This window comes from Flavobacterium sp. PLA-1-15 (assembly GCF_049060005.1).
In the GTDB taxonomy this organism is placed as follows: domain Bacteria; phylum Bacteroidota; class Bacteroidia; order Flavobacteriales; family Flavobacteriaceae; genus Flavobacterium.
Genome location: NZ_JBMGQS010000003.1, coordinates 1 through 209568, shown reverse-complemented (window position 1 = coordinate 209568; position 209568 = coordinate 1). Strand labels below are relative to the sequence as shown.

229 protein-coding genes and 2 tRNA genes are annotated in these 209568 nt (G+C 37.7%); 107 read left to right on the top strand and 124 right to left on the bottom strand.

Annotated elements, in window-relative coordinates:
• Positions 1-451: uracil phosphoribosyltransferase (gene upp, locus ACI6PS_RS04365; RefSeq protein WP_421011329.1), on the bottom strand; the 451-nt coding region annotated here is incomplete at its 3' end.
• A 63-nt stretch (positions 452-514) separates the two neighbouring features.
• Here upp and ACI6PS_RS04360 point away from each other — a divergent pair.
• The gene (locus ACI6PS_RS04360; RefSeq protein ID WP_421011328.1) at positions 515-1120 is read left to right on the top strand and encodes a DUF4254 domain-containing protein; all 606 of its coding nucleotides are present in this window, start codon (positions 515-517) and stop codon (positions 1118-1120) included.
• Positions 1121-1182: 62 nt separating this feature from the next.
• The gene (locus ACI6PS_RS04355) at positions 1183-2190 is read left to right on the top strand and encodes a glycosyltransferase family 9 protein (protein ID WP_421011336.1); all 1008 of its coding nucleotides are present in this window, start codon (positions 1183-1185) and stop codon (positions 2188-2190) included.
• Positions 2191-2229: 39 nt separating this feature from the next.
• Here ACI6PS_RS04355 and ACI6PS_RS04350 read toward each other — a convergent pair whose 3' ends face one another.
• Positions 2230-3282: a 2Fe-2S iron-sulfur cluster-binding protein gene (locus ACI6PS_RS04350; protein WP_421011327.1), complete on the bottom strand. Its 1053-nt coding sequence runs from the start codon at positions 3280-3282 to the stop codon at positions 2230-2232.
• A 125-nt stretch (positions 3283-3407) separates the two neighbouring features.
• Here ACI6PS_RS04350 and ACI6PS_RS04345 point away from each other — a divergent pair, with 125 nt between their 5' ends.
• The 20 genes from ACI6PS_RS04345 to ACI6PS_RS04250 all read left to right on the top strand — a co-directional run bounded on the left by ACI6PS_RS04345 (position 3408) and on the right by ACI6PS_RS04250 (position 22613).
• Positions 3408-3743 carry a PadR family transcriptional regulator gene (locus ACI6PS_RS04345; RefSeq protein WP_421011326.1) on the top strand — a complete coding sequence of 112 codons (336 nt, stop codon included), beginning with the start codon at positions 3408-3410 and terminating at the stop codon, positions 3741-3743.
• 1 nt (position 3744) lies between these two features.
• On the top strand, positions 3745-4437 hold the full coding sequence (locus tag ACI6PS_RS04340) for a hypothetical protein (protein WP_421011325.1): 693 nt from the start codon (positions 3745-3747) through the stop codon (positions 4435-4437).
• Between the two features lie 56 nt (positions 4438-4493).
• On the top strand, positions 4494-5966 hold the full coding sequence (locus ACI6PS_RS04335; RefSeq protein WP_421011324.1) for a DUF5687 family protein: 1473 nt from the start codon (positions 4494-4496) through the stop codon (positions 5964-5966).
• Between the two features lie 24 nt (positions 5967-5990).
• A complete protein-coding gene (locus ACI6PS_RS04330) occupies positions 5991-6686 on the top strand; it encodes an ABC transporter ATP-binding protein (protein ID WP_421011323.1) in 696 nt (231 codons plus the stop codon).
• Between the two features lie 312 nt (positions 6687-6998).
• Positions 6999-9851, top strand: coding sequence for a tetratricopeptide repeat protein (locus ACI6PS_RS04325; RefSeq protein WP_421011322.1), 2853 nt, complete (start codon positions 6999-7001; stop codon positions 9849-9851).
• 3 nt (positions 9852-9854) lie between these two features.
• On the top strand, positions 9855-10253 hold the full coding sequence (locus ACI6PS_RS04320; RefSeq protein ID WP_421011321.1) for a bactofilin family protein: 399 nt from the start codon (positions 9855-9857) through the stop codon (positions 10251-10253).
• The gene (locus tag ACI6PS_RS04315) at positions 10231-10449 is read left to right on the top strand and encodes an AtpZ/AtpI family protein (protein ID WP_421011320.1); all 219 of its coding nucleotides are present in this window, start codon (positions 10231-10233) and stop codon (positions 10447-10449) included. The genes ACI6PS_RS04320 and ACI6PS_RS04315 overlap by 23 nt, the downstream gene beginning before the upstream one ends.
• Positions 10449-10832 (top strand): hypothetical protein, encoded by a 384-nt coding sequence (locus tag ACI6PS_RS04310; protein WP_421011319.1) that lies wholly within the window; start codon positions 10449-10451, stop codon positions 10830-10832. The genes ACI6PS_RS04315 and ACI6PS_RS04310 overlap by 1 nt, the downstream gene beginning before the upstream one ends.
• Positions 10833-10966: 134 nt before the next feature.
• A complete protein-coding gene (gene atpB, locus ACI6PS_RS04305) occupies positions 10967-12109 on the top strand; it encodes a F0F1 ATP synthase subunit A (RefSeq protein WP_421011318.1) in 1143 nt (380 codons plus the stop codon).
• A 40-nt stretch (positions 12110-12149) separates the two neighbouring features.
• A complete protein-coding gene (gene atpE, locus ACI6PS_RS04300; protein WP_026703752.1) occupies positions 12150-12347 on the top strand; it encodes an ATP synthase F0 subunit C in 198 nt (65 codons plus the stop codon).
• 86 nt (positions 12348-12433) lie between these two features.
• A complete protein-coding gene (locus tag ACI6PS_RS04295; protein ID WP_421011317.1) occupies positions 12434-12925 on the top strand; it encodes a F0F1 ATP synthase subunit B in 492 nt (163 codons plus the stop codon).
• Positions 12926-12929: 4 nt separating this feature from the next.
• A complete protein-coding gene (gene atpH / locus ACI6PS_RS04290) occupies positions 12930-13463 on the top strand; it encodes an ATP synthase F1 subunit delta (protein WP_421011316.1) in 534 nt (177 codons plus the stop codon).
• Positions 13464-13477: 14 nt separating this feature from the next.
• Positions 13478-15055, top strand: a complete 1578-nt coding sequence (gene atpA, locus ACI6PS_RS04285) for a F0F1 ATP synthase subunit alpha (protein ID WP_421011315.1) — start codon at positions 13478-13480, stop codon at positions 15053-15055.
• A gap of 75 nt (positions 15056-15130) precedes the next feature.
• The gene (atpG, locus tag ACI6PS_RS04280) at positions 15131-15991 is read left to right on the top strand and encodes an ATP synthase F1 subunit gamma (RefSeq protein WP_421011314.1); all 861 of its coding nucleotides are present in this window, start codon (positions 15131-15133) and stop codon (positions 15989-15991) included.
• 189 nt (positions 15992-16180) lie between these two features.
• On the top strand, positions 16181-17644 hold the full coding sequence (locus tag ACI6PS_RS04275) for a lipopolysaccharide biosynthesis protein (protein ID WP_421011313.1): 1464 nt from the start codon (positions 16181-16183) through the stop codon (positions 17642-17644).
• A 6-nt stretch (positions 17645-17650) separates the two neighbouring features.
• Positions 17651-18085, top strand: a complete 435-nt coding sequence (dut, locus tag ACI6PS_RS04270) for a dUTP diphosphatase (RefSeq protein WP_421011312.1) — start codon at positions 17651-17653, stop codon at positions 18083-18085.
• A 102-nt stretch (positions 18086-18187) separates the two neighbouring features.
• On the top strand, positions 18188-19198 hold the full coding sequence (locus ACI6PS_RS04265; RefSeq protein WP_421011311.1) for a sugar nucleotidyltransferase: 1011 nt from the start codon (positions 18188-18190) through the stop codon (positions 19196-19198).
• 7 nt (positions 19199-19205) lie between these two features.
• The gene (locus tag ACI6PS_RS04260; RefSeq protein ID WP_421011310.1) at positions 19206-20546 is read left to right on the top strand and encodes a tetratricopeptide repeat protein; all 1341 of its coding nucleotides are present in this window, start codon (positions 19206-19208) and stop codon (positions 20544-20546) included.
• Between the two features lie 4 nt (positions 20547-20550).
• Entirely contained in the window at positions 20551-21333 is a 783-nt protein-coding gene (locus ACI6PS_RS04255; RefSeq protein ID WP_421011309.1) for a DUF4292 domain-containing protein, read from the top strand.
• A gap of 23 nt (positions 21334-21356) precedes the next feature.
• Complete coding sequence (locus ACI6PS_RS04250) at positions 21357-22613, top strand: murein hydrolase activator EnvC family protein (RefSeq protein ID WP_421011308.1); 1257 nt, start codon at positions 21357-21359, stop codon at positions 22611-22613.
• A gap of 70 nt (positions 22614-22683) precedes the next feature.
• Here ACI6PS_RS04250 and ACI6PS_RS04245 read toward each other — a convergent pair whose 3' ends face one another.
• Both ACI6PS_RS04245 and ACI6PS_RS04240 read right to left on the bottom strand, forming a co-directional pair.
• The gene (locus ACI6PS_RS04245) at positions 22684-23646 is read right to left on the bottom strand and encodes an OmpA family protein (RefSeq protein ID WP_421011307.1); all 963 of its coding nucleotides are present in this window, start codon (positions 23644-23646) and stop codon (positions 22684-22686) included.
• A gap of 28 nt (positions 23647-23674) precedes the next feature.
• On the bottom strand, positions 23675-24436 hold the full coding sequence (locus ACI6PS_RS04240; protein WP_421011306.1) for an exodeoxyribonuclease III: 762 nt from the start codon (positions 24434-24436) through the stop codon (positions 23675-23677).
• A gap of 163 nt (positions 24437-24599) precedes the next feature.
• On the opposite strand from ACI6PS_RS04240, the gene ACI6PS_RS04235 reads away from it, so the two are divergent.
• On the top strand, positions 24600-26402 hold the full coding sequence (locus ACI6PS_RS04235) for a GNAT family N-acyltransferase (protein ID WP_421011305.1): 1803 nt from the start codon (positions 24600-24602) through the stop codon (positions 26400-26402).
• Positions 26403-26419: 17 nt separating this feature from the next.
• On the opposite strand, the gene ACI6PS_RS04230 is transcribed toward ACI6PS_RS04235, so the two are convergent.
• Positions 26420-27166, bottom strand: coding sequence for a THC0290_0291 family protein (locus ACI6PS_RS04230; RefSeq protein WP_421011304.1), 747 nt, complete (start codon positions 27164-27166; stop codon positions 26420-26422).
• Positions 27167-27433: 267 nt separating this feature from the next.
• Between ACI6PS_RS04230 and gdhA the strand changes: the two genes are divergently transcribed.
• The 6 genes from gdhA to ACI6PS_RS04200 all read left to right on the top strand — a co-directional run bounded on the left by gdhA (position 27434) and on the right by ACI6PS_RS04200 (position 36791).
• A complete protein-coding gene (gene gdhA / locus ACI6PS_RS04225) occupies positions 27434-28777 on the top strand; it encodes an NADP-specific glutamate dehydrogenase (RefSeq protein ID WP_421011303.1) in 1344 nt (447 codons plus the stop codon).
• Positions 28778-28896: 119 nt separating this feature from the next.
• The gene (locus ACI6PS_RS04220; RefSeq protein ID WP_421011302.1) at positions 28897-31194 is read left to right on the top strand and encodes a two-component regulator propeller domain-containing protein; all 2298 of its coding nucleotides are present in this window, start codon (positions 28897-28899) and stop codon (positions 31192-31194) included.
• 69 nt (positions 31195-31263) lie between these two features.
• Positions 31264-31977 carry a DNA repair protein RecO gene (gene recO / locus ACI6PS_RS04215; RefSeq protein ID WP_421011301.1) on the top strand — a complete coding sequence of 238 codons (714 nt, stop codon included), beginning with the start codon at positions 31264-31266 and terminating at the stop codon, positions 31975-31977.
• A 243-nt stretch (positions 31978-32220) separates the two neighbouring features.
• Positions 32221-35622: an isoleucine--tRNA ligase gene (gene ileS / locus ACI6PS_RS04210; RefSeq protein ID WP_421011300.1), complete on the top strand. Its 3402-nt coding sequence runs from the start codon at positions 32221-32223 to the stop codon at positions 35620-35622.
• Positions 35623-35629: 7 nt separating this feature from the next.
• Entirely contained in the window at positions 35630-36010 is a 381-nt protein-coding gene (locus ACI6PS_RS04205) for a TraR/DksA family transcriptional regulator (RefSeq protein WP_421011299.1), read from the top strand.
• Between the two features lie 136 nt (positions 36011-36146).
• On the top strand, positions 36147-36791 hold the full coding sequence (locus ACI6PS_RS04200) for a lipoprotein signal peptidase (protein WP_421011298.1): 645 nt from the start codon (positions 36147-36149) through the stop codon (positions 36789-36791).
• A 26-nt stretch (positions 36792-36817) separates the two neighbouring features.
• On the opposite strand, the gene ACI6PS_RS04195 is transcribed toward ACI6PS_RS04200, so the two are convergent.
• Entirely contained in the window at positions 36818-37381 is a 564-nt protein-coding gene (locus tag ACI6PS_RS04195) for a 5-formyltetrahydrofolate cyclo-ligase (protein WP_421011297.1), read from the bottom strand.
• The gene (locus ACI6PS_RS04190) at positions 37374-38357 is read right to left on the bottom strand and encodes a succinylglutamate desuccinylase/aspartoacylase family protein (RefSeq protein ID WP_421011296.1); all 984 of its coding nucleotides are present in this window, start codon (positions 38355-38357) and stop codon (positions 37374-37376) included. The genes ACI6PS_RS04195 and ACI6PS_RS04190 overlap by 8 nt, the downstream gene beginning before the upstream one ends.
• Positions 38358-38448: 91 nt before the next feature.
• On the opposite strand from ACI6PS_RS04190, the gene uvrC reads away from it, so the two are divergent.
• From uvrC to ACI6PS_RS04175, 3 genes are all read left to right on the top strand, one after another.
• Positions 38449-40248 carry an excinuclease ABC subunit UvrC gene (gene uvrC, locus ACI6PS_RS04185; protein WP_421011295.1) on the top strand — a complete coding sequence of 600 codons (1800 nt, stop codon included), beginning with the start codon at positions 38449-38451 and terminating at the stop codon, positions 40246-40248.
• A 9-nt stretch (positions 40249-40257) separates the two neighbouring features.
• Positions 40258-42465, top strand: a complete 2208-nt coding sequence (locus tag ACI6PS_RS04180) for a patatin-like phospholipase family protein (protein ID WP_421011294.1) — start codon at positions 40258-40260, stop codon at positions 42463-42465.
• An 89-nt stretch (positions 42466-42554) separates the two neighbouring features.
• Positions 42555-44000, top strand: a complete 1446-nt coding sequence (locus ACI6PS_RS04175) for an amino acid permease (protein ID WP_421011293.1) — start codon at positions 42555-42557, stop codon at positions 43998-44000.
• Between the two features lie 184 nt (positions 44001-44184).
• On the opposite strand, the gene ACI6PS_RS04170 is transcribed toward ACI6PS_RS04175, so the two are convergent.
• The 5 genes from ACI6PS_RS04170 to ACI6PS_RS04150 all read right to left on the bottom strand — a co-directional run bounded on the left by ACI6PS_RS04170 (position 44185) and on the right by ACI6PS_RS04150 (position 48677).
• Positions 44185-45882, bottom strand: a complete 1698-nt coding sequence (locus ACI6PS_RS04170) for a hypothetical protein (RefSeq protein ID WP_421011292.1) — start codon at positions 45880-45882, stop codon at positions 44185-44187.
• Complete coding sequence (locus tag ACI6PS_RS04165) at positions 45879-46427, bottom strand: RNA polymerase sigma factor (protein WP_421011291.1); 549 nt, start codon at positions 46425-46427, stop codon at positions 45879-45881. The genes ACI6PS_RS04170 and ACI6PS_RS04165 overlap by 4 nt, the downstream gene beginning before the upstream one ends.
• A gap of 12 nt (positions 46428-46439) precedes the next feature.
• A complete protein-coding gene (locus ACI6PS_RS04160) occupies positions 46440-46874 on the bottom strand; it encodes a hypothetical protein (RefSeq protein ID WP_421011290.1) in 435 nt (144 codons plus the stop codon).
• Positions 46875-46985: 111 nt separating this feature from the next.
• Complete coding sequence (recA, locus tag ACI6PS_RS04155) at positions 46986-47990, bottom strand: recombinase RecA (RefSeq protein WP_421011335.1); 1005 nt, start codon at positions 47988-47990, stop codon at positions 46986-46988.
• A gap of 96 nt (positions 47991-48086) precedes the next feature.
• Complete coding sequence (locus tag ACI6PS_RS04150; protein WP_421011289.1) at positions 48087-48677, bottom strand: riboflavin synthase; 591 nt, start codon at positions 48675-48677, stop codon at positions 48087-48089.
• Positions 48678-48735: 58 nt separating this feature from the next.
• Between ACI6PS_RS04150 and pdxA the strand changes: the two genes are divergently transcribed.
• From pdxA to ACI6PS_RS04110, 8 genes are all read left to right on the top strand, one after another.
• A complete protein-coding gene (gene pdxA / locus ACI6PS_RS04145; RefSeq protein WP_421011288.1) occupies positions 48736-49782 on the top strand; it encodes a 4-hydroxythreonine-4-phosphate dehydrogenase PdxA in 1047 nt (348 codons plus the stop codon).
• 83 nt (positions 49783-49865) lie between these two features.
• Positions 49866-50408, top strand: coding sequence for a YceD family protein (locus ACI6PS_RS04140; protein WP_421011287.1), 543 nt, complete (start codon positions 49866-49868; stop codon positions 50406-50408).
• Between the two features lie 9 nt (positions 50409-50417).
• Complete coding sequence (rpmF, locus tag ACI6PS_RS04135; protein WP_121312109.1) at positions 50418-50612, top strand: 50S ribosomal protein L32; 195 nt, start codon at positions 50418-50420, stop codon at positions 50610-50612.
• 163 nt (positions 50613-50775) lie between these two features.
• Positions 50776-51765 carry a beta-ketoacyl-ACP synthase III gene (locus tag ACI6PS_RS04130; RefSeq protein ID WP_421011286.1) on the top strand — a complete coding sequence of 330 codons (990 nt, stop codon included), beginning with the start codon at positions 50776-50778 and terminating at the stop codon, positions 51763-51765.
• Positions 51766-51800: 35 nt separating this feature from the next.
• Positions 51801-52286: an acetyl-CoA carboxylase biotin carboxyl carrier protein gene (gene accB / locus ACI6PS_RS04125; RefSeq protein ID WP_421011285.1), complete on the top strand. Its 486-nt coding sequence runs from the start codon at positions 51801-51803 to the stop codon at positions 52284-52286.
• Positions 52287-52394: 108 nt separating this feature from the next.
• Complete coding sequence (accC, locus tag ACI6PS_RS04120) at positions 52395-53741, top strand: acetyl-CoA carboxylase biotin carboxylase subunit (RefSeq protein WP_421011284.1); 1347 nt, start codon at positions 52395-52397, stop codon at positions 53739-53741.
• Positions 53742-54003: 262 nt separating this feature from the next.
• Entirely contained in the window at positions 54004-54294 is a 291-nt protein-coding gene (locus ACI6PS_RS04115) for a hypothetical protein (protein ID WP_421011283.1), read from the top strand.
• 127 nt (positions 54295-54421) lie between these two features.
• On the top strand, positions 54422-55756 hold the full coding sequence (locus ACI6PS_RS04110) for a sigma-54-dependent transcriptional regulator (RefSeq protein WP_421011282.1): 1335 nt from the start codon (positions 54422-54424) through the stop codon (positions 55754-55756).
• On the opposite strand, the gene ACI6PS_RS04105 is transcribed toward ACI6PS_RS04110, so the two are convergent.
• From ACI6PS_RS04105 to ACI6PS_RS04095, 3 genes are all read right to left on the bottom strand, one after another.
• Entirely contained in the window at positions 55748-58171 is a 2424-nt protein-coding gene (locus ACI6PS_RS04105) for a hybrid sensor histidine kinase/response regulator (protein WP_421011281.1), read from the bottom strand. The two genes, ACI6PS_RS04110 and ACI6PS_RS04105, sit on opposite strands and share 9 nt — an antisense overlap.
• Positions 58172-58278: 107 nt before the next feature.
• Complete coding sequence (locus tag ACI6PS_RS04100) at positions 58279-59475, bottom strand: aminopeptidase C (protein ID WP_421011280.1); 1197 nt, start codon at positions 59473-59475, stop codon at positions 58279-58281.
• A gap of 110 nt (positions 59476-59585) precedes the next feature.
• The gene (locus ACI6PS_RS04095; protein WP_421011279.1) at positions 59586-61490 is read right to left on the bottom strand and encodes a S9 family peptidase; all 1905 of its coding nucleotides are present in this window, start codon (positions 61488-61490) and stop codon (positions 59586-59588) included.
• Positions 61491-61784: 294 nt separating this feature from the next.
• Between ACI6PS_RS04095 and ACI6PS_RS04090 the strand changes: the two genes are divergently transcribed.
• The 3 genes from ACI6PS_RS04090 to ACI6PS_RS04080 are packed head-to-tail and all read left to right on the top strand — an operon-like array spanning position 61785 to position 64535.
• Positions 61785-62900, top strand: coding sequence for an NAD(P)/FAD-dependent oxidoreductase (locus ACI6PS_RS04090; protein ID WP_421011278.1), 1116 nt, complete (start codon positions 61785-61787; stop codon positions 62898-62900).
• A gap of 14 nt (positions 62901-62914) precedes the next feature.
• On the top strand, positions 62915-63592 hold the full coding sequence (mtgA, locus tag ACI6PS_RS04085) for a monofunctional biosynthetic peptidoglycan transglycosylase (protein WP_421011277.1): 678 nt from the start codon (positions 62915-62917) through the stop codon (positions 63590-63592).
• A gap of 4 nt (positions 63593-63596) precedes the next feature.
• The gene (locus ACI6PS_RS04080) at positions 63597-64535 is read left to right on the top strand and encodes a lipid A deacylase LpxR family protein (RefSeq protein ID WP_421011276.1); all 939 of its coding nucleotides are present in this window, start codon (positions 63597-63599) and stop codon (positions 64533-64535) included.
• A gap of 70 nt (positions 64536-64605) precedes the next feature.
• Here the strand turns inward: ACI6PS_RS04080 and ACI6PS_RS04075 are convergent, their stop codons facing one another.
• The 3 genes from ACI6PS_RS04075 to ACI6PS_RS04065 all read right to left on the bottom strand — a co-directional run bounded on the left by ACI6PS_RS04075 (position 64606) and on the right by ACI6PS_RS04065 (position 69122).
• Positions 64606-66480, bottom strand: a complete 1875-nt coding sequence (locus tag ACI6PS_RS04075) for a M1 family metallopeptidase (RefSeq protein ID WP_421011275.1) — start codon at positions 66478-66480, stop codon at positions 64606-64608.
• Between the two features lie 59 nt (positions 66481-66539).
• Positions 66540-68144, bottom strand: a complete 1605-nt coding sequence (locus ACI6PS_RS04070) for a S8 family peptidase (protein WP_421011274.1) — start codon at positions 68142-68144, stop codon at positions 66540-66542.
• Between the two features lie 120 nt (positions 68145-68264).
• Positions 68265-69122, bottom strand: coding sequence for an MBL fold metallo-hydrolase (locus tag ACI6PS_RS04065; RefSeq protein WP_421011273.1), 858 nt, complete (start codon positions 69120-69122; stop codon positions 68265-68267).
• 170 nt (positions 69123-69292) lie between these two features.
• Here ACI6PS_RS04065 and ACI6PS_RS04060 point away from each other — a divergent pair, with 170 nt between their 5' ends.
• The 10 genes from ACI6PS_RS04060 (at position 69293) to ACI6PS_RS04015 (ending at position 77332) form a co-directional block, all read left to right on the top strand.
• Positions 69293-70084 (top strand): glucose 1-dehydrogenase, encoded by a 792-nt coding sequence (locus tag ACI6PS_RS04060; protein WP_421011272.1) that lies wholly within the window; start codon positions 69293-69295, stop codon positions 70082-70084.
• A gap of 174 nt (positions 70085-70258) precedes the next feature.
• Complete coding sequence (locus ACI6PS_RS04055; protein ID WP_421011271.1) at positions 70259-70588, top strand: HesB/IscA family protein; 330 nt, start codon at positions 70259-70261, stop codon at positions 70586-70588.
• A 72-nt stretch (positions 70589-70660) separates the two neighbouring features.
• Positions 70661-72109, top strand: coding sequence for a Fe-S cluster assembly protein SufB (gene sufB, locus ACI6PS_RS04050; protein WP_421011270.1), 1449 nt, complete (start codon positions 70661-70663; stop codon positions 72107-72109).
• A gap of 19 nt (positions 72110-72128) precedes the next feature.
• The gene (locus ACI6PS_RS04045) at positions 72129-72293 is read left to right on the top strand and encodes a hypothetical protein (RefSeq protein WP_421011269.1); all 165 of its coding nucleotides are present in this window, start codon (positions 72129-72131) and stop codon (positions 72291-72293) included.
• Positions 72280-72654 carry a type II toxin-antitoxin system VapC family toxin gene (locus ACI6PS_RS04040; RefSeq protein WP_421011268.1) on the top strand — a complete coding sequence of 125 codons (375 nt, stop codon included), beginning with the start codon at positions 72280-72282 and terminating at the stop codon, positions 72652-72654. Before ACI6PS_RS04045 ends, ACI6PS_RS04040 begins: the two co-directional genes overlap by 14 nt.
• Before the next feature lie 6 nt (positions 72655-72660).
• Entirely contained in the window at positions 72661-72855 is a 195-nt protein-coding gene (locus ACI6PS_RS04035) for a DUF2683 family protein (protein WP_421011267.1), read from the top strand.
• A gap of 72 nt (positions 72856-72927) precedes the next feature.
• On the top strand, positions 72928-73674 hold the full coding sequence (gene sufC / locus ACI6PS_RS04030) for a Fe-S cluster assembly ATPase SufC (protein WP_421011266.1): 747 nt from the start codon (positions 72928-72930) through the stop codon (positions 73672-73674).
• Positions 73675-73792: 118 nt separating this feature from the next.
• A complete protein-coding gene (sufD, locus tag ACI6PS_RS04025; protein ID WP_421011334.1) occupies positions 73793-75109 on the top strand; it encodes a Fe-S cluster assembly protein SufD in 1317 nt (438 codons plus the stop codon).
• 95 nt (positions 75110-75204) lie between these two features.
• On the top strand, positions 75205-76197 hold the full coding sequence (locus ACI6PS_RS04020) for a DUF2157 domain-containing protein (protein ID WP_421011265.1): 993 nt from the start codon (positions 75205-75207) through the stop codon (positions 76195-76197).
• Complete coding sequence (locus ACI6PS_RS04015; RefSeq protein WP_421011264.1) at positions 76181-77332, top strand: hypothetical protein; 1152 nt, start codon at positions 76181-76183, stop codon at positions 77330-77332. Before ACI6PS_RS04020 ends, ACI6PS_RS04015 begins: the two co-directional genes overlap by 17 nt.
• A gap of 108 nt (positions 77333-77440) precedes the next feature.
• On the opposite strand, the gene ACI6PS_RS04010 is transcribed toward ACI6PS_RS04015, so the two are convergent.
• On the bottom strand, positions 77441-78805 hold the full coding sequence (locus tag ACI6PS_RS04010) for a serine hydrolase domain-containing protein (protein ID WP_421011263.1): 1365 nt from the start codon (positions 78803-78805) through the stop codon (positions 77441-77443).
• A 119-nt stretch (positions 78806-78924) separates the two neighbouring features.
• On the opposite strand from ACI6PS_RS04010, the gene ACI6PS_RS04005 reads away from it, so the two are divergent.
• The 6 genes from ACI6PS_RS04005 (at position 78925) to ACI6PS_RS03980 (ending at position 82956) form a co-directional block, all read left to right on the top strand.
• Entirely contained in the window at positions 78925-80136 is a 1212-nt protein-coding gene (locus ACI6PS_RS04005; protein WP_421011262.1) for an aminotransferase class V-fold PLP-dependent enzyme, read from the top strand.
• 100 nt (positions 80137-80236) lie between these two features.
• On the top strand, positions 80237-80662 hold the full coding sequence (locus tag ACI6PS_RS04000; protein WP_421011261.1) for a hypothetical protein: 426 nt from the start codon (positions 80237-80239) through the stop codon (positions 80660-80662).
• Between the two features lies 1 nt (position 80663).
• Entirely contained in the window at positions 80664-81083 is a 420-nt protein-coding gene (locus ACI6PS_RS03995) for a SufE family protein (protein ID WP_421011260.1), read from the top strand.
• 60 nt (positions 81084-81143) lie between these two features.
• Positions 81144-81467: an SUF system Fe-S cluster assembly protein gene (locus ACI6PS_RS03990; RefSeq protein WP_421011259.1), complete on the top strand. Its 324-nt coding sequence runs from the start codon at positions 81144-81146 to the stop codon at positions 81465-81467.
• A 13-nt stretch (positions 81468-81480) separates the two neighbouring features.
• Positions 81481-81993, top strand: a complete 513-nt coding sequence (locus ACI6PS_RS03985) for a DUF2480 family protein (protein WP_421011258.1) — start codon at positions 81481-81483, stop codon at positions 81991-81993.
• A gap of 75 nt (positions 81994-82068) precedes the next feature.
• Entirely contained in the window at positions 82069-82956 is an 888-nt protein-coding gene (locus ACI6PS_RS03980) for a DUF3078 domain-containing protein (RefSeq protein WP_421011257.1), read from the top strand.
• Positions 82957-83031: 75 nt separating this feature from the next.
• On the opposite strand, the gene ACI6PS_RS03975 is transcribed toward ACI6PS_RS03980, so the two are convergent.
• From ACI6PS_RS03975 to ACI6PS_RS03925, 11 genes are all read right to left on the bottom strand, one after another.
• Positions 83032-83688, bottom strand: coding sequence for a CoA transferase subunit B (locus ACI6PS_RS03975; protein ID WP_421011256.1), 657 nt, complete (start codon positions 83686-83688; stop codon positions 83032-83034).
• Positions 83689-83723: 35 nt separating this feature from the next.
• On the bottom strand, positions 83724-84077 hold the full coding sequence (locus tag ACI6PS_RS03970; protein ID WP_421011255.1) for a four helix bundle protein: 354 nt from the start codon (positions 84075-84077) through the stop codon (positions 83724-83726).
• Positions 84078-84109: 32 nt separating this feature from the next.
• Entirely contained in the window at positions 84110-84808 is a 699-nt protein-coding gene (locus ACI6PS_RS03965; RefSeq protein WP_421011254.1) for a CoA transferase subunit A, read from the bottom strand.
• Positions 84809-84944: 136 nt separating this feature from the next.
• Positions 84945-87263 carry a penicillin-binding protein 1A gene (locus ACI6PS_RS03960; RefSeq protein WP_421011253.1) on the bottom strand — a complete coding sequence of 773 codons (2319 nt, stop codon included), beginning with the start codon at positions 87261-87263 and terminating at the stop codon, positions 84945-84947.
• A 5-nt stretch (positions 87264-87268) separates the two neighbouring features.
• Positions 87269-87754, bottom strand: a complete 486-nt coding sequence (locus tag ACI6PS_RS03955; protein ID WP_421011252.1) for a gliding motility lipoprotein GldH — start codon at positions 87752-87754, stop codon at positions 87269-87271.
• Entirely contained in the window at positions 87738-89150 is a 1413-nt protein-coding gene (gene ricT / locus ACI6PS_RS03950) for a regulatory iron-sulfur-containing complex subunit RicT (protein WP_421011251.1), read from the bottom strand. Before ricT ends, ACI6PS_RS03955 begins: the two co-directional genes overlap by 17 nt.
• Positions 89151-89325: 175 nt before the next feature.
• Positions 89326-90672 carry a rhodanese-related sulfurtransferase gene (locus tag ACI6PS_RS03945; protein WP_421011250.1) on the bottom strand — a complete coding sequence of 449 codons (1347 nt, stop codon included), beginning with the start codon at positions 90670-90672 and terminating at the stop codon, positions 89326-89328.
• Positions 90673-90978: 306 nt separating this feature from the next.
• Positions 90979-91389, bottom strand: a complete 411-nt coding sequence (locus ACI6PS_RS03940; RefSeq protein ID WP_421011249.1) for a BrxA/BrxB family bacilliredoxin — start codon at positions 91387-91389, stop codon at positions 90979-90981.
• A 61-nt stretch (positions 91390-91450) separates the two neighbouring features.
• Entirely contained in the window at positions 91451-92623 is a 1173-nt protein-coding gene (locus tag ACI6PS_RS03935; RefSeq protein ID WP_421011248.1) for a lycopene cyclase family protein, read from the bottom strand.
• A gap of 54 nt (positions 92624-92677) precedes the next feature.
• Complete coding sequence (locus ACI6PS_RS03930; RefSeq protein ID WP_421011247.1) at positions 92678-93118, bottom strand: thioredoxin family protein; 441 nt, start codon at positions 93116-93118, stop codon at positions 92678-92680.
• Positions 93119-93147: 29 nt separating this feature from the next.
• Positions 93148-95409, bottom strand: coding sequence for a TonB-dependent receptor (locus ACI6PS_RS03925; protein ID WP_421011246.1), 2262 nt, complete (start codon positions 95407-95409; stop codon positions 93148-93150).
• An 88-nt stretch (positions 95410-95497) separates the two neighbouring features.
• Between ACI6PS_RS03925 and ACI6PS_RS03920 the strand changes: the two genes are divergently transcribed.
• Positions 95498-96151 (top strand): metal-dependent transcriptional regulator, encoded by a 654-nt coding sequence (locus tag ACI6PS_RS03920; protein ID WP_421011245.1) that lies wholly within the window; start codon positions 95498-95500, stop codon positions 96149-96151.
• Positions 96152-96153: 2 nt separating this feature from the next.
• Positions 96154-96972, top strand: a complete 819-nt coding sequence (locus ACI6PS_RS03915) for a ZIP family metal transporter (RefSeq protein WP_421011244.1) — start codon at positions 96154-96156, stop codon at positions 96970-96972.
• On the opposite strand, the gene ACI6PS_RS03910 is transcribed toward ACI6PS_RS03915, so the two are convergent.
• Genes ACI6PS_RS03910 through ACI6PS_RS03895 form a run of 4 tightly spaced genes read right to left on the bottom strand, consistent with a single transcriptional unit; the run spans position 96969 to position 100087 of the window.
• Positions 96969-97091: a FeoB-associated Cys-rich membrane protein gene (locus tag ACI6PS_RS03910; protein ID WP_421011243.1), complete on the bottom strand. Its 123-nt coding sequence runs from the start codon at positions 97089-97091 to the stop codon at positions 96969-96971. The two genes, ACI6PS_RS03915 and ACI6PS_RS03910, sit on opposite strands and share 4 nt — an antisense overlap.
• A 7-nt stretch (positions 97092-97098) precedes the next feature.
• Complete coding sequence (gene feoB, locus ACI6PS_RS03905; RefSeq protein ID WP_421011242.1) at positions 97099-99126, bottom strand: ferrous iron transport protein B; 2028 nt, start codon at positions 99124-99126, stop codon at positions 97099-97101.
• A 1-nt stretch (position 99127) separates the two neighbouring features.
• Positions 99128-99358 (bottom strand): FeoA family protein, encoded by a 231-nt coding sequence (locus ACI6PS_RS03900; RefSeq protein ID WP_421011241.1) that lies wholly within the window; start codon positions 99356-99358, stop codon positions 99128-99130.
• 57 nt (positions 99359-99415) lie between these two features.
• A complete protein-coding gene (locus ACI6PS_RS03895) occupies positions 99416-100087 on the bottom strand; it encodes an SCO family protein (protein WP_421011240.1) in 672 nt (223 codons plus the stop codon).
• A gap of 130 nt (positions 100088-100217) precedes the next feature.
• Between ACI6PS_RS03895 and ACI6PS_RS03890 the strand changes: the two genes are divergently transcribed.
• On the top strand, positions 100218-102269 hold the full coding sequence (locus ACI6PS_RS03890; protein ID WP_421011239.1) for a M13 family metallopeptidase: 2052 nt from the start codon (positions 100218-100220) through the stop codon (positions 102267-102269).
• Between the two features lie 51 nt (positions 102270-102320).
• Here ACI6PS_RS03890 and ACI6PS_RS03885 read toward each other — a convergent pair whose 3' ends face one another.
• From ACI6PS_RS03885 to hemA, 13 genes are all read right to left on the bottom strand, one after another.
• Entirely contained in the window at positions 102321-103196 is an 876-nt protein-coding gene (locus tag ACI6PS_RS03885; protein ID WP_421011238.1) for a cation diffusion facilitator family transporter, read from the bottom strand.
• 102 nt (positions 103197-103298) lie between these two features.
• Entirely contained in the window at positions 103299-104738 is a 1440-nt protein-coding gene (locus tag ACI6PS_RS03880) for a nucleoside recognition domain-containing protein (protein WP_421011237.1), read from the bottom strand.
• A 37-nt stretch (positions 104739-104775) separates the two neighbouring features.
• The gene (locus ACI6PS_RS03875) at positions 104776-105489 is read right to left on the bottom strand and encodes a 3'-5' exonuclease (RefSeq protein WP_421011236.1); all 714 of its coding nucleotides are present in this window, start codon (positions 105487-105489) and stop codon (positions 104776-104778) included.
• Positions 105490-105554: 65 nt separating this feature from the next.
• Positions 105555-106709 carry a serine hydrolase domain-containing protein gene (locus ACI6PS_RS03870; protein ID WP_421011235.1) on the bottom strand — a complete coding sequence of 385 codons (1155 nt, stop codon included), beginning with the start codon at positions 106707-106709 and terminating at the stop codon, positions 105555-105557.
• 227 nt (positions 106710-106936) lie between these two features.
• On the bottom strand, positions 106937-107410 hold the full coding sequence (locus ACI6PS_RS03865) for a methylated-DNA--[protein]-cysteine S-methyltransferase (RefSeq protein ID WP_421011234.1): 474 nt from the start codon (positions 107408-107410) through the stop codon (positions 106937-106939).
• A gap of 52 nt (positions 107411-107462) precedes the next feature.
• Positions 107463-107849 carry a c-type cytochrome gene (locus tag ACI6PS_RS03860; RefSeq protein ID WP_421011233.1) on the bottom strand — a complete coding sequence of 129 codons (387 nt, stop codon included), beginning with the start codon at positions 107847-107849 and terminating at the stop codon, positions 107463-107465.
• A gap of 159 nt (positions 107850-108008) precedes the next feature.
• A complete protein-coding gene (gene hemB, locus ACI6PS_RS03855) occupies positions 108009-109010 on the bottom strand; it encodes a porphobilinogen synthase (RefSeq protein WP_421011232.1) in 1002 nt (333 codons plus the stop codon).
• 84 nt (positions 109011-109094) lie between these two features.
• Positions 109095-110003, bottom strand: a complete 909-nt coding sequence (hemF, locus tag ACI6PS_RS03850; protein ID WP_421011231.1) for an oxygen-dependent coproporphyrinogen oxidase — start codon at positions 110001-110003, stop codon at positions 109095-109097.
• Between the two features lie 43 nt (positions 110004-110046).
• Positions 110047-110418, bottom strand: a complete 372-nt coding sequence (locus tag ACI6PS_RS03845; RefSeq protein WP_421011230.1) for a hypothetical protein — start codon at positions 110416-110418, stop codon at positions 110047-110049.
• A gap of 11 nt (positions 110419-110429) precedes the next feature.
• Positions 110430-111455 (bottom strand): uroporphyrinogen decarboxylase, encoded by a 1026-nt coding sequence (gene hemE, locus ACI6PS_RS03840; protein WP_421011229.1) that lies wholly within the window; start codon positions 111453-111455, stop codon positions 110430-110432.
• A 45-nt stretch (positions 111456-111500) separates the two neighbouring features.
• A complete protein-coding gene (locus ACI6PS_RS03835; RefSeq protein WP_421011228.1) occupies positions 111501-112172 on the bottom strand; it encodes a uroporphyrinogen-III synthase in 672 nt (223 codons plus the stop codon).
• Positions 112173-112309: 137 nt separating this feature from the next.
• Positions 112310-113236, bottom strand: a complete 927-nt coding sequence (hemC, locus tag ACI6PS_RS03830; RefSeq protein WP_421011227.1) for a hydroxymethylbilane synthase — start codon at positions 113234-113236, stop codon at positions 112310-112312.
• Positions 113237-113279: 43 nt separating this feature from the next.
• Positions 113280-114530, bottom strand: a complete 1251-nt coding sequence (gene hemA, locus ACI6PS_RS03825) for a glutamyl-tRNA reductase (RefSeq protein ID WP_421011226.1) — start codon at positions 114528-114530, stop codon at positions 113280-113282.
• A 226-nt stretch (positions 114531-114756) separates the two neighbouring features.
• Between hemA and ACI6PS_RS03820 the strand changes: the two genes are divergently transcribed.
• The 9 genes from ACI6PS_RS03820 to ACI6PS_RS03780 all read left to right on the top strand — a co-directional run bounded on the left by ACI6PS_RS03820 (position 114757) and on the right by ACI6PS_RS03780 (position 124076).
• Positions 114757-115626, top strand: a complete 870-nt coding sequence (locus tag ACI6PS_RS03820; protein ID WP_421011225.1) for a helix-turn-helix transcriptional regulator — start codon at positions 114757-114759, stop codon at positions 115624-115626.
• 172 nt (positions 115627-115798) lie between these two features.
• Complete coding sequence (gene hemH / locus ACI6PS_RS03815; protein ID WP_421011224.1) at positions 115799-116830, top strand: ferrochelatase; 1032 nt, start codon at positions 115799-115801, stop codon at positions 116828-116830.
• A complete protein-coding gene (locus ACI6PS_RS03810; protein ID WP_421011223.1) occupies positions 116830-117381 on the top strand; it encodes a CopD family protein in 552 nt (183 codons plus the stop codon). The genes hemH and ACI6PS_RS03810 overlap by 1 nt, the downstream gene beginning before the upstream one ends.
• A 57-nt stretch (positions 117382-117438) precedes the next feature.
• Positions 117439-118854, top strand: a complete 1416-nt coding sequence (locus ACI6PS_RS03805) for a sensor histidine kinase (RefSeq protein ID WP_421011333.1) — start codon at positions 117439-117441, stop codon at positions 118852-118854.
• A 179-nt stretch (positions 118855-119033) separates the two neighbouring features.
• On the top strand, positions 119034-119816 hold the full coding sequence (locus ACI6PS_RS03800; RefSeq protein ID WP_421011222.1) for an enoyl-CoA hydratase/isomerase family protein: 783 nt from the start codon (positions 119034-119036) through the stop codon (positions 119814-119816).
• Positions 119817-119895: 79 nt separating this feature from the next.
• Positions 119896-121449, top strand: coding sequence for a hypothetical protein (locus ACI6PS_RS03795; RefSeq protein ID WP_421011221.1), 1554 nt, complete (start codon positions 119896-119898; stop codon positions 121447-121449).
• Positions 121450-121570: 121 nt separating this feature from the next.
• A complete protein-coding gene (locus ACI6PS_RS03790; RefSeq protein WP_421011220.1) occupies positions 121571-122305 on the top strand; it encodes a lysophospholipid acyltransferase family protein in 735 nt (244 codons plus the stop codon).
• 52 nt (positions 122306-122357) lie between these two features.
• Positions 122358-123344, top strand: a complete 987-nt coding sequence (locus ACI6PS_RS03785; protein ID WP_421011219.1) for an acyl-ACP desaturase — start codon at positions 122358-122360, stop codon at positions 123342-123344.
• Between the two features lie 78 nt (positions 123345-123422).
• Positions 123423-124076, top strand: a complete 654-nt coding sequence (locus ACI6PS_RS03780; protein ID WP_421011218.1) for an HD domain-containing protein — start codon at positions 123423-123425, stop codon at positions 124074-124076.
• A 48-nt stretch (positions 124077-124124) separates the two neighbouring features.
• On the opposite strand, the gene pyk is transcribed toward ACI6PS_RS03780, so the two are convergent.
• The 5 genes from pyk to ACI6PS_RS03755 all read right to left on the bottom strand — a co-directional run bounded on the left by pyk (position 124125) and on the right by ACI6PS_RS03755 (position 128575).
• Positions 124125-125555 carry a pyruvate kinase gene (pyk, locus tag ACI6PS_RS03775; protein ID WP_421011217.1) on the bottom strand — a complete coding sequence of 477 codons (1431 nt, stop codon included), beginning with the start codon at positions 125553-125555 and terminating at the stop codon, positions 124125-124127.
• Positions 125556-125560: 5 nt separating this feature from the next.
• Complete coding sequence (locus ACI6PS_RS03770; RefSeq protein ID WP_421011216.1) at positions 125561-126043, bottom strand: IPExxxVDY family protein; 483 nt, start codon at positions 126041-126043, stop codon at positions 125561-125563.
• Between the two features lie 113 nt (positions 126044-126156).
• Positions 126157-126897 carry a ribonuclease III gene (rnc, locus tag ACI6PS_RS03765; protein WP_421011215.1) on the bottom strand — a complete coding sequence of 247 codons (741 nt, stop codon included), beginning with the start codon at positions 126895-126897 and terminating at the stop codon, positions 126157-126159.
• 5 nt (positions 126898-126902) lie between these two features.
• The gene (fabF, locus tag ACI6PS_RS03760; RefSeq protein ID WP_421011214.1) at positions 126903-128156 is read right to left on the bottom strand and encodes a beta-ketoacyl-ACP synthase II; all 1254 of its coding nucleotides are present in this window, start codon (positions 128154-128156) and stop codon (positions 126903-126905) included.
• A 182-nt stretch (positions 128157-128338) separates the two neighbouring features.
• On the bottom strand, positions 128339-128575 hold the full coding sequence (locus ACI6PS_RS03755) for an acyl carrier protein (RefSeq protein WP_014082856.1): 237 nt from the start codon (positions 128573-128575) through the stop codon (positions 128339-128341).
• A gap of 174 nt (positions 128576-128749) precedes the next feature.
• Between ACI6PS_RS03755 and ACI6PS_RS03750 the strand changes: the two genes are divergently transcribed.
• The 4 genes from ACI6PS_RS03750 (at position 128750) to ACI6PS_RS03735 (ending at position 132868) form a co-directional block, all read left to right on the top strand.
• Positions 128750-129319, top strand: coding sequence for a phosphoribosylglycinamide formyltransferase (locus tag ACI6PS_RS03750; RefSeq protein WP_421011213.1), 570 nt, complete (start codon positions 128750-128752; stop codon positions 129317-129319).
• A gap of 2 nt (positions 129320-129321) precedes the next feature.
• Positions 129322-129804, top strand: a complete 483-nt coding sequence (gene rnhA / locus ACI6PS_RS03745; RefSeq protein ID WP_421011212.1) for a ribonuclease HI — start codon at positions 129322-129324, stop codon at positions 129802-129804.
• Between the two features lie 105 nt (positions 129805-129909).
• Positions 129910-130836, top strand: coding sequence for a PfkB family carbohydrate kinase (locus ACI6PS_RS03740; RefSeq protein ID WP_421011211.1), 927 nt, complete (start codon positions 129910-129912; stop codon positions 130834-130836).
• Between the two features lie 133 nt (positions 130837-130969).
• Positions 130970-132868, top strand: a complete 1899-nt coding sequence (locus ACI6PS_RS03735) for an amidophosphoribosyltransferase (protein WP_421011210.1) — start codon at positions 130970-130972, stop codon at positions 132866-132868.
• Between the two features lie 163 nt (positions 132869-133031).
• Here the strand turns inward: ACI6PS_RS03735 and dusB are convergent, their stop codons facing one another.
• The 5 genes from dusB to ACI6PS_RS03710 all read right to left on the bottom strand — a co-directional run bounded on the left by dusB (position 133032) and on the right by ACI6PS_RS03710 (position 137672).
• A complete protein-coding gene (gene dusB / locus ACI6PS_RS03730) occupies positions 133032-134024 on the bottom strand; it encodes a tRNA dihydrouridine synthase DusB (protein WP_421011209.1) in 993 nt (330 codons plus the stop codon).
• A 42-nt stretch (positions 134025-134066) separates the two neighbouring features.
• Complete coding sequence (locus ACI6PS_RS03725) at positions 134067-134576, bottom strand: hypothetical protein (RefSeq protein ID WP_421011208.1); 510 nt, start codon at positions 134574-134576, stop codon at positions 134067-134069.
• Between the two features lie 58 nt (positions 134577-134634).
• The gene (locus ACI6PS_RS03720) at positions 134635-135609 is read right to left on the bottom strand and encodes a 2-hydroxyacid dehydrogenase (RefSeq protein WP_421011207.1); all 975 of its coding nucleotides are present in this window, start codon (positions 135607-135609) and stop codon (positions 134635-134637) included.
• Between the two features lie 61 nt (positions 135610-135670).
• Positions 135671-136621 (bottom strand): aldo/keto reductase, encoded by a 951-nt coding sequence (locus ACI6PS_RS03715; protein ID WP_421011206.1) that lies wholly within the window; start codon positions 136619-136621, stop codon positions 135671-135673.
• Positions 136622-136631: 10 nt separating this feature from the next.
• Entirely contained in the window at positions 136632-137672 is a 1041-nt protein-coding gene (locus tag ACI6PS_RS03710) for a Gfo/Idh/MocA family oxidoreductase (protein WP_421011205.1), read from the bottom strand.
• 161 nt (positions 137673-137833) lie between these two features.
• Between ACI6PS_RS03710 and rseP the strand changes: the two genes are divergently transcribed.
• The 8 genes from rseP to ACI6PS_RS03670 all read left to right on the top strand — a co-directional run bounded on the left by rseP (position 137834) and on the right by ACI6PS_RS03670 (position 145150).
• On the top strand, positions 137834-139162 hold the full coding sequence (rseP, locus tag ACI6PS_RS03705; RefSeq protein WP_421011204.1) for an RIP metalloprotease RseP: 1329 nt from the start codon (positions 137834-137836) through the stop codon (positions 139160-139162).
• Between the two features lie 83 nt (positions 139163-139245).
• A tRNA-Asn gene (locus ACI6PS_RS03700) sits at positions 139246-139319 on the top strand.
• 113 nt (positions 139320-139432) lie between these two features.
• On the top strand, positions 139433-140704 hold the full coding sequence (locus ACI6PS_RS03695) for a hypothetical protein (RefSeq protein ID WP_421011203.1): 1272 nt from the start codon (positions 139433-139435) through the stop codon (positions 140702-140704).
• Between the two features lie 85 nt (positions 140705-140789).
• Entirely contained in the window at positions 140790-141533 is a 744-nt protein-coding gene (locus tag ACI6PS_RS03690; protein WP_421011202.1) for a DUF3825 domain-containing protein, read from the top strand.
• A 269-nt stretch (positions 141534-141802) separates the two neighbouring features.
• Positions 141803-142255: a LexA family protein gene (locus ACI6PS_RS03685; protein ID WP_421011201.1), complete on the top strand. Its 453-nt coding sequence runs from the start codon at positions 141803-141805 to the stop codon at positions 142253-142255.
• Positions 142255-143514 carry a Y-family DNA polymerase gene (locus ACI6PS_RS03680; RefSeq protein WP_421011200.1) on the top strand — a complete coding sequence of 420 codons (1260 nt, stop codon included), beginning with the start codon at positions 142255-142257 and terminating at the stop codon, positions 143512-143514. The genes ACI6PS_RS03685 and ACI6PS_RS03680 overlap by 1 nt, the downstream gene beginning before the upstream one ends.
• Positions 143515-143588: 74 nt before the next feature.
• Positions 143589-144506, top strand: coding sequence for a hypothetical protein (locus ACI6PS_RS03675; RefSeq protein WP_421011199.1), 918 nt, complete (start codon positions 143589-143591; stop codon positions 144504-144506).
• A gap of 17 nt (positions 144507-144523) precedes the next feature.
• On the top strand, positions 144524-145150 hold the full coding sequence (locus tag ACI6PS_RS03670; protein WP_421011198.1) for an SOS response-associated peptidase: 627 nt from the start codon (positions 144524-144526) through the stop codon (positions 145148-145150).
• Here ACI6PS_RS03670 and ACI6PS_RS03665 read toward each other — a convergent pair.
• The 25 genes from ACI6PS_RS03665 to ACI6PS_RS03545 form a co-directional block, all read right to left on the bottom strand.
• A complete protein-coding gene (locus ACI6PS_RS03665; RefSeq protein WP_421011197.1) occupies positions 145142-145639 on the bottom strand; it encodes a hypothetical protein in 498 nt (165 codons plus the stop codon). The two genes, ACI6PS_RS03670 and ACI6PS_RS03665, sit on opposite strands and share 9 nt — an antisense overlap.
• 4 nt (positions 145640-145643) lie before the next feature.
• Positions 145644-145976: a hypothetical protein gene (locus ACI6PS_RS03660; protein WP_421011196.1), complete on the bottom strand. Its 333-nt coding sequence runs from the start codon at positions 145974-145976 to the stop codon at positions 145644-145646.
• 71 nt (positions 145977-146047) lie between these two features.
• Positions 146048-146260 carry a hypothetical protein gene (locus tag ACI6PS_RS03655; protein WP_421011195.1) on the bottom strand — a complete coding sequence of 71 codons (213 nt, stop codon included), beginning with the start codon at positions 146258-146260 and terminating at the stop codon, positions 146048-146050.
• Between the two features lie 21 nt (positions 146261-146281).
• The gene (locus tag ACI6PS_RS03650) at positions 146282-148762 is read right to left on the bottom strand and encodes a zincin-like metallopeptidase domain-containing protein (RefSeq protein WP_421011194.1); all 2481 of its coding nucleotides are present in this window, start codon (positions 148760-148762) and stop codon (positions 146282-146284) included.
• Complete coding sequence (locus tag ACI6PS_RS03645; protein ID WP_421011193.1) at positions 148762-149235, bottom strand: hypothetical protein; 474 nt, start codon at positions 149233-149235, stop codon at positions 148762-148764. Before ACI6PS_RS03645 ends, ACI6PS_RS03650 begins: the two co-directional genes overlap by 1 nt.
• Before the next feature lies 1 nt (position 149236).
• Positions 149237-149713, bottom strand: a complete 477-nt coding sequence (locus ACI6PS_RS03640) for a M23 family metallopeptidase (protein ID WP_421011192.1) — start codon at positions 149711-149713, stop codon at positions 149237-149239.
• On the bottom strand, positions 149714-149992 hold the full coding sequence (locus ACI6PS_RS03635; RefSeq protein WP_421011191.1) for a hypothetical protein: 279 nt from the start codon (positions 149990-149992) through the stop codon (positions 149714-149716).
• A gap of 4 nt (positions 149993-149996) precedes the next feature.
• On the bottom strand, positions 149997-150554 hold the full coding sequence (locus ACI6PS_RS03630; RefSeq protein WP_421011190.1) for a hypothetical protein: 558 nt from the start codon (positions 150552-150554) through the stop codon (positions 149997-149999).
• Entirely contained in the window at positions 150551-150736 is a 186-nt protein-coding gene (locus ACI6PS_RS03625) for a hypothetical protein (protein ID WP_421011189.1), read from the bottom strand. The genes ACI6PS_RS03630 and ACI6PS_RS03625 overlap by 4 nt, the downstream gene beginning before the upstream one ends.
• Positions 150733-150963 (bottom strand): hypothetical protein, encoded by a 231-nt coding sequence (locus ACI6PS_RS03620; protein WP_421011188.1) that lies wholly within the window; start codon positions 150961-150963, stop codon positions 150733-150735. Before ACI6PS_RS03620 ends, ACI6PS_RS03625 begins: the two co-directional genes overlap by 4 nt.
• 1 nt (position 150964) lies before the next feature.
• On the bottom strand, positions 150965-152716 hold the full coding sequence (locus ACI6PS_RS03615) for a hypothetical protein (protein ID WP_421011187.1): 1752 nt from the start codon (positions 152714-152716) through the stop codon (positions 150965-150967).
• Positions 152717-152728: 12 nt separating this feature from the next.
• A complete protein-coding gene (locus ACI6PS_RS03610; protein ID WP_421011186.1) occupies positions 152729-153646 on the bottom strand; it encodes a hypothetical protein in 918 nt (305 codons plus the stop codon).
• Positions 153647-153658: 12 nt separating this feature from the next.
• On the bottom strand, positions 153659-153904 hold the full coding sequence (locus ACI6PS_RS03605; RefSeq protein ID WP_421011185.1) for a hypothetical protein: 246 nt from the start codon (positions 153902-153904) through the stop codon (positions 153659-153661).
• 52 nt (positions 153905-153956) lie between these two features.
• Positions 153957-154454 carry a hypothetical protein gene (locus ACI6PS_RS03600; RefSeq protein ID WP_421011184.1) on the bottom strand — a complete coding sequence of 166 codons (498 nt, stop codon included), beginning with the start codon at positions 154452-154454 and terminating at the stop codon, positions 153957-153959.
• Complete coding sequence (locus ACI6PS_RS03595; RefSeq protein WP_421011183.1) at positions 154454-154831, bottom strand: hypothetical protein; 378 nt, start codon at positions 154829-154831, stop codon at positions 154454-154456. Before ACI6PS_RS03595 ends, ACI6PS_RS03600 begins: the two co-directional genes overlap by 1 nt.
• Position 154832: 1 nt before the next feature.
• On the bottom strand, positions 154833-155267 hold the full coding sequence (locus ACI6PS_RS03590) for a hypothetical protein (RefSeq protein ID WP_421011182.1): 435 nt from the start codon (positions 155265-155267) through the stop codon (positions 154833-154835).
• 8 nt (positions 155268-155275) lie between these two features.
• On the bottom strand, positions 155276-155740 hold the full coding sequence (locus ACI6PS_RS03585) for a hypothetical protein (RefSeq protein ID WP_421011181.1): 465 nt from the start codon (positions 155738-155740) through the stop codon (positions 155276-155278).
• 1 nt (position 155741) lies between these two features.
• Positions 155742-155936 carry a hypothetical protein gene (locus ACI6PS_RS03580; RefSeq protein WP_421011180.1) on the bottom strand — a complete coding sequence of 65 codons (195 nt, stop codon included), beginning with the start codon at positions 155934-155936 and terminating at the stop codon, positions 155742-155744.
• A complete protein-coding gene (locus tag ACI6PS_RS03575; protein WP_421011179.1) occupies positions 155929-156735 on the bottom strand; it encodes a hypothetical protein in 807 nt (268 codons plus the stop codon). Before ACI6PS_RS03575 ends, ACI6PS_RS03580 begins: the two co-directional genes overlap by 8 nt.
• 3 nt (positions 156736-156738) lie before the next feature.
• A complete protein-coding gene (locus ACI6PS_RS03570) occupies positions 156739-157026 on the bottom strand; it encodes a hypothetical protein (RefSeq protein ID WP_421011178.1) in 288 nt (95 codons plus the stop codon).
• 1 nt (position 157027) lies between these two features.
• Positions 157028-157381: a hypothetical protein gene (locus ACI6PS_RS03565; RefSeq protein ID WP_421011177.1), complete on the bottom strand. Its 354-nt coding sequence runs from the start codon at positions 157379-157381 to the stop codon at positions 157028-157030.
• A 79-nt stretch (positions 157382-157460) separates the two neighbouring features.
• Entirely contained in the window at positions 157461-158033 is a 573-nt protein-coding gene (locus ACI6PS_RS03560; protein WP_421011176.1) for a hypothetical protein, read from the bottom strand.
• A gap of 68 nt (positions 158034-158101) precedes the next feature.
• Positions 158102-158629, bottom strand: a complete 528-nt coding sequence (locus ACI6PS_RS03555) for a hypothetical protein (protein ID WP_421011175.1) — start codon at positions 158627-158629, stop codon at positions 158102-158104.
• A gap of 27 nt (positions 158630-158656) precedes the next feature.
• A complete protein-coding gene (locus ACI6PS_RS03550; protein ID WP_421011174.1) occupies positions 158657-159505 on the bottom strand; it encodes a hypothetical protein in 849 nt (282 codons plus the stop codon).
• A 1-nt stretch (position 159506) separates the two neighbouring features.
• Positions 159507-161009 carry a hypothetical protein gene (locus ACI6PS_RS03545; protein ID WP_421011173.1) on the bottom strand — a complete coding sequence of 501 codons (1503 nt, stop codon included), beginning with the start codon at positions 161007-161009 and terminating at the stop codon, positions 159507-159509.
• Positions 161010-161190: 181 nt separating this feature from the next.
• Here ACI6PS_RS03545 and ACI6PS_RS03540 point away from each other — a divergent pair, with 181 nt between their 5' ends.
• The gene (locus ACI6PS_RS03540) at positions 161191-162015 is read left to right on the top strand and encodes a hypothetical protein (RefSeq protein WP_421011172.1); all 825 of its coding nucleotides are present in this window, start codon (positions 161191-161193) and stop codon (positions 162013-162015) included.
• A 17-nt stretch (positions 162016-162032) separates the two neighbouring features.
• Here the strand turns inward: ACI6PS_RS03540 and ACI6PS_RS03535 are convergent, their stop codons facing one another.
• The 14 genes from ACI6PS_RS03535 to ACI6PS_RS03470 all read right to left on the bottom strand — a co-directional run bounded on the left by ACI6PS_RS03535 (position 162033) and on the right by ACI6PS_RS03470 (position 169050).
• A complete protein-coding gene (locus tag ACI6PS_RS03535; RefSeq protein WP_421011171.1) occupies positions 162033-162752 on the bottom strand; it encodes a DNA methyltransferase in 720 nt (239 codons plus the stop codon).
• Positions 162749-163900: a DNA cytosine methyltransferase gene (locus ACI6PS_RS03530; protein WP_421011170.1), complete on the bottom strand. Its 1152-nt coding sequence runs from the start codon at positions 163898-163900 to the stop codon at positions 162749-162751. Before ACI6PS_RS03530 ends, ACI6PS_RS03535 begins: the two co-directional genes overlap by 4 nt.
• A 2-nt stretch (positions 163901-163902) precedes the next feature.
• Positions 163903-164031: a hypothetical protein gene (locus tag ACI6PS_RS03525; protein ID WP_421011169.1), complete on the bottom strand. Its 129-nt coding sequence runs from the start codon at positions 164029-164031 to the stop codon at positions 163903-163905.
• Between the two features lie 11 nt (positions 164032-164042).
• Positions 164043-164291: a hypothetical protein gene (locus ACI6PS_RS03520; RefSeq protein WP_421011168.1), complete on the bottom strand. Its 249-nt coding sequence runs from the start codon at positions 164289-164291 to the stop codon at positions 164043-164045.
• Positions 164292-164586: 295 nt separating this feature from the next.
• The gene (locus ACI6PS_RS03515; RefSeq protein WP_421011167.1) at positions 164587-164748 is read right to left on the bottom strand and encodes a hypothetical protein; all 162 of its coding nucleotides are present in this window, start codon (positions 164746-164748) and stop codon (positions 164587-164589) included.
• Between the two features lie 20 nt (positions 164749-164768).
• Positions 164769-165197: a hypothetical protein gene (locus ACI6PS_RS03510; RefSeq protein ID WP_421011166.1), complete on the bottom strand. Its 429-nt coding sequence runs from the start codon at positions 165195-165197 to the stop codon at positions 164769-164771.
• An 11-nt stretch (positions 165198-165208) separates the two neighbouring features.
• Positions 165209-165559, bottom strand: a complete 351-nt coding sequence (locus tag ACI6PS_RS03505; protein WP_421011165.1) for a hypothetical protein — start codon at positions 165557-165559, stop codon at positions 165209-165211.
• A 6-nt stretch (positions 165560-165565) separates the two neighbouring features.
• Complete coding sequence (locus tag ACI6PS_RS03500; protein ID WP_421011164.1) at positions 165566-165808, bottom strand: hypothetical protein; 243 nt, start codon at positions 165806-165808, stop codon at positions 165566-165568.
• The gene (locus tag ACI6PS_RS03495; RefSeq protein ID WP_421011163.1) at positions 165795-166019 is read right to left on the bottom strand and encodes a hypothetical protein; all 225 of its coding nucleotides are present in this window, start codon (positions 166017-166019) and stop codon (positions 165795-165797) included. The genes ACI6PS_RS03500 and ACI6PS_RS03495 overlap by 14 nt, the downstream gene beginning before the upstream one ends.
• Positions 166020-166090: 71 nt before the next feature.
• Positions 166091-167851, bottom strand: a complete 1761-nt coding sequence (locus tag ACI6PS_RS03490; RefSeq protein WP_421011162.1) for a hypothetical protein — start codon at positions 167849-167851, stop codon at positions 166091-166093.
• 92 nt (positions 167852-167943) lie between these two features.
• Positions 167944-168168 (bottom strand): hypothetical protein, encoded by a 225-nt coding sequence (locus tag ACI6PS_RS03485; RefSeq protein WP_421011161.1) that lies wholly within the window; start codon positions 168166-168168, stop codon positions 167944-167946.
• On the bottom strand, positions 168165-168416 hold the full coding sequence (locus ACI6PS_RS03480; protein ID WP_421011160.1) for a hypothetical protein: 252 nt from the start codon (positions 168414-168416) through the stop codon (positions 168165-168167). Before ACI6PS_RS03480 ends, ACI6PS_RS03485 begins: the two co-directional genes overlap by 4 nt.
• Positions 168413-168859: a hypothetical protein gene (locus ACI6PS_RS03475; RefSeq protein WP_421011159.1), complete on the bottom strand. Its 447-nt coding sequence runs from the start codon at positions 168857-168859 to the stop codon at positions 168413-168415. The genes ACI6PS_RS03480 and ACI6PS_RS03475 overlap by 4 nt, the downstream gene beginning before the upstream one ends.
• Positions 168856-169050, bottom strand: a complete 195-nt coding sequence (locus ACI6PS_RS03470) for a hypothetical protein (RefSeq protein ID WP_421011158.1) — start codon at positions 169048-169050, stop codon at positions 168856-168858. Before ACI6PS_RS03470 ends, ACI6PS_RS03475 begins: the two co-directional genes overlap by 4 nt.
• An 85-nt stretch (positions 169051-169135) precedes the next feature.
• Between ACI6PS_RS03470 and ACI6PS_RS03465 the strand changes: the two genes are divergently transcribed.
• The 4 genes from ACI6PS_RS03465 to ACI6PS_RS03450 all read left to right on the top strand — a co-directional run bounded on the left by ACI6PS_RS03465 (position 169136) and on the right by ACI6PS_RS03450 (position 171777).
• On the top strand, positions 169136-169261 hold the full coding sequence (locus tag ACI6PS_RS03465) for a hypothetical protein (protein ID WP_421011157.1): 126 nt from the start codon (positions 169136-169138) through the stop codon (positions 169259-169261).
• Between the two features lie 314 nt (positions 169262-169575).
• Positions 169576-170007: a hypothetical protein gene (locus tag ACI6PS_RS03460; RefSeq protein WP_421011156.1), complete on the top strand. Its 432-nt coding sequence runs from the start codon at positions 169576-169578 to the stop codon at positions 170005-170007.
• A gap of 64 nt (positions 170008-170071) precedes the next feature.
• Positions 170072-170485, top strand: coding sequence for a lipocalin family protein (locus ACI6PS_RS03455; protein WP_421011155.1), 414 nt, complete (start codon positions 170072-170074; stop codon positions 170483-170485).
• A gap of 293 nt (positions 170486-170778) precedes the next feature.
• Positions 170779-171777 (top strand): DNA cytosine methyltransferase, encoded by a 999-nt coding sequence (locus ACI6PS_RS03450; protein ID WP_421011154.1) that lies wholly within the window; start codon positions 170779-170781, stop codon positions 171775-171777.
• On the opposite strand, the gene ACI6PS_RS03445 is transcribed toward ACI6PS_RS03450, so the two are convergent.
• Positions 171774-172508, bottom strand: coding sequence for a hypothetical protein (locus ACI6PS_RS03445; RefSeq protein WP_421011153.1), 735 nt, complete (start codon positions 172506-172508; stop codon positions 171774-171776). The two genes, ACI6PS_RS03450 and ACI6PS_RS03445, sit on opposite strands and share 4 nt — an antisense overlap.
• A gap of 153 nt (positions 172509-172661) precedes the next feature.
• Here ACI6PS_RS03445 and ACI6PS_RS03440 point away from each other — a divergent pair.
• Positions 172662-172733, top strand: a tRNA-Arg gene (locus tag ACI6PS_RS03440).
• A gap of 4 nt (positions 172734-172737) precedes the next feature.
• Here the strand turns inward: ACI6PS_RS03440 and ACI6PS_RS03435 are convergent.
• From ACI6PS_RS03435 to ACI6PS_RS03420, 4 genes are all read right to left on the bottom strand, one after another.
• Positions 172738-173118 carry a group III truncated hemoglobin gene (locus ACI6PS_RS03435; protein ID WP_421011152.1) on the bottom strand — a complete coding sequence of 127 codons (381 nt, stop codon included), beginning with the start codon at positions 173116-173118 and terminating at the stop codon, positions 172738-172740.
• A complete protein-coding gene (locus tag ACI6PS_RS03430; RefSeq protein WP_421011151.1) occupies positions 173119-173400 on the bottom strand; it encodes a hypothetical protein in 282 nt (93 codons plus the stop codon).
• A 78-nt stretch (positions 173401-173478) separates the two neighbouring features.
• Entirely contained in the window at positions 173479-174096 is a 618-nt protein-coding gene (locus tag ACI6PS_RS03425; RefSeq protein WP_421011150.1) for a Crp/Fnr family transcriptional regulator, read from the bottom strand.
• A gap of 12 nt (positions 174097-174108) precedes the next feature.
• On the bottom strand, positions 174109-175353 hold the full coding sequence (locus ACI6PS_RS03420) for a sensor histidine kinase (RefSeq protein WP_421011149.1): 1245 nt from the start codon (positions 175351-175353) through the stop codon (positions 174109-174111).
• A gap of 225 nt (positions 175354-175578) precedes the next feature.
• Here ACI6PS_RS03420 and ACI6PS_RS03415 point away from each other — a divergent pair, with 225 nt between their 5' ends.
• Positions 175579-175878, top strand: coding sequence for a hypothetical protein (locus ACI6PS_RS03415; protein ID WP_421011148.1), 300 nt, complete (start codon positions 175579-175581; stop codon positions 175876-175878).
• 88 nt (positions 175879-175966) lie between these two features.
• Here ACI6PS_RS03415 and ACI6PS_RS03410 read toward each other — a convergent pair whose 3' ends face one another.
• Positions 175967-176986, bottom strand: a complete 1020-nt coding sequence (locus ACI6PS_RS03410) for a hypothetical protein (protein ID WP_421011147.1) — start codon at positions 176984-176986, stop codon at positions 175967-175969.
• A gap of 218 nt (positions 176987-177204) precedes the next feature.
• On the opposite strand from ACI6PS_RS03410, the gene ACI6PS_RS03405 reads away from it, so the two are divergent.
• A complete protein-coding gene (locus ACI6PS_RS03405) occupies positions 177205-177639 on the top strand; it encodes a very short patch repair endonuclease (RefSeq protein WP_421011146.1) in 435 nt (144 codons plus the stop codon).
• A gap of 115 nt (positions 177640-177754) precedes the next feature.
• Here the strand turns inward: ACI6PS_RS03405 and ACI6PS_RS03400 are convergent, their stop codons facing one another.
• On the bottom strand, positions 177755-178093 hold the full coding sequence (locus ACI6PS_RS03400; RefSeq protein ID WP_421011145.1) for a TM2 domain-containing protein: 339 nt from the start codon (positions 178091-178093) through the stop codon (positions 177755-177757).
• Positions 178094-178357: 264 nt separating this feature from the next.
• Between ACI6PS_RS03400 and ACI6PS_RS03395 the strand changes: the two genes are divergently transcribed.
• Complete coding sequence (locus ACI6PS_RS03395; RefSeq protein ID WP_421011144.1) at positions 178358-179077, top strand: hypothetical protein; 720 nt, start codon at positions 178358-178360, stop codon at positions 179075-179077.
• 229 nt (positions 179078-179306) lie between these two features.
• Here ACI6PS_RS03395 and ACI6PS_RS03390 read toward each other — a convergent pair whose 3' ends face one another.
• The 6 genes from ACI6PS_RS03390 to ACI6PS_RS03365 all read right to left on the bottom strand — a co-directional run bounded on the left by ACI6PS_RS03390 (position 179307) and on the right by ACI6PS_RS03365 (position 184357).
• Positions 179307-179450, bottom strand: a complete 144-nt coding sequence (locus ACI6PS_RS03390; RefSeq protein WP_421011143.1) for a hypothetical protein — start codon at positions 179448-179450, stop codon at positions 179307-179309.
• A gap of 173 nt (positions 179451-179623) precedes the next feature.
• Complete coding sequence (locus ACI6PS_RS03385) at positions 179624-179941, bottom strand: hypothetical protein (RefSeq protein ID WP_421011142.1); 318 nt, start codon at positions 179939-179941, stop codon at positions 179624-179626.
• A 44-nt stretch (positions 179942-179985) separates the two neighbouring features.
• Complete coding sequence (locus ACI6PS_RS03380) at positions 179986-181698, bottom strand: DUF262 domain-containing protein (protein WP_421011141.1); 1713 nt, start codon at positions 181696-181698, stop codon at positions 179986-179988.
• A 728-nt stretch (positions 181699-182426) separates the two neighbouring features.
• A complete protein-coding gene (locus ACI6PS_RS03375) occupies positions 182427-182753 on the bottom strand; it encodes a DMT family transporter (protein ID WP_421011140.1) in 327 nt (108 codons plus the stop codon).
• Positions 182754-182821: 68 nt separating this feature from the next.
• Positions 182822-183385 (bottom strand): Crp/Fnr family transcriptional regulator, encoded by a 564-nt coding sequence (locus tag ACI6PS_RS03370; protein ID WP_421011139.1) that lies wholly within the window; start codon positions 183383-183385, stop codon positions 182822-182824.
• A gap of 33 nt (positions 183386-183418) precedes the next feature.
• On the bottom strand, positions 183419-184357 hold the full coding sequence (locus ACI6PS_RS03365) for a 2-hydroxyacid dehydrogenase (protein WP_421011332.1): 939 nt from the start codon (positions 184355-184357) through the stop codon (positions 183419-183421).
• A 161-nt stretch (positions 184358-184518) separates the two neighbouring features.
• On the opposite strand from ACI6PS_RS03365, the gene ACI6PS_RS03360 reads away from it, so the two are divergent.
• Positions 184519-184986, top strand: a complete 468-nt coding sequence (locus ACI6PS_RS03360) for a hypothetical protein (protein ID WP_421011138.1) — start codon at positions 184519-184521, stop codon at positions 184984-184986.
• A gap of 3 nt (positions 184987-184989) precedes the next feature.
• On the opposite strand, the gene ACI6PS_RS03355 is transcribed toward ACI6PS_RS03360, so the two are convergent.
• Both ACI6PS_RS03355 and ACI6PS_RS03350 read right to left on the bottom strand, forming a co-directional pair.
• Entirely contained in the window at positions 184990-185397 is a 408-nt protein-coding gene (locus ACI6PS_RS03355; protein ID WP_421011137.1) for a hypothetical protein, read from the bottom strand.
• A gap of 109 nt (positions 185398-185506) precedes the next feature.
• On the bottom strand, positions 185507-186652 hold the full coding sequence (locus ACI6PS_RS03350; RefSeq protein WP_421011136.1) for a cystathionine gamma-synthase: 1146 nt from the start codon (positions 186650-186652) through the stop codon (positions 185507-185509).
• 149 nt (positions 186653-186801) lie between these two features.
• Between ACI6PS_RS03350 and ACI6PS_RS03345 the strand changes: the two genes are divergently transcribed.
• Positions 186802-187545 carry a PdaC/SigV domain-containing protein gene (locus ACI6PS_RS03345; protein ID WP_421011135.1) on the top strand — a complete coding sequence of 248 codons (744 nt, stop codon included), beginning with the start codon at positions 186802-186804 and terminating at the stop codon, positions 187543-187545.
• On the opposite strand, the gene ACI6PS_RS03340 is transcribed toward ACI6PS_RS03345, so the two are convergent.
• Positions 187538-187993: a DinB family protein gene (locus ACI6PS_RS03340; protein ID WP_421011134.1), complete on the bottom strand. Its 456-nt coding sequence runs from the start codon at positions 187991-187993 to the stop codon at positions 187538-187540. The two genes, ACI6PS_RS03345 and ACI6PS_RS03340, sit on opposite strands and share 8 nt — an antisense overlap.
• Positions 187994-188069: 76 nt before the next feature.
• Between ACI6PS_RS03340 and ACI6PS_RS03335 the strand changes: the two genes are divergently transcribed.
• The 12 genes from ACI6PS_RS03335 (at position 188070) to ACI6PS_RS03280 (ending at position 196754) form a co-directional block, all read left to right on the top strand.
• A complete protein-coding gene (locus ACI6PS_RS03335; RefSeq protein WP_421011133.1) occupies positions 188070-188420 on the top strand; it encodes an arsenate reductase family protein in 351 nt (116 codons plus the stop codon).
• Positions 188420-189304: a DMT family transporter gene (locus ACI6PS_RS03330; protein ID WP_421011132.1), complete on the top strand. Its 885-nt coding sequence runs from the start codon at positions 188420-188422 to the stop codon at positions 189302-189304. The genes ACI6PS_RS03335 and ACI6PS_RS03330 overlap by 1 nt, the downstream gene beginning before the upstream one ends.
• Positions 189305-189405: 101 nt before the next feature.
• Positions 189406-189822 (top strand): hypothetical protein, encoded by a 417-nt coding sequence (locus ACI6PS_RS03325; RefSeq protein ID WP_421011131.1) that lies wholly within the window; start codon positions 189406-189408, stop codon positions 189820-189822.
• Positions 189823-190029, top strand: a complete 207-nt coding sequence (locus ACI6PS_RS03320) for a helix-turn-helix transcriptional regulator (RefSeq protein ID WP_421011130.1) — start codon at positions 189823-189825, stop codon at positions 190027-190029.
• Positions 190030-190131: 102 nt separating this feature from the next.
• Positions 190132-190992 (top strand): YicC/YloC family endoribonuclease, encoded by an 861-nt coding sequence (locus tag ACI6PS_RS03315; protein ID WP_421011129.1) that lies wholly within the window; start codon positions 190132-190134, stop codon positions 190990-190992.
• A 71-nt stretch (positions 190993-191063) separates the two neighbouring features.
• The gene (gene gmk / locus ACI6PS_RS03310; RefSeq protein WP_421011128.1) at positions 191064-191639 is read left to right on the top strand and encodes a guanylate kinase; all 576 of its coding nucleotides are present in this window, start codon (positions 191064-191066) and stop codon (positions 191637-191639) included.
• Positions 191640-191716: 77 nt separating this feature from the next.
• Positions 191717-192298 carry a nicotinate (nicotinamide) nucleotide adenylyltransferase gene (gene nadD, locus ACI6PS_RS03305; RefSeq protein WP_421011127.1) on the top strand — a complete coding sequence of 194 codons (582 nt, stop codon included), beginning with the start codon at positions 191717-191719 and terminating at the stop codon, positions 192296-192298.
• Positions 192299-192394: 96 nt separating this feature from the next.
• On the top strand, positions 192395-192958 hold the full coding sequence (locus ACI6PS_RS03300) for a Crp/Fnr family transcriptional regulator (RefSeq protein ID WP_421011126.1): 564 nt from the start codon (positions 192395-192397) through the stop codon (positions 192956-192958).
• Positions 192959-193102: 144 nt separating this feature from the next.
• Positions 193103-193882: a type 1 glutamine amidotransferase domain-containing protein gene (locus ACI6PS_RS03295; protein ID WP_421011125.1), complete on the top strand. Its 780-nt coding sequence runs from the start codon at positions 193103-193105 to the stop codon at positions 193880-193882.
• 67 nt (positions 193883-193949) lie between these two features.
• Positions 193950-195107 (top strand): iron-containing alcohol dehydrogenase, encoded by a 1158-nt coding sequence (locus ACI6PS_RS03290; protein WP_421011124.1) that lies wholly within the window; start codon positions 193950-193952, stop codon positions 195105-195107.
• 410 nt (positions 195108-195517) lie between these two features.
• Complete coding sequence (locus ACI6PS_RS03285) at positions 195518-196513, top strand: NAD(P)H-dependent glycerol-3-phosphate dehydrogenase (RefSeq protein WP_421011123.1); 996 nt, start codon at positions 195518-195520, stop codon at positions 196511-196513.
• A 22-nt stretch (positions 196514-196535) separates the two neighbouring features.
• A complete protein-coding gene (locus ACI6PS_RS03280) occupies positions 196536-196754 on the top strand; it encodes a hypothetical protein (protein WP_421011122.1) in 219 nt (72 codons plus the stop codon).
• Positions 196755-196756: 2 nt separating this feature from the next.
• Here ACI6PS_RS03280 and ACI6PS_RS03275 read toward each other — a convergent pair whose 3' ends face one another.
• The 3 genes from ACI6PS_RS03275 to ACI6PS_RS03265 form a co-directional block, all read right to left on the bottom strand.
• Positions 196757-197164, bottom strand: a complete 408-nt coding sequence (locus ACI6PS_RS03275) for a hypothetical protein (RefSeq protein WP_310027669.1) — start codon at positions 197162-197164, stop codon at positions 196757-196759.
• An 88-nt stretch (positions 197165-197252) separates the two neighbouring features.
• On the bottom strand, positions 197253-198272 hold the full coding sequence (gene pheS, locus ACI6PS_RS03270) for a phenylalanine--tRNA ligase subunit alpha (protein WP_421011121.1): 1020 nt from the start codon (positions 198270-198272) through the stop codon (positions 197253-197255).
• Between the two features lie 83 nt (positions 198273-198355).
• Positions 198356-198712: a hypothetical protein gene (locus tag ACI6PS_RS03265; RefSeq protein ID WP_421011120.1), complete on the bottom strand. Its 357-nt coding sequence runs from the start codon at positions 198710-198712 to the stop codon at positions 198356-198358.
• A gap of 156 nt (positions 198713-198868) precedes the next feature.
• Between ACI6PS_RS03265 and ACI6PS_RS03260 the strand changes: the two genes are divergently transcribed.
• Complete coding sequence (locus ACI6PS_RS03260) at positions 198869-199387, top strand: CvpA family protein (RefSeq protein WP_421011119.1); 519 nt, start codon at positions 198869-198871, stop codon at positions 199385-199387.
• Positions 199388-199428: 41 nt separating this feature from the next.
• Here the strand turns inward: ACI6PS_RS03260 and ACI6PS_RS03255 are convergent, their stop codons facing one another.
• The 9 genes from ACI6PS_RS03255 to ACI6PS_RS03215 all read right to left on the bottom strand — a co-directional run bounded on the left by ACI6PS_RS03255 (position 199429) and on the right by ACI6PS_RS03215 (position 209300).
• On the bottom strand, positions 199429-200172 hold the full coding sequence (locus tag ACI6PS_RS03255) for a tetratricopeptide repeat protein (protein WP_421011118.1): 744 nt from the start codon (positions 200170-200172) through the stop codon (positions 199429-199431).
• Between the two features lie 90 nt (positions 200173-200262).
• The gene (locus ACI6PS_RS03250; protein ID WP_421011117.1) at positions 200263-202029 is read right to left on the bottom strand and encodes a BatD family protein; all 1767 of its coding nucleotides are present in this window, start codon (positions 202027-202029) and stop codon (positions 200263-200265) included.
• A 32-nt stretch (positions 202030-202061) separates the two neighbouring features.
• Entirely contained in the window at positions 202062-202832 is a 771-nt protein-coding gene (locus ACI6PS_RS03245; protein WP_421011331.1) for a BatC protein, read from the bottom strand.
• A gap of 9 nt (positions 202833-202841) precedes the next feature.
• Positions 202842-203891, bottom strand: a complete 1050-nt coding sequence (locus tag ACI6PS_RS03240) for a vWA domain-containing protein (protein WP_421011116.1) — start codon at positions 203889-203891, stop codon at positions 202842-202844.
• 62 nt (positions 203892-203953) lie between these two features.
• Positions 203954-204955 (bottom strand): vWA domain-containing protein, encoded by a 1002-nt coding sequence (locus tag ACI6PS_RS03235; protein ID WP_421011330.1) that lies wholly within the window; start codon positions 204953-204955, stop codon positions 203954-203956.
• Positions 204955-206580 (bottom strand): hypothetical protein, encoded by a 1626-nt coding sequence (locus tag ACI6PS_RS03230; protein WP_421011115.1) that lies wholly within the window; start codon positions 206578-206580, stop codon positions 204955-204957. Before ACI6PS_RS03230 ends, ACI6PS_RS03235 begins: the two co-directional genes overlap by 1 nt.
• Before the next feature lie 46 nt (positions 206581-206626).
• Complete coding sequence (locus tag ACI6PS_RS03225; RefSeq protein WP_421011114.1) at positions 206627-207490, bottom strand: DUF58 domain-containing protein; 864 nt, start codon at positions 207488-207490, stop codon at positions 206627-206629.
• Between the two features lie 80 nt (positions 207491-207570).
• Positions 207571-208575: an AAA family ATPase gene (locus ACI6PS_RS03220; RefSeq protein WP_421011113.1), complete on the bottom strand. Its 1005-nt coding sequence runs from the start codon at positions 208573-208575 to the stop codon at positions 207571-207573.
• Positions 208576-208838: 263 nt separating this feature from the next.
• Positions 208839-209300, bottom strand: coding sequence for an SMI1/KNR4 family protein (locus ACI6PS_RS03215; RefSeq protein WP_421011112.1), 462 nt, complete (start codon positions 209298-209300; stop codon positions 208839-208841).
• Between the last annotated feature and the right edge of the window lie 268 nt (positions 209301-209568).

Sequence of the window (209568 nt, the reverse complement as noted above, 5' to 3'; positions counted from 1 at the left end):
TATTGAAAACCGCCACCATCGATTGTCCTGTGGCAAGCATCGGATCAATCAGAAGCAGGTTTTTGTTTTCAATGCTCGGAACCGCCTGATATTCAACACGGATTTCAAAAGCATCGTCGTTGTTATGATGATAACGATAAGCCGAAACAAAACCATTTTCGGCACTATCAAAATAATTCAGAAAACCCAGATGAAGTGGCAATCCAGCTCTCAGAATCGAACATAAAACCAAATCGTCTTCAATTTCGGTCGTCTTCTTGATGCCAAGTGGCGTCTGGATTTCGATGTTTTTATAATGCAAATCCTTGCTCAATTCATAGGCCATGATTTCGCCAATGCGTTCGATGTTTCGGCGAAAACGCATACTGTCTTTTTGGACATTCACGTTCCTGATTTGACCTAAGAAATGATTCAGCACGCTGTTGGCTTCTGATAAATAATGAATTTGCATAGTTTTATGGGATAATTTAGAGTTTAAAAGTATAAAAACTATATTTGTAAAAAAAATTAAATCATGTTCGCAGAATTTGCCTATCCTATTTTCGAAAAATGCATCAACGATTATCATATCATCAACGATGTGTATCAGCCAACCATAAATCCTTACGAAAAAGGAACGATTGAATATTTATTATATGCAAAAAACTGGGTAGATACTGTGCAATGGCATTATGAGGACATCATCCGTGATCCGAATATTGATCCGGTTGGAGCGCTTGATTTGAAACGTAAAATTGATGCTTCAAACCAAGTCCGTACCGATATGGTTGAATACATCGACAGCTATTTTCTTCAGAAATACAAAGACGTAACCGTTAAGGCGGATGCAAAGATCAATACCGAAAGTCCTGCTTGGGCAATCGACAGATTATCAATTTTGGCTTTGAAGATTTACCATATGAATGAAGAAGCTAACCGTGCTGAAGCTACTCCAGAACACAGGGCAAAATGCCAGGAAAAATTGAACGTTTTGTTGGATCAAAAAAGCGATATGTTTACGTCTATCAGTGATTTATTGACTGATATTTCAAACGGTGACAAGTATATGAAAGTATACAAGCAGATGAAGATGTACAACGACGAGGAGTTGAATCCGGTGTTGTATCAGAATAAAAAATAATACCTTCGACAAGAAAATTGTCCAAAAAAATCAAACATATAGCCGTCATCCGACTTTCCGCAATGGGAGATGTCGCGATGACGGTTCCTGTTATCAGGGCTTTTGTGAGGCAACATCCTGATGTGAAAATCACCTTTATTTCACGACCGTTTTTCAAACCTTTTTTTGATGGAATTCCCAACCTTGAATTTTTTGCATTTGATGCGAAAGAACGACACATAGGTTTTTTGGGATTAATCCGATTGTTCAATGATTTGCGAAAGTTTGATATTGATGCCTTTGCCGACTTGCACAACGTTTTACGTTCTAAAGTTGTCCGGACGCTTTTTGCCTTGAGCGGAAAAAAAGTAGCTTCGGTTGACAAAGGCAGAGCCGAAAAGAAAGCTTTGACCAGAGCGGTAAATAAGGTTTTCAAACCCGTGACTTCAATGTTTGAACGACACGTAAAGGTTTTTCAAGAACTGGGTTTTCAAATTGATTTATCATCCCGAAATCTCGGGACAATTTTCCCATCCAAACAAAAAATGGACAAGGAAATCATCGATTTAATCGGAGAAAAAAACCAAAATTGGATTGGAATTGCTCCTTTTGCACAATACGATTCCAAGGTTTATCCACAAGACTTGATGCAAAAAGTAATTGATTTATTGGATGAAAATCCAAATAATAAAATCTTGCTTTTTGGTGGTGGAAACAAGGAAATCCAAATCCTAAATCAATTTGCAGAAGGCAAAAGAAATGTAATCGTTATTGCCGGAAAAATCACCTTCAAGCAGGAATTGCAACTCATTTCCAATCTTGATGTGATGCTTTCAATGGATTCCGGAAATGCCCATATTGCTGCAATGCTAGGCGTTAAAGTAATTACACTTTGGGGCGCGACCCATCCTTATGCGGGTTTTTTGCCGTTCAATCAGCTGATCGAAAATGCTTTGGTTTCGGATAGGAATCGGTTTCCAAAACTACCAACCTCGGTTTATGGAAATAAGAAAGTGGAAGGTTACGAAGATGTGATGCGTACTATTTTACCACAGATGATAGTAGAAAAAATAAATTCCAATCTTGGCTAACCAAAATTGGAATTTTAAATTTTATAGAAAGGCTAACGATTAAACATCATCAAAATCCACATAAATCTCTGCAGATGTAGGATGCGCCTGACATGTTAGAATCAAGCCTGATGCAATTTCTTTGTCAGTAAGGATAGAATTTTTCTTCATTTCGGCAGTACCATTTGTGATTCTGGCCAAACAACTGCTACAAATTCCGCCTTGGCAAGAATAGGGAGCGTCGAGCCCTTGTTTTAAGGATGCATCGAGCAAGGTTTGCTTTTGCGACATTTCAAAAGTCGTTTCCTCATCATCCACCATAACGGTGATTTTGGTGTGACCTTCTAATGATTCAGAGATTTTATTTTCTTTGGCTGAAGAAGTAAACAATTCAAATTTAATGTTTTTTTCAGGAATATTATGTTCTTTTAAAACATCGTTCACCGTATTTATCATTTCCTCTGGACCACACAGGTAAAACTTGTCGAATTCTAGCGTTTTGTATTTATTGTTCAACACAAAATTCACGGTAGAACGTTCGATTCTTCCAAACAATTCGTTTTCGATTTTGGCCTGACTGTACACAAAATGCACGAACAGACGGCCTACAAATTCCAATTGCAAATCGTGCAGTTCCTGGTGAAACAGTGTGCTTTCAGGAGTTTTATTTCCGTACACTAAAACAAAAGTACTCTTTGGCTCGCCTTTCAAAACTGTTTTAATGATGGACATAACCGGAGTAATACCGCTTCCTGCAGCGAATGCCGCATAGTTTTTTTGTCTTTCTGGATTTGCTTCGAAGATAAAATTTCCTTCCGGATGTCCTACTTCCAATAAATCGCCGGCTTTTAGAATCTTATTGGCAAATTGAGAAAAAGCGCCTTGATTAACCGATTTTATGGCAATTCGCAACTCACCACTTTCTGGCGAAGAACATATTGAATAGGCACGACGAAGCTCTTGTCCGTCAAGCGTAAGTTTTAAGGTTACATATTGTCCGGCTTTAAAAGCGTAGTTGGGTTTTAATTCGGCAGGAACATTAAAAAGAACCGAAACCGCTTCTGGCGTTTCGCGGTTTACCTCTTTGATGTTTAATTTATAGAATGACGACATCGATTTAATTTTTGACAAAGATACTAAACCTCGAAGGTTTGTTAAAAAACATTAATCAAATTTTATATACCTAAATTTGTTATGTATAAAGAACTTATGTATGTTTGTGATTCAAAATTCAAGAAATGAAAAATTCGCAATTGTATAAGGGGAGCCTCAATACCATCATTATGAAGCTTTTGGAAGAAAAAGGAAGAATGTATGGTTATGAAATTACGCAGAAAGTAAAGGAAATTACCAAAGGAGAATTGAATATCACGGAAGGTGCGTTGTATCCAGCCTTACATAAATTGGAAGCGGAAGGCTTGCTCGACGTTGAGGTGGAAAAAGTGGATAACCGTATGCGAAAATACTATAAGCTTACTGAAAAAGGCACAACAGAAACCGTTAACCGACTGGTAGAATTGGAAGAGTTTATCCGAAATATGCAAAGTATTGTAAATCCTAAATTGAGCTTTTAAGATGCGATTAAACGAACAACAAATCGAGCAACTTTACACTTTCACGCGTCAGCATTTTGTGGAATGGTATGATCTGCAAACCGAATTGGTAGATCATTTGGCCAATGCAATCGAAGAACAATGGCAACAAAATCCGAAGCTAACATTTGACGAGGCCTTGAATATTGAATTCAAGAAGTTTGGCATTTTTGGTTTTATGGATGTGGTCGAGAAAAGGCAAAGTGCGCTGAATAAGAAGTACAACAAATTGGTTTTTAGCGAACTGAAAACTTTTTTCTCCATTCCAAAAATCATCGGAACCTTGTCAGCTACAGGATTGATTTTCTATTTGTTAAGGTCTTTTCAGGAAAGCTTACTGATTATGAAAATTGTATTTATCATTTCGATGCTGGTTTGTATGGTAGGGCTTTGGATGCTTTCGAGAAGAATCAAAAAGAAAAATGAACAAACGGGAAAGAAATGGCTCTTCAAGGAAATTATTTTCGGCTACGGATCGTTTACTGGATTGATAAACTTGCCGATTCAAATTGCGATTAATTTGGATGGAAAAAACTATCCTGATTGGTCCTTACTTTTATTAAGTTTCATGCTTATTGTCTTGATTTTATTGGAATACATCATACTAATTTTAATTCCTTCAAAAGCCGAAGATTATCTTAAAGCAACCTATCCGGAATATGAAATTTCGAAATAATTTGTAACAAATGACAAAAACTTCCTACTTACCATAAAACCAAATTACCAAAACCTATGTTCAAAAAATTTATAATGCTCGAATGGAAAGCCTTTTTAAGATCGGCTTCGTTCGCGAAAAATTTAGCCCTTAAGATATTGATGGTTTTCGGAGCAATTTATTTTGCTGTGATGTTTGTCGGATTGGCTTTTCTGGCTTATTATGGATTAGAAGATAATTTTCCAGATCCTTTAGTTATAATCAACAAATACCTGATTTACTATTTTGTTTTTGATTTGGTATTTCGATTATTGTTGCAGAAAATTCCGGTAATGAACATCAGGCCGTTGCTGACTTTGCCAATAAAAGCTTCTACAATTGTCAATTTCTCTTTAGGAAAAACCTATCTTTCTTTTTTTAATCTTATCCACGGGTTTTTATTCGTTCCGTTTTCAATCATTTTATTGGCTGAAGGATATGATGTTTTAAGTGTTTTGCTTTGGCATTTGTCGATAACATCATTGCTTTATGTAAATAATTTCTTGAATATTTTATTGAACAACAAAGACAAGTTGTTCATTCTTTTCTTTGCAGTCCTCATTGCTTTTGGAACGGCACAATACTATGATTTGTTTGACATAACGCTGTACACAGGACCTTTCTACCACGCATTGTTTACAACAAAATGGATGTTCATCATTCCGATAATCGTTTTAATTGGATTGTATTATATCACTTTCAACTATTTCAAAAGCAACTTATTCCTTGATGCAGGATTGGCTTCGAAACATGACATTGCTAAAACCGAAAATCTTACTTGGCTGAACCAATTCGGAGTTATGGGAACATTCTTGAAAAACGACATCAAGCTTATCAAAAGAAACAAGCGTTCCAAAACCACAATTGTTATGAGCGTATTGTTCCTTTTTTATGGATTGTTGTTTTTTACGGGTGGAATTGAAAGCTATAGCAGTCCCGCAATGCACATGTTTGCTGGAGTTTTTGTATCAGGCGGATTCCTGATTACGTTCGGACAGTTTGTGCCAAGTTGGGACAGTGCCTATTATCCGTTACTAATGACACAAAGCATTTCCTATCGGGATTATCTGAATTCAAAATGGTGGCTGATGGTGGTTGCAACAGTAGCAACGGCCATAATTGCTTCGCCTTACTTATACTTCGGATTGCATATTTATTTGATGATATTGGTTGGAGCTGTTTACAACATCGGTGTCAACGCACTTTTGGTTCTTTTAGGAGGTGCCTACACCAAAACGCCTATTGATTTGGCTTCGAGCAAAGGTGCTTTTGGCGACAAAAAAGCTTATAATGTAAAAACCTTGTTGTTTTCGTTACCACAATTATTAGGACCAATGGCATTCTATGCACTCGGACATTATCTTATCAACCCAAATGCAGGACTTTTATTTGTAGCGCTTGCCGGACTATTGGGATTGGCTTTCAAAAACAAGGCGTTCGATTGGATTGTAAAAATCTATAAATCCGAAAAATACGCCGCATTAGATTCCTACAAACAAAAAGCAGCATAAACCACAACCAAAATACTTTTCAAAATGATACAAGTAAATAACCTTTCAAAAACATATAACGGGACAACCGTACTAAAGTTAGACCATCTGGAAATTAAAAAAGGCGAAAGCTTCGGACTTGTTGGAAACAACGGAGCCGGAAAAACCACTTTCTTCAGCCTTTTATTGGATTTGATCCAGCCGACTTCAGGAAAGATCAATAACAATAATGTGATTGTAAGCGAAAGCGAAAACTGGAAATCCTTCACGGCTTCTTTCTTGGATGAAAGTTTCCTTATCGGATATCTTACACCGGAAGAGTATTTCTATTTCATCGGCGATTTGCGCGGTCAGAACAAAGCCGATGTGGATGCCTTGCTGAAAAAGCACGAGGAATTCTTCAATGGAGAAATTTTAAACAGTAAAAAATACATCCGCGATTTCTCGAAAGGAAACCAGAAAAAAGTGGGCATCATCGCCACATTGATTGGAAATCCGGAAGTGATTATTTTGGACGAACCTTTTGCAAATCTAGATCCAACAACGCAATTCCGTTTGAAGAAAATCATCAAGGATTTGGCCGATAATCCAGACGTTACCGTTTTGGTTTCGAGCCATGATTTGCTACACACTGTTGAGGTTTCGGATAGAATTGTCGCGCTTCACAAAGGCGAAATCGTAAAAGACATTCAAACTTCTGCAGAAACATTAAAAGAACTCGAAGCGTTTTTTGCAGTTTAAAATAAAATTGTAATTTCTTGAACCATTAAGGAATTAAGTTTCATTAAGATGTGTTAGGTCTTAATTTTCTTAATTCCTTAATGGTTTTATTTTTTCGAAAAATGAAGCAAGGAGTTTGACCAAACAAAAAAAGAGCCTTTTTTTTCCACATATCAAAAAGAAACGTATTTTTACCAGTCATTATACTAAAATTGCCTTTTAAAAGTTATCAATAAAAACGTTTTGAAATTGAAAACCAGCATACTTAAATATTTTTCCCTCACCTTATTTATCGTCCTAATAATTGCTTGTTCTACCAAAAAGGACAAGTGGGTGAATAGAGAATTCCAAGCTTTAAACACCAAGTTTAATGTACTTTACCACGGAAATGTTGCCCTAGAAAAAGGTGTTGAAGATTTGAAACTACAATACAAGGATAATTTCTGGGAGCGTCTCCCGGTAGAAAGGATGACCATTTCCAAGGAAAATCTTATGCCCGGACAGGCTCAAAAGAATGCCAATTTCGAAAGAGCCGAAGAAAAAGCCACCAAGGCCATCCAGAAACGTTCGATGAATATTGATGGAAAAGAACGAAATCCGCAGATGGATGAAGCGCATTTATTGCTTGGAAAATCAAGATATTATGACCAAAGATTCGTGCCGGCATTGGAAGCCTTCAACTATGTTTTGTACAAATATCCGGAGAGCGACAAGATTTATGAGGTGAAAATTTGGCGTGAAAAAACCAATATGCGAATGGAAAACGATGCATTGGCGGTTACAAATCTTAGAAAATTATTAAAAGAAATAAAATTCAAGGATCAGATTTTTGCTGATGCAAATGCTACGCTGGCTCAGGCTTTTTTGAATCTTCAGGAAAAAGACAGCGCTATTGCAAAATTGCGTTTGGCGACAAAATTCACAAAGTCGGATGAAGAAAAAGCGAGATACCGATTTATCCTGGCACAAGTTTTTGATGAATTGGGTCAGAAAGATAGTGCTTATGTTGCCTATCAGTCAGTTATAGATATGAAAAGAAAATCGCCAAGACGTTATGTAATTCAGGCGCATATCATGCAGGCCAAACAGTTCAATTATAAAACGGGCGATACTTTGGCATTTGTAGAAAAATTCAAAGACTTGTTGGAAGACCGCGAAAACCGACCTTTTTTAGATTTCATCAACCATCAAGTAGCTTTGTTCTATGACGGACAAAACAATGACAATCAGGCTAAAAAATATTACAATGCTTCGCTTCGCATAAAATCGGAAGACCAATATTTGGGTGCTTCCAATTATAGAAATCTTGCCGATATTTATTTCGATAATGCAAAATATGCCACAGCTGGAAAATACTACGACAGTACTTTGGTGAAATTGGATGCAAGGACTCGCGAGCATAAATTCATCAAAAAGAAAAGGGAAAATCTTGAAGATGTAATTAAATATGAAGCGATTGCTCAGAAAAATGACAGTATTTTGAATCTTGTTGCTTTATCTGAAGGAGGAAGAAAACAATATTTTGAGGATTATATTGCAAAACTCAAAATCGCCGATGAAAAGGCTGCTACTGAGGAAAAGAAACGTCAAGAACTTGCCGAAAGATTAGGAAATTCTGGAGCTAATGATGTAGCTTCAAGAGATTCAAAGAGCAGTAATAATCCCGGAAACAAGGAGCAATCAAGATCTCCAATGGCACCGCCGGATCAAAATTTCGGACCAAGACCTTCCAGCTCATCGGCAACATTTTACTTCTACAACCCAACAACCGTTTCCTACGGAAAAAATGAGTTTAGAAAAAAATGGGGGAATAGGGCTTTGCAGGACAATTGGAGATTGTCGGCTGGACAATCCAAGACAGTTGAGGAAGTAGCCGATGAAGAAGCGGTGGCCGATAAAAAAGATCCAAATTTGAAAGAGATGGAAAAACCTGTAGAGCCAAAATATACTACGGATTTTTACATCAGTCAGCTTCCGAAATCACAAACCGAAATAGATGAATTAGCGAAAGAACGAAATTTTGCCTATTATCAATTAGGGCTTATCTATAAAGAAAAATTCAAGGAATATAAGTTGGCGGCCAATAAGCTGGAGCAACTTCTAAAAAATAATCCAGAGGAAAGATTGGTGCTTCCTTCGATGTATCATTTGTATAAAATCTATGAAATCATTGATAAGGACAAGGCTTTGGCGATGAAAAACCAAATTATTTCGAAGTATCCGGAGTCGCGATATGCACAAATATTGAACAGTAGCAATCCATCTGAAACGGCTTTGAGTCAATCTCCAGAAACGCGATATGCGAACTTATATACCAAATACGAACAAGGCGATTTGTTTACCGTTTTGGAAGAAACAGAATCGGCAATCGACCAATATACGGGAGAAGAAATTGTTTCGAAGTTTGAGTTGTTGAAAGCCCATACGGTTGGAAAATTGAAAGGTTTGGCAGAGTACAAAAAGGCTTTGAATTTCGTGGCATTGAATTATCCTAACAGCTCTGAAGGAAAAGATGCTGAGCAATTGTTGGCAAAAAACATTCCGTCAATGGAAAAATTAAGATTTGACGCCGAACCTGCAAAAAGTTGGAAAATCGTTTACAAGGTTACAAACGAAACAGATCCGAAAACGAAAATCCTTATCGATAAATTCAAAAAATTTACTTCGGAGAGAACGTCGCAAAAACTGACTTATTCGGTAGATATTTATACGATGACAGAAAAATTTGTTGTGATGCACGGAATGAATTCTGAGGTCAATGCAAACGATATCATCACAATTTTAAAAGACTATAAAGATTATAAAATCGCCGAACCATTGACGGTAATCTCCAATGAGAATTATAAGATTGTTCAAATAAAGAAAAATTTCGAGGAGTTTTTACAGCCAAGAGCAAAGGTAGAACCAGCTCCAGCAATTCCAGAACCTGTTGCGCCAGTTGAAGAAGAAAAACCTAACGCTAGAGACAAGGCAAAGGAAAGAGCAAAAGCGAGGGAGAAACAGAAAGAAGAACAGCCTAATATGAGGCCTCCATCTTCTGATGACGAAGAAGAAGAAAAAAACGAATCAAAAGAAAAAGAGTCGAATAAAAGGCCATCGAGATTAAGAAATCAATCCGACCCTAACGCTATTCCTTCTTTGCAACCGGAAACGAAAAAGAAACAAGAGGAAAACAAAAAGTCATAAGAAATGTTTGAGAAAAGCCCAAAATCTTACACAGACCTTTTAGGTAAAACAAATAGGATTGTTGAAGGAACGCTCATCAAAGGCGACATTGTTTCGCAGGCCGATTTCCGTTTGGATGGAGAGCTTGTCGGGAATTTTTCTTCAAAAGGTAAAATTGTGATTGGTCCTGCCGCCAGTGTAATTGGCGATATCATCTGTAAAAGTGCCGATATCGAAGGAAAATTTGACGGGAAAATAGAGGTTAAGGAAATGCTGAATGTAAAATCCAAGGCGAGTATCCACGGCGAAGTAATCTGCGGAAAATTATCGGTAGAACCAGGAGCCGATTTCAGCGCATCCTGTTTTATGAGACCCGTTATTAAAAACACAAAAACAAACGATGGAGAACAAGGAGGACAATAAATCAAAAAAATGGTTGGCTTTTATCAATATTCCCATACAAATGGGGGTTATCATATTTGCATTTTCCTATCTCGGAATCTGGCTGGATGAAAAGTATACCGATTCATCCGTTTTTACCATCGTATTATCGTTATTGTCTGTTTTCATTGCACTTTATAATGTAATTAGGCAGGTCAAGAATTTAAACAAAGAATAATGGCTCCATTTTTGAATTTTTTAAAATACCTCATTCCTTTTTCAATCGTGCTTTTTGTGGCACAACATTTCATAGTTTCAACTCTTTTTGCAGACATTCCTTTTTTCTATTCGACTTGGAGTATTTATACATTCCATATCATCATCACGATACTTTCCTATCTTTTTTTGCTATTTGTAAACAAAAATTTTTCAGTTTATACGGGCTATTCCTTTATGGGAATTAGCGTCATAAAGATGATGGCTTCGGTAGTTTTTTTAATTCCGCTTATCAAATCCGATACAATTGACCGTATTCCGGACATTGCAATCTTCTTTATACCGTATTTTCTGTATTTGTTTTTTGAAACGATTTTTGCAATTCGTTTAATAAACAAGTCGTAAAAAGAGGCTTTATTATGGAATTGTTCAGTTTGAGGCTTATTTTCTAAAAATTAATTGATATATTTTCAATTGTGAATTAAATATGTACCTTTGCAAAAATTTTTGAAACGTAAAATTAGATACACAATTTAATAATGGTAATTTCAAATAAACCACTTCAGTTCTTATTCACGGCATTTGTAGCTTGCATTCCTTTCATAGGATTTGCGAATCCAACTGCTGACAGTACTCATGTTACTACAGAAGCTGTGGCTGAACACCACGGCGAAGCGGCACATGGAGAGAAAGAATTCAATGCTACGGAGTTAATCAATTCGCACATTGGTGATGCTCATGAATTTCACATTGCTGATTGGGGCGGTCATCCAATTTCTTTTTACCTTCCGGTTATCTTGTGGACTAACAATGGTTTAGAGATTTTTTCTTCAGAGAAATTCCACCACGATAATACAGGTCACCACGTTGTAGACGCAAACGGTCAGGAACTTGTTCGTTACAAAGAAATTATTTTTTACAAAGATAAATTTGACACCTTAACAGAAGACGAAAAAAACAACGGAGCTTTTGCATTTGATGCAAGACCTTTGGACTTTTCCATAACAAAGAATGTTTTTTCAATGTTGATGTCTGCAATTGTATTGTTCTTCTTGTTCCTTGCTGTAGCGAGATCGTACAAGAAAAACCCAAAAGCGCCAAAAGGAATCGCTGGTTTCTTGGAGCCGTTGGTAACTTTCGTTAGAGACGACATTGCTCGTCCAAACATCGGAGAGAAAAAATACGCGAAATACATGCCGTATCTTTTGACTATCTTCTTCTTTATCTGGATCAACAACCTTATCGGATTGATTCCATTCTTCCCATTCAGTTCTAACTTGACAGGAAATATCTACTTTACATTTGTAATGGCATTTATTACGTTCGTAGTTACAACTTTCAGCGGAAATAAAGACTATTGGGGTCACATCTTCAATACACCAGGAGTTCCAGTTTGGTTGGCGCCAATCATGATTCCTGTTGAGGTTATCGGTATGTTGACAAAGCCTTTCGCCTTGATGATTCGTTTGTTCGCAAACATCACTGCAGGTCACATCATCATCTTGAGTTTGATTTCCCTAATCTTTATATTTGATACAGTAGCGGTTTCTCCAATTTCTGGAGCGTTCGTATTGTTCATGAGTGTATTGGAAATGTTGGTTGCTGCTTTGCAAGCGTATGTATTTACATTGCTTTCAGCATTATTTATTGGTCAGGCTGTAGCAGAGCACGATCATCATTAATTTGTGTTTTATTAATTATTAACTATATAAATTTTTTATTATGGTATTAGCTGGAATCGGAGCTGGATTAGCTGTAATCGGAGCAGGATTAGGTATTGGAAAAATTGGTGGTTCTGCAATGGACGCTATTGCTCGTCAGCCAGAAGCTGCTGGAAAAATCCAGACTGCTATGATTATTGCTGCTGCACTTATTGAAGGTGTAGCACTTTTCGCAGTAGTTGTTGCGTTAATCGCATAAGCTTAATTAAAATTAAAACTTCCTGCAGCGGTTGGCTTCAGGAAGTTTTTTTAAAACAAGACAAACAATTTTAAATATATAATCGTATGCAATTAACTTCACCAGAGAGTTTAATTTTTTGGACAACAATTATCTTTGTTATCTTCTTCTTTCTTTTGGCAAAATTTGCTTGGAAACCAATCTTGGGAGCTGTAAAAAGCCGTGAGGAATCTATCAACAATGCTTTGGCATCTGCAGAGGCAGCACGTAGAGAAATGCAAAATTTAACTGCAGACAACGAGCGTATCTTGCAAGAAGCTAGAATGGAACGTGATACTTTATTGAAAGAAGCACGTGAAATGAAAGATAAAATGATTGCTGATTCAAAACACGAAGCACAGCTTCAAGGCGAAAGAATGATCGAGCAAGCGAAAGCGGCTATCGAATCTGAGAAAAATGCAGCTATGGCTGAATTGAAATCTCAAGTTTCTTCATTGTCTCTTGAAATCGCTGAAAAATTATTGAAAGAAGAATTATCTAACAAGGAAGCTCAAACGAAATTGGTTGAGAAAATGTTAGGTGACGTAAAATTAAACTAAGATCATGTCAGGAACCAGAGCAGCAATTCGTTATGCAAAAGCAATTTTAGACTTGGCCATCTCTCAAGGTGTTGCCAATGAAGTCTATAATGATATGGTTTTGATTTCTTCAACAGTTAAAGAAAATGAGGAATTGAATGCATTTATTCAAAATCCAACCATTTCTGTAAATGTAAAGGAAAGTGCCTTGACAGAAGTTTTTGCTTCAACAAATGGATTGACGAAAGGTCTTTTCCACTTGTTGTTCGAAAACAAAAGATTCGAGATTTTAGAAAGTGTTGCTTCTCAATATGTTTTGCAATCAGATGAAATGAATGGTTTTGAAGTTGCGAAAGTAACTACAGCTATTCCGATGGATGCAACATTAGAGGCAAAAGTTTCTGAAAAAATCAGAGAGTTTTCAAACAAAAAGATTACAATCGAAAATATTGTAGATGAGTCAATCATCGGAGGTTTTATCCTAAGAATTGGCGACAAGCAATACAATGCTTCGATTGCTAACAGATTAAAAGTGTTAAAAAGAGAATTAAGTAACTAGTTATTTATATAATTATGGCGGAAATTAAACCTGCTGAAATTTCAGCAATATTAAAAAAGCAATTATCAGGTTTTGAATCTGGTGCAACGCTGGAAGAAGTTGGAACAGTATTGAATGTTGGTGATGGTATTGCTCGTATCTACGGGTTATCAAACGTACAATACGGTGAATTAGTAGAATTCGATAACGGTCTTGAAGCTATCGTTTTGAACCTTGAAGAAGATAACGTTGGTGTGGTACTTTTAGGACCATCAACTGGTATCAAAGAAGGATCAACTGCTAAAAGAACACAACGTATCGCTTCGCTTAAAGTAGGTGAAGAAATGGTAGGTCGTATTGTAAACACGCTTGGTTTTCCAATCGACGGAAAAGGACCAATCGGTGGAACCTTATACGAAATGCCATTGGAAAGAAAAGCTCCTGGAGTTATCTTCCGTCAGCCAGTTACTGAACCATTGCAAACAGGAGTAAAAGCAGTTGATGCGATGATTCCAGTTGGTCGTGGACAAAGAGAGCTTGTGATTGGTGACCGTCAAACTGGTAAATCAACAGTTTGTTTGGATACTATCCTTAATCAAAAAGAATTCTACGATGCAGGTCAGCCTGTATTCTGTATATATGTTGCAATTGGGCAAAAAGCTTCAACTGTGGCAAGTATTGCAAAAATGTTAGAAGAAAAAGGTGCGATGGCTTATACGGTTATCGTTGCTGCAAACGCTTCTGATCCTGCTCCAATGCAGGTTTACGCTCCAATGGCAGGTGCTGCAATTGGTGAGTACTTCAGAGATTCAGGTCGTCCAGCGTTAATCGTTTATGATGATTTGTCTAAACAAGCGGTTGCTTACCGTGAGGTTTCTCTTCTTTTGAGAAGACCACCGGGTCGTGAGGCTTATCCTGGAGACGTTTTTTACCTACACTCTCGTTTGTTAGAGAGAGCTTGTAAAGTGATCGCTAACGATGACATCGCTAAAAACATGAATGACTTGCCAGATTCTATCAAAGGAATCGTTAAAGGTGGTGGTTCGTTGACAGCTTTGCCAATTATCGAAACACAAGCGGGTGACGTTTCTGCATATATCCCAACAAACGTAATCTCGATTACTGACGGACAGATTTTCCTTGATGGAGATTTGTTTAACTCTGGAGTTCGTCCAGCGATCAACGTAGGTATTTCTGTTTCCCGTGTTGGAGGTAATGCTCAAATCAAATCGATGAAAAAAGTATCAGGTACTTTGAAATTGGATCAGGCACAATTCCGTGAATTGGAAGCGTTTGCTAAATTCGGTTCTGACCTTGATGCGGTTACCTTGAACGTAATTGAAAAAGGAAAAAGAAACGTTGAAATCTTGAAACAAGGTTTGAACGATCCTTATACAGTTGAAGATCAGGTTGCAATTATCTACGCAGGTTCTAAAAACTTGTTGAGAAATGTTCCTGTAAGCAAAGTGAAAGAATTCGAGAAAGATTTCTTGGAATTCATGAACGCAAAACACAGAGATACTCTTGATGCTTTGAAAGCAGGTAAACTTGATGACAAAATTACTGATGTTATCGAGAACGTAGCGAAAGAAGTTTCAGCGAAATATAACTAATTAAAGTATTAAGTATTGAGTACAAAGTATCAAGATGGTCTTTGTACTTAATACTAAAGTCTTAATACAAAATAGATGGCAAATTTAAAGGAAATCCGTAATAGAATTACTTCCGTTTCATCAACGATGCAGATTACATCTGCGATGAAAATGGTTTCTGCAGCAAAGTTGAAAAAAGCACAGGATGCGATTACAGCAATGCGACCTTATGCCGAAAAATTGACGGAATTGTTACAGAATCTATCTGCTTCCCTTGATGGTGATGTGGGTGGAGAATTTACTACACAGCGTGCGGTAAGAAAAGTATTGATCGTTGCGATAACTTCAAACAGAGGTTTGTGTGGTGCTTTCAATACCAATGTAATCAAGGAAGTTAAAAACCGTACCGATTTTTATGCTGGAAAGCAGGTTGATGTTTTTGCCATTGGTAAAAAAGGAAACGATGTTCTAGGTAAAACGTGCAAGGTTACCGATAATCAAAGTGCTGTTTTTGATAGCTTGACTTTTGAAAACGTTGCTGAAATTGCGCAAGTATTAACTGAGAAATTTATCTCTGGTCAATACGACAAGATTGAATTGGTATACAATCAATTTAAAAATGCCGCAACACAAATCGTTCAAACAGAACAATTCTTGCCATTGGCTCCAATTGTTTCTGAGAAAGCAGCTTCAACAGTTGATTATATCTACGAACCAGAAAAGGAAGAAATCATCCTTACTTTGATTCCAAAATCATTAAAAACACAATTGTACAAAGCCATCAGAGATTCATTCGCTTCAGAGCACGGAGCTCGTATGACGGCAATGCACAAAGCAACTGACAACGCAACAGAGTTGAGAAATCAATTGAAATTGACCTACAACAAAGCACGTCAGGCGGCAATTACTAACGAGATCCTTGAGATTGTTGGTGGAGCTGAAGCTTTAAAGGGATAATAGTTTATCTAAGAATATATTTAAAAGCCGACTATCGAGTCGGCTTTTCTTTTTTCATCCAATTTGAAAATATAAATGCTTTTGAAAAATATTTTAGGTGTTTTATAAATAAAGATGCAATAAATACAAATTCAAGAAATCTATACCCAAAGAAATAGTTATTTTTGTTAGAAATTACGAAAACAGACTTTGAGTTTATATAAAAATCTTTTCAAGCAAACAGCCATTTACGGACTCGCAACGGTTTTGCCGAGAATGCTGAGTTTCTTGCTGGTTATGGTCCATACAGACAAGCTCGTGAAAGCCGATTATGGAGAAACGACCATACTTTTGGCCTACATGGTTTTCTTCAATGTCATTCTTTCCTACGGAATGGAAACCGCTTTTTTTCGTTTTTATAATTCAGAAGACAATAAAAAAAATGTGGTTGAAACGTCCACGATTTCCATTTTTTGGACTTCCATTGGGTTTTTATTTCTTTCGCTTTTTTTTAGAAATACACTCTCAAGTTGGATAAATGTTGAAGTTGAATTTGTTACCTACGCCATTTGGATTTTAGTTCTAGATGCATTGGTCATCATTCCATTTTCCAAATTAAGAGCCGAGCAAAGGCCAATTGTTTATGCTGTTATCAAGATTGGAAACGTAGTGGTCAATATGGCGCTAAACTTGTTTTTCCTATTGTATCTTCCAGAAATCGCACAAAATAATCCCGACACTTTTCTTGCTACAATTTACTTTGAAGAATTTCAAGTAGGTTATATTTTCATGGCTAATCTAATTGCAAGCTTCGTCACATTTTTAGTGCTTTCTCCAAACTATTTGCATGTAAAATGGCATTTTGATTTCAAGCTTTGGAAAAAAATGATGCAATACGGTTTCCCGATTTTGATCGCCGGAATTGCATTTGCCGTCAACGAACATTTGGATAAAATTATATTAGAACATCTCCTTCCAAAAGATATCGGTAAAGCAGAAGTTGGAGCCTACGCTGCATGCTACAAATTGGGATTATTTATGGTTTTGTTTGCAACGGCTTTCCGTTTGGGAATCGAACCTTTTTTCTTCAGTCATGCGAAAAACGAAAACGCAAAACAGACCTATGCCGTTATCACCAAATTTTTTGTCATTTTCGGTTCACTTATATTGTTGACCGTAATCGTATTTGCCGATTTGTTGAAGATGATCATGATTAAAGATGAATCCTATTGGGAAGCAATGAAAGTTGTTCCTTTGATTATCTTGGCAAATTTCTTTTTAGGCATTTACAACAATCTTTCGGTTTGGTATAAGTTAACCGACAAGACTAAAATAGGAGCCTATATTTCGATTATCGGCGCGCTATTGACTTTGGCATTAAATTATCTTCTTATTCCAAAATACAGCTATATGGGTTCGGCAATTGGTACTATAATTGCCTACGGAAGTATGATGGTTATTTCGTATATCCTCGGGAATAAATACTATCCAGTTCCCTATGATATGAAAAAAATCGGAGGCTATTTGGGAGTTTCCATTCTATTCTCAATTCTCTCGTTCTATTTTTTCAGGGAGAATTATTTTATCGGAATTCCACTGATTCTGGTATTCACATATTTCATCTATTACAACGAAAAAGAAACATTAAATAAAATTATAAAAAGAAAAGCATAAGCATCGATGGAGATAAAAATCATAAACAAATCGAAACATCCTTTACCAAATTACGAAACCATAGCTTCGGCTGGAATGGATTTAAGAGCCAATCTTTCTGAATCAATAATATTAAATCCATTAGAGAGAGCAATCGTAAAAACCGGACTTTTCATCGAATTACCGATTGGCTTCGAAGCACAAGTTCGACCAAGAAGTGGCCTTTCGGCAAAAAAAGGAATCACGGTCCTGAACTCTCCTGGAACAGTTGATGCCGATTATCGTGGCGAAATTGGAGTGATTTTAGTAAATTTATCCAATGAACCTTTCGTAGTAGAAAACGGCGAAAGAATTGCCCAATTGATCATCGCAAAACACGAACGAGCCGAATGGATTGAAGTTCAGGAATTATCTGAAACTTCAAGGGGAGAAGGCGGTTTTGGTTCGACCGGAGTGAAGTAGTGTTCAGTCACAGTTAACAGTATTTAGTCATAAACAGTAGAAAAACTTTGTGAATTTTGCGAAAAAAACTTTGCGAACTTTGCGGTTAAAAAAATAAAAAACATGAAAATAATAGTACCAATGGCAGGCCGTGGATCTCGTTTAAGACCACACACATTAACAGTTCCAAAACCATTAATTCCAGTAGCAGGAAAGCCAATCGTTCACCGTTTGGTAGAAGATATTGCTGGGGTTTTGAACCAAGATATTGAAGAAGTAGCGTTTGTAATCCACGAAAGTTTCGGGAAAAAAGTAGAAGAAGATTTGATTGCCATTGCAGAAAAATTAGGAGCTAAAGGAACCATTTACTATCAGAATGAAGCTTTGGGAACAGGTCACGCGATTATGTGTGCAAAGGATTCCTTAAGCGGTCCGGCGGTTATCGCTTATGCCGATACGTTAATCCGTGCCGATTTTGATTTGGATAAAACTGCCGATAGCGTAATTTGGGTGAAGCAAGTAGACGAACCGGAAGCTTTTGGCGTTATTAACTTGAATGACAACAACGAAATCATCGAATTGGTTGAAAAGCCTAAAGAATTCGTTTCGGATTTGGCAGTAATCGGAATTTATTATTTCAAGGATATTTCGGTGTTGAAAGACGAACTTCAATTGGTGATTGACAACAACATCATTCACGGTGGCGAATACCAAATCAACGACGGAATCAAGCAGATGATGGCAAAGGGTATGAAATTTGTACCAGGAAAAGTAGACGAATGGATGGATTGCGGAAACAAGAACGTTACCGTTGAAACCAATTCGAGAATGCTTGGATTTTTGCATAACGACGGTGAAAATTTGGTAGACAAAGACATCAAGTCTGAAAACTCAACGATAATTCCACCTTGTTTCATAGATAAAGATGTTATTCTAATTAATGCAACAGTTGGTCCGAACGTTTCGCTTGGAAAAGGTTGTCACGTAACCAATGCCACGATTAAAAACAGTTTGGTTCAAAATCATTCACATATAAAAAATGCTAATTTGGATAACGCCATGATTGGAAGTCATGCGAGTTTTGATGGGAATTTCACATCCATCAGCATTGGTGATTATTCGGTTTTAGAATAAAAATAAAATGAAGAAATTAGTCTTACTCATAATTTTTGGAATCCTTCTTTCCAATCCGATTTCGGTTTTTGCCCAAGCAGAACCGGAAGCTATTGGTTTGGAAACCGATGAATTCCAAGAACTTTTCTTTGAAGCATTAAAACAAAAAGGAATCGAAAATTATGATAGGGCAATTGTAGCATTGGAAAAATGTTTGAAGCTTCAACCTGAAAACGCCAACGTTTATAACGAATTGGGTAAAAATTATTTGAAGATTAAGGATTATAAAAATGCTTACGACTCATTCGAAAAAGCAACCAAAATCGATCCAAAAAACAAATGGTTCTGGAACGGAATGTACGATGTTTGCTATCAAACACAGGATTACAACCAATCAATCATCATCGTTACAAAACTGATTGAATTCGATAAAGGCTACAAGGAAGATTTGGTTTCGTTGTATATGTACACCCAGCAATTCGACAAGGCTTTGGCGTTGATCAATGAGTTGAACGAAAATGTTGGAAAATCTGAAAAGCGAAATAATTATAAATTGCAGATTCTCCAGCAGGCCAAATACCAAGGAAGTGAAAAGGAAAATCTGGTGGAATTGATTAAGAATCATCCGAAAGAAGAGGCCAATTATATTTCGCTGATTTATTTGTATTCTACCAGCAATGAAGAAGAAAAAGCGCTTGAAGTGGCGAAGCAACTCGAAAAGGAAATTCCACAATCGGCTTGGGCCCAAGTGAGTCTTTTTAAATTTCATTTGAACAATAACGACGGCGACAAGGCAGTTATTTCCATGAATAAAGTATTGGACAGCGATGAAGTTGACAGCAAAATCAAGCACAGAATTCTAAATGAATTTCTGATTTTTGCTACAAAAAATCCAAAATACGAACCTGCTTTAGAAAAGGCTATCGCTTATTTTGAAAATGAAAAGGAAGTGGATGTTGCCAAGGAAATCGGAAAATTCTATCAGAATAAAAAAGACTGGAACAAGGCGATAAAATATTATGAAATGGAAGAAAGTGTGAATCCTACGAATCTGGAAAACACGATGCTTTTGTTTCAGGCTTATGCCGAAAACCAACAGTTCAAGGAGCTTTCGAAAAAGGCAGAAAATATGATGGAGTTGTTCCCGTCGAAACCAGAATTTTATTATTATGCTGGTTTGGCAAACAATCAGCTAAAGAATTTCAAGAAGGCAAAAGACATTCTCGAAACCGGAATTGATTATTTGGTAGAAAATAAGGCGATGGAAATCAATTTCAATATCCAATTGGGAGAAGCCTACAATGGTTTGGGCGATATGAAGAAAAAAGAAACCTATTTCCTAAAAGCCGACACATTATTGAAAAAATAAAACGATGAAAAAGATAAAATGTACATATTTGGTGATGCTGATAGGATTCGCAACGATGGTTTCGTGCAAATCGAAAGCCGTTATTTCCGAAGCATCGGCAACTAAAACGATGAGTGCCGAAAAGGTGATTGACAATCATTACGACACCAAGAAAGATTTCAAAACAGCTTACATCAAAGCGGATGTGGGTTATAAAGACGACAAACAGAGCCTAAATGTTTCGGCAGATATTCGCATCAAAAAAAACGAGCAAATATTGTTGAGCATCCGTTTTTTTGGAATCACAATGGCGAAAGCGTTAATTACGCCAAAAGAAGTGAAATATTATGAAAAATCAGGCAACAAATATTTTGAAGGCGATTATACCACATTAAGCAAATGGTTGGGAACAGATTTGGATTTTCAAAAGGTGCAGAACATGTTGATTGGTCAAGCTTTTGATGATTTGAACAAAGGAAAATACGATTCTTCAATTGAAGATGGATTGTATAAATTGAATGATAAATCCAATAAAAATACCGAGAAAGCGTTCTTTTTTGAAGCCTCTCAATTTCTTATCAAAAAGCAGGAAATCAGCCAGAAGGCAAAAAAAAGAATGCTCAAAGTGAGCTATCCGAATCACAAGGATTATCCAGAAGTTATCTTGCCAACCCAACTAGTCATTGAAGCATTGCAAGACAATAAAGCCACGAAAATTGATATCGAATACAAATCGGCTACGTTCAATGAGGAATTATCTTTCCCTTATAGTGTTCCGAGTGGCTATGATAGAATTTTTATTGATTAGATTTGCATAAATATTTCAGAAAAATGTCAAAATACATTCTTACCCTTCTTCTACTTTTAGTCACTTCGTTTTCGTGGAGCCAGACGCAACAGGAGAAATTGGAGCAACGAAAAGCCCAACTTATCGAAGAAATAAAGGAACAAGAACGTTTGTTGAAAAGCCAAGACCAGAAACAAAAATCGGTCTTGACAACCATTATTCAGCAAAAAGAAAAGATCAGACTTCGTGAAAACTTGATTCACACAACAGAAAAACAAGCCAGAATCTTAAAGGACGGAATGTATCTGAACCAGCTTGCTATCAATAAACTAAATCGTGAACTTAAGGATTTGAAAGAAGATTATGCTCAGATGATTGTAAAATCATACAAAAGCCGTTCAGAGCAAAGCCGTGCGATGTTTTTATTGTCTTCTGAAAATTTTCTTCAAGCGTATAAAAGAGCCCAGTATATGAAACAATATGCGAGCTACAGAAAAACGCAAGGCGATGAAATCAAGGTGAAAAGCGACAAGCTAGCCGATTTGAATGTAAAGCTTGATGTTCAAAAAACAGAAAAACAAAAACTGATAAAAGAGCAGGAACAAGAACGAATTGTACTTCAAAAAGAAAAAGAAGAACAAGAAAAGCTTGCCAATTCGATCAAAAAAGACAAAAAGAAGATTGCTGCCGAAATCAAGAAAAAGCAACAGGAAACCCGTGCTATTGATAAAAAAATAGATAAGTTAATCAAAGAAGCGATTGCTGAAGCCAATAGAAAAGCGGCGGCGGCGGCCAAAAAAGCAAATCCAAAAACCACTGCGGCAGCAACAAAAGCAACTGAAACTTCATCCAAAATAGTCTTGACTCCTGAAGCAAAAATTGTTTCGGATAATTTTAAAGCCAATAAAGGAAAATTACCTTGGCCGGTTGAAAAGGGACAAATCACCTTGAAGTTCGGTAATCAGCCACACCCGGAAATTAGTTCTTTGAAAATACACAGCAGTGGAATAGAAATTTCTACAACCGATGGTTCAAATGCAAGAGCGGTTTTTGATGGAGAAGTATATAGTGTGATCTATGTTTCACCGGTTCAGAAATCGGTTATGATACAGCATGGAGATTTCTTTACGGTATATCATAATTTGAGCAGTGTTTCGGTAAGCAAAGGTGACAAGGTAAGCCGTAAACAAACCATTGGAAAAATCAGGACCAGTGGCGATACAGGAAAAACAGTATTGAAGTTTATGATTTCCCAAAACACAACGTACACAAATCCTCAAAGTTGGCTGACACCAATGTAAGTTTAAAAAACATCATAAAAAAAGGCGGTTGAAAATTTTCAACCGCCTTTTTGCTTTTTAATGTAGACTATTAAAGATCGTTCAACATCTTCGAAATCTCATCCAGTTTTGGAGTAAGGATGATTTCGATTCTACGGTTTTTTGCTTTTCCTTCGGCTGTGTCATTCGATGCTAAAGGCGAATATTCTCCTCTTCCCGCAGCAGTAAGGCTTTGCTTGTTTATCGCTTTGTTTTCAGCAAGGATAGCAACAATTGCTGTGGCTCTTTTTGTAGATAAATCCCAGTTGTTTTCTATTTGGCCAACAGCACCAGCAAATTTATCGTTATCGGTATGTCCTTCAATCAAAATGGTAATATCTGGATTTACAGCCAAAACTTTTCCTAATTCTGTAACCGCTTTTTTACCTTCGGTTCCAACGGCCCAGCTTCCGGTTTGGAACAACAATTTGTTTTCCATGGAAACATAGACTTTTCCGTTTTTTTGTTCAACCGTCAAACCTTTTCCCTCAAATGCATTCAATGCTTTTGATAAAGTTTCCTTTAATTTTTTCATCGCAGCTTCTTTTGAAGAAATCATACCTTCAAGTTCGGCTACACGATTGGAGCGCTCTTGGAAATCGGCCATCAATTTATTCAAACGTTCTTGTTCAGCGGCTAAGGCTTTTTCTTTTGCTTCCAATTTTGCTAATAATTCACGGTTTTTATCAAGATTGGTTTTCAAGACATCGTCGCTGTTTTTTTCCAAAGCACTGTAGGAGGATTGTAAATTCTTCAAATTGTTGCTTGAAGCGGTATAATCTGCAAGAAGTTTGTCGCGTTCGGCTTTCAGTTTATCGTATTCTTTTTGCAAAGAAGCTTGATCAAGTTCCAGCTTGTTTTTTGCTTTCAGTAATTCTTCATTTTCATCGGCAATTTTGCGGTTTTCTTTCTTTTGGTTGGCCAATTTGTTTTCCAGGTCATTGTATACTTTTTTAGAAACACATGAAGTAGACAAAGCCAGCACAAGGAGTGCCATCGAAACTCTTTTTATCATCTTAATTATTTTAGGTACTTATTTATTTTTATTCAATTTCAATCATAACCGGGCAATGGTCAGAATGTTTTGCATCGGGCAGAATCAAGGCTCGTTGCAATTTATTTTCAATTCCATTGCTCACCAAAATATAATCAATTCGCCAGCCTTTATTATTTCCTCTTGCTCCAGCTCTGTAACTCCACCACGTGTAATGGTGAGGATCTTTGTTGAAATGTCTGAAGCTGTCCGTAAAACCGTTTTTCATAAATATATCCAGCCATGCTCTTTCTTCGGGGAGGAAACCCGAAACGGTTTTGTTTCGAACAGGGTCATGAATGTCAATTGCCTCGTGACAGATATTGTAATCGCCACCAATGATAAGGTTTGGAATTTCCTTTCGCAATTCCGTTACATAATCCTGAAATTCTTTCATATACAAGAATTTATGATCAAGTCTCGCAATGTTTGTTCCTGAGGGCAAATACAAGCTCATCACCGAATAATCGTCAAAATCCAAACGAAGGTTTCTTCCTTCAAAATCCATATAATCTATTCCGGTTCCAAAAACTACATTGTTGGGTTTGATTTTCGAAAGAACAGCCACACCGCTGTAGCCTTTCTTTTGTGCGGAAAACCAATAATGATAAGGATAGCCTGCTTTTTCAAATTCTTCAACAGGAATCTGGTCTTTCGTTGCTTTAATTTCCTGAAGACAAATAACATCAGGATTGGCTTGTTGCAACCAATCAATAAAACCTTTAGAGATTGCGGCTCTAATACCGTTTACATTATATGAAATAATCTTCATTGCGAATAAAATTTTGTCTTTTTCAAAAGTAGGCAAAAAGGTTTAATTTTTATAAAAAACTACTATTTTCAGTGAATAAAGAAATGGAAACTTGACGCGTCGGGAGTTGCTTTTATAACAAGTTTTGCTATCTTTGTTTTTACCAAATAAATTAAAAGCATAGATGGGTTTAGTAACCGCAAAGGAAGTTGCAAAAGCAATAAACACTGAAAAATACGGGATTTTTGGAACTTTTTCAGGGTGGTTACTGATGAAGATTCTAAAGATTTCCACCTTAAACGATATCTACGACAGGAATAAGCATTTAAAAGATGTTGAATTCCTAAATGCCATATTGGATGAATTCCAAATAAAATTTGAAATACCAGAAGAAGATCTGAAGCGTCTGCCAAAAGACGGTGCTTATATTACCATTTCAAATCATCCGCTTGGAGGAATTGATGGTATTTTATTGTTGAAATTAATGCTTGAAAGAGAGCCAAATTTCAAGATTATCGCCAACTTTCTTTTACATCGAATTGATCCGATGAAACCTTATATCATGCCGGTTAATCCTTTTGAAAATCATAAGGATGCAAAATCGAGCGTGATTGGAATCAAGGAAACGTTGCGTCATTTGAGTGATGGAAAACCTTTGGGAATGTTTCCTGCGGGAGAAGTTTCTACTTACAGAGACGGGAAATTAGTGGTAGATAAAGCCTGGGAAGAAGGAGCAATCAAAGTAATCCGAAAAGCACAAGTTCCTGTAGTTCCGATTTATTTTCATGCAAAGAACAGCCGATTGTTTTATCTATTGTCCAAATTAGGCGGAACTTTAAGAACAGCTAAACTTCCTTCTGAATTGTTGACTCAAAAAGATAGGATTATAAAGGTCCGTATCGGTAAAGCAATTTCTGTTGCGGAACAGAATGAATACCAGTCGATTGAGGATTATTCAGAATTCTTAAGAAAGAAAACCTACATGCTTGCGAATCCTTTCGAAAAAGAAAGCAAGCTCTTGACGACACCTACTTTAAAAATACCAAAAAGCCCAAAAGAAATTGCCACAGCGGCCAATCATGATAAGATTGTTGACGAAGTAATAAACGTTCGAAACTTAGGATGCAGATTATTGCAGAGCAAGAATTATGAAGTGTTTTTTGTTGAAGCCGATAAGATACCGAATATCCTACATGAGCTTGGACGTCTTCGCGAAATTACTTTCCGAGAGGTGGGAGAAGGAACAAACGAATCAATTGATATCGATAAGTTTGATAAATATTACCATCACATGTTCCTTTGGGATGAAGATACGCAAAAAATTGCAGGAGCATACAGAATGGGATTGGGATCAGAGATTTTTCCAAAATATGGAATCGACGGATTTTATCTTCAGGAATTATTCCGTTTTGAGCCGGAACTTTTTGATATGATGAACAAGTCTATCGAAATGGGAAGGGCTTTTATTGTAAAAGAATACCAGCAAAAACCGATGCCATTGTTTTTACTTTGGAAGGGAATCGTTCATACTACGTTGCGTTATCCAGAGCATAAATACCTTATTGGAGGCGTAAGTATCAGTAATCAGTTTTCAGATTTCTCAAAATCATTGATGATTGAGTTTATGAAATCTAATTACTACGATCCTTATATTGCACAATATATTCATCCGAAAAAAGAATACAAGGTAAAACTTAAAGATGCCGATAAAGATTTTATTTTCGATGAAGCCGAATCCGACTTGAATAAGTTCGATAAAATTATCGACGAGCTTGAACCTGGAAGTTTGCGTTTGCCTGTATTGATTAAGAAATACATCAAGCAAAATGCAAGAGTGGTAGCTTTTAACGTAGACCCTTTATTTAATAACGCAGTTGATGGGCTTATGTACATCAGAATCGCTGACATACCAGAAAGTACCATGAAACCGGTTATGGAAGAGTTTCAAGCAGAACTTGAGAGGAAATTAGCGGAAAAAGGGGAATAAAAAAGGGAAAGTATTTATTAATTGAAGTAATAAACGTATCCTACATTCAAAGTAGCAGAATAATCATTTGTTTTATTCTCTGGATATTTATCTTTATCAGGATTCATCCCGTCCATCCAGTCTGTAAAATAATACTGCAATCTCGCATCAAGAATTAAGGCATGGTAATCTGCCAATTTATAACGGAAACCAATACTTGTAGTCAAAGAAGCAGCTATCCCAGAATCGCTTTTGAAACCATCAACATACTTAACAGGAACAGTTGTAGAGGATCCAATAGGTCCTAATGCAGATTTTGCTTTTACATTGTAACTGGTAATTTGAGTACCAGCACTGATGTATGGGCTAAATGTTGCACCGCTATAATCGTCAGTTTTAAAAGGATAGTATTCTAATTGCACACCAACGTTTCCAGTTTTAAGCTCACTAGTCATAGCTCGTAATTGTTGTGCAAATAGCTTGTCACCTTCTATATATTTTCCATAATGCTGCATTTCAACTTTTGTTAACGATGCCTCTAAACGAATCTTGAAATTATCTGCAAAACGGGAACGATCGTTGTCTAGTGAAATGTAGTAGAAGATACCAGCGGAGATACCTACATTTTTAATGGCGTTATCAAAATCACCTTTCTCTCCAAAATCAGACTGAAAAAACACAGGACCTGCCATTATACCAATTTCTTGGTAAGTATTTCCGTATTGAGCTTTTACAGATGCACAGCTAATTAAAACCACGAATGATGTTATTATTTTTTTCAGCATAATAAATAAAGATTTCAGATGTAAAGATTGGCAAATATATAAAAACAAATATCACTTATAAAATATATATAAGAAATAGTTGATTTTGACTTAAAATGCTAACGAAAACTTTTAATAGGCTGTACAAAAAGCTGATTTCATTAAGATTTCTTAACAAAAGCGTAATTTTACTGAGAATATAAAAAAACTACAAAAGCTATTTACTTAAAATTGTATATTTGTCCAATCAACGAAAACGTTTTCAAGAGCGTTAATAACTTAAAAATCATGTCACAAAGTATTCAATCATTTGTTGAAGCAGTTGCTAAAAGAAACCAAAACGAGCCTGAATTTATGCAGGCTGTACACGAAGTTGCTGAAACAGTAATTCCGTTTATTGAAGAAAATAAAAAATACCAGAACAAGATGCTTCTGGAAAGAATGGTTGAAGCCGAGCGTATCATCACATTCCGTATTGTATGGATTGATGATGCTGGAAATACTCAGGTTAACCGTGGTTACAGAATCCAGATGAACTCTGCAATCGGGCCATACAAAGGAGGAATTCGTTTTCATCCATCAGTAAATTTAAGTATTTTGAAATTCCTTGCTTTCGAGCAAACGTTCAAAAACAGTTTAACTACTTTGCCAATGGGTGGAGGAAAAGGTGGAGCTGACTTTGATCCAAAAGGGAAATCAGACAATGAAGTAATGCGTTTCTGTCAAGCTTTTATGACTGAATTGGCAAAACACATCGGTGGAAACACTGACGTTCCAGCTGGAGATATCGGTGTTGGAGGAAGAGAAGTGGGTTACATGTTTGGTCAATATAAAAGATTAAGAAACGAATTTACTGGAGTTTTAACTGGTAAAGGAATTTCTTTCGGAGGATCGTTAATCCGTCCTGAAGCTACTGGATATGGAGATGTTTACTTCGCACAAAGTATGTTGGGAACAAGAGGCGACAGTTTTACAGGAAAAACAGTAGTTATTTCTGGTTCTGGAAACGTGGCGCAATATGCTGCTCAAAAAGCAACCCAATTAGGAGGAAAAGTAGTTACTATGTCTGATTCATCAGGATACATCCATGATGCTGATGGAATTGATGCTGAGAAATTGGCACATGTAATGGAAATCAAAAACGAATTGAGAGGTAGAATTAGTGATTATTTGAAAAAATATCCATCTGCAAAATTCGTAGAAGGAAAACGTCCATGGGAAGTAAAATGTGATATTGCATTGCCATGTGCTACTCAAAACGAATTAAACGAAGAAGAAGCTAAGGCTTTGGTAGCAAATGGATGTATCTGTGTTGCAGAAGGAGCTAATATGCCATCAACTCCTGAGGCAGTTGTGGTTTTCCAAAACGCAAAAATCTTATTTGCACCAGGAAAAGCATCTAATGCAGGTGGTGTTGCAACTTCAGGTCTTGAAATGTCACAAAACTCTTTGAGATTAAGCTGGACTTCAGAAGAAGTTGACGAAAGATTAAAAAGAATCATGCTGGATATCCACGCTTCATGTGTAAAATACGGTTCTGATGCTTCAGGATATGTAGATTATGTGAAAGGGGCTAACATTGCAGGATTTGTAAAAGTTGCGGATGCAATGCTTGCTCAAGGTGTTGTTTAATCAGTAAACTCATAAACATTTAAAAATGCTCTCTATATTGAGGGCATTTTTTTTGCTTCGTATATTAAAAATCAAATAAATTCGTTTTGTACTATATTTGTCTTAGCAATAAATCCATAATGAAATATTTTTTCCAAGTTTTTTTCTTCTTTATTTCAATACAAGTTGGTTTCTCCCAGAACAGTAAGAGCTGGAATAGTTATTTCAGTTATAATGAAGTGAAAGATGTTTCAGAATCGACAAATAAGGTTTTTGCGGCTTCAGAAAATGCGCTCTTTTCTAAAAGTGACATTACAAATGAAATAAAAACAACTAATACAATTGATGGTTTGCCAGGTCAGACCATTTCGGCAATTTACCACAGCCAAACTTTTAATCGAACGCTTATAGGTTATGAAAATGGACTGTTAATGATCATCAATGAAGGCGATGGAACGATGAAAACCGTTGTAGACATCATCAATAAGCAAATAAATCCCACAATAAAAAAAATCAACCACATTACGGAACATGAAGGAATTGCTTATATTTCTTGTGATTTCGGGATGGTGCAATATAATTTGGCAACGCTTCAATTTGGGGACACTTATTTTATCGGGGATAATGGCGCCGAAATTAAGGTTTTTCAAAGTGTAGTATTCAACGGATTTATTTATGCCGCAACCGAAAGTTCTGGGATCCGTAGAGCAAATGTTTCAAGTCCAAATTTGATAAATTATAACGAATGGGCAAATATTGCTCCGGGTTATTGGTTAGGTGTAGAAGCAATAGGAAATCAATTGGTTGCAGTCAATACAAGTTCAAATGTCCATCGATATAATGGAGCTACTTTTCAGCCTTTCATTCAATTGTTTCAACAACCATTAGACTTAAGAGAAAATGAAGGCTCACTGGTAGCAACTACTCAAAGCAGTGTTTATGTTTACAACGAACAATTAGCACAAATTCTGCAAATAAACGCAAATCAAATTACAGAAGTACAGGCAGTTTTTACTTGCGCAACTGTTGTAAATGGGAAAGTTTATATTGGTACAAAAGAACACGGACTGATAACAACATCACTCAACAACCCTTTCACATTTGATTTTTTAAGTCCAGATGGACCCGAACGAAATGAAATTTTTGCCGTTAATGCTTCAACGGATAATATTTGGGCAGTATTCGGAGGATATGATTATGGATATGATCCCCATCTTTATTCTGGATCTGGTCCTTCTTTATTCGGTATCGGAAAATTCATAGCAAACAAGTGGTTAAGTATTCCAAAAGAAGATGTACTAGGAGCGAGGTCTCTTTCTAAAATAACGATAAATCCAACCAATCCTTCCCAAGTTTATATAAGTTCCTATCATTCGGGCTTGCTAAAATTAGAAAATGATATACCTACTAATCTGTTTGACCAAACGAATAGTGCTCCAAACGGACCGGAAACGTTGACCTTTGTGCCTAATTATACAAGTATTAGGATAAATGGAACTGCTTTTGACAAAGAGGGTAATCTATGGGTGACAAATTCTCGTGTTGTAAAAGCTCTAAAAGTATTAAAACCAAATGGTCAATGGCAAACTTTTTCAACAGAAAATGTAGTAGATGACCAAACACAATTGAATATAGATCAATTAAAAATTGATAAAAATGGAACAAAATGGATGGCATCTTCTTTTGGAGTACTTGCATTCAATGAAAATATAAATTCCTTCAAGAAAATAGATATGGCGGACGGAAATTTACCAACCAACGTAGTTCGTACGATAGCAATCGATAATAGAAATCAACTCTGGATTGGAACTATAAAAGGATTGCGAATCTTGTCAAGTGTCGACAGATTCAATGCTGATGAGCAAATGGCCACCAACCCAATTATAATAATGGAGGAAGGCGTTGCTCAAGAATTATTATATGAGCAATTCATAACAGATATTGTAGTTGACGGCGCCAACAACAAATGGATTGGAACTGCCGAATCAGGTGTTTTCCAAGTCTCTTCAAACGGACAGCAAATTCTTCAAAGGTTTACGATTTCAAATTCTCCATTGCCAAGTAATTCTATTCATGACATCGATATTAATCCAATAACAGGAGAAGTATTCTTTGCCACAACCAAAGGAATGGTCTCTTTCAAGGGATTCTCTACGACTGGGAATGATAATCTGCAAAACGTAAAAGTCTATCCAAATCCCGTTCGTCCGGAATATTATGGAACCGTAAAAATCACCGGATTGCTCGATAAGGCCAGAATAAAAATTACCGATATCGAAGGAAATCTTGTTCACGAAGTAGTTTCAGAAGGAGGAACTGTTGAATGGGACACGACGGCTTTTGGCAAATACAAAGTCGCTTCCGGAGTCTACATGATTTTTATTTCCGCCCAAGACGGAATAGAAACCAAAGTCAAAAAAGTAATGATTGTTCGATAGGTTTAAGGCAAAGGGTAAAAGGTCCGAGGATAGGACGGCCCTAAACCTTGCATCCATCAACCTGAACCCATGAACATAAAAACCAAAGCAATCGTCATTTCGTCCCTAAAATACCAGGAAAAAAGCCTGATTGTAAAATGTTTCACGCAATCGGACGGACTTAAAAGTTATTTTGTTCGCGATGCATTTTCGAGTAGAAAATCCAACCAAAAAATCGCCTATTTTCAACCACTTTCAATCCTGGAAATCGAAGCCGTTCATAAAAACAAAGGCACGCTCGAAAATTTCAAGGAAATCAAAATGGCCTCGCCTTTCCATTCCATCCACACCGATATTGTCAAAAGCACCATCGTAATTTTCCTGTCGGAAATCCTGCACCACAGCATCCACGAAGAAGAAAAAAACGAACATTTTTTCGCCTTTCTCGAAACTTCTCTACTTTGGCTCGACAACCACGATGAAGTAGCGAATTTTCATCTTATTTTATTATTAGAAACCACAAAATATTTAGGTTTTTACCCCGATAATTCAGAATCGGATGCCAAATTTTTCGAAATGATTGAAGGCATTTTTACACCATTTCACGCCGTCACTAGTCTCTCCGAACACGAAACCCATCTGCTCAAGAGATTGATGAATCTTAAATTTGACAGTGATCAAAAAGTTTTCGCTTCCATCGAAAGACAAATTCTACTCAAAATCCTGATTGATTATTATTCTTTACATCTAGATGGTTTCAGGAAGCCAAAATCGTTAGATGTCCTAAAGGAAGTTTTTGCATAATTTTGGCATGCCACTTTCAAAAAGGCAAATTCAGTTTGGCCATAGCCTTTTCGAAAATGCTGTCGGGCTTTCCGTTACAATCTTTTCTTTTTTAAAGAAAAAAAGAAAAGGATTTCCACTGCAATCCCTCACGCGAGCGTTAACCGTTAACATATCCCCAAAAGCAACAACTTACAACCCACAACCTATAACTATTTATCCAAAATTCATTACTTTCGCAAATTGATTTTAGAAAACGACAAAATGAGCACAAAATTTACTGAATATAAAGGACTTGACCTGCCAACTGTAGCATCTGAAGTACTTGATTTCTGGAAAAAGGAAAACATCTTTGAAAAAAGCGTAACTACACGCGAAGGAAACCAACCTTACGTATTTTTTGAAGGTCCGCCTTCAGCAAACGGATTGCCTGGAATTCACCACGTAATGGCGCGTGCGATTAAGGATATTTTTTGTCGTTATAAAACCCAAAAAGGCTTTCAGGTAAAAAGAAAAGCAGGTTGGGACACTCACGGTTTGCCAGTAGAATTGGGAACTGAGAAAGAACTCGGCATCACAAAAGAAGACATCGGAAAAACCATTTCCATAGAAGAATATAACGAAGCTTGTAAAAAAACAGTAATGCGTTACACCGATGTGTGGAACGACCTTACTGAAAAAATGGGCTATTGGGTAGATATGGAAGATCCGTATGTGACCTACAAGCCAAAATATATGGAGTCGGTTTGGTGGCTTTTGAAACAAATCTACGATAAAGGTTTGCTGTACAAAGGTTACACGATCCAACCGTATTCTCCAAAAGCGGGAACAGGATTGTCTTCTCACGAAGTAAACCAGCCGGGAGCTTACAGAGATGTTACTGATACTACGATTGTAGCACAATTTAAGACATTGCCAGAAACTTTGCCATCGTTTTTGCAAGGTTTTGGAGAGGTGCATTTCTTGGCTTGGACCACAACACCTTGGACTTTGCCATCCAACACCGCTTTGACAGTAGGGCCAAAAATCGATTATGTTTTAGTAAAAACGTTTAATCAATATACTTTTGAACCGATAAATGTGGTTTTGGCTAAGAATTTAGTTGGAAAACAATTCGGGAAAGGATTTTTTGCAAGCGAAGAAGAGGCTGATTTTGACAAAGTGAAAAACGGCGACAAACAGCTTCCATATAAAATTTTAACCGAAGCAAAAGGTTCTGATTTGGTCGGTATCAAATACGAGCAATTATTGCCTTACGCTTTGCCTTACCAAAATCCAGAAAATGCTTTCAGAGTAATTTCAGGAGATTTCGTTACTACGGAAGACGGAACAGGAATTGTACACACGGCTCCAACTTTTGGTGCTGATGATGCGAAAGTAGCCAAAGAAGCTACACCAGAAGTTCCACCAATGTTGGTTTTAGACGAAAACGGAACTCCAGTTCCACTGGTGGATTTACAAGGAAAATTTACTTCACACATGGGCGATTTCGCTGGAAAATATGTGAAGAACGAATATTACGATGCTGGAACGGCTCCTGAAAAATCGGTTGATGTTGAAATCGCCATCCGATTAAAGGAAGAAAATAAAGCTTTTAAAGTTGAAAAATACGTTCACAGTTACCCACACAGTTGGAGAACGGACGAACCGCTTTTATATTATCCATTGGATTCTTGGTTCATCAAGGTGACGGACGTAAAAGACAGAATGTTCGACTTGAATGAAACCATCAACTGGAAACCAAAATCTACTGGTGAAGGACGTTTCGGAAATTGGTTGAAAAACGCCAACGACTGGAACCTTTCGCGTTCAAGATATTGGGGAATTCCGTTGCCAATCTGGAGAACCGAAGACAAAAAAGAAGAAGTATTGATTGGTTCTGTCGAAGAATTATACAATGCTATCGAAAAATCAATTGAAGCAGGTTTCCAAAAAGAAAATCCGTTTAAAGGTTTCGAAATCGGAAATATGTCGGAAACCAATTATGATTTGATTGATTTGCATAAAAATGTAGTCGATGGAATTACTTTAGTTTCGGCTTCAGGCCAACCCATGAAGCGTGAAAGTGATCTGATTGACGTTTGGTTCGATTCTGGCGCGATGCCTTACGCCCAATGGCATTATCCTTTTGAAAACAAAGATAAAATAGATGGCAACAAAGATTTTCCAGCCGATTTTATTGCAGAAGGTGTGGACCAAACCCGTGGTTGGTTTTATACGCTTCACGCCATCGGAACCTTGGTCTTCGATAAAGTAGCTTATAAAAATGTAGTGTCAAACGGTTTGGTTTTAGACAAAAACGGAATCAAAATGTCTAAAAGCAAAGGAAATGCGGTAGATCCGTTTACAACCATTGCAGAATATGGCCCTGATGCGACACGTTGGTACATGATTTCGAATGCAAATCCGTGGGACAACTTGAAATTTGACATTGAAGGCGTTGCTGAGGTGCGTCGAAAATTCTTTGGAACGTTATACAATACCTATTCGTTCTTTAGCTTATATGCAAATATTGATGGTTTCAAATACGATGAAGCGGAAGTTCCATTAAACGAACGACCAGAAATTGACCGTTGGATTTTATCCGAATTGCATACGTTGATAAAAGTACTGGATGAAGCTTACGCAGAATACGAACCAACTAAAGCCGCACGTGCCATCTCTGATTTCGTTCAGGAAAACTTGAGCAACTGGTACGTTCGTTTGTGCAGAAGACGTTTCTGGAAAGGCGAATATGCCCAAGATAAAATCGCAGCGTATCAAACCCTATATACTTGTCTTTTGACGGTTGCAAAACTAAGCGCTCCAATCGCTCCGTTCTTTATGGACAAGCTTTACAGAGATTTAACACAGGCAACACGGTCGGAAAATTATGACAGCGTACATTTGGCCGAATTTCCAAAACAAGTTGAAAACTTTGTTGATAAGTCGTTGGAGAGCAAAATGCAGAAAGCACAAACCATTTCATCATTGGTTTTATCACTCCGAAAAAAGGAAATGATAAAGGTGCGCCAACCGTTGCAAAAGGTAATGATTCCAGTACTTGACGCAAATTTCAAGGCAGAAATAGAAGCTATTTCCGACCTGATAAAAGCGGAAGTAAACGTGAAGGAAATCCAACTTTTGGACGATGCTTCGGGTATTTTGATTAAGCAGATTAAGCCTAATTTCAAGACACTTGGACCGCGTTTTGGAAAAGATATGGGATTGATTTCCAAACAGATACAAGATTTGTCACAGGAAAAAATCAATCAATTGGATGCCAGCGGTTTTACAATTGTGGAGTTATCAGGAAATAGTATAACTTTAACAAAAGAAGATGTAGAAATTACATCGCAAGATATTGAAGGCTGGTTGGTTGCAAATGCTGGAAATATCACGGTTGCTTTGGACATTACAATCTCCGAAGAACTAAGAATGGAAGGGATTGCGAGAGAATTAGTCAACAGGATTCAGAACATCAGAAAAGATTCTGGTTTTGAAGTTACTGACAAGATTGTGGTTCGATTAGAGAAAGACGGGATTTTAGAAGAAGCCATCCGAAATAACGAAGAATACATCAAATCGGAAACATTGACGGAACAGTTGATTTTTGAAGAAAATATTACAAATGGAACGGAAATTGAGTTCGACAACATAAAAACAAAATTATTAATTACAAAATAACCCGAATATGGTAGATGAAATAGCACGATACTCAGATGCTGACCTAGCAGAGTTCAAAGAGATTATTTTAGGAAAAATACAAAAAGCACAATCTGATTTAGATTTGATCAAGAGCGCCTATATGAATGATTTGAATAACGGAACGGACGATACGTCTCCAACATTCAAAGCATTTGAAGAAGGCAGTGAAACAATGTCTAAGGAAGCAAACTCGCAGTTGGCCATCCGTCAGGAGAAATTCATCCGCGATTTGAAAAATGCGCTTTTCCGTGTGGAAAACAAAACGTACGGAGTTTGTAAGGTGACTGGAAAATTAATCGGAAAAGAAAGATTGAAAATTGTTCCTCACGCTACAATGAGCATCGAAGCGAAGAATCTTCAAAGATAATTTTTAAAAAATACAATTCTTAAATTCCAAATAGCAATGTCAATCTTGGCGTTGTGATTTGGAATTTGTGTTTTTTAGAGAATTGTATTTTTTAGGATTTGGAATTTAGTTACTTTTGCAATTCAAAAATTTAAAAATGTCATTAAAGAAAGCTTATTTGTTGGTTATTATATTGTTGATAATCGACCAAATATCAAAAATATACATCAAGACTAATTTTATGCTCGAGGAGAAAATCAAGGTTTTCGGGCAGAACTGGTTCCAGATTTATTTTATTGAAAACGAAGGAATGGCGTGGGGTGTTGAGATCCCGGGCGATTACGGAAAGCTTTTCCTAACGCTTTTTAGATTGGTTGCTGTTTGTGGTATTGGATATTGGTTGCACGAATCGGTGAAAAACCGCAGTTCTAATTATCTGATTGTGGCGATAGCTTTGATTCTAACAGGAGCTTTCGGAAACATTGTGGATTCTGTTTTTTACGGTATTATTTTCGATCACAGCCACGGTCAGACCGCTACTTTGTTTTCAAATGATCCTTACGGAACACTTTTTCACGGAAAAGTGGTAGATATGCTTTATTTTCCAATCATAGAAGATTATGTGCTTCCGGAATGGTTGCCAATCTGGGGCGGAAAAGAATTCACGTTCTTCAATGCAATTTTCAACATTGCCGATATGGCGATTTCTACAGGAGTTGGAATCTTGATTGTATTCAACAAGAGGGCTTTCGGATCAAATCACAACGAGCAGGATACTGTTTTCAAGAATAATTTACAGTAATTTATCTTTTTTAGAATAAGAAAGTTTTAAAAGGAATAGATTTTATTTGGGGTTATACAGAGGTCAAGTTTGACATCATTTTCGAAAACATCTAAAATTTCGTCTTCGGCTTCAAAAAAAGACAACCCAATTTTTAAAACATCAGCCTTGCATTCTGAAAGAAACCGGTCGTAAAAACCTTTGCCATAACCCACGCGATTTCCTTTTGTATCAAAAGCCAAAAGCGGAACAAAAACCACTTCAATTTTATTCGATGGCACTTCTATTCCATCAACAGGTTCGGGAATATTGTATTCGTTTTTCTTGATTCGGGTGTTATCCGTTAAAAGGAAATGCGTCATTTTTCGGGTTTCAAAATCACTTTTGGAAACAATCACTTCTTTGTCTTTTCCGGCTAAAAGATGCAGTATGAATTCAGTGTCAACTTCTTTATGTTCAACAATTGGCAGGAAAATATGAAAGTAATTCTTCTCCCAGATTGGAAGCGAGATGATCGTATTGGCAATAGCCAGACTTTTCTCTTCAATATCATTTTCGGATAAAGACTGTCGGAGGTTTTTATATTTTATTCGTAAATCTTTCTTATTCATCTGATTTTATTAACTCATTGGAAATATGATACAAAGCATCACCTTGATACACAATCGGAGAATGATTTGCATTGATGATGTAACCATCGTTGGGAGCTTTCACTTTTTGCTCAAATTTCCCGAAAGGGTCGGTAATGGCTCCTAAAACGAATCCTTTTTTGACGTAACAGCCAATTTTATTGTAATCCAAAAACAAACCCGAACGATTCGCCCTAATCCAGCTCGATTTTTCAATGTAGATGCTCGCTATTTCTTTTTGTATAGCGTGAAGTTTCGGATTAAGCATTCCCAAATAATCCAAGATTCGTTTGGCACCGTTCACACCTTCCTGGGCAATATCGTTGTTGATGTCGAGTGATTTTCCGCCTTCAAAAAGCAACATTTTTACGTTGAGTTTTTCACTCGAATTTCGAAAAGAGCCGGCGATATTTTTTGAATACAACGTAAACGGTGCATCAAAAATATCGGCGAGTTTTTTCAATTCTTCGTTGTTGGGAACAATCCTGATCTGTGGTGCATTGAATCGGCTGGCTCCACCTGCGTGAAAATCCACACAGTAATCTACAATCGGCATAATTTCCTTTAAAATATGATAGGCAAATCGAGAAGCGAGCGAACCGTTTTTGCTTCCTGGAAAAACCCGATTCAAATCCCTTCCATCTGGAAAATCCCTAGACTTGTTTACAAAGCCAAACATATTGACAATTGGAATACAAATAATGGTTCCCGTTTTTGGCTTGTTTATTTTTTGGATGATGATTTGCCTCACAATCTCGACACCATTGATTTCATCGCCGTGAATTCCTGCAGAAAAAAGGACAATTGGTCCGTCAATTTTCGACCGTTCGATGATGATGGGAATCTTCAATTTTGTGGTGGTATGGAGTTTCGCAATTTCCATATTGATGGTTTTACTTTCTCCCGGAAGAATGTTTTCTCCTAAAATAGTGATTGGCGTCGGTTTGGATTTCTTCATATCAATTTCAAAAATATAAAAGTAGTTAAATTCTGAATGTGGTAACAATTTCCGTGGGTTTTCGTCATCACATTTCCGTAACTTTGCATTTATGACTTCACCTCCAATAAATTTACAGATTCAAACCCTGCCCGACAGTCCGGGTGTTTATCAATATTATGATAAGGAAGGTAAGATTTTATATGTTGGAAAAGCCAAAAACTTACGCAAAAGGGTTTCTTCTTATTTCAATAAAATTCACGATACGGCCAAGACGAATGTGTTGGTGAAAAAGATTGTAACCATCAAACACATTGTGGTTCCAACCGAAACCGATGCGCTGTTGTTGGAAAACAATCTGATCAAGAAACTGCAACCGCGATACAATGTGATGCTTCGTGATGACAAGAGTTATCCGTGGATTTGCATCAAAAGAGAACCGTTTTCGAGAATATTTTCTACTCGGAGAATGATAAAGGATGGTTCAGAATATTTCGGACCCTATACCAGTTTTAAGACTGTTCACACGATTTTGGATCTGATAAAGGAATTGTATCCGCTCCGAACGTGCAATTATGATTTGAATCAGAAAAACATCGAAAGCGGAAAATTCAAGGTGTGTTTGGAATTCCACATCGGAAATTGCAAAGGTCCTTGTGAAGGTCACGAATCTCTAGAAAATTACCAACAAGAAGTTGATGCCATCCGGGAAATATTAAAAGGAAATTTTAAGGAAAGCCTCAAGGATTTCAAAAAGAAGATGATTCTCCTGGCTCAAAATATGGAGTTTGAAGAAGCACAGAAATTAAAAGAAAAGATTGAAGTTTTGGAGAATTACCAATCGCGATCGATGGTTGCCAATCCAAAAATTACGAACGTGGATGTCTTTTCGATTGTATCAGATGAAGGTGCCGCTTACGTGAATTTCCTACAGATATCACACGGTTCGATTATCCGTTCGCATACGATGGAACTCAAAAAGAAACTCGATGAAACCGATGAAGAGCTTTTGGAATTGGCGATTATTGAAATGAGGGAACGTTTTCATTTGTTATCCAAAGAAGTGATTGTTCCGTTTGAAGTGGATTTGGGCGAAAATATAAAAGTGACCGTTCCGCAATTAGGAGATAAAAAACAGATTCTGGAATTGTCCATCCGAAATGCGAAATTCTTCCGAATGGATCAAATGAAGCAAATGCAGATTGTAGATCCAGATCGTCATACCAACCGAATAATGGCGCAGATGAAGAAAGATTTGCGACTTCACGAAGAGCCTCGTCATATTGAATGTTTTGATAATTCGAACATCCAAGGTACAAATCCGGTTTCGGCTTGTGTGGTTTTCAAAGATGGAAAACCGAGTAAGAAAGATTATCGTCATTTTAATATCAAAACCGTCGAAGGACCGAATGATTTTGCTTCGATGGAAGAGGTGGTTTATAGAAGATACAAGCGACTTTTGGATGAAAATCAACCGCTGCCTCAATTGATTATTATTGACGGAGGAAAAGGCCAATTGTCATCTGCCTTAAAAAGTATCGATGATTTGGGTTTGAGAGGGAAAATTGCCATTATCGGGATTGCTAAACGCTTGGAAGAATTGTTCTATCCAGGTGATTCTGTTCCCTTGTATCTTGATAAGAAATCGGAAACGTTGAAAGTCATCCAGCAATTGAGAAACGAAGCACATCGTTTCGGGATCACGTTTCACCGAGATAAACGAAGCAAGGCCGCTCTAAATTCATCTATCGAAAGCATTCCAGGAATTGGCGAGAAAACGATGCAAACATTAATAAAACATTTCAAATCGGTTAAGCGATTAAAATTAGCAACTGAAAAGGAAATATCCGAAGTCGTGGGACTTTCAAAAGCCAAAAAAATTACCGACTTTTACCAAGCCCCTAATAATTAATCTAGTAAGATGAAAAAATACATTCTTGTGATTGTCCTGTTTTGCTGTCTAGCTGTATTTTCACAGGAAAAAGGGAGCGAAAAGAAGCCAAAAATTGGATTGGTTTTGAGCGGTGGAGGTGCGAAAGGTCTCGCTCATATCGGCGTCTTGAAAGTTTTGGAAGAAGCTGGGGTCGAAGTGAGTTACATCGGCGGAACCAGTATGGGTGCTATCATCGGCGGATTGTATGCTTCGGGATATAATGCCCATCAGATAGATTCTATTTTTAAAGTTACTGATTTTGATGAAGTTGTAAGGGATTTTATTCCAAGATCTTCCAAAAATTTCTACGAAAAAAAGAATGACGAAACCTATGCCATTTCGCTTCCGTTTGAAAATTTCAAAATAGGTGTTCCAACTGCTTATTCAAAAGGGCTGAACATTTATAATATGTTGAATAAACTCACGCATAATGTTCGGCATGTTAGAGATTTCAACAAGCTTCCCATACCCTTTTTATGTATTGCTACTAATATTGAAAACGGACAACAAGTCTTGTTAGATAAGGGATATCTTTCCCAGGCAATGCTTGCAAGTGCTACATTTCCTTCCTTGTTTTCTCCTGTTTTGATTGACGATCAAATGCTCATTGATGGTGGTGTTGCCAATAATTATCCTATTGACGAAGTACGAAAATTAGGCGCAGATATTATAGTAGGAGTAGATGTTCAGGACGATTTGAAAGATCGAAATTCGTTGAATAATGCAACAAGGATTCTTATTCAGATTTCCAATCTTCACATGATTGAAAAGATGAATAAAAAGAAAAGACAGACGGATATTTACATCAAACCCGATATTAAAAATTATACGGTTATATCATTTGATGAAGGTAGCGACATTATAAAAAAAGGAGAAGAGGCTGGATTTTCGGTGTATGAGAAACTGAAAGAATATGGAAGCAATTTCAACAAAGAAAAAAAATCAATACAAAAATGTACGGTTGATTCGCTTTCAATAGCAGAAATAAATATCAATAAACTAGACAATTATACGCGTGCCTATGTGCTGGGAAAATTAGGTTTCAAGGCAGGAAGCAAGATTACGTATGATAATTTAAAAGTAGGTATTGATAATTTAAATGCGACTCAAAACTTCAGTTCAATGGGGTATTATTTTGAGAACAAAGACGGAAAAGATATTTTTAATTTGAATCTAATAGAAAATCCTACCAAGACATTTTTACGATTCGGGCTTCATTATGATGATTTATATAAGAGTGCGATCTTGATTAATTTTACTAAGAAGAAAGCGCTTTTTAAAAATGATGTAGCTTCGTTGGATGTAATTCTTGGAGATAATTTCAGGTATAATTTCGATTATTATATTGATAATGGTTTTTATTGGAGTTTTGGGTTCAAATCCAAATACAATAGTTTCAACAGGAATATTTACACTGATGGAACTGATGATAACGTTTTTGGGGGTCTCGGTTTAACTTCTATAAATGTAGATTTTGAAGATTTTACCAATCAAGTATATATGCAAACAATATTCAAGCAAAAGTTTGTTGTGGGAGTAGGTTTGGAATGGAAAAGCGTAAAATTGACTTCACAGACGTATGAGGATGCCACTGACTTTAGTAGCAATAGTTTTCTAAATGCTATTGGTTATATAAAATACGACTCTTTTGATAATTTCTACTTTCCATCGACAGGATGGTATTTCATGGGAGACATCCAAAGTTTTATTTATTCAAAAAATTTAGAAAAAGATTTCAGCCGTTTTTCCTATGTAAAAGGAGATTTTGGTTTTGCACAATCGATAACAGACAAATTTACTGTTGTGGCGCGAACTGAAGGCGGATTTACCATAGGTGATGAAACTATTCCTTTCTTGGATTTTGTTCTGGGAGGATATGGATTTAATAAAACCAATAATTTTAGACAATTCTATGGGTATGATTTTCTTAGTTTGTCGGGAGATAGCTACGTAAAGGCAACATTTACTTTGGATTATGAAATTTTCAAAAAAAATCATTTGAACTTTTCAGCCAATTTTGCAAACATAGATTACAATTTGTTTGAATCCAAGGATTGGTACGGAAAGCCAAAATATTCCGGTTATGCTTTAGGTTATGGACTCGAAACCATAATCGGTCCGATTGAAGTGAAACATACATGGTCGCCAGAAACAAAAGATCATCATACTTGGTTCAGTGTTGGATTTTGGTTCTAACTTCTGTAAAAAAATATAAGCCATGTTTTTTGTGTTAATTATTACATAAAAAACTATATTTGGCTATTCAACAATAAATATTCGAATCTATGTCAATTTGGAGAAGGAAATCATTATCAATTTTAATGGCGGAAGCATCAGAAGATGAAAAAGGATTAAAAAGAACATTATCTTCAAGAGCTCTGGTAGCCTTAGGAATTGGGGCAATTATTGGAGCAGGACTATTCTCATTAACAGGAATTGCAGCGGCAGATCATGCCGGTCCAGCAGTAACGCTATCGTTTGTTTTGGCCGCTGTTGGTTGTGCCTTTGCAGGATTGTGTTATGCAGAATTTGCGTCAATGATTCCCGTTGCAGGAAGTGCCTATACCTATTCCTATGCAACAATGGGAGAGTTTGTAGCTTGGATAATTGGTTGGGATTTGGTTTTAGAGTATGCTCTTGGAGCCGCTACCGTTGGTGTAAGTTGGGGTTCTTATTTGAATAAATTACTAGCTCAGTTCGGAATGACAATTCCGCCAGAATTTGCCAGTGCGCCATCTGAAGGTGGAATTATAAACTTGCCAGCCATTTTTATTGTTTGTGTCTTGTCGCTTTTGTTGATAAGAGGAACAAAAGAATCAGCATTTGTAAATAATATTCTTGTGGTGATGAAATTGATCGTAGTAATCATTTTTATTGTTCTAGGATGGCAATACATCAACCCAGATTTCCATGTTCCTTATATTCCTGAATTTGTTCCAGCACATGTTGATCCTCAAACGGGTGAAAAGGTGGGCGAATTTGGAGGAATGTCTGGTATTGCCGCAGGAGCAGGATTAGTGTTTTTTGCTTTCATTGGTTTTGATGCAGTTTCTACAGCAGCGCAAGAGGCAAAAAATCCTCAAAAAGGAATGCCGATTGGTATTTTGGGATCGCTTTTGATTTGTACGGTATTATATGTGTTGTTTTCCTATGTAATGACAGGATTGGTTCCTTACACAGTTTTTAAAGGAGATGCTTCTCCGGCAGCAACAGCATTTGCAGTGACAGGATATACTTTCTTGCAAACAGGACTGATAGTCGCTATTTTAGCAGGATATACATCTGTAATTTTAGTGATGTTGATGGGGCAAAGCCGCGTATTTTATTCAATGAGTAATGACGGATTATTGCCAAGATTCTTTGGAGACATCCATAAAAAATTTAGAACACCTTGGAAAACAAATATCTTTTTTATGGTTTTCGTAAGCATTTTTGCAGGTTTTGTTCCAATCAAAGATTTAGGTCACATGGTAAGCATCGGAACACTTTTTGCATTTTCCTTAGTATGCCTTGGAATTTTAATCATGAGAAAGAAAATGCCAGAAGCCACACGTTCGTTTAGAGTGCCTTTAGTTCCTTTTGTCCCAATTGCAGGAATTGTAGTTTGTTTCTACTTGATGTATTCACTTCCTGCCGAAAGTTGGTTGCGACTTTTGATCTGGATGGCTCTAGGAGTGGCTATTTACTTTGTATACGGTAAAAGCAGAAGTAAGCTAAATAATCCGCAATAGATTTATAATTAATAATAAAAAAAGAGCTGTAAATTTTAGAGCTCTTTTTCTGTTTAAAGGACTAATATTTAATGAATTATTTCGTTTTTATTCCATAAAAATACCCCAAAGAAATCTCCCTGGGGTATTTAACTTTCCCGTTTGGAAAGAACAGCAAAGACCAAAAACAAATAACAAAATAAAACTAAAAATTAAAACTGACACCGGAATAGAGCCCAATGAAATAGGGTTTGAAATTCCCAGCATCTTTATTGAACGTATTGATTTGATATTTAAACATAGGCTCAAAATTAGCCTCAAATGATTTCCAAAAACGGTATCTGAAACCTAAACCAACGTTTGTACTAAAATGTATGTCGTTCAGGTTTTTTGCCTTTCCTAAACTAGCCGACATGGTAGAGGAAGCTACAGAAACTTCATTTTCATTAAGAAACAAAGTACTTAAACCCCCAATTACATTGATTCCAAATTTCTTATCAATCAATTTATACGACATTTCTACAGGAACTTCATAATAACCCATTCTCTGGGTCATTGTGCCTTGGTTAGTGTTTTGTATTCCATTATTGAAAGGCCGTAAGGCTTCTGAGTTATTCAAGCTGACAACTTGTATGGTCGAACCAGCAGTAGAGCTTGTTAGATTTCCAAAACTTACTTGGTCCATTGCGGCAAAAAAGACAACGTCATTTGTGTTGTATCCCAAAGTGAATTTATTCACTCCAGTTCTAACAGTAAGTTTCTTGTTTACGGCATAGTTCACCCCAACGCCAAAACTCATATTGTTTTCATACGATTTATTATTATCTGCAAATTGCCCGTCAATTGGGGAGCCATTGGATGTAGAATTGAAAAAAATAGGTGCAACACTAGATGTTATTTGCCACCTATTTTTTTTGGATTCGGCAATCTTTTCTTCTTCTTTTTCATTTTTCTTTAGCAATTCTTCCAGTGCATTGGGTTCTGAAAGGGCAAGAGCTGTTGAATCTTTCTTCTTTACATCGGTTTTAGTACCATCAATAAAAGAATTATCCAGATGGATGTTTTGTCCTTCAATGGATTTTTGATTTGATGCAATCGATGAATTTGATTTTTCTTGATCAGATATCCCGTTGGCTATTGCATTTTTCTCTTCTGTGTTTAAATTCGAGTTGATGTCTTTTATGCTATTGGTTTGCAAGTCTTTTTTGTTTTTTTCATTTTTAGAATTGTTCGCAATAGCATTTACATCGTTATTAGAAATAGCATTTTTATTCACAGATTCTTTCCTGTTTTTTTCAGTTTTAGAAGCATTATTTACAATCGCTTCCGCAGAATTATTTACAGAATTTCTAACTGATTTCTTTTTGGCAGGAGATTTTTTAACTTCCGTTGAAATAGTTGCAACAGCATTATTTTGTTCTAAAGAAGCTTCAGAATTAACTTCTCCAGATTTGTTTTTTGAAGATTTGCTTTGATTTACAATGGCATCGTCATTGGTTTTTTCCGAGCTATTAATTCCGTTTGTTTTTTGATCTGTAGAAGGGTTTACATGATTTTCAATACTATTATCGGTGTTGTTCTCACTGGAATTTTCAGTATTTACGACTTCTTCCTTCTCCAGAGATTTTAAAGTTGAATTTTCATTTGATTGCTTCTTGGTTTCTATAACAACTGGATTGTTTTCAACGGAAGTTGCATCATCAAATAGAAAATTAAATGCAAAGAATCCCAAAATTAAACCCGCAGCAATTCCTGTCAGTTTGAACCAGAATGGAATTACTCTCCGTTTTTTCTTTTCCCGTAATGCCGCGTCAATGTTAAGCCAAATCTGTTCGTTTGGCTCCACTTCGAAATCCTTGAATTTCTCTTGAAACAGTCTGTCTATGTTTTTTTTATCGCTCATTTCGCTGATGGTACTATTTTTTTTCCTGTGTGAAGGTCTATTTTTTCTTTCAGAATCGCTCTGGCTCTTGCCAAATTTGATTTTGTGGTTCCGGTAGTAATTTCAAGCATATCCGAAATTTCTTTATGAGAATATCCGTCGAGGACATATAAGTTAAAAACCAACCGATAACGATCGGGAAGTTCTTGGATAATACTCATTAAAAAATCCAATGAGATACTTTCATCATCAAGTTCTAGGGTTTCTTCTTCTTGAATGTCTTCGTTTACAATTTCTAAAAAACGAACTCCTGTTCTGTATTTTTGAAGTGCATTGTTCACCATTATTCGTTTTGCCCAGCCTTCAAAAGAACCTTTGAAGTTGAATTGGTCAATTTTTTTGAATATGATGATGAATCCGTCTTGCAGATTGTCTTCGGCCTCGGCATAATTTGCTGAATACTTCAAGCAGACGCCAAAAAACTTCGCAGAAAACAATCTATACAATTGTTCCTGAGCTTTTGCATCATTTTTCTTGCAATCAGTAATCAGCTGTTCTAAACCCACAGGCTTTTGTTATTAATTATAAGTTACAGGAATTGATACTTCTTCAAAAACATCATTTCCATTCACATCTTTACCTTTGTAAAATTTAAATACATAAGGCTGAGAGGCATTTTGAATGCCTTCAACTTTAAAATCGAAGACGACTTCAAGTGGTTCCGGATTTTCAAGCTCTTGACATTCGGGATTATCCAAAACATAGGTCTGAATTCCTACTATTGTCGTGTAGCCTTCGGTCTTGTAATAGCAACCTTCGTAGACATGGCAATTTGAAGGTTTTTTATAGGTCATTTTAATTTCATAATTGCGTCCAACGGCTACACTTTCAGGCACTTGAAAACTTTCCACAGGAAGGATTTCATAATAAAACGTAGGTTGATTATTACCTTCTTCTAACGAACAAGAGCCTAGTGTGATAACAGCTAATAAAAGCAATGCAATCTTTTTCATTTTAGAGTTTAAATTTTTCTTTTTATATGGTTTTATAATAGATGCGTTTTCTGAGTTTTGGTTGCGTTTAAGTAAAAAAAAACATCCGTTTTTGGCGGATGTTTTTAGTATTTATGCGTTGTTTTCTTTTATCTGATCTTTAATTTTCAACTCAAGTTCTTCGGCCATTTCGGGATTGTCTTTTATCAAGGATTTCACCGCATCACGGCCTTGGCCTAGTTTAGTGTCACCATAGCTGAACCAAGATCCGGCTTTCTTAATGATTTCGAACTCAACAGCCAAATCCAGGATTTCACCATTTTTAGAAACACCTTCTCCATACATAATGTCGAATTCAGCCGTTTTAAAAGGCGGCGCCACTTTGTTCTTCACCACTTTTACTTTGGTTCTGTTTCCAATTACATTTTCACCATCTTTAATTTGAGATGAACGACGGATGTCCAAACGAACCGAAGCATAAAATTTCAAGGCATTACCACCCGTTGTAGTTTCTGGATTTCCGAACATCACTCCAATTTTCTCTCTCAACTGGTTGATGAAGAAAACCGTACAATGTGTTTTGCTTATCGTTCCTGTTAATTTTCTCAAGGCTTGCGACATCAATCGAGCGTGAAGGCCCATTTTTGAATCTCCCATTTCGCCTTCGATTTCACTTTTTGGAGTCAACGCGGCAACCGAGTCGATGACCACGATGTCAATTGCTCCCGAACGGATTAGGTTTTCAGCAATTTCCAACGCTTGTTCCCCGTTGTCTGGTTGTGAAATGATAAGGTTTTCGATATCTACACCTAATTTCTCTGCATAATTTCTGTCGAAAGCATGTTCCGCATCAATAAAGGCAGCAATTCCGCCTGCTTTTTGAGCTTCTGCGATCGCGTGAAGCGTCAAAGTCGTTTTTCCTGAAGATTCAGGACCGTATATTTCAATGATTCTACCTTTTGGATAACCGTTTACGCCAAGGGCCAAATCGAGACCAAGTGAACCAGACGAAATAGTTTCTACTTCCTCAATGGCTTTGTCTCCCATTTTCATCACCGTACCTTTTCCGTAGGTTTTGTCTAATTTGTCAAGTGTTAGCTGTAAAGCTTTTAACTTCGCTTCTTTCTCTGAACTCATCTTTTCTTTCATATAATGTTAGGCACTTATTTTTCGTAAAAATAGTTTTTTTTGGGTTGTAAAATGATTTAAATGAAATAATTTATCGACAGATTATTAATTCCTCAAGCCGTGCAATCGTGCCACATATTTTCCCACAACATCAAACTCCAAATTGATTTTGGTGCCAACTTTGAAGTTTTTAAAATTCGTATGTTCGTATGTATAAGGAATAATCGCCACGCTGAATTCATTTTTATTTGAATTGACAACCGTCAAGCTCACTCCATTCACGGTAATTGAACCTTTTTCAATAGTAATGTTGTTCCAATTTTCATCGTATTCAAAGGTATAATACCAGCTACCGTTTGCGTTTTCAACATTCTTGCAAATTCCAGTTTGGTCCACGTGTCCTTGAACGATGTGTCCGTCTAGTCGGTCGCCTAATTTCATGGCGCGTTCCAGATTTACGATATCGCCAATTTGCCAATCACCAACATTTGTTTTTTCGATGGTTTCTCGGATGGCAGTTACCGTATAAGCATCTTCACTTAAAGCAACAACCGTCAGGCAAATACCATTATGCGAAACACTTTGATCGATTTTCAATTCATTTGTGATGGAGGAAGTGATGGTAAGATGCAGATTGTCGTTTTCTTTTCGAACTTCTTTCACCGTCCCGAGGGATTCTATGATTCCTGTAAACATTTCTTGTTTTATTTTACTAAATTTGCACCTCAAAATTAGCAATAAATAACTGAAGAGCATGAAAAAAGCAGAAAATATAATCGTTGGAATTTCAATCGGAGATTTGAACGGTATTGGAAGCGAAATAGTACTGAAGACGTTCGAAGACCCGCGAATGCTCGAAATGTGTACACCGGTTATTTTTGCCAATGTAAAAACGCTTTCGTTTCTTAAAAAAAGTTTCGAATCGACTACAATGCTTCACGGAATTGACAAGCTCGATCAGGTTCTTACTGGAAAAATCAACGTACTGAATGTTTGGCGCGAAGGCTTTACGTTAGAGTATGGCGTAAACGACGAAACTGTTGGAAAATTTGCCATCAAGTCGTTTGTTGCCGCAACGGATGCTTTAAAAGAAGGTTTGGTTGATGTTTTGGTGACCGCTCCAATCAATAAATATAATGTACAATCGGAAGAATTTAAATTTCCAGGGCATACCGATTATCTGAATCAGGAATTGGAAGGAAATGCCTTGATGCTGATGGTTCAGGATAACTTGAGAGTCGGATTGCTGACCGATCATGTTCCGGTAAACGAAGTGGCCTCGCATTTGACAGAAGCATTGATTCGCCAGAAAATTGAAACCGTTAAGCAATCTTTGATTCAGGATTTCAGCATCAATAAACCAAGAATTGCCGTTTTAGGATTGAATCCGCATGCAGGTGATGGTGGTGTTATTGGAAAAGAAGACGACGAAATCATCAGGCCGGTTATTAAGAAAATGTTCGAAAAAGGAACACTGGTTTTTGGGCCTTATCCAGCCGATGGTTTTTTTGGCAATGCCCAATATGAAAAATTCGACGCAGTTATTGCAGCCTATCACGATCAAGGTCTGATTCCGTTTAAGACGTTGTCTTTTGGAAATGGGGTGAATTATACAGCAGGTTTGGACAAAATTCGAACTTCTCCAGATCACGGAACCGCGTATGATATTGCAGGAAAAGGAATTGCAGATTATAATTCGTTCAAAGAAGCTGTTTATTTGGCACTTGATATTTATAATTCCAGAAATCAATATGCCGAAATCACTAAAAAACCATTGAAAACAAAGGAAAAACACTTATAAACAAAAAAATGTTTATAACCCTTTTGAATTTGCGATAAATTTATATCTTTGCACTCCCAAGTTTTGGGCAAATTGTTGACACCATGAAGCAGCTAAATGAGTTTTTAATTCCTTTTGTAGGGTTAAAGTTAGGGAAACATCAGTTTGAATATCAAATAAATAAAAAGTTCTTTGATCACTTTGGCTATGACGACTTTGAAAGTTCGGATATCAAAGTAAATGTAGTTTTGGAAAAGAAAAGTACCATGCTTGAGGTGAATTTTAAGCACAAAGGTACCGTTCACGTTCCTTGCGACCTGACCAGCGAAATGTTTGATTTGCCTGTTAAAGGTAAATTAAGGTTGGTGGTTCAGTTTGGAGAGGAGTTCAATAATGACAATGAAGAGTTGTTGATATTGCCACACGGAGAACATCAAATCGATGTAAGTCAATACATCTATGAAATGATTGTGCTCTCGATTCCATTAAAACGTGTTCACCCAGGAGTAAAAGACGGAAGTTTGGATACCGAAGCCCTGAAAAAACTGAAAGAACTCACAGTCAAAGAAAAGAAGAAAGAGGTTAAAGAAGAAGAGAATATCGACCCACGTTGGGACAAATTAAAACAACTATTAACGGATAAATAATATAGTAAAATGGCACATCCTAAAAGAAAAATCTCGAAAACAAGAAGAGATAAGAGAAGAACTCATTACAAAGCTACTGTTGCTCAAATCGCTACATGTCCTGTAACTGGAGAGGCACATTTATACCACAGAGCTTACTGGCACGAAGGTAAAATGTACTACAGAGGACAAGTTGTTATCGACAAGTCTGTTGCTGTTGCATAATACATTTTAGCAGTTAAAATTTAAACTCTCCCCCGTGAGAGTTTTTTTTGTTGTTTAAAACTTTCGTGTTAAATAACACCTTTTAAAGCCTTTGGGTTAGAAATTTTTTTGTAATTTCAACAACTTTTCTGACCTGATTATCAGAAAACAAACAAGCATCCCTATGAGTACAATTACAGCCGCAATTACTGCTGTCGGAGGATATGTTCCCGATTTTGTGTTATCAAACAAAGTCCTTGAAACCATGGTAGATACCAATGATGAATGGATCACTTCAAGAACAGGAATTAAAGAAAGAAGGATATTAAAAGGCGAAGGTTTGGGAACTTCCTACCTTGCCATAAAAGCCGCCCAAGATTTAATAGTGAAAGGAAACATTGATCCGTTGGAGATTGATTTGGTTATCCTTGCTACTACAACCCCAGATATGCCAGTAGCTTCTACGGCTGTCTATGTTGCAACAGAAATTGGAGCAACAAACGCCTTTGGATACGATCTTCAGGCCGCATGTTCTGGATTTTTATTCGGAATGTCTACTGCTTCAGCATTCATTCAATCAGGAAAATATAAGAAAGTATTATTAATTGGAGCCGATAAAATGTCTTCAATTATTGATTATACGGATCGTGCAACTTGCATCATCTTTGGAGATGGAGCAGGTGCTGTTTTATTCGAACCAAACTACGAAGGTCTAGGAATTCAAGATGAATTTTTGAGAAGTGACGGAGTTGGTAGAGAATTCTTGAAAATCGATGCAGGAGGTTCTATACTTCCAGCTTCGGCAGAAACAGTGGCGAACAAGCAGCATACTGTTTTCCAAGACGGAAAAACAGTTTACAAATATGCTGTTTCTGGAATGGCAGATGTAAGCGAGAAAATATTGGAACGCAACAACCTTACAAAAGAAGATGTAAACTGGTTGGTTGCCCACCAAGCAAACAGAAGAATCATCGATGCAACGGCCAGCCGAATTGGTTTGGAAGAAGATAAAGTATTGGTAAATATCGAACGATATGGAAATACTACTTCTGGAACTTTGCCATTGGTACTTTTTGATTTCGAGAAGAAATTCAAGAAAGGCGACAACATCATTTTCGCTGCTTTCGGTGGCGGATTTACTTGGGGTTCTATCTATTTAAAATGGGCCTACTAATAAAACGAACAAACTATAACTAAAAATAAGATATCATGGATTTAAAAGAAATTCAAAACCTAATCAAATTTGTAGCAAACACGGGAGTTGCCGAAGTAAAATTAGAAGTTGACAACGTGAAAATCACGATCAGAACAACTTTAGAAGGAAATACTCCAGAGATTACTTATTTACAGCAAGCTCCAGTACAACAAGCTTTGCCACAAGCAGCACCAGTTGCTCAAGCAGCACCTGCTACGCCAGCGGCTCCAGCAGCACCAGCAGCTGATGATACTTCAAAATACATCACAATCAAATCGCCAATTATCGGAACTTTCTACAGAAAGCCATCTCCAGACAAACCCGTTTTTGTAGAGGTTGGAGCTTCAATTGGTAAAGGTGATGTTCTTTGTGTTATCGAAGCAATGAAACTTTTCAACGAAATCGAATCTGAAGTTTCAGGAAAAATCGTTAAAATTCTTGTAGACGATATGTCTCCAGTAGAATTCGATCAACCATTATTTTTAGTAGATCCTTCTTAATTTTAGATTTTAGATCTTAGATTTTAGATTGAAGATTTCTTTCAAGAATCTTCAAAAGAGTCAAAATTATCTAATTTATAAATTGTCTAATTTTCTAATTAAAAAAAGATGTTTAAAAAAATATTAATTGCCAATAGAGGTGAGATCGCATTGCGTATCATCAGGACTTGTAGAGAGATGGGCATCAAAACTGTTGCTGTTTATTCTACTGCCGATGCGGAAAGTCTTCACGTTAAATTTGCAGATGAAGCGGTTTGTATCGGACCTCCGCCAAGTAATTTATCTTACTTGAAAATGTCTAATATCATTGCAGCGGCAGAAATTACAAATGCTGATGCAATCCATCCAGGTTATGGTTTCCTTTCTGAAAATGCTAAATTTTCTAAAATCTGCCAAGAACATGGAATCAAATTCATCGGAGCTTCTCCTGAAATGATCGATAGAATGGGTGATAAAGCTACGGCAAAATCTACCATGATTGAAGCCGGAGTTCCTTGTGTTCCAGGTTCAGAAGGAATTTTAGAAGACTTCGAGCAAGCCAAAAAAGTAGCCAAAGAAATAGGTTATCCTGTTATGATGAAAGCTACTGCTGGTGGTGGTGGAAAAGGAATGCGTGCCATCTGGAAAGAAGAAGATCTATTGAAAGCTTGGGAAAGTGCTCGTCAAGAAGCCGCTGCAGCCTTCGGAAACGACGGTATGTATATGGAAAAATTGATCGAGGAACCACGCCATATCGAAATCCAAGTAGTTGGAGATTCTTATGGAAAAGCGTGTCACCTTTCTGAAAGAGATTGTTCTGTTCAAAGACGTCACCAAAAATTAACCGAAGAAACACCTTCGCCATTTATGACCGATGATTTGCGTCAAAGAATGGGAGAGGCTGCTGTAAAAGCTGCAGAATACATCAAGTATGAAGGAGCTGGAACAGTTGAATTCTTAGTAGATAAGCATAGAAATTTCTATTTTATGGAAATGAATACGCGTATCCAAGTTGAGCATCCAATTACAGAGCAGGTTATTGACTACGATTTGATTCGCGAGCAGATTATGGTTGCGGCAGGTATTCCAATTTCTGGAAGAAACTATTTGCCACAGCTTCACGCTATCGAATGCCGTATCAATGCGGAAGATCCATACAATGATTTCCGTCCTTCTCCAGGAAAAATTACAACTTTGCATACGCCAGGAGGACACGGTATCCGTCTAGATACTCACGTTTATTCAGGATATACAATTCCACCAAATTACGATTCAATGATCGCTAAATTGATTACTACGGCTCAAACAAGAGAAGAGGCAATCAATAAAATGAAACGCGCTCTTGACGAATTCGTAATCGAAGGGATCAAAACTACAATTCCATTCCACAGACAATTGATGGACGATCCAAGATATGTTGCAGGAGATTATACAACTGCCTTCATGGACGACTTCAAAATGAACGAGCCTAAATAGGTAAAAAACATATTACTTTAAAAACCTCACAGGAATGTGGGGTTTTTTGTTTTAAAAAAGATTTATGTTTTGGGTAAATTTTATACACAATAGGACTTCTTTTCTACACATTTCCCAAGTGATGGATTTCTTGAAAAATTTAAATCCCTTTATTTACAGTTATTTACACCAGTGAGAGGTTTCTTTAAATTTTTGGTACAATAATTTCATTATAGTAAACATCAATAGATAACAACACACTTAAATATAAATAGTAAATATCATGAGAAAGATAATAATAGCAATGGCAGTAGTTTTTGGAAGTTTTACAACTTTCGCAACTGTGTCACCAGTTTCGAATACAGAGCAAACAGTTTTAGTTCAGGACTTTAAAGAAATTAAGGCAGAAGAATTGCCGGAAGCAGTGAAAACAGCTTTGAAGACTTCTTATCCTGATGCAACTTTAGCGAAAGCTTATGTAAACTCAAGTAACGAGTATAAATTAGATATCACAGTTGGAGACCAGAAGGCTACTGTTTATGCGGATGCCAATGGAAACTGGATAAAGAAATAAGTTAGGGTAACTTATGATTTTGTTTTTGTTAGAGAGACTCACCTAGTGGGTCTCTCTTTTTTTAGAACTTTTTTAAGAAAAAACGCTTTTAATAACTTTATATTAGCCATAAAGTTGAAAATCCCCTATGTCAAAAATCCTATTGGTCGAAGATGATGTTTCTTTTTGTAAGATGTTGGAAAACTTTCTTACTAGAAAGTCATACCATGTAGAAACAGCTTTTTCTGCCGAAGAAGCAAAAATCAAAATCAAGAACGATAGTTTTGACCTGATTATTACCGATTTGCGACTTCCCAATTACGATGGAATTGAGTTGATGTCGGAATTCAAAAGAGATTTTCCTCAAATTCCAGTAATCTTAATGACGGGATATTCCGATGTGAATACTGCCGTTAAAGCCATAAAAAATGGTGCTTCCGATTATATTTCGAAACCTTTCAATCCAGAAGAAGTTCTTTTGGTTGTTTCGAACGCACTTCAAAAAGAGGCAGTTGAAATTGTAAAAGAAAAACCTGCTCCAAAACCTAAAAGACAGGTTTCAACCAGCGAATTCATCAACGGAATTTCTCCAGCGTCAAAGAAATTAGCAGAATATATTCAGTTGGTCAGTCCAACCAATATGTCGGTTTTAATTATTGGCGAAAGCGGAACCGGGAAGGAAGTCATTGCAAAAAGCATCCACCAGAACAGCATTCGGAAAAACAATAATTTCATTGCGGTAGATTGTGGAGCGATTCCAAAAGAATTGGCGGCAAGCGAATTTTTCGGGCATTTGAAAGGATCTTTTACGGGAGCTATAAATGATAAAGTAGGTTATTTTGAAGCGGCTAACGGAGGAACAATATTCTTGGACGAAATTGGAAATCTGTCCTACGAAAATCAGATCCAGCTTTTAAGAGCTTTGCAGGAACGAAAGATAAAACCTGTTGGAAGCAACAAGGAAATTGAGGTGGATATAAGAATCATTACGGCTACAAATGAAGACTTGCGTGAAGCAGTGAAGAAAGGCGATTTCCGTGAAGATTTATACCATAGAATTAATGAATTTTCCATTCATTCCCCATCTTTAAGAGAACGAAACGAGGATTTGATGATTTTTGCCGATTTCTTTTTGGAAAAAGCAAATGAACAACTGAACAAGGACATCATCGGATTTTCACCTGAGGTAATGACCATTTTTCAAAATTATAAATGGCCTGGAAATCTGCGTGAACTTCAAAATATCATCAAAAGGGCAACACTTTTATCGCAAGGAGATTTTATCGAAAAATTGGTTCTCCCATCCGAAATCTTTCAAGCGGAAGCTTCTACTGAAGAAACATTTTCGTTATCAGGAAATGAAAAGGATATGATTATTAATGCATTGGCGAAGACCCAAAACAACAAATCTGAAGCGGCAAAACTTCTCCAAATCAACAGAAAAACGCTTTACAATAAATTGAAATTGTACAATTTAGATTAAATTGTTTTCTTGTTTTATCAGATTGAAAAGTGCTTCGACTTTTACATTCAAGACTTCTAAATTATAGCGTATTTCATCATCCGAAAGTGTTTTCAAATCAAAATCCTGCAGAATCGAAGCAATTTCTTCGGCTTTTATTTGCTTGAACATCGGATACATTCTATGGGCAGTTTCCTTGAATTTTTCCCAATCATTTTCTGCAAAACTCAGTTCCAAATGTTCCAAGTTTTCAATCGTTGAATTTAAAAATGAAACCAAAACTTCTTTTAAGGCTTCGTCCTCATTTGGCAGAAAAGCCTTTAATGAAGTCAAAGAGTAAGCGTTTTCTTGGCTGTTATCATCAAGGTTCTCATTCAACAGAATTTCAGAATTATCAAACACAGAACGGATGACGTTGAGTAAAATCTTTGGAGAATAAGGCTTTCTCAAGGCAGTTGTAAACCCCGCATTTTTATAAACGTGTTCGCCAAAATCCGTTCTTCCGGTAACGGCAATTACGGGTTGGTTTTTGTAATGCTCGTCTTTTTTCAAAGCATCCAAAAATGAAAAGCCATCCATTTCGGGCATTTGGATATCGGTAATTATAAAATCAAAAGGATGGGTTTTAATGATTTCCAAAGCTTTTCTGGCATCCGTAAAGAAAACAACATTGTAGTGATGTTGCTTCAAAACTTCTACCGTTAGGTTCAGTAGATTCACGTCATCATCAATTACAATTGCCGATAAATTATTCGGATGCGGAATCGCCGTAATCTTTTCCTTTTTAAAAGCGTTGTCTTCAAACTCCAACGGAAGAACTATTTGAAACGTACTTCCTTTTCCAAATTTGCTTTCAAGTGATAATTTTCCGCCAAGGATTTCGACCATTTTTTTAGAAATTGTCAAGCCCAATCCGGTTCCACCGTATTTCTTTTCGATACCGTTATTGGCTTGAGTAAATTCTTCAAAAATCAATTGCTGTTTGTCTTTTTCAATCCCGATTCCGGAATCTTCAACACGAATTACAAGCTGTTTTTCGGATAAGGAAGCTTCAATTTTTATAAAGCCATTTTCGGTAAACTTGAAGGCATTCCCTATAAGATTGGTCAGTACTTGTCGCAATCGGAAAGGATCGCCTACAATTCTTTGGTTGAATTTCTTGTCGATGTTTAGAACCAATTCGAGATTTTTCTGCTCGTAAACTGCTTGTATGCTTTTACCGACTTCATTTATCATTTCTTTCAATGAAAACGGAATGTGCTCAATGCTGATTTTTCCGGCTTCAATTTGTGTGAAATCCAGTAAATCCTGAACAAGTTGCGAGATATATTCCGAGGATCCCTTGATGTTCTTGGTATAATACGATTGCTTATTGTTGAGGTCGGAATTGCCCAATAATTCGGCATAACCTACAATCGTACTCAAAGGCGTTTTCAAATCATGACTTACCGTAGAAATCAATTGCTCGCGGTTTTTGAGTAGTGTTTGGGTCTTAGAATTGGCAATTTCAAGCTGTTCCTTATAGGATTGTGTTTTAGAAAAATCATTCAAAATCAGAATCGAAAAGAAAAGTGTCAGTACCAACCCGACACCTGCCGCAATGGTCACCACTTGATTTGTTTTGTTCAAGGCCGCTTCCTTTTCAGCATTTCCTTTTGTGGTATTGATGATGATTTCCCTTTCGATAATGCTCAGTACTTTTCGGAGCTGTTCTGAGATTGAAAGCTCATTTTGAAGCAATTCATTCTCTTGAATCGTCAACGATTCCTGCTTTTTTGAAGTTCTTCGCACTACATCACTCAAGGCCGCTTTGGAAGCAATCAGCATCGAATCGAGTGCTTTCTGACTTAACGTATTGGTGCTGTCGTTCGGGATATTCTGGTTCATGTAATCCACAAAATCAGAATAAACTTTTTTGTCGTAATCGTTCAACGACGATGGATCTTTGAAAAAATCATTGAGGTTGAGTTTCCGCAAAGTGCTTTCCATATACGAAATCTTGTTGATGGCTTTCTTTACCGCATCATCATCGTTAGATTGATTTTTAATGGTCTGAAGCTGTCGGATATTGGCTGTTTTCTGCGAAAGCAACATCTTTACGCTGTCCAATAAAGTGATTTGATAGTTGTTGTTGATAAGGGTTTTGAGCGAATCAATTTCAGATTTTAAGGAATTCGTCTGATGGATATAATTCTGGAAATCTGCTTCGGAATTGGATTGAATGGTAATCCTCGAAAAGCTTTCAGTCTTGTACATGTTTGAAAGTAGATTGCTCACTTTCAAAATCTTGTTGTTTTCCGAAGCAAGCTTGTTTTCTGTAGAAGAAAAAGTCCTGTTTTCGGTGTATAAAATCCATCCGGCCACCACAACCAATGCGGCCAAAGCGATGTAGCTCACAAAAACTTTTATCGGAATATAGCTTTTCTTATTGTCCATTTCTCAAAGATAAAAATTAGAGAAAGGATAAAAATGTATATTTTGTTAAAATAATAAAACAAAAAATCCCGAACAATGTCGGGATTTTGAATTTTAGAAAGAAGAAATTAAACTTTCAACTTAGTTGCAATAGCACTCGGAATTGCTCCTTTATGCACCATAATAGCAGTGGTTTTATATTTTACAAACTCTTTGGTCATGTACAAATAGCCTTTGTAGTCGTTGCTTTCGCCCCAGGAATTTTTTACGATATAGTATTCTTTTCCGTTTTGATCTTTAGAAAGTCCAACGATGTGCATACCGTGATCGTCAGTTGTCGTGTAATTGTCAAACGCTTGCTGACGCATTTCCGGTGTAACAGTCAATTCTTTCTTAGGTCCGTTGAAAAGATCTGCTTTTTCTTCGGCTGTCATTTCGTCGAATTTCTTATCGGCAACAAATGCAACACCGTTTTTCCAGCTGAATGTTTTTTCACTCACATCACCTGCCCAAGCAACCGTGTAGCCTTTTTTCAAACCGTTATCGATGATGTCTGTCAGTTCGTTCATTTTTACATTATAGGCCTGATCCAATGACCAGTTGTCTGGAACCAACAATACATTTTTAGTATAGTAAGGATATTCTTCAAACGAAGAAATTTCTACATAATCATCAGGATTGATGCCGATAACTTCTTTGGCGAAACTTTCCGGAGTGTATTTCTTTCCGTTGTAATCAAATGATTTTGGAGCCTGTCCTAAATAAGAATCGATTACAGCCGTGTAGGCTCTTTCCCAATTTGGCGTCAATTCTCCGTTAGGATTTTTTACTACCGCTTGCAATACGCCTTCAATCAAGGCACCCATTTCGGCAAATTTATTTTTCTCAGTGCCGTAGTTCAAACCAGTATAAACCGATTGTGGAACCGCACCATATTTTTTGTACATGTTCATTACATCGTGAAGCGCTCCACCGTCTCCAAGTGTAGTGGCACCGTGCATGCGAACATACATTTTTCCTTTTTCGATGTAGGTGTTTCTTGCAGAATAGATCTGAGAAATTTCAATAGGTTTCTTGCCCATTCTGGCCATTTCCGATTCGATAAAAGAATTGGCGCAGTAGCTCCAGCATGTTCCAGAGGAACCTTGGTTTTTTATCGATGTGTTTTCAAGATTGATCACATCTGTAAATTTAAAAGATGCCTTGCTGTTTTCGCTGGCATTTACTTTAAGTGCATTTACAAGATTGTCCTGTGCATTTACCGTTAACGAACCTGCCAAGAAAGTCGCTGCAAGAACAAACGGACGAATAGAAGTAGTATACATATTTTGTAGTTTTTCGATTTTTGTATAAGTGCCGTAAAAATAATAATTGTTACAGGCACGTCATTTTTTTAACAGTTAATTAGGTGACTTGAAAGAAGAAACTTTCATATTTACAACGTCTCTTTCAGCCATTTAAAAAATTCACCTTGCCAAACTTGGGCATTCTGAGGTTTCAATACCCAGTGGTTTTCTTCAGGGAACAATACAAAACGGCTTTTGATTCCTTTGAGTTGTGCGGCTTGGAAAGCTTCCTGTCCTTGCCCTAGTGGCACGCGGTAATCTTTTCCTCCTTGGATAATCAGGATTGGAGTATTCCATTTATCGACCATTTTGATTGGGTTGAATTGAGAGAAGGTTTTTTGAGCAACCGCATTGTCCTTTTCCCAATAAGCACCGCCGTGATCCCAGTTGTTGAAGAACACTTCCTCAGTTGTGCCATACATACTTTCCAAGTTGAAAACCCCACAATGCGAGATAAACGTCTTGAAACGGTTGTTGTGGATTCCTGCCAAATAGAAAACAGAATAACCACCGTAGCTGGCGCCAATGGCTCCTAATCTTTTATTATCCACGTATTTTTCTTTTGCAACATCATCAATTGCCGAAAGGTAATCCTGCATCACTTGTCCGCCCCAATCCTTGCTGATTTGTTCGTTCCATTCCACACCATGTCCTGGCATTCCGCGACGATTTGGTGCCACAACGATATAGCCTTGAGCGGCCATCACTTGAAAATTCCAACGGAACGAATAAAACTGTGTCAAAGCCGATTGTGGGCCGCCTTGGCAATATAGTAAGGTTGGATATTTTTTATTTGGGTCAAAATTTGGCGGAAGCACTACCCAAACCAACATTTTTTTGCCGTCGGTTGTGGTAACATAGCGTCTTTCGGTTTTGCTTAAGGCCAGTTTGCTGTAAACTTCATCGTTTACTTTTGTCAATTGTTTCCAAACGTTTTTCTTCAAATCAAAAGAAAAAATTTCCGAAGCGTGGTTCATATCCGTTCTGGTTACTATTGCAGAATTTCCAGAAAAACCAACTATATCATTTACATCAAAATCACCTTTTGTCAATTGCGTAACCGTAATTGCAATTCTAGTCATGCCTGGGAAATTCACTTCAAATAATTGCTTAGTTCCATCAACAGGAGCCAGGAAATAGACTTTCTTTCCATCTGCACTCCAAGTAAAACTGTCCACCGTTCCATCCCAACCCGAAGTAAGGTTCATGTTCATTCCTTTAAAACTTACAATGATATCATTCTTGTCTGCTTCATAACCATCGCGTTTCATCTGCAACCAAGTTAAATTTCCAGTTGGAGAAAATTGTGGAGCGGTATCGTAACCCAAATTTCCTTCGGTTAGATTTTTGGTTGTTTTTGAAGCCAAATCATATTCATATAAATCTGTATTGGTAGAAATCGCATATTCCGTTCCTGCTTTTTTCTTCGACACATAGATGATTTTAGAACCATCAGGCGACCAGATAAAATCTTCATCACCACCAAAAGGTTTCTGCGGAGCATCATAAGGTTCGTCTTTCATAATGTCAATTCCAACAGCATCCTTTGCCGTCGATTTATAAAAAACGTGATTGTGTTTCCCCTCGTTCCAAGTGTCCCAATGACGGTAATCCAACGCATCATAAATCTGCACATCCGATTGTTCCATTGCAGGATAATAATCTTTCCCGAGCACTTTATCTATTTTCACTTCCTCGCTGTACACGATGAATTTCCCATCGGCTGAAACATTCTTATCATTTAAAAGCGAAGCATGATTTTTAATTTCAACTGCATTTCCTCCGTTTAACGGAATTGTATAAAATTTTGAGTTCGATTTGTTCTCTTCCACCGAAGGAATCGAAACTTTATAGACAATATTTTTTCCATCTTTTGAAATGCCCAGAGGCGAAACGCGACCCAATTTCCATAATAATTCAGGCGTCATAACATTTTGCGCAACCGCATTCATACCCATCATGATTAAGATTAAAAGCAAAGATTTTTTGTTCATATCACAAGTTTTATAAGGCCTTAAAAGTACTTATAATTTACCAATACATCAAATAATCGTTGTGTTTTGGGCGTGCCACCATTTTTCAAAAAGGCAAATTCAGTTTGTCCATAGCCTTTTTGAAAATGCTGTCGGGTTTTCCGTTTCAATCTTTTTTCAATTGCCTTGGGTTAAAACCCAAGGCAATTGAAAAAAGGATTTCCACTGCAACCCCTCACGCGCGCGAAACGAATCAACAATAAACGAATCACCAAAAGAAAAATCGTTTATTTTTGTTTTTCAAATTACTTCAAAATGAATCTAAGCTATTGGGAACTCAAAAACTGGTTCACAAATGTCGATTATACCATTGTAGGAAGCGGAATTGTAGGACTTCATACCGCCTTGCGTCTTCGGGAAAAATTTCCTGACAGTAAAATTCTAGTGCTCGAAAAAGGACCGCTTCCACAGGGAGCGAGTACCAAGAATGCAGGTTTTGCCTGTTTTGGAAGTATCTCGGAAATTATTGATGATTTGAAATCGCATTCAGAAGAGGAAGTAATCCAACTCATTCAAAAACGTTGGCAGGGTTTGCAATTGCTCAGAAAACGTTTGGGCGATGATGTGATTGATTTTAAGCCTTATGGCGGTTATGAGCTTTTTTTGAAAGACGACGGAAGCAGTTTTAATGAATGTGTGGCGAAGATGCCTTTTGTGAATGAAATTTTGAAACCGCTTTTTAGGAATGAAGTCTTTACAAAACAGATTGATCGTTTTGGTTTTGAAAACATCAATGAATATGTGTTTTTTAATCCGTTTGAGGCCCAAATTGATACGGGAAATATGATGCAGGCGCTTTTGAAAACGGCTGTTACACAGGATATTTTAATCTTGAATCAGCAAACGGTTACTTCTTATAATGAAAACGCCAACGGTGTTGAGGTGGCGCTTGGCGATTTTTCCTTTCAAACTAAAAAATTGCTTTTCGCTACTAATGGCTTTGCAAATGCATTGACAAACGGAGCTGTAAAACCAGCAAGAGCTCAGGTTTTGATTACGAAGCCAATTGCAAATCTGGATATCAAAGGAACGTTTCATCTGGACAAGGGCTATTATTATTTTAGGAATATCGGCGACCGGATTTTATTTGGCGGAGGCCGGAATCTGGATTTTCAAGGAGAAACCACGACCGAATTTGGCGAAACAGAAATCATACAAAACCGATTGGAGCAATTGCTAAAAGAAGTAATTTTGCCCCATCAGGAATTTGAAATTGAGCACCGCTGGAGTGGCATTATGGGAATGGGATCGAGCAAAAAGCCAATCGTTGAACAACTTTCACAACACGTTTATTGTGGCGTTCGCCTTGGCGGAATGGGGGTTGCGATTGGGAGTTTGATTGGTGCGGAATTGGCAGAACTAATTGGGTAATCCAAAATATATTTATGATAAAAAAAATACTTCGATTTTTGTGGAAAGTGGCGCTCTGCTTCTTTGTTGTTTCTACCTTTTTTGTGGTGTTGTTCAAGTTTGTACCGGTTCCGTTTACGCCTTTGATGGGGATTCGGGCATTGGAGCAAAAAGCGGATGGACAGGAAATGACGTGCAGTCACGACTGGGTTCCATTGGAGGAAATTTCGCCAAATTTGCAAAAAGCAGTTATTGCGAGTGAGGATGCTACTTTCCTGACGCATTATGGATTCGATTTTAATGCGATGAGCAAGGCAATGGAAAGTAACGAGAAAGGCAAGAAATTGCGTGGCGGAAGTACAATTTCGCAACAGACGGCCAAGAATGTTTTCCTTTGGCAAGGAAGAAGTTATTTGAGAAAAGGACTCGAAGCCTATTTTACGGTTTTGATTGAATTGATTTGGGGAAAGGAACGCATTATGGAAGTTTACCTCAATAGTATCGAGATGGGGACGGGTGTTTATGGCGTTGAAGCGGCTTCGAAACATTGGTATGGAAAAAGTGCCAAAGATGTTTCTAAAAGAGAGGCGGCCGGAATTGCAGCGATTCTTCCGAATCCTAGAAAGTTCAAGGCCAGCAATTCTTCGAGTTATACCGAAAGAAGAAAAACCAGAATTATGCGGCACATGCGCTATGTGAAACTTGAATATTGATTTTATGCTAAAGAAATTATTGATCGTATTGTTGGCTTCTTATTCTGTTTCGGCTCAAAAAAGACCAACAGAAATCGGGATTGTTTTCGATAACGATCTTTATGTTTCTACTGTGAATGATAAATATTATACGAACGGATTTGAATTTTTCTACCGCTATCTCATCAACAACGAAAATGAAAAAATCAATAAGAAGATTGTTGAGTTTCGGTTAGGGCAATATATATACAATCCGCAAACGATACGTGCCGCAGATATCAATAAAAATGACCGGCCTTTTGCAGGCTATCTTTTCGCAGAAGCTGGACTGAATACCTTTTATCAGAACGAATCGGTTTTGAAAGTGAATGGACAGCTGGGCTATGTTGGTCCGAATGCTTTTGGGGAAGAAGTACAAAGAGGTTTTCATGATCTCTTTGGGTATCGAAATGTTTACGGATGGGAACATCAAATCAAGAATGCATTTGCGGTTCAGGCGAATGTTTTTTATTCGATAAAATTATTTCCGAAAAGAGAAAGCTATGTTGATTTGCAACTTCAAGCTGAGGCAAGTGTGGGAACAATTTTTAACTCATTGACAGTGGGTCCCGTTGCCCGATTCAGTCTGAAGAAACTGCTTCCAGTTTATAATTCCAATTTATATGATGGATCGCTTCGTGCGGATAAAAAATATAAGGAAGAAAGTGAATTTTATTTTTATGCTTCGCCAAAAATTAATTATCAGGCTTATGATGCCACGATTCAGGGAAGTATGTTTAATGACAATAGTCCGGTTACATTTCCGCTGGAGCCTTTTCGGTTTAATGCTGAAGCGGGCTTGAAGTTTAGGAAAAACCATTGGAATTTATCATATTCTTTTGTTTGGAGAGGACGTGAAGCTAAGAATAGGGTAATTGAGGGTTATTTTTATGGATCTATCGGGGTTGGGTATTTGTTGGATTAACCAATTTCATAAAATAAAAAAAGACTGTTTTATTTATAAAAACAGTCTTTTTTCTAAAAAGTAAAAAGTATTATTTAGAAGGATATATATTGTTTTCCTTTTTAATATCTGCCATCATCTGACTTGGATCAATCATAATCGTTTTGATGTCACTTTTTGGCTTATTGATGGTGAATTCATAGTTGGAAAATGCCCAAGCCCAATCTTTAAGAACTGTTCTTTTGAATTGCGGATATGGATTTTCTTTCTCATAAAACATCATTCGCAACGGAATGTAAAAAGTTTCAACAGTTCCGTCGTTATATTCCACATACAAGTCGATGGACATTGGCATCCTGCCGATTCTTTCCAAAGTAACTGTCGTATTTGCGCCGTTTTCTTGTACATTTTTAATGCCGTAATCAATGGTGTTCGTAGTTTGTGTCCAGTCTGTAAGATACCAATCCAATTCAGCTCCCGAAACTTTTTCGGCCACACGGATGAAATCATTTGGTGTAGGATGCTTGAATTTGAATTCGTTGTAATATCTTCTCAAGGTGGTCATCAATTTATCATTTCCAATTAAATAGCCCAATTGCGAAAGAAAAACGCTCCCTTTTGAATAGGAAGTAATGCTGTAAACACGATTTTCATCAAATCGATCAGCATGAGTAGATTGTGGAAGCTCCTTTCCGGAATTAACCATAGAGAAATAGCCTGCATAGGAACTTTGGAACGGATTATCCTGCTTCTTATTCATAATCTGATTGACAGCCAAATCTTCTATGAAAGTAGCAAAACCTTCGTCCATCCAGCCATGCTTGGATTCGTTTGTAGCCAAGATGTGCTGGAACCAAGAATGTGCCAATTCGTGTGCTGTAACGCCAAATAAACCCTCGAAAGAACCGTTTCCTAAGATTAGCGTGCACATTGCATATTCCATTCCGCCATCGCCACCTTGAATTACGGAGTATTGATCATAAGGATATTTGCCCACAACTTCATTGTAGAATTGCATCAACTCAACCGTTTTTGGTTGCAGGTTTTTCCAATTTTGAAGAATGTCTGGATTGTTTTTGTACAGGAAATGTAATTTTGCACCACCCGGAACTTGAACGACATCGTGAAGGTAATCCTTATCGGCAGCCCAAGTAAAATCGTGAACGTTTGGCGCTAGGAAATGCCAAGTCAGGGTTTTGGTTTTCTTGCTGTGCTTCACTTCTACGCCAGCGTCTTGATAGCCATAACCAATTTCATTTGGGTTTTGAAGATAACCAGAACCTCCAATAATATAGTCTTTATCGATGGTGATTTTTACATCAAAATTTCCCCAAACGCCGTGAAATTCACGTGCAATATAAGGATCTGCATGCCAACCTTCGAAATCATATTCGGCTAATTTTGGATACCATTGCGACATAGAAAGCGCAATTCCTTCATCGTTATTCCTTCCAGAACGACGAATTTGTACAGGAACCTGACCGTCAAAATCAAGCGTAAAAGTTGTTTTCTGTTTAGGCAAAATAGGCTTTGCAAGTGTTACTTCCAGAATAGTTCCGGTTGTTTTTGTTGTTGCAACAGCACCATCCTGTTTGAAGTTGTTGATTTTTAGGAAGCCAATTTCATCCGGCTTCAAGTTGCTGATTCTACTTTCTTTGGTGGTTTTTTCAGCAGTTTTAAAAGTTTTTACCATTCTTCTGTCAGGATCGGCAATGGCTTTTATCCTTGCATCCATTTCGCTTCCCGGCTGAAAGGCGTTGTTGTAGAGATGGTAGTACACTTTTTTTAGCGTATCAGGCGAATTATTGGTGTAGACCAATTCCTGTTTTCCCTTGTATAGAAAAGTTTTCGCATCCATCGTAACGTCCATCTTATAATCAACGTGCTGTTGCCAATAGGTCGTGTTTTGGGCTGATGCGTTTGTAAAACCAATGAAAAGAATTGAAAGCAGAAGGATTTTTTTCATAATTCTGATATAAAAAAAACGGAAGGCGCGAACCTTCCGTTAGTGAATATTGGGTATGATTATTTTTTTGACATTTTTGCTGCCATTTGCAAAGCCGTGTAAGCATTTACAATTCTTCCTGATTTAGACAAAGAAGAGAATGGTTTTTTATCGCCTTTAGGCCCGCCAACTTGAACTGTAGTATTGATTGCAGTTCCAGAATCCATCAAGATTTGTTTTACTTGTTTAGCTGATAAATCTGGATAGTAAGAACGAATCAAAGCTGCAACTCCCGCAGCATTTGGCGACGCCATAGAAGTTCCTTGCAAGTATTGGTATTCATTGTTTGGCGTAGTAGCGTAGATTTTTACTCCAGGAGCAAAAACATCAACGTTCAAAGCTCCATAATTAGAGAAGTTTGCTACAACATTAGTTCCATATTCAAAATTCAAAGCACCGATGGTAATCAAGTTGCTAGCAAATTCTGTTTTCTTGTCATCAGAATCATTCGGGAAGTTGTCCTCAACGTCGATATCTTTTGCATCATTTCCAGCAGCATGAACAATCAAAACATCTTTTTCTTCAGCATATTTGATGGCATCATACACCCATTGTTTTTGTGGAGAAAATGCCTTACCGAAACTTCCGTTGATAACTTTCGCACCATTGTCAACCGCATAACGGATTCCAAGAGCGATGTCTTTATCATACTCATCTCCGTCTGGAACAGCACGAACGGTCAATATTTCTACATTGTTTGAAGCCACACCGTCGCCACCAAGGTTGTTGTATCTTGCTTGCGCTACGATTCCCGCAACGTGTGTTCCGTGAAGCGCTTCTTTCTTGTCTGGACCAATTACGTTATTGTTTCCGTATTTCTTGTCGTTGATGTCTTTTGGATTATCGCCTAAAACCGTTCTGTAGTTTTTGTTAATGTGTGCATCATAATTTGACGACTCATCCAATTCTTTTTGGATTTCTTTCTTTAAGTCTTCAACAGGCAATCCGTAAGAAAGTACTTGCTTCATTACTTTTTGAGCTTTTGCAATTGCCGGATCTGTAGAGTTGATGGCGTTTACTTCCTCAACAGTATAAACCGACTTTCCGAAATGTTTTTTAAGGACATCGTCTGAAGCCGTAGTTTGAGTCAACATATCTTGCATTCTTGCTTTTCCTTGACCACTTTCATTCAGTTTTTTGTCAACCATAGCTTTCGCTTTTTGATACGTAGCATCATCGGTCAAGGTTTTATCCATCGCGATTCTTTCGTATTCCAAACGTTCTTTGGTAATATCGCCTAGGAAATTCCAACCGTGAATATCATCGATGTAACCGTTTTTATCATCATCTATTCCGTTTCCTGGAATTTCTTTTGCATTGGTCCAAACGTGTGCTTTCAAATCCTCGTGCTCAATATCTACACCAGAATCTACGATACCTACGATTACTTTTACACCTTTTTTATCCTTCAATAATTCGGCATAAGCCTTATCAACGCTCATTCCTGGTATAGTATCAGTCAAAATATCCAAATGACTCCATCTTTTCAATTGCTCATCAGATATCTTCGCGTTCTTTAGCGGAAGTTTGTCAACATTATAAGTAGTAACCACTTTTGAGGTACCACAACCCGTCAATGCTAAAGCGACAACGAGAGATAAATACGATAATCTTACTCTTTTCATTATTTTAAATATTTGAATTTTAATTGATTTGTCAAAAATAGTTTTGTTTTGTTACAAACAAAAAAGAACTTAACATTATTTTAGGAAGATGGTTTCGATTTTGGGGAGTTTAATTTTCATTTACAGAATCTCTTCGCACGAAAAAACCTCTTTCAACCGAACGCCTTTTTCAGTATTTTCCACGGTGATGATTTGGTTGTGAGCGTCGTGCTCCAACCACAAAAAGTAATTATTTTCGGCGGCTTCTGTCAAGAATTTCGCTTTTTCAGGTAACGTCAAAAGCGGACGCGTATCATATCCCATCACATAAGGCAAAGGCAAATGTCCAGCAGTTGGCAATAAATCCGCCATAAAACAAATGGTTTTGTCTTGGTATTGAATCTTCGGAATCATCATTTTTTCGGTATGTCCATCTGCAAAGAAAATATCAAAACCCAATTCTGAATTTTTTAGTAAATCGCCTTCTGGTCTTTTGATGAAATTAAGTTGACCACTTTCCTGCATCGGAAGAATATTTTCGGTCAAAAAAGAAGCTTTTTCCCTTGGATTTGGTTTTGTCGCCCAATCCCAATGATTGTCGTTCGTCCAGAATTTTGCATTCTTGAAAGCGACTTCGTAGCCGGTTCTGTCTTTGTTCCAAATCACACTTCCGCCACAATGGTCAAAATGGAGGTGTGTCATAAAAACATCGGTAATATCATCTCGATGAAAACCGTATTTCGCAAGCGAATTGTCAATCGAATGACTTCCCCAAAGCGAGTAATACCCAAAAAATTTCTCCGATTGCTTGTCGCCCATTCCGTTATCAATCAAAATCAAGCGATTTCCATCTTCAATTAAAAGACATCTTGCCGCAATATCAATGAGGTTGTTTTCGTCGGCAGGATTGGTTTTGCTCCAAATGGTTTTGGGCACTACGCCAAACATCGCACCGCCGTCCAGTTTAAAATTTCCAGCTTCAATCGGATATAATTTCATTATTAGTATTTTTTAAATTAGCGTAAAGATAGGATTTTAGAATTTTAAAGAGAAAATTAACTACGAAACGCTAATGTTTGAATAAACATAAAATCAAGTTAATTAACGGTTACTTAACCGCCCATGGTTTCGTTCGGTTGTAATTTTAGGACACATTAAAAAATTAAATTATGAGTACTTTCAAAGGAAAAACAATACTTATTACTGGTGCTGCAATGGGATTAGGTTTGGCAACAAGTAAAGTTGTAGCACAAAAAGGAGCCAATCTTTCAATCGTTGATTACAACGAAGAGGCTTTAGAAAAAGCAAAAAAAGAAATCGAATCAATCGCTCAAGGCGTAAAAGTTTTAACCGTTGTGGCCGATGTTTCGGATGAAGAAGCGGTTAAAAATTATGTAGAAAAAACGGTTGAGGAGTTTGGAACCATCGACGGATTTTACAACAATGCCGGGATTGAAGGAAAACAAGCGCCGTTGGTTGATTATGATGTAAACGTCTTCAAAAAAGTAATCGACATCAATTTAATGGGCGTTTATTATGGATTGAAACACGTGATTCCTGTGATGCAGAAAAATGGCGGTGGAAAAATTGTAAACGTGGCTTCCGTTGGAGGAATTCGTGGTGTTGTCAACCAAATGCCTTATGTTGCCAGTAAACATGCTGTTTCTGGAATGACAAAAAACGCTGCAATTGAATATGGAAAAGACGGAATTTATACGAACGCCATCGCACCTGGAGCCATTTTAACGCCAATGGTTGCGGAAGCCTTCAAGCAAGTAAATCCATCCGACCCGAAAGCAGCCGAAGCGGAATATGCACAAAGAAATCCCACCAGAAAATTAGGAGACCCTGAAAATGTTGGAAATTTAGTTGCCTTTTTATTGAGTGATGAATGCCAATATGTAAATGGTCAGACGATTGCCATTGATGGTGGAGAATCAAATCTTTACGGAAATTCTTAAAAACATAATGAATTGATTTTGAAACGGATGAGGTGAAAACTGTCATCCGTTTTTTATTTTAAATGTGTCATAAATATTTTCTATGCAATCATCCGTTATAAAAATGTTAGCGATTATGTAAAAAACTAATTATGACGTATCTTTGCAAATTAATTAGACTAAATACAAATCACTATGATAAAGGTATCTGATTCTGCAAGCAAGAAAATCGTCAATATGATGGAAGAGGACGGCTTTGATGCTGCCAAAGATTACGTTCGTGTGGGCGTAAAAAGCGGTGGATGTTCTGGCTTGTCATACGAATTGAAATTTGATAAGGAACTAGGAGAAAACGATAAGGTTTTTGAAGATAATAATGTAAAGATAGCAGTTGAAAAAAAATCATTCTTATATCTGGCGGGAACAATCTTGGAATTTTCAGGAGGATTGAATGGTAAAGGATTTGTTTTCAATAATCCAAACGCAAGCAGGACTTGTGGTTGTGGGGAGTCATTTTCTCTATAATATACAGAATTTAATATTTGAACTATTAAGCCTTAATTTTCTTAATACCTTAATGGTTTTAAAAAAAATAAAATGTCAAAATACACAGAAGACGATTTAAAAATCGAGCTCGAAAATAAAGAGTACGAATACGGATTTTACACTGATATCGAATCGGAGACGTTTCCTATTGGTTTAAACGAAGACATTGTTCGTGCGATTTCTTTGAAAAAAGAAGAACCACAATGGATGACTGACTGGAGAATCGAAGCCTTCCGAGCGTGGAAGGAAATGATTGAGCCAGAATGGGCAAATGTTCATTATACAAAACCTGATTTCCAAGCGATTGCTTATTATTCAGCTCCAAAATCGGTTGATCCAAACAAGACACTTGATGATGTTGATCCAGAGCTCTTGGCAATGTACAAAAAACTGGGAATCTCAATCGACGAGCAGAAAATGATGAACAATGTCGCAATGGATATTGTGGTCGATTCAGTTTCTGTAGCAACGACTTTCAAGAAGACTTTGGCTGAAAAAGGAATCATCTTTTGTCCAATTTCAGAAGCAATCAAGGAACATCCAGAATTGGTGAAGAAATATTTGGGAACTGTTGTGCCTCAGAAAGACAATTTCTATGCTGCATTGAATTCAGCTGTTTTCTCTGATGGAAGTTTCTGTTACATTCCAAAAGGCGTTCGTTGCCCGATGGAACTTTCAACTTATTTCCGAATCAACCAAGCAGGAACTGGCCAATTCGAAAGAACGCTTGTTATTGCCGATGAAGGAAGTTATGTTTCATATTTGGAAGGTTGTACGGCGCCATCCCGCGATGAAAACCAATTGCACGCTGCAGTTGTAGAATTGATTGCTTTGGATGATGCCGAAATCAAATATTCAACGGTTCAAAACTGGTTTCCAGGAAATAAAGAAGGAAAAGGCGGGGTTTATAACTTTGTGACAAAGAGAGGTTTGTGTGAGAAAAACGCGAAAATTTCTTGGACACAAGTAGAAACGGGTTCTGCCGTAACGTGGAAATATCCATCTTGTATTTTAAAAGGTGATAATTCAGTTGGTGAATTTTATTCGATTGCCGTAACCAATAATTTCCAGCAAGCCGATACAGGAACCAAGATGATTCACTTAGGAAAAAACACAAAATCAACGATTATATCAAAAGGAATTTCTGCCGGAAAATCGCAAAACAGCTATCGTGGATTGGTGCAAATCAGTTCAAGAGCTGACAATGCGAGAAACTTTTCTCAGTGTGATTCGCTTTTGATGGGAAATAATTGTGGCGCTCATACTTTTCCATACATCGAATCAAAAAATCCTTCAGCAAAAATAGAACACGAAGCGACGACAAGTAAAATCGGCGAAGACCAGGTTTTCTATTGCAACCAAAGAGGAATTCCAACTGAAAAAGCGATTGCATTGATTGTAAATGGTTTCAGTAAAGAGGTTTTGAACAAGCTTCCGATGGAATTTGCAGTTGAAGCTCAAAAGTTGTTGGAGATTTCTTTGGAAGGCAGTGTGGGATAAATAATTAAAATTAATTACTATGGTTTTAATCTTAAAAAAAGGAACAAATAAATCGGTAATTCAAGAATTTTTGAAAACTAAATCAAATAAAAAAGGATTTGATGCTGGAGCTTTTTTAGGAAAAATAAAATTAAAAAAAGACCCATTAGTTATTCAGAAACAGATGCGCGATGAGTGGGAATAGTTTATTTGTTGATACCAATATTATTCTTTATTTGCTTAATGGCGATGAAGATGTTAAACAGTATCTGCAAGGAAATGACATTTATATTTCCATTATTTCTGAAATGGAATTATTGAGTTTTCCTGAAATTTCAGAAAATGAATTAAAGGAAATTGTCAAACTTTTGAAACAAGTTAAAATTATTGATATTAATTATGCTGTAAAGCAGAACGCAATAAATTTTAGACGCAAGTATAAAATTAAATTACCAGATAGCATTGTTTTGGCAACTGCAAAATATTTAGAATTACCAATATTAACTGCAGACAAACAACTTTCAAAAGTTGAAGAAGAAATTGATGTAATTATTTATAAACCTTAAAAAATTATGGACATAATTTTAAAAAACGTAAAGAAAAAAGATTTGCCGGTTTTAAAAGCCTTGGCGAAGTCTTTGGGTTTTGAAATTGAAAAACAATATAATCCAGAATTTGTAAAAGAAATTTTAGAGGCTGAACAAAGCATCAAAGATGGAAAAGGAGTTAGAATGACAATGGAAGAAATCGATGCTCTGTGGAAATAATTTTAGTTAATAAACAATAGAAATTTTAAATATACTGTCTTTAAAAAGGACATTACGAATAAACAAACAAAAATGTTATCAATAAAAAATTTACACGCTGGAATTGAAGATAAAGACATCCTAAAAGGAATCAATCTTGAAGTAAAAGCGGGCGAAGTTCACGCAATTATGGGACCAAACGGTTCTGGAAAAAGTACACTTTCTGCTGTTATTGCAGGAAACGAACATTATGAAGTTACAGATGGTTCTGTTGAATTGGATGGCGAAGATTTAGCTGATTTGGCTCCGGAAGAAAGAGCACATAAAGGCGTTTTTCTTTCGTTTCAATATCCGGTTGAAATTCCTGGAGTTTCGGTAACGAACTTCATGAAAACCGCGATTAACGAAGGAAGAAAAGCAAAAGGTCAGGAAGAAATGCCGGCCAACGAAATGCTGAAATTAATTCGTGAGAAATCTGAATTATTGGAAATCGACCGTAAATTCTTGTCCCGTTCGTTAAATGAAGGTTTTTCGGGAGGAGAGAAAAAGAGAAACGAAATTTTCCAAATGGCGATGCTAGAACCAAAATTGGCAATCTTAGATGAAACCGATTCAGGTTTGGATATTGATGCATTGAGAATCGTGGCAAACGGTGTGAATAAATTGAAAAGCGAAAACAACGCTATCATTGTAATCACGCACTACCAAAGACTTTTGGATTATATCGTTCCTGATTTTGTTCACGTTTTATATAATGGAAAAATCGTAAAATCAGGCGGAAAAGAATTAGCTTACGAACTGGAAGAAAAAGGTTACGACTGGATTAAAGCCGAAAATTAATATTTTGAAACATTAAGGAATTAAGTTTCATTAAGCTTAATTTTTCTTAATCTCTTAATGTTTGAATTTAAAATTGGACCAAAAGGTTACTGGTTTGAATCCAGTCGAGGTCACAAAAATTATGTTAAAAGAAAAATTAATATCATCTTTTATGGCTTTTGAAGAGCAAGTGGATGTTCATTCAGACTTGCACGATGTTCGTACAGAAGCATTTAAGAATTTTGAAGAAAAAGGCTTTCCGACAAAAAAGGACGAGGCTTGGAAATATACTTCGCTGAATGCCATCTTGAAAAATGATTTCAGCGTATTCCCAAAAAACGAAAATACGGTTCAATATTCGGATGTAAAAAAATATTATTTACATGAAATTGATACGTACAAAGTGGTTTTTGTAGACGGCGTTTTCAGTTCGTTTTTGTCTTCTACGACGCACGACGGTTTGGATGTTTGCTTGATGTCATCGGCGTTGACAAAGCCAAAATACAAAATGGTGATTGATGAATACTTCAATAAAATTGCCAATAAGGATGAAAGTCTGACTTCCTTAAATACCGCTTTCGCGTATGAAGGAGCTTACATCAACATCCCAAGAAATAAGGTAGCCGACAAGCCAATCGAAATTATCAACTTCTCAACTGGAAGCGAAAGTGCCCTTTTGGTGCAACCAAGAAACTTGATTATCGTTGGAGAAAATGCCCACGTTCAAATCATCGAAAGACATCAATCGTTGAATGAAAACCCGGTTCTAACGAATTCTGTTACGGAGATTTTTGCCCAAAAAAGAGCGATTGTAGATTATTACAAAATCCAAAATGACAATCTGGAAGCTTCGTTGATTGACAATACTTACATCGCCCAAAAAGATCAAAGCCATGCTTCAGTACATACTTTTTCTTTCGGAGGAAACTTGACCAGAAACAATCTAAACTTTTACCACCAAGGCGAACATATTGATTCTACATTAAAAGGAATCACGATTATTGAAGGAAAACAGCACGTTGACCATTATACTTTGGTGCAACATGCGACGCCAAATTGTGAAAGCCACCAGAATTACAAAACGATTTTGGACGACAAGTCAACAGGAGTTTTCAACGGTAAGATTTACGTAGAAAAAGAAGCCCAAAAAACCAATGCTTTCCAGCAAAACAATAATATTTTGTTAAGCGACAAAGCTTCGGTAAATGCAAAACCACAATTGGAAATCTTTGCTGATGATGTAAAATGTTCTCACGGTTGCACGATTGGGCAATTGGATGAAAAAGCGATGTTTTATATGCAATCACGTGGAATTCCTGAAAAGGAAGCCAAAGCATTGCTGATGTATGCCTTTACAAACGAAGTCATCGAAAGCATCAAAATCCCAGTCCTGAAGGCGAGAATCACCAAAATCATCGCCATGAAATTAGGAGTTAATATTGGATTTGATTTATAAAAATTAAAAGTTGTCGGAAGGCAACTTTTTTTATTTAAAGCGGTTTCGGATACTAAAATCCTTATATTTGATAGTATCGCTTTAAATAAAATATTATGGACAAAACCAATAGAAACGTTCAAAAGCTTTTGGATAGGGAACTGTTGAGTAAGGAGCAGGAAGTAGGCATCCGGAATTATTTTTCACAAGGCATCTTTTCACTTCGTAATGAGTTGCTATTCCTGATGTATTTATCGGTTTTGCTGTTTACTTCGGGTGTCGGAATATTGATTTATAAAAACATCGATACCATCGGGCATTCCATTATTTTATTGGTGATGTTGGCTTTGACCATAGTTTGCTTTTACTTCAGTTTCAAAGAATCGAAAGGTTTTTCCAAAGAAGACATTGATTTTGAAAATCCTGTTTACAACTATCTCGTGCTTTTGGCGGTTATTTTGAGTTGTAGTTTCATGGGGTACATCCAATTTCAATATGCGATTTTTGGAAATTACTTCGAGATCTCCATTTATATTTCTGCTTTTATCGCTTTGGCATCGGCTTATTATTTCAACAATAAAAGCGCATTGTCCATCGGAATCACGGCTTTGGTCACTTCTCTCGGAATTTCTTTAACGCCAAGAACGCTCATCAATAATGATGTGTATTGGAACGAAAACTTGTCGTATTACGGATTGCTTTTGGGTTTAATCATTGTACTTTGGTCGGTTCATTCTAAAAATATCAGCCTCAAAAAACACTTCGATTTGGTATTGCTCACTTTTGCCTTGCATCTAATCAGCATCTGTTGTATTGCAGGTTTGATGAACGACATTTGGGTGCTATTTTTATTTCTCATGGCAGGGACATGCTATTTTTTCTATAAAAAGAGTTTCGAAATCGAAGCCATTTCGATTTATATTTTTACACTACTATACGGCTTTATCGGCTTTAATATTGTGATAGTGAGGCTTCTTGAGCATACTGATTTTGAAGATTTCTGGGAACTTTTTATCGTCATCCTTCCTGTTTACTTTATCAGTTCAATTGTATTGTTTATAAAAGCGATTAAAAATTTCAACAAAAAAACCAATGATAGCCTACAATAAGACACTTTTAGAAAATACTTTTTTAGTGGAAGAAGCCATCGATTTAAAGAAATCGGGTTTTATCCAGAGCGAAAATTTAAATGCCATTAAGCAACAACTCACCACTTTAAAAACGAGTCGAAACATTTTCGTCCGAGCGGGTTCTTTCCTTTTAGGTGCGCTTTTGTACCTTTCAATAATCGGATTACTTTTTTTAATCATCTTTAATCTGAATTCAGATTTCAAGATGGCTGGATTCATAATTTCATTTATAGGATTAGGAATATTGGAGCTACTTTGCAGTCAAAATTTCTTCCGACACGGTTTAGATGACGCTTTCATTATCGGTGCACAATTGAGTTTTTATTCCGCCATTGTGGTCGATTCCAATTCTCCGATTGGCGGTTTTGTCGCAATGATAATTATTGGTTTAGTGTTTGCTATTCGATATGTAAATACCTTGTCGTTTCTGGTTTTTTTAACGGGAATCGTTTTCCTTGTAAGTTATATGCTGATTGAACACACAGAAGTTTCTGCAATTTTGCCTTTTGTTTTGCTAGCGATAGCGATTGGATTTTATTATACCCACCAAAAATTCAAGGACCATCCGAAGCTCTATTTCTATAGTGATATCTGGGAGTGGTTTTTTATTTATACCCTTTTCTTGGGCTACCTGTCAGTGAATTATTTTGTAGTGAGAACCCTTTCCGAAGAACTATTATCGGCCGATTATACCAACTCAGATGTGCCTTTCGGTTGGCTGTTTTACATCTTGATGTTTGCCGTTCCGCTAGTTTATATTTTCTATTCGCTTAAAACTAAAAACCGAACCATGCTCTACATCGGCGGATTGACATTTGCACTTTCGATTCTAACGTTCCGATACTACCATAGCGTTTTGCCAGCAGAATGGGCATTGCTACTTGCCGGATTAGGAATTTTTGCCTTCGTTTATTTCGTCATCCAAAAGATAAAAACCAACGAAACGGGAATCACTTTTAAACACGACCACACGAACGACACGGCAATGCTCAACAACATTGAAGCTTTAATAGTAAATTCTCAAGACATCAAACACGCCGAAGAAGTCGAGCAATCCAAGATGCCTTTTGGCGGGGGAGGTTTTAGTGGCGGTGGAGCAGGAGGGAGTTTTTAAAATTAGGAGCGAATCGCTAGGCATTTTCAGAATCCATATTCCCGCTTTCTTTCCAAATCTTTTTGTTTTTAAAGAAAAAAACAAAAAGGATTTTCCCTTCAATCGGGGCTATTTGATAGACTTTTGGGCTTCTTGGAAACTCCCCAAAATTCCTTTCAACAATCCATTAAAATCATAAGCCTCGTCGTCCGTCAAGCCAAAACGAACAATCACCAAATCCATCGAAGGAACGATGAATATCTTCTGACCTTGAAAACCACTTGCATAATATAGGTCTTTTGGAGCATCAGGATATTTTCCACCAGCATTCAACCAAAAATGTCCGCCATATCGTCCATTAGAAGTATTGGTTGGAGTTGCCACATACTTCGACCAACTTTCCTCAAAAAGCTGTTCGCCGTTCCAGTTTCCGTTTCTTAAATAGAGCAATCCGAATTTCGCCCAATCTCGTGTCGTAGCCCAAGCATAAGATGAACCAACATAATTTCCAACCATATCCGTTTCCACCAGCATCGAATGCATTCCGATTTTATCAATCAAAGCCGAATACCAGAAATCCAAATATTCCTGATGTGTTTTAAACTGATTTCTCAAAATGTGGGACAACAAATTGGAGGTTCCGGAAGAATAATTCCAACTTTGATTTGGCGTTCCAATTGAAGGTTTTTCGAGTTGTACTTTTGCCATATCTTCTGCTTCAAAAAGCATTTTGGTAGCATCGCAAATCTTATCGTATTTCTCTTCCCATTCCAAACCCGAATTCATATGAATCAAATCGTTTATAGTGATTTTCGCACGTTCATCATTTTTCCATTCAGCAATTGGAGCCGGATTATTAATATTGAGCTTTCCTTGTTTTTGCAGGATGCCGAAATAAGTCGCCGTCAAACTCTTTGTCATCGACCAACCTAAAATCCTTGAATTTTTATCAAAACCAGTATCGTATTTTTCAGCAACCAATTTATCCTTATGCAAGATTACAATCGAGCGCGTTCGTTTGTTTTTCTCTCCTTTTTTATCAAAAGCATCAGTTAAAGCCTTTTCTAATTTCGTATAATCAATGTTAGAAAAAATCGTGTCTTTCGGTTCGTTGTTTCCGTAAGGATAAGGCAAATTGTTCTCGGTTTTAGTTCTTTTCGGAACCAAATAGGGTTTAGAAACATCAAAATCATCATTGATCAACGTCACACCTAAACCTTCACGATAAATCGCTTTTCGTTCCTTCAATCCGTAAACTGAGGAGGTGGCGTATTTTTGCTGATTGTTGATTTTGTTCTTTGCCAAGTCAATCAAATCCATATCGTTGTCTCCCAATTCAATCATTTCCTGGGAACGGTGGTCTATAAAAAATCCCGATGCGATACTTTTGGCAGAGAAACCCGAAATCAAATCAAGTTTTGGATAAGTGGTAAATCCGAAGTAAATAAGCAGTAAGACGATGGAGATTCCTAAAAACTTGAAGAATTTTTTCATTTGAAGCGATACTATTGCGTTTGCGTAAATATAAAAAACAAACCCATTATTAACAAGTGATTAGTAAAAAACCACTTCGTTTTTACTACTTTTGTATTTAGATTTTTTCTAAATAAATTATGTTAGATATTCAAAAAATTCGTGCCGATTTTCCCATACTTTCTCAGAAGGTGAACGGTAAACCATTGGTTTATTTTGATAACGGTGCGACTTCCCAAAAGCCACAAATTGTATTGGATGCCATCACAAAATATTACAGTGAAATCAATGCAAATATCCATCGTGGCGTTCATACGTTAAGTCAATTGGCGACAGATGCTTACGAATCTTCCAGAAAAAAAATACAGTCGCACATCAATGCAAAATTTGCCCACGAAGTTTTGTTTACTTCAGGAACAACCCACGGAATTAATCTGGTGGCCAACGGATTTGCTTCGATTTTAAAACCCGGCGATGAGGTTTTGGTTTCGGCTTTGGAGCATCATAGTAATATCGTGCCATGGCAGATGCTTTGTGAAAAAACCGGAGCGATTCTGAAGGTAATTCCAATGGATGAAAACGGAGCATTGATCATGTCAGAATTCGATAAATTGCTTTCGGATAAAACCAAAATTGTTACCGTAAATCATATTTCGAATGCTTTGGGTGTTATCAATCCGATAAAATATATGATTGATAAAGCCCACGAAGTTGGTTCGGCAATTTTGATTGATGGAGCTCAAGCAACACCACATTTGAAGCCGGATGTACAAGTATTGGATTGTGATTTTTATGTTTTTTCAGGACATAAAATCTGTGGCCCGACAGGAACTGGAATTTTATACGGAAAAGAAGAATGGCTCAACAAATTACCGCCTTATCAAGGTGGTGGCGAAATGATTAAGGAAGTGACGTTCGAAAAAACAACCTATGCCGATTTGCCCCATAAATTTGAAGCTGGAACGCCTAATATCGCTGGCGGAATTGTGCTTGGTGTAGCAATTGATTATTTGAATGAAATTGGTTTCGAAAACATTCAACAACAAGAAAAAGAGTTACTAGGATACGGAACGAAACGATTATTGGAGATTGAAGGATTGAAGATTTATGGTACATCCGAAAAAACTTCCGTAATTTCGTTTAACATAGATGGCATTCATCCGTATGATATCGGAACTATAATCGACAAACAAGGAATTGCCGTTAGAACCGGACATCATTGTGCTCAGCCAATTATGAATTTCTTTTGCATTCCGGGAACTGTCAGGGCTTCGTTTTCGTTTTACAATACAAAAGAAGAAATTGATTTGATGGTGGAAGCGGTGAAAAAAGCCCAAAGAATGTTGTCTTAAAAGAATAAACTATGAAATGAGCAGGACTTAAAGTTGGTCATAAACAATAATGATCATATGCGAATTACATGTGACCGATAAAAACAATAAATATATACACATGAAACTATTTACAATGATTTTTCTAACACTTTTTCTAGCAAAAGGTTGTGACAGGCAGTTGAGCGACGAAATGAAAAAGGCAACGATAGAATATCAGGCTACGTCAAGAGGATTTTATTTGAACATCAACATCCAGGATGAAAAGCTGACGATGACCAGAAAACGCGACGGCGAAACCAAAGAATATAAGTTGACGAATCAGGATTGGAAAGAGTTGGCTAATCTTTATAAAACAGTAGATTTGGATAAACTTTCAGAATATAAAGATCCGACCCAAAAGCGTTTTTATGATGGAGCAGCAATTGCCAATCTAAGAGTGGTTTATGAAGGAAAAACATATGAGACAAAAGGTTTTGACCATGGAAATCCGCCAGTAGAAATTGCGGAATTTGTAAATAAGATAGTTTCATTTTCAGATAATTAAGATGACAATAAAAGAAGTACAGGACGAGATAGTAGACGAATTTTCAATGTTTGATGATTGGGAAGAGCGTTTTCAATATGTAATCGATTTAGGGAAAAGTCTTCCGTTAATTGAAGAAAAATACAAGGTTGAAGAAAATACCATCAAAGGATGTCAGTCGAAAGTTTGGCTTCACGGAGAAGTGATTAATGATAAGATTGTTTTCACTGCCGATAGCGATGCAATCATTACAAAAGGAATTATTGCCGTTCTAATCCGTGCTTTTTCAAACCAGAAAGCTTCGGATATATTGGAAGCCGACACCAAATTTATAGATGAAATCGGTTTGAAGGAACAATTATCACCAACACGTGCCAATGGTTTGGTTTCGATGATCAAGCAGATTAAAATGTATGCATTGGCATTTAATTCACAAGAATAATAAATTAACCATATAAGGCATTTAAGGAATTTAAAACCTATATGGTAAAAGAATAAAATTATGGAACAAGAAATAGACACCAACTTACTAGGAGAACAAATCGTAAAAAAATTAAAAACCATTTACGATCCTGAAATTCCAGTAGACATATATGAGTTAGGATTGATTTACGATGTAATGGTCAACACCGATTATGAAGTAAAAATCCTAATGACCTTGACTTCGCCAAACTGTCCTGTTGCAGAAAGCCTTCCAAAAGAAGTAGAAGAAAAAGTGTTGGGAATCGAAAATGTAAAAGCGGCTGAAGTAGAAATCACTTTCGATCCGCCTTGGAGCAAGGATTTGATGAGTGAAGAAGCAAAACTTGAATTGGGGATGCTATAATTAGTATTTGAAAATGGAAGAAGAAATTATAAACAGGGTTGCCAATTCTGCACTCGAGGTTTTTGATTTAGAGGATTATTATCCAGCCGTAACGCGTTCTCAAATTGATATTTCGCAATGGCTTTTGGAAGGATTTCTTTTAAAGGAGAAAGACTTCCGTGAGCATTTGAAGAATCACGATTGGCAACAATATCAGGATCATTATGTGGCTGTTTTTTGCAGTACAGATGCAATTGTTCCCGCTTGGGCTTCGATTTTAGTTACATTACATCTGGCTCCTTTTGCCAGAAAAGTAATTGATGGTACTATTGAAGATTTGGATGCTGTTTTATACGAGGAATTATTACCACATATTGATTATTCTGTTTACGAGAACAAGCCTGTAATCATCAAAGGCTGTTCTAAAAAGCCCGTTCCGATGAGGGCCTATATTTTGGCGGCACAAAAGCTACAGCCTTTTGCCAAAAGTATCATGTATGGCGAAGCTTGTTCGGCTGTTCCGCTGTTCAAGGCATCTAAAAAATAAGCAGCTGGTACAATATTTGCGACAGGATTTTCAACCAAAATTAGTATCTTTATCTACCAACCTAAAAATTCACTTATGAAAAAACTTGCATTATACCTACTAACGCTAAGTTTCACAGCAGTAAACGCTCAGGAAGCTGAAACCAAAACCGATACCGTAAGTCCTTGGAAATCTAAAGGAAATGCATCGCTTTTGCTTAACCAATCTAATTTCAGCAATTGGGCTGCCGGTGGAGAAAATAACCTTTCGGGAAACATTGGGATTAACTATGATTTGAATTATAAAAAGGACGATTGGACTTGGGACAACAAGTTGATGGCTTCCTACGGTTTGGTGAAAACAAACAATTCTCCATTCGAGAAAAAGACGGATGACCGTTTGGAATTCAACTCCATCTTGGGGAAAAAAGCATCAGGGCAGTGGTCGTATTCAGCATTCTTGAATTTCAGGACACAATTTACAAAAGGATATATTTACGGAAAAGATGAGAATGGAGCAGAAACAAGAACGGAAAACACAGGTTTTCTTTCTCCAGGTTATCTAACTTTTGGTCCAGGTATGTTGTGGACAAAAGACCAAAATTTGAAAATAAATCTGGCTCCGGCCACTTCAAAATTAACTTTTGTAGATAATTACTATACCTCACTTCCGGGTTATGTGGATGGAAGTTATTTTGGTGTAGATGCCAACAAAAGTATGCGATATGAACTAGGTTTTTACGCTTCCGCTTATTATAAATTGGATATCATGGCCAATGTAACGGCAGAAAATATCTTGAACCTTTACAGTAATTATCTAGAAGATCCTCAAAATGTAGATATGGATTATACATTGAATATCGTAATGAAAATCAACCGTTACCTATCGACTAACTTTGCATTTCAAGCGATTTATGATGATAATGCCTTTAGAGGATTTCAAACGAGACAGGTGTTTGGCTTAGGGATCAATTATGGATTTTAATAGGCATTCTTAAAAAAGAAAAACCACAAAACTCAATTGAATTTTGTGGTTTTTTTTATTGTGATAATTTCTGTCTTAATTTAGATTCATCTCTGGAATATCGCCTTCAATAATCAAATCGGCTTCCGTTGAAGCGATGATGTGTTCTACTGAAACGCCCGGAGCTCTTTCTAAAAGTTTAAATCCTTTTGGTGTGATTTCTAAAACAGCCAATTCGGTTACTACTTTTTTCACGCATCCAACTCCTGTTAAAGGCAACGTACATCTTTTTAGGATTTTAGATTCTCCAGCCTTGTTGACGTGCATCATGGCTACGATGATGTTTTCGGCGGAAGCCACCAAATCCATTGCACCACCCATACCTTTTACCATTTTTCCTGGGATTTTCCAGTTGGCGATATCACCGTTTTCAGCAACTTCCATTGCGCCAAGAATAGTCAAATCTACTTTTTGGCTGCGGATCATTCCGAAACTGAAAGCAGAATCAAAAAAACTGGCTCCAGGAAGCGTTGTAATGGTTTGTTTTCCTGCGTTGATTACATCGGCATCTTCTTCCCCCTCAAACGGAAATGGGCCCATTCCTAGGACTCCATTTTCGCTCTGAAATTCAACTGAAATATCTTCACGGACATAATTGGCAACCAAGGTCGGAATTCCGATTCCAAGGTTTACATAATATTTATCCTTTACTTCTTTCGCAATTCGTTTTGCGATGTCGTTTTTATCTAACATAATTTGATTATTTGAAAAATTTGATGATTTGAAAATTATAGCTTCTTACTCGAAGAGATTATTTTGGAAATTATCAAATTTATAGAATGTAGTTCTTTTAATATTTCTTCTTTCGGATTTGGATAGTGTTCGGATTTTGTACAAAGTTCAAGCCAATAAGTAACTTCATCTGCTTCTTTCGCGGCAATTTTAAATTTATGAATAAAATCTGCTTTACTTTCAGCATTTTGAGCTTCTCTAATATTCGCTCCGACAGATGTACCACTTCTAAAAATTTGTGAAGCCATCTCAAATCTATTCATTTGCCTTATTTCTTCTGAATATGAAATAATTTTCAATGCAAATTCAAAAGTCAACCTTACAATTAAATTATCTTTATCGTTTCGCATTTTCAAATTTTTTCATTTTCAAATTTTCAAATTTATCGTTGTCTAACAGTACGTTGCTCAATTCGTTTTTCAAATCTTTCTCCTTGGAAGATGCGCTGTACCATAATTCCTGGAATATGAATTTGATTGGGATCAAGTGATCCTACTGGAACCAATTCTTCTACTTCGGCAATGGTGATTTTTGCGGCACCGGCCATGCAAGCATTGAAGTTTCTGGCTGTTCCTTTGAAGATAAGATTTCCGGCTTCGTCGCCTTTCCATGCTTTTACGATGGAGAAATCAGCTTTGTAGGCTTCTTCCAAAATGTGCATTTTCCCGTTGTATTCGCGTGCTTCTTTTCCTTCGGCAACTTCTGTTCCGTAACCTGCAGGCGTGAAGAAAGCTGGAATTCCGGCTTGTGCGGCACGGCATTTTTCGGCTAAAGTTCCTTGTGGTGTCAACTCAACGTCCAATTCTCCTGAAAGCATCTGGCGTTCGAACTCTGCATTTTCTCCTACATAGGAAGAAATCATTTTCTTGATTTGTTTTTTCTGCAACAGCAATCCCAAACCGAAATCGTCTACACCAGCATTGTTGGAGATACAAGTCAAATCGGTGATGTTCTTTTTTACGAGTTCGGCGATGCTGTTTTCTGGAATCCCGGATAGCCCGAAACCTCCAAGCATTATTGTCATTGAATCTTCAATTCCTTGAAGTGCCTCCTGGACGTTGTTTACTTTTTTGTTGATCATAGTAGTTTGTTGGTTTTATAGCAAAATCTTCAATATGGCTCAAAAGCCCTAGCCCCGATAGCAGTGGAAATCCTTTTATTTTTTTTCTTTAAAAAATAAAAGATTGGAACGGATAGCGGGAAATAGCTCCTAAAAATTACAAATCGAATTCGTCTGTATCTTGTTCGACATCGCCTTCAACGGCTGTCGTGTCCTTAACTTGAGGCACCCAGCAATCTACTTTTATGGCAAGATTTTTAGGACGTTCGAATGGTTCTTTGGAAACAGAAAGCGTTTTGTCTTGGTAGCATTTTTTCATGAAAGAACCCCAAATTGGCAATGCCATTGTGGCTCCTTGTCCATAAGTAATCCCTTTGAAATGAGCTGAACGGTCTTCGTTTCCTACCCAAACTCCAGTTGCCAAATTTGGAACCATACCCACGAACCAACCGTCGGATTGGTTTTGAGAGGTTCCTGTTTTTCCTGCAATTGGATTTCTCAAAGCATATGGATAACCGGTAACTCTGTTGTAACCGTGACCACCACCATCAGTTCTTAGACGCGCACCAGAACCTGATTCGGTTACACCTTCTAATAATTTAATAACGGCATAGGCGATATCCTTGTTCAATACGTCATGCGATTCAGGAACCGAACGGTAAAGCACGTTTCCGTTTTTGTCTTCGATCCTGTCGATAACTTGTGGCTTAACATAAACCCCTTGATTGGCAAACGTACTGTAGGCGGCCACCATATCGTGAACAGTGATTTCAACTGCTCCCAAAGCGATGGAAGGCTGTGATGGAATATCTGATTTTACACCTAATTTCTTAGTCAGATCGATTACTGCATCCGGACCAACACGGTCAATCAGTTTTGCCGAAACGGTGTTGATGGAAAGTGCCAAGGCTTTTTTCAAGGTTACCATTCCGCGGTATTCGTGGTTGGAGTTTTTAGGTGTCCAGGTTTCGGTAACGTTGTGTTTTCCTTTTGGAATCGTGTAAGGCGCATCAATAATTGAATCACAAGGAGAATAACCTTGCTGTTCAATTGCTGTTGCGTAAACAAACGGCTTGAATGTTGATCCTACCTGACGCGCTCCTTGCTGTACGTGATCGTATTGGAAATGCTTGTAGTTGATACCGCCCACCCAAACTTTGATCGCTCCAGTTGCTGGTTCCATTGACATAACTCCTGTTTGAAGGAAATGTTTGTAGTAACGGATAGAGTCGTTTGGTGTCATGATGGTATCTTTTTCACCATCCCAAGAAAAGACCCTCATTTTTGTCTTTACACTGAATGATTTCAGGATATCGTCTTCGTCTTTTCCTTCGGCTGTCATGATACGCCATCTTTCAGAATTCTTTCTTGCACGACCCATCAGTTTTTCTGTTTCAGCTTCAGAAATATTAACGAATGGAGCATTCTTGTTTTTCTTGCTTTCGATGGCAAATTCCTTTTGAAGATTGGCCATGTGTGCATATACCGCTTCTTCGGCATACACTTGCATGCGCGAATCTATGGTAGTATAAATTTTTAAACCGTCGCGGTAGATATCATAATCCGTACCGTCTGGTTTTTTGTTTTCCTTTGCCCATCCTTTCATGAACTCACGAAGGTATTCACGGAAATAAGTAGCCGTTCCTTCTTTGTGCGTCTGCAATTTGAAATCCAATGTAATCGGAAGCTCGCTGTATTTTACTTTTTGTGCTTCGGTAATAATTTTAGATTTTACCATTTGTCCGAGCACAACATTTCGGCGGTTTTTTACGCCTTGTGCGTTGCGAACAGGATTGTATAAAGAAGAGTTTTTGAACATTCCAACCAAAATGGCCGACTCATCAATGGTCAAGTCTTTTGGCTCTTTGTTGAAGTAGGTCTTGGCAGCAGAACGGATTCCGACAGCATAATTATTGAAATCATATACATTGAAATACATGGCGATGATCTCATTTTTAGTGTATTGCCTTTCTAATCTTGTAGCAATAATCCACTCTTTGATTTTTTGTATGATTCTGAAAGGAAGAAATTTTGAACCTTCACCATGAAACAACTGTTTTGCCAATTGCTGTGTCAAGGTACTTGCTCCTCCGCTTGTTCCCAAACTTGTAACGGCTCTTAGAGTTCCTCTTCCGTCGATACCTGAATGCTCGTAAAAACGTTCGTCTTCGGTAGCAACCAAGGCATCAACAAGGTGTTTTGGTAAATCTTCGTATTTTACGGAAGTCCTGTTTTCATTATAAAACTTACCGATTGTTTCCCCATCTGCAGAAATAATTTCTGTTGCCAAATTGGATTCCGGATTTTCTAATTCTTCAAAAGAAGGCATCGAACCCAAAATTCCCCAAGAAGCCAGTAGAAACACCAAGAAAACACTTCCTAAACAATAAAGAAAGATTTTCCAGAATTGCTTTTTGTAATAGGCCGTATCTTTAACTACCGGTGCTTTTTGGTTATTGTTTTTTTTAATCGCCATAACTTTTATTCTATTGATTCTATTCTAAAACCTACTTCCGTGATTCCTTCCAATTCTTCAATACCAGTAATTTTTCCGGTTTGTCTATTGGCTTGTTGAATGTGTACTTTGTAATTTCCAATCTTAGGAAACTTCATTTTTTCCTTATAAAAGAGCTTGCTTTCTTTTATATCCGAAAAACCTTCCCCAAGAAGTGTGCCGTCTGGATTGGTCATCTGATATTGTAAAGTGTCTATTTTTGTGAGGCCTCCAGGTTGCTCCAATGCTACAATCAGAAACAAATTACTGAATTGGTATTGTTCGTTTCCACGTAAATTCACAAACAGATTATAGAGCTTTGTAGTATCAGGCTGGTCGAAAGAAAAGCTTACAATACTGTCCTTTTTCCAAGCATCTCCAACGGATTTATAATCATCAAAAACTCTTTCCTTGTCACAGGAAAATAAAAATATAGCTATTAAAACAATTAAAAAACTACTTTTTAGGCTCATCTTTTTTATTCGGAATTATTCTGTTATCAGGTTTTGGTTCGTTAGGTTTCCTTTCGCCCTGCGGACGATTTGGTCTTGGCTTTCTTTTTTCAAAAGGCTTTTTCTCTCCGGCTGGTTTAGCATTATTCTGACCTTGCGGTTTGTTTTCGCTTGCAACGGCAGGCTTGCTTGCAGGTGCAATCGCTGGTTTGCCTCCATTGCTTGTAATGGCCGGCTTGCCTGGATTTGGATTTGCTGGTCGGTTGCCATTTGCAACAATTGCATTCTCTCCCGGCTTGCGTTTCTTGCTAGGTCTTTTCTTTCTTTTAGGCTGATCAAAACGTGTTAAACTTTCCTGGCCCATTGCGTTGTTGAAATCTTTTTCCGGTGTTGCATTGTCCTCAACAGCGTAATCCTCTAACGAAGAAACCTTGTTCTTTAGTTTGTTTTCGGCAATAATTTCTTTTACCTGTTCGATTTTCAAAACGTGCCAGTTGGCGAAATTATCCGTGTAGGCAAACCACATCAAACCTTTGAAAATGTCCTGTTTTTGGCAAATGGCCATTCCTTTTTCGGTAAATAATTTGGTTTCGAACTCTGGAAAATCCTTTAAAGCGTCCATATAAGTATCCAACTCATAGTTCAAGCAGCACTTTAGTTTTCCGCATTGTCCGGCTAGTTTTTGTGGATTCAAGGACAATTGTTGGTAGCGTGCTGCAGAAGTATTTACACTTCTAAAATCAGTCAGCCAAGTAGAACAGCAAAGCTCTCTTCCGCAAGAACCAATTCCACCCAAACGTGCCGCTTCCTGACGGAAACCCACCTGCTTCATTTCGATTCTAGTGCTGAATTCCTTTGCAAAATCCTTGATCAGCATACGGAAATCAATCCTGTCGTTTGCCGTATAATAGAACGTTGCCTTCGATCCGTCGCCTTGGAATTCAATATCCGAAATCTTCATTTCGAGTTTTTGGGCGATTGCCAATTCACGGGCACGAACCTTCATCGGCTCTTCCTTATCGCGGGCATTCGACCAAATATCGATGTCTTTTTGAGATGCCTTTCTATAAACTTTAGGAACGTCGCCCTTAAAGTTTACTCCTTTTTTCTTCATCTGAATCTTCACCAACTCTCCCGTTAGGGTAACAATTCCGATGTCGTGACCCGGAGAAGCCTCGGTAGCAATGATGTCTCCGATGCTTAGGGTTAGGTTTTCAGTATTTCTGTAGAATTCTTTTCTTCCGTTTTTAAAGCGTACTTCAACACAGTCGAACATCGCTTCCCCATTAGGAAGGCTCATATTGGAGAGCCAATCGAAAACTGTTAATTTATTGCAGCTATCGGTGCCACAACTCCCTTTATTTCCACAGCCTTTTGGTGCACCACCATCAGACGTTGAACAACTTGTACAGGCCATAATTTTATATAGATGTTGCGCGAACACAACGTAAAATTCGTAATTTGTTTTGTGCGTAAAGATAGCAATTTTTAAGTTGAAGTTACAAGAGGCTTTAGGATTGGTCGTTTACACAAAACAAAAAACCTATTCCACGGGTGTGGAATAGGCTTAACGTATCTTATAATGTTCTATTTTATTCTAAAATCTTGTACAGCTTGTCCGAAAGACGAACCCTAAACGGAACGGCAAAAGTCACCTTATCGCCTGATTTTGCCGTAGTAGATTCGGCATCGTTTACGAGCATTTTTTCGAGTACCAATTCCTGGTTTCCTGTTGTTGGTCCAGCAATTAGGATCTTGTCGCCAACGTTCAATTCATTGCTTTCCATTACAAAAAGCCCCACTTGTGCCTTTACATAATAATGCTCGACTTTCCCTAGGATTGCTTTTCTGATTTTTTTCTCCTGAACTGGTTTGGCTACAGCCAAAGCCCTATCCGACAAATCTCCTGAATGCTTGAAGGCCAATTTATCTGATTTTCCTTTGCGGAATACCTTGTTGCCTACCTGCTTTCCGCTTCTTAGTTTTACTTGTTCGGCCAAAGGCAAATGGGTAGTTTCCAGACATTCGGTTGAGCAACAGTTTTCCATCGATGCCTTGCATTCGTCGCATTGGATGAACAATAAATGACAACCATCGTTGGCACAATTGGTGTGATTGTCGCACGGTTTTCCACATTGATGGCATTGCGAAAGGATGTCGTCGGTGATTCTTTCGCCCAAGCGATGATCAAAGACAAAATTCTTCCCTAGAAATTTACTTTCTATATTTTCTTCCTGGATTTGCTTTGCATAATTGATAATCCCGCCTTCCAACTGATAGACATTCTTGAAACCTTGGTGCTTGAAATAGGCCGAAGCTTTTTCGCAACGTATACCGCCAGTGCAATACATTACCAGGTTTTTGCCTTCCTTGAAATCTTTTAATTGCTCGTTGATGATCGGCAAACTTTCCCTGAATGTTTCCACATCTGGAGTGATGGCGCCTTTGAAATGACCAATTTCACTTTCATAATGGTTCCTGAAATCCACCACAATCGTGTTTGGATCGTCCAATATTGCGTTGAATTCTTTTGCTTTTAGGTGTACTCCGATGTTGGTTACGTCAAACGTGTCGTCGTTTAAACCATCGGCTACGATCTTGTCGCGCACCTTTACTGTAAGCTTCAAAAACGAATGATCGTCATGCTCTACAGCCACATTCAATCGGATGTTTTTCATAAAATCGTATGCCTCCAAAGTGTCGCGGAACGCCTCAAGATTTTCTGCCGGAACCGACATCTGTGCATTGATTCCTTCTTTCGCCACATAGGTACGGCCAAGTGCATCGAGCTTGTTCCAGGCTATAAATAAATCGTCGCGAAATTTTTTAGGGTCTTCAATCTTGGCATACGCATAGAAAGATAACGTGAGCCTTTGTTGTCCGGCTTCGTCAATGAGTCTTGCTCTTTCTTCTGCGCTTAAGGTGTTGTACAGTTGCATGCTATAAACGTTTTAAGTGAGAATTATTTTCGGCTGCAAAAGTAAGGATAATTTTTATGTTGAAAATGACAATTGTCATATTCTGATTTTCCGTTCTGATTTAGCGCAAAGTTTGTCCCAAAGTTTAAAAGATGCCTATAGTTTTTATTCTACCCCCGATAGTAGTGGAAATCCTTTTCTTTTTTTTCTTTAAAAAAATAAAAGATTGTAACGGATAGCGGGAAAATGGATGAAAAAAATGCCGAGGGTTGTGGTCATAAAAAAACCACGCCGAAACGTGGTTTTGAATTTTTTTAGCTTTGATTTTTAGCAAAATTCCTTGAAGGCATCTTGAAGGTTTTCTGCAATCAGTTCGGCAGGACGTCCCTCGATGTGGTGACGCTCCAACATGTGTACCAATTCGCCGTCTTTGAAAAGCGCGATGCTTGGCGAAGATGGAGGAAACGGGAACATAAATCCGCGCGCCGCATCTACAGCTTCTTTGTCTACACCGGCGAAAACCGTCACCAAATGTTCTGGTTTCTTGTCGCCAGTCAAACTCATTTTTGCTCCCGGACGTGCGTTTCTAGCCGCACAACCGCAAACTGAATTTACGACTACTAATGTTGTACCTGGCTTAGCTATTGCGTTTTCAACAGCTCCGGCACTATATAATTCTTCAAAACCTGCGTCTGCTAGTTCAGCACGCATTGGTTTTACCATTTCTTCTGGATACATAACTCTTTAGTTTAAGTTTGATGCAAAGTTACAAAGTTTTGAGGCGCAACTACAAACGGAATTATAAAGTTTTGTTATTGTTGTATAATTGTTTTTTGAAAATTCGGTTCCATAATGCGACGATGAAAAGCATTTTCGGGCATTTCCAAATCACTTGCAAATCCTGACCGAAAGTGGTTTCTTCATCGAGAAATCTGAAGATTACGGCTGGGTTTCCTTTCCTGAACATCGAAGAAAAGATTTTACTGCCGAGGTGGTTCTTATGGTGCAAAATATCCAGCAACAGCATATCATAGAACCAGAATTTATTGGTTTTATGGAATTTACGGAAGTCGTTTTCCTTGTTTAGAAAAGCCACCAATGCCTTTGATTTCTTGGTTGTATTTTTAAACGTATAACCTGTGCTGGCTTTTGTCCACCCGCCGGCAGAGCCAATATGGATTATGTTTTTTTTGTTTTCTTTCCAAAAGGGAAAACACGTCATCGGGATATTTCCTTTTTCCTTTTCGATGATGTCATAGTTTGAAATGCCGAGTTTTTGGATGTAGTTTTTGATTTCGGTTTCGTATTCTTCTCGTGGAAGAAGGTCTTTTGAAAACAAGGTATATTCGATAAGCGCTTCGGTTGAAGAAGTCGGCATGACATACATAAACCGTGTATTCCCTCTTTGTTCTACCGAAAAATCCATAAAGGTTGCGACATCAGAATCGAAAGCGGGTTCGTCTGTCTTGATGAACCAACCGATAAAATGCTGTTGCAGCAACGGATATTTGGTTTGTTTTTCGACTAATTCCGAGTTGTAGATGCTGTTGAATAATTTATGGCACGAAAAGGCTTCTTCCTTGGTTTGAACCACCACATTTTCGGCCGATTCGCTGAATCCAAGCACTTCCTGATGAAGAAAAGTTATGTTTTTTTCTGCGGATAATCTTTTAAAAATCCTGTTGTAGAAATCCAAACCCTTTATCATTTTATACTGATATGGATTCAGTTCGAACGTTCTGCTGAATTTTTCGTTGGCAAAAAGAGCGCTGTCCCATTCGTGGTAAATGATTTTTTTCCAATCGCCTTTGCCTTCCTCCCAGAAACACCAGGTGCGGTCGTTGGTTTTCTTGGGATTGGAATCCAAAAGAAGGATTTCCTTGTTCTTGAATTGTTCTGAAAGCACCATTTCATAAACCGTCATCAAGGCTGACAATCCTGCTCCGGTGAAGATATAATCGTAGTGTTTCATTCTTCAAAAATAAAGAATTAAGTGAACACAGATTACACAAATTGGCACAGATTTTTATTTCAACAAGTAATTTAATAATTGCTTTGCGTTGACGAAAGATTCTATTTGGGTCAAAACGGTATAATCGGGATTTAAGATTGTAATCGTTGGGTAGGTTTGATCGGATAGGGCTTCCGCCAATTGATGAATGCCAGAGTTTGCTCCTTTCGGTTTGAACTTGAAAAGATGATTGTTGAACAAGACGTCGCTTTTGTTTTCGGCATCAAATGAAACAAAATAAAATTTTTCGTTTAGTTGATGGATGACTTCTTCGTTTTTAAAGGTCGAATTCTCCATCATCTTGCAATATTTGCACCACGAAGTATGGATGAAAATTACAAAGGGTTTTGGATTTTCTATGGAAAGTTGCTCGGCTTGTTCGAAAGTATGCGTTTTCAATTGAGCAAAGTTTTGGTTTGCAATTAGAATGAACATTACAATTAGAAACTTTTTCATTACTACAGATTAAGGGATTTTCGCTGATTTTATTTCAAAGTGTATCGCAATCCAAAGAAACTCCTGATACCTTGATTCGGACCGTACACATAACTTGGGTCAAACGTCAAACCATACGGATTGTCTGGCGTTACCATTGCATTTCCGTTTGGATCGTATTGCACATTTTTATCAAACGGGTCGTTAGCCCGTGCAATAATAAACGGATTTCCTTTGTTTGGTGTCCAATTCAATAGGTTTTTGATACCCATGTAAATTTCGATATTTTTGATTTTATTGAATGTAAATTGAATGTTCTGGATGCTCCAAGTCGGTGAATATTCTTGTCTTGGATCGTTTTCTCCCAAAAGAGGCAAACGCATCGGTCCATAAACATTTCCAGTATAGTCAATATCCAAGAATAGTTTCGGCAAGCGATAGGAAATGGCCCAGGTTCCCGAGAATTTTTCGGTTAAAATTTGGCGTGTTCTTATGCCGTTTTCGGTTTTGGAAACATCCATATAAGTAGCACCGAGGATAAACTTCAATCCGTTTTGAAACGTCATGTCTATGTTGGTGCTGATTCCTTTTGTAACGGCAAACCCATCCAGGTTTTTATAAATAATCTGGTTTGGATTTGTATCATAATCAGGAATAATCGAATTGGTAAAATAGGTGTACCAGGCCGAAGTTTCTATCCCGATAAAGTTGCCGTTTTCAGTATAAATCTTCTTCAGATAATTCAGATTCACATTATACGATTGTTCCGGTTTCAGGTTTTCCAAGACAATTACATCTCGGGAACCAGTCAACGCCGCATGTTCTTCGGTAAAAAGATTCACGATTCGGAAACCAGTTCCGGCATTCAAACGGAAGATATCATTGTCGGTCAATTTGTATTTGTAAGCAAAACGCGGTGTGAAAATCGAACCGTGGTTGCTGTTGTAATCGTATCGCGCACCAAGTAGGACGCTATGTTTTTCATTAAATTTAATTTCGTCCTGAACGAAAACACTCGGAATCCAATTTTCATCCGAAGTTTTTGTCGCCGGCGTATTATCGTTGTAAAAATTATAGCGGATGGCCGTCCCGAATAGCAAATCGTGGTTTCCGATTTTTTTATCCCAAGTCAGCTGTGTAAAGCCGATTTTTTGCTGTGCGAGATAAGGAATATTTCCATAAACTGAATTCTGATCGTGATCGGTATAAGAAAAAGACAACAGCATTTTTTCTTCGATCGGAAGCTCGTAAGCTCCTAAAAGTTCGTATCTCCTCGTGTAGATGCTTTCGCCATAGACTTCGTCTCCGCCACGAAAACTCTTGTTCCACTGCATTTCGCCACCCCAACGGTCTTCGTAAAAAAACCTTCCTGCCAATGAAAACAGCTTGTTGCTTTTTCGGTTGAAATTCCATTTTTGGAAAACTGAAATACGTTCCTGGAGCGTAACATCGGTAAAATTATCACCATTATTATCAATCGGATTGTCATAATTGAAATAGTTGGCTCCAACTAAAACCGAAGCAGTCTTTCCGATATTGGCCTTAAAGCCTAAATCCAGATTGGCTTCGCCCCAACTTGTCGTAAATCCATCAGCTGAAAAAACTGGGGCACTTTTTGGATTCTTAGTGATAATGTTGATCAAGCCGCCTACCGCTTCACTTCCATACAAAGAAGAAGCAGGACCTTTCACTACTTCAACTCTTTCCAACAAAGAATTCGGAATGCCTGATAAGCCGTAAACCGTAGAAAGTCCGCTGACGATTGGCATTCCATCAATCAGAACCAATGTATAAGGACCTTCCAAACCGTTAATGTGAATATCTCCTGTATTGCAAACGTTGCAATTCAGCTGAGGACGAACGCCGTTTACATTCTGCAAAGCTTCGAAAATATTGGCTGTTGGGTTTTTTTTGAAGAAAACGGGTGAATACGTTTCGACAGGAACCGGACTTTCCGAACGGCGAACTGCTTTTAAAGTTCCAGTAACCACCACTTCATCCAACGCATTGTCTTCATTTTCCAGATAAAAATCCTGTTGTAGATTTTCATTTTCATTCAGAACAATCGTTTTTTGAACCTTCTTTTTTCCGATGTAGGAAATTTGGATTCTATATTTTCCTGAAGTCAGATTCTCAAATTTATAAGATCCCAAACTATCCGTGATGATTGTTTTTGAAGTTTCGAACATCTTTACAACCACTCCTTTTGATGGTATTTCATCTTGAAAAATGATACCCGAAATGCTTGATTTCTCTTGAGCATTAATCGTTTGTGAAAATATAATTAGGAATATAATGAATATATTTTTCATTTAGTTTGGTTTAATTTTTAGACAAAACTAAAAATAATTTTTTAATCAAAAAAATATATATATTTGTAAAGCTAAATTTTTTATTCTAATGACTTATTCTGAAGAGAATTATCTGAAAGCGATCTATCATCTTTCCTTGTTTCAAAAAAAGGGAGTGACGACGAATGCCATTGCTAAAATGATCGACAGCAAGGCTTCATCGGTAACGGATATGATTAAAAAATTAGCCGACAAGAATTTGGTTGAGTATCAGAAGTACCAAGGTGTTTCGTTGACAGTACAAGGCTTGCATGAAGCAAAGATGATTGTTCGGAAACACAGATTGTGGGAAGTTTTCTTGGTTGAAAAACTTGATTTTTCGTGGGATGAAGTACACGATGTTGCCGAAGAATTGGAACATATCAATTCTGAAAAATTAATCAACAAGCTCGATGCTTTCTTAGGTTTTCCGACAGAAGATCCGCACGGAGACCCAATTCCGAACGCAAAAGGTGAAATCAAAAAAATGGATAAAAAACTGTTATCTGAATTAAAATTAAACCAAAAATCAATCTGTGTTGGCGTGAAGGATTCTTCTTCTGAGTTTTTAAAATACCTCGACAAGCAACAGATTTCGCTAGGATCAACAATTGAAATCATTGAAAAAGAAAGTTTTGATGCTTCGTTGAAAGTCTTCGTAAATGGAAACGAAATGAACATTTCAAATAAGATTGCCAGTAATCTTTATGTAAAAATAGTGTAAGCATGTTTGAAGGTATCATCCAATATTTTGAAAGCATCGACCCGATTTTAGCGGCATTTCTGGCTACGCTTTTTACTTGGGGCCTTACCGCTTTTGGAGCGTCTTTTGTTTTCTTTTTTAAGAATATGAGCCGTGTTTTTCTAGACGGAATGCTAGGTTTTACTGGAGGAGTGATGGTTGCGGCAAGCTATTGGAGCCTATTGGCGCCTGCTATTGAAATGAGCGATGGGGAAGGTTTTACAAAAGTAATTCCAGCCGCAGTTGGTTTCATTCTTGGTGCTGTTTTTCTTTTTGTTATGGATAAAACCTTACCGCATCTTCATATTAATTTTAAAGAAACCGAAGGTGTGAAATCACCTTGGCAACGAACGACTCTGTTGGTTTTGGCCATTACGCTTCATAATATCCCAGAAGGTTTGGCAGTAGGGGTTCTGTTTGGTGGGGTTGCTGCAGGAATTCCAGAAGCTTCCATCGCCGGAGCCGTGACTTTGGCAATCGGTATCGGGATTCAGAATTTTCCAGAAGGAATTGCCGTTTCGATGCCGTTGAGAAGGATGGGAATGAGCCGATGGAAAAGTTTTATGTACGGACAATCATCTGCCTTGGTAGAACCTATTGCGGCAGTAGTAGGAGCCGTTGCGGTAACTTTTTTCACTCCGATTTTGCCTTATGCGTTGGCTTTTGCCGCTGGAGCAATGATTTTTGTGGTGGTAGAGGAGGTGATTCCTGAAACGCAACAGGATAAGAATACTGATATTGCGACGCTTGGTTTTATTGGTGGTTTTGTTGTAATGATGAGTTTGGACGTGGCTTTGGGTTAATCGCAACCACAACTTCCCCCGCAATTCTTATCGTTTTTCTTTTTCCAAAAAAACTTCTTAGCCAAGAAAAAAACGGCTGCTGCAAGTATGATGTAAATTAGTATTTCCTGAATATCCATTTCGGAATTATTTAAAGATTGTATAGCCTACAAAGGCAAAAACATACGCCATAACTCCCATTCCAACCAACTGGATCATCGCCCATTTCCATGAATTTGTTTCTCTTTTCACAATGGCAACCGTAGCCGCACATTGCATTGCGATGGCATAAAACAATAAAAGCGAAACGCCTGTAGCCAATGTGAATACCTTTTCGCCAGAATCGGCAAAAGTGGCGGCTTCCATTCGGCTTCTGATCGTTCCTTCGTCTTCGGCATCTTCTACACTATAAATCGTGGCAAGTGTTCCCACGAAAACTTCCCTAGCAGCAAACGAAGTAATGATGGCAATACCTACTTTCCAGTCGTAACCCAATGGTTTAATCACAGGCTCTATGGATTTTCCCATCATCCCGATATAAGAATTTTCTATTTGGAAAGAAGCTACTTTCGCATTCAGTTCATGTTCTGGAAGGCCAACATTTTCTACTCTGTTGCTTACAATTTCTTCTGCATTATCAAAATTTTCTCCTCCGTGTGAAGCCAAAAACCAAAGGATAACCGATACGGCAAGGATTATTTTTCCAGCATTCCAAACAAACGATTTTGTTTTCTCCAAAACGGTATAAAAAACGTTCTTGAACAACGGTACTTTATAGGCCGGCATTTCAATAACAAAATACGATTTGCTTTTCAGCTTGATGATTTTATGCAAAATAACCGCCGAAACCAATGCCAAAACAATACCCAAAAGATACATTCCCAACAAGGCCAACGCCTGATAATTTAGAAAACCGAACAAGGTCTTTTCAGGAACAATCAAGGAAATTAATATGGTGTAGACTGGTAATCTTGCTGAACAAACTGAAAAGGGTGTAACAAGAATCGTAATCAACCGTTCCTTCCAATCTTCGATGTTTCGGGTGGCCATAACAGCTGGAATCGCACAGGCATTTCCTGAAATCAAGGGCACGACACTTTTTCCGTTCAAGCCGAATTTTCGCATGATTTTATCCATCAGGAATACTACACGGCTCATGTAACCGGTTTCTTCCAAGACGGCAATGAACAAAAACAAGATAGCAATCTGTGGTACAAAAATGACCACTCCGCCAATTCCCGGAATGATTCCCTGACTGATCAGTTCGTTGATTTTTCCTTCGGGCAATAGTCCCGCAACGGTTTCGGCTAAAGATGAAAACGACTCATCGATGAAATCCATAAACGGCCCGGACCAAGTGAAAATTGCCTGGAACATCAGCATCAATAATAAAATAAAGATGATGTATCCGAAGAATTTATGGGTAAGGATTTTATCCAATCTTGAATCGAAATCGGTTGCCTTTGATTTATCCTGAAAAAATGTTTCTTTCAAAACAGCATTGATCAATTGGTAACGCTTTATGGTTTCCTGATGCTGTTCTTTTTTTATAGCAATCTGCTTTTGCTTGTCTTCAATTTCTATAAAGCCCGTTTTATACGTTTCGGCTAGCCAATTTTTATATTCAGAAATTTCTTTTGAAGAAAGTGGATTTTTGGACAGTTTTTCGAAATCCTGAATCGCACTTTTAAGTTCTGCAATTCCAGTATTGTTTCTTGTACTCGTTAAGATTACTCTCGTATCCAGTTGACTTTCCAGTATTTCCTTGTTGATTTCGATTCCTTTCATCTTCATTCTATCGGCCATGTTGACCACAAGAATCGTAGGAATTCCCAAATCTTTTACTTGGGTAAAAAGAAGCAAGTTTCGCTTTAAATTTTCTGCTTCGGCAACCACCACAATCACTTTTGGAAAATTTTGCTCCTCTGAATGAAGCAGGAATTCGGTGGTTACACTTTCATCCAAGGAACTCGGATTCAAGCTATAGGTTCCAGGCAAATCAATAACTGTTACTTTTTGATGGTTTTCCAAATGAAAGGAGCCCTGCTTTTTTTCGACAGTGATCCCCGGGTAGTTCCCTACTTGCTGGTGAAGCCCTGTCAAACTGTTAAATAAAGACGTTTTACCTGTATTCGGATTTCCGACTAAAGCTATTTTTATTGTATTCTCTGCCATTTTATGGGTGTGTTTCGACAAAAATCCTACTTGCAATTTCTTTTCGGATGGCAAGGCTTGTATCGTTTATGGTTAAATACATAGGATCTCCAAGTGGAGCGATTTGCACGACTTCTACTTCATTTTCGGGAAGGCATCCCATTTCGATTAATTTCAACGGAATCATCTCAATATCAAAACTGATAATCGTTCCCTTTTGACCTTTCTGAAGCTTGTCGATTGTTGTTTGCAAACCTTATTTAGATTAATTTTAGATTGCAAAAGTACGAATTAATATCCTAAAGAAACGTTATTTTTCCTCTTGCGATAGCCAATTAATATCTTCTATCAATCTCTTGATATCTTCTTTTTTGGTGCCGTCATAGAAACCTCTGACACGTCTTTTGGTATCAACCAGAATAAAATTTTCTGTGTGTACCATGTCATACATTTCTTCAGGCTTTCCCGTTTTTACAGCAAGATAGGATTTTCGAGCAATGCCATAAATATCTTTTTTGTCTCCCGTAACGAGATTCCATTTACGATCGTCGACACCTTTTTCAATGGCATACTTTTTTAAAACCGGAACGCTATCAATATCTGGTAAAACCGAATGCGAAAGCAACATTACTTTGGGATTGTTTTGAATAGCTTTTTGAACTTCGACCATATTTGTCGTCATTACAGGGCAAATCGTCTGGCAGGTCGTAAAGAAAAAATCGGCCACATAAATCTTGCCTTCATAGTCTTTCTGGGTAATGGTTTTTCCGTTCTGATTGGTAAAGGAAAAATCGGCAATCGTGTGGTATTTGCTCACGTGCTGCATGGTACTGTCTACCAATTCTGGATTTACATCAGCTGGATTCATAATCGGAAGCCTTTTTTCGGGCGTAAGTACCCTCATAAAAAGAAAAATACAAGTTGCCGAAAAGATGAGCATCACAATAAAAAAGAATCGGTATTTTTTGAAGAACTGTAACATCTGGTAATTTTGAGGCAAAAATACGAAAACTGCCCGTTAATGTGTAACAGACATCTGTTATTCAAATCATAATTTAAGAATATTTCAATTTGAATTCAATATTTTTGTCATTATAACATAAATTCATATTATGAAACTATTGAATAAAAACCTACTTTTTGCAATTCCTGTCCTTATCGGATTTACAGAGGTCCAGGCTCAATCCAAATCGGAGCCTGGGATTAACACTTCTTATATGGACAAGACTGTAAAACCAAATGATGATTTCTTTCGATTTGTAAATGGAGCTTGGTTTGACAAGACCGAAATTCCGAGCGATAGAACACGTTGGGGAAGTTTCGACGAATTGCGTCAGAATACCGATGTTGATGCACTTGCCATTTTGAAAGAAGCAGTAGCCAATCCTAAATATGGTTCTACAACCGATCAAGGAAAAGCGGTTAATTTATACCGAACTATACTAGATACAGTTGGTAGAAATAAAGCCGGATTGACTCCATTGAAACCTTATTTGGCAAAAATCAACGCTGTGAAAAACGTTAAGGATTTGCAAGCGTTGCTAATTGAAATGGAACCTATTGGAGGTATCGGATTTTTTGGAGCTGGTGTGAGCACGGATGCCAAAAATAGTGAGCGAAATGTAGTCTATTTAGGACCAGGTTCTCTTGGATTGCCTGATCGTGACTATTATGTTTCCAATGAAGCAGATTCAAAAGAAAAGCGTGAAAAATATGTGCTTCACGTAGCAAAAATGTTGCAGCTTTTGGGTGAAAAACCTGCAAAAGCAAAAGCAGATGCGGATAAAATCCTTGCTTTGGAAATTGCAATGTCAACACCAAGATTGGACAGAGTTGAAAGAAGAGACAACAAAAAGACTTACAATCCGATGACGGTTGCCGATTTGCAAAAACTGGCGCCATCTATCAATTGGAATGATTATTTTAAAGGTATTGGATTGCCAAATTTGGATTCAATTATCGTTTCTCAACCTAAATACATGACCGCTTTGGATGGCATTTTCAAGCAAAACAAAGTAGAGGATTGGAAAGCTTTTATGCGATGGACATTGCTGAGAGACGCTGCGGGTTCGCTGTCTACCGATGTTGAAGTTGCCAACTGGGAATTCTACGGAAAAACTTTGACAGGAGCTGTAAAACAAAGACCACGTCAGGAAAGAGCTTTGCAAACCATCAACGGAACGGTTGGAGAAGCTTTGGGTAAATTATATGTTGAGAAAAAATTCCCTGCTGAGGCAAAAGCAAAAGCGGAGAAAATGATCAAAAATGTTTTTACAGCATTTGAGAACCGCATCAATAACTTGCCTTGGATGAAAAAATCGACAAAGGTGAGTGCCATCGAGAAACTTCATAAATCGAGAATCAAGATCGGATATCCAGACAAATGGAAAGATTATTCTGCCTTGACCATTAAAAGTCCGGAAGAAGGCGGAACTTATTTCGACAATATGATTGCTCACGAAAAGTGGAGATTCAAAGAAAATATTGCTGATTTGAACAAACCTGTTGACAAGGACGAATGGTTTATGTCCCCACAAACGGTAAATGCCTATTACAATCCTTCTTATAATGAAATTGTATTCCCAGCAGCTATCTTGCAACCGCCTTTCTATAATTATCAAGCAGATGAAGCGGTGAATTATGGCGGAATTGGAGCCGTAATTGGTCACGAAATCTCTCATGGTTTTGACGATTCTGGAGCACAATATAATGCCGATGGAAACATGATCAATTGGTGGTCGGATGAAGATTTGAAATTGTTTACCGATCTTGGAGGATCTCTTGCAGACCAATACAGTGCTTTGCAGCCGTTGCCTGGAATTTATGTGGATGGAAAATTCACGCTAGGTGAAAATATTGGAGATTTAGGCGGTGTAAACGCTGCTTATGACGGTCTGCAAATCTATTTGAAAGAGAATGGAAACCCAGGATTGATTGACGGATTTACGCCGGAGCAACGTTTCTTTATTTCATGGGCAACCATCTGGAGAACAAAAGCGCGTGACGAAGCGATTAAAAATCAAGTGAAAACAGATCCGCATTCGCCAGGATTGTACAGAGCTTATGTTCCGTTGCAAAATGTGGATGCTTTCTATAAAGCTTTCGATATTAAAAAAGGAGATGGAATGTACATCGATCCAGAGAAAAGAGTTAAAATCTGGTAATCCTATTTCATATAAAAATAAAATCCCAAGTTTCGGCTTGGGATTTTTTGTTTACAAATCATCGGGTTCTGTATGAATCAAAACATCGGCAATTTCTGGGATCTCTTTTATAATGGCATCTTTTAGGCGGTGCGCGATTTCGTGCCCTTCACTGACTGTAATATTTCCCTTAACCGTCATGTGCAAATCAACCAGATAGGTCATTCCGGTTTTTCGGACGAAGCACTTTTCGGTATCGATAACGCCTTCAACAGTAGTGGCAATATTCCTGATGTCTTCGATCATGTCATCATAGAGATGCTCGTCCAAAATTTCGCCTAGGGCGGGTCTGAAAATCAGATAGGCGTTATAAACAATCAGGAAAGAAGCAAACAAAGCAGCCCAATCATCAGCCGTTTCATAACCCGGTCCCATATAAATGGCAATTGAGATTCCGATAAAAGCCATCAGCGAAGTAATCGCATCACTGCGATGGTGCCAAGCATCTGCCTTGAGCGAAGAACTATTGGTTTCATCACTTTTTTTAGACATAATTCTGTAGAAAACTTCTTTGATGATTACTATTGCGGCCAAGACAACCAGTGTAAATTTTTCGGGTGTTTCGTGTGGCGTCCGAATGTTTTCGATGCTTTCGATTGCAATAATGGTTGCCGATATTACCAAGAAGCCTACGACTGCAAACGTTACCAATGTTTCGGCCCGACCGTGACCATAAGGATGGTTGGAATCTGCCGGACGGGTGGAGTATTTTATACCAAAAAGCACTAGGGCAGAAGAAAGTACATCGGTTGTAGATTCAATTGCATCGGCAATCAAGGCATAGGAATTTCCAAAATAACCGGCTAGACCTTTCACCAAAGCCATAAAAAAATTACCTAAAATGCTCAGATAAGTTGCTTTTATAGCTTTGTCTTTATTATTTTCCATGAAACAAAGTTGTTATGGATGCAAAGATAGCTAACATCAAGATAAAATGATTCAGGTTTTAAAAGCTATCGAAAATTAGAGGCATTTGCAACAAATCATTTTTTAGAAAAACCAACTTGCTACAAAAATGGCAGTAATCACGCAGATCAAATCAACCAAAATCATTGTTCCAAGTGTGTATCGGGTATTCTTTATATTAACAGAACCAAAATAAACGGCAATAACGTAGAAAGTGGTTTCTGCACTGCATTGGAAAATACAACTCAGTCTTCCAGTTAAGGAATCTGGACCAAAACTTCGCATCGCATCAATCATAAATCCTCTTGAACCTCCTGAGCTGAAAGGTCTTAACATAGCTACCGGTAGCGAATCGGTAATTTCCTTGGCAACGCCTAAATGCGAAAAAGTAAAGGCAATTCCGTTTGACATGATTTCAAACAAACCACTGTTCCTAAAAAAGGAAATGGCAACCAGCATTCCCATTACATAAGGAAAGATTTTTACACCCGTTTGCAATCCGTTGTTGGCACCGCTTACAAAAGCATCAAAAACTGTTGTCTTGTTTTCTACAAATTTCTTTTCCTTTATTAGTGAAAAGATCAGTGTAAAAGCTACAATTCCCACCAGCATCAGGCCTGAAAGGTTTGCCGTAAAGAAATTTTTACCTACCAAATCCAAAGCATTTACGTAAAATAAAAGTCCAACGATTGCCGCAATAACGGTCATCAGAGAAACTAAAAGCGTAGCACTAAGGAAATTGATTTTCTGACGAATTCCTACAATTATTAACGCGGCTATGGTTCCGAGAAAGGAAGTGATGATGCAAGGCAACATTACATCAGCAGGATTGGCTGCATTTTCGGCGGCACGATAACCAATGATGGAAGTCGGAATCAACGTTAGACCCGCAGCATGCAAACACATAAACATAATTTGAGGATCACTGGCCTTGTCCTTGTCGGGATTAATTTCCTGCAAACTTTGCATTGCCTTTAGTCCAAAAGGTGTCGCGGCAGAATCCAATCCAAGAAAATTGGCGGCAAAATTCAAGGTCATATAAGAAATCGATTCGTGGTTTTTAGGTACGGATGGAAAGATCTTGGCAAAAACAGGACTCAGTACTTTTGCCAGTTTTTCAGCCGCACCCGATACAATCAAAAGTTCCATCAAACCGCAGAAGAAGGCCAGATAGGCCATCAAAGGCAAGATCAAATCGAACAAACTGCTTTTGCAAGTAGGCAACAAACCATCCGTTTTTTGAATGCCACTGTATATTTTTACCGTCTGATTTTTATACACATAAGTGGTATCGGCATTTAAGGTGTCGCGGTTCAAAACATACGATTTTGCTTCGCTTTTCTGAATACTGTCCTGAATGAATTTTGGAATTTCATTCAAATACTTTTCTGAAATTAAAATCGGATCATCCTTTTTTCCGTTAAGAACATAATCAACCGAATAATTATTTCCAGTAAAGAAACTAATCACTATAAAAGCCAGTGATGATATAAAGATTGCAAGCCAAAATCTGCTGAGAACCATAAAAAAATATTTTGGTAAATGTAATAAACCTTTTTTATTATATATGAATGATTTCTTCGTCAATAAGTAAATCTTCACGTCTCAATCGAAGGAAAATCTGAGCCACAGCAATCGTGTCTTTTTCGCAATACGTCACAATGCGGTCGATGTCTTTTTCAACATAAAAAACATGTCCGACTTGACTTCCATCGATGTCGCCTTTCGGAGAAGGAATTCCGAGAATCTTGGTCAATAATTTTAAGGAAGTAAAATGTTTGTAATCGCCAAACTTCCACAATTCCAAAGTATCAAGATGCGGAATTTCCCAAGGCTTTTTCCCAAATAAATCCAGCTTGTTTGGAATGGAAATCTGATTGATGATCATTCTTCGGGCAATAAACGGAATGTCGAATTCCTTTGAATTATGACCACACAAAAGATGTTGAGGTCCGTTGAAATGATTGTTCAATAGATTACTGAAGTCGAACAAAATCTTCTTTTCTTCGCCGAAAAAAGAAGTCACTCGAAAATGTCGAATATCACCTTTAAGTGTAAAATATCCGACAGAAATACAGACGATTTTTCCAAATTCGGCCCAGATTCCCGCACGGTCGTAAAATTCATCGGGCGTATATTCATCACGTCTTTGGTATTGGGTTTTTTGTCCCCAAAGACTTTTCATTTCATCGTCCAGTAAATCGAAATTTTCCGTTTCTGGAACGGTTTCAATATCTAAAAATAGGATATTATCTAGTCGTATTTTCTCAATCATAGTTTATGTGTAATCGTTTGTTTGGTTATTCGTTTATTCGAAATCTAAAATCTACAATATGAGATCTACATTTTTTGACCCAGCATCTTATAGGTTTCATCCAAGAAAACATAAAAATCATCGCTGTGAACGGTTCCGTTTGTGCTTCTTGCGTTTTGATGTCCGAGACGCACCACAATCAAATCATCTTTAGGGATTACGATCACATATTGACCCAAATGTCCTCGCATATAATAGATTTTCTTGTTTTTGTAATCGCTCAACCACCAGCCATAACCATAATCTGGAGCATCTTGGAAGCGGGGTCTTGTTGAGGTTGCTACAAAAGCACTGTCGAGAATTTGCTGGCCGTTCCATTTTCCGTTTTGCTTGTAAAGCTTTCCGAAACGGGCAAAATCCCTTGCATTACTTGCGATACAACAATAAGCTTTAACAATTCCGTCTTCTTTATCGGTTTGCCAAAGGGCTTCATTTTCGGCACCCATCGGTTTCCAGAACTTTTCCGAAACATAATCGGCAAGGCTTTTCCCAACGGCTTTCTCGATGCACATTGCCAGTAATTGCGTGTCACCGCTTAGATATTTGTATTTTTTTCCGGGTGTGTCAATTCCTTTCAAACCAAGGATTACACCTTTCAAATCGTCATCAAAATACGCGCGGGTAGTAATGGAAAACGGACTGTAATACGACTCATCCCAATTCAATCCGGAAGACATTGATGATAAATCACCCACAGTTAGCGTTGCAGATTTTCCTTCTTTAAATTCTGGAAAAAAGTCAGAAACCTTTTGATCAAGGCTTTTGATCCTACCTTCCATAATGGCTTTTCCCAATGATGCCGAAACGATGCTTTTGGCCATTGAAAACGAATTTGATTTAGAATCCTTATCATAACCGTCGTAATAACTTTCGCTCCAGATACTGTCGTTTTTGATTATTAGGAAGGCAACCGTCCCGATTTGCTGGTGCATTTTTTCGAGTTCGGTGGTTGGTTTTACTTGGTTATAATCCTTTGCAATAGTCCACGGTTGAGCAGTTCCTTTCTCGATTGTGCGGTTGTCAAAATAGTTGTAGTCGTCCAGGAATGCGGTTTTATGACCGTTTAAATAAATCGTCCGGACAGCTTTCAATAGATAATCTACATTGAAAATGTACATTAAAGCTACGAGCAGAAAGAGCAAACCAGCCAGCCAAAGGAGGAATTTTTTAAGGAATTTCATATAGAAAGTATTTACCGATTAATACGAATTTACACAAAAAACCTTTTAAAAATTTAATTGAAGATGTTCTTTTCTAGGAGCGAAAGTGTAGTGTGTGTTTGGTCCCGAAGCTTCGGGGCATTTTCCTGCTGCCTTTCCAAATCTTCCCGAAGAAAATCGGGAAGGATTTTCTCCCGAAATTTCGGGACTATCAGGGCTATTAAGGAAATGAAATTTCCCTCAGAATCTTAAAACAAACTTTGCTGTGAAGAAGGATTTTCGTGTTCGAGCAGCCATTTTTTGCGCCATAAACCACCGGCATATCCTGTTAGGGAACCATCGGTGCCGATGACGCGGTGACAGGGAACTACGATCCAAAGGGGATTTTTTCCGTTGGCAGAAGCTACGGCTCGAATAGCTTTCACGTCGCCGAGCTTTTTAGACAATTCGAGATAGGACATCGTTTTTCCAAAAGGAATATTTAAAAGTTCCTGCCATACTTTTTGTTGAAATTCGGTACCTTTTGGATTAAGTTTAAAAGTGAAATCGTTACGTTTTCCTTGAAAGTAGTCTTGAAGTTCTGAAACAGCTTCTTTTAATGCCACAGGGATTCCCGTGGTAATTTCTTTTTCAGAATCCAGAACGGAAATAACTGCGATACCATTTTCATCTCCAATGATTTCGGTGATTCCTAAAGGCGATTTGATGTAGGCAGTTTCCATATTCTTATTTAACCGATAAGTTCGCAAAGTTTTCACAAAGTTCACAAAGAAATTATTTCGCAAAACTAAAGAAATAAGCCTCCAATGCTTTCAATTCTTCTTCTGGAAGATTCTTGGTAATGGAGAAATTGGTTTTCATGACTTCGTATTGGGCTGGGTCAACAATCGGTTCTGCTTTTCCTTTTAGGAAAGCTACCATGTCGCCTTTTTGTTCTATATAGATATTGGCAATTTCTGTGATGCTTGGACCGATGATTTTTTGGTCGGGTTTGTGGCAGGAGAAGCAGTTTCCTTTTCCGTCGAAGATTTCTTGACCGAGTTCTAGTTGGATTTGCTGTGGTGTTTTTTGTGTTTCGGGGTATAGTGATTCTTTTTGGGCTTCGTCTTTTTTGCAACTGATGAAGAGTAGGATGGTGCAGAGTAGTGCTAATTTTTTCATGGTATTGTTTTGAAAGTATAAAGGTATTCAAATGAATTTTTCTCTAGCCCCGACTTGAGGGAAAATCCTTTTTGTTTTTTCTTTAAAAACAAAAAGATTTGGAAGGAAGGCGGGAATATGGATTCTGAAACAAACCAAGCCTCCCGCTCCTAAATTATATTATTGTTGTTGCTTTAAAAGTATTGCTGCTTCTTTGGCAAAATAGGTGGAAATTAAACTTGCACCTGCACGCTTGATGCACATGAGTTGCTCCATCATGATCTTGTCGTGGTCGAGCCAGCCCCGTTCGGCAGCGGCTTTTATCATCGCATATTCGCCAGAAACGTGGAAAACAGTTACGGGAACATTGACGGCGTTTTTGACTTCACGGACAATATCGAGGTAGGCGATTCCGGGTTTTACCATGACCATATCGGCGCCTTCTTCGACGTCCATCAGGGCTTCCTTAATGGCTTCGATGCGGTTGGCATAGTCCATCTGGTAGGTTTTTTTGTCTTTTGGAACGACTACATCGGCTTCTCTTGGAGCTGAATCCAAAGCATCGCGAAACGGTCCGTAAAAGGCCGAGGCATATTTGGCAGAATAGCTCATGATACCTACATTTTGGAAACCAGCTGCATCAAGACCTTGGCGCAATCTGAGCACTCTACCGTCCATCATATCGCTTGGAGCAACGAAATCGGCTCCTGCTTGAGCGTGTGAAACGGCCATTTTAACTAGGGCTTCGTTTGTGGCATCGTTGGCGATGTCTCCGTTTTCGATGATGCCGTCGTGACCGTAAATGGAGTAGGGGTCAAGTGCTACATCGGGCATTACGATCATTTCTGGACAGGCAGTTTTGATGGCCTTGATGGCTTGTTGCATGAGACCGTTCGGGTTCCAGGCTTCTTTTCCGATGTTGTCCTTTAGGGATTCATCGACTTTGACATAGATGTTTACGGCACGTATTCCTAAATCGAAAAGTTCCTTAACTTCTTCGACGGTTAAATCGATGGAGCGACGGAAAATCCCGGGCATTGATGGGATTTCTACTTGGTAGTTTTCGCCTTCTGCTATGAACATTGGAAACATAAAATCTTGTGGACTTAGTGTTGTTTCGCGTACTAGTGAACGAATGGATTCGTTTGTTCGTAGTCTTCTACCTCTTTGTAATGGAAACATAATGATTTATGATTTGAGATTGTTGATTGTAGATTTTTGATGGTTGTAGATTTCATTACTTCTGAAATCAAAATTCAAAAATCTTCATTCTTCAATCCAGTTTTTTGGATTTTCTAATACTTGAATTAATTTTTCTTCTGGGCTTCCCGGTTCTGGATGATGATCGTAAACCCACTGCACGTGTGGTGGCAATGACATCAAGATACTTTCAATTCGGCCGTTTGTTTTGAGTCCGAACAAGGTTCCTTTGTCGTGAACGAGATTGAACTCTACATAACGACCGCGACGGATTTCCTGCCAGTTTTTTTGTTCTGGTGTGTAGGGTAACTCTTTTCTTCTTTCTACAATTGGAACATAGGCTTTGAGGAAACTGTCACCGACTTCGGTTACAAAATTGTACCAATCTTCCATTGACAATTGCTCATTTGCTTTGCAATAATCAAAAAATAATCCACCGATTCCGCGGGCTTCATTTCTATGTGCATTCCAGAAATAGTTGTCGCATTGCTTTTTGTATTTTGGATAAAATTCTGGATTGTGTTTGTCACAGGACGTTTTGCAGGTTTGGTGAAAATGTTTGGCATCTTCTTCGAACAAATAATACGGCGTTAAATCCTGACCACCACCAAACCAGCTGTTGATGATGTTTCCGTTCTCGTCATACATTTCAAAATAGCGCCAGTTGGCATGAACCGTTGGAACCATTGGGCTTTTCGGATGAATCACCAAACTTAAACCGCAGGCAAAGAAATCGGCTTCGCCCACGTTGAACATTTTTTGCATGGCTTCGGGCAATTTCCCGTGAACGGCAGAGATGTTGACACCTCCTTTTTCGAAAACATTTCCGTTCTCGATGACGCGCGTTCTTCCGCCACCGCCTTCAGGACGTTCCCAAATATCTTCACGGAATTTGGCTTCGCCATCCACTTTTTCAAGTCCGGCTACGATGGTGTCTTGGAGGTTTTGGATGTATTGGTAGAATTTATCTTTCATTTTTGTAAATTGGTCCGGGGTTCGATTCCCTCTTTCTCCGTAATTATTTCAATTGTGTAATTTTATTAAAAATTTCAAATGAAAACGTTTTGCTTTCCGATTGGATGTAATTGTAAACTGCCACTGCTTTTTCTTTTAGATTGGATTTGTTTTCTGGTAATTTATCTGAAAAAACAATCAGCAAATCGGCAAATTTTTCTGCATTTTCCCAATCGAAATGAAACTTATCCAAATGCGAAACGAGGTTTTCGGAAGAGAAATTTAATAATATTTCCAGGTTCAAGCCTAGAAATTTCATTTGGTCTTCGATTTCGTCTTTGTTGAAATCGGGAACATAGATGAGTTCGTTCAGCTTTTTTAATATGTTGCTGATTCGTTCACTTTCTTCGTCGCGTAGTCCTTTGTTAAGTGGCATTGGTTTGAGATTTACTGGTTGTACTCTTTCACAGCATCTATAAAAGCCTTCGCGTGGTCAACAGGAATATTTGGCAGGATTCCGTGGCCAAGATTCACGATATATTTGTCTTTTCCGAATTCGTCGATCATCTGGTGTACCATTTTTTTGATGGTTGGAATTGGCGAAAGCAAACGCGATGGATCGAAATTTCCTTGCAAGGTTATGTTTCCACCAGACAAGTAACGTGCATTTCGTGGCGAACAAGTCCAATCCACTCCAAGAGCCGAAGCCTTGCTTTTTCCCATTTCGTCAAGGGCAAACCAGCATCCTTTTCCAAAAACGATGACGTGTGTTTCATCGGCCAAAGCTTCCACAATCTGGTTGATGTATTTCCAAGAAAACTCTTGATAGTCAACCGGGGAAAGCATTCCGCCCCAAGAGTCAAAAATTTGAACGGCATTTACACCCGCTTTTACTTTTTCTTTCAAATAGGCGATTGTTGTATCGGTAATTTTTTGCAATAAAACATGTGCCGCTTCCGGATGTGTAAAACAAAATCCTTTGGCCATGTCGAAACTTTTTGAACCTTTTCCTTCAACCGCATAGCAAAAAATCGTCCATGGCGAACCAGCGAACCCAATTAGTGGCACTTCATCGTTCAACATTTCCTTGGTCAGTTTGATGGCGTCCATCACATAACCTAGTGTTCCATGAATATTTGGAACAATCACTTTTTCTACATCTTGTGGGGTACGAATTGGGTTTGGCAAAAATGGTCCAACGCTTTCCTTCATCAAGACTTCGATTCCCATTGCTTGCGGAACGACCAAGATATCCGAGAATAAAATTGCGGCATCCGGAGCGATTCTGCGAATGGGTTGTACCGTTATTTCAGAGGCCAATTCGGGAGTCTGACAACGCGTGAAGAAATCATATTTGTCGCGCAAGGCGATGAATTCCGGTAAATATCTTCCAGCTTGACGCATCATCCAAACAGGTGGTCGTTCAACAGTTTCTCCTCTTAATGCTTTTAAAAATAGATCGTTTTTTATCATTGTATTTTGCTTTAGGCTTTAGGCAATATGCTTTAAGCTCTTAGATTATTTATATTCGTTTATGCATTGAATAATCGTGTTTTCAACTGTTGGTTGATTGGCGACTACGATATTGTTTGTTGTTTTCTCAAGTGCTTCGGCGGTTGTATTTCCTATACAGAAGCAGATTTCTTTTTTAATTTTATTCTCTTTCAGGTAACTTTCAACACCTGAAGGACTGAAAAATAAGATTCCGTCGAGTGGTGTGGTTATTTTTTGTGGCGTCAGATGGGTTTCGTACACTTCGATTTCGTTGAATTTTACATTTGCCTCTTTCAGGAAATCCGGCAAGGTATCGCGACGAAGGTTGCCACTGAAAAATGTGAAACTTTCTTTGCCGTAAATCAAAGCGATGATTTCGGCTAAATCTGAAGCATAACCGGTGTTGGCAATTACGTTGAAACCATTTTCCTCCAATAAAGCTTTGGTTTTTAGTCCGACACAAAAGACATTTTTTTCTTTAAGGTTCGTAAGTAACTCTTGTGCGTTTTCCAATACACTATGAACAGCATTTTGGCTCGTAAAAATCAGATTATCGTTGATGGTGTTGATTTCGAACGGCTTACTTTCGGTCTTGATGAAATCGGCTTCGAGGAGATTGAAGTTAGCATTTAACAGGAATTGCTTTTGATTGCTCAAAAGTTTCTTGGTAGATAATATGCGGATTTGGTTTTGCATTTTAAAAGTTTAAAAGAAGCCTTTTGTTTTTCATCTAGCCCCGTCCCGAAGCTTCGGGAGGAGGGAATCCCGATTTATCGGGATGGAAGGAAGGCGGGAAAATGGATGGAACAAATGCCCTAATGCTTCGCTTCTAATTATTTTTTTAACGACTGTTTTATGTTTCTCATCAATTCTTCACCACCATTTTTAAGGATTTCCTGTGCCATGTGAAAGCCCAATTTTTTCCATTCTTCGATAGGAACTACTTTCTCGATTCCGATTTTGTCCTTGCCGTCGATGGACAGCAAAACGCCTTTTAGGGTAATGGTGTCGTCTTTTTCGCTATAAGTTGCTAAAGCTCCGATTGGGGCTGTACAACCGCCTTCGAGGGTTCTTAGGAATTGTCTTTCGATGTAGGTGCAGATTTCGGTTTCGATATCGTTTAATTCCGAAACGGCTTCGCGCGTAAAATTGTCATTTGCCATTGCTACGATGACCATAGCTCCTTGGGCTGGCGCTGGAATCATCCAGTCCAGATCGATAAAATCGGATGGTTTGAGGTTGATTCTTTCTAATCCTGCCACTGCAAAAACGGCTCCGTTCCAATCGCTGTCGTGGAGTTTTTGCATACGGGTATTTACGTTTCCACGCAAATCCACTACATTGTGAGTTGGGTACTTGTTGAGCCATTGTGCCTGACGGCGAAGGCTTCCGGTTGCTATTGTCCCAATATCTGATAAGAAATCTAAATTTCCTTTGTGTACCAAGATGTCCAGAACATTGGCTCTTTCGAGAACGGCGGCTTGAACGATTCCAACAGGCAAAGCGGTTGGAACATCTTTCATCGAATGAACGGCAATATCAACTTGACCGTTAATCATTGCGATGTCTAATGTTTTCGTGAAAATTCCGGTGATTCCGAGTTCATAAAGCGGTTTGTCGAGGATGATGTCGCCTTGGGATTTTACGGCAATGATTTCGGTTTTATAACCTAAATCGTTTAGTTTTTTTTCGACTGTATGGGCTTGCCAAAGTGCGAGTTCGCTGTCGCGTGTGCCAATTCTGATAACTTTTTGAGCCATTCTTTTTGTTTTAGAACCATTAAGAAGGCTCATTAAAATACGATTATCGAGCCTCTATTTGAAACACTTTTTCAATCCATTCGATACTTTCATCCACCATAGTGTTGTCATCTTTCAGATGATTTGCAAAATGTGTGGTAATCTTTTGGATGATCCTCGCGCTGATGATTTCGGCTTGTTCCTCGTTAAAGTTAGATATTTTTTTGCTTTGAAAATCCAATTCAGAATTTTTAATCGCATTTAATTTTTCTTTCAAGGCATTGATGGTTGGAGCAAATTTTCTGGCTTTTGTCCAAGTCATAAATTCTTCCTTAATTTCTTCAATAATTATTTCGGCAAATGGAATTTGTAATTTCCTTTTTTCTAATGTTTCATCGGTCATTTGAGCCAAGTGATCCATGTGAATAAGGGTTACTCCTTCTAATTCCTTCACGTCTTCGTTTACGTTTTTTGGAATGGATAAATCCAAAATTAGCAACGGTTTTGTAAGGTTTAAAATAGCTTTTTCAACCGTTGGATTTTGAGCTCCAGTTGCTACAACGACAATATCGGCCTTTTGAAGTTCTGCCTGTAAATCAGAATAATCCTTAACGATAAGATTTAGTTTTCCGGCCAACTTTTCGGCTTTGTCCTTCGTTCTGTTGATTAAAGTGATGTGCTCGTTTTTGGTGTGTTTTACTAAATTTTCGCAGGTATTTCTTCCGATTTTCCCTGTTCCGAAAAGTAAAATATTTTTTGAACCGATGTTCTCAACATTTTTAATGATGTATTGAACAGAAGCAAAAGAGACAGACGTTGCTCCAGAGCTGATCTCGGTTTCGTTTTTGATTCTTTTGCTGGCTTGGATTACGGCATTTGTCAATCGGTCGATAAATGTATTGACTAATCCGAAAGATCTTGATTCGGCAAAACTGTTTTTTAATTGGCTGATGATTTCGAAATCGCCTAAAATCTGACTGTCCAAACCTGTTCCCACGCGAAACATGTGGTTAACGGCTTCTTGACTTTTATATACGAAACCTACTTTTTGAAATTCTTCAACGGTTCCCAAACTGTTTTCACAGATAAGCTTGATCAATTGGAAAGGGTGTTCTGCAAAACCATAGATTTCGGTCCTATTACAGGTAGAAGTTACGATAAGACTTTCGATTCCTTCGTTCTTTGCTTGTTGAAGCAAATTGGTTTTGGCTTTTGCATCAAGGCTAAATTTTCCTCTAACTTCGGCATCGGCCTTTTTATAGCTTAAACCTACTGAGTAAAAATAAAGATGTTTCGACGCGATATTGTTTTCCATAAATACACTTTCAAAAAGTTCAACAAAATTATTATTATGCTCTTTATAAAAATAACGCTAGAAGGACTATTTATATCGCTGTGAGATATTTTAAACCAAAATGCCGATTACAACGTAAATTCTTTTAAATTTGCACTAAAATCAAGTCTTTACAAATTTCTTATATAGAACTATTCTAAATAAAACCAAAGCTTGATTTCTAAATGATATACGAAAAAATACCGCTATGGGTTCTCAAGAAATAATAAAAATTGAAGAAGATTTTATGCTGATTCGTTTTCAGAATGATGAGAGTGAAGTCTTCCGTGCCGAAAAGCACATCAGTCAAGGCTTGATACAGTTTCATTTTGGTATAAAAGGACGAGCGAAATTCATTTTCAATCAAGGAAATTATGCCTTGGATTTGAAAGAAGAGAAGTCGTTGTTGCTTTATAATCCACAAAAAGAATTGCCTCTAAATTTAGAATTGGCTCCAAATTCTTGGGTGCTTTCCGTTATCATTTCCATAAAAAAATTCCATGCCTTGTTTTCTTCTGAAGCTGATTATATTCCATTTTTAAGCGAAGACAACAAGGATAAAAAATATTATAACGAAGGAAATATTAATCCTTCGATGGCGATTGTCTTGAGCCAGATGTTCAATTTCAACCTGCATCCGTCCATTAAGAATTTATATTATAAAGGAAAGGGATACGAGTTGTTGAGCCTTTATTTCAACCGAAGCGAAGACCCAAATGCAGAGCAATGTCCTTTTTTGGTTGATGAAGAAAATGTATTGAAAATCCGAAAGGCAAAAGACATCGTAATTGCCAATATGGCCGAACCGCCAGGATTGCAGGAACTGGCCGATCAGGTAGGTTTAAATTTGAAGAAACTGAAGATGGGTTTCAAACAAATCTACGGTGATACAGTTTATGGTTTTTTATTCGATTATAAAATGGATTTTGCCAGAAAACTGCTTGATTCTGGATCGTATAATGTAAACGAAGTAGGCTTGAAAATCGGCTACAGCACTGGCAGTCATTTCATATCGGCATTTAAGAAAAAATATGCCACGACACCGAAGAAATACCTGATGTCAATTAATACTAATTGATCAATTGGAGAATTTGGAAATTTGAAAATGGTTTCAACCCGACTCATTTCCTTCTCTAGTAAATTAAAATACAAATAATTATAAATAATAAATTGTGATTTTGAACATTGCCCTTTTTTCAAATCTTCAAATTCTCAAATCTTCAAATTCTCAAATCTTCAAATCAAAATCAATGAAAGGCGTATTATTAGTAAACTTAGGCTCACCAAAAAGCCCCGAACCAAAAGATGTTAAACCTTATTTAGATGAATTTTTAATGGATAAATACGTGATTGATGTTCCGTATTTATTGAGAGCATTATTGGTTCGAGGAATTATTTTGAGAAAGCGTCCTGAAGAATCGGCTCACGCCTACAAGAAAATCTGGTGGGACGAAGGTTCGCCTTTGATGGTGCTTTCGGAAAGAATGCACAAAAAAGTGCAAGCCAAAACTGAAGTTCCGGTGGCTTTGGCAATGCGTTATGGCGAAATGACGATTGAAAAAGGTTTGCAGGAATTGCACAACCAAGGCGTAACGGAGGTTTTGCTTTTTCCGTTGTATCCACAATATGCAATGGCTTCTACATTGACAATCTTGGTCTTGGCCGAAAAAATCAGAAAGGAAAAATTCCCACAGATGAAGTTTACCGATGTTCCAGCGTTTTATAACAAACCCGATTATATCAAGAATCTTGCTGATATGATGAAGAAAAATCTGGAAGGTTATGACTACGACCAATTGGTCTTTTCGTACCACGGAATTCCGGAGCGCCATATCAGAAAGACGGATGTAACCAAATCCCACTGTAAAATAGATGGTTCTTGTTGCAACACGCCTTCATCGGCACATGCTTTTTGCTACCGTCATCAATGTTATGAAACGACTAGATTGGTTGTCGAGCAATTGCAAATTCCAGAAGACAAATATACATTGACGTTTCAGTCAAGGTTGGCCGGCGATAAATGGTTGGAACCCTACACGGATGTTGAAATCGATAAAATGCCAGCAAAAGGTATCAAGAAAATTGCGGTTGTGACGCCTGCTTTTGTAACGGATTGCTTGGAAACTTTGGAGGAAATTGCCATGCGTGCCAAGGAAGATTTTGAAGCCAATGGTGGCGAAGAATTTTTAGCAATTCCTTGCTTGAATGATGACGATAGTTGGGTGCAAACCGTTACCAACTGGATTGAAGAATGGGCGGTAGCCGAAACTGTGAATGCCTAATGGAATATAATTATCTGAAATCCCTTCATTTAATTTTTGTCATCACCTGGTTTGCGGGACTTTTTTACATTGTCAGACTTTTTGTCTATCAGATTGAAGCTTCCCAAAAGCCTTCTCCCGAAAGGGAAATTCTCCAAAAGCAATACAAGATAATGACATATCGATTGTGGTACATCATTACTTGGCCATCGTCAATTTTAGCCAGTTTTTTTGCTTTTTGGATGTTGTTTTTTACCGATTTGGGAAATGCTTGGCTCAAAATGCCTTGGATGCACGTCAAGCTTGGCTTTGTTTTTGTGTTGTATTTGTACCATTTAAAATGCCACCAAATTTACCTGCAATTACAGAAGGACGAGATAAAACATAGCTCAAACTTTATGCGCTTGTGGAACGAAGGCGCAACCATCATCCTTTTTGCCGTTGTATTTTTAGTCGTACTGAAAAGCGCCGTCAATTGGATTTATGGTGTTGTCGGCATCATTTTGTTTTCGGTAATCATAATGCTTGGCTTTAAATTTTATAAAAGAATTCGCCAAAGAAACCAGTCGTAAATGCTTAAAAACGTCAAAATAAAACGTGTTTCATTAAGGATAAGAATCTTTCTTTCGATGATCTTACTGACCTTGATCGCGTCGGTTTTGATGGCTTCTATCTCGATTGTCCAGTTCAAAAAAGAAGCAAAAGACTACCATCAGGAACGTCTCGAACGTAAGGAAAACGCCATCAAGGAGCACATCAATTTTATTTTGGCCACGACTACTTATCCGTTATCAGAGGAAAATTTACCCTTAATTTTCAAGGATAAAATCCACGAGCTGGCCGATATTCATAGCCTTCAGATTAACATTTATAGCCTGAAGGGAAAATTGCTCAAATCTTCTAAAGCTTCGTTTTCAATTGATACCATTGCTCCACCAATTCCAAATTATGTACTAGGCCTCGTGCAATCTTCGATGGAAAAACGCTATGTGGATATTCAAAACATCGACGGGAAAAAATACCGTTCTTCCTTTAGCCAAATCAAGGATTTAAAGTTCAAGCCACTCGGGATTCTGAATCTTCCGTATATAGAAGACGATGGTTTTTACGACCGTGAGCTTCGAAATTTCCTAATCCGACTTGGCCAGGTGTATTCCTTTATGTTGATTATCGCTTTCGCCTTGGCGTATTTCCTTTCGAGCTACATCACCAAATCGTTGAAGTCCATTTCTGATAAAATAACCGAAACCAGTCTGAACCAAAAAAACGAGAAAATCGAGTTGGAAGACAGTTCACAGGAAGTCAGTTTATTGATAAATGCCTATAACGGAATGGTCGACAAGCTTGAGGAAAGCGCCTTGAAACTTGCCCAAAGCGAGCGCGAGCAGGCATGGCGCGATATGGCAAAACAAGTCGCACACGAAATCAAGAATCCGCTAACGCCAATGCGTTTGACGGTGCAGAGTTTCCAAAGGAAATTCGACCCGAACGATCCCGAAGTAAAGCAAAAATTAAAGGATTATTCCGAAACCTTGATCCAGCAAATCGACACGATGAGCTCCGTGGCTTCGGCTTTTTCGAATTTTGCTTCGATGCCGGCGCAACAAAACGAAACGCTCAATGTGGTAAATATCGTGGAGCTTGCCCTCGAAATTTTCAACGAAGATTACATCTATTTCCATTCCGAAGAAAAGGAAATCATTACCGTGATGGACAGAACACAACTCATCCGAATCATTACGAATTTGGTTAAAAACGGCATCCAAGCCATTCCAGACCATCAGGAAAACAAGTCGATAATAGTTGCCGTCAAAAAGATAAAAGATACCGTTTTGATTACCGTCGAAGACAACGGAATTGGGATAGAAGAATACAATGCTTCGCATATTTTCGAACCAAAATTCACCACCAAAAACAGCGGAATGGGCCTCGGACTTGGAATCATCAAAAACATCATCGAAAATTATAAAGGAACCATTACGTTTGAAAGTAATTTAGGAAAAGGCACGATTTTCACGGTTTCACTACCTATAATTAATGAATAATTGGAGCGAAAGGCTTGGGCATTTGTTTCATCCATTTTCCTGCCTTCCTTCCAAATCTTTTTATTTTTAAAGAAAAAATAAAAAGGATTTTCCTTCCAGTCAGGGCTATTAAATTAATTTTTTAGAACTTTGGAAACTTTCTGAATCACAATATCGAATATATAATCAAAAACAAAATCATGAGCTACGAAAATATTTTAGTTGCCACCGAAAACAATATCACAACGATTACCATTAATCGTCCAACAAAATTAAATGCTTTAAATAAAGCCACCATTGCAGAATTGCACGAAGCTTTCAAAACAGCCGAAACTGACGAGGCAACTCGAGTTATCGTCTTGACAGGTTCTGGTGAAAAAGCATTTGTAGCAGGAGCTGACATCTCTGAATTTGCAAATTTCTCTGTAGAAGAAGGAGCTCAATTGGCACAACAAGGACAAGAATTATTGTTCGATTTTGTTGAAAATCTAAAAAAACCAGTCATTGGAGCCATAAACGGATTTGCACTTGGAGGCGGATTGGAATTGGCTATGTCGTGTCATTTCAGGGTAGCTTCAGAGAATGCAAAAATGGGCTTGCCAGAAGTTTCCTTGGGAGTAATTCCAGGCTACGGTGGAACACAACGTTTGCCACAATTGGTTGGAAAAGGAAAAGCAATGGAGATGATCATGACCGCTGGAATGTTAACTGGTGAAGAAGCTAAACAAAATGGTTTGGTAAATTATGTTGTACCACAAGCCGAACTTTTAGAGTTATGCAACAGCATTGCACAGAAAATCATCAAGAATTCTCCAGTAGCGATTTCAAAAGCAATCAAGGCCATTAATGCTAATTTTAAAGATGGCGTAAACGGTTATGAAACTGAAATCAAAGCGTTCGGGTATTGCTTCGGAACTGCAGATTTCAAGGAAGGAACAACGGCATTTCTTGAGAAAAGGAAGCCCGAATTTCAAGGAAAATAAATAAATTCAAATCCCGTTCAACGACGGGATTTTTTATTTAAATTGCCGACGAAAACAACTACAAAAACAAACATCAATAATGAAAAGATTATTTTACGTTCTCACAATCTGTCTTTTAGCAACAGGTGCGAAAGCACAAGACATTCCTTTTGAAATGCAAAAAAGTGAAGTCTTTAAAGATGAATATAAAAATTCCAATATTGTTTTGGTTGAAGATGATGGTAAAGGAGGAGTTGTAATTGTGAGGTCGTTTAGTGGCGGATTTTTTTCCAGAGGATATGGATATTATTTTGAGCATTATGATTCATCGATGAAGCTAATCAAGGATTTCGAGTATGAGATGAAATATGCGGAGGCGGTTAAACAAAGTTCTGTTTTGGGATTAATTATGAATGGTGATGAAATTCATATCATCGATTTTTTATACAACAAAGATGAAAAAGCATTTCTGTGTTCTTCCAATACGGCAAACATAAATGATTTTGTTTTTACCAAGAAAGAGCTTTTCAAGCTAAAAAGTGAAGAAGTAAAACAGTTTAGCTTTTTCTCAGCTTCTTCAAGTGTAGATAATGATTCTGGAGCTTCAATGATCATTAATGAAGACAGGACAGCATTTGCAGTTACGGTGGACATAAAGGACAGCAAGACCGAAACCCACAGGTTGTTTCTCTTTGACAATAGCCTGAACAAAAAAATCGATCATACTTTTAAAAGAGACATCAAGGACAGGAAATTCAGATATGAAAATATCGATGTTTCAAAAGACGGCAATACCTTGTATCTTTTAGGTAAAGCCTATACAACTGAAAAAAAGAAGAAAAAGGAAGGCGGAAAATACCAATATGAATTAACAAGGATTACAAAAGATAGTGAGAAAACTCAGGTTTTTGATACGGAAGAACATTTTGCAGCATCACTAAAAACAATCATTTTCTCGGATAGGCTAACTTGTATCGGGTTTTATTCTGACAGAAAAGATTATAGGTTCAAAGGGATAAGCTATTTTGAATTGGACCCTACGACATTAGAGATCAAAAAATCAAAATACAATCCTTTTACTGCTCAATTTATAGTTGACAAGTACGGGAAGGAAAAAGACAAAGAATTAAAAAATCTTTCTTTCAGGAAAATCCTGATTACACAAAAAAATGATATTGTCTTTAATGCAGAAGAGTTTTACGTTGTCACGCATACCATGAGTACTCCAAATGGCGGTTTTCATACCACCACAACCTACCATTATGATGATATTGTGAGTGCAAAAATAGATACATCTGGCGATATTGTTTGGGCTAGAAACATCAACAAGCGTCAAGCTACCGGAGGTGATGAATCTTACATTTCTTACACTTCTACTATCAAGGGAGATGATACTTTTTTCTTTATCAATACTGGCGAAAAAGTAAAAAAGTTGCGTAACGACAGAATTCAATTTGGGCAAACCAGTAAAAAACGTTCTAATCTCAATGTTATCCGAATCAAAGAAAATGGAGATTTTGATTATCAGGAAATCCTGGACGATAAGGATAGCGAGGTCCCTTTTATGGTGTCTAATGGAGCTTTGAGCAATGAAGCTGTATATTTCATAGGAAGAAAAGGAAAAAAGAAACAATTGTTGAAAGTTACATTATAGAATAAAAATTTCATTTTAAACCCATCGATTAAGATGGGTTTTTTATTAGATAGTAGGCACGCATAGCTAATTTTTCCAAACAATATATATTTCCTATTTTTGCGTTCAATTTTTAAGAAAAATGGAAAAAATCTTATCATATCCAATATCTTTTGTTAGTATGGTTTTATTCCTACTTACATTGGTGATTTTTCATCCGATACAATGGATATGCTTCAATGTTTTTGGCTATCAGGCACATAAAAAAAGTGTCGATTATCTCAATCTTATATTGCTAAGAATCGGACATCTATTAGGAACAACCTATAAGGTGGAGAACAGAGATTTTATTCCGAAAGGCGTTCCAGTGATATTTGTAGCCAATCATCAAAGTTTGTATGATATTGTCGGTATTATTTGGTTCATGCGAAAATTCCATCCAAAATTTGTCAGCAAAAAAGAACTTGGCAAAGGGATTCCGAGTATTTCCTACAACCTAAAACACGGCGGTTCCGTACTTATAGACAGAAAGGATCCAAAACAGGCTATTCCAACGATTAAAATTTTGGCAGATTATATCGAAAAACACAAACGTTCGGCGGTAATTTTTCCGGAAGGCACTAGAAGCAAAACAGGGGTTCCGAAGGAGTTTGCCCACAACGGATTGAAAATTTTATGCAAATACGCGCCATCGGCCTATATTGTTCCGATTACGATAAATAATTCTTGGAAATTTGTTAAATATGGCTTTTTCCCATTTGGTTTAGGAAATCGCCTTACCTTTACAGTCCATAAACCATTAGCCGTCAAAGATTATCCGTTTGAAGAGATTATGCAGATGACAGAAAAAGCGGTGGTAGATTCAGTTAAATTATAAGGATTTGATTTGAGAGCAATCTGAAATCTAAAATCTAAAATCTAAAGTAAAAATGTCACTACACAACGTAAGACTAGAAGTAATGCAATTGTTGGAAAAGAAAATTGACACTTTCGTGGATCAATTTCTTATTCCAATTGAAACGATTTGGCAACCAACAGACTTTTTGCCCAATTCACAGGACGAAAACTTCTTTGAAGAAGTCAGAGAGCTGAGAGAAATAGCCAAAGATTTACCGTATGATTTTTGGGTAACGCTTGTTGGCGATACCATTACTGAAGAAGCTTTGCCAACCTACGAATCTTGGTTGATGGATGTAGAAGGTGTGGACCAAATTGAAGCAAACGGCTGGTCGAAATGGGTTAGAAACTGGACCAGTGAAGAAAACCGTCACGGTGATTTATTGAACAAATACCTTTATTTGTCGGGTCGTGTGAACATGCGCGAAATCGAAATTACGACACAACATTTAATTGCCGATGGTTTTGATATCGGAACCGGACGCGATCCTTACAAAAACTTCGTTTATACGAGTTTCCAAGAGTTGGCTACTTATGTTTCGCATAATCGTGTGGCACAATTGGCAAAAAAATACGGCGACAATAAGTTGTCTAAAATTTGCAAGATGATTGCCGGAGACGAAATGCGTCACCACATGGCCTACAGCGAATTTGTAAACCAGATTTTTAAGGTAGATCCAAGCGAAATGATGCTGGCCTTCCAATACATGATGAAGCAAAAAATCGTAATGCCGGCTCAATTTTTAAGAGAATCGGGCGAGAAAATCAGCTCTGCTTTTGAAAGTTTCTCTGATTCTGCGCAAAGGATTGGCGTTTACACCGCAAGCGATTATGTAGATATTATGCAGAAGCTTATCGACAAATGGGAAATTGATAAAATCAACGGACTGACAAGTGAAGCTGAAAAAGCAAGGGATTATTTGATGAAATTACCGGCTCGTATGGCTAAAATTTCGGAGCGATTGGTAATTCCTGCTGAATCGCAGATTTTTAAATGGGTGGAACCTGCTAAACTGTAAATCTAAATTCTATAATTTTAAAATGTTGAATTTTGAGCATGTTCTTGAAATTCAACATTTTTTTATGCTTAAAAACGAATGGAAAATCAAAAATTAATTGAAACCACAATCAATTTCGTAAAGGAAAAATTGAAAGATGCCGAAGGCGGACACGATTGGTTTCACATTGAAAGGGTTTATAAAAACACTTTGCTTATCGCGAAGAGCGAAAAATGTAATTTACTGGTTTGTCAGTTAGGAGCTTTGTTGCACGATATTGCCGATAGTAAATTTCACAATGGTGATGAAACGGTCGGACCAAAAACGGCCAAAGCTTTTTTGGAAAAAGAAAAAGTTGAAGAAGATGTGATTGACCACGTGATTAAAATCATCGAAAACATTTCGTTTAAGGGAGGCAATTTCGAAAAGAAATTCAGTTCGATAGATTTGGATATTGTTCAAGATGCGGACCGTTTAGACGCCATTGGTGCCATCGGAATTGCAAGGTGCTTCAATTATGGCGGATTTAAAAATAGAACGCTACACGATCCTGAAATCCGTCCGAATATGAATATGAGCAAGGAAGAGTATAAAAACTCAAATAGCCCAACGATTACACATTTTTACGAAAAACTTTTGCTGTTAAAAGACAAAATGAATACCAAAACAGGAAAAGCAATTGCTGAAGAGCGCCATCGCTACATGGAAGATTTTCTGAAGCAGTTTTTTGCAGAATGGGAAGGGAAGAGATAAAAAAAGGCCGTCTATAATTTAGACGGCCTTTTTTTATTGGTTTGAAAGTTATTCCATTTCAGAAACTCTCAACGTATTTACCATTCCTTTATCAGTTACCGGCATTGCGGCAAGGTTGATTAAGAAATCGCCTTTTTCAACGTATCCTTTTTCTCTTGCAATTTCGTTTACATCGGTAACTGTGTCATCAGTACTCACGAATTTGTCGTAGTAGAATGATTTTACCCCCCAAAGCAGGTTCAATTGCGTTAAGATATTTTTGTTTGAAGTAAAGACCAAAATATGTGCCTGTGGTCGCCAAGCCGAAATTTGGAAAGCCGTATAACCACTATTGGTCAAAGTACAAATTGCTTTCGCTTTGATAACATTGGCCATCATAGCAGCGTGGTGACAAATAGATTTAGTGATGAATCTTTTTGTTCTAACTTGTGGTGTATTTTGAGGTACTTGAATTAGTGGAGAATCCTCAACCGCTTCAATAATCTGTGTCATTTTCTCAATAACCTGAACTGGGTAGTTACCTACAGAAGTTTCTCCAGAAAGCATCACCGCATCAGCTCCATCCATTACAGAGTTGGCCACGTCGTTTACCTCTGCACGTGTTGGCGTAAGGCTTGTGATCATCGTTTCCATCATTTGAGTAGCAACAATAACAGGGATTCTAGCAGTTTTGGCTCTGTTGATTAGTTTTTTCTGAATCAATGGAACTTCGTGAGCAGGGATTTCAACACCCAAATCTCCACGGGCTACCATCAAACCATCGCAATAAGCCACAATCTTATCTATGTTTTCTACACCTTCAGGCTTTTCGATTTTGGCAATGATTGGAATTTTATGAGCAGAATGTTCCATGATCAAATCTTGAAGTTCGATCAAATCTTCGGCAGTTCTAACAAATGAAAGTGCAATCCAGTCTACTTGATTTTCAATTGCAAAAAGTGCATCTTTAATATCTTTCTTAGTCAAAGCAGGAAGCGAAACCTTAGTGTTTGGAAGGTTAACTCCTTTTTTTGATTTTAACGGACCACCTTGAATTACTTTACAAACAACTTCAGAAGTTCCGTTCGTTTCCAATGCTTCAAACATTAATTTTCCATCATCCAAAAGGATTTTCTCGCCTGATTTAACGTCTCTAGGAAATTCCTTGTAGTTCATATACACTCTTTCTGCTGTTCCTGGAACATCTTCTGCAGTCTGGAAAGTAATGATATCGCCTGGATTCACCACAACATCTTCCTTCATTACTCCAACGCGAAGTTTAGGTCCTTGTAAATCGGCTAAAATAGCAGTTGTGTAGCCATATTCATCGTTTAATGAACGAATCATGTCGATTCTTTCCTTCACATCTGAATAATCGGCATGAGAAAAATTGATTCTGAAAACATTAACTCCCGCATCAATCATATTTTTCAATACTTCTCTTGTACTACATGCAGGGCCTAGGGTAGCTACAATTTTAGTTTTTTTGTTTGTTGACATTGCTTTTAAAAAATTAAATTGTTTTTTGATTTGATTTTATCAGTTTCGACTTTGTAAACTGTTGAAACCCTATCAATTGTATTTATGTTGTTAATAATTAAATCTACTGTTTCTTCCGCATTTTCTACTTTCAAAAAATAATCTACTTTTTTGAATTCGGGCAGGAAATAAACGCTGGTTGAAATTTCTAGAACGGAGTTTGTAAATAAATTAGCTTTGTTGTTTTGATCCAATGCCGTGATTTCATTTTTATTCTGGATAAGGCTCCAGCAAACTTCTTCTTTTAAATTTTCATATTTGTATTTCGAAAAATAGACTTCGCCTTCCTTTGTAGTGATTTGAATATCTTCCTTACTCTTACTTAAAAGAATAGGCAATTTTTGATTGATAAAATAGGCCAGACGATAATCTTCCAATGAAGTATGAATGGCAATTAGTTCATAATCAATTTCGTCAAATTCATCAATAAGTAATTTATGAAGGACCATTTTTGATAAAAAATAAGCCGTAAATATAGGGTTTCTTAATCAGAAAAAGGAGTAATAAATTGAACTTAACGTTAATTTATCAACGAAAACGATATAGTTTTGAGAATTTAATTTTATTTTGTGTTAATTTTTTCTTGAAATGCAAAATAGGCCCTTTGGGAGGCTTTTTCTTCAGCTTTCTTTTTTGAGGTAGCTCTCGCTTTTGCAATCACTTTGTCATCAATACTTAATTTAACACCGAAAAGACGCTCGCCGGTGATGGCATTGTCTTCAAAGACATCATAATGGAAAACTCTTTTTTCTTTTTGACACCATTCTATCAATAAACTCTTGTAGCTGATTACTTTTCCTTCCAAACGCGCAATATCAACATAAGGTTCTATGACTCTTTTTTGTATGAATTTTTCGCATTGCGGATAGCCTTGGTCCAAATAAATAGCACCAACCAGGGCCTCAAATATATTTCCGTGTATGTTTTCGCCAAAATGCTGTGTGGGTACTTTGCTCTCTACAAATCGAATGAGATTCAAATCCCTTCCTAATTCGTTCAAATGCTCCCGACTTACGATTTTTGAACGCATTTTGGTCAGGTAGCCTTCATCGCCGTTTGGAACTTTATTGAAAAGGTGCGCAGCAATCACCGAGCTCAGCATTGCATCGCCTAGAAATTCAAGTCGCTCGTAGCTGATAGGCTTTCCGTTTTTATCGAGCTTGTTTAAGGAGCGATGCGTAAAAGCTTTTTTATAGCAATCGAGATTAATTGGCTTAAAGCCAACTATTTTTTCAATTTCACTAAAAAAAATCCCGTCTTCTTGAGAACGGGATTTTGTAAATATTTTATTGAGAAAACCCATTAAAATTACTCTGCTATTTTTTTGAATAGAACACAAGCATTATGACCACCAAAACCAAAAGTGTTGCTCATTGCTACATTTACTTCTCTTTTTTGTGGTTTGTTGAGTGTCAAATTCAAAGATGGATCAATGTTTTCATCCACAACCGTATGATTGATTGTTGGAGGAACAATACCGTGCTTCATGGCTAGGATTGAAGCAATCGCTTCAATCGCACCGGCAGCACCAAGCAAGTGTCCTGTCATTGATTTTGTAGAATTGATGTTGATGTTCTTAGCGTGATCTCCAAAAACAGCACTAATTGCTTTCAATTCCGCAACATCTCCAAGAGGTGTAGAAGTTCCGTGCGTGTTGATATGGTCAACATCTTCAGGATTCATTCCGGCATCTCTCAAAGTGTTTTTCATTACAGCGATAACGCCAATTCCTTCCGGATGTGGAGCCGTTAAGTGGTAAGCATCAGAAGACATCCCGCCACCGCCAATTTCGCAATAAATCTTTGCTCCACGGGCTTTTGCATGTTCGTATTCTTCCAAAACCAAAGCACCTGCACCTTCACCTAAAACAAATCCGTCACGAGTAGCATCAAAAGGTCTTGAAGCAGTTTCTGGACTTTCGTTTCTTGTAGAAAGGGCATGCATAGAATTAAAACCTCCCATTCCCGCAATAGTAACGGCCGCTTCCGAACCTCCAGAAACGATAACATCACACATTCCTAAACGGATGTAATTGAAAGCATCGATTAAGGCATTTGCAGAAGAAGCACATGCTGAAACAGTTGTATAATTTGGACCCATATAGCCATTTCTCATAGAGATATGAGCTGGAGCTATATCGGCAATCATTTTCGGGATAAAGAAAGGGTTGAATTTTGGAGTTCCATCGCCTTTGGCATAGTACATCACTTCTTCTTGGAAAGTTTCCAATCCGCCGATTCCTGCACCCCAAATAACGCCTACTCTTTGCTTGTCGATATTTTCGTCGTTAAGCCCTGCATCTTTAATAGCTTCATCGCTTGCGGCAATAGCATATTGTGCAAATTTATCCAATCTACGAGATTCCTTGCGGTCCATGTAGTCTTCAATATTGAAGTTTTTTACTTCGCAGGCAAACTTTGTTTTGTGTTTTTCTGTGTCGTAATAAGTAATTGGAGCCGCACCGCTAACGCCGTTAATTAAAGCATTCCAGTATTCTTCGATTGAATTTCCAATAGGAGTAAGAGCTCCTAATCCTGTTACAACAACCCGCTTTAATACCATACGTAAAATTTTTAGTTTCTATGTAAACAAATAATACCTATGTTTTCTTCTATGTAAAATCATAAAAAGACATAGGTATTATGCAATATTTTTATTTATATGATTGAAAATCAATCTGTAATTTTAATTTGAAAAAATAATAACACCCGCTGACAAGGAATTATCAAGCGGGTGTGAATTTATTATTTTTTAGCTTCTTCGATGTAAGAAATAGCCTGACCAACAGTAGCGATGTTTTCCGCTTGGTCGTCTGGAATTTGAATATCAAATTCTTTTTCGAACTCCATAATAAGCTCAACAGTGTCTAACGAATCAGCTCCTAAATCATTTGTGAAGCTTGCTTCTAATACAACTTCGTTTTCGTCAACGCCTAATTTGTCTACGATAATCGCTTTTACTCTTGATGCAATGTCTGACATAATCTTTAATTTTAAAATTTAATTTGTTGGCAAAAATAAAAAACTTTATTTTAAAACCACGTTTTAGTTAATAAATATGAGTACTAATTTATAAAATTTATTTCACAAAGGCTTCTAAAATTTATTTATTATCATTTATTATTCTTTTTTTTGCGTAATAATTTCAGCCAGAAAATGAAAAAGATACTCCTATTTGCTTCGGGTTCGGGAACCAATGCCGAAAACATCATTTTGCACTTCAACAAAACCAATACGGCCAAAGTTGTAGCGGTTTTTTCTAATAATCCAAATGCAATGGTTTTAGAGAGAGCAAAAAGCTTAAATGTGGATACTTTTGTTTTTTCAAGAGAAGATCTTTCTGCTGAAATTGTGCTTGATAAAGTAAATCATTTTCAACCCGATTTGATTGTCTTGGCTGGCTTTTTATGGAAATTTCCTCAAAATATAATTGAAGTTTATCCTAACAAAATTATTAATATTCATCCTGCATTGTTGCCAAAATACGGCGGAAAAGGGATGTATGGAATGAATGTTCATCGAGCAATTCTTGAAAATAAAGAATCTGAAACCGGAATTACGATTCATTATATAGACGAACATTATGATGAGGGAGACATCATCTTTCAAAAAAGTGTTTCGGTTGAAGAATGTGTTTCTGCCGAAGATATAGCAGAAAAGGTACACGGCCTCGAACACGAATTTTTTCCACAAGTAATAGAAAAACTCATAACTCATAACGTATAACTTTGAATTCTCACGACGTACACATATATACAGATGGCGCGGCAAAAGGCAACCCTGGAAAAGGCGGTTATGGCGTTGTAATGGAATGGGTTGGAAAACCATACAGAAAAGAATTCTACGAAGGTTTCCGCCTGACGACCAATAATAGAATGGAACTTTTAGCGGTAATTGTAGGTTTGGAAAAACTCAAATTGCAAGGCACAAAAGTCTTGGTTATTTCCGATTCTAAATATGTAGTGGATTCTGTAGAGAAAAAATGGGTTTTTGGTTGGGAGAAAAAAGGCTTTACCGGCAAGAAAAACCCCGATTTATGGATGCGCTTCCTTAAAATTTATCGCAAGCACCAGGTTGATTTCAAATGGATTAAAGGCCACAATAATCATCCTCAAAACGAAAGATGTGATGAGTTGGCGGTTATGGCTTCGCTTGGTGACCAGCTTTCGGTCGATGCTTATTACGAGAGAGAGGGTAAAAATATGCTCTAAATGCTTATTTTTCAGGTTAATAAATTAGTAAAACTTTACAATTTCAAAACGTTGCAACTTTGTAAGTTATAAAGTATCTTTGCGCCTTAATTCCAAACGTAACAAATGAACAAATTGCTTATTGTCGGGACAGTTGCTTTCGACGCTATTGAAACTCCTTTCGGGAAAACAGATAAAATTTTAGGTGGAGCGGCTACGTATATCGGGCTTTCGGCTTCTTTTTTCAATCTAAAAGCAGCTATTGTTTCAGTAGTAGGTGACGATTTTCCACAAGAACATTTAGATTTATTGACCGAAAGAAATATTGATATTTCAGGTTTGGAAATTGTTCAGGGAGGAAAAACATTCTTTTGGAGTGGTCGTTACCATAACGATTTGAATTCGAGAGATACTTTGGTAACAGAATTAAACGTTTTGGCCGATTTTCAACCAAAAGTACCACAGGATTATAAAAATTCAGATGTGGTTTTGCTTGGAAACTTGCATCCGTTGGTTCAAAGCAGTGTTTTAGATCAAATGGAAGTACAGCCAAAATTGGTCGTTTTAGATACAATGAACTTTTGGATGGATTGTGCTTTACCGGAATTATTGGACGTAATCAAAAGAGTAGACGTAATCACCATCAATGATGAAGAAGCGCGTCAGCTTTCAGGAGAATATTCTCTAGTAAAGGCTGCTGCCAAAATCCATACGATGGGACCAAAATATGTGGTGATCAAAAAAGGAGAGCACGGCGCTTTATTATTCCACAACAAAGAAGTTTTCTTTGCACCAGCTTTACCGCTTGAAGAAGTTTTCGACCCGACAGGAGCTGGAGATACTTTCGCTGGAGGTTTTGCAGGATATATTACGCAAAGCGAAAACATCTCTTTCGAAAATATGAAAAACGCAATCATCTACGGTTCAAACCTTGCTTCTTTCTGTGTGGAGAAATTCGGAACTGAAAGAATGGTTGACCTTGAGAAAGAAGAAGTTGTAAACAGGCTGAAACAATTCAGAGCCTTGACACAATTTGACATAGCATTACAATAAAAAAACACGCCTCGGAAACGGGGCGTTTTTGATTAAAAATAAATAAGACCAGATTCAGAAATTGCCCCTAACAGTATCTGTAATAATTTGTGAATCTGTTCAATGATAATAACTACACAACAACTACAACAAAATGAGCGATTCAATTAAACACGAATGTGGTATTGCCCTTTTACGATTAAAAAAACCACTCGAGTTTTATAAGGAAAAATACGGTTCGGCTTTCTACGGGATACAAAAAATGTATCTCCTTATGGAAAAACAACACAATAGAGGCCAAGACGGAGCAGGTTTTGCAAGTATAAAATTGGATGTTGAAGCGGGAGAGCGTTACATCAGCAGAGTTCGTTCCAACGATCCACAACCGATTCAAGATGTTTTCAAGCAAATCAACGACAGAATCAACGATGAATTGGCTTCTCATCCAGAATATGCAGACGATGTTACGGCACAAAAACGAAACATTCCTTACATCGGGGAGTTGTTTTTAGGCCACGTTCGTTATGGTACTTTTGGTAAAAATAGCATCGAAAGCGTTCATCCATTCCTTCGTCAGAACAACTGGATGCATCGAAATCTTATCGTTGCAGGAAATTTCAACATGACCAATGTAACCCAGCTTTTTAATAGTTTGGTTGAATTAGGACAGCATCCAAAAGAAATGGCGGATACCGTTACTGTAATGGAAAAGATCGGCCATTTCCTTGATGATGAGGTTACCGATTTATACTTGGATTGCAAGAACGAAGGACTTTCGAAAAGAGAAGCTTCTCCGGTAATTGCCGAACGATTGGATGTAAAGAAAATCTTGAAAAGAGCTTCGAAAGGTTGGGATGGAGGTTATGCAATGGCAGGACTTTTCGGCCATGGCGATGCTTTTGTCTTCAGAGATCCGGCAGGAATCCGTCCGGCTTATTTTTATGAAGATGATGAAATTGTTGTTGTCGCTTCGGAAAGACCTGTTATTCAAACTGTTTTCAACCTTGATTTTGAAAAAATTAAAGAACTTCAGCCAGGAAATGCCTTGATCATCAAGAAAAACGGAAAAGTTACCGAAGAAGAAATCATCGTTCCTACAGTAAAAAAAGCATGTTCTTTCGAAAGAATTTATTTTTCCAGAGGAAGCGATGCAGAAATTTATCAGGAAAGAAAAGATCTTGGAAAATTGATCTTGCCAGCAGTTTTAAAGGCAATTGATAACGATACAGACAACACGGTTTTCTCTTATATTCCAAATACGGCCGAAACTTCTTTTTACGGAATTGTTGAAGCGGCTCAGGATTTCTTGAACCAAAGAAAAAACAATTATATCCTTGAAAATCGAAATACCTTGACAAAGGAAACGCTTCAGGAATTATTGGCTGTAAAAATCCGAACGGAAAAAGTTGCGATTAAGGATGCAAAACTAAGGACTTTCATTACCGAAGATAGCAGTCGTGATGACTTGGTGGCACACGTTTATGATGTTACCTATGGTGTAATTAAGCCTACTGATAATTTGGTGATTATTGACGACAGTATCGTTCGTGGTACGACACTAAAAATGAGTATCATCAAAATGATGGACCGCTTGAAACCAAAAAGTATTATTGTTGTTTCATCGGCACCACAAATCCGTTATCCTGATTGCTACGGAATTGATATGGCAAAATTGGAAGGTTTGGTTGCCTTTAGAGCGTCATTAGAATTATTGAAAGAAAGAAATCTATACCATATCGTAGATGAGGTTTACAAAAAGTGTAAGTCACAAGAAAACCTTGACGACAATGAGGTTGTAAATTATGTTACCGAAATATATGCGCCTTTCGAACCTCAGGAAATTTCAGATAAGATTGCCGAAATGTTGAGTTCTCCGGAAATAAACGCTGAGGTTAAAATCATCTTCCAGACGGTTGAAGATCTGCACAAAGCATGTCCAAAAAACCTAGGGGATTGGTATTTTACAGGAGATTATCCAACACCAGGAGGTAACAGAGTTGTGAATAAAGCGTTCATCAATTTCTATGAAGGGAATGATGCCAGGGCTTACTAAAAATTTCTCAAAAATGCATTACAACGGATTAATGTGCAGTTTATCGGATTTTTTTGTCGATTCATTATCAGCGAAATACATTTGGTGGACCATAACATTAGTAGGTTAAGTTTATGGTAGATTTGGGGCAAAAAAGGTGGAAGTAATTTCACCTTTTTTATTTTTATACCAATTCCATTCTGCTGTATCGCTGCAATACTTCGTTGAAAGTAGCGAAGATGAGTTCAGGGTTTTCGCTTGAAACCATTCTGGATCTGAACTCCTTGAAGTTGGGCAATCCTTTAAAATAATTCGTATAGTGTCTTCTGGTTTCCAAGATACCCAGTTTTTCACCTTTCCAATCCATTGCCCATTGCAAATGGTTTTTGGCAGCTTCAACTCGTGCCTCTATATTTGGTTTTGGCAGATGTTCTCCCGTTTCAAAATAATGCTTGATTTCATTGAAAATCCATGGATAACCGATAGCCGCACGGCCAATCATCATTCCATCAAGACCAAATCTGTTTTTATATTCCAATGCTTTTTCGGCTGAATCGATATCACCGTTTCCAAATATAGGCATTGTAATTCTAGGGTTGTTTTTGATTCTTTCGATATGCGTCCAATCGGAATGACCTTTGTACATCTGGGCTCTTGTTCGAGCATGAACAGTCAAGGCTTGAACTCCAATATCTTGTAGTCTTTCGGCAACTTCATCAATGTTGATAGAATTTTCATCCCAACCCAAACGTGTTTTCACAGTTACAGGAAGATGCGTGCTTCGGATAACAGCTTTAGTCAAACGCACCATCAAATCCACATCTTTCAAAACTCCTGCTCCAGCACCTTTGCAAACGACTTTTTTTACGGGACAACCGAAGTTGATATCAATCAAATCAGGATTTACGGCTTCCACAATTTTAGCCGACATAGCCATCGCTTCTTCATCGCCACCAAAAATCTGGATGCCGACAGGTCGTTCATAATCGAAAATATCCAACTTCTGACGGCTTTTTATGGCATCACGAATCAATCCCTCAGAAGAGATGAATTCACTATACATCAAATCGGCACCATGAAGCTTGCACAATCTGCGGAAAGGCGGATCGCTCACATCTTCCATTGGAGCTAATAATAAAGGGAAATCGGGTAATTCTATGTTGCCTATCTTGACCATCTGCTGCATTTTGGTGCAAAATTACAACTTTTTTTTATAAAGCTATTTTTCGCGCCAAAGCGAAACCAATCCTTCCATTTTTCCATATACGGGATCGGTATCCGGCAAGGGAACTTTTTCTATATTCTGATCTGCTTCGGGACGTTCTTCTGGATTGCCTTTCTTGAGGTCGTAGCTCATTCCATTCGGATAAGCACCGATCACACCGAAGTCTTCCGAAGCTTGGATAAGTTTATGACCTACGCCAGCGGGAATGGCAACAGCATCGCCTTCTTCGATGCTAAAGGCGTTTCCTTCTTCGCCTCCAAATAAAATCGTTGCATAGCCACTGTAAACACCCAAAACTTCATGCGTATTGCTGTGATAATGGTGATAATCATACACTCCATTTTTCCAAGAATTACTCCAATCTCGGTCTTCGAAATGCTTGGTGATGAAGTCAGCATTTGCCTTTTCTTCTGAAAAAACATTCTTATAAATGAGCAATGGCAATTTGCTGTTTGGTATCGTTCCGTCGTCCTTGAATTTTAATTGTATTGTTTCCGCTTTCATAAGATTTCAATTTTGTTAGTAAAATTAAAACTTGAAAAAAAGCAATACGTTATAGTATTTACGGATAAACTTCCGGATTTACCACCTTAAGGAGTCTTTCGCCTTTCATTCCAGCAATTGCATTTTTGGCAGAAAGAATAGCCATATCGTTTCTTGTTTCTTCTGTAGATGAACCGATGTGTGGCAAAACGGCAACATTAGGCAAATTCAAAAGGACATTGTTTTTATCCATTGGTTCTGGATTTGTAACATCCAATCCGGCTCCCCAAATGGTTTTGTTTTGCAACGCTTCCAATAAATCGGTCTCGTTGTGTATCGGCCCACGAGCCGTATTGATGAAAATCGCATTCGGTTTCATCTTGGCAAAAGCTTGCTTGTTGAAAAGGTTTTTGGTTTCGTCCGAAAGATTGGCGTGAACCGAAATCACATCACTTTGCGCTAATAATTCCTCAAAAGTTACTTTTTTGGCTCCGAGTTTTTCTTCTGCTTCTTGATTGTTGCTTCGGTTGTGGTAAAGGATGTTCATGTCGAAAGCACCCTTTGAAGCACGTGCCATCTCAAAACCAATTTTTCCCAAACCAAAAATCCCAAGTGTTTTTCCTTGCAGATCCTGGCCGATATTTGCCAAAGGTTCAAAGAAATTCCAATCGTCGTTGAGGATTCTTTTATGATGAAAGAAGGCTTTTCGGGCTACATTCTGCATCAATAGAAAAGCAATATCGGCAGTAGCCTTGCTCAAAACATCTGGAGTGTGGCCAATTGGAATTTTGAGTTTTGTAGCTTCGGAAATATCAACATTGTCATAGCCGGTTGCGTATAAAGAAATCACTTTCAAATGTTTGCAGGCATTAAGAAATTCTGCATTTATTTCGGCTCGACCGGCGGTCAATAATCCGTCGACATTTTTGCAATTCGAAATCAATTCTTCCTGTGTCAATTCTCTTTTTTCTTCCCATTGGATTACTTCTATTCCCGCTTCACGGAAAAGTTGCAGTCCAGCTTCAGGGATTATTCGGGTGATGAATACTTTCATTTTATCTCTTTTACTATTCCTATTTGAATTTTCGAACTATTAAGATTCACTTGTGCAAAATTTACCAAGCACTATTGGCTGTCAAAAGAGCAATCGAATTAGCATCCAAATTTAATTGAGGAGCTTGAATGATGCTGTCTAATTGTGAAAGGCTGGTCGCACTCACAATTGGTGCACTCACAGATGGTCGTTGAATCAGCCAAGCCAAAGCAACTGATGCAGGAGTAGTATTGTATTCCTTCGCTACAACATCAAGTGCTTCTAAAATTCTGAAACCTCTTTCGTTAAAATAATTTTCCATTTTTCCTCCTCTCGGGCTTTTGTTAAGGTCTTCTTTTGAACGGTATTTTCCAGTCAAGAATCCGCTTTCTAAAGAATAATAGGTGATGACGCCTAAATTATGTCCAAGGCAAACAGGCTCCAATCCATTTTCAAAGGCTTCCCTTTCATACAAATTATAATGCGGTTGGAAGGTTTCATAAGAAGGCAATCCTTTTTCGGCACTTGTTGCCAAAGATTCTTTCAATCTTTCCACGCTTATATTCGAAGCACCAATCCATCTGATTTTTCCTTGTTTGATTAGTGTATCATAGGCTTCCAGTGTTTCTTCAACGGGAGTGTCGAGATCGTCAAAGTGGGTTTGGTATAAATCCAAATAATCTGTCTTTAATCTCTTCAAGGAATCTTCAACGGCTTTAAAAATATAGTCTTTTTTGAGTCCTTTTTTACCATTCCCCATATCCGAACCCACTTTAGTAGTAAGCACAATATCGTGTCGGTTTTTCTTTTCCTTTATCCATTTTCCGATGATTTTCTCCGATTCTCCTCCTTCATTTCCAGGAACCCATCTCGAATAGACATCGGCTGTATCAATAAAATTGAATCCAGCATTGGTAAATCCGTTTAATATATCGAATGATTGTTTTTCATTGATGGTCCATCCAAAAACATTACCTCCAAAGGCGATTGGATATACGTGTAAATCCGTATTGCCGAGTTGTCTTTTTTCCATAAATAGGTGCTTATAATTGAATAACTTTCTTTTGTTGATTGCTTTTTATTGAAGCTTCGATGATGCGCATTGTGTTGATGCCTTCTTGAGCAGTAACGGGTTCTGGTTTGTTTTCAGTGATTGCATTATATAATCCATCAAAGAAATCATAGTAGTTCCCAGTAAGTGTCGGGATGTTTTCGTGGATGATTTTTCCTCCGCTTTCCGTATGAAGCATGCCTTCACGGCTTCTGGATTCGGTTCCCCAGTTTTTAAGTGTTGGTTTTTTTCCCATTTTTAAGGCGTCTTCCTGAACATCACCACGGCTTTTCAGAAACGATCCATTTTTTCCGTGAACGATATACGAAGGAACAGCTTCGCGGACAAAGAAACCGGCTTTGAGTCTTACGCGAAAGCGGGAATAGTAAAGTAGAATATCAATATAATCGTCGACCAAAGATTTGTCGCGGGTAATTCTGATATCTGCAAAAACGGCTTCGGGAAATCCAAAAAGGTACAATGCCTGATCAATAAGATGCGGACCTAGATCCTTCAATATTCCAGCTCCGGGATTGGCGGTTTCCTTATGTCCCTTGATACTGAGACTAGGGTTATAACGGTCAAAATGAAACTCGGCTTCGATAATTTCACCTAGAGTGCCATTGTCAACCACTTCTTTCACGGTTTTAAAATCGCTATCCCATCTTCTGTTTTGGAAAACGGCGAGCTTAAGTCCTTTTTTATCAGCCAATTTCTTTAATTCTTCGGCCTCTTTTACAGTTGCAGTAAATGCTTTTTCCACAAGCGCGTGCTTGCCTGCCTGCAATACCTTTTTTGCATATTCATAATGGGTTTCGACGGGAGTATTGACGATGACCAAATCGACATCATCTTTCAATAATTCGTCAAGACTTTTATAACTTTTTACATCAGGAAAATCGCTTTGAATGAGTTTTTTGCTTCTTTCCCAAGAGCCAGTAAGCTCAAAACCTGGGTGCAGTTCAAGAAAAGGAGCGTGAAAGACCTTGCCCGACATTCCATAAGAAAGCAGGGCTGTTTTAATCTGTTGCATTTTGTTTTCTTTATTAGAACATAAATTTAGTGGACATTCTTCGTATTAAAAATTCATCTCCTTATTATTAACAAACATTTAAAACCTGCTAAAAATTTTATACCGTAATAAATAAACAGAAAACATTACTTTTGTGCGTTATTCAAATAAAATAAGTCAAAATGATACAATTAGGTCAAATCCTATTCATACTTTCCGTACTCGTAATCCTGCATGAACTTGGGCACTATGTTGCCGCTAAAATATTCAAAGTAAGAGTTGAAAAGTTCTATCTTTTTATGGATGCGGGTTTTTCATTATTAAAAAAGAAGATAGGCGAAACAGAATGGGGAATTGGATGGTTGCCTATTGGCGGTTATGTGAAACTTGCGGGGATGATTGATGAGAGTATGGACACCGAGCAAATGAAATCGCCACCTCAGCCGTGGGAATTTCGCTCTAAACCGGCTTGGCAACGTTTGATTATTATGTTAGGTGGTATTATTGTAAACATCATCTTGGCATGGTTCATTTACACTGTTGTTTATAGTACTTACGGACAGAAATATATTTCAACGGAACGCATCCAAGAAAACGGACTTGTTTTTGGCGAAGTTGGACAGAAGGCAGGTTTCCGAAATGGCGACAAGATTATCGCTGTTGATGGGAAATACCAACCAAACTTTAACCGAATGACATTGGATGTTTTATTGGGCGATAATGTTCAAGTGGAACGTGATGGAAAGAAAACCGATTTGATTCTGACGGATGAAATGAAGGCCGAAATCATCGGAAAGGAAGGAAAACAGTTTATGGGACCGAGAGGAGTAAACATCCAAATTGATTCTATCGTTCCAAACTCAAATGCTCAAAAGGCTTCCTTGAAAATTGGTGACAATATTGTTGGGATTAATGGCGTGAAAGTAGCTTATTTCGATCAGCTTAGCGGTGAATTGGGAAAGCATAAAAATGATTCTGTTACGCTTGACGTAAAAAGAAACAACGAGGTAATTCAATTGAAGGCTTTGGTAGGTAAAGACGGCACTTTAGGCTTCAAGCAAAAAACGAAAGAGCTGAAACAAGATTATCTGGTAAACAATCAACTTACAGTTGGGGAAGCAATACCTGCTGCGGTTAAGGAATCATGGTCGTTATTGGTATATAATGTAAAACAGTTCAAACTGATTTTACGACCAAAAACAGAGGCTTATAAGCATGTAAAAAGCCCGGTTGGAATTGCCAGAGCATTACCGGATGAATGGAACTGGGAATTTATTTGGAATTTTACAGCATTGTTTTCAATAGGTCTGGCCTTCATGAACCTGCTTCCAATTCCAGGATTGGATGGTGGACATGCACTATTTACCATTGCCGAAATGATTACAGGCAAAAGATTGGGAGAAAAAGCGGCTGGCTACGTTCAAACCGTAGGAATGGTTATATTATTGAGCCTAATGGCTTTAACTTTTGGTAAAGATATCTATCAACTAGTGGCGGATAAATTTTTCTAAAAATAATAGAAAATTTATTCAAAAAGATTTGCAGAAAACAAATTTAGCCCTATATTTGCACCGCTTTAAAAGGCAATACGCCTTCCTCCTTAGCTCAGTTGGTTAGAGCATCTGACTGTTAATCAGAGGGTCCTTGGTTCGAGCCCAAGAGGGGGAGCTAACGCCGAAAGTCACACCACTAAAAGACTTTCGGCGTTTTTTTATAAAACACTTCAGCATTGTAGCTACATTATCGTGAATAAAATCGTGAATAATTTAAAGCTACAAATTATGTCAAAAAGAATCCTGCTTCCAAACGGATGCTCCTGCAGCACACCGTCTGTCAATCCTAAGAACTGGAAAACCTGCAATAAATCTGCACTTCAGAAAGACTGGCAAATTCAGTACTATTTTTATGATCCCGAATTTCCAAAGCCAAAGCGGCCCATTGTCGTAAAAGGTATGAATTCCTATCACGATTTGAAAGAACGCCGTGAGATTACACAGGCTCTTTTAGACGATGAATTAAAAGCGCTAAAAGAACTAGGCTACAATCCCTACACCAAAAAGTACAATACTCCACAGGACGAAAAGCCAAAAGCCTTAATGAACCCCGATTTGCTGATAGTAGAAGCGTTCCGATTGGCACTTTCTAAAAAGAAAGCTTCTGATGAATACCTCGATCAAATAAGATACGCAGTCAATCGTTTTGAAAAGGCCGCAAAACAATTGCGGATGGACAAGATTAGGATTTACGATTTAAGGCGCAGCCAATTAAAGGAAATATTTGATTACATTGACCTTACAGATGATTACTTCAACAAATACAAAGCATACTTTTCAGCACTTTTTATAATCTTGGTAGAATATGAGTGCTGCGAAACAAATTTAACCAGGGATATACAAAAACGTACTGTTGTAAAAAAGCAACGTGAAGTTTTAGAACTGAATTATTTGGATTTGGTGTTGGAACATTTAAAAGAGCAGCACTACTCCTTTTATCGCTATGGCAAAATTTTCTTTTATTCCGGTGCAAGAACAACTGAATTATTTACAATACAGAAAAAACACGTCCGTTTGGAAAAACAGGAATATGATGTGCTTATAAAAAAGGGAAGCCAGTACGTTTGGGAAACTAAAATTATTATTCAGAACGCAATTCCTTTTTGGGAAGAAATAATGAAGTTGAGCCATTCTAAGGATGATTATTTGTTTTCTCACGGCTTGATTCCAGGAGCAACAAAAAATTGCGCTAAACAGATCACAATACGCTGGAGAACCCACGTAAAGAAAAAGCTTGTATTCAAGGATGGAGAATTAAGGATAAAAAGCGAATTAGACAAAATCAACGATTTAGATTACGAAAGGATCACGGCTGATTTTTACGCAATGAAGCATAATTTCCTTGACTTGCTAGATTCCAAAAACGATGACTTTGAGTTTACTGCAATTAATACTCCCAAAGAAATTGCATCTCATAGGACAGACAAGATTACGCATGGGGTTTATACAGGTGGAAAGCAGAAAAGGATTAATGAGAAATTGAAAGCGATTAGAGTCTAATTACAAATATTTTTCCTCCAAAAATAATATGTAATACTTATTTAGTTAATTATATATTGATATATTTGTAAAAAATATTCTAAATATGTCCTTATTTTCATTTTCATGGTTTGCTAATTTTGATCAGTGTATTGTAGAATTAAAAACTTTGGCAATGCCAGAAGAATGGAATTTTTCCGATAGTACTGGAACAGCTCCAATTCTAGTTAATTATTTTCATCATACATTTTTGAAAATTTATGATGAAAATAAAATCGAGTATTGCAACGATTATTGTATATTTAATACAGGATTAGTTACTTCTAATCAAGAGGAAATATTTGCGTTCTTTCAAAAAAACAAAAAACCGAATGCAACAATTCCATGGTTTTTTCATGGGTGGAGAAAAGCAAGTGACAGAGATTTAGTTAAGTTTGCTAAATTACCCGAAACCGCTAATTATTTTACAGATGCTGCTGATTTGATATATGATATTAAACTTGATTTAAGAGTAAATATTGATCATATTATTCAAGATAATAAAGAACGATTTCCAGAACCATTCAATACGATGGACGAATATCTTTTAGGCAATATTCTTCAAGGAACTATTGATGATGCAAAAAGAAGAATAAAAAGAAATTACAAAACTGCTATACCTCAGTATTTTAGAGGAAAATTACAATTATTGTTACCTCTCTGTCTAAAGCAAAAAGCAAAAGCTGATTTAGCATTAGTAATTGAGAAAGAAAATGGTACTTATAGAGCATCTACTTGCCTAACATTAAATATGGCAATAAATAACGCAAGATTAATTGCTAAACCTGATGATGAATGGCTGAAGGCTTAAATAAATATTAATTTATTTTGTAAACTAAATAAAAGTTATACATTTGTACCCATACAATTTGACAATATAAATGATTCTTTAAAAGAAAGACAAAAGAAGTAAACACATTTTTAAAGCTTATACCCAACATCAAGATAAACTTACAAGATTACAAGAAAAAAACAAGATATTGCCCTCGCTCAGAGGGCATTTTTTTTGCTCATCACTTTCGCTACTTTGTTGAAAACTTTTAACCTGCTTTAACATTCCAACTCCCTAACTTTGCAATTATGAAAGTGATTGAATTGCATAGCGGTCCAAAAATGGAGTTTTTCGGAGTTGATACTTCGACGGCAATGCCTTTGCCTTATTTTGCTGGTGGTGTTTCCGCAGGGTTTCCCTCTCCAGCTGACGACTTTCTCGAAGACAACTTAGACTTCAACAAACAGTTTATAAAAAATCCTTCTTCAACCTTTTACGTTCGTGTGAAAGGTAATTCGATGATCGATGCAGGAATATCTGATAAAGATATTTTAGTAGTTGACAGATCACTTGATCCAAAGACTGGCGATATTGCCGTTTGTTTCCTTGATGGAGAATTTACAGTAAAACATATACTTATTGAAAAGGAAATAGTTTGGCTGGTTCCTAAAAATGATGAATTCGAGCCAATAAAAGTTACTGCAGAAAACGAGCTTACTATTTGGGGTGTCGTAATCAATGTTATTAAATCTTTTAGGTAATGTTTGCGCTTGTCGATTGCAACAACTTTTACGCTTCGTGCGAAAGAGTATTTAACCCAGCACTCAACGGTAAGCCAATTGCGATACTTTCCAACAATGACGGTTGCGTAATCGCACGGTCAAACGAATGCAAGAAGTTTGTACCAATGGGTGCGCCGGCATTCAAATTTCAAGAGATTTTTACCGAACACAACATTCACGTTTTTTCAAGCAACTATCCGTTATATGGCGATATGAGCAAGAGGGTAATGCAAACACTAGCAACTTTCACGCCCGATATGGAAGTTTACAGTGTTGATGAAGCATTCTTAAAATTCATAGGTTACGAGAATTACAATCTAACGGAATACGGACAAAAGATACATAAAACAGTACGGAAAAATACTGGCATTCCTGTTAGTGTTGGTATTGCTCCGACAAAAGCACTTGCAAAGCTTGCGAACCGTATTGCGAAAAAGTTTCCCGAAAAGACTGGAAACGCCTATGTTATTGATTCAGAAGAAAAGAGAATAAAAGCTTTAAAGTGGCTGGATATTGGCGATGTTTGGGGAATTGGAAGACAACACGCAAAAAGACTGCAAGTTTTGGGAGTTAAGAAAGCGTACGATTTTACGCAATTGCCCGATGTTTGGGTGCGTAAAAATATGTCCGTTGTCGGGTTGCGATTAAAGCACGACCTCGAGGGAAAATCTTCGATCGATTTCGAGGAAGTAAAAGCTAAGCAGAATATTGCGACTACACGCAGCTTTGAATTTATGATAAAGGAGCAAAAGGATTTGAGCGAAAGGATTTCAACCTTTGCCGGAAGCTGTGCGGAAAAGCTAAGAAAGCAGAATAGCCATTGCAACGCAATTGATGTATTCATCCAAAGCAATTGGTTCCGGGAAGATTTGCCACAATACAGCCGTTACATTAGGATCAAAACCGACTATCCAACAAACTCAACGTTTGAAATAAACCGTTTGGCTTTGAAAGCATTGGATATAATTTTTAAACAGGGATTCGACTATAAGAAAGCTGGAGTAATCGTAAGTTCCATAACACCAGCCGACAGCTATCAAATGAGTTTCTTTAACTCTGAAAATCCAAAGCACCAAGATTTGATGAAAGTGATTGATGCAACGAATAGGAAGATTGGAAATACAAAAATCCGTTTCGGCGGCCAAAGCCTCAAGCGGAAATGGAAAATGAAACAGGAACGCTTGTCGCCTTGCTACACGACACGATGGGAAGATTTACCAACCGTTAATTGTAAATAGAAATTTCAGGACGTAATTTCAATTATATTTGTAATATAAAAATTTGAAAATCAAATAATGATACTCCAAATTACATGAAAACAAAATTCACATTTATTCTATTACTTTTTAGCTTATTTGGGATGGCAAACGATTCTAAAAATGAAGAATTGAACCAATTAAAAGACAAAATCTCAATTTTGCAAAAGAAAGTTGATAAGCTAGAAACTATTGATAATGCAAATGACATTGTTGAAGAGTATAGAGCTTTAAACGATATATATTCTTATGGATTTGGTATATTATTAGCGCTATTTGGAATTGTGTTTCCACTTATTATTTATTTAGTTCAAATTAGACCATCCTTAGATACTATCAAAGAAACTAAAAGCATAATTAAAAAAATTGATGATAATTTTGAAGAAAGTTTCGCTGAGCATTTGAAAAAAAGTAAAAACAAATTGATTGACCAGGCTATTGAGAATTATCTTGATAGCGCATCTACAAATATTTCTTCAAGCTATGCAATACTTGATATGTATAAAAGCGAAGGTTTTACGGAACTTCAAGTTGTCAGATTATTAAAAATACTTCGAAATAAAGACAATGATAAAAACAGATTGATTTTCATTGCAAGTATTTTAACTTTTCAAGAAGATTCAAATATTGAAGAATATTTTGTGACACTTATTCGAAACGATCCATCTAATCATCTATGTATATGGGGTGCTATTTATTTTGCAAACTATAATAAGTCAAAACATATACATTTAATTTCTTTAATTGTTTTAAATGGTTATTCTTTAGTAGGGATGCTTGCTTCATTATCATCCAGCTCAAAGGATTTTGCTTTAGAATTACTAAACTGTGAAACCCTTGTAAATAATGTTGAAAAAAAAGTAATTTTTGATTGGTGTAATAGTGGATATAAACATTTTAGCGAACGAATTGGTATTGACAAGGTTGAAACAACTTTACTGTGGAAAAGATATATTGAAAATAATAAAGTATAACTGCTAATTAATCATATATGTGCTATCATTTCCAACAGTTGAAAAGTCCGAAAGAAGTGCAGATGCGTTTCGATGCAATGCTAAAAGATATTGATGATTTTTTGCCTGGAAACTTCAACGGCTTTAACCATCCATCCACTCCGATCATTATCGACGAAAATCCAAGTCTGATCCAACAGGCAGAATGGGGATTAGTGCCGTTTTTTGTAAAGGACATAAAAGAGTTTAGAAAAAAGACAAATACCCTAAACGCAAAGATTGAAACGGTGGAGAAAATGCCATCCTACCGAAATAGTGTCGATAACCGCTGTTTGATAATTGCATCAAGCTTTCACGAATGGAAACATCTTGACGGCGGAAAGGTAAAAATCAAGCACGAAATATCTGCACCAGGAAACGAACTGTTTGCAATGGCAGGATTGTATTCTGAATTTGAAGATATGATTACTTACACGATTCTCACAACTGAAGCCAACGAACTGATGGCAACCATCCATAACAGTAAAAAGAGAATGCCAGTAATACTTCGCCGTGAAGAGGAAAAACTTTGGCTAGGTGGCGAAAAATTAGAAATCTACCATAATAGAAAAGAGGTTGAACTTATTGCCCAACCTCTCGATGATATGCCTTTGCAGTTATTTTGATTTTCTTTTTTTTCCGAAGAAATTCAGTTGCTCTGCTGGCTTTTTATGCTCTTTTTCCTTTTTTCTTTCCTCTTCGCCTACTTTCCTTGCAAGTTTAATCTGTGCTGCTGATGGCTTTATATCGGGCGGATGAATATATCCAAAAGAAATATGGCGGCCTTGCTTGTCTTCATACAAATAATCAAAGATGTTAGAATTGGATATTTGATTGCAGGTTCTTCGACGAATTTCATTTTCGTCGTGTGCATCAAAATCATTTAGCAATAGACTAGTTTCAATAAGAAGATCGGTTTTAATTTTTTCATCCCAATCAGGAAAGTTTCCCGATTCAGCCGGGTAATCAAAATGCTCCTCAGATTTGACCGAAAAAGTTAGAATCGCCGTTCCATCCTTTATCATATCGCTTATTGCTATTTTTTGTGAAGCTTCATCTTTTATTTTTGGGAAGTCTTTCTTGGAAATTTTAAATTGTATATTGTAATTTTCCATACTGTTAGTCGCCAATCGGCTTATTTATTTCGTTTAGATAGCAATCTCCTAAAACCTCAAGCACCTTTAAAATTATTAATCTTTTGTTTGCTTCAAAATTTATAATCTGATCTTCTGTCAAGTCAATAACTATACTCGCAAAAGTAACATTTTTTAATTCGGAACCTGTAAAAATAGCAACCTCACGTTTTTCATTGTTGGGCACAACTCGCAACAACTCGTAATCTTCATTTTCAACAATTGAATCGATAACTTCTTCGTATATTTTATAAATGCCAGCTGGTTCACGTTCAACGACTATTTTGCTGTGAATTTTTATCTCCGCAATTGCTTCCATCTTTTTTATTTAAAATTACGAATTAACTTTCAATAAAAAAACCTCTCGATGTGAGAGGTTTTTAAGATGACTTATTTCTTGGTTTTCTTTCTAGCGGATGCTTTCTTTTTTGCTGGTGCTTTTTTTGCTTTAACTTTGATTGCAGCTCCTCCACCTTTTCGCCATCTATATCCCGGCTTTAATTTTCCCTCTCTCGTAATCCCTACACGTGAGATTACTTTTGAGCATACTTTTTTTAATGTTGGACTTTTTCTCTTGCTGGTCTTTTTTGCTGGTGTAGCCATAATATTTAGTTTATTTAGTTATTAAATTTCTATTGCCGTAAATGATAATTTAGGTGGTTCACTTGGTTCGGGTTTTTCGGGATTGTAAACCTTTCCCGAAGCTACATTGTATCGTATTGTTTCAAGCGGAACCTGCGTGTATCGATTCTTATCGAAATAAGAATAGTTTTCAGAAAAGCGAGGCATTTTGACAAGCTTTGTAATGATGTCGCCATCGAAAACAACCTCCGCCCCACCTTTGGTTCTTCCGGTAGTCGTTTGCTGGAAGATAATCACGAATACCTTTCCGTGGAATCGCTTTCTTAAATCTTCATCGAGTTGGATGGTTCCCACCATTCTCAAAAGTTTCTGCCAGCTGTCGATAAAGATGATATCATACAGTTCAATCAGACTGTACAATTCCTCAGTATTTTGAACCTCTCCAATAGCATCAATATTTGCTTGAGCTGCTTGTGAAAGATATTTGATTGTCTTTTCAATAGCCAATGAACTTGTAGGATGTTCTTCGCCCGAAATAAACAAACATTTGTTTCCTGGTGATGCAAAAGCATCCATTATCTGATAAAGCATTGTTGTTTTACCAGCACCTTGTGGACCATCTAATGTTATTACAACTGAATGAACTGGCTTCTTTTCAACTTGCTGGAAATACTTTGCAATTTCTCCATCGATCGTATAAAACTCAGACGGGGCGGCATTACTTGATGTGCCAATTTTCTGAACATTTGGATTTTTTGAAATTGGTTTTTCTTCCTTGGCCAATACAGTTGGTTCTGTCTTTACCGGATCTGAAATTTCCTCGAGCACAGTTTCTTTTGTCGTTACTTCAGCATCCTCGACAAAAGGACTATTTAATCCTTTCTTTGCTCCAAAAAGTGCAATCTGTCCGTTCTTGTCAATCTTTTTATGCCAATTTACTGATACTCTTTTTCCTTGAACATTCTTTCCAGCCTTAGAAATTATTTCATAGACGAAAACATCGCTATCAGATAGAGCGTTATTTTGTTCAATATTCAAAAACACACTTTCTAAATCAAGTAGTGATTTTTTACTAGCTACCATTTCTCCCGAAATGTTGTCAACTAACATATATCCTACAACCTTTTCAGTTTTTTTGGTCTTTTCTTGGACATTAGGTTTTGGCTCAACCGTTGTTTTTGCTGGTTTTACTTTTTTTGCAACTGATTTTTTTGCTCCTTTTTTGGTCAATTCCTGGTCATTTGATTTCGATTGATTCTTTAGATAAGCTGGAACATCATCTGCATCTAAATCCAAAATCCAATTACTTGCTTTTTGTGCCTGTGCCGATGCCTTAAAAAACATCTTGTTATCTTCCTGTAAATAGGATAAAAGGCGTTTGTTCCAACCATTGAGGTATTTGGCTGAGTTTTCAATCGTATGGAAAAGTATTCCAGATTCCGAACAAAGGAAAACAGCTCCAAGTTCTGCAACGAGTTCTTCAAAAGCATAAGCCTTTTTATCTTCGATGCTTCCATCACGTTTCCGGGTATCATTACCACGGTCCAAACGTTTTGAGTGTCCGGTGCTGTGAATGATCTCGTGAAAGTAAGTTGAGTAATAAAAACTTTCCTGTGTAAAAGCTTTTATGCTCGGCATATTTACTTCATCCAGCGATGGTGTATATTTTGCATCCGTTCCGATGAACGTATATTTAGGCGGATTTGGATAATGATCGATGATAGCCTGTGCGGATTCGATAGGTGTTGTTTCTTTTTCCTTTACTGCTGGAAATTTCAATCCTGTGCAATCATCAGCTTTGTAAACATTGTAATACTTGACAATCGGTATCTGCGAAGCGTAAAATTTCAAATCGGCTGGATCGATTCCGTTTTCCTTTATAAATGCTGAATACTTTACCTTATCCGAAGTCTTGATCTTTGTGTTGCCGTCATCATAGACAAATAGAGGTGTGTAGTAAATTACATTTCTTGCCTTGCTTCCTTTTTTCAGTGTTGCCTTTGCTTCCTTAATTTGGTTGAAAGTTAGATAATAGGGATTTTCAAATTCAACCGGAACCAAATAAGGCTCGTCGTTTTCATCAAACAACACATCGAAATTCAAAAGCATAAAGTTGATTCCCGAATATGGTTTTTTGGTAACATAGTTCCTGGCTTGTTTTCCGCCCGAACCTTGCCACTCCTTTTGCCAAGGCAGATGCCCTACTTTTTTAATAGTATTCATTACCAAATTGGTAATCATATCGTAAACATCGTTGCTGGAAACGGCTTTGCCAAGTCCAAAAACATCTTCGCTTTCCTCCAAAATCTGTAAGCCGTTGAGCATACTCTTTGGAGTGCTTTCAAATGCTGGAGATTCAATATCGAAGCAAAAAACGGAATCACTATTTTTCAGCAAAATAGTATTCAATTTTTGGGAAATATGGAACTGCTCTTCTTTTTCTGCCAAATACAACAACTGCAACAATTCCTCTCTCGAAACCGTCGCACCGTTTAAACCGTTAAATCTTTTGATACTTTCCATTATTCTGTACCTATTTCATAATCGTTACCCATTGCATTGATGATGCCTGTAATAGCGATGTTATTCAAATTAAAATCTGCCAATTCACGGATGTTCTGCATCGTATTGACTGTATCGACTGTTACTGGAATGTTTCGCAGGAAAAAATCGCTTTTTCTAGGAATTTCAATTTCTCCGATATTTAAGTTAACGGTCGCTAGATAAGTGTTTTTATGGAAGATGATAATTTGCTTCAACGTTACTATAGATGCCCCAGTAACAAATAAATCTTCCATCGAATTGTTGCGAAGTCTTATATCAAGATTAAATTTTATCCGATCGAATGAAATATTAACTTTATCTATCCTGTCCGGGTCAATATCCATTTCATCGAATATCTCCTTGATCTTGGTCACTTTTTGAAAACCGACAATTGAAGACACAACAAGTGCGCCTCCAGCAATCCACAATATTTTCTTTGTCGTTGGGTTCATCTTAAAATAAATTTGTTGGTTCGATAATTTGTCCTGTTGGGGTTTGGCGCACCTCCAAATGAATGTGGTTCGTCATTCCGCTGCCGTATTTGGCCGCAATGTCCTGTGCGGTTGCAATTGCCTGTCCTTGCTTCACAATTGCACCAGCTGGTACAGTTGCTTTTAAATAGAAAATCTTCACGGAGTAGATTTCGTTCTTTATTTCTATTCCAGTATAGCGCAAATCATCGCCATAAGGGAAAGGAAACCGTGTAACCGTTCCCGAAATGGGCGAAAAGATAGTTTCACCTTTTACGGTTGGAATGTCAATCCCCTGGTGTACTCTGTCACCACGGCTTGCACCGAAAGAACCGCATCCGAAACCATCACATCCCCGAAAGCCTTGATTGTGTACCAAATTGGCAAATGCTTTTTTAGTGCTGAGCAAGAAAAAGGCGGTTGCCACTCCAAGGGATATGAGGATCGTTTTGGTTTTCATTTATGACAAATAAGGATTTTGTCTTGTGCCTTTTGAAAATTCGTTTTCCCAACCCTGAACACGCCAATGCCACTTTGCGTAGCCAAGTATATCACTCGCATTATTCTTTTCTGCATAATCTTTCAAATCAGGATTTTGATTCAAATAATTTTGCGCTTCTGCGTCTGACAATTCACGGAAATCTGTCGAAGATGATTGTTGCGCTTCATAATCCTTTTTTTGTCCGAAAAACATAAAGGCGGCAACGCCTAAAGCACCTACAATTAGTAATTTTTTCATTTTCTTAATTTTTAGTTGGTAATTTTCCTTTTATAAAGTTTATAATTTTGAATACCTGCCACGCTCCTAGAATCAATCCTATTAGCATTAGGGTTTTTTCATACCATTTCAAGGGAACCTCTACTGGGATTTCAACCCTGGTGGAATAATGCCTTTCAATAACCCTGTCGTGAATACTGTCTTTCGTCTTATTGGTCGTTTCGGCTATCTTGACTGACAGCTCCATACGTTGCAACAATTCGTTGAATTTTAGCGAATATCCATTGTCACCGCTTTGCTTGTCGACGTTCATCGAATTGAGTACCTGGAACAAGTATGCCCTTGTGATGGAATCACATTCGGGCGTTCCTGTCTGTACTTGAGATAATTGCCATATCAATTGATCGGTAATTTCCTTGTTGACTTCGATTAACTGCTTTACAGATGTAAAATCCTTTTCGTTGTTCGTTTCCTTTGTTTCATTATGAATTGGAATCTTTTTTGCCTTGCAACTGATAGCGGTTGTGGAAATCAGTAGTACAGCAGGGAGGCTAAACCAAAATAGTAATGCTCTTTTCATCATTTCTTTATTTTTGTTTTCTTGCTTCTAGTTTCTTGATGAAATTTAATCCAACGATGGGCGTTATATCCAAGAAGACAAAACAGCGAAAGTGTCTGCAACGTTTCGTTAATCGTCAATGTCTGAAACGACAAGAAAACCGCTGTGAAGACTACCGTTAGCTTAGTATCTATTATTTCTTTCATCTTTTAATTTTTTCGTCAAATTTTGACTTGTGAAAGTTGTAGAATGTGACGATCACATATACAAATGCACCAATGCTTCTTATGTAGTTTTCAGTTTTCTCTGAAAATCCTAGCGCATCAATTACAGCAAAGCTTTCATTGATAAACATTGACATTAGAAAAATGGCTGTGCCTATCTTCCAAAGCAGTGTGTTTTTCTCCGGGGTTGGTTCGTTTAGCTTTCCCATTTTACAGTGGTGTTGTGGTTAGAACTCCCGAATCTGAAATCGTAACTTTCCAACGTGAACCGTTTGGCGAGGATAGTATCAAACCTAGATTACCCGATGATTCAGTCGGCTTAATTTCCATATCAGCATTAAACTCTGTTTTTGAAGTAAATTTTACACGGCTTTCCGGCAAACCTCCTCTATGGATTTCTAAATTACCGTTTACATCTTCTATCCTAGAGGCATTATTAAAAAGAAGCGGCCCAGTGATTTGCCTTAACGGATGATTTCCAGCAATCGGAACAAATTCCAAAAGTTTGTCGTCAACATATTTTTTTTGTACAAAATCAAGATCCTGTGCAGTTTCACTGAAATCCATCGCCGAGTACAGCCCCCTTGTAGGCAAACCTTCATCCATACTAGTAACTGCAATTCCTGTAGAGTTTGCGAATAAACCAGTGTACCAATTATCTGTTGAATTAGTCAAATTAATTTCCCAATCTTGACCAGGTGTGACTTGTAGAAAACCTTGTTTTGCATTTCCTTCTGAGTTTCCTAGGAAATAAAACTGTTTAACACCTCCGTCATAATCATCATTAAATATTCTTAACTCATTTTCTCCATCTCCTTCGTTTATATTGAAAGATCCGTCAACATTTATCCATTTAGATATCAATTCCACACGATTAGGGTTTACGACTACATGAGAGTTACCGCTTTCATCTTTAGCTGTCATTCTAGTTGATCCTGGATATGCAGATATAGCCCCTACGCTTTCTGTTCCATACATACTCGTAATTTCTATTTCTCCAGCAGTACTATATGACATAGTACCTGAATTTTGTCCTGCTGTGAAATGCGTAGTTATACCGTAAGGGTTTACATCTATATGACCGTACTGAGGTTGTGCCATAATTTCAGAATAATCTAATCCTACTTTGAAACCTGTTCCAGAGTTCATATTTAAACTTACATTGTCATTACCTATCGAATTGATTTCGTCAGCTTTCAATTTTACATCAAATTGATAGGCTCCGTTTACATCCTGAGTACCAGTTTCTAGTTTATAAAATTCATTATCTTGAATCTTACCGTTATCAGTTACATCTTGCAAACTTGAATCGCCACCGGATGAAATAGAAATAGAGCCATCGTCTGCCGCTTCATTTCCATTTATGGAAGTAATTGCGTTTTTTTCGTTTATTTTTGTAGTTCCTGTAAGGTTGATGCCCTCATCAGCCATTGTTATAAAATGGGTGTAGCCAGCACCCGATTTTGTCAACTGCACAACATCTTTATAAACTCCTACTGATGACAAGGTTCTATCTTCATCATTCGTTGCCTTTAATTCGGCTGAACCATTAGAAGTAAATACTATTCCAAAGCGGTCGTCTGTTCCTTGTGAGGCGGTCAATCCTCTTTCTGAGAAATCATCCATATTTCTGAAATCTATATTTCCAGGGGCAAAGTTTCCATTGATCATCACGCTTTCTAAATCTTGATTGCCTCCCGCACCAACCTTGTTCCATATTGTGCCGTCATACACAAATACTGCATTATCAGCAACCGAATACGATTGCAGTCCAGGATATTTATTAGGAATGTTTAAAAGCGACAAGCTGTCGGCAACTGCGGTACGATCGTCAATCGGTTGCGGTGCAGTGATCTTGAATCCGGTAGGAACAACAATCCCACCCGAAGAGTTTGGCTGTGCGCTTATTGTGGCTGTAAAAATTACAGAAAACAGTAAAAATAATATTCTTAAATTTTTCATCTGACTTACTAATTATGGGTTAAAAACAAAAGGAATGGTAGAGCCTCCGGTATTCTGCATTACTCTTGTACGGTATAGGTATAGTGTTGCGGTAGTCGTGCCGTTAGCCAATACGAAGCCGGGTAGTGCTTTCTTCCAAAAGAAAGCCGAAGCATCGCCCCAGTTTCCTATCGTGGTGTCAAATCCCGACGCTGTAATCTTGTTGGTGTTTACCGTGCTGATGAACCACACGTATGCTGGTGTGCTGATATTAGCATTAAACGTCATTGCGGTTGCCGAACCTACATATTTCGTAAATCCTGCACCAACGTTTAGGCTTGAATAATCGGTTGTCAATACATCCGACTTTGTTGCGCTTGATCCATACCATTGCGGATTATAAGCCGTGTACGTTGCATTCCTGTTCTGATTTCCTGCAACTCCGTTCCTTGTGTAATTAATCGCCAAGGTGTAGGTCGTAGTTTCTGCGGTTGATGGTGCGGTCGCTGTCTTATTGCCGGTGTTTACATTCGGCAATACATTACCTATTGACTGGTTTATGGTTGCGCCTGTAATAATATCATCGTTTGAAGCGATGTTGTAATTAACGGTATTGGTCAAGTTAACACCTCGTTCGCCCGATGCGGTTGCAAGGGTAAAGGTTGCAGAATGGTTGGTATAAAGTTGAGCCTTTACCCAATCATACTGTGCCTGGCTTAAATGATACATCTGTCCAACTGTGCCTCCTTGCAATCCTGTCAAATCGTTATGCACAAGCAAATCACTTTTCTTGATCCATCCCATAACACCTGCTGGAGTAAAGCCATAAACGCCGTTAACTTCTGATTCGTTAACCGCCGTAAACTTTACCGGACGGTTGAACTCTATGGGAGTTTGTGAAAAACCTAAAATTGCTAACCAAAGCAATACGATTGTAAATATTTTTTTCATCTGTTTTTGGTATTAAATATCGAAATCCGTTGATTGTACTATGTCAAAGCTGGCTTTCAGCAAAACATCGCCACCGAGGTAAAATCCCTCTAGGATTTTTGTGTTTTCTACAACTCCGATGATGCTGTCGCCCACTTCAAGAACTCCTTTTGTTGGGTTGGTTGGCTTTTTGAATATGAGCAAAGTTCCTTGTGTAAATACATCGCCGTTTACCGAACCGCCTCCCGAACCTCCTACTGGTGGTGTTATCCCTATCATTTTTCTAAACTTTTATATAATTTGTAAATGCCGAATATTAAAGCGGACGTGATCAGGATTGGCACAATTTGACTGCCTTTTTTTTTTCAATTGGAATTGCAGTATTTCCCAAAATTGCAATTGCATCCTTATAATCCTGGTCGGTAATGTATTTTGTTACAATCGTTCCATTTTCTACCGATGCAATCGCCTTACAAAGCGCAATCAAGCTATCTTCTGTCAAGCTTGTAATTTTTTGCGTTGCTGGAAATCCTACCAATTTTACAACCGTTTCGATATAAGCAACGGTATTGTTTTCAAAAGCTGGAGCAAACTCGTGGATCAATTTCTCGATGGTATTTTTACCTTTCGTGATGTCGGTAATCAAGTCACGCATCTTTGCCCGGATACCATATCGCAACTCGATGAATTGCTCAAAACGTGAATCGGTGTTTTGTGAATGAGGTACTTTTCCAAGCCAAGTTTCGGAGGTCTTTACCAAATTGCCCGGATTATTATTTCTAATACCACGAGGCAAACTGTTTTGTCCTAAGTATGATTTATATCCCATTATGCTATTTTTACTTGTTTTGGTGCTGGTTTCGCTGGTTTTTTTAAGGCGTAATATCCAGCAACTGCTATTGAAACTCCTGTGATCAAGTACAGCCAAAAATTACTGTTCTTTTTTGCTCCCGATACTTCAACAGCTGGTGTCAGATATGCTAGGGAATCGATTGCGAAATCCTTTGCTTTCATAAATACCGTCATATAGCCGAAAAGTGAAATCTGAATTTCGGTTTCGGGCGATGCAACGGTAAGTTTAAACTTTCCGTTTTCATCGGTTTTGGTTTTGTTTACCAATGGAGCGGTTCCTATTTCTGTAATTTCAACACCTGTCAAGGCTTCCATATCGTCTGATAATACTGAGCCGTCTATCTTGTATGCCATCTTAGAAAAGGTTTAGTGATTGATACTTGATTCTGATGGTTTCATAACTTTTTGAAGACAATTCCTCCTTGAACCAAACGTTAAGCGGTTCGAGTGGCAGACTGAAAAAAGGACTGAAATTCAATTGGTTTCCCAGCTGCTTGTTATAGGAGCGTTTTCCAAACTTTCCGAAAACCGCTTTCATATTTGAAACTGATACTGTCTGGAGTACAGCCATAACCGCATTTTCATCCGTTCCGCTTTCTTTCATCGCATCATATAACCTTTCGGCCGCCAATGATGGATTAAAAACTGTCGGGTTGTTTGGATCGGGATTATTTCCAGTTGGATCACTCTGATAACCCGAATCGTCTTCCTTGTTCAAGACAAAATATCCAATCAGTATTGCTGCAACAACGGCAATCGCAATAGCCGTTTGTTTATGTGGTTTTGTCATTTCCATAATTAGAATACGCCTGGTAGTATTACCCTTAATTCGTTTAACTCCTGTGTGTCGAATTGGTCCATAAACCATTCAACCAAATTCATATCGTCGTTTCCTGGAATCGAATCTTCACGGTTGCCAAAGGCGTTGTAAAGCTTTACCCATCCGTTGTAGTTCAATCCTGCGATATTTTCCCTCACGATTTCAAAGCCGTTGCCGAAACCCAGCATTGCCGTGTGGATGGCATCTGCTTTTGATTTAGCCTCGCCGTCTGAAATGCTTGCTGGTCCGTAACGTTCCACTTCACTCTTTTTTACAAATCGTTTTTTGAAACTGTTTAGGACATAATATCCAAGACCAAGCAAAACCCCTGTTTTAATAAGGAAACCCCAAGGGATTACGCTTGCTACGGCTATAACAGCAGGATTTCCCATCCCGGGAGGAGATGAAGCTTTGACTGCCGGGATGTTCTTTCCTTTATTCATTTTATTTAAACATTAGTTTGAGCATTGTCCACTTTGAAGCCAAAGCATTCAATGCTTTTTGGCTACCTATGATTTCCGACAATCGTTGTCGGTCGTCAAATGGCAGTGCTGATAATTTTTTTATTGTCGCTTCTAAATTTTGCTTGTCGCTCGGGCTGCTTACCTCGACTTCGACGGTTATGATAACTTTAGGCATCTACTAGATTGTGTTTTTTCATAAGTTCGGAGAAATCAATCCACACGTCGTCGTCAGATAGTTTTTCAATTAATTTACCAAGATGAAGAGCAGTTGAATCATCAAGCTGAGCCAATAAAGCAACAACTTGTTGTTTTGTAGCAGAAAGGCTAGAACCTGCCAAACCTGCTGCTGCTTCAACTGCTGGTGCAACTGGTGCAAACTTTTGCATTATCATTCCCAGCATTGGCATTGCCTGTTCTAAAAGCTTTGCATTTGCTTCTGTCTTGGCAACAGACTTGCCCTCCAAAGTGTCGTTAATCAGAAGCTTTGTTTTGAGTTCCTGGTTTTCGCTCTCCAATCTATCAGCTTTCGCTTTTGCGGATTGCAATTCACTTACTACACGTGGATAATCATACAATTTTCCTGCAATGTCAATTTGGGCCGCATTCAAACCAATACTTCCATAATCCCCACCATTCAAGCCGGGCATAATTGGTGGCTTTTTTTCCTCGAGTACAGATTCTTTTGACTTTGCTTCAGTTTGCGCTTCAGTTCCTGGAGGAACAAGTGAAATCGTGTAAGGTTCTCCCTCAGGCGTGCTGGAGGTTCCCGATGGATTTCTGTCGGCGATTCTTATTTTTGTGATGCCACTTTGGTAAATGGACTCAAAAAAAGCCTCTACGCTTCCAAATTCTTCAATGATTGCCGAACCTTTCTTGTTGCAGACAATCTTTTCGCCCGTGTCCAAATTGATAATCGTTACGGACTTGTTAGGGTGGTTTGTTAATCTCTGTATTGTGTTATTGAGTTGCTTCATCTCTTAACATTTTTTAGGGTTATATGTTCTATATCGAAGAACCGCTTCGCCCGAACCGCCAGCAAAATCAACAACCATATCAATATCACAGAAAGTTCCGTCGCCAGGCAATTGAAAGCTTCGAGCGTATTTGTTTACTGCATCATAAGGTGGTACCATTTCCGTAACATCGTTTAATGTTACCATCATATCGGTATTCCCATAGTTTGCAATAGAAAGGCTTGAAACATTCTCACGCTTGATGCGTTCCCCTTTTGTAATCTTATCGCTATTGATTCCTGTCTTGTTCATTTTAGCAGCTTTCTTGTTCTTCGTAAATAAGGATCAAATCGGAGTGGAAAACTGAATCGAAATTTTCAGTTGCAATTACCTCATAGGTAATTTGACTTCCTCCGATAATATTCAGCGGAACTCCATCTTTTGAATATTCAACATCACGGCTTCTGTAAATTTCAATTGCTTGTAGTTCAGCAATCTTATCGCCGGCACTGTCCTTTACCAAGGCTCTAACCATTCCTTGGTTATTAGGCTCTTTTGAGGCTATCACGCATCTTTTGATCAAACCCGATTCAGTACCTACGGTCACTCTGCCCGAATTAGTGCCAGCTGGAATTATCAATGGCACTACAATATTTTTATATCTCATGGGAAATGGATTAATTGATTAAAAAAAAGCCAAAAGCCGTAGCCTTTGGCTTTTTAAACAACTCAAACTACTATCAGGATTATGCTTTGTCGGTTTCAACAAATTCAATCGCTCTCAACTCTACTTTGTAAAGTTGATTTGCAGCTCCAGCCGAAGCCAATTGAGCCTCAATTGAATAAGGACTTTCAGAACGGATCAAGAAAGGAACAACCTCTCTGAAATCATCATCATTACCAGTTGATGCTCTAAAGTTTGTAACATCAGTTCCAGAAGTTTCAAATAAAACACCAGTACCGTTTTGAGAGATTTTCAATTCTCCATTTTTCCAGTTGGCAGGTGCTTCAGATTTAAAATCTGCATCCTTTGTCGTTTTGCCAGCTCCTGTTTCAAACAACACTCTTACCCCAAATACCAATAAATTAGTTCCTTTTGGTAAAGTGTTTCCTTTCGGTAAATTGGTAACACCAACTTCTGGAACCAACGAAGGGATAACCAATTGCCCGTTATTTGCCGCTAAACCTGTGCTTGCTCCAGCGATGTAAAGTGTTTTTGCTTTGATAACTCTACTTTGTACGCTTGGAAGCGATGTTCCAGCCTTGATTGAAGCCAAATAGGTTAAAGCTTCTGCATTCGTTAATACTCTCTGTGACATAATTTCTATGTATTAATTTTTAAAATTGATTTTTGTAAACTCTTTTTCTTTTCTTTTTTAAATTGGAATTAGGCTACTTTAGCGAAAATTGCATCCAATCCATTTACTGTTGTATCAGTTCCCAAAAGTGTAGGCTGATAACCGTGGTTTCCATACTCGGAAGTATCAACCGCTCTCAAGGCTCTACGTCTTGGCTTACCCAAAGCATAGGTTTTTTGGTCACACGCACAATTCAATCCTAAAGTTCTAGCCTTGAATTGAGAAATCTTGTTGGTACTGCTTGTCAAAGCAGTTGCACTTGGAGAAGCGGCCGCAAAATCAGCGATAAGGTCTAAGCCTTGTTGAATGGCTACACCAGCCAATGCTCCTTTTGCTCCAGTCGCAACGGCATCGTTGCCACTAATAGAAGCTGCGCCAGCGATACCAACTGCAATTAATGCGAGCCTTGCACCAATCTTTTTGTAATCTGTACCCGATGCAGGTGGCGTTAACGGAATCGCTCCGAATGCGCCTCTTGAAAGTGCTGCACCGCCGACAGCTGAACCAACCAAAACGGCGGCATCAACTATTGTCTTTTGTGATGGTTTTTTTAACATGTTCTTGAAAATTTATTTATAATTGATTTACTTTTTTTTCTTGTCGTCCTTTGTGAGTTCATAACCTCCGTACAGCAACAATACTCCCAACAGGATGTTTCTTGGTGTCAACAACGATTTGTTTTTTGTTGTTGTGGTTGTTGGATTGGTTGTTACCGGAGTTGTTGTTCCTGGAACTGTTACCGTTGGATTTGTGGTTGCTCCGGGAGCGTTGTTTTTGATTCCGCTATCTACATATTTCATACAGCTAAAAGTTCCTGGTGCTTGTACTGGATTTAACATATTGGCAAAAGGAGCGAAATTTGAACTGTTAAGGGTGTATGTGTAATTTTGAGGAGTTATCTTGGTTTCATAAACCGCAACTGATTTCTCAATCAAATCCTCAATCGGTTTTATGATTTCCTCTAAAAATTTCAATCTCAAAGCCACGGCTTCGGGAGATAAACCTTTTACTTCTTTTGTTGCAAAGTGTTGTTTGATAATGCAAAGCTTCAACAAACCATCATTGATTTGTTGCAGTTGAACATCGAAATTATTGTTAGCAAAAGCTTGCCCAATCTGATTTGCTGCATCAGCATAGAAAACTTTAAGCTTTACCATAAAAGCATCTAAAACCAAGTTTTCTGCAACCGTAGGCTCGTAATCATCTGCAATAGATGAACCTATTCGCCTTTGCATTGCTCCAACACCTAAAACGTCATCAACAGCAGCAACAATTGAAAGGGCGGTATCAACATAAGCATTGATAAAGTTTCCCACAATTGGGATTTCTGCAGCGATTCCCCTAATGTCTTTCAAGCGTCTGCAAATCCATCCGCATCGACCATTTAAGCCATTTAAAGCAACGAGAGTATTATTTTGCACAGCTGGAAACATATTATTTTGATTTTGTTGTTGATGATTTTCTCGTTTTAGTAGCTTTTGCTCCTGGTCCAGCATTTCCCATTTTTGAAAATGCAAACGCCAATCCACCTAGTACAATACCCCATCCTGCGATTGTTCCTAGACCTGCTGTTTTGGTTGTTGCACCTCCCGGAGTGTACTTTACTGATCCGTCAAAAATTGGCTTAGTTCCTCCGACAATCACACCCGGTTTTGTTCCACCGCCCGAAGCTGGTGCAACCGTTCTGATAACATTGCCAGCCGTTTCGATAAGGTTTAAAACAGTGTCTAAGTTTATTGGCTGACCAACGTTTGCTTGGTCCACTACATATTGAGGCGGAATAAATGCAGGAATGCTTTTTTGAATGTTTGGAGTGTATAACTGCTTTGGCTGTGTGTTTACAAAATATGGTTGTGTATATGTGTAATGAAAACTAAACGGTGGCGCTTCTGAACCCTCATTAGAAAAGGTTGTGTCTTGTGGAAAAGTTCCCGAAACCTTATTGAAATATTCATCCATATAGGCATCTAAAACCGCTCCCACGACTTCCTTGTAGAACTTGAAAGCGAAAATATTTCCTTGGATTCTTTTGGTTGTACAGGAATTGTAATCCTGCGTTTTTTTCTTTTCTGATGCTGCAAGCCACGCTGTACTTCTTCCTTTAAATTCAGCAACCAAATATGAAGTTAATTGTGAATTGTCTTCTTTTATGGCTGTATTGAATCTTAAAAACCAATCTTGATAAAACTTGTCGATATTGGCAAGTGAAGTTCTTGACATACTGTCTGTAAAACCCGAACCACCTATGCAGTCAATAGCGCTCCAAATGCTTTTCAAACTTTTAAGGTTGATGCTTTTGGTAAGATCCTTCAAAGCAGAAAGCGAAATCCCACCGTTTAAACCGTTGGTTGCTCCATTTAGTGAATAATGTTTCATTCCGCTCATTTTCAAATCGCTAAAGCCGATAAAGGCTGGTTCTTTATTTTCTCTAATTGTTCCGTCGATCACGTGGTAGCCTTTGCTCAACGAACCGTTTGTTTGGTCCGTTGGTACGATTACATACACGTGGGTGTATTCTTCGGGTTCGTACCACGGTTGCTTTATCTTTCGGATATAATGCGTGATACCTAGGTTCAGCAACAAACAACTTGCGAAGATTGAATAGGACTTGCAGTCAATACCTTCTTTTCTTGTGTACCAGGAGCAAGCAGGCGAGCGCAGCAACTGGTCGTTTTTATCAGATAAATACTGAATGTGTTTGTACAGAAATTCGTGAACGGCAAGGCAAGTGCTATTTAATGTTTGCTTTTGCAGAACATCAGCGAGGTCTTCGGTTTGCCAGGCATATTCTAAAATATTATCTTCCATCGCTTGGATGGAAAAGTCTGTCAAACCCTCGCCTACATAAGTTGGATCGCAGAAAGTTTTTGGCAACAAGTGATCGAATTCCGTTCCCGGTTCAATCGGCCGCCATAACTCTCTGTCCACATTACTCATACTTGCAAATTGTTTTTGTTGTTGAAACTATCGACAGCAAATTTGTTGCATAAAAAAACCCAACGTTGACTTTCGTTGGGTTTGGTTGACTTTCGTTGACTTTAAGTTGGTTTAAAGTTGTTTAGTGTGGTTTGGTTGACTTAAATTTTTATATTTGAGAACCAAAAACAAGATGTTGATTATGAGAGAATTTATAAAAAGCCTAGTTGATTCCTATTCAGAAAGAATTAAAAACCCTTTGTTGGGTTCGTTCACCATATCATTTATACTTTTCAATTGGAGACCAATTTTTATTTTATTATTCTCCGATGAAATTATGGAATCCAAAATCCAAATTATTGATACTTACTATTGCAATGTTTGGGCAATGATAATTCCATTTATAGTAGCAGTACTTTATGTAATTGCATTGCCTTACATAAATTTATTTATAGGAAGAATTTTAGGTTATTCTAATACTGAGAAATATAAGATTAAAGAAAAAACTATTGACAATAATATGGGATTGCGTAAAAAGCAAGCTTTGAATGAAAGAGAATTAGCCGATTTAAGGGCTGGGACAAGTGAGATAAACGAGTTAAAATCTCTAATTGAAGCATTAAATGAAGATATAAAGATCAAAAATCAAAGTATTACAGAAGCTCTTGAAGCTAATAATCTTGATAAAATAGCATCAAATGAATCGATTAAACAAATAAGAAATGACAGGGACGATCTTCTTAAATCTAATAAAGCAACAAATAGTCTATTAAAAGGTAATATCGAAATAATAGAGTTATTATCTGATTTTTCTATTGAAAGCAAGGATAACATTCTTAAATATATCGAAAAAAATATTGATAAGAGAGTATTACTTGAATCTATAAATAATGATGAAGAAGTATTAAATTTAGATAATTATATAGTTGCATTATTTGTTAAAGCAGATCTTGCATTTGCAAATGTTACAGGAAATGTTCGTTTAACTGAAAAGGGATATCATTTTATAAGAAATATAAACATGTGAAAAAATATTTATATTATTTAGAACAATGAAAATTGCTGTAAATAATTATTAAACCGCTTTTCTTGATCAAGATAATGTCGCAGATTTATTTCACAAGCAACAAACTCAACATTTAGTTTACTGGCTGTAATTCGATTACTTCCAGAACCAAGATGTGTATCTATTATTTTCATACCTTCAATTACAAAATCATTGTAAACATTATCATATAACTTTACTGGTTTTTGTGTTGGATGAATTTTCTTTTCCTTATTTCCACCACCAGTATTAGATATTCGATACATTTTTGCAGGCTTATTAAAAGATGTCCAAGCCATTTCCCATTGCGAGAAATTATCCCACGGCTGCATTTTATCCCAGCAAATAATACATCGTGTTGGTGGTAAATCAAAATAGTTTCCTCCCCAAATAATTTGATTTTTGGAAATTCTAAATAATTCTTTGAAATATTCATTAGAGGGGGGGGCAAAATCCCAATCTAAATCCATCGTGTTTAGATTGCGATTTTTTAATTTACCTCCACCACTATTCAATCTTCCTTTTCGCAATTTAGTCGCTACACTTTCAGCCGGATACCCATCGCCTTTTCTTGTCGTATGTGTACCCATCTGCATATTTGGTGCATTGATTCCGTAAGGTGGATCTACTATTGCCAAATCAAAATATTTGTCGGGAACTGTTTTCATATATTCCATACAATCTATATTATGAACAATCGAAGTTTTTTGTGTATTCATAGTTTATAATTTTCAATCAACTGTTGTGCAATGATCTGAGGAAACAATTTAGTTACCGCATTGCCAATCATCTTATAACGGTTGGTTTGCTTGATTTCCCTTTCTACTCTAATGAAATTTTTATAAGCGTGCTTATAGATAATTCCTTTTGCCGTTGGAGTAAGCCATATCTCTTTATCTAGGTATTTGATTACTTTTTTACTTTTGAAATAAAGACCTTTCTTGGTCCAATCATCTTGAAAACCCTGCAATCGTTCGCATTCTATTTCTGTCAACCTCCTGTATCGCTCGTTTTCTATTTGAATCGCAGTTGAATTGCTTGTGTCCAAACAATATGTTTCATCGAATTTTTCAAGCAATCCTGTACCGCCTTTTTTTGGGTCGCCACTTCTCGGCTGGGTGTTGATTACTCTTATTGTTGTCATATCACTATGCAAACCGCCACTATTGCCACCGCCTGTTAGCGTTCCTGCTATTTCGGGAATCCTTATAAAAGTATTGTCTGCTCTGTAAATATCTCCGCTGATTGTTCCACTATATTCGGTTTGTGGTTGTCCTTTTCTTGAAGCTTTCTGCTCATTAAATAATCGATCATCTTTTGTGATAGGAAATATTGGGGCAAAATCTCGTCCGGGTGTTGCAAGATGTCCGACAAGGTATATCCGCTCCCGATTTTGGGGGAGAAGCCACAATGTATTAACACATTGCCACTCGATGTTATAACCCCCAATGTTGGCAAACGCCTGGAGGATCGCCCAAAAGTCTTCGCTATTGTTGCTGGAGAATGCTCCTTTAACGTTTTCCCATATAAAAAACGATGGTCTTTTCTCAGTAATGAGCCTAATTGCTTCGAGGAGCAAACTACTTCTTTGGCCGTCAAGTCCTGCACGTTGCCCGGCAATTGAGAAATCTTGGCAAGGACTTCCAAAAGTGATAACGTCCACTTGTGGGAGTGATGGTCCTGAAACAGACTGTATTGGTCCTGCATAAACTGAATTTTTAAAATTAAACTGGTAATTGGCAATTGGGTGTCTATCGACCTCACTAAAAAAATGCTGGTTGATGACAAAACCGCCATCTTCCAAACCTTTTGCAAAGCCACCGATTCCCGAAAACAAGTCGAGCAAATTGATTTCTTTTGAGTACATAATTATCCTATAACATATTCGGAAACCCAAAGCATAAAGTAGATGATAAGCCAAAGAAGTATCAACCAAACGGCAAAACCTAAAAGGCAATAAACAGCATATTTCCAACGTGGTGTTTTTGTTGTTTCCATAATGGCAAAAGTTATTTTGAGCAAAAATCAATTTTAAGGCGACTTCTTATTAGAAAGGTGTATTTATCCTTACCGCCCTCTAAAACCTTTGCAAACAGCTTTATTTTAAGTTCATCATCCAAAAGGTACTTCGAAAGCTTGTTTGCAGATGTCAAAACGGTGTTTTTTATTGGGTTTTCCTTTGGATTCTCCAATACACGTATGATAAAGTGACGGTTTATCTGTACGTTGGTTCTGTTTTTTGATTTTACAGCTGGCATAATTTCAAGTATTAAAACTCCAAACCGTCGGGCAAACCGAACGTTTCAAAGTATTCTTTAATTTCAGCTTTCTCGACAAACCGACAGTTGATTATCTTATGCTTTGGTAAGCCTTGACAGTGCTTATAATTTTTAGAGCGGTTCTCAAAGATTATTTCGTTTATACGTTTCTTGACCGTATTTTCGGGTACAGGAAAACACAACTTATAAAGTTGGCTTTTCGTTAATGAATAGGGTACTTTTTTGTTTTTGGTGTTTTCCATCTTTGTAATAATTTTGAGAACCGTACTAATTTTTAACCTCTGATTTTGCTGAAAACATAATGCGTTTCGGTGTCGTCACGCTTTAGGTTGCTTTCAAAGGTTTGCAGTTTGTCCATTGCGATTGCAACGGCTTGTTGCTCCGTTTTTCCGTTTTTCTTAACGGACCATTGTTGAGGGTTTTTAGGGAATGCCATATTTATTAATTTTTAATTGGTTACTGTTTTGAATCTCTAATGAAACCGAAGGAAAGACAACCGAAACGTGAATCTCTATCAGTTGTACCTTGAACAAATTTTACTTTATTTCCATAAATGTCAATTATTTCAAACCCGTTAGGAATTGAATCATACCATTCAGCTGGAAAAAGAAAATGTTTTTGTCCTGGGGTTAAATACATTTCATTCAAAGGTTTTTTATCCTGTATTTCGTCATCGTAAGTAGTCCAAAGACAAACACCCATTTTCATTAAGTTCTCATCAGAAGCTGTAGCTATTATAGCTTCTAATTCCATTTTATCAGCAGGAATAAAGTCAATTTCTAATTTATAATCTCTGTAGTGTTGTGATCCAGTTATTTCAATTTTATCACCAGGTTTAATACCTAGGACTTCGATTAATTCTTCAATACTTTTAACTATTTTCATTGTTTTCCTTGTTATAGATTAATTATCTGTTGAAACATTATTTCTTTGGTCTTACGAAGCGTATGTGAGTGGTAATCATCAAAAAAGAATGCGAATTCGTCGCAAATCTGCATCATCACGATTGCTTCGCCTACGTTAAAGGACAGTGTAAATTCTTTTTTTAGGCTTTCGGTTTTTCCTCTAAAAAAGTAAAACAGACGTTTGGCATTATCAAACAACAACAGATTGTTTAAAAACTCATTCGGATTTGTCGTAGCTAATTCTCGAAGCTTCTTATTTCTGCTATTCATAAATTGTACGACTGCATTTTGCAATACTTCGCATTCCTTTTTTTCGACTTTCGATAGTTTGATTAATTTCATAAATTTCTAATTTACAGTTGCTTCTCCTATGAATTTTCCCCATTCGTAAAAATGGATCTTGTTGATTGTTGGCAATACCATCGGGTGTGTTCCTAAATAATTGTTGAAACGCCTCAGCATACTTTCGCAAATCCTTTCCACCTTTTGATTGTCCTTGTCGATGATGCTCCACCACGTTATCGGGGGATGCTTTCCACTTCGCAGGACCACCATCTTGACCCTGCTTTTTCCCTTTTCAAATACTGGCATCGTTTTCAGATTTTAAGTTGTCAATCTTCTTTTGCTTCAAATCAATTATGCGTTTTAACCTTTCAATGTCCTTTTGCTGATCGAGATAATTATCGAGGACAAAGAGGAATGTTTTTGATGTTGATTTTATCTTGTTCCGCTCCTGGACTTCCTGCAGCTGCTTAATCTGCTTTTCGTTTAGGTTTCGGATGATGGTTGATTTCTTAATCATCTTGTTTTGCATTAAAAAAGTGTACTTTTTATATACTTGTCATTGAAAAGTGTACTTTTTGAAATCTGACTTTATAAAAAATCGCCCAAATTGTATTTCACTTCAACGGTCTGTTTGTTTATTGCCAACGCTTTTGTCTGTATGAGATCTGGCAAACGTTGTAAATATTCCGGAGGAAGATTCTTTTCAACATAATCGTACAAGCTGGTGAGCGTTATCTTATCTTTAAAGAACCTATTGATCGCCATCTGCATTTTTTTGTTGTGGTTGATTAGTATTCCTCGGCGTTTTGCATCGGCTTCCTGCTTTTTGAGCAGTTTGTCGTACTTATCGTTATCATCCTGTTGCATTTTCCATTTGACTTTGGTGTACTCAAATCCCACTTCCTTGCTATTTTTTCGGGTAACATCGAGGTACATATTTGGATATAATGGATTGAATGTAGGATGTTTGGCAAACCAATTTCTCGCCCATTGGATGCGCCAACGGTATTGAGTAATTTCTTCAAAAATGTGTTGGGGTTGGAAACAATCGCCGTTGAATAACTGCCAGCGCTGCTTTCTGAAAAACTTGATGGCGTTGAACCAGGAACCGAAATAAATTTCAGCTTGTGTTTTGTAAATGTTTTTCTGCAATGACTTGAAAAAGTCGATCATCGCAACGTCATAAAATTCTTCACGGCTCAAAGTTCCGTTGTAGGCTAGACGGTGTAAGAATCTAATATCGATGGGTTTATAATTTACAAACTCACGGTTTTGCAACCTGGTGGCGAGTTCGCTGTCTGGAATAATCGTCGCCAAAGCAAAATCTGAGGGAGTTTGCGAAACTTTAACATCCGCGGCGGCCCCCGTAGTTTGAACTTGCATATTGCTAGTAGGTGTTCCTGTTAAAGAAAAAATAAAAGGCGTGACCGGAGGGAACTCCTTATCAAGAGAAGAGTTTTCAACTTTCTCATTCATTTCTTCCTCTTTTATAAAAGTTCTAGTGAACTTCTCATTCTCATTAGGAACTATTTTCCCACTTAGAGGGGTAACAGGTTGATTTTCAGCACGCATTAATTTTTGGTTATAAATGTCCTTTAAAACCAAAATCTCAGGATTTATCTGCACCTCGACTGCCATTTTTGAGCCTTTGAAATGGTAGTCCTGCAAAATGCCGAACTCCTCGAAGCGTTTACGGTGGTTTAGGATGGTCTTACGGCAAAGGTTTAGGCTCTGTATGCCGTTTCTTTTCAATTGCGTAAGCTTCCAGGCGTTTATCTTGAATGCTTCGATAGGTGTCTTGGTAATGATGTGGCTCTTGATATAGCGCTCGTTGCGTTTCATCAACTGCTGGTTGTAGATGTACAGCATATTTTGGAAAACAAGCTCAGCTGTCGGCTTTATGGTAAGCATCTTTTTCTTTTGGACCAGCATTCCGTATTCCTTTACGAAATCATCCACCTTTGCATTGTAGGTAGTCGGGTCGAGTGATTTATGTGTCTTTGGGAACTGCTTGGAGAACTGCAGCTGTACTTCAGTAAGAGCTGCAAGGTTTTCCTTTTTGAATTTCCTAACGGTTTTGTTCCACTCCTGGATGAGTCCGTTTTCCTCGCTTACTTGAAAATTCTTTAGCGCAACGTATTTCCTGTAATTGTCCATCGTGCCGGAAAAGGCTTCCTCGATGATGGCAGGATAAACGGCGGCCAACTTATCTGAAACGTCCGGTTGGATGGCTATCTGAATAGCAACCGTTTCTTTCAGTTCCTTTTGCGATCGTGTTTCTACTCCAAGCAGGTTGCTTGCAATTTGAAAAACGTTAGGGTGCAACGTGTTGTTTTTGTTTGTTCTCATAAGTTTTTGGTAACCTTTCGGCAAAGGCAATATCATTGATTGCCTTTGCTTCTAGGGAGTTTGCATAATTGCCATGTAGGTATTTTATGGGTTTATACCCTTGTTTTGCTGAGTTTCTTTTCGGCCGCAGACAGAATTTTCTTTTCTACCCTTTCATTATTTCTGTTACCGCCCACTATATGGCGAATGCTTTCGCTGGAGTAGGGGTTGCCATCACGGTTCGTAATTTTCGCTCGGTTCAATAGCAATATTATTGGCTGGCTGTAGTTGTTGCCAAATGCCTTGATGATTTTTTGTTTTTGGCGTTTGTTTATCATTCTATAAAAGATTGAATTGAATAATTGTGTTTAAGCTTCAGTTCCTTGAGCGTATCATTTTCATCTGTACCGCTAGGCAGTTGTACCGTTCTTTTACGGGCATCATACTCGAAGAATCCTTTGATTTTCTGATGCAGATAATAGCGCCTATTGTCCTTTGCCGTTCTTTGCTTCTTTTCAACAACACGTTTTGCAACGGGTTGTTTCTCCAGTACAGGAATCTGATTGTAAAATGGTAAGTGACTCATAGCTGTACTTCTATATCGGGAATTAAAAATGCCTTACGATCCTCAACCATCTTGTAGTATTTGGAAAGGTCGTCGCCTTTGTGTACATAAATCTCACGATGCTGGTTAATGTGAAGTTGGATCGCATTGCATTGGAAATGCCTTGTTGTATTCTGTAAAAGTTCGTTGATCTCAGTAGCCGTGTAATAGCATTTTTTCAGCTTCCTTTTGTTGTATTCTATCATTTGTTCACGCTGTACGATTTCCAAGGAAAATCTAATGCGTTGCTCAACTGTGAAGCTTTTTAGGGAATTATTTAGAAGGTCTTTTAATTTAGAAATACTATGTGCGGAATAGCATAGTTCCAAAGATTCATAAAGCAACTTCCTGTTTTGTGCAGCAACATCAAGTTTGTGCGTAGATTTTGAAAAATTATCCGAGAACCATTTTACAACCTTGTTCATAGCTTTGACCTTTTTTGGTGACGGTTAGATAAAACTTTTGCAATTTCAGAAGCTGGCAGTTTCCCCTTTTGAGGGGAGTTATCGGACACCACACCCGATAACTCCTGCTTCAGCATTGTAGCTTCGTTTATAATCAACCCGGCAAACATTTCCAGCTGGTTGATTCTTTGTAATATTTTCTTTTCGTCCATAATAATTGTCTTTAAAAGAAACCTCTATATTTGCGTTGCCGGGACAGAATGAGAAGCGATTCTTAAAAATCTCGGCACGTTTGTTATGAATAGTATAAGTATTCAAGCTGACAGCGTTGTTCTTACGGTTGCAAAAAGCAGTCTGAACGAAAAGCCTTTGCTATTAGCAATTGCTTTCGGGATCATTGCCTATGCGATTCTGAAAGAATAACATTTTAACCCCGCCAAAAGCGGGGTTCTTGCATTTATAGAGGTTTCAATATTTTAATGAACTTAACATTTCTTTTGTGGCACAATCCTTGCATCCCGAAAAAGCGGGATGAAGCACCCAATTGATTGCATAAACACTACGTTTCTGCAAAAGGCTTTTTATTGCCTTTTTGTAAACTTCTTCCTTTAAAAATTATCCTTTTTGGTTGCAAAATTTTAGCTATCTTCGTTTATTGTTTCCGTCACGGAAACGTCACGTTTATGTAACGGTTTTGTAACGTTGGACAGGACAAAAGTGAAATAATAATTTCATATATGCAAGAAAAATTACCAAAATTTGAATTTATTAAAGAAAGAGTAATGTATTTTATTGATAATCAACGTTTTAAAAAAGTTGATTTTTTCAATAAAATTGATGTTACGAGTGCTAATTTTAGAGGTAATCAAATAAAAAGTAGCTTAAGTTCGACCACAATAGAAAGAATAATTACTAATTATCCGCAATTAAATTTACACTGGTTAATCACAGGAAAAGGTAAGATGTTGCTTAGCAAAGAAGAAATTAATTATACTGTTGATGAAAATCAACTTGGAGTTGTAAACGAGCCAACTAATAATGATGACATTATTGAAGTTTTAAAAGACCAGGTAGCCGAATTAAAAAAAGACAAGATAGAATTAATAAAAGATAAAGAAAAACTTTATAGTTTGTTAGAAACCAAAATGGGAAAACAAAACGCATCGTGATAATCAAGTGGAAAGTTTACAATTAAATTATTACATTGGTGCTTAATTTTAAAAAATAAACAAAATGAAAAAAATTATTTTATTAATCGCGATTGCTACATTTTCTCTCGGATGTTCTTCTGATGACTCGGATAAGAGTGTAAATATCGAACAACAAATTGCAGGTAAATGGAGGAATGTTTCTCAAAAAAACAACAACACCCCTGTAACTTTATCTGAATGCGAACTTAAAAATACCTATTCCTTTAGTAATCCTTTAAAACAATTTTTTGCAGAAGTTAATAGTACAAATGCTCAAAACGAATGTGAAGAAAACATACTATTAGGCACTTATAATTTATCCGGTAATAGTTGCAGTATAACGGTTAACAATGAAACTGTAATATTAAATGATATATCCTTTTCAGGAGAAGTAATGACAACAAATGAAATGGATGGACCTATTAAGGTTACGAGAACTTGGATTAAAACCAACTAATCAACCGTGAATAAAAAAGCGAATACCATAAATAAAATATATTAAAAAAAACGTTCATTAGATTTTTTGTAGCTTAATAATCAGCGTTTTAAAATGTTCTTTTCGTTCAGAGTGTCCCTGTTAATCAGAGGGTCCTTGGTTCGAGCCCAAGAGGGGGAGCAAAATCCTGATCAGAAATGGTCAGGATTTTTTGTTTTATGCCATTTTCTAAGGAATCAATTTTTTAACAGGGAGGTTCCTTTCGATAATTTATACAAATACCTTATTTTAGCCATCTATAAAAATACAGACAGATGAAGGATAAATATACGGTTGGCAGTCTTTATGCAGGGGTGGGCGGAATATGTCTAGGATTCAAAAATGCAGGATTCAAGATGGAGTGGGCCAATGAGTTTGACAAGAATGCCTGTATAACCTATAGAGAAAACTTCAAGCATCCGTTAATTGAGGGCGATGTAATGCAAATCGATGCTACTACGTTGCCGAAGGTAGATGTTTTGGCGGGAGGTTTCCCGTGTCAGCCTTTTTCTGTGGCTGGATATAGGAAAGGCTTCGAAGATACCAGAGGTAATCATTTTTTCAAGATACTGGACTTTGTAGATGCCATGAGACCAAAGGTGATATTTCTGGAAAATGTGAAGAACCTTGTGGGCCACGACAACGGCAATACCTTTAAAGTCATCCGAAACGAAATCCGCAAACGCGGTTATACATTCGATGAGCAAGTGCTCAATACTAAAGATTTCGGCAACATACCCCACAACAGGGAACGGATTTTTATGATTGCCTTTGATGAAGAATTTCTTCGGGAGGAAGGTTTTAAATTTGAATTTCCAGAGAAGGAAGCACTGACCAAAACCATAAAAGATGTGCTCGTCCATGAGGAAGTAGATGAAAAATTCTATTACAGGGAAGACAAATATATGTTTCCGATGCTGGAAAGTGAAATGAAGCGTGACGACACCGTCTATCAATTCAGGCGCCAGTATGTGAGGGAAAACAAATCCAATGTTTGCCCTACGCTCACAGCAAATATGGGTTCTGGCGGACACAATGTCCCTTTGATTAAAACGAATTTCGGATTCAGAAAACTAACCCCAAGAGAATGTTTCCGCTTTCAAGGATTTCCAGAGAGTTTCAAGCTTCCCGGAATTGCCAATTCTCATCTTTATAAGCAATCCGGAAATTCCGTAAGCGTTCCGGTTATTGAAAGGTTGGCAACGAAGATATTCGAAGTATTGAATCAAGTTGGTTCCAGAAAAGATAAAAATCAAGCGCAACACACTGCTTAGATTTTGTGAAGTGCTTCGTATAATAATTCTATCGGAAATAACAATCCTGCTTGGATGTAATAATTGGAAGCATCCATCTTGGTCTTGCCATTCAGCATGGCGTTTTGTGGCAGTACGCACTCATTAGCAATAATGTGCTGTATGGTTTTGATGCTGCAACAACCCGGAACGTCATAGAGCCACGTTTCTGCCTTTATTTTCTGCAGTAATACACCTTTATCATCGACACCGTCTTTCAGTACCAGTTTGATGTCGGGTTTTATGCGAACCAATACAAAATAATCATAAGAATGGGAGGCATCTTGGTGGGTGATGTTGGGAATATAATGTCCTTCACTGTCCCAATCCTTTGTTTCCAAAAGCAACAGATTTGAAAAGAAAGCGGCCGATTTGATACAGATGGTTTTTCCGTTTGCTTTCAAATCCGCATCATCCCAGATTCCTTTTCCATGAATGCTGAAATCGGGCATTTCAGTTTCGATGCCCTGCTTTTTTAAATTTTCATATAAAATCCCTTCCGCCATTTTTCCTTGAAAAGTATTCTGGAAGATTTCGGATTTGCTTCTGGACGATTGCCCGCCCGACCTGCAATTTCTATGAAAACCTTCTCCATAGGCCATTTCATAAGCAAATTCAAAAGATTGCCCTATGATAGCCTCATCGACCGGAATACCTACAAACGATTTTCGGGAAGTTAAACTGTAATTGTTGAGGTCTTCTTTGAGTTTCATAGTTGGCGTATATTTTTTTAAATGTACAATAAATTTTATTTCAACAGGAAATAGTTTTCTCAAAAATCGTTTCAAAGTCTTTTTATTTTTAACTAAATTGTATTCGATTTTTACAATCAAATAAAAAAGTCTGACAGCAATGTTAGACTTTTTGGTCCCGTAGTTCAACGGATAGAATAGAAGTTTCCTAAACTTTAGATCCAAGTTCGATTCTTGGCGGGATCACAACTTAGTTTCTGTTTTCATACATCGAAACCATCAAGACGGTTTGCATTTTTCTAGCCCTACGCTTTAGTGTGTCGGCGTTTTCTCCTGTAAAATTGGCATCAATAGTTTCAAACCATAGGTTGAGCCAGGTGCCAAAATGATAAGCCGTAACTTCATGATTTGATTGGTCGTCTACTTCCTGATGCACCTTGATTGGATTTCCGTTATAGATTTTTCCGCCAAACAATTGCATCGTCCAGAAGTCGGTGAGCTTTTCCAAATGCGCTTCCCAGTCGGTGATGATGTTGTTGAAGATGTGTGCCAATGTTTCATCAGTCCTTACTTGGGCATAAAAACTCCTGACGATTAGTGAAACATCTTCCCTGTTTTCGATTTCCTTCATTTATAAAAAATTTATCACTGAAAGGACAGTGCTCAATACTATGCTCCAGATCAATATATTAAAGACAACTTTAGGCTTTTGTTGTGCTAATACTGCTCCGTTAAAGGCCATACAAGATGCTACTACAAGAAAAAGCTGCACCATGTTTGGCACGCTTGTTCCGTTTTGCAGGATGGCCATTGCGGCGATAGATCCCATACAGCTTTGTACCAAAACACCCAAGGTGCAATATCCGATAAACCCTCTTTGAAACGCTCCAAAAACATTATTATATGTGCTCATGACTATTTGATTTTAAATTCTATGTAAAATTACAACCGAGGCATGAGGCAGTTTATGACTTAAATCATAAAAGGGAAATTATCTGAAAATTTTTCTGTGGTCAATAATCAAGGCTCCTTTTTTCTCTAAGGATTTTATGGAGCGGATAACGGTTTCGACACGTAAACCTGTCAAATCAGCCAGTTGTTGTCGGGTCAGGGTAACGCAATATTTTTCGTCTTCAGGGATTTCTTCCACATGCAATTTCAAATAGTCGATGAGTTTTAAAAGCCGATGTTCCGGATCCTGGGAAGAAATCTCAGATGCCATAACCGATTTATAGTACAATCGGTTCGCAAGCCGGGTGCTGATGGCAATGGCTGTTTCGGGATGTTCGTGAAGCAGTTCCACAAATACTGATTGGGAGAGTTGCAACAATACAACATCTGTTAAGGCGACAGCATTGGCAGGATAATTTTTTGAAAGCAGTAACGGTGGTTCTCCAAAACTTTCGCCATTGATAAAAATGCCTTGGATAAATTCTTTTCCCTCATCGTTAAAGTTGTTCATCTTGACTTCGCCACTCTGAACCTGCCAATAATATTTAGCAACATCACCTTCATTAAATATAATGGTTCCCTTGGAATAGCTTTTAGTCCGAGCTCCAAATTGCAAAAGCAAGTTCTCGTCAATAATGGGCGCTTTGTGGTTCTCCATTAAAAAAGAAATTTAAACAGGAAAAAATATCGTAAAGTTAGTGCCTTCTCCGGGTTTGCTGTACACGCTGATGTATCCGTTGTGATTCTCGACTACTTTCTTGCATAAGGCAAGCCCGATACCAGTTCCCGAAGTTTTTTCGTGTAGCCTGTGGAACAATTTAAACGCCTGATCTGCAAATTGCTGCTCAAAACCAATTCCGTTGTCCTTAAAACTGATTTTATGATAGCTGTTCTTCAATGGCAAATCGGGATATTGATGGATAGCATCACCATCGATGATTTCATAATCAATCTTGATCGATGGTTCTACCGTGCTGAACTTAATGGCGTTGCTGATAAGGTTGGCAAAAAGCTGGTGCAATTGCATTGGAATTCCTTTTATAACAGGCAGGGCTGAATTTTCAATCACAACTCCTTTCTGTTCCATGATCAGGTCGAAATCATTTTTTACGCTGTTTAATGTTTCGTTGAGGTCTGTTTCTTGAAAATGCATGTCGAGTTGCGAAAGTTGCGAATATTTCAAGATGTCTGTGATCAGTGCCGACATTCGTGTCGCGGCAATATTGATTTTGTCGATATTGTTTTTAACGACTGTTATATTGTCAATGTTGTCCTCAAGAATACTTGCAAATACACGTATTTTTCTGAGTGGTTCCTGTAGGTCATGAGAAGCGATGTAGGCAAATTGTTCCAATTGCTGGTTTTGCGATTCGATACTTTGGGCATAGTAACGCAATTGATCGTCGGCTATTTTACGCTCGGTCAGGTCGCGCGTAACTTTTGAAAAGCCAATAATGTTGTGTTCTTTATCATGCAGTGCCGTAATCACGATATTACCCCAAAAAGTAGTACCGTCTTTACGCACGCGCCAGCCTTCGTGATTTGCTTTTCCTGTACGTGTAGCCTGTTCGATAAGTTTTTCGGGCAATTTTGATTCCTGATCTTCCTTTAGGTAAAAAACACGGAAGTTCTTGCCTATGATTTCTTCTTCACGATAGCCTTTTATATTTTGAGCGCCCTTGTTCCAGTTTTGGATGTAGCCGTCCTTGTCCATCAAAAGGATGGCATAGTCTTGCACCTCGTCAATCATCTTGTGATAGCGGTCTTCGCTGTCTTCAACGGTTAAGATTTTTTGGGTGGGTTTTTCTTCTGTAGGATTTGAAAATAAACGCTGACTCTTATCATTATCTAGTTCATTTTCATGCGTTCTGCTTTCATCAGTAGTATCCATCAGCATGTCTCCGGTGCTATCCATCTAATTTGTTTTTGTAATTCAAAGTTAAATAATTAAAAAACAGAATATTAATGATTATTGCCAAAATTTAGTTTCACATGGTAATTTTATAATAATAGATTGATATCTTACTAACTGTGAAATACTGTAAGCTTTTAAAAGGATAGTATAAGAGGTGGCAGTAAAGGTTAAAGTATTTTTATAAAAGTGAACCAATAAGCAGTAGCAATAAATAATTATTAAATTATGCACGACTTCAATCCCATATTTAACGCATTGGTAAAGGAAGGCTTCCATCAGTTGCCCGATACGACGCCCGGAACAGGAAAACCGTATGATTTTAAAATCACGCCCTATTCGCTGAATACGAGTTTGAGTTTTAAATTCGAACACCTGCCTCATTTTATTGAGTTCTTGAAATTGTCCGAAAGCATCACCGAGGAAAAGATTAACGTGCTCCAAAACAGTTTTGTAGATCTTGGTATCGACCCGAACGACTTTTTCTATGTCAATTTCTTCGAAAAAGGAAAAGACCAAGAGATGTAAAAATACCTTTGTCCTTCAACACAACCAAAAAGCCTGCTGAAAATATTTCCAGCAGGCTTTTTTCATCAAAAACAAAGTCGTACCTGTGTTAGTTTGAAGAGGTTTCTTTGGTATAGGTAAGATCAATATTTCCCGTAAGCATTGTAAACAATGAGCCTACAATATTAAAACTAGGGTATTGTCCGTTTTCTTCGGTACGGGATAGTTTGTGTGTTTCGGCATCAAACATATATTCAGTTGTAACATTCACACCGCCAGAAGTTCGGGTAGTGGTAACAGTTTCTCCATTTCTGGTCCAAGTTCCAGTTGTTGTTTCAGAATCGCAATCCAATGACAATCCTAAGGCTCCTAAAGCGCTTGTAGAAGAATGCTCTTCATAGGTTCCGTCGCTTTTAAAAGTGATATCACTGTTTACATAACAGTTGGTTTCGCTCATCAAATCCAATGAGCTGTCGCCGTCGTTGTCAAGATCCTGCGCCATAGCTACTATGTAAGAAGTCAGGTTGAACTCGCCCAACAAAGCAGCATTTACATTGATGTTGTCATCATCGTTGTCGTTTGCACCATTGTCGTTGTCATTGTCTGTATATTTTGTAAAAGTCAGCTGAAGCGTTCCTGTTAGGTTTGCCCAAAGTGAAGTCACAGTGTTCCAACCAACGTATGATCCGTTGCTGTCTGTTCTAGTCAGGGTTTTGCTTGTAGCATCATATGTAAATTCAGTATTTACAGATGCGCCGCCTGAAGTTCTTGTTGTGGTAACCGTATTTCCGTTTCTGGTATACGTACCCGATGAAGTTTCTACATTACAATCCAGATTCAAACCACCCGCACCCAAAATGCTTGAGCTGTAGCCTTCGTTATACGTACCGTCACTGTGGAAACTGATCCAAGAATCGTTGTAGCAGCTTCCTTCCAAAACCAGGTTGGTATTGCTGTCGCCGTCGTTGTCATAATCTTGTTCAAAAGGAACATTCATTGCAGTCAATTCAAATGTACCGACAAGATCCGAGCTTACTTCGCCCGTGTTTGCGCCTTCGTCGTCCGAAGAGCAGGATGCAATACCCAAACATCCGATAAGGGCCAGCATAGAGAGTTTAAAATTTTTCATAGCAATTCTTTTTTATAATTTTTATTTCAAAATTAGAGTTGCAGCAAGTGTTTTTCTTATGGTATTTTTGGGAAAAATTATAAGATTGAGAGTTGGATATCGTTATTGAAAACACCTAACTATCAACGTATAGTATAACAATATTATATTTTGATGTAATCTCTAAATGATAAAATCCTATATCTTTACCATACCCCCGCAACCCCAAATGCGAAACAATGGACGTCTTTACCCCCGAGAAGCGGAGCCAGATTATGGCGCGCATCAAAAGCAAAAATACCAAGGCCGAAGTGCGCCTTGCAAAAGCCCTATGGCGCAGAGGCCACCGCTACCGAAAACATTGCAAGACTGTTTTTGGCACACCCGATTTGGTTTTTAAGAAATACAAGATTGCCATCTTTGTCGATTCGGAATTCTTTCACGGCAAGGATTGGGAAACGAGAAAACGCCCCGTCAATAACGCTGCATTCTGGGAAAAGAAAATCAACCGCAACATTTCCCGAGATCACGAAGTCAACGACTATCTTACATCCAGAGGCTGGGTCGTTCTGAGGTTTTGGAGCAATGATGTCAAGACAAAACTCTTTTCCATCATCCGAAGCATCGAAAAGGAAATAGAAAACGCACACCAAAAAATCTATTATAAAGAATAACCAACAAACACCAAGCAAAAGCCAGCACAAAAAAAGGAGCCGAAGCTCCTCTATATCTAGTCTTTAAATTGACCCAATCATCTGAAATCTAAAGTCTCAAATCTAAAATTAAAAATTAAAACCAAGGCTTCTTATTTTTCTGATACATTTCATAAAAATCGCGGTCGCTTTTGGTCAGGTAAATGATGCCCTCTATAAAAGTAAGAATACTAATAGGGATCAGGATAAAGATCCCAACAAGCACACACGACAAGGCAAAGCCAATAAGCGATAAAACCAGAAGAATAACTCCTTCATTCGTGTAGCCCAAAACAAATTTATGGATACCCAGATATCCAAAAAACAATGCCATCAGTCCGGCCAGGACTTTCTTGTTGTCCTGCATGTATTCCGGACGCTGATCATACGTCGGTTGGTTCCAGCTTTCTTGTCTTGAATTGTTATTCTCTTCCATGTTTTTTGTGTTTTTGATTAATGCGCCATAAAAATAATAAAAAATAGCAAAGCCAGAGATTTAAATTTTCAAACACACAACATTCCATCAAATCCGCAATAAAAATGAAAAATGCTTAAAAATATATTACTTTTTTTCTTAGCTTTACTACATATTACCATGCCCAACGTGGTACAGATGCCGAGCCCATCTCGGTGATACCCCCTTCTGAGAATAATATAGAGAAAGAGAAAAGTTTAATTATTTAAAAAAGAAGAAGGAAAAATGGGTTCAAAATCAGAAGTAGGCCATGCAAAGAATGTGGTTAATTACGGACTAGGAATTGATTTATTAAAAGGGATGGATGACCTCTTTAATCCCGGCAATGAAAGTATTACGTTAGTGAAATTGCTTGATACTAACAATAGACTACAGCTAAATTATACGAAGTTTAAGGAAATTGGTCCTGAATTTAAGGTGGCCATTTCAGAGCGTGCAGTGCTTTATGCAATGATGAACAAGAAGGCAACACGCCTGCTCAACGCTTTTTTGGCGTTTAATCTGGGTAAAGAATTTGACGACGAGATGATGTCACTTGTCAAGAAGCTTAGAGGGCAGCGTATTGGAAAAATCAAGAAGGACAAACCAGAGGAGGAGGAAACGGAAACTATTTCTGTGGCGCAAGTGAGTTTTGACAGCAAGGCGGATACTTTTGATAAGATGATAAAATATGCTGAGGCAGTGTCGAAGTTTAAACCTAATGAAACGGATGTTCAACCCGCTGCTTTAAATGCGTATTACAATGATATCATGAAAGCAAACAGTAAAGTTTCGGGACTTTCGGTAAAATTGTTCTTGGGCAGAAAAGAGCGTGATGAAATTTTGTATGACGGTGCGGATAATACTATTGAACAGATGCGTACGGTGAAAAAATATTTGAAATCTTTTGAAGCGGGTTTGCCATTTTATAAAAAGCTGGTAAAGCTTAGGTTTAAGGATAGGTAAAAGATGTAAAGGCTACATCAGGTTATATAACCGGCACTGAAAAGTGTCGGTTTTTTTTGTGGTTTTTTAAAGTTGCCAACGCTTAATCAAAAGTTGCCAAAGGGTAATCGAAAGTTGCCAACGTGTAATCAAAAGTTGCCAACGTGTAATCAAAAGTTGCCAAGGGATAATCTAAGGTTGCCAACGCTTAATCAAAAGTTGCCAAAGGATAATCAAAAGTTGCCAATGCTTAATCAAAAGTTGCCAAAGGACAATCAAAAGTTGCCAAAGGACAATCAAAAGTTGCCAAAGGGTAATCAAAAGTTGCCAAAGAGTAATCAAAAGTTGCCAAGGGATAATCATAAGTTGCCAAAGGATAATCTAAAGTTGCCAACGCTTAATTTAAAGTTGCAAAAGGATAATCTAAAATACCTTCTAATGTTTAAGTGTTTTAAATAGAAAGCTTGGGTAGTGTTTTGAAATAAAAAAACTGCAAGGTTTTTAGACTTGCAGTTTTGTTCTTTGATTGTGTCCACGCGAAGGGATTCTCGCCGATAAAAGATTCTATTAAGATGAAAGATTCGATATTAAGTCAGCTAAAAATGTTATTTCTTGAAAACGTTCGTCTTCGTTAATGTCAAGCGGAAAATTATTGTTAAACTCCTTGTCTTGAATATTTATGTAAGGAAGTAAGTATGCTAATTCTACCAAGGCACGATCAGTTGTCACTTCATTTTCATTTATTTCTTCTTTGACTTTATTTATAATTGCTCTTAAAGGATACCATTTCTTTTTATATAGAAACGACCTCACAAATCCATTATTGAATTGTAATAAACCCTCGTTACAAATTTGTATTACATTATCTAAGTTTGCTATTGTCATTTGAATATTGAACTAAAGTTTATTTGCTAAATTATTAGTGATTACTATATTTTCCATACTTTTTTTGCTTGTTCATATAAATCGTTTGCCCTTTCTTCTATTGTCTCCTCGTTCCATTCTTGGAGTTGCAAATATTTAGAAATTGTTTCAAGTCCCCCAGAATATTGCAGTAAACCTTTTTTATCAGCTTTACCTTTTTTCTTTGTTGCCCAACTTGAATCTCTAATTGTTGCGTTCAATGATTGAGTAATAATTGTTAAATTTCCAAGTGTCAAGAGTTTTCTGTTTCGCTTAATTCTGTCTTCTTGATTTGATAATTTCCCCCAATGATTTTCCCATTTTTTCGGCATTAGATGTTCCAAACTGTATTTGTTTATTCCTAATACTTGTGTTGATTGTAAACTTCTGTTTCTAATTTTTGATTCAATCAAATATAAAATTCCTGCCGATTGTTTGTTTATTAAAATTTCTGAATGAAAACCATTTTCTAATTCATCATCTGTTGGCAGAAAGTTGATTTTGTCAGATTGAGTTTCTAAAAAGTCTGTAAATTCTTGTTTAGATAAAATTTGATGTGAAATTAATCTGTCGGTAAACAATTGGTTGTAATTTTTTGTGTTTGCGTGAACAACCATTCTACGCATTATGTAGCTTTCTAAAAACTCAAATAGTTCGTTTTTAGTATGAACGTCTGGAACATTTTTAAGAACATAAAGAACATACGGAATTAGCGTTGATGTTTCAAGACCGAAAATAATTGCGTTAATCCTTTCAACTCCGTGTTGGTCGGTTAATTCGTTTTCGATGATGTCAAAATCAAAATTTTCTTGGAATATTAAAGCGTATTCTTTGAGTTCTGCAAGAATTGCGTTTTTGTCGTTGTTTAAATATTCCTTTATGAACTTTTTATAAGATTCAAAAAGTTGTTCAACTTTTGAAAACTCAATTTTGTCGTCTGTTTTTACAGAAAAAGTGTTTTCTTGAATTTTGATTTGTAAATATGAGTAGAAAAACAAATCAATAAATGTTCTTTTTAAACGACCTGTTGTAATTTCTCTGTCCCAATAATTTTTTGTGTCATCATCTTTTTCAAAAACGTTTTTCCAATAAACGTTGTATGAATTAATTTCTGTTCTATTAAAAAAGTAGTTTTTCAACAATTCCGCAGTTGTCAATTTTACACCTAATGAATTTATGGTGTCAAAAATTTGCTGTTCGTCTTCATTTTCGTCAAGGTCGATTCCAACAAATAAAATTTTAGAAAGAATGTTTTGAAAATTGAGTTTTGTCGGGTCAACATTCTTTTTAAAATAAGTATATGCTTTAGTTATGTTGTCTTCTCCAACTAAATCTTTCTCATCTGTTAAGTTCAAAATAATTTCAAACGCTTCAATGTCATTATGATTATGCTTTAAAGCAATATCATTACTGATAAGTTTAAAAATTCTCTCAAAAGTTGAATTTTGATTTGTCTTTAAGCACAAAACTTTGAAGAAAATATTTAATGTTGTCAAACGTTGTTGTCCATCAATTAAAGTACGGATATCGCCAACTTGATTTGCTGTATTTGTAGGTTGTTGTTTTAAAATAACTGAACCTAAAAAATATGGTTTGTTAGAGAGACTTACATTTTCCATATCCTCTAAAAGTCTTTCCCATTGATCATCTCCCCAAACATAAGATCTTTGAAAAAATGGAATTTCTAAAATTCTATTTCCATTAAAAATGTCGTTAATTGTTCGTTTACCTGCGTCCATATTTATTAGAGTTGTTTAATTAATTTTAGCCACCTTACATCCCTATTTAATCAAAGCTAAGATTTAAGCTGTAAAATTCCCACAATAATAACCAAAATCTCCCAACAAAAACTACGGTTTTCCACAAAATCCAAAAATAATTTCCCAAAACCAAAACACAAGCAGCTCAAATTCCCCTCCTTTGGAGAGCCTGTCCCGCCTTTTAGCGGGAGGTGGCCGAAGGATGGGGTGGTTAAAAAGCAACCCGATTCCCCAAACTTGTCATTCCGACGAAGGAGGAACCTCCACAAGAAACTCCACAAACTAATACAATCGAGAAATGCAATAACTATAGATGCAGAAACGGAGATCCCTCCTTCGTCGGGATGACAAGATGATGAAAAGTACAACACACTCCTCCCGCCATTTCAGAACTTCCCCAGACCACTTTTGAAATCGCTCCGACAATCTTTGAAAACCTCCGACAACCTTTGAAAACTCTCCGACAACCTTTGAAAACGTTCCGACAACCTTTGAAAACGCTCCGACAACTTTTGAAATTGCTCCGACAACCTTTGAAAACCCTCGACAATCTTTGAAAACCCTCCGACAACTTTTGAAATCGCTCCGACAACCACAAATAATACTTACATCACAACAGCATATTAAAAGCAAAAGCCCCTACCAATAGGGGCTTTTGTATTGCAAACAAACGGATTTGGTATTCCGGTTGCGATAAACGATAGGGCTTAATGCGAAACCGCCTTCAAACCAATGATCGATCCGATAAGGGTAGTGATAAAGAACAACCTCCAGAAGTTGGCCGGGTCTTTAAAGACAAAGATGCCTACCAATACGGTTCCTACGGCGCCAATACCTGTCCAAACCGCATAGGCCGTCCCGATGGGCAGTGTTTGGGTGGCTTTCATCAAAAGCCCCATGCTGATGGTTAGGGTAATCAGGAAGCCTCCGTACCACATATACATTTCGGTTCCTGTAGTTTCCTTGGCTTTTCCAAGGCAAGTAGCAAAAGCTACTTCAAATAATCCTGCAATGACTAAGATAATCCAGCTCATGTTCTTCAAGTTTTTGGCAAAGTTGCACATTAACTTCAACACGGGATTTAACAAATGATAAAAAACGATTATTTTATTTCGGCCCGTATACGGCTCAGGCTCACCTGTGTAATGCCCAGATACGAAGCAATATGTCCCAGCTGTACCCGCTGGATGAGGTCGGGGTTTTCCTGCAGCAGTTCGGTATAGCGCTCGGTAGCGGTTTTGAACTGTCGGGAAATAAGGCGTTCTTCCGTCTTGATGAGTTCCTTTTCGGCAAACTTCCTGCCCCAGTTGGCTATAGGGAGGTCTTCCTCAAAAAGTTGCTGCAGGCGCTTGATGTTGAGCTCATACAGCTCGCAATCTTCCAAAAGCTCGATGTCCTCATAACCTTTCTGATTCTCTACATAGCTCTTCATTGAGAGTACGGCGTCGCCTTCCTTGCCAAACCAGAACGTAATTTCGTTTTCGGGCCTGTAGGCACACGCACGTGCAATCCCTTTCTTGATAAAGTAGAGGTTGCTCTCGGTTTTTTCAGCTTTTAGAAGAATATGCCCTTTCGGATGACGCACTTCTGTAATGCAACCGATGAGTTTTGCCTTTGAGGTTTCGGGCAAAAGATAGATGCGGTCAAGAATCTGATCGATGGTCATGTATTTTCTTTTAAGTTGAAAGGGAAGTGGTTGCTATTTTTTGATTTCCAAAATCTTATCGACAATTACCTGCGCCAATTTTGCATGGCTTTCAAACGTCCATCCCGCAATATGCGGACTCAGGATTACATTATCGGCCTCGATAAGGTATTGAAAAGCCGACGGCATTTCGCCATCGGTAAACAGATGCTCGAAGGATAATTTTTCGTATTCCAGTACGTCGAGTCCGGCGCCGAGAATCTTGCCGAGCGTTAGTGCCGAAACCAGATCGTCGGTCACGACGCTTTTTCCCCTTGCGGTATTGATGAGCCAGAAGGCCTTTGCAAACGATTCGATAAAAGGGGTGTTGATCATTCTATCGGTTTCGGGTGTCCACGGAATATGAAGGCTGAGCACATCGGCATGTTGTTGCAATTCCTGCAACGAAACCTGACGCGCATTCTCGTCGCCTACATTTTCCTTGATGTCGTAGCATAAAACCTCCACTTCAAAACCGCGCAGTTTTTTGGCGAAAGCCTTTCCCATATTTCCATACCCGATGATGCCCACTGTTTTTCCATCCAATTCATGACCACGGTTGCTTTCGCGCGACCATTTCCCCGATTTTACTTCGGCATTGGCCTTGTTGAGGTTGTTGAAAAGGGACAGAAGCATTCCGAGAGCGTGTTCGGCTACGGCATTCCGGTTGCCTTCTGGAGCGGCAATAAGATGCACGCCTTTTGCAGTGGCATAATCACAATCGATGCTTTCCAATCCTGCGCCAACGCGTGCAATGAACTTTAAGTTAGTTGCCTTGTCTAAAAATTGCCTGTCGATCTTAAATCGGCTTCGGATGACAATTCCGTCGTAGTTGTGGATTTTGGCTTCCACTTCTTCCTTGGTTGAGGTAAAATCGTCTTCGTTGAGATGACCCGCTTCTTCGAGTTGGTTTTTCAGTAGCGGATGATTGCCGTCGATGTGGAGGATTCGCATCATATTGTAGATTTTCTAGTAGCATTAAAGGAACGTAAAAATACATTTTTTTACAGTGAGATTACACTAAGTGTAATTTTTACATTCAAATGAAATATTATATAGGGCACATCGTTTATAAATTGTCTTAGACCAACTAATCCCTAAGACCAATCATCAATATGAAAATAATCAGAGTAATGGCGGTTTTAATGCTTGTAGTGCTTTCTTCGTGTGAGCAAAACCAAGTGTACAGGAAATTTGAAAAGAATTTTAAAGAAAACCGCTGGCAAAAAACCGACGTTAGGACGTATGAATTTGAAATTGTGCAAGGGGCCACCCAATACAATATGTACCTGCATTTTGCGCACATCTACGGTTATCAATTTCCAACAGTTCCGTTGACGATAACTATTCTAAATCCAGACAAGACCATTACTACCAAAAAAATAGACCTTCAAATTATTGATGAAAATGGAAAAGACAAAGGTGATTGTGCAGGCGATATCTGCGACTTGTATGATACCGTTTTTGAAAGCGAATCACTTCCTGTAGGTAAATACAAAGTGAGTGTGAGCCACCAATTTCAGGGCGAATATCTTCCGAATATATTAGGTTTTGGTATAGAAGTAAGTGCTTCGCTCGATTAAGAACTATTGCTCGCTTCTGCGGAAGTAAAGTATCAGTCCTTCGGCCTCCACTTGCAGTTCGGTTTGGCTCAGCATGATAATTTCTCCTGGGACATCTTCGTTTTTCACACCGATTTCAGAAGCCGATTCATCATCTGAATTTTGATAAATCGTTCTTCCGTTTTCAGAAAGGCTATAGCTCCCTTTTATTGTGGTTTCGCCATTTTTGTTTAAAAATTTGCCTTGCTTGTCGAAACAAACGGTAGCGCCCATGGCTTCCATTGCAGCGTCTTCAGGGCCTTTGAATTTTTTTGTAAAGATAACTTGGCGCACTTCCCAACAGCCAATGATGATTTCCTTGTTTTCGGATTGTGCCATTCCATTTGAAGAAAACAGAACGGATAATAGTATAAAAAGAATGAAATTTTTCAAAACGGTAAGGTTTAAGATGTGATTAATGCCTCCGCAAAAATAATTAAAAAAACAAAAGGAGCGCAGGGTTATGAATCCTGTGCTCCTTTTTATATGATGGAAGTGTTTTTTAGATTAACGCCTGTTGCAAGTCGGCAAGCAAATCGTCGATGTCTTCAACGCCAACACTCAAACGAACCAAGTCGTCAGAAATCCCGATTTCTTTTCTTTTATCCTCTGGAATAGAAGCATGTGTCATCAAAGCCGGATGATTCGCCAATGATTCTACACCACCCAATGATTCTGCAAGCGTGAAAACGCCTAATTTTTCCAAGAACGAAACGGCATCTTCTTTTTTGCCCGAAGCAAATGTGAAGGAAACCATTCCGCCAAAAGCTTTCATCTGTTTCTTAGCCAATTCGTGAAAAGGATGGCTTTTCAAACCTGGATAAAAAACGGTCTTGATTTTTGGATGGTTTTCCAAGAATGCCGCTACTTTTTCTCCGTTTTCGCAATGTCTTTGCACTCTCAAGTGAAGTGTTTTGATTCCTCTCAAAACCAAGAAACTGTCCATTGGCCCTAAGGTTGCTCCTGTTGCAAATTGCTGGAAATGCAATTGCTCGCCTAGTTTTTCATCCTTCACAATCAAAGCTCCGGCGATAACATCTGAGTGGCCTCCTAAATATTTTGTAGCCGAGTGCATCACGATATCAGCTCCTAAATCCAAAGGTTTTTGAAGGTAAGGTGTTGCAAACGTATTGTCAACCGCAAAAAGCAGGTTGTGTTTCTTAGTGATTTTGGCAATGGCTTCGATATCGGCCAATTTCATCAACGGGTTGGTTGGTGTTTCTACCCAAACCAGTTTGGTATTTTCGTTGATCAGGGATTGGAATTTCTCCAAATCATTCATGTCCACAAAGTGAAACTTGATGCCTGAGTTTCCATATATACGGGTGAACATTCTGTAGGTTCCACCATATAAATCATCCATTGCAATGATTTCGTCGCCTGCCTTAAACGAACGTAAAACGCAATCCGTAGCCGCCAATCCAGATGAAAAAGCCAAACCACGTGTTCCGTTTTCGATACTTGCCAATGCATTTTCCAAAGCAGAACGTGTTGGATTTGCCGCACGGCTGTATTCATACTCCTCGTTCAAAGGTTTTCCTGGACTTGTTTGTACGAATGTTGAAGTTTGATAAACCGGAGGCATTACGGCTCCTGTACTTGGGTCATGGTGCTGACCACCGTGTATCACTTTTGTATTAAATTTCATATTCTGAATTTATTTATCGAATGAATTACTTGTGGTAATTTCATATCGTTTTTAATCAATTTTGTAAATAATCCAACAAATTTACCGTTTAATTTTGTGTAAGCCAATTTCGAATACGATACCTTTGTTATTATTTAACATTTGCCACTATGAAAAAGTTTTTTACACTCGCTATCCTCGCCTTATTATTTACAAGTTGCAAAAACGAACTGACCTTTAAGGAAGAACGTTTCGAAAAGAAATCGACCTTGCCTTGTAAAGAAAATTGTCCCGAAGTGACCGTGACGGTTCCTGTGGCTGAGAATGTGCCGATTGTAGCCGACAGCATCAATAAGAAAGTATTTGCTGTGGTAAAAGAAATTATTTATTTTGGAGAAAAACCATATACTTCAAAGGATTATCAAGGTCTTTTGGATTCTTTCATTGGTTCGTATGATGAAATGAAGACCAAAAACCCAAAGGAAATTTTTGGATGGGAAGCCAAGATTGATGCGAAAGTTACGTATCACACCGATAGCATCCTTAACATCCGAATGGAGAATTATATGTTTACGGGCGGCGCTCACGGTTATAGTGGCATTCGTTCGCTAATCTTTGATCCAAAAACAGGAAAAAACATTCCGAACGAATATCTTTTTAGGGATTTGAATAAATTTAAGGCTTTCGCCGAAACCAAATTCAGAGCGAAATATAAAATTCCAACCGAACAAAACATCAATGCAACGGGACTGATGTTTGAAAGCGACCGATTTGAATTGCCGATGAGTTATTTCTTTCAAGAAAATGGCTTGTTGCTGTATTACAATACTTATGAAGTAGCTTCGTACGTTGATGGTCCAAAGGAATTATTGCTTTCGTATGAAGAATTAAAACCGTATTTATTGCTTAAATAAATTTCCGAATACTCATCATCATTCCCAAGTGGATCGCTTCGTGGTAGTTGTTGAACTTCACGGCTTCTTCGGCTGTGCCAATTGTAAATCCTAGATTATTCTTGAAAAAATGATAGGATTTGAAACTATCTGATTCAAAATCGGCTATGGTTTTATCGATGGTTGCGGTAAGCAAATGGTGTAATTCATCCACTTCTTTTTGATCTACAAAACCTTCGGGACGACTTCCTTTTTGGTATTTAAAAATCATTTCCTCCGAAAGCATCGTTGACAATCCGGATAATTTATACACCAATAACTGTTGTACTACAATGATATGTCCGATGTTCCAGATAAGGTTGTTACTGAATCCTTCCGGTACTTTGTTGAGTTGTTCGAGGGTGTAGTTTTCTAGAAAATAAGCCAATTGTTTTCTACTGGTTTGGGTAACTTCAAAAGCGTATTGCATTGTTTTTATTTTTCGATAAAAATACGATTTTCAATTGTAAAAGAATTTTCTTTGCACCATTAAAAATGAAAGTCCAATGAACAAAATATATTTCCTCGCTTCGTGCGACACCTGCCGAAAAATCATAAAATCACTTCCCAATACTGATAAGTTGGCGTTTCACGACATCCGTCAGAATCCAATTACCGAAGAAGAATTGGATGAAATGTATCAACTTGCCGGAAGCTACGAAGCGCTTTTCAGTAAAAAGGCACAGCTTTATAAGTCTTTAGGGTTGAAAGACAAAAACCTGCAGGAAACCGATTTCAAGAAATATCTTCTGGAACATTATACCTTTTTGAGCCGTCCAGTTTTTATTATTGATGGTAAGATATACATCGGCAATAGCCAGCAAAACATCCACGCGGTTACGCAAGTTTTGAAATAATGTCCAAAAGAAACCTCGCCCTCGTTGCCGCGACCATTGTTTCACTGATTTATGGCGTGACCTTTACCATTGCAAAAGACGTTATGCCACACTACATCGATGCCTACGGATTCATCGTCTTGCGTGTGGGTGGTTCCGTTCTTTTATTTTGGCTTGTTTGGCTTTTTATGCCAAAAGAAAAAATAATTCTGGGTGATTTCCCTCTAATCATCGCCGCCGCTTTTTTTGGAGTAGCGTTCAATATGCTGACGTTCTTCAAGGGATTGAGCTATACATCGCCCATTTCCGGAGCGGTGATTATGGTTACCACACCGATTATTGTACTGATTCTTTCTTCAATAATTATGAAAGAGAGGATGCTAAAGCGTAAAGTTTTCGGTATTGTTCTGGGTTTGATCGGAACTGCCTTTTTGATTCTTTACGGAAAATCCATTGGCAATGCTACCAATGCAAGTCTGGGGAATTTTCTGGTATTTGCCAATGCAGTTTCTTATGGTTTCTACCTGATTATAGTCAAGAAATTGATGGACAAATACAGTGCGTTCACTTTCGTGAAATGGATTTATTTGTTTGGATTTATAATGGTCTTGCCATTCGGATACAATGAATTGCAGGCTGTTGATGTTGCAAACCTTCCCGAAGCCATCGGCTGGAAGATTGGTTTCGTAGTGGTCTTTTCGACATTCCTGACGTATTTGCTGAACCTGCTTTCGATGAAGGAATTAAAACCGACAACCGTAGCAGTTTTTATCTACCTGCAACCTTTGTTTGCCACTATTTTTGCCATCGGATTGGGGAAAGATTCCTTGAGTTGGGTGAAAATCATTTCGGCATCGCTGATCTTTATAGGGGTTTACCTCGTTACACAACAAAAGAAACAGTAGATTTTAAAAATTGTTCTTCTATCATTTGGAAATGATTAAAATGTAAAGTAAGTTTGTCATAAGGAAAAACAAAGTTTACAAAAAATCTAATTTACTTTACCATGAAACAATCAAAAGCAGCAACAAGCATCGTAGCATTATTTCCAAATTATTTTAAGAAGATTGGATTGGGAATGATTTTAATTACAATAGGAACAGTTCTGACTGTAAAGTTCCTGCCAATAGAAGTGGCCGAAGGACAAAGAGAGATTTATAAAGTAGTTTTGTCCGATCTGTTCATCCTGGGATTGTTCTTTATTGCTTGGTCCAGAGACAAGTTCGAAGATGAGATGACGTTGCAGATCCGTTTGAAGGCAGTAGGTTTTACCTTCATGACTTCGGTATTTTATTTAGTTTTAAGGCCTTTTGCAGATATAATCATAGGGGATGCGCCCAATAAGATGACTGCTATTGAATTGATGATATTTATGCTTTCTATGTACATCATTTTCTATAAATTGCAAAAAAGAAGCTCCTAGATGAAAAACACCCTAAAAGTAGAAAGAGCAAAACAAAATCTGACACAGCAGGATTTGGCAGATAGAGTAAGTGTTTCACGACAAACGATCAATTCTATCGAGTCGCAAAAATATATCCCTTCTACTGTTTTGGCTTTGAAAATTGCAAAGGTATTTAATAGTAAAGTTGAGGAAATATTTCAATTGGAAGAAGATGATTTTCTATAAGAAATACTCCAGCAAGGTTTGTAAACCTTGCTGGAGTATTTGGAACATTCAAACAGCAACCACAAAACTTTTCCTTATCTTTGAACTCTTTTTAAAAAAATTATGATACAGTCGATGACGGGCTTTGGGAAAGCGACTTTACAGCTCCCAAACAAGAAAATTACAGTTGAAATAAAATCGTTGAACAGCAAGGGTCTTGACCTGAATGTGAGAATGCCTTCGGTGTACCGCGAGATGGAGTTGGGGTTGAGAAATCAGTTGTCAACAGTGTTGGAAAGAGGCAAGATCGATTTTTCTATTTTTATGGAAAATACTGCCGAACAGACTTCAACTAAAGTAAATGTTCCGATTGTAAAGGCCTACATCAGCCAATTGAGAGAGGTATATGCGGAAGCAGATGAAACGGAATTGATGAAAATGGCCGTTCGCATGCCCGATGTTTTAAAAACCGAGCGCGAAGAGATTGACGAAAACGACTGGAGCGAAATTCAAGTGGTTATCGAGGAAGGCATCAAAAATATCAAGGCATTCCGAATCTCAGAGGGCGTAGCCTTGGAAAAGGAATTTTTGCACAGGATTGCCAATATCATGACGATGATGAACGAAACGGTGGCGCTTGACAGCGAAAGAATCCAAACCGTAAAAACCAGACTACGCACCGCAATTGATGAATTGGAAGTGAATGTTGATGAAAATCGTTTTGAGCAGGAATTGATTTTTTATCTTGAAAAATACGACATCACCGAAGAAAAAGTGCGTCTTGAAAACCACCTGAATTATTTTATTGAAACCCTTGCGGGAAGCGAAGCAAATGGTAGAAAACTAGGTTTCATCACGCAGGAAATGGGTCGTGAAATCAATACGATGGGATCAAAATCGAACCATGCACAGATGCAGAAATTGGTCGTTCAGATGAAGGATGAATTGGAAAAAATAAAGGAGCAGGTATTAAACGTTCTATAGGGCTTCGGCTAAACAAACAATAAACCCACTTAGCTTAACGGCATTTTGCCTGGAGCTTAAAGCAAAACATAATGAATAACGGAAAATTATTGGTTTTTTCGGCACCTTCGGGATCAGGAAAAACTACGATTGTAAGATACCTTTTAGAGCAGAAAGAATTGCATTTAGACTTTTCAATCTCGGCCACATCGCGCGAAAAAAGAGGAGCCGAAATACACGGAAAAGATTACTATTTCTTGTCGATGGAGGAGTTTCAGAAGAAAATTGACGAAGATGCTTTTGTGGAATATGAGGAAGTATATAAGGACAATTTCTACGGGACGCTAAAAAGCGAGCTCGAAAGAATCTGGGCAGAAGGCAAACACGTTATTTTTGACATTGATGTTATCGGAGGACTAAAAATCAAGGAGCAATTTCCGAAGGAAACTTTGGCGATTTTCGTGAGTCCGCCTTCTGTGGAGGAATTAGAAAGAAGACTTCGTTTCCGTCAGACCGAAAGCGACGAAAAGATTGCCATGCGTTTGGCGAAAGCCGAAATCGAAATCGCAAAATCATCAGAATTTGATGTGGTCTTGAAAAACTACGATTTGGAAATTGCGAAAAACGATGCGTATAAATTGGTTTACGATTACCTAAAAATGATTTAATAAGAAACACAGATTTCACAGATTTCACAGATTTTATTTGTGAAAATCTGTGAAATCTGTGTTTATAATAGCTTCAGATGAAAATAGGATTGTATTTTGGAACGTTCAACCCCATCCATGTTGGTCATTTGATTCTTGCGAATCACATGGCGGAGCACTCCGATTTGGAGCAGATTTGGATGGTCGTTACGCCTCATAATCCCCATAAAAAGAAAAGCACCTTGCTCGAAGACCACCACCGTTTGCAGATGGTTTTCCTGGCTACCGAAGGATTCCCGAAACTCCAGCCTTCGGATATTGAATTCAAATTACCCCAGCCGAATTACACCGTGAATACCTTGGCGCACCTGCAGGAAAAATTCCCGCAACATGAGTTTGCGTTGATCATGGGCGAAGACAATCTGAACTCTTTGCAAAAGTGGAAAAACTACGAAGTGATTCTTCAAAACCATGATGTTTATGTCTATCCCCGCTTGAATTCTGGCGAGATTGATGCGCAGTTTGTCAACCATCCCAAGATTCATAAGGTAGAGGCCCCGGTGATTGAACTTTCCTCGACGTTTATCCGCGAAAGCATCAAGAACCAGAAAAATGTGGTGCCGATGTTGCCGCATAAGGTTTGGGAATACATCGATCATAATTTGTTTTACAAGAAGTGATTTTAGCATCTAAAGGCTTCAATTGGAATGAGATTTAATCCATTCTTGAGAAAAATAATCCAGGGCTTTAGTCAAAAAAAGACAAAAAATAAATAAATGAGTCAAATCCTCCGACAGCAAATCGAAAAAATAACGCCCCTTACGGATGCGGAATTCGACTATATTCTCTCGCATTTTGTTCCGAAGAAATTCAAGAAACACCAATTTTTGATTCAAGAAGGGAATGATGTCTTGAATGATTTCTTTGTGCTCGAAGGTTGCCTTAAATTATACCATACTAGTCCTGACGGAAAAGAACACATCCTGCAATTTGGACTTCCAGACTGGTGGATTTGTGATTTCAATGCTTATTTCAACCAAACGAAAGCAACATTAAATATTGATTGTGTGGAGGACACCGAAGTGCTTTGTCTGTCCTTGTACAACCGTGAAAAACTATGTTCGGAAATGCATAGTATTGAGCATTTCTTCCGCAGAAAATCAAATGCAGGCTATATCGCTTTACAGCAAAGAATTTTATCGATGCTGAACAACAATCCGCAACAGCGTTATGAACAATTGTTGCAACTCAATCCCATTCTCTTCCAAAAAGTACCAAAAAAATTGATTGCTTCCTACCTTGGTGTTTCGCGTGAAACCTTGAGCCGATTCGGTTCGTAGTAATAATAGACACTGATTCACAGATTTTATCATCTTTTTAATCTGGCGAAAAAGTGATTTTCATCACACAAAATTTGTGACTTCCCTCATCGTCCCGAAAGTTGTTTCTGGCGAACTTTGTACTATCATTTTAAACAATATATGATGAAAAAGATATTTACATCCGGTTTGATGGCAATCACTTTATTTGCCATCGCGTTACATTCAGAAGCAGGAATTGCACAAACTAAAAAAGAAAAAAAGATGGAAAAGAAAATTTTATTTGTGGTTTCGAGCCACGCCAAGAAAGGAAACACCGGCGAGTCAACTGGTTATTATCTGGGGGAAGTTTCCCATGCCTGGGAAGTTTTGAAAAAGGATTATATAATTGATTTCGTAAGTCCAAAAGGCGGAACACCTCCTGTTGATGGGTTTGATTTGAGTGACCCAGTGAACAAGGAATTTTGGGAAGATGCTGTCTATCACAACAAAATCAGTAATTCGATGAAGCCTTCGGAGGTAAACCCGGCTGAATATGTGGCCATCTATTATGCTGGTGGTCATGGAGCGATGTGGGACTTTGCAGACAATGTGGAACTTTCCAAAATTGCAACCGCAATTTATGAAAACAATGGTATTGTAGGTGCGGTTTGTCACGGTCCGGCAGGTTTGGTCAATATCAAATTAAGTAATGGGAAGTATTTGGTTGATGGTAAAAAAGTAAACGCTTTTACGAATGAAGAGGAGGTTGCCGTGAAGCTGGAAAAAGTGGTGCCGTTTGCTTTGGAGACAAAATTGATAGAACGCGGTGCAAAATTTGAAAAATCTGGCTTGTGGCAAAAGCACGTAACTGTTGATGGAAGATTGATTACTGGTCAGAATCCACAATCGGCAAAAGGTGTTGGTGAGGCAATCTTGAAAGAATTAAAAGCACTAAATAAGTAAATTTCTTAACAGACCATTACGATTTGTTCGCAACGAGCTTTCGTAATTTTACTAAAAATTAAATACTATGCTAAACTTCGAATTATACAATCCTACCAATTATATTTTTGGAAAAGGACAAATGGAAAAGCTATCGACGCTGGTTCCGAAAGGCGCGAAAATCCTTCTGGCTTATGGCGGTGGGAGCATCTTCAAGAACGGTGTTCATAAGCAAGTAACGGACAACCTGAAGGGTTTTGAAATCGTAGAATTTGGCGGAATAGAGCCGAATCCGCATTTTGAAACGTTGATGAAGGCGGTGGAAATTATTAAGGAGAAAAAGATTGATTTTATCTTGGCCGTTGGTGGAGGCTCTGTGATTGATGGGGTGAAATTCATTTCGGCCGCGGTCAATTTCGATGGAAACCCGATTGAGCTTTTGCAGAAAAGAATACTGGTGAAGGAAAACGCTATGCCTTTCGGTACCGTATTGACCTTGCCGGCTACGGGAAGCGAGATGAATTCGGGCGCCGTGGTGACGATTGCCGCCACTCAGGAAAAACTTTCGTTTGGAGGTTCGGCCTTGTTTCCGAAATTCTCCATCTGCGACCCAACGGTAATCTCCTCCTTACCAAAAAGACAGATTGAAAACGGTGTGGTAGACGCCTTTACGCACGTCATGGAACAATACTTGACCTATCCTCACGATGCCTATCTTCAGGACAGGATTGCCGAAGGAATTCTGCAAACCCTGATTGAAATAGGCCCAAAAGTAGTAGCAAATCCGGACGATTATAAACTGGCGTCGAACTTTATGTGGTGTTGTACGATGGCGCTCAACGGATTACTCAACAAAGGCGTTCCAACGGATTGGGCGACGCACATGATTGGCCACGAATTGACGGCGCTTTATGGTATCGACCATGCGAGAACGCTTGCCATCATTGGACCGCATTTATATGATGTGATGTTTGAAACCAAAAAGGAAAAGCTCGCACAATACGGAAAACGCATCTTTAACCTCACGGGTAGCGACGATGAGGTAGCGAAGGAAGCCATCAACAAATCGGTTGAGTTTTTCCACCTGATGGGTATGGACACCAAGCTTTCGGACTATACCGAGGAGTATCAAAATACCGCCGATTTCATCGTGGAGCGTTTCGAAAAGAGAGGCTGGAAGGCCTTGGGCGAAAAGCAAAACATTACCTTGGAAAAGGTGAAAAAAATAGTGGAGGCGAGTTATTAAAAACAGGATACGGATTTTCTAAATCATGGATTCGTTTCGTTAAAAACACAATCTCGCAAAGGCACAAAGTCGCAAAGTTTTCAAATTTCTTTGCGACTTTGTGTCTTAGCGAGAAATCCTTTAAAATCAAAAGGCGCTCCTGGAATCAATCCTGGAGCGCCTTTTTCAAAACACCAAAAACAAAATCTTAACTAACTAAATTATTTTTTATAGCGTAAACAGGATAACCACTTCGCTGTTTACACTTATATTAACGTAGAAGGTTTTGATACATTGTGCTGGTTATCACAATTTTGAGTTAAAATTTGTTGCACAGGTTACATTCTTCAAGGTCAATAACGGTGTACTTACTAGTATTTTAAGTATTTTTGAAGCTTATTAGTAATTTATACGTGCTAAAAAACCAAACAATGACAGAATATCCAAAATTTGCAGTAATAGGTGGTGGAAGCTGGGCAACGGCAATCGCCAAAATGTTATGCGTAAACCTGCCTGAAATAGCGTGGTACATGCGCAACACCGATGCAATTGAGCACATACAGCAACACCATCATAACCCTAATTATCTGAGTTCGGTTGAATTCAATATCAATAAATTAAAACTGACCAGCGATATCAACGAGGCGGTTGCCTATGCAGATTATATTGTATTTGCAATCCCATCTGCTTTCTTGAATGGCGAATTGCAGAAGCTGACCGAAAGCCTGAACGGAAAAGTAATATTTTCGGCCATCAAAGGAATCGTTCCTGAAACGAGCCTTATTGTGGGCGAGCATTTCCATGACAAATACGACATCGATTATGACAATATAGGTGTGATAACGGGACCTTGCCATGCAGAAGAGGTAGCATTGGAACGGTTGTCGTATTTGACTATTGCCTGTGGTGATGCCGAAAAGGCAAAAATAGTTGCGAAATGTCTTTCCGGAAATTACATCAAAGCAAAAATCACCGATGATATTATCGGAACGGAATATGCGGCAATGCTGAAGAATATCTACGCCATTGCAGCAGGAATCGCGCACGGTTTGGGTTATGGCGATAACTTCCAATCTGTTTTGATGAGCAACGGCATCCGTGAGATGAAGAAGTTCATCAAGAAAGTGCACAAGATGAAGCGTAACATCAATAATTCGGCTTATTTGGGCGATTTATTGGTTACGGGATATTCTGTGTTTTCAAGAAACAGGATGTTCGGCAATATGATTGGGAAAGGCTATACCGTAAAATCAGCAATGATGGAGATGAGTATGGTGGCCGAGGGTTATTATGCTACAAAAAGCGCCTACCAATTGAATCAAGAATATGGGGCGACTACGCCGATTATTGATGCGGTTTACAGTATTTTATACGAAGGAAAAGAAGCTAAAAAAGTGTTCAAGAAATTAACCGACAAGTTGGATTAATCAGAATTCTAAACCAAACGATATGAGCGAAAGATGGAAATACCAGTTGAAAGTAGGATTGCCTTGGGGTATCTTTATGACCGTTTTCATGGCGATTTTTAATATGGATGAAAAACCATTGACAGAATTGGTTCAAACCTGGTTCTTTTATTTTCAGATGGCAATGTTTCTTGTTGTAGGTGTTTTTATACTTGGATATTCGAGTTGGAAATCCAAAATAAGGAGAGAAGCCAACAAATAATTTTATCGAACGATTACGCCATTAACGAATAGAATAGGCACTTCTTCTGTTGCTTTTTCGTTGATGGTATTAGTTCTGAAAGTAAATTTCTTATCGTATAAAGTACTTCCGATAAAATACGTCACCATAAATTCATTGTTCAAAGCAAGGACGCTCTTTTCGACCATTTCTACCTTTACCACAGAAACAGCTGGCACTTTTACGAAGGCGTGGCGCAGGAGTGAGGTTTTTTTCATCTCGCCGTCAATGGTTCCGAAAGCTTTTGAAACGACCATCACGCTATCCAAATCAAAATCAGAATCGTTCACCAAATAGATGTACCAAACCTTTTCCATGAAATCGTCGTTCCATTCTTGAACGGCGGCCATAAAAACGTTTTCTACTTTTGGGATGATGATGTCTTTTTTCATTTGATTGCTGATTTTGGATTGCTGATTTTGGATTTCAGATTTAAAACCATCTGAAATCCAAAAAATCAGCAATCGACATTCTTAAATCTTATATGCTTGATTTGAATTGCTCCAAGAAACGGATATCGTTTTCATAGAACATACGGATGTCTCCGATTTGGTGCAGAAGCATTGCAATACGTTCCACTCCCATTCCGAAGGCAAAACCGGTAAATTCATCTGGATTGATACCGCAGTTTTTAAGTACGTTTGGGTCAACCATTCCGCAACCTCCAATTTCTAGCCAGCCTGTACCTTTGGTGATTCTATAATCAGTTTCGGTTTTTAATCCCCAATAGATGTCGATTTCCGCACTTGGTTCCGTAAACGGAAAGTAGGACGGACGAAGACGGATTTTTGACTTTCCGAACATTTCCTTTGTGAAATATAAAAGTGTCTGCTTCAAATCGGCAAACGAAACATCCTTGTCGATATAAAGTCCTTCTACTTGATGGAAAATACAATGCGAACGGGCCGAAACGGCTTCGTTACGGAAAACACGTCCCGGTGAAATGGTACGAATCGGCGGTTTGTTGTTTTCCATATAACGCACCTGAACAGACGAAGTATGGGTTCTCAACAACACATCGGGATTGGTTTGGATGAAAAAAGTATCCTGCATATCGCGAGCCGGGTGGTATTCCGGAAGGTTCAAGGCGGTGAAATTGTGCCAATCATCTTCTATTTCCGGACCTTCGGAAACGTTAAATCCGATGGTAGAGAAGATGTCGATAATTTGATTTTTTACCAATGAAATCGGATGACGGGAACCGATGGACAAAGGCTCGCCCGGACGCGTCAAATCGCCATAGATGCCTTTGGTCTCTTCCTTGCTTTCAAGAGATTCCTGAAGGAATTTTACTTTTTCCTCCGCCGTATTTTTCAAGGTATTGATAACCTGCCCGAATTCTTTTTTCTGTTCGTTCGGAACATTCTTGAATTCAGCAAACAAATCCTTCAAAAGGCCTTTGCTTCCTAGGAATTTAATTCGGAATTCTTCGAGTGTTTGCTTGTTATCGGTTTGAAAAGCTTGGGCTTCGCCAATATATTCTTTAATCTTGTCTATCATCTTCTTTGGTAAAGGTGCAAATTTAGGAAAAAGTTGGAAGTTAGAAGTTAGATGTTGGAAGTTTTACGACCAAATCAACTGCTTTAATCGATTAATTCTTTTTCAAGAAAATAACTTACAATGGCTTCCTTCATCAAAACCGATTGCTCGCCTGCTTTTAAAGGAGGTAAGGTTTCTTTGACTTTGTAATGTGGCCAGCCATCGTTATCGAAATGTTCGAATTCATAGAATCCGTAAGGTTCCAATAGTCGGCAAATGGCAATGTGCATCAGGTTCAACTTCTCGTCTTTCTTGAAAGTACGATGGACTTTTCCTAATTCCTGAACGCCAATCAGGTAGATGATGGCATCCAAATCCAAATCTTCGCCTTGCGAAAACTGATCAGAAAGTAGGTTGACGAGCTTTTCCCAGCGCTCTTTTAGTTGTATATCTCTAGACATTTATAAATTCAAAGTTATGAGTTATGAGTTATGAGTTATGAGTTATGAGTTATGAGTTATGAGTTAACTCCGAAACATCAAAATTAGTCTGCAAAGATAGGTGATGTGTTTTGTTTTTCTACTAAAGTCTTCTATCTTGGCACTTTTATCTTTTATATGAATGTATTCGACATTATTCTGGGTGGTTTCTTACTCTACGGCATCATCCGTGGCGTCTGGAATGGTTTTTTTGTAGAATTAGCTTCTTTCTTATCCTTGATTTTGGGAATCTATATTGCCATAAAATTTTCATTCCTGACCCAATCGATAATCGAAAGTCACGTTTCATGGTCGCCTAAAACGGTCCATATTGTGGCGTTTGCCTTGACGTTTATTCTCGTCGTGGTGGGAATTACCGCTTTAGCAAAAGTGTTTACAACATTGGCAAATTTTGCAAGTTTAGGCTTAATAAATAAAGTAGGAGGTGGATTTTTCGGCTTATTGAAAACCATTTTGATGCTGAGCGTTTCACTACATTTCTTTCATAAATTCAATGAAAAAACCGACTTAGTTTCAAAAGAAACGTTGGTGGAATCGTTGATTTATTATCCAACCTTAGAAGTTTCGGGATTGGTTTATCCTGCTCTTGAAAATTGGTTTATGGAGTTTAAGGAAGAGAAAAAGGTTGAAAACTAAATCTCTTTTACCATATAAAAAATATAAGGTCATTTAAGTGACTATTTCAATTCTTTAATCGCCGATTGCTCAATCCAACCATCTGTTCCGTCCGAAAGCTCGATTTTTTTCCAATTGTCAAGTGTTTCTAAAATCTGAACTTTTGTGCCTTCGTGTAGCATAAAGGCATCTGGAGCATCAGCTTTTGGTTCTGTTTTTACAGAAGTGATTTCGGCAAAAACAATCGCTGGCCTGTCGTTTTCATAGTTCGATTTTTCGAAAATTGCTGAAAGAACGCTCAACACAATCACAAGCAGAGCCAAGAACATTCCAACAAAGAAAATACGCTTTAGCAAAGTGGTTTGGGAGAAATAATATCCAATAAAAAACAATAAAAAAAGGGTTGAAAATCCAACGGCAATCCATCCCCATGCATTGTAATGATTGGAAGAAGTGAAATCCTGAATGAGTTTGCTGAAGCCAACTTTAGGTACTTGCTTGATGTCGTCAATCTGCAGTTTTTGGGCGAAAGCCAGATTGTTTAGAATGTCTTTATCGTTTGGATTTAATAATAAAGCCTTTTCGTAATTGTAAATCGCAGGTGCAACTTTGTTCAATTTATAATAAGAATTTGCTAAATTAAAATACAATTCAGCCGATTCTTTTTTGGTTTTTAAAACACCTTCGTAAGCAACGACCGCTTCGGCGAATTGGTCTTTTCGGTACAGTTCATTTCCTTTTTCAAAGCCATTTTGGGCAAAGAAAGTCGAGGAGATTAATAAAAATATATAGACTAAATTCTTCATTTTTTAACCATTAAGGCATTAAGGTTCATTAAGTTGTATGCTTAAATCTTTCTCAATTATGTTTTTAAAAATCTGTGCTGATAAGTGATTTTAAGAAATCTGTTTTTCCAATTCAGAAATTATCGTAACCGCTTTGTCAAAATCCTGTTGAATGGATACACTTGATGAAGGTGCATAACGGGCAAACTCACAGTTTTCGGTCAGGTTGATAAAATCAGAAACGGTTCCTTCTTGGGCATTTCTTGATAAAAGGATTTCTCGGATTTTATCCTTGCTCATTTCAGAAGTTTCGATGTTTAGTTTTGCTTTCAAGAAGTTGTGCATTGCCTTTTCCAAAGCGATATAAAACAACTCTTTATTGGCGATTTGCTTTCTCGCTTCCGACAGGTATTTCTTCGCCAATTTGTTCGACTGACGGATTCTATTGCCTACAATATCACCGTCCATTGCACGTTTTTTCTTTCTGAACAACATGATAATCGGAATGATGAATAACGGTGCAAATAGCAATCCGTAGAATAAATTGCTTCCAAAAAAGTCGTCCTTCTTGCTCGAAACCAAATTGGTTTTTAGCTTGATGAATTGAAATTGTGCCGAAGCAGAAATCGTTCTTTTAGCAACCCCACTTGTGCTATCAGCCGATGCAACAGCTGGAGTATCATTTTCTGGTCCGTCCAAAACCTTAATCATGATTTCAGGTGAAGTGATGGTTTTATAGGTTCCGGTTCCCAAATCAAAATAAGAGAAACTCATCGGTTTGATGGGATAATTTCCTTTATATTGTGGAATTATGGTGTATTTATCGGCGATATTCCCTGTCATTCCAGAAAGTGGCGTGTTTACGCTTTCTGTATGCACTGGGTCGTACATTTCCAAAGCAGTTGGAACGACTGGTTTTGGCAAATCGAATAATTTCAAATTTCCTGTTCCGGCAACAATTACATTTAAATCCAAGCTTTCGCCGTGTTTCAAAGTGGTTTTGGTTGGTGTTGCCCTAAAGGTAAATTTTCCGACTGCACCTGAAAAACCAGCAGGCTTACCGGCTTCTGGAAGTGCTCGAACGTTGATGGTTTTGGCTCCAGCCGAAACCCTTTTGTTGTCTCGTGTAGTCAAGACTTGTCCAAAAACATTTCTCCTGTTGGTAGGCAATTCCAAATCGATATCCATCGAAAGGGGTTCTATTGAAAGCCTTCCGGATTTCTGTGGATACAGTACAACTCTCTTTAAAATCACCACACGAACTTTTTCGCCATTAAAGGTTCCTTCTTCAACTTTTAGCTGTTTTGGGTCCAGATTTTGACTCCAGAAGTCGTTGTATTTAGGTTTGTCAAGCTCACGCCAATTTGTAATTCCTACATTATAACTGAAATACAGCTTGTACACTACGGTAATCGGTTCGTTGATATAAGGATTGCTTTTGGAAACTTCCGCAACCAAATGTATCGCATCGTTTGCAGAAATCTGTGGTGCATCGTTTGGGTTTTTCGGCATTTCAACAGCAGCTGTCACATTGATCTTTATCGGAGAAGTTTTGTATACCTGTCCGTTAATTTCGATACTCGCCTGTTTGATGGTTACCGAACCTCTTTGTGTGGGCAACAAATAATAAGAATACATTTTATTGAATGTGCCACGACCGTTCACCCACTGCTGGCTGACCTGTTGCATCGGTCCCGTCACAACACGGAATCCGTCAAAATCCGGTGGTGTAAAGTTGTCTCCATCGGCATTCATAGAAAAATCGATACGCAATCTTTCGTTGATGCCTAGTGTTGTCTTGCTGACCTTTGCTTCAAATTGTACCTGAGCAACAAGACCTTGGAAACTTATCAATAATAGAAAAATAAACTTTTTCATTTTTTTGTTGAGACTTTTTTGAGTGTCGAAATTTACCAATCTTTTTCTGTTCTGACAGGCTTGCCTTTTACTTTTTTAGCATTTACCTTATCCTGTACTTTCTTCTCTTCATTATTTACGGCATCCAAAAGGTTTTCTAATCGTTGCTTGGAAATTCCACCTTCTTTTGGTTTTGGCTGACCTTCTTTTTTATCGTCTTTTGGGTTTTTGCCATCACCGTCTTTCTTGTCGTCCTTTTTGTCTTTGTCTTTATCGCCTTGGTCGTCTTTTTTATCCTTGTCGCCGTCCTTTTTATCGTCTTTTTTGTCTTTGTCCTTATCTTTATCCTTGTCCTTTTTGTCTTTTTTCTTGTCGTCTTTTGGAGGCGGATTATCCTTCAGCATTTTTTTTGCCAAGGCATAATTGTAGCGGGTTTCCTCATCAGCAGGATTGTTGATTAGGGCATTTTTATAGGCTTGAACTGCGGCCGTATAATTTTTTTCCTTCATAAAAACATTTCCCAGATTATGGAATGCCTTATGTTTTTCGGGTCTAGACGTTGATTCTTCAATCGCTTTCATGTAGGAAAGTTTGGCTTCCGAAGGCTGATTGATGCTGTAGATTGTATTTCCCAAGTTATAAGAAGCAATCGCTTTTTTAGGAAATTTTGATTGCGAAATCCTGTAATTGGCTTCTGCCTCCACATAATTTTTTGCCTCAAATTCCTCGTTGGCTTGTGGCAGGTTCTTGTCTTTTTCTTGAGCCTTTACAGCAAAAGACAAGAGGATTGTCATCAAGAGTAGTATATTTTTCAAGTCTTTCATCTTCATATCTTATAATTGCTTTTCAGACTTTTCTTCATTAAACAGATTCATTTTTTTCACCCATTTGGTTTTTTTCTCCAAAAGGAAAATATCCACAAACAATAAGGCAAATGCAAAACCTAGAAACCATTGGAATTGTGAGTTGAAATCGGTGAATTGTTCCGAAGCAAATTCAGTTTTTTCAATATTATCCAATGCATTTTTTATGTATTCCAAAACTTCTTTGGTGTTGCTTCCGTTTACATAACCACCTTTTGTAGCTTTTGCAATTTCCTCCAAACTTTTCGGATTCAATTTTGTAATTACTACCTGATTGTCAAAATCACGCTGAAAGCTTTCTACAACCCCATTCTCCTTCAACGGAATTGGGCCACCTTTTTCAGTTCCGACACCAATAGTTATGATTTTCAAACCGGCTTTATTGGCTTCTTCGGCCATGCTTGAAGCGCCTTCTGAATGGTCTTCACCGTCGGAAATCAGTATCAGTAACTTGCTTGTTTCTCCATCTTCATCAAAATAAGTTGAAGACAGTTTGATGGCTTCGTCCAAAGAAGTCCCCTGTGAAGAAACCATTCCAGGATTCATACTTTGGATAAACATTTTGGCAACACCATAATCGGTCGTAATCGGCAAAACCGGGAAAGCGCTTCCGGCATAGGCTACGATTCCAATCCTGTCGCTTCCCAATTGGTTGATGACTTGCGAAACGATCTGCTTACTTTTTTCGAGTCGGCTTGGTGCGATGTCTTCACAAAGCATACTTTTTGAAACATCGACAGCAAAAACGATGTCAATTCCTTGACGTTTCACTGTTTCAGACTTGGTTCCGATTTTTGGATTGACCAAAGCAATAATCAAACTCGCAAAAGCCAAAAGGAAAACTACAAGTTTCAAGATCGATTTGAAGGTAGATTTCTCAGGACTTAATTTTTTCACCATTTCCAAATCGCCAAATTCGCGCTGTTTTTTTCTTTTCCAATATAGATTATACAGGAAAATCAGCACCAGGATTGGGATGATAAATAAAAGATATAAATATTTTTTTTCGTCTAATTCCATCAAAAAATGTAGATTTTAGATTTTGAATTCAGATTATCTGAAGCCAAATCTTGAACTTATGTTTAAATAAAACTTCTGTAAACGGTATTTCTTAATCCAACTTCTAGCAGTAACAGTAAACCTGCAAAAATCAAGAAAGGCCTGTACTTTTCATCGTAATCATAGAATTTGAGTTCTTCGATTTCGGTTGTTTCAAGCTTGTTGATTTCTTCGTAAATGGTTTCCAGTTTTTCATTTGAAGTGGCTCGGAAATATTTTCCGCCTGTTTTTTTGGCGATGTTTTTCATCAATTCCTGATCAATTTCCACCTTCATCATCTTAAAGATGAAATCGCCATTGGCTGCCAAGGCATAAGGATATTCTGCCATTCCGTTTGTACCCAAACCAATTGTATATACTTTAATGCCGTATTCTTCTGCAATATCCGAAGCCGTTTCAGGTTCAATTGTTCCTGAATTGTTTACACCATCAGTCAAAAGAATGATGATCTTGCTTTTGGCCTTGCTGTCTTTCAAACGGTTGATGGCGGTTGCCAATCCGGTACCAATCGCTGTTCCGTCCTGCAAAACGTTATCGAATTTTATTCCTTTCAAGGCATCAATCACAACCGCCTTATCACTTGTAACAGGTGTTTTTGTATAACTTTCTCCTGCATAAACCACCAAGCCAATTCGGTCATTTGGTCTTGAAATGATAAAATCCGAAGCGACTCTTTTTAAGGCTTCCATACGGTTTGGCTTCAAATCGCGGGCCAACATCGAACTCGAGACGTCAATTGCCAAGACGATATCAATTCCTTTCGTGGTTTTGGTTTTACTACTGATATCAACCGTTCTTGGTCGGGCCAAAGCGACAATCATCGAAGCCAAAGCCAGCAAGCGAAGCACAAACAAGAAAGGTTTTAATTTCGCTAAAAGCGAAGAAGAGGTTTTAAAGCCTTTCAGCGAACTCATCTTCAAAGTAGCCGATTGCTCGTTTCTTTTCCAGATTTGCCAGCCGATTATCAGCGGAAGCAAAAGGAACAGCCAAAAGAATCCCGGGTTTAAAAAAGTTACGTTTGTCATCATTGGGTTACTTTTTTAAGTTCAACAGAATTTAAGATCCTTTCCGAAATCTGGTTGGCATACTCATCGCCTTCTTGATGAAGAATTGTGATTTGCTGTAAGCCACCTTCTTGACTGAAAATTAATATTTCGTAATATAATTTAGTACTTTCTTTCTTGATTGGGTCTATCCTAGAAAATGAACCATAACCTTTCTTGCCTGTAATTCCTTCTTTTGTGCTGAAATCTTCCTGCTTCAAAATCATATTTTGAGCGCCTTGTGCTTCAAAAACCCTTACAGTTCCTTCAAGGGCGGTTGTCAGATCTACTTGTGTTTCTTGCTTGTATTGCAAAGTAGAAACAGCTATGTAGAAATTATCCAACATGCTTCCGTAGGCAAACAATTGCATATCCTTTATAACTGCGAAAGCTTCTTTTGGAAGAGTTTTTGTTGCATCCAGACGTTTCAAAACCTTTGGCGTTTCAATCCTAACTGAAGGATTTCCGTATTCACTCAAAACCCATTCGCCTTCGACCAAATCCTTTGTAGGATGTCCGATAATGTTGTCTTTTACGAAATCAAATCCTTTGGTTACGACAAGGAATGTGAAAATACCGATTATCAAACCTACGACAGCTCCAATCGCAATCCCGATTCTTGAATTCCTTTTCTTTCTAAGTTTTTCCTTGATGAGTTTCTGTCTTTGGGCTTCGTTTAGGATGTCTTCTTCCTCCTCAACAACTTCAGGAATCGATCTGTCAAGCGTCAGGATCGTCTTTTCGATTTTCTTCTTGTCTTCGGAAATTTCGAAATCAAGCGGTTTTGATTTGGCAAATTTCACCAAATCGGCTTGTCTTAAAACTTTTTCCAGATTTTCCAAAGTTTCCTGCGTAACGGCCATTTTCTTTTTCTGGGAAGCGGTTCTCAACGCTATAATCAGTTCAGAAGTGGTGCTTTCCATTGCTGGAATTTCGATCGCTTCTTCAATGTAATTTCTTGCAATGTCTGTCAGCTCGCTATAATATGCTTTAACTTCGCCTTTTTGCCAGAGTTCTTTCTTCTCAAGCGAATTCATTAGGCTTGTCGCCTTTTCGATAGGGGTTTTATAAACTTCCTGCTCTACTTTTTTCTTCTGGTATTTCTTTATCAGATGATAAACAAGAAATCCTACACCAACCAAAAGTGCTATAATCAACAGCCATTTCCAGATACTGCTTGAAGCGGATGGCGCGCCGATAATCGGTTTGATTTCGTACATTTTCTGCTGTAGCGTATCAACCTGAACATTCGCCACTTCAACCGAAAGTGAATCCGTAAAATAAGGTTTTTGATTTATAAACACTTTCAAACTCGGAACTGTATATTTTCCCGAATCAAATTGAGCCAATCCGTACTTTTTGATGAGCTCGTATTTTCCGTCCTTTTGTACCGTATCTACCACATAATTACGGATTACCTCCATTCTTCCGAAGTTGGTTCCCGACGGAAAAGTAACGGTTTCAGTAGTATCCACAACAGTTCTCAACGTCAGATTAAACTGTGCTCCAATTTTATTCTTGGTCGTGTCAATCGATGTTTCTACCCGTTTCTGGGCAAAAAGCGTTGTTGTAAATAATAGAAATAGTATATAGAATTTTATTTTCATTCTTATATCATTTAAACCTGATTGGTTTTAAACTTGTTTTTTGGAATTATCTCGATTTGAAGTAACCCAGTAATTTGGTTACATAACTTTCGTCAACTCTTGTATTCACAGCTCCAGCACCACATTTGCTAAAAGTTTCCTTGAAATAATTTACCTTTTCGTGATAGTATTTTTCGTAATCCAAACGCACTTGTTTCGAACCGGTATTTACCAATTGCACTTGGCCGGATTCAGCATCCAGCATCGGAACCATTCCCAGATTTGGTATTTTTTCCTCACGCAAATCATACACCCTGATTCCGGTAATGTCGTGTTTCTTGGAGGCAATCTTCAACGTATGTTCATATTCATCAGTAATGAAATCTGAAATCAAGAATACAATTGCTTTCTTTTTCTGAGTTCCCGATAGAAATTTCAATGCTTGTGAAACGTCGGTCTTGTTGCTTTTGGGTTTGAATTCAATCAGTTCACGGATGATCCTCAAAACGTGTGATTTCCCTTTTTTAGGCGGAATATACAATTCAATCTGATCGGAGAATAGGATAAGTCCGATTTTATCATTGTTCTGTGTAGCCGAAAAAGCCATGGTTGCGGCGATTTCTGTTACAATGTCCTCCTTGAATTGATTCTTAGAACCGAAACTTGCCGAACCACTGATGTCCACCATCAGCATCATCGTAAGTTCACGTTCTTCTTCAAAAACCTTGACGTGGGCCTCGTTGTATTTTGCCGTTACATTCCAATCGATGGCACGGATATCGTCGCCGTATTGGTATTGGCGCACCTCGCTAAAAGTCATACCGCGACCCTTAAAAGACGTATGGTATTCGCCCGAAAAGATATGATCGCTCAATCTACGGGTCTTGATTTCTATTTTTCGTACTTTCTTGAGTAGTTCTTTTGTATCCATTTTTAGGCAAATAGGCAATAAGCAATAGGCATTAGAAAACAGTTTGGAAACTATTGGCTTTTGCCCGTTGGCTAATTACTTTACGGTACTTCGATTTCGTTTACGATCTTGTTGATGATGTCTACAGAAGTAACATTTTCCGCTTCCGCTTCGTAGGTAATTCCAATTCTGTGACGCAACACATCATGAACAACTGCACGAACGTCTTCAGGAATTACATAACCACGACGCTTGATGAAGGCATAGCATTTTGCAGCCGTTGCCAAGTTGATGCTTCCACGAGGAGAAGCTCCAAAGCTGATCAGCGGTTTTAGTTTCTCTAATTTATATTTCTCAGGATAACGTGTTGCAAAGATGATGTCAAGGATGTATTTCTCTATTTTTTCGTCCATATATACCTCGCGAACCGCTTCTTGAGCTCTCAAAATCTGGTCAACGGTAATAACAGGATTTACTTTTTCGAAAGAACCTTTTAGATTCTGACGGATCACCAAGCGCTCGTCCTCAATTTTTGGATAATCGATAACCGTCTTAAGCATGAAACGATCGACTTGTGCTTCCGGTAACGGATAAGTTCCTTCCTGCTCAACGGGATTCTGGGTGGCCAAAACCAAGAAAGGCTTGTCCAGTTTAAAAGTAGTATCGCCAATGGTAACCTGCTTTTCCTGCATCGCTTCAAGCAAAGCGGATTGTACTTTTGCAGGAGCACGGTTGATCTCATCCGCCAAAACGAAATTAGCGAAGATAGGTCCTTTTTTTATAGAGAATTCGTTTGCTTTAATGTTGTAGATCATGGTTCCAATAACATCGGCAGGCAATAAATCCGGCGTAAACTGGATCCTGCTGAAAGAACCCTGAACTGCCTGAGAAAGTGTGTTGATGGCCAATGTTTTTGCCAATCCTGGAACACCTTCCAACAAGATATGCCCTTGTCCCAAAAGCCCGATCAATAATCTTTCGATCATGTGCTTCTGTCCCACAATTACTTTGTTCATTTCCATGGTGAGGAGGTCAATGAATGCACTCTCTCTTTCAATTTTTTCATTAATAGCTCTTATGTCCAAAGTAGCAGTATTTTCTTCCATTTTAGTGTTTTTGTTAATTTAAAATTGACTGGAATAATTTAATGGTGCAAATTGAATTTTTTTTTAGAAGTAAGATGTTAAAGAATGGTTAAAACTTGTAGGAATCCTTTGGTTTTAAGGATGAATTGTGATTTTGTTTTTATATTTTTAAGAACTCAAAAAATACTCCATAAAGCATCATTTGGGTGCTTAAGCTAATGTTGTGAATTTGGGATTTTTTTCAATTTAAAAAGCCTTTACGTCTGTGTAAAGGCTTTTTAAATTTACTGTAAAGCATTATCTATCTTTTTATCAATAAATGCTAAAAATGATTCATGCGTTTTTTTATAGAAGACTTCTTCGCCGTTGTCATCTAAAATAACTTTATCTGCAACAAAATTATAGACTGGTGGGTTGTCACCTTCATCTAAAAAGAAAAATAAACTTGAATCTGCGTCATTATATTCTGCAAAACACCAAAATGGCTTCATTTGTAATCCAACTCTTTGAAAGGCTTCTTTAGCATATTCTTGCATAAATTCGAGATCATCGTATCCTCGATTCCAGTCTCCAATTATACTGTCTCTTTTGCCTGCAATGAATAAGAATTCCTTGTATGCTTTAGGAAGTTTTAAATTTAAGTTGTTTTCGAGATTTGATATCTCAGTTTCAGAAACCCCTATTCTTCTCAATTTTATATTTGTTCTATAAATGTTCTCTAGGCTTTTTAAATATTCTATTTCCATAATTATTATTTTAAAGGTCTTATTACTTCATGCTTTGAATATAATTCAATTAATTTCTCTCCATTTTTGCTCCGCTATAATATATTTTTATTTTAGTATTATGCAGTTTTTGGAACTTGCTTATCTAAATGATACCAAACATAAATAGAAAAGCCGAGATTCAAAATCTCGGCTTTTAAAATTAGTAATCTTCATTATCTGAGAGTTCATTCATAAATTCTTCGAATGAATTACACACTAATTCTATATCTCCCGATTCATTTATAAA

Excerpts from the sequence above, each read along its gene's own strand:
- ACI6PS_RS04360 (WP_421011328.1), top strand. The coding sequence starts at position 515 with ATGTTCGCAGAATTTGCCTATCCTATTTTCGAAAAATGCATCAACGAT.
- ACI6PS_RS04355 (WP_421011336.1), top strand. The coding sequence starts at position 1,183 with ATGGGAGATGTCGCGATGACGGTTCCTGTTATCAGGGCTTTTGTGAGG.
- ACI6PS_RS04350 (WP_421011327.1), bottom strand. The coding sequence starts at position 3,282 with ATGTCGTCATTCTATAAATTAAACATCAAAGAGGTAAACCGCGAAACG.
- ACI6PS_RS04345 (WP_421011326.1), top strand. The coding sequence starts at position 3,408 with ATGAAAAATTCGCAATTGTATAAGGGGAGCCTCAATACCATCATTATG.
- ACI6PS_RS04340 (WP_421011325.1), top strand. The coding sequence starts at position 3,745 with ATGCGATTAAACGAACAACAAATCGAGCAACTTTACACTTTCACGCGT.
- ACI6PS_RS04335 (WP_421011324.1), top strand. The coding sequence starts at position 4,494 with ATGTTCAAAAAATTTATAATGCTCGAATGGAAAGCCTTTTTAAGATCG.
- ACI6PS_RS04330 (WP_421011323.1), top strand. The coding sequence starts at position 5,991 with ATGATACAAGTAAATAACCTTTCAAAAACATATAACGGGACAACCGTA.
- ACI6PS_RS04320 (WP_421011321.1), top strand. The coding sequence starts at position 9,855 with ATGTTTGAGAAAAGCCCAAAATCTTACACAGACCTTTTAGGTAAAACA.
- ACI6PS_RS04315 (WP_421011320.1), top strand. The coding sequence starts at position 10,231 with ATGGAGAACAAGGAGGACAATAAATCAAAAAAATGGTTGGCTTTTATC.
- ACI6PS_RS04310 (WP_421011319.1), top strand. The coding sequence starts at position 10,449 with ATGGCTCCATTTTTGAATTTTTTAAAATACCTCATTCCTTTTTCAATC.
- atpB (WP_421011318.1), top strand. The coding sequence starts at position 10,967 with ATGGTAATTTCAAATAAACCACTTCAGTTCTTATTCACGGCATTTGTA.
- atpE (WP_026703752.1), top strand. The coding sequence starts at position 12,150 with ATGGTATTAGCTGGAATCGGAGCTGGATTAGCTGTAATCGGAGCAGGA.
- ACI6PS_RS04295 (WP_421011317.1), top strand. The coding sequence starts at position 12,434 with ATGCAATTAACTTCACCAGAGAGTTTAATTTTTTGGACAACAATTATC.
- atpH (WP_421011316.1), top strand. The coding sequence starts at position 12,930 with ATGTCAGGAACCAGAGCAGCAATTCGTTATGCAAAAGCAATTTTAGAC.
- atpA (WP_421011315.1), top strand. The coding sequence starts at position 13,478 with ATGGCGGAAATTAAACCTGCTGAAATTTCAGCAATATTAAAAAAGCAA.
- atpG (WP_421011314.1), top strand. The coding sequence starts at position 15,131 with ATGGCAAATTTAAAGGAAATCCGTAATAGAATTACTTCCGTTTCATCA.
- dut (WP_421011312.1), top strand. The coding sequence starts at position 17,651 with ATGGAGATAAAAATCATAAACAAATCGAAACATCCTTTACCAAATTAC.
- ACI6PS_RS04265 (WP_421011311.1), top strand. The coding sequence starts at position 18,188 with ATGAAAATAATAGTACCAATGGCAGGCCGTGGATCTCGTTTAAGACCA.
- ACI6PS_RS04260 (WP_421011310.1), top strand. The coding sequence starts at position 19,206 with ATGAAGAAATTAGTCTTACTCATAATTTTTGGAATCCTTCTTTCCAAT.
- ACI6PS_RS04255 (WP_421011309.1), top strand. The coding sequence starts at position 20,551 with ATGAAAAAGATAAAATGTACATATTTGGTGATGCTGATAGGATTCGCA.
- ACI6PS_RS04250 (WP_421011308.1), top strand. The coding sequence starts at position 21,357 with ATGTCAAAATACATTCTTACCCTTCTTCTACTTTTAGTCACTTCGTTT.
- ACI6PS_RS04245 (WP_421011307.1), bottom strand. The coding sequence starts at position 23,646 with ATGATAAAAAGAGTTTCGATGGCACTCCTTGTGCTGGCTTTGTCTACT.
- ACI6PS_RS04240 (WP_421011306.1), bottom strand. The coding sequence starts at position 24,436 with ATGAAGATTATTTCATATAATGTAAACGGTATTAGAGCCGCAATCTCT.
- ACI6PS_RS04235 (WP_421011305.1), top strand. The coding sequence starts at position 24,600 with ATGGGTTTAGTAACCGCAAAGGAAGTTGCAAAAGCAATAAACACTGAA.
- ACI6PS_RS04230 (WP_421011304.1), bottom strand. The coding sequence starts at position 27,166 with ATGCTGAAAAAAATAATAACATCATTCGTGGTTTTAATTAGCTGTGCA.
- gdhA (WP_421011303.1), top strand. The coding sequence starts at position 27,434 with ATGTCACAAAGTATTCAATCATTTGTTGAAGCAGTTGCTAAAAGAAAC.
- ACI6PS_RS04220 (WP_421011302.1), top strand. The coding sequence starts at position 28,897 with ATGAAATATTTTTTCCAAGTTTTTTTCTTCTTTATTTCAATACAAGTT.
- recO (WP_421011301.1), top strand. The coding sequence starts at position 31,264 with ATGAACATAAAAACCAAAGCAATCGTCATTTCGTCCCTAAAATACCAG.
- ileS (WP_421011300.1), top strand. The coding sequence starts at position 32,221 with ATGAGCACAAAATTTACTGAATATAAAGGACTTGACCTGCCAACTGTA.
- ACI6PS_RS04205 (WP_421011299.1), top strand. The coding sequence starts at position 35,630 with ATGGTAGATGAAATAGCACGATACTCAGATGCTGACCTAGCAGAGTTC.
- ACI6PS_RS04200 (WP_421011298.1), top strand. The coding sequence starts at position 36,147 with ATGTCATTAAAGAAAGCTTATTTGTTGGTTATTATATTGTTGATAATC.
- ACI6PS_RS04195 (WP_421011297.1), bottom strand. The coding sequence starts at position 37,381 with ATGAATAAGAAAGATTTACGAATAAAATATAAAAACCTCCGACAGTCT.
- ACI6PS_RS04190 (WP_421011296.1), bottom strand. The coding sequence starts at position 38,357 with ATGAAGAAATCCAAACCGACGCCAATCACTATTTTAGGAGAAAACATT.
- uvrC (WP_421011295.1), top strand. The coding sequence starts at position 38,449 with ATGACTTCACCTCCAATAAATTTACAGATTCAAACCCTGCCCGACAGT.
- ACI6PS_RS04180 (WP_421011294.1), top strand. The coding sequence starts at position 40,258 with ATGAAAAAATACATTCTTGTGATTGTCCTGTTTTGCTGTCTAGCTGTA.
- ACI6PS_RS04175 (WP_421011293.1), top strand. The coding sequence starts at position 42,555 with ATGTCAATTTGGAGAAGGAAATCATTATCAATTTTAATGGCGGAAGCA.
- ACI6PS_RS04170 (WP_421011292.1), bottom strand. The coding sequence starts at position 45,882 with ATGAGCGATAAAAAAAACATAGACAGACTGTTTCAAGAGAAATTCAAG.
- ACI6PS_RS04160 (WP_421011290.1), bottom strand. The coding sequence starts at position 46,874 with ATGAAAAAGATTGCATTGCTTTTATTAGCTGTTATCACACTAGGCTCT.
- recA (WP_421011335.1), bottom strand. The coding sequence starts at position 47,990 with ATGAGTTCAGAGAAAGAAGCGAAGTTAAAAGCTTTACAGCTAACACTT.
- ACI6PS_RS04150 (WP_421011289.1), bottom strand. The coding sequence starts at position 48,677 with ATGTTTACAGGAATCATAGAATCCCTCGGGACGGTGAAAGAAGTTCGA.
- pdxA (WP_421011288.1), top strand. The coding sequence starts at position 48,736 with ATGAAAAAAGCAGAAAATATAATCGTTGGAATTTCAATCGGAGATTTG.
- ACI6PS_RS04140 (WP_421011287.1), top strand. The coding sequence starts at position 49,866 with ATGAAGCAGCTAAATGAGTTTTTAATTCCTTTTGTAGGGTTAAAGTTA.
- rpmF (WP_121312109.1), top strand. The coding sequence starts at position 50,418 with ATGGCACATCCTAAAAGAAAAATCTCGAAAACAAGAAGAGATAAGAGA.
- ACI6PS_RS04130 (WP_421011286.1), top strand. The coding sequence starts at position 50,776 with ATGAGTACAATTACAGCCGCAATTACTGCTGTCGGAGGATATGTTCCC.
- accB (WP_421011285.1), top strand. The coding sequence starts at position 51,801 with ATGGATTTAAAAGAAATTCAAAACCTAATCAAATTTGTAGCAAACACG.
- accC (WP_421011284.1), top strand. The coding sequence starts at position 52,395 with ATGTTTAAAAAAATATTAATTGCCAATAGAGGTGAGATCGCATTGCGT.
- ACI6PS_RS04115 (WP_421011283.1), top strand. The coding sequence starts at position 54,004 with ATGAGAAAGATAATAATAGCAATGGCAGTAGTTTTTGGAAGTTTTACA.
- ACI6PS_RS04110 (WP_421011282.1), top strand. The coding sequence starts at position 54,422 with ATGTCAAAAATCCTATTGGTCGAAGATGATGTTTCTTTTTGTAAGATG.
- ACI6PS_RS04105 (WP_421011281.1), bottom strand. The coding sequence starts at position 58,171 with ATGGACAATAAGAAAAGCTATATTCCGATAAAAGTTTTTGTGAGCTAC.
- ACI6PS_RS04100 (WP_421011280.1), bottom strand. The coding sequence starts at position 59,475 with ATGTATACTACTTCTATTCGTCCGTTTGTTCTTGCAGCGACTTTCTTG.
- ACI6PS_RS04095 (WP_421011279.1), bottom strand. The coding sequence starts at position 61,490 with ATGAACAAAAAATCTTTGCTTTTAATCTTAATCATGATGGGTATGAAT.
- ACI6PS_RS04090 (WP_421011278.1), top strand. The coding sequence starts at position 61,785 with ATGAATCTAAGCTATTGGGAACTCAAAAACTGGTTCACAAATGTCGAT.
- mtgA (WP_421011277.1), top strand. The coding sequence starts at position 62,915 with ATGATAAAAAAAATACTTCGATTTTTGTGGAAAGTGGCGCTCTGCTTC.
- ACI6PS_RS04080 (WP_421011276.1), top strand. The coding sequence starts at position 63,597 with ATGCTAAAGAAATTATTGATCGTATTGTTGGCTTCTTATTCTGTTTCG.
- ACI6PS_RS04075 (WP_421011275.1), bottom strand. The coding sequence starts at position 66,480 with ATGAAAAAAATCCTTCTGCTTTCAATTCTTTTCATTGGTTTTACAAAC.
- ACI6PS_RS04070 (WP_421011274.1), bottom strand. The coding sequence starts at position 68,144 with ATGAAAAGAGTAAGATTATCGTATTTATCTCTCGTTGTCGCTTTAGCA.
- ACI6PS_RS04065 (WP_421011273.1), bottom strand. The coding sequence starts at position 69,122 with ATGAAATTATATCCGATTGAAGCTGGAAATTTTAAACTGGACGGCGGT.
- ACI6PS_RS04060 (WP_421011272.1), top strand. The coding sequence starts at position 69,293 with ATGAGTACTTTCAAAGGAAAAACAATACTTATTACTGGTGCTGCAATG.
- ACI6PS_RS04055 (WP_421011271.1), top strand. The coding sequence starts at position 70,259 with ATGATAAAGGTATCTGATTCTGCAAGCAAGAAAATCGTCAATATGATG.
- sufB (WP_421011270.1), top strand. The coding sequence starts at position 70,661 with ATGTCAAAATACACAGAAGACGATTTAAAAATCGAGCTCGAAAATAAA.
- ACI6PS_RS04045 (WP_421011269.1), top strand. The coding sequence starts at position 72,129 with ATGGTTTTAATCTTAAAAAAAGGAACAAATAAATCGGTAATTCAAGAA.
- ACI6PS_RS04040 (WP_421011268.1), top strand. The coding sequence starts at position 72,280 with ATGAGTGGGAATAGTTTATTTGTTGATACCAATATTATTCTTTATTTG.
- ACI6PS_RS04035 (WP_421011267.1), top strand. The coding sequence starts at position 72,661 with ATGGACATAATTTTAAAAAACGTAAAGAAAAAAGATTTGCCGGTTTTA.
- sufC (WP_421011266.1), top strand. The coding sequence starts at position 72,928 with ATGTTATCAATAAAAAATTTACACGCTGGAATTGAAGATAAAGACATC.
- ACI6PS_RS04020 (WP_421011265.1), top strand. The coding sequence starts at position 75,205 with ATGGACAAAACCAATAGAAACGTTCAAAAGCTTTTGGATAGGGAACTG.
- ACI6PS_RS04015 (WP_421011264.1), top strand. The coding sequence starts at position 76,181 with ATGATAGCCTACAATAAGACACTTTTAGAAAATACTTTTTTAGTGGAA.
- ACI6PS_RS04010 (WP_421011263.1), bottom strand. The coding sequence starts at position 78,805 with ATGAAAAAATTCTTCAAGTTTTTAGGAATCTCCATCGTCTTACTGCTT.
- ACI6PS_RS04005 (WP_421011262.1), top strand. The coding sequence starts at position 78,925 with ATGTTAGATATTCAAAAAATTCGTGCCGATTTTCCCATACTTTCTCAG.
- ACI6PS_RS04000 (WP_421011261.1), top strand. The coding sequence starts at position 80,237 with ATGAAACTATTTACAATGATTTTTCTAACACTTTTTCTAGCAAAAGGT.
- ACI6PS_RS03995 (WP_421011260.1), top strand. The coding sequence starts at position 80,664 with ATGACAATAAAAGAAGTACAGGACGAGATAGTAGACGAATTTTCAATG.
- ACI6PS_RS03990 (WP_421011259.1), top strand. The coding sequence starts at position 81,144 with ATGGAACAAGAAATAGACACCAACTTACTAGGAGAACAAATCGTAAAA.
- ACI6PS_RS03985 (WP_421011258.1), top strand. The coding sequence starts at position 81,481 with ATGGAAGAAGAAATTATAAACAGGGTTGCCAATTCTGCACTCGAGGTT.
- ACI6PS_RS03980 (WP_421011257.1), top strand. The coding sequence starts at position 82,069 with ATGAAAAAACTTGCATTATACCTACTAACGCTAAGTTTCACAGCAGTA.
- ACI6PS_RS03975 (WP_421011256.1), bottom strand. The coding sequence starts at position 83,688 with ATGTTAGATAAAAACGACATCGCAAAACGAATTGCGAAAGAAGTAAAG.
- ACI6PS_RS03970 (WP_421011255.1), bottom strand. The coding sequence starts at position 84,077 with ATGCGAAACGATAAAGATAATTTAATTGTAAGGTTGACTTTTGAATTT.
- ACI6PS_RS03965 (WP_421011254.1), bottom strand. The coding sequence starts at position 84,808 with ATGATCAACAAAAAAGTAAACAACGTCCAGGAGGCACTTCAAGGAATT.
- ACI6PS_RS03960 (WP_421011253.1), bottom strand. The coding sequence starts at position 87,263 with ATGGCGATTAAAAAAAACAATAACCAAAAAGCACCGGTAGTTAAAGAT.
- ACI6PS_RS03955 (WP_421011252.1), bottom strand. The coding sequence starts at position 87,754 with ATGAGCCTAAAAAGTAGTTTTTTAATTGTTTTAATAGCTATATTTTTA.
- ricT (WP_421011251.1), bottom strand. The coding sequence starts at position 89,150 with ATGGCCTGTACAAGTTGTTCAACGTCTGATGGTGGTGCACCAAAAGGC.
- ACI6PS_RS03945 (WP_421011250.1), bottom strand. The coding sequence starts at position 90,672 with ATGCAACTGTACAACACCTTAAGCGCAGAAGAAAGAGCAAGACTCATT.
- ACI6PS_RS03940 (WP_421011249.1), bottom strand. The coding sequence starts at position 91,389 with ATGTATCCAGAAGAAATGGTAAAACCAATGCGTGCTGAACTAGCAGAC.
- ACI6PS_RS03935 (WP_421011248.1), bottom strand. The coding sequence starts at position 92,623 with ATGAAACACTACGATTATATCTTCACCGGAGCAGGATTGTCAGCCTTG.
- ACI6PS_RS03930 (WP_421011247.1), bottom strand. The coding sequence starts at position 93,118 with ATGAAAAAGTTTCTAATTGTAATGTTCATTCTAATTGCAAACCAAAAC.
- ACI6PS_RS03925 (WP_421011246.1), bottom strand. The coding sequence starts at position 95,409 with ATGAAAAATATATTCATTATATTCCTAATTATATTTTCACAAACGATT.
- ACI6PS_RS03920 (WP_421011245.1), top strand. The coding sequence starts at position 95,498 with ATGACTTATTCTGAAGAGAATTATCTGAAAGCGATCTATCATCTTTCC.
- ACI6PS_RS03915 (WP_421011244.1), top strand. The coding sequence starts at position 96,154 with ATGTTTGAAGGTATCATCCAATATTTTGAAAGCATCGACCCGATTTTA.
- ACI6PS_RS03910 (WP_421011243.1), bottom strand. The coding sequence starts at position 97,091 with ATGGATATTCAGGAAATACTAATTTACATCATACTTGCAGCAGCCGTT.
- feoB (WP_421011242.1), bottom strand. The coding sequence starts at position 99,126 with ATGGCAGAGAATACAATAAAAATAGCTTTAGTCGGAAATCCGAATACA.
- ACI6PS_RS03895 (WP_421011240.1), bottom strand. The coding sequence starts at position 100,087 with ATGTTACAGTTCTTCAAAAAATACCGATTCTTTTTTATTGTGATGCTC.
- ACI6PS_RS03890 (WP_421011239.1), top strand. The coding sequence starts at position 100,218 with ATGAAACTATTGAATAAAAACCTACTTTTTGCAATTCCTGTCCTTATC.
- ACI6PS_RS03885 (WP_421011238.1), bottom strand. The coding sequence starts at position 103,196 with ATGGAAAATAATAAAGACAAAGCTATAAAAGCAACTTATCTGAGCATT.
- ACI6PS_RS03880 (WP_421011237.1), bottom strand. The coding sequence starts at position 104,738 with ATGGTTCTCAGCAGATTTTGGCTTGCAATCTTTATATCATCACTGGCT.
- ACI6PS_RS03875 (WP_421011236.1), bottom strand. The coding sequence starts at position 105,489 with ATGATTGAGAAAATACGACTAGATAATATCCTATTTTTAGATATTGAA.
- ACI6PS_RS03870 (WP_421011235.1), bottom strand. The coding sequence starts at position 106,709 with ATGAAATTCCTTAAAAAATTCCTCCTTTGGCTGGCTGGTTTGCTCTTT.
- ACI6PS_RS03865 (WP_421011234.1), bottom strand. The coding sequence starts at position 107,410 with ATGGAAACTGCCTACATCAAATCGCCTTTAGGAATCACCGAAATCATT.
- ACI6PS_RS03860 (WP_421011233.1), bottom strand. The coding sequence starts at position 107,849 with ATGAAAAAATTAGCACTACTCTGCACCATCCTACTCTTCATCAGTTGC.
- hemB (WP_421011232.1), bottom strand. The coding sequence starts at position 109,010 with ATGTTTCCATTACAAAGAGGTAGAAGACTACGAACAAACGAATCCATT.
- hemF (WP_421011231.1), bottom strand. The coding sequence starts at position 110,003 with ATGAAAGATAAATTCTACCAATACATCCAAAACCTCCAAGACACCATC.
- ACI6PS_RS03845 (WP_421011230.1), bottom strand. The coding sequence starts at position 110,418 with ATGCCACTTAACAAAGGACTACGCGACGAAGAAAGTGAACGAATCAGC.
- hemE (WP_421011229.1), bottom strand. The coding sequence starts at position 111,455 with ATGATAAAAAACGATCTATTTTTAAAAGCATTAAGAGGAGAAACTGTT.
- ACI6PS_RS03835 (WP_421011228.1), bottom strand. The coding sequence starts at position 112,172 with ATGCAAAACCAAATCCGCATATTATCTACCAAGAAACTTTTGAGCAAT.
- hemC (WP_421011227.1), bottom strand. The coding sequence starts at position 113,236 with ATGGCTCAAAAAGTTATCAGAATTGGCACACGCGACAGCGAACTCGCA.
- hemA (WP_421011226.1), bottom strand. The coding sequence starts at position 114,530 with ATGGAAAACAATATCGCGTCGAAACATCTTTATTTTTACTCAGTAGGT.
- ACI6PS_RS03820 (WP_421011225.1), top strand. The coding sequence starts at position 114,757 with ATGGGTTCTCAAGAAATAATAAAAATTGAAGAAGATTTTATGCTGATT.
- hemH (WP_421011224.1), top strand. The coding sequence starts at position 115,799 with ATGAAAGGCGTATTATTAGTAAACTTAGGCTCACCAAAAAGCCCCGAA.
- ACI6PS_RS03810 (WP_421011223.1), top strand. The coding sequence starts at position 116,830 with ATGGAATATAATTATCTGAAATCCCTTCATTTAATTTTTGTCATCACC.
- ACI6PS_RS03805 (WP_421011333.1), top strand. The coding sequence starts at position 117,439 with ATGATCTTACTGACCTTGATCGCGTCGGTTTTGATGGCTTCTATCTCG.
- ACI6PS_RS03800 (WP_421011222.1), top strand. The coding sequence starts at position 119,034 with ATGAGCTACGAAAATATTTTAGTTGCCACCGAAAACAATATCACAACG.
- ACI6PS_RS03795 (WP_421011221.1), top strand. The coding sequence starts at position 119,896 with ATGAAAAGATTATTTTACGTTCTCACAATCTGTCTTTTAGCAACAGGT.
- ACI6PS_RS03790 (WP_421011220.1), top strand. The coding sequence starts at position 121,571 with ATGGAAAAAATCTTATCATATCCAATATCTTTTGTTAGTATGGTTTTA.
- ACI6PS_RS03785 (WP_421011219.1), top strand. The coding sequence starts at position 122,358 with ATGTCACTACACAACGTAAGACTAGAAGTAATGCAATTGTTGGAAAAG.
- ACI6PS_RS03780 (WP_421011218.1), top strand. The coding sequence starts at position 123,423 with ATGGAAAATCAAAAATTAATTGAAACCACAATCAATTTCGTAAAGGAA.
- pyk (WP_421011217.1), bottom strand. The coding sequence starts at position 125,555 with ATGTCAACAAACAAAAAAACTAAAATTGTAGCTACCCTAGGCCCTGCA.
- ACI6PS_RS03770 (WP_421011216.1), bottom strand. The coding sequence starts at position 126,043 with ATGGTCCTTCATAAATTACTTATTGATGAATTTGACGAAATTGATTAT.
- rnc (WP_421011215.1), bottom strand. The coding sequence starts at position 126,897 with ATGGGTTTTCTCAATAAAATATTTACAAAATCCCGTTCTCAAGAAGAC.
- fabF (WP_421011214.1), bottom strand. The coding sequence starts at position 128,156 with ATGGTATTAAAGCGGGTTGTTGTAACAGGATTAGGAGCTCTTACTCCT.
- ACI6PS_RS03755 (WP_014082856.1), bottom strand. The coding sequence starts at position 128,575 with ATGTCAGACATTGCATCAAGAGTAAAAGCGATTATCGTAGACAAATTA.
- ACI6PS_RS03750 (WP_421011213.1), top strand. The coding sequence starts at position 128,750 with ATGAAAAAGATACTCCTATTTGCTTCGGGTTCGGGAACCAATGCCGAA.
- ACI6PS_RS03740 (WP_421011211.1), top strand. The coding sequence starts at position 129,910 with ATGAACAAATTGCTTATTGTCGGGACAGTTGCTTTCGACGCTATTGAA.
- ACI6PS_RS03735 (WP_421011210.1), top strand. The coding sequence starts at position 130,970 with ATGAGCGATTCAATTAAACACGAATGTGGTATTGCCCTTTTACGATTA.
- dusB (WP_421011209.1), bottom strand. The coding sequence starts at position 134,024 with ATGGTCAAGATAGGCAACATAGAATTACCCGATTTCCCTTTATTATTA.
- ACI6PS_RS03725 (WP_421011208.1), bottom strand. The coding sequence starts at position 134,576 with ATGAAAGCGGAAACAATACAATTAAAATTCAAGGACGACGGAACGATA.
- ACI6PS_RS03720 (WP_421011207.1), bottom strand. The coding sequence starts at position 135,609 with ATGAAAGTATTCATCACCCGAATAATCCCTGAAGCTGGACTGCAACTT.
- ACI6PS_RS03715 (WP_421011206.1), bottom strand. The coding sequence starts at position 136,621 with ATGGAAAAAAGACAACTCGGCAATACGGATTTACACGTATATCCAATC.
- ACI6PS_RS03710 (WP_421011205.1), bottom strand. The coding sequence starts at position 137,672 with ATGCAACAGATTAAAACAGCCCTGCTTTCTTATGGAATGTCGGGCAAG.
- rseP (WP_421011204.1), top strand. The coding sequence starts at position 137,834 with ATGATACAATTAGGTCAAATCCTATTCATACTTTCCGTACTCGTAATC.
- ACI6PS_RS03695 (WP_421011203.1), top strand. The coding sequence starts at position 139,433 with ATGTCAAAAAGAATCCTGCTTCCAAACGGATGCTCCTGCAGCACACCG.
- ACI6PS_RS03690 (WP_421011202.1), top strand. The coding sequence starts at position 140,790 with ATGTCCTTATTTTCATTTTCATGGTTTGCTAATTTTGATCAGTGTATT.
- ACI6PS_RS03685 (WP_421011201.1), top strand. The coding sequence starts at position 141,803 with ATGAAAGTGATTGAATTGCATAGCGGTCCAAAAATGGAGTTTTTCGGA.
- ACI6PS_RS03680 (WP_421011200.1), top strand. The coding sequence starts at position 142,255 with ATGTTTGCGCTTGTCGATTGCAACAACTTTTACGCTTCGTGCGAAAGA.
- ACI6PS_RS03675 (WP_421011199.1), top strand. The coding sequence starts at position 143,589 with ATGAAAACAAAATTCACATTTATTCTATTACTTTTTAGCTTATTTGGG.
- ACI6PS_RS03670 (WP_421011198.1), top strand. The coding sequence starts at position 144,524 with ATGTGCTATCATTTCCAACAGTTGAAAAGTCCGAAAGAAGTGCAGATG.
- ACI6PS_RS03665 (WP_421011197.1), bottom strand. The coding sequence starts at position 145,639 with ATGGAAAATTACAATATACAATTTAAAATTTCCAAGAAAGACTTCCCA.
- ACI6PS_RS03660 (WP_421011196.1), bottom strand. The coding sequence starts at position 145,976 with ATGGAAGCAATTGCGGAGATAAAAATTCACAGCAAAATAGTCGTTGAA.
- ACI6PS_RS03655 (WP_421011195.1), bottom strand. The coding sequence starts at position 146,260 with ATGGCTACACCAGCAAAAAAGACCAGCAAGAGAAAAAGTCCAACATTA.
- ACI6PS_RS03650 (WP_421011194.1), bottom strand. The coding sequence starts at position 148,762 with ATGGAAAGTATCAAAAGATTTAACGGTTTAAACGGTGCGACGGTTTCG.
- ACI6PS_RS03645 (WP_421011193.1), bottom strand. The coding sequence starts at position 149,235 with ATGAACCCAACGACAAAGAAAATATTGTGGATTGCTGGAGGCGCACTT.
- ACI6PS_RS03640 (WP_421011192.1), bottom strand. The coding sequence starts at position 149,713 with ATGAAAACCAAAACGATCCTCATATCCCTTGGAGTGGCAACCGCCTTT.
- ACI6PS_RS03635 (WP_421011191.1), bottom strand. The coding sequence starts at position 149,992 with ATGAAAAAATTACTAATTGTAGGTGCTTTAGGCGTTGCCGCCTTTATG.
- ACI6PS_RS03630 (WP_421011190.1), bottom strand. The coding sequence starts at position 150,554 with ATGATGAAAAGAGCATTACTATTTTGGTTTAGCCTCCCTGCTGTACTA.
- ACI6PS_RS03625 (WP_421011189.1), bottom strand. The coding sequence starts at position 150,736 with ATGAAAGAAATAATAGATACTAAGCTAACGGTAGTCTTCACAGCGGTT.
- ACI6PS_RS03620 (WP_421011188.1), bottom strand. The coding sequence starts at position 150,963 with ATGGGAAAGCTAAACGAACCAACCCCGGAGAAAAACACACTGCTTTGG.
- ACI6PS_RS03615 (WP_421011187.1), bottom strand. The coding sequence starts at position 152,716 with ATGAAAAATTTAAGAATATTATTTTTACTGTTTTCTGTAATTTTTACA.
- ACI6PS_RS03610 (WP_421011186.1), bottom strand. The coding sequence starts at position 153,646 with ATGAAAAAAATATTTACAATCGTATTGCTTTGGTTAGCAATTTTAGGT.
- ACI6PS_RS03605 (WP_421011185.1), bottom strand. The coding sequence starts at position 153,904 with ATGATAGGGATAACACCACCAGTAGGAGGTTCGGGAGGCGGTTCGGTA.
- ACI6PS_RS03600 (WP_421011184.1), bottom strand. The coding sequence starts at position 154,454 with ATGGGATATAAATCATACTTAGGACAAAACAGTTTGCCTCGTGGTATT.
- ACI6PS_RS03595 (WP_421011183.1), bottom strand. The coding sequence starts at position 154,831 with ATGGCATACAAGATAGACGGCTCAGTATTATCAGACGATATGGAAGCC.
- ACI6PS_RS03590 (WP_421011182.1), bottom strand. The coding sequence starts at position 155,267 with ATGACAAAACCACATAAACAAACGGCTATTGCGATTGCCGTTGTTGCA.
- ACI6PS_RS03585 (WP_421011181.1), bottom strand. The coding sequence starts at position 155,740 with ATGAATAAAGGAAAGAACATCCCGGCAGTCAAAGCTTCATCTCCTCCC.
- ACI6PS_RS03580 (WP_421011180.1), bottom strand. The coding sequence starts at position 155,936 with ATGCCTAAAGTTATCATAACCGTCGAAGTCGAGGTAAGCAGCCCGAGC.
- ACI6PS_RS03575 (WP_421011179.1), bottom strand. The coding sequence starts at position 156,735 with ATGAAGCAACTCAATAACACAATACAGAGATTAACAAACCACCCTAAC.
- ACI6PS_RS03570 (WP_421011178.1), bottom strand. The coding sequence starts at position 157,026 with ATGAACAAGACAGGAATCAATAGCGATAAGATTACAAAAGGGGAACGC.
- ACI6PS_RS03565 (WP_421011177.1), bottom strand. The coding sequence starts at position 157,381 with ATGAGATATAAAAATATTGTAGTGCCATTGATAATTCCAGCTGGCACT.
- ACI6PS_RS03560 (WP_421011176.1), bottom strand. The coding sequence starts at position 158,033 with ATGTCACAGAGAGTATTAACGAATGCAGAAGCTTTAACCTATTTGGCT.
- ACI6PS_RS03555 (WP_421011175.1), bottom strand. The coding sequence starts at position 158,629 with ATGTTAAAAAAACCATCACAAAAGACAATAGTTGATGCCGCCGTTTTG.
- ACI6PS_RS03550 (WP_421011174.1), bottom strand. The coding sequence starts at position 159,505 with ATGTTTCCAGCTGTGCAAAATAATACTCTCGTTGCTTTAAATGGCTTA.
- ACI6PS_RS03545 (WP_421011173.1), bottom strand. The coding sequence starts at position 161,009 with ATGAGTAATGTGGACAGAGAGTTATGGCGGCCGATTGAACCGGGAACG.
- ACI6PS_RS03540 (WP_421011172.1), top strand. The coding sequence starts at position 161,191 with ATGAGAGAATTTATAAAAAGCCTAGTTGATTCCTATTCAGAAAGAATT.
- ACI6PS_RS03535 (WP_421011171.1), bottom strand. The coding sequence starts at position 162,752 with ATGAATACACAAAAAACTTCGATTGTTCATAATATAGATTGTATGGAA.
- ACI6PS_RS03530 (WP_421011170.1), bottom strand. The coding sequence starts at position 163,900 with ATGTACTCAAAAGAAATCAATTTGCTCGACTTGTTTTCGGGAATCGGT.
- ACI6PS_RS03525 (WP_421011169.1), bottom strand. The coding sequence starts at position 164,031 with ATGGAAACAACAAAAACACCACGTTGGAAATATGCTGTTTATTGCCTT.
- ACI6PS_RS03520 (WP_421011168.1), bottom strand. The coding sequence starts at position 164,291 with ATGCCAGCTGTAAAATCAAAAAACAGAACCAACGTACAGATAAACCGT.
- ACI6PS_RS03515 (WP_421011167.1), bottom strand. The coding sequence starts at position 164,748 with ATGGCATTCCCTAAAAACCCTCAACAATGGTCCGTTAAGAAAAACGGA.
- ACI6PS_RS03510 (WP_421011166.1), bottom strand. The coding sequence starts at position 165,197 with ATGAAAATAGTTAAAAGTATTGAAGAATTAATCGAAGTCCTAGGTATT.
- ACI6PS_RS03505 (WP_421011165.1), bottom strand. The coding sequence starts at position 165,559 with ATGAAATTAATCAAACTATCGAAAGTCGAAAAAAAGGAATGCGAAGTA.
- ACI6PS_RS03500 (WP_421011164.1), bottom strand. The coding sequence starts at position 165,808 with ATGCCAGTATTTGAAAAGGGAAAAAGCAGGGTCAAGATGGTGGTCCTG.
- ACI6PS_RS03495 (WP_421011163.1), bottom strand. The coding sequence starts at position 166,019 with ATGATTAAGAAATCAACCATCATCCGAAACCTAAACGAAAAGCAGATT.
- ACI6PS_RS03490 (WP_421011162.1), bottom strand. The coding sequence starts at position 167,851 with ATGAGAACAAACAAAAACAACACGTTGCACCCTAACGTTTTTCAAATT.
- ACI6PS_RS03485 (WP_421011161.1), bottom strand. The coding sequence starts at position 168,168 with ATGATAAACAAACGCCAAAAACAAAAAATCATCAAGGCATTTGGCAAC.
- ACI6PS_RS03480 (WP_421011160.1), bottom strand. The coding sequence starts at position 168,416 with ATGAGTCACTTACCATTTTACAATCAGATTCCTGTACTGGAGAAACAA.
- ACI6PS_RS03475 (WP_421011159.1), bottom strand. The coding sequence starts at position 168,859 with ATGAACAAGGTTGTAAAATGGTTCTCGGATAATTTTTCAAAATCTACG.
- ACI6PS_RS03470 (WP_421011158.1), bottom strand. The coding sequence starts at position 169,050 with ATGGACGAAAAGAAAATATTACAAAGAATCAACCAGCTGGAAATGTTT.
- ACI6PS_RS03465 (WP_421011157.1), top strand. The coding sequence starts at position 169,136 with ATGAATAGTATAAGTATTCAAGCTGACAGCGTTGTTCTTACGGTTGCA.
- ACI6PS_RS03460 (WP_421011156.1), top strand. The coding sequence starts at position 169,576 with ATGCAAGAAAAATTACCAAAATTTGAATTTATTAAAGAAAGAGTAATG.
- ACI6PS_RS03455 (WP_421011155.1), top strand. The coding sequence starts at position 170,072 with ATGAAAAAAATTATTTTATTAATCGCGATTGCTACATTTTCTCTCGGA.
- ACI6PS_RS03450 (WP_421011154.1), top strand. The coding sequence starts at position 170,779 with ATGAAGGATAAATATACGGTTGGCAGTCTTTATGCAGGGGTGGGCGGA.
- ACI6PS_RS03445 (WP_421011153.1), bottom strand. The coding sequence starts at position 172,508 with ATGAAACTCAAAGAAGACCTCAACAATTACAGTTTAACTTCCCGAAAA.
- ACI6PS_RS03435 (WP_421011152.1), bottom strand. The coding sequence starts at position 173,118 with ATGAAGGAAATCGAAAACAGGGAAGATGTTTCACTAATCGTCAGGAGT.
- ACI6PS_RS03430 (WP_421011151.1), bottom strand. The coding sequence starts at position 173,400 with ATGAGCACATATAATAATGTTTTTGGAGCGTTTCAAAGAGGGTTTATC.
- ACI6PS_RS03425 (WP_421011150.1), bottom strand. The coding sequence starts at position 174,096 with ATGGAGAACCACAAAGCGCCCATTATTGACGAGAACTTGCTTTTGCAA.
- ACI6PS_RS03420 (WP_421011149.1), bottom strand. The coding sequence starts at position 175,353 with ATGGATAGCACCGGAGACATGCTGATGGATACTACTGATGAAAGCAGA.
- ACI6PS_RS03415 (WP_421011148.1), top strand. The coding sequence starts at position 175,579 with ATGCACGACTTCAATCCCATATTTAACGCATTGGTAAAGGAAGGCTTC.
- ACI6PS_RS03410 (WP_421011147.1), bottom strand. The coding sequence starts at position 176,986 with ATGAAAAATTTTAAACTCTCTATGCTGGCCCTTATCGGATGTTTGGGT.
- ACI6PS_RS03405 (WP_421011146.1), top strand. The coding sequence starts at position 177,205 with ATGGACGTCTTTACCCCCGAGAAGCGGAGCCAGATTATGGCGCGCATC.
- ACI6PS_RS03400 (WP_421011145.1), bottom strand. The coding sequence starts at position 178,093 with ATGGAAGAGAATAACAATTCAAGACAAGAAAGCTGGAACCAACCGACG.
- ACI6PS_RS03395 (WP_421011144.1), top strand. The coding sequence starts at position 178,358 with ATGGGTTCAAAATCAGAAGTAGGCCATGCAAAGAATGTGGTTAATTAC.
- ACI6PS_RS03385 (WP_421011142.1), bottom strand. The coding sequence starts at position 179,941 with ATGACAATAGCAAACTTAGATAATGTAATACAAATTTGTAACGAGGGT.
- ACI6PS_RS03380 (WP_421011141.1), bottom strand. The coding sequence starts at position 181,698 with ATGGACGCAGGTAAACGAACAATTAACGACATTTTTAATGGAAATAGA.
- ACI6PS_RS03375 (WP_421011140.1), bottom strand. The coding sequence starts at position 182,753 with ATGAGCTGGATTATCTTAGTCATTGCAGGATTATTTGAAGTAGCTTTT.
- ACI6PS_RS03370 (WP_421011139.1), bottom strand. The coding sequence starts at position 183,385 with ATGACCATCGATCAGATTCTTGACCGCATCTATCTTTTGCCCGAAACC.
- ACI6PS_RS03365 (WP_421011332.1), bottom strand. The coding sequence starts at position 184,357 with ATGCGAATCCTCCACATCGACGGCAATCATCCGCTACTGAAAAACCAA.
- ACI6PS_RS03360 (WP_421011138.1), top strand. The coding sequence starts at position 184,519 with ATGAAAATAATCAGAGTAATGGCGGTTTTAATGCTTGTAGTGCTTTCT.
- ACI6PS_RS03350 (WP_421011136.1), bottom strand. The coding sequence starts at position 186,652 with ATGAAATTTAATACAAAAGTGATACACGGTGGTCAGCACCATGACCCA.
- ACI6PS_RS03345 (WP_421011135.1), top strand. The coding sequence starts at position 186,802 with ATGAAAAAGTTTTTTACACTCGCTATCCTCGCCTTATTATTTACAAGT.
- ACI6PS_RS03340 (WP_421011134.1), bottom strand. The coding sequence starts at position 187,993 with ATGCAATACGCTTTTGAAGTTACCCAAACCAGTAGAAAACAATTGGCT.
- ACI6PS_RS03335 (WP_421011133.1), top strand. The coding sequence starts at position 188,070 with ATGAACAAAATATATTTCCTCGCTTCGTGCGACACCTGCCGAAAAATC.
- ACI6PS_RS03330 (WP_421011132.1), top strand. The coding sequence starts at position 188,420 with ATGTCCAAAAGAAACCTCGCCCTCGTTGCCGCGACCATTGTTTCACTG.
- ACI6PS_RS03325 (WP_421011131.1), top strand. The coding sequence starts at position 189,406 with ATGAAACAATCAAAAGCAGCAACAAGCATCGTAGCATTATTTCCAAAT.
- ACI6PS_RS03320 (WP_421011130.1), top strand. The coding sequence starts at position 189,823 with ATGAAAAACACCCTAAAAGTAGAAAGAGCAAAACAAAATCTGACACAG.
- ACI6PS_RS03315 (WP_421011129.1), top strand. The coding sequence starts at position 190,132 with ATGATACAGTCGATGACGGGCTTTGGGAAAGCGACTTTACAGCTCCCA.
- gmk (WP_421011128.1), top strand. The coding sequence starts at position 191,064 with ATGAATAACGGAAAATTATTGGTTTTTTCGGCACCTTCGGGATCAGGA.
- nadD (WP_421011127.1), top strand. The coding sequence starts at position 191,717 with ATGAAAATAGGATTGTATTTTGGAACGTTCAACCCCATCCATGTTGGT.
- ACI6PS_RS03300 (WP_421011126.1), top strand. The coding sequence starts at position 192,395 with ATGAGTCAAATCCTCCGACAGCAAATCGAAAAAATAACGCCCCTTACG.
- ACI6PS_RS03295 (WP_421011125.1), top strand. The coding sequence starts at position 193,103 with ATGAAAAAGATATTTACATCCGGTTTGATGGCAATCACTTTATTTGCC.
- ACI6PS_RS03290 (WP_421011124.1), top strand. The coding sequence starts at position 193,950 with ATGCTAAACTTCGAATTATACAATCCTACCAATTATATTTTTGGAAAA.
- ACI6PS_RS03285 (WP_421011123.1), top strand. The coding sequence starts at position 195,518 with ATGACAGAATATCCAAAATTTGCAGTAATAGGTGGTGGAAGCTGGGCA.
- ACI6PS_RS03280 (WP_421011122.1), top strand. The coding sequence starts at position 196,536 with ATGAGCGAAAGATGGAAATACCAGTTGAAAGTAGGATTGCCTTGGGGT.
- ACI6PS_RS03275 (WP_310027669.1), bottom strand. The coding sequence starts at position 197,164 with ATGAAAAAAGACATCATCATCCCAAAAGTAGAAAACGTTTTTATGGCC.
- pheS (WP_421011121.1), bottom strand. The coding sequence starts at position 198,272 with ATGATAGACAAGATTAAAGAATATATTGGCGAAGCCCAAGCTTTTCAA.
- ACI6PS_RS03265 (WP_421011120.1), bottom strand. The coding sequence starts at position 198,712 with ATGTCTAGAGATATACAACTAAAAGAGCGCTGGGAAAAGCTCGTCAAC.
- ACI6PS_RS03260 (WP_421011119.1), top strand. The coding sequence starts at position 198,869 with ATGAATGTATTCGACATTATTCTGGGTGGTTTCTTACTCTACGGCATC.
- ACI6PS_RS03255 (WP_421011118.1), bottom strand. The coding sequence starts at position 200,172 with ATGAAGAATTTAGTCTATATATTTTTATTAATCTCCTCGACTTTCTTT.
- ACI6PS_RS03250 (WP_421011117.1), bottom strand. The coding sequence starts at position 202,029 with ATGAAAAAGTTTATTTTTCTATTATTGATAAGTTTCCAAGGTCTTGTT.
- ACI6PS_RS03245 (WP_421011331.1), bottom strand. The coding sequence starts at position 202,832 with ATGAAAGACTTGAAAAATATACTACTCTTGATGACAATCCTCTTGTCT.
- ACI6PS_RS03240 (WP_421011116.1), bottom strand. The coding sequence starts at position 203,891 with ATGGAATTAGACGAAAAAAAATATTTATATCTTTTATTTATCATCCCA.
- ACI6PS_RS03235 (WP_421011330.1), bottom strand. The coding sequence starts at position 204,955 with ATGACAAACGTAACTTTTTTAAACCCGGGATTCTTTTGGCTGTTCCTT.
- ACI6PS_RS03230 (WP_421011115.1), bottom strand. The coding sequence starts at position 206,580 with ATGAAAATAAAATTCTATATACTATTTCTATTATTTACAACAACGCTT.
- ACI6PS_RS03225 (WP_421011114.1), bottom strand. The coding sequence starts at position 207,490 with ATGGATACAAAAGAACTACTCAAGAAAGTACGAAAAATAGAAATCAAG.
- ACI6PS_RS03220 (WP_421011113.1), bottom strand. The coding sequence starts at position 208,575 with ATGGAAGAAAATACTGCTACTTTGGACATAAGAGCTATTAATGAAAAA.
- ACI6PS_RS03215 (WP_421011112.1), bottom strand. The coding sequence starts at position 209,300 with ATGGAAATAGAATATTTAAAAAGCCTAGAGAACATTTATAGAACAAAT.